This window comes from Clostridium sp. CM041 (assembly GCF_055081035.1).
Window position 1 is genome coordinate 2,825,900 of record NZ_CM143648.1, and the last position, 230,686, is coordinate 3,056,585.

Below are 230,686 nucleotides of genomic sequence, written 5' to 3' on the forward strand. Positions count from 1 at the left end.
TTTTCTTTGTTTTTTGGAGCGGAGTGGGAAACAGCCGGGAAGTATGTGAGATTACTTGCACCAATGTTTTGTTTAAGGCTTATTGCAGAATCACTCACAACAAGTTTTATTGTATCAAATAAGCAACATATTGAGTTGATTTTACAAAGTATATTGCTTGTGGGAGAATTTGCTGTATATTTAATTTCCTATTTTAGAAACTTACCAATCGAGCAGTTCTTACTATTGATTTCATTACTATATATGATTATGCATAGTAATATGATTATTGTTATGTATAAATTGAGTAAGGAGGGTGACAATCATGTCAAAAATTAATATAATTGGATTAGGCTATATAGGATTACCAACAGCTTTAATGTTTGCTAAAAATGGGGTGAACATAATAGGGACAGATTATAATAAAGAGTTGGTAAAAACTTTAAGTGAAGGGAGACTTACTTTTGAAGAAAAGGGCTTAGGTCAGTTATTTGATGAAGCATTAATAAATGGCATCAAGTTTACCACTGAATATATCAAAACAGATACTTATATAATTGCTGTTGCTACACCATACATCAAAGAAAGTAAAAAGATTGACCCTAAATATGTTATTTCAGCAGTAAATAATGTGTTAGATGTTTGTGAAAAAGGTTCGATAATAATTATTGAGTCTACGATATCGCCGAGATCAATTGATAAGTATGTTCGTCCTGAAATTGAAAAGAGAGGACTTGTAATCGGAAAAGATGTTCACTTAGTTCATGCTCCTGAAAGAATTATACCTGGAAACATGATTCATGAACTTGAATTTAATTCAAGAACAATTGGTGCTGATACTAAGGAAATCGGTGAAAAAATAAAATTATTATACTCTAGTTTTTGTAAATCCGAAATAATAGTTACAGACATCAGAACGGCTGAGATGTCCAAGGTTGTTGAAAATACGTATCGTGATATAAATATTGCCTTCGCAAATGAACTTACTAAAATTTGCAGAGTAGACAATATGGATGTTTATGAAATTATTAAAACTGCCAACATGCACCCAAGGGTAAACATTTTACAACCAGGACCGGGTGTAGGTGGTCACTGCATATCAGTTGACCCATGGTTCTTAGTGGGGGACTATCCTGATTTAACAAACTTAATTCTATCTGCAAGAAAGATTAATGATTCTATGCCAACTCATGTGTTAGGTAGAATTAGAGACATAATGAGAGAATATGGTATTAAGGATATTTCAAAAGTTGGTTTATATGGATTGACATATAAAGAAAATGTTGATGATACAAGAGAGAGTCCAACATTACAACTTTTAGAGAAAATGGATGAGCATTTAGCATTCGGTATAAAGGTATTTGATCCATTTGTTAAAACTCGAATTGTTGATCATCAGTTTATGGACTTTGAAGATTTTATTAATGAAATAGAAATATTGGTTATTATGGTAGCTCATAATCATATTGTGGATAATATGAAATTAATCAGGAATAAGTTAGTTCTTGATACTAAAAATATTTGTGTTTTTGATAATGCTTATAAATTATAGAAAGATGTGGTGATGTTCTTGAATAAAATCAAAATATTAAGTATATTTGGGACGAGACCAGAAGCCGTCAAGATGGCACCGCTGGTTAAAGAATTAGAAAGATACTCTGAAATAGAAAGCTACGTGTGTGTAACAGCCCAGCATAGAGAGATGCTTGATCAAGTGTTGGAAATATTTGATATAAAACCAGATTATGACTTAGATATTATGAAACAAGGGCAAACGTTAACTACAATAACCAGCGATGCGCTTAATGGATTAAATGAAGTTATCCTAGAACTTAAACCAGAAATTGTTCTGGTTCATGGTGACACTTCAACAACTTTTGCAGGAGCATTAGCAGCATTTTATAACAAAGTGCCTGTAGGTCATGTTGAAGCTGGACTTAGAACTTTTGATAAGTATTCACCATTTCCAGAGGAAATGAATAGAAAACTAACTGGGAGTATAGCTGAGATGCATTTTGCACCTACAAAAACAAATAAGTTAAATCTGTTAAGTGAAGGCATTGATAAGGACATTTATTTAACAGGCAATACTGTTATTGATGCAATCAAACATACTGTAAGAAAAGACTATAAATTTAAAAATAGAATACTTAAAAAAATTGATTTTAATTCAAGTAAATATATTGTAGTTACGGCTCATAGACGAGAAAATCTCGGAGAACCTTTAGAAAATATCTGCAATGCTATCAAAAGATTAGCTGAAGATCATAGAGATGTATCATTTATTTATCCTGTTCATTTGAATCCAGCAGTTAGAAAAACTGTTAATTCTATTATTGGAAATAAGGAGAGAATTTATTTAATTGATCCAATTGATGTTCAAGACATGCATAACTTGATGGATAGAAGCTATATGGTTATGACGGACTCAGGAGGTTTACAAGAAGAGGCTCCAGCTTTAGGAAAACCAGTATTAGTTTTAAGGACGGAGACCGAAAGACCAGAGGCCTTTGAAGCTGGTACTGTTAAATTAGCTGGAATTATTGAAGATGATATTTATAATATGGCCAATGAGTTAATTGTAAATAAAACAGAATATCAAAAAATGGCTAAAGCTATTAATCCATATGGAGATGGAAGAGCATCAGAGAGAATAGTGGCAGCAATACTTTATAGATTTGGATTAGGAGATAAGTATCCAAGAAGGTGATTTTGATTAAGTAGTGGTTATGCAAATATAATTGTACAATCAATTATGTGGTTAAATTAAATTTTAATGTATTAAATTGTATATTAATAGGGAATTTAATTATATAAAAGAAATGTTAATAAATTGACCTCTTTTTTACAATATATAAAATAAAAGGGTTATAAAATAACGTATAAAGTCGATAACTGTAGAATGGTAAACCACTGATATACAACACCTTAAAGACAATTATATTTTTTTAAAACTGTAAAACGAGTAATGATTTAGTGTATTTGGGAGTATGTAAATAGTAAACCAATGAAGTAGTGAATTCGAAATTTGACACAAAATTTACAAAGTTGTACAATAAGGCATGGTTACTTTTGTAGAAATTGGAATAATATAAATTAACAATTTGTTTTTAATTTTTTAGGGATATATTTTGAGGAAATAAAATGGGGGTGGGAACATAAATGCAAGAATTAGAAAGAAATTCGCAAGTTACGCAGAGTGAGATTGTCCGCGAGTACGATAAAGACGTAGGATATTTTATAATCAAAAGAATAATTGATATTATAGGTGCTTTATGTGGGGTAATCCTTCTAAGTCCGGTGATGATTATTGTCGGCATTTGGATAAAACTCGATTCAAAGGGACCTATTTTTTTTGCTCAGAATAGAATTGGACAAGATGGCAAGCGATTCAAAATGTATAAGTTTAGATCTATGTGCATGGATGCAGAATGTCTTTTGGACAAGCTTTGCGAAAAGAATGAAATGTCAGGGCCTATGTTTAAGATGAAAGAAGATCCAAGAGTAACTAAAATAGGGAAATTTATAAGAAAGACAAGTATAGATGAGTTACCTCAGCTTTTTAATGTATTAAAGGGCGATATGTCACTTGTGGGACCAAGACCAAGTTTGCCTAAAGAAGTAGCTCAGTTTACATCTTTCCAAAAATTAAGATTAATTGCAAAACCAGGCTTAACTTGCTATTGGCAGGTTAGGGGTAGAAGTGATATTAGTTTTGAAGAGTGGATGGAAATGGATGTTGAGTATATAGAAGAAAGAAATACATGGGTAGATATATGTCTTATATTTAAGACAGTGGGAGTGTTGTTTGGGGATGAGGGGGCAAGGTAATTAAAATATTAGACAATTAAAAATAATAAAGTAGTAAGGAGAATGAACATTATGAAAGGTGTTATTTTAGTTGGCGGATCAGGAACGAGACTGTATCCAATAACTTACAAAAAACAGTTTTGAAATTATATCTTTTTCAATGTTCAATAAAAGCGATTTTTTAAATTAATATCAAAGTTATTCTGTTAATAACATAAGATTGCACACTTACATGTATTTAGGCATCAACTATTACCAGCAATTCTTGATGAATTGAAGATATATATTGTTCCTATAGCTATACGTACATTATTTAAAAGGATATATATTATTAAAAATGAATTAACTATATAAAATAAGAAATTAGAAGTTATAGTTTTAGGTAATAATCGGATACATAGGATTTATAGGTGGTAAGGAGACATTGGATAGATTAAAAATGGTCTCTTTTATTTATAATTTTAAACAATGGGGTGGTGAGTAAACAATGAAAAAAAGAATTATGCATGTTGTGCAATCTCCTGGGGGTGTGGAACGATATCTGTCAATGTTGTTGAAAAATATGAATAAGTCTAAATACGAACAAATACTAGTTGGTTCATGTGAATATCATAAAAAGAATTTTAATGATTTATTAGATGTATTTGAGCAGATTGATATGGTAAGAAATATTAGTATTATCAAAGATGTAAAATCAATAATTTCTTTACGGAAACTATTGAATAAATATAAGCCGGATATTGTATATCTACATAGTAGTAAAGCGGGGGCAGTTGGTCGTATTGCAAATTTGGGTCTAAAAAACAAATTGTTATATAATCCGCACGGCTGGTCATTCAATATGGATTGTTCGCAAAAGAAAAAAATAGTTTATAGATGGGTTGAAAAACTCTTGGCACCGATGACCGATAAAATTGTTGCTATTTCCGATTTCGAAAAGCAATCTGCTGTGGAGAACAGAATTTGCCAACAGGATAAGATAAAAGTTATTTTTAATGGAATTGATATAGATGAATATAAAAAATGCAAGTCTAGTTTTCGAGTAACAAGAAAGCTACTGAATATTCCGGAAAATGCTTATGTAATTGGAATGGTAGGAAGGCTTTCAAAGCAGAAGGCACCTGATACTTTTATTGAATCTGCGGCATTGATTAAAAAAGATATACCAGAGGCATATTTCCTACTGGTCGGAGATGGAGAATATAAAGAATATATTAAAAAACTTATAGATAAAAAAGGATTGTTTAATTGCACATACATATCTGGATGGGTGGATAATCCAATGGAGTATATACAGTTGTTTGATCAAGCTATGTTATTGTCAAGATGGGAAGGGTTCGGGCTAGTATTAACAGAATATATGATTTCGGGGAAACCAGTCATAGCGACTCGAGTTGATGCTATACCAAGTATAATAGATGAAAACAAGAATGGAATTTTGGTTCCGATGAATGATGTATCATCTGTTAGGAGAGCTGCATTAGCCATATATGGCAATCCTAATTTTAAAGATGAATTAGTAGCAGACGCAAAGAAAAAAGTCATAAATAGATACGATATTAAACGAGTTGCGTATGAACATGAAAAATTAATAGATGATATGGCAAAATAATTATATTGGTTAAGTAACGCAAATATAAGTAGAATAGAGAATATATGAAAAAATAGGAATAGTATTTTGGTATTTTAAAAAGAATTATGGTAGTATACTATTCAAAAGTATTTTGATGAACTAAGTATCAAAAATGAAACAAATAATATAGCAGGAATCAGATTGATATGACAAACAAAATGTTTAAGCTTTTAGCAATCAGTATTTTAAAGTACGGCCATCGGGGAGTAAAAAGCTGTAAATTTAGTTAATATATTATCGTATGTTTTGTTAGCTATTGGATTAAGCAAGAGATGGGTAATAGATAAGAAAATTAAAGTGATTGCTAAAAAAATCAGGAGTATATGCTGCATATAATTTGGTAATCGAAAAGTATATTGAATTAGTATACAGTATTTGCAAAAAAAATGTTGCAAACAACTAATGTCAAAAAAATGTATGTTGGGAGAATAAAATGGACTATACACCTAAGTATTTTAAAGAACAATTACCTGAGTGGAAAAGAAAGAAAGATCCAATACTGTCACGTATTTTTTATAGACCAGTTTCTTTTTACGTAGCTAGTATTGCTACAAAATTTAATATTTCAGCAAATACCATTTCCTATTTTTCAGCTATATTAGGAATAATTGCTTGCGCGTTATTTATAGTCAATAGCAGGACTGCAAGATTGACAGGGGCGATTTTAGTAAATGTATGGCTTATACTTGATTGTACGGACGGAAATATTGCAAGAAGTGTAAAGAAACAACCGTTTGGGGAATTTGCAGATGGGATTAGTAGTTATATACTGGTCGGCTTACTTTGTACTACAATGGGATTTTCTATATATAATTCGGGCGGTGTTATGTTTAAATCTGGAAATATGTGGGCTGTGTTAATTGGTGCATTTGCATCGAGTGCAGATTCTTTGATGAGGCTCATTTATCAAAAGTATCAAAATACAGCACGAAATATGTATGATAATGGAATCATCATACCAAGCACAGACGATAGAACTGATAAAAATAAAGTTGGAACTTTTAGAGTTAGAGTCGAAGCTGAATTGGGCATCGGGGGGGTACTTCCAATTGCTATATTAATTGCTACTATATTTAATGCACTTGATATTGTGGTGATATATTGTCTTGCATATTATGGATTAGCTTCTATTGCCTCATCAACGTTGCTTATAGTAAAAGCGATTAATGTAGCAAAATGTAATGAAAGTAAATAGGAGGTACGCAGACAACTCACTTTAAGTTGTATTGTGTCATTAAATATTGAAGATGGAATAAATGAATTAAAAATCGAGGGGAGAGGAAATATAATGAAGAGAGTAATTACATATGGAACATTTGACTTATTACATTATGGACACATCAATCTGTTAAGAAATGCTAAGGCACTTGGTGATTATTTAGTGGTTGTGTTATCTACAGACGAGTTTAACTGGAATGAAAAGAGTAAAAAATGCTATTTTACTTATGAGGAACGTAAATCTTTATTGGAAGCAATACGTTATGTTGATCTTGTGATTCCAGAAGAAAACTGGGATCAAAAAAGTACTGATGTTATTAAATATCATATAAATACATTTGTAATGGGCGATGATTGGGAAGGAAAGTTTGATTTTTTAAGAGAACATTGTGAAGTAGTATATTTATCAAGAACACCAGAAATATCAACTACTAAAATAAAACAGGATTTAACATTAGCTTAAACTGCAGCTACAAAATAGAAGTATTAATAAATGTATATATACTAGGAAAAGTAGGAGGCTCACAAATCTATAAAAAGCAAAGATATATATAATATATGGTATGTGATGAATTACTCTATATAGGTAATATTAAAATGAAATTAACTTTCCTAGTTTTTATATTGGTAAGGTAGTTAAAAATAAAATTTTTAATAAAGGAAATAGGTGATAAAATTGAATTCTAAAAGTCATTCAGTAGCTGCAATAGTAGTTACTTATAATAGAGAAGTTTTACTTGAAGAAACTATACAAGCACTCTTAAATCAGACGACGAGGCCTGATGAAATTATAATAGTGAATAATTGTAGTATTGATGGTACAGGTAATATATTAGAAAGATATAAAGAGAGTATTAGTGTAATAAATCTAGAAGAAAACATAGGGGGTGCTGGTGGATTCAATGCCGGATTTAAGTATGCTTATGAGAAAGGTCATTCACTATTTTGGGTTATGGATGATGATACAATAGCGGAACAAAATGCATTAAAAGGATTAATTTATTCTTATAATAAATTATTAGATGATAATATAGGTTTTTTATGTAGCAATGTATTATGGACTGATGGTACTCCGTGTTTAATGAATATACCGGTTGTAGATGTCAAATTTAATAATAAATTATCTGATAATCTTATAAAAGTTAAATCTGCTTCATTTGTATCAATGTTAATTACTAGAGAAGCAATAAATAAGTGTGGCTATCCTATAAAAGAATTTTTTATTTGGGCTGATGATACAGAGTTTACACAAAGAATAAGCAAGAAATTCTCTAACTACATGGTTATAGATAGCATCGTTACACATAAGATGAATGTGAATCTTGGTGCTGATATAGTATCAGATAAAAATAGATTAGGAAGATATTTTTATGCATTTAGAAATAGGTTTTATATAGGACGAAGAAATGGGATCTTGTCATTGATAAAATATTTAACTAAAGCATTATTAACTATACTTAAAGTTATTGTTAAATCACAAAGATTTAAGCTTAAAAAGGTTTGTATTATTCTAAAAGGTGTGTTGGCAGGACTATTCTTTTTTCCTAAAACTGAATATCCCAATGATAAATAATTAATACAACCATAAAATGAGAGGATTTTGTGTGTTTTAAAGATATTATAGTGGGTCGGGTGTAATTGGATTGACAATGTGAGAAAGAATAACCAATGAATTCATAGTCAGTAGTTAATAGTTAATGAATAAAATAAGTATAGAGTGTTAAGGAGAATTAAATGAAAGGTAAAGAACAAGTTATAGAATTTTTAGAATACATAGTTGCAATTTGTATTATTTTAGATTGTAGATCAATTTATATTAATAACAATCCGCTAAAATTAAAGATGAATTTAATTATATTAGGTAGTGCAATAGTTATACTAATTATTTTATCACTTAAACAGATTATGGAATCTAAAAAAAAATTTATAATTGCAACTATGATCGTATTTGGATGTGGAATAAATAATTTAGTATTTTTATTACTAAGTGAAGAAATAAATCTGGGCTTTTTGAGTGGATTTATTATACTTTTTAGTGCATTTTTTATATATTCTCTTTCAAATATAAATGAAAGAAAATCTGAAGGCATATTAATAAAGATATCCAACTTGATGATATTTTTATCATGTATTTCTTTGATTATGTACATGTTTGGTTCATGCTTTAAATTAATTCAATCCACCTCAGAAGTCCTTATTAACTGGGGAGGACTAAAATATGTACCCAGTTATTACGCAATTCATTTTGAAACTCAAACTATTGTGCTAAGTGGAACAAGATTAATTAGAAATACGGGGATTTTCACAGAAGCCCCAATGTATAGCTTTAATTTGTGTATAGCGCTAATTGTTCAATTATTTGCAAATAAAAATATCAATAGGAAAAAGGTGCTTATCTTAATTATCACTATTTTTACTACATTTTCGACAACTGGAATATTGCTTTGTTCAGGACTAATATTTATTAAAATTTTATTAAAGAAAAGTAATAAACCGATTAAAGTATTTTTAAAAATAATTATTATGGTTATTCTTTCTATTGCTTTAACAGCTATATGTATTTATTTCATTACTGATAAACTCAATGGAAATGCTAATGGAATAGGATCTTACTTAGTGAGAATTGATGATTTTAAAGTAGGGGTTGAAGCCTGGAAGGAACATAAAATAATAGGTAATGGTTATAATAAGTATGATATTGTACAACAATATATGAATTTGAGTTATAGAGGGAATGATATTGGAGGAAGTAGTAGTTTGATGAAAGTACTACCTGAAGGTGGAATATATTTAATGATATTTTATTTAACACCATTAACTATAATAATTGGTTATTGTATAAAACATCATGAAATAAGTTTGTTAGTATCAGTTTTATCTATAGTAGTACTATTTGTTGTTACTAATGTAGCATATACATATATAATTATTTATTTTCTTAGTTGTGGATGGACATATTATATAAAAGGAAAAAGCAATATCAAGAAAAGTAGTATTAAATAGAGTAAAATTTATTGTATTGGAGTAATTAAAAATGAAAAAGTATAATTATTTAATAGTAGGTTCAGGTATTTTTGGATCGATTTTTGCTTGTGAAGCAAATAAAAGAGGTGAAAAGTGTTTAGTTATAGATAAAAGGGATCACATTGCAGGAAATATATATTGTAAAGAAGTTGAAGGTATTAAGGTACATCAGTATGGTGCACATATATTCCATACAAGTAATAAAGAAGTTTGGAATTACATAAATACCTTTGCTGAATTTAATAGATACACAAATTCACCAGTTGCTATTTATAAGGATGAGCTTTATAATATGCCTTTCAATATGAATACTTTTAATAAGTTGTGGGGAGTGAAAACACCAACTGAAGCTAAAGCTAAAATAGCAGAGCAAGTATCAGAAAGTAATATAACTGAGCCTAAGAATTTAGAAGAACAAGCAATAAAACTTGTTGGAAAAGATATTTATGAAAAGCTTGTAAAAGGATATACAGAAAAGCAATGGGGAACTAGAGCTACAGAGTTGCCAGCATTTATTATAAAAAGACTCCCTGTAAGATTTACTTATGATAACAATTATTTTAATGATAAGTATCAAGGAATTCCAGTTGGGGGATATACTAAAATAATAGCGAAGATGCTTGATGGAATTGAAGTAAGACTTAATACTGATTTCTTTAAAAACAGAGAAGAACTTGAAAGTCTAGCTGATAAAATAGTATTTACTGGAATGATAGATGAATTTTATGATTATAAGTTTGGAACTCTAGAATATAGAAGTTTAAGATTCGAACATGAAGTTTTAAATGAAGAAAATCATCAAGGAAATGCTGTTATCAATTACACTGAATATGAAGTGCCATTTACAAGGATAATAGAGCATAAGCATTTTGAGTATGAGAATCAACCTAAAACAGTAATTACAAGGGAATATCCAGCTATATGGAATAAAGGTGATGAACCGTATTATCCTATAAACAATGATAGAAATAATGAGATACATAGCAATTATAAGGAGTTAGCAGCTAAAGAACAGGATATTATATTCGGAGGAAGATTGGCTGAATATAAATATTATGATATGCATAATGTTATTGAACAAGCATTAAAATGTGTGGAAAAGGAATTATAAAAATGAGTAAAAGTATAGCCAAAAATTTCACATATAATTTATTATTTCAAATAGTAACATTATTAATCCCGTTAATAACCGTACCATATATATCTAGAATATTAGGCAAAGAGGGAATAGGTGTATACAGTTACACTCTTTCTATAACTCAGTATTTTATAATACTTGGAACTTTAGGAATTTCATTATATGGGAATAGGCAAATTGCCTATGTTAGAGATGACAAAGAAAAAATGTCTAAAAATTTTTGGTCAATAACTTTCCTTAAAATAATAACGACAAGTATAGCTTTAGTATTCTATATAATAATAGTCGGGTTTAATAGAAAATATAGTTATATTTATTTAATTCAATCTATGAATATTGTTGCAGCTATGATAGATATATCTTGGCTTTATATGGGATTAGAAGATTTTAAAAAAACTGTTACAAGGAATTTATTAGTCAAAATTTCAGGAGTAATATGTATATTTGTTTTTGTGAAAAATTATGATGATCTATACAAGTATATAACTATAAATGGTCTTATGATCTTACTTGGTAATTTAGTAATGTGGATGTATATTCCTAAAATTGTTTTAAAGGTAAAAATAAAATTTGCTGATATAAAAGAGCATATCATTCCAGCTTTAAAACTATTTATACCTCAGATTGCTATTCAAATATATGTTGTATTAGATAAAAGTATGCTAGGAACTTTAGCTAATATAGGAGAAGTTGGCCTTTATGATCAATCACAAAAAATAGTAAAATTGGTTTTAGGTTTAGTAACATCACTAGGAGTAGTAATGTTACCTAGAATGAGTAATACATTTGCTAATGGTGATAATGAAAAAATGAATAACTATCTGAATAAGAGTTTGATAGGCGTTGCATATGTTTCTATTCCAATGGCGGTCGGGATAGCTGGAATATCTAGTGAGTTTGTACCGTGGTTCTTTGGACCAGGGTTTCAAAATGTTTCATGTTTAATAATTATTTCAGCACCTATTTTGTTTTTTATTGCAATGAGTAATGTATTAGGAATCCAATACTTAATTCCGGCAAATAAAACAAGAGAATTTACTTTTTCTGTTACAATAGGGGCAATAGTAAATGTAATATTAAATTTTATATTAATACCAAAATATAAAGCGATGGGAGCATGTATAGCTACTGTATTTGCGGAATTTAGTGTTGCATTTATTCAATATATATTTGTAAGAGAAAATATAAAAAATAATTATTTTTTTTTAAATACAATAAAATATATAATAGCCTCAACAATAATGTTTGTAGTGGTTAGGGTTATAGGGAATTATATGGGGGTTAGAATTCTAACAAGCATAGTGCAAGGGTTAGCAGGAACTATTATATATATAACAATTTTGACATTTATGAAAGAGGAAATTAACACATTAATACTTAAAACTATGTTTAACAAAATCAGATTTTTAACTACAAAATTTCATTAATTAGAAAGAGAGTCCATTTAAGCCCTTAAAGCACCCCCTTTGACCAACGCACTTATAATGCGTCATGTTGATCGCTAAAAGTGTGTACGTCGGCAAAACTCCCCACTAGGGCGACAGGTACTTGTAAAACAATGCAAAAACATGGTAAACAGAAATTGCCCATTACGTTTCTGATTTTTGTACTGGGGTCTGGGCAGCAACTTAAAAAATGGGATAGAGAGGGAGACATCGCTTAAAAAATGAAATATTTGATATAAATTTAGAGAATAAGAAATTGGATTGAAATTGAGATGTTGGGAAATTATGCACGGTGATTTAGATGAACTTTGTATAACTAATATTTAGAATATGTAAAAGAACTTGCAACAAGTTTAAAAGAATAATCTACATGCAAAATCTAGAAAAAATTAAGTTAGACTACTTTTAAAAAGTTTAAGTAATATAAATTATTTATTAATAAAAATTAACAAATAATTTTGGGGAGATTTTAAATGAACAAGAAAGTAATTACCATATTTGGTGTTATTATTTTAATTAGTTTGATAAGTTACTACTATATAAATAATATGAACAATAATAAACATTATATTTTAGATAATAAGGTACAAAACTCAATAGGAGTAAATATACATTTTGTAAATCCAAATCCTAACGAAATGAAAAAAATATGTAATGCGGGTTTTACAACTGTGAGAATGGATCTTTCTTGGAGTAGTATAGAGAAGAAGAAAGGAGTTTATGATTTTTCACAATATGATAATCTTATAAATGAATTGAACAAAAATAAAATAAATACTCTTTATATATTAGATTATAGCAATTCATTATATGATAATGGGTTAGCTCCCTACTCAGAATATGGAAGAGAGGCTTTTTCTAATTTTGCTAAGGAAGCTGTAAAACATTATAAAGGAAAGTCTATAATGTGGGAAATATGGAATGAGCCTAATATTGGATTTTGGAAGCCTAAGCCCAATGTGGTAAATTACTACAAACTTGCAATAAATACTATATTTGCAATGAAGTCAGTAGATAGAAACGCATTTATTGTTGCACCAGCGGTAGCTGGAGTAGATTATGGTTATCTCGATTACTTAGGTAAAAATAATTTTTTTGAGTACATAGATGCTGTAAGTATACATCCGTATAGACAAAGTAATCCTGAGACAGTTATTAATGATTACAATAAAATAAAAGATTTAATAGATAAACATCCGCATAAGGAAGGTATTAAACTATTTTGTGGTGAATGGGGATATTCAACTACCTGGAAAGATATAGATGAAATAACCCAAGCACAATATTGTGTCAGAGAATATTTAACTAATTTGATGTGTGGAGTAAATTTGACTATTTGGTATGATTGGAAAGATGATGGAACTGATAAAAACAATTTAGAGCATAATTTTGGATGTGTTAATAATAACTTGGAGCCCAAAATAGGTTATTATGCTATTAGGACTTTAACAAATGTACTTAAAAATTATGAATTTGTAAAAAGAATAGATAATGGTCAAGACTCGGATTATATACTTATGTTTAAAAAAGGTAACAAAGAAGCCTATGCATTGTGGACAACAGGAAAAGGTCATGAAATAAGTGTTCGGTTGCATGGAGATAAGGTTAAAGTGGTGGAAATTACAGGTAATAGCTATGAAAATAAAATCATAAGTAATTTATACAAGATTGATATCGGTAATAGTGTTATTTACCTTACTGATTTATAGCAAGCTCGAAGTCAGATGGCAACGACCCCTAAGCCATCAAACTTAGCAACAAAGTTTAACAAACAGGAAATGTCTACTATGTATCCGATTTCTGTAATGGAGTCTGAACAGCAATCTAAAAAAAGGTAATGAAGCGGATAGCTTGGTGAAGATGGGGCATCAGATGCGCATTTAGAGTAAAAGAAGTTGGATTGAGAAGTTGAGAGATTGGGAAAACATTAGAACTAAAAAAACTTGGCGGTAGCCATGCAGGAGATAAAACAAAAATCCATTATGAAATTGTAGATAGGAGACCAGGAGATATTGCCACCTGCTATACAAATACTTGCTAAGCATCTATTGAACTTAACTGGACAGCTAAACGAGGAGTGGTGGATATAGTAATTTGCAGAAAAAGGAGATATTTTATATGAAAGTTAAAAAAGCTGTTATACCAGCAGCAGGACTTGGGACAAGGTTTCTACCTGCTACAAAGGCACAACCTAAAGAAATGTTACCTATAGTTGATAAGCCTACAATGCAATATATTATAGAGGAAGCTGTTGCGTCTGGTATAGAAGAAATATTAATTATTACAGGAAGAAATAAAAGATCTATTGAAGATCACTTTGATAAATCAGTAGAACTAGAGATGGAACTAGAAAATAAACATAAAGATGATCTTCTTAAACAGGTTAGAGATATATCAAACATGGTAAATATACATTTTATAAGACAAAAGGAACCTAAAGGACTTGGACATGCTATAAGTTGTGCAAAAACTTTTGTAGGTAATGAACCTTTTGCTGTTATGCTAGGTGATGATATAGTTGATGCTAAGACTCCATGCTTAAAGCAACTTATAGATTGTTTTGAAGAGAATAATACAACAATCTTAGGAGTTCAACAAGTAGCTAGGGAAAATGTAGATAAGTATGGCATAGTTGATGGAATTCAAATTAGTGATAGAGTATACAAGGTAAATAACCTTGTTGAAAAACCACAAGTAGATATAGCACCATCAAATGTAGCTATACTTGGTAGATACATAATAACTCCTGAGATATTTGATATATTAGATAATACGAGGCCGGGTAAAGGTAATGAAATTCAGTTAACTGACGCCCTAAAGACATTAATAACGCATCAAGATATGTATGCATACGTATTTTCCGGAAGAAGATATGATGTAGGTGACAAATTAGGATTTCTTGAGGCGACAGTGGAGTTTGCTTTAAAAAGAGATGATTTAAAAGTTCCATTTATGAAGTATCTTCAGACTTTAAAATATAATGATAACTTTAGTGGTATATATGATGAAGTAGCTTGCAGTAATGAAAAGTAAATAGGAGCGAACCAGTGATAGAAACTGATGAATATATCTCGATAGTTTTTTGTTATTAAAAGATATTTGAATTAAACTGTAAAATACGGTGGAGCCTAAGTGCCAATGAAAAAAATAAATAAAGAAATAGGAGTTCTTTATTTATATATGAGATAATAAAGAATTCATCTTTATTATACAACAAACAGTTGAGTATTAAAATATCATGGAAGCGTCTTATGGGAAGAGCTATAATATTTCCTTCCAATATTCTCAAAAGGAATATTTTAAAAATCTCTCATTTCTTTAAATATCATGGAATCTTTACTCGATCTAAAGTCATTTTTAGCAAAATTTGAAAATTCAGGATTTGTATCATAACAAATATTAGTTTTAACAGTCCCATATTCAATAACAGATGGCCTGATATACTAAAGTTGTAACACTGAGTACTAATAAAATAGTATAATAAAATTAGGAGAGTGGTGTTACAAATGGCAAAGAAAATATATGATCAAGTATTTAAAGAAAAACTGGTAAAATTAAATCTAGAAAATAGTAGAACAATTCCAAGTTTAATTAAAGAGTATGGTGTATCTAGATCAACCCTTAATGTGTGGATTAAAAGCTATTGTGAAGAATGCAAAGAATCAGAAGAAAAAATATCTCCTAGTGTTTATGAGGAAAATAAATTATTAAAAAAGCGAGCTACTGAATTAGAAAAGGAAAATGCTTTCTTAAAAAAAGCTGCGGCATTCTTCACCAAGGAAATAGACAATTAATCTACCAGTTTATATTTGTCAACAATAAAGAGTTTGGCATCAGATGGTTATTACGTCGCTTTGAGCTATCACCTAATGCATATTACAATTATTTAAAATTCAGTAAAAATATCTATAATGAACAAAAGAAATTAGTTTTAAAACATATACAGAAAATTTTCCACAGTGAAAATGGAAAAATGGGATATAGAATGGTAAAACGCTCATTAGAAAAACAAGGAACTAATTTGAGCTTATTAACTGTGCATAAATATATGAAAGAATTAAATATTAAGTCGGTTTCATTTAGGAAAAGACCTAATTATGTAAAAGGAACCTCACATAAAGTATTTTCAAATATCCTAAATAGAGATTTTACAGCTGTAGCTAAAAATTTAAAATGGTGTACAGATTTCACCTATATACATCCTTCAAGCAGTAGGATAATGTACAATTGTTCTATTTTAGATCTATATGATAGAAGTATTGTAGCAACTAAAATATCTAATCATATAACCGCTGAACTAGCTATTGAGACACTTAGTGAAGCTATATCTAATCATAAGCCCCCTACGGGATTAATAATTCATAGTGATCAGGGATCGCAAGTGCGACAAGAAGTCGCGTAATATATTGTCGAAAGACTACCCTATCCATTCGGGGTAACCCTATCATGACTAGCGTAGATGGTAACGTCTGGGTTAGAAAGCTCATGAGACGATGTGGAAGTTCGAGAAGCCTAATCTGGAACAACTGCTAGGGTAAGAATGCTATGGAGAACGTAAAGTGAATCACTGTAGGAATCGTTACGCTGGAGAAAGCGAAATAGGCTGAAACGCTTTGACCAAAAGGTACGGAGTCAAGCAAAGGCCAACTGTTAAACCAATGCGATTGGATGAAGCACTCCCGGTTTAAAGGTGGCTCTTAAGGCATTCATAATTATATATTACGTGGAACTTGGTAAACCCTATATATTCCTTAAACATAAGGTATCTACCCGCAAGGTGAAGAAATGATATAGAGGGCAGAAGAAAAGGATAAAAAGCGAAAGCCGTTTTTGTAATGAAAACAGATAAGAGTTCAAATTTTGCTCTAACCTGAAAGGGTGCTGACTTGTCCTATGGTATTTCTTGGCAGGAAAGGACGGTAAACTTATGAATTTTAATAACTCAACGACGGATAAAACCGAGAGGCTAAAACCGAGAGGCTAAAAGACACTAAAACACTTGCAGACAAATGGGATTGCATTGATTGGATACAAGTACAAAATGATGTTAATAGGCTACAGTCCCGTATAGCTAAGGCAACAGTGAAAGGTGATAAAAACAAAGCAAAACAGCTACAATATTTACTGACACATTCTTTTTCGGCAAAAGCCTATGCAGTGAAAAAGGTAACCACCAACAAAGGAAAGAAGACATCAGGTGTTGATAAAAAACTATGGTCCACTTCTGCCTCAAAAATGAAAGCGGTACTTAAACTTAATGGTGAACATTACAAATCAAAACCACTCAAAAGAGTTTATATTGCAAAAAAAGGCAAGAATAAGAAGCGACCTTTAGGAATCCCGACAATGTATGATAGAGCAATGCAGACTTTATATGCATTAGCACTCGAACCGATTGCTGAAACCAAAGGTGATAACATCTCGTTTGGGTTTCGTCAGGGAAGAAGTGCCAAAGATGCATGTGAACAAATATTTAATGTACTAGCAAGAAAATGCTCTCCTACATGGATATTAGAAGGAGACATAAAGGGATGCTTTGGTGCGACAAGAAGTGACTTCTTCCGCAATTGTCAGTGGATATAGTTAATCCTATATCCTATCCTAGTTGAAAGGATATCCCTATCTGAAACTGCAAGGGAAGTAATTCCTTTGTGGGTTGCATGAGGAAATACCTAATCAATGTCTAGTATCCGAGACAAAGTTGGTTAAGGGAAGAATGGTATGGTTAATGCAAATGAATTCTGTATAAAGTGTCGAAACCTTTGACAATAGTTGGGATATATTTGCTATTGATGTAGATAGGAAAATATGTATCGAAGTGCATATAGGCATCAACCCATATATCTACCGGCATATAAGGAAGACCTAACCCATTCGTGTCTGACAGAAGTCAAACTTGGTAAGCCCAATGTGGTCCATAAAAATGGTAAGCCTTCCGCAAGGAAAGCCTAATTTCCACAGTGGGTAAAGGATGTTGAAATAAGCAAATGCCCTTAAGTCAAAAGACAACAGGAAAGGAAATAACTGGAGGGATAGTGATTTTTTTTTTCACACTCGAAAGAGAGCTGAATTTCTAAACAGGTATGCAACATGATATAAAGCGTAAAGTAATGTCCAAAAGGGAGGTAACAGTCGATGAATGCTTCTAAACAGAAGTCCGCATTATCTAACACTAATAATCAATGGCAACAGTTTGACTGGAAATCCATTGAAAAATATGTAGGGAAATTACAACAACGAATATATCATGCCGAAAAACTTGGACAAAAAAGAAAAGTAAGAGACTTACAAAGGTTACTTATTCACAGTCAAGGTGCTTTGTTACTATCAATTAAACGAGTTACTCAATCTAATAAAGGAAAAAAAACAGCTGGTGTGGATGGATTTGTAGCATTGAATTCAAAAGCAAGATATAACCTCTATGTAAAAATGCAAAAAATGAGTATATATTTACACAAACCTAAACCAGCATATCGAGTTTACATAAAGAAAAAAAATGGCAAGTTACGACCTTTAGGTATTCCCACAATCATTGATAGAGTATATCAAAATATTGTTAAAATATCATTAGAACCTCAATGGGAAGTTCGTTTTGAACCCACTATGTATGGATTTAGACCTCAAAGAAGTTGTCAAGACGCCATCCTGAGAATTTATCTTTCCTTGGCGAGGAAAAAGAGACAATGGATATTTGAGGGTGATTTTAAGAACTGTTTTGGAACGTTAAATCATGACTACATCATGGAACAAATAGGAACATTTCCAGCTAATGAAATCATTTATAACTGGCTGAAAGCAGGCTATGTTGATAACAATATTTTCAATGAAACAGATAATGGAACACCTCAAGGCTCGATTGCGTCACCGTTACTTGCTAATATTGCACTTAATGGAATGGGAAAGGCTCTTGGCGTCAAGTACAAAACAACACAGACTGCTACCGGCGTTATTAAGTATGAAAATAGAGGGAAATATACACTATCTGTTTATGCTGATGATTTTGTAATTATGTGCTATACAAAAGAAGATGCAGAAAATGTATATAATTCATTATCCGGTTACTTAAATGCAAGAGGTTTAGAACTTGCAGAAGAAAAAACGAAAATAACAAATGTGGCAGAGGGATTTGACTTTTTAGGCTTTAATATTAGAACATATAAAAACGGAAATAAAACCAAACTCCTAATTAAACCATCCCAAAAGAGTATTAAAACTCTAAAAAGTAAAATATCAGATAAATTTAAAGGGATAAATGGATACTTACAGACCCGATTACAGGCAGACAGTTAACTAAAATGAAGTGGACGCCGATTGTCAGACATGTACTTATAAAGCATGACTTTACTCCTTTTGATGAAAGACTTAATGATTATTTTCAAAAGAGAAAGACTAAAGAATTCGATAAAAATAATATTAAATCGAGACAAAAATTAGCTAAAAAACAGAAATACTTATGCCCTTTATGTAAAAAAGATATTACAAATGGAAAAGAAATCCTGGTAACTCACTATAAAATACCTAAAATATTTGGTGGTACTAATGAATATAAAAATATACAACTGGTACACAAAAGCTGTGATGAAGAGTATAGTAATTACTTTTCTAGCACATTAACAGAACCAAATAAAAAGCAAATATTTGACTGCCACAAAAGTATACTGAATAAGAAACTTGCAGGAATAATTTGAACAGAAGTCTCGGATGAAAGCATGCTCGAGCCGTATATATGGAAACATATAAGTACGGTTCCAAGGGGAGTAGGGAGCAGTAATGCTCCACTCTTACCCGACACAACATCAACCATAGTTGGTTACAAGAAAACATTCCAATGGATAAAAGAATCATGAAACAGTTTCTGAAATCAGGGTTTATATACGAGGGTAAGTTATTTCCGACGGACACAGGTTCTCCGCAAGGAGGTGCCATATCAAGTCTTTATGCAAACATGGCACTTGATGGTCTTGAAAAGGTGATTCAAGATAAATACCATCGTAACACAAAAGGGAATATCGAAAATCACTATCGTGCAAAAACCAAAGTAAATCTAGTACGATATGCTGATGACTTTATAATAACTGCAAATACTAAAGAAGTTGCAATAGAACTTAAAGAAGTTGTTAGTCAGTTTCTTGAAACTCGAGGACTAGTGTTATCTGAAGAAAAGACTAGAATTACCCATATAAATGAAGGTTTTGACTTTCTAGGTTGGACATTTCGGAAATTCAAAGAAAAACTTATTGTTAAACCTTCAAAAGGTTCAGTAAAAAGCTTGATAAGGAAATGTTCCACTATTATTCTTAAAGAAGGGAGAGCATGCACTCAATCGGATATAATTCGTAGACTCAATTCTGTAATAAGAGGTTGGACTAACTATCATAAACACACAGTAGCTAGTCAAGTTTTTTCTTACATTAACAACACACTTTATTACTTATTACATTATTGGGCAAAGCATCGACACCCAAATAAAAATAAACGGTGGCGAATTAATAAGTATTGGCATCAGAAGGGATACAAAATATGGGTTTTTATGACAGAAGACTATTCTCTTATTAATTTAAGGCGAATCAAAATAGTCCGACACCCAAATTTGAAAATCTCTCAAAATCCTTTTTTACATAAGGAATATTTTGTTAAAAGAAGAATGAAACTACAATCACTGAATGCCGCCTGAAAAGGTGAAGAAATGCTTGAGCCGTATGAGCGGGAAACTCTCACGTACGGTTCTTAGACGAGGGGAAGGGAGCAATCCCTTTTCTTTAGTCGATTATACCTCAAAGGCATTCACTTCCTTTTGCGAGGATAAAAAAATGCAGCAGTCTATGAGCAAAGCAGGTTGTCCATATGATAACGCTCCTATGGAGTCTTTCTTTGGAAAACTCAAGAATGAACATATTAAGCATTACAGTATTAAGGATGCTCTACATTTAGAAGAACTAACAAATGATTATATTTTTAGATATTATCACCATAAACGGCCTCATAGTTCTCTGGGAGGATTAGCCCCTTTTGAGAAAAGATATTCTAAGTAATTATTTACACACAAGTGTTACAATTTTACTTGACCAGGTCAAGCTACTATTGAACAAATTTGCTCAAGTGGTATAGAAAGTTTAAATCATTCAAAAACTATTGAAAATATCTCCTATAGGAAGTAAATATCTCAAAACTAATAATAGTTTAAATGTATAACATCCTCAAAGCCATTTCCATATAGAAAAACAAAAGTTTTAGGTACATATATGAACACTAATTTTCTATCATCTTTTATTTCGGGGGTAACAACTACGGACCACTTTGAAGCATCACCGTGTTCTGAAACATTTGTATTAACTCCGCTATCAGCATAGGGTGTAAATTGGGTAGCGCTTTTAGGAACCCAAAAGAATACACGGTAATGGGGCCAATGATCCTTTCCTATAATATAATCATAATGTGGTGTTCCTCGTTTCTCATTTGAGGTTCCATTATCTAATGTTATATTTGTAGCAATAACATTTTGGATATTAGTTAGAGGTAGAAAACTATAAAATAATAATGTTATCAACGACAACATTACAATTAGTAATGAATTTTTTTTAGAAGCCAATAATAACATCTCCATAATTTCTCATAATTTATCCTTAGTATGCTACAAAAGGCATTCTTATATTCAGAAATCTGCTGTACTATCGATGAAACCAGTCTCAACAAGCACTGATGGAGATTTGGTTTCTCTTAATACATTAAAATTAGCAGTACTATGTTTTGTGTGGAGTTTTTGATTATGTATCCTGAATATAAAAAAAGCCCTCCTATTAGGAGAACTTCTCTATATGATAAATTTATTTATAAAATCATCAACTACAAGAATAGTATCAGATTTATTAATACGCTTAATATTTATTTTAATTTTTTCATTGCTAAATATTAAAGTTTTGTTTATTTTGGAGTTTGTTTCTTCCTTAATTAAATACCCTGTAATATAGTTGCTGTCTTTAAAATAGCTATGTAGGTATATGCTTTTCTCATATAAATCTATAATAATAATATCGCGATTAATCACATCAATGTGTTTCTTTACTTCTCCATCAATAACAATATATTTTTGTAAAGGAGTTAAACTACCATCCTGGGTATAGCCCTTATATAAGAAATAACTATTTTCTACCTCATTGCTAAATCCATCAGAGATTACTAAGTTTAATCTACTGTCATGTTTTTTTAAATAATCATTGCTAAGTAAATATGATTCAATGTTTTTGCAATCTTTAAGTTGTTTGTTAACTTTAGAAGTAAAAAGAAACTTTTTTAAAAAATCAAATTTTGCATACTGATATACAGTTTGTTCACTCACATTAATTCGCCCCTATCATTCATATTATGCAAAAGTATAAATAAATTTTACTTGAAATTGCATAAAACGCTATATATATTAAATTATTATCATATAAAGATATATTTTACAATTATTATTATACAATTGACATAATTTTATGTCAATCAATTTTGCGACCTCGAAGGAGATAATCCCAATTTAATCGCTTTCCACTAGAATAAATACAAAAACAAGTAAAATATCACATAAAATGATTGATGAATATATGTTAGCAATATGCAGTATTTGTCGTTATTTGCAATGCGAAAATTAAAGGATTACGACAATTAGTAGGGAAGTAGATAAAATTGGTATATTAATAAGGGACAGCTGCAACATAAATAAGAATTACATAATTAGTCTTATGAGAGTACGAATTCAAAGAAATTAACAAATTTAGGGGGATATGACAAGTGAAACAAATAACTAGAACTGAAATGAGAAAGAAAACGAAAATGAGAACGAGATTAGTAGTAATAGCAGCATTAACAGCGGTGGTAGGCTTAAGTACTAGCGCATGGGCAATTGCAAGTAAGGCGGAACAACCAGTTAAAAGTGAGGTTGCTCTTTCAAGCCAAAAGAAAGTAAATAAGGTAACTCTTACAGAAGCAGTTGTTAAGCCAACTAGTACAAAGGCAACAATTAGTAAGAAACAGTTAATATCTAAAGAAAAAATTGATGAACTAGTTATTGAGAAGGCTAAAAAGGAGAAGTTAGCAAAGGAAGCGGAGGTGCTAGCAAAGCAAGCAGAGGAGCAAGAAGAGGTTGCTAGACTGGAAAAGATAGCGGTAGATAAAGCTGAAAAAGGAGAAGCAGATAAAGTAAAAGCTAGCAAATTGGCACAGATAGCTGCAAATAAAGCTAAACAAGAAGAAATTGATAGGGTAGCCGCTGAGATGGCAGATCCATCTAAACAAGCTAGAACAGCAGAAAATTACGAAATAGCGAAAGCATCATTTGATAGAGCAGAAGAAGTAAAGGCTGCTAATTTAGCTAAAATAGAGTTGGACAGGCTTGCGAAGGTAGAGGCAGATAGAATAGCTAAAGCAGAAACCGATAGGATAGCTAAAGTGGAAACGGATAGGATAGCCAAAGTAGAAACAGCTAGAATAGCTAAAGAAGCAGAAGGTAATATAACTAAAGGAGAAGCGGATAAGATTGCTAAAATAGAGGCAGATAGAATAGCTAAAATAGAAGCAGCTAAATTAAATAAGATAGAAGCAGACAGGTTGGCTAAAGAAGAAGCAGCAAGACTTGCTAAAATAGAAGCGGATAGAATTGCGGCAGCGGAAGGTTCAAATCAAACAGCGCTTGAAGCTAGGATTGCAAACTATTTAAACTCTTCAACTAATGTTACTAATGTACTAAACAGGGCAGTGGCATTACATGGTGGAAATACTTCAAATAATTGCGTTTATTTCTCAAGCGAAGTAATGAGAAGAATGGGAGTACCTGTTCCACTAGGAACATGTAACACAAGACAGTATTTAAGTTACCTAAATGCACGTGGATGGGAGCCTAATTGGAATATTAAAAAGCTTACTCCAGGAAGTATTTGTTTTACAACTAATGATGGCGGAGGATATCCAACACATACATTTGTATTTATGGGGTGGGCTAGTAGTAATTATACTTTGGCATATATTGCAGACAACCAAGGTAGCTCAGTTCATGTACGAGACATGCGTGCAACTTATTACACAGATAAGTTTGCCTACTTTATGCATAATTAATGAAATAATTCGAACAAATAAAAGAGGAGAGAATAATTATAATTATTCTCTCCTCTTTTATTTAATTTTTAACGACATTTCAGAAGGAGAGTCTCACACTTCTATAAGTAGAGGCACATACTATAACGAAATAAAACTTTAATGAAAGTGTAAATCTCCTTTTGAAGTTGTCAATTTATCTTCTTCAAAGATGTTGCAGCACCGCAGGTGATAATTTAAGAGAAATTATACAAGAGCCACTATAGTATTTAGTTATTTAATGCAAAAGCTAAGAAAAGAGGATATAATAGGGGGGTGATACATCTTGGATAGGATATAAAAAATGATGTAAATGTTATTGAATTTGTTATATAATAAAAAAAGGAAACATTTTGTAAATATTATGATATACTAAATTATAAATAAAAACAAATTAAAATGTATTAAATTGTATAAAAATGTATATTTAATAAATTATATAATTATATATGGAATATTAGAAAAAACAAACATATTCCACTACATATAGGCAATAAGTTATAAAAAAGTGTCGTATTCGATTGACGGATGTACTGAATTATTAAATTTAAGATTTGACGTGAAAATTTAGGGATTATATAATAAAACAGTGTAATTTTGTAGGAATTAGTAAAATAAAAATTTTAGATATTGTTATAAATGTTTGGCGAAGCAGAGTGCAGGATTCTGTATACTATAATAATAGGAGGGGATACCAATGGAAGAATTAGAAACGGATTTGAGGGAGACACAGTTAAAGATTATTAGTGAGTATGAAAAAAATGCAGGATATTTTATAGTTAAAAGAATAATTGATATCATAGGTGCTTTATGTGGAATTTTATTACTGAGTCCGGTGATGATTGTTGTTGCCATTTGGATAAAATTAGATTCTAAAGGACCTGTTTTTTTTGCGCAGAATAGAGTTGGACAAGATGGTAAGGGATTTAAGATGTATAAGTTTAGGTCTATGTGTTCAGATGCAGAAGGTCTTCTTGACAAGCTTCGCGAAAAAAATGAAATGTCAGGACCTATGTTTAAGATAAAAGAAGACCCAAGAATAACTAAAATAGGGAAATTCATAAGAAATACAAGTATAGATGAGTTACCCCAGCTTTTTAATATATTAAATGGCCAAATGTCAATCGTAGGACCAAGACCAAGTCTGCCTAAGGAAGTAGCACAGTTTAACTCATTTCAAAAACAACGATTAATTGCAAAACCAGGTTTAACTTGCTATTGGCAGGTTAGGGGTAGAAGTAATATTAGTTTTGAAGAATGGATGGAATTGGATGTTGAATACTTAGAAAATAGGAACACATTAGTAGATATAGGTCTTATCTTCAAAACGGTGGGAGTGCTGTTTGGGGATAATGGAGCTAGATAAAGGGTTTAGTCAATAATTAATAATTAAAAGCTTGTAATTATTAACAATAAATTTACAAAGAACTATGAAGAGATGAGGGAGCAAAATTTATGAAGATAGTTGTAGCGGGAACAGGTTATGTAGGGCTAGTTACAGGAGCATGTTTATCAGAAGTTGGTCATAATGTAACGTGTGTAGATATTAATGAAAAAAAAGTTGAAATTATGAAACAGGGAATTTCTCCAATATACGAACCAGGATTAGATGAACTTTTAAAAAACAATTATGAATTAAAGAGACTTAATTTTACTACAGATTATGTAAATGCATATAAAGATGCAGATGTTGTATTTATAGGCGTAGGTACCCCAGAAAGACAAGATGGCTCAGCCAATCTAGATTATGTATATACTGTTGCAGCACAAATAGCTGAAAATGTAGAAAAAGATTGTTTAGTTGTAGTTAAATCAACAGTTCCTATAGGAACTAATGATAAAGTGGAAGGATTTTTAAGAGAGCATTTAGTTAATGATGTTCAAATAGAAGTTGCTTCAAATCCAGAGTTTTTAGCGCAAGGTACGGCGGTTAAAGATACCTTATATGCTAATAGAATAGTAATCGGTGTGGAATCGGATAAAGCAAGAGATACATTGCAACAGATATATGGAAAATTTAACAAGCCGATAGTTGTAGCTAATAGAAGAAGTGCAGAAATGATAAAATATGCTTCAAATGATTTTTTAGCTTTGAAGATTTCATTTATAAATGAAATAGCAAATTTTTGTGAAATAGTTGGAGCAGATATCGAAGACGTAACAAAAGGTATGAGTTATGACTCAAGGATAGGGGATAAATTCTTGAATGCAGGACTAGGGTATGGTGGGTCATGCTTTCCTAAAGATACAAAGGCGCTTCATTGGCTAGCAAATGATAATGGATATGAATTAAAAACAATAAAGGCAACTATAGAAGTCAATGAAAACCAAAAATATAAGCTTTTTAGAAAGGCTAAACAAAGATTTGGAAGTTTAAGAGGATTAAAAGTAGCGGTCTTAGGATTAACATTTAAACCGGGGACAGATGATCTAAGAGAAGCTCCATCAATACTAAATGTAAGAAGACTTTTAGATGAAGGAGCAGAAATAGTTGCTTATGATCCAGTAGGAATCGAAAATTTTAAAAAGATTTACCCAAATGAAATACAGTATGTAAGCACTCCGGAAGAAACATTAGAAGACGCAGATTTAGCATTTATATTTACTGAATGGAATGAGATAAAGTCTTTAAAATTAGAAGAGTATGAAAAACTAATGAAAACTCCTATTATATTTGATGGTAGAAACTGTCATAAAATAGCAGAAGCAGAAGAAAAAGCGATAGAATATTATTCTGTTGGCAGAAAGACTGTTTTAAATTTGACAGAAGAGGATAAAAGTGAAGTTGCAGCAACTATAAGATAGGATATTGCATAAGGGGATTAGAAAATGAAACATGTGTTTATTATAGGTTCTAAAGGAATACCAGCAAAATATGGTGGATTTGAGACGTTTGTTGATAAATTAACAGAGGGACAGAAAAGTAAAGAAATAAAATATCATGTTTCTTGCTTGGCAGATGATTATAAGAAATTTGAATATAATGACGCTGAATGCTTTAACATAAAAGTACCTAATATTGGCTCAGCAAGGGCAATTTATTACGATATTGTAGCATTAAAAGAAAGTATTAGATACATTAAAGAAAAGAATATAAAAAATTCTGTAATATACATTTTAGCGTGTAGAATAGGGCCATTTGTCGGATATTATAAAAAGAAGTTGAAAAAATTGGGTGGAACCTTAATTGTTAATCCGGATGGACACGAATGGAAAAGAGGAAAATGGAACAAATCCATAAGAAAATATTGGAAAATTTCAGAAAAGTACATGGTGAAGCATGCAGACTTATTGATATGTGATTCAAAGAATATTGAAAAATATATACAAGAAGATTATAAGCAGTATAACCCAAAAACAACATTTATAGCTTATGGAGCTGATACTGCAAAATCAAAATTATCAGATGATGATAGTAATTTACGTGAATGGTATAACGAAAAGAATATTAATAAAAAAAATTACTATTTAGTGGTTGGAAGATTTGTTCCGGAAAATAATTATGAAACTATGATAACTGAGTTTATGAAATCGAAAACGAAAAAAGATTTTATATTAATAACTAATGTTGAGGAAAATAAGTTTTATGATAATTTAAAGGGAAAAACAAATTTTAATAGGGATAAGAGAATAAAATTTGTTGGAACAGTTTACAATCAAGAACTATTGAAAAAGATTAGAGAAAATGCATATGGATATTTCCATGGTCATGAAGTTGGAGGGACAAATCCGTCTCTATTGGAAGCATTGGCAACTACAGATTTAAATTTGCTTTTAGATGTTGGATTTAATAGAGAAGTTGGCATGGACGGAGCTGTATATTTTAATAAGGAAAAGGGCGATTTATCTAATCTAATAAACAAATTGGATAATGTAGATAAAGAGTATATAGGGAATTTAGGAGTTAAAGCTAAGGCAAGAATAGAAAAGGAATATAAATGGAGTTATATTATAAATGAATATGAAAATTTATTAATAAATGTAAAACCGAAAGTGTAAATAGTAATCTTTAAAAGACTTGAAATAGTATTGGGGAGTTTATTTATGAAAATATTGCATTACTCATTAGGATTACCACCATATAGAAGCGGTGGGTTAACAAAATATTCTCGCGATTTAATGGAAGAACAAGTCAAAGAAAATCAAGAGGTCTACTTGCTTTTTCCTGGCAAAATCGGATTTGTAAATAAAAGAACTAGTATTAACAAGTATAAAAAGTACAAAGGGATAAAGGTGTATGAAGTAGTAAATCCATTACCGGTTCCTTTATTAAATGGGATTATAAATTCAAATGAATATATAAAAAAGTGTGATAAGTATATTTATATGAACTTCATAAAAAAACTCAATATTGATATAGTTCATATTCATACTTTTATGGGGTTACATAAAGAAATGCTAGAAGCATGCAGGGAGTTGAATGTAAAAGTAGTTTATACAACTCATGATTATTTTGGTTTGTGTACAAAAGTTAATTTTATAGATAATAATGGGAAATTATGTGAAGGCAAAGAAATTGATAAATGTATGAATTGTAATTTGACTGGAAGCAGTCTAAATAAAATAAAAATGTTACAATCAAGAACTTATCGATTTATTCGAAATAATGTTGATATTCGTAAATTAAAAAAAATGTCATATATTGCAAGAAATAAAAAAGAATGCAAAGATGATATTAAAATAAACATAACTTTAGAAAGAAGACAGTTCGATAAAGAACAGTATCAACAACTAATTAATTATTATAGGCAAATGTTTGGATATATAGATAAATTTTTATTTAATAGTAGCATAGCGAAAAATGTATATAATAAGCACATAAAAGCAGAAGGCGATATTGTGTCTATAACGCATAAGGATATACAAGATAATAGAAAAGAAAAGAAATTTGATGGTGAAAAGTTGAGATTGACATATTTAGGGCCTAATAAAGAATATAAAGGCTTTAATTTATTATGCGAAGTTATGGAAGCGTTAATAAAAGATGGATATGATAAGGTGATATTAAATGCATATGGTGATGAAAAAGAGATTTGTGAATTGCCATGTAATATTAATATAAATGGAAAATATAAGTATAATGATTTGAAAAAAATATTTGATAGAACGGACGTATTAGTGGTGCCGAGTATTTGGAATGAAACATTTGGGTTTATTACATTGGAGGCTTTAAGCTATGGGGTACCAGTCTTATTAAGTGACAAGGTTGGAAGTAAGGATTTGATAAACCAGAAAAAATATGGAAAAAATATGATCATAACAGCGGATAAAAGTTCGTTTAAAACTACAATAAAGAAATTTTATGATGATAGAAATATTTTAAAAAACATTAATTATAATATATTAAATGATGATTTTAGTTATGGATTGAAAGAACACTGCAATAATATAAATACAATATATAGCCAAATACTAAATTAATATGCTTTATTAAACTTTAAAGTAGATATATCAGATTAAAATCTATTTTCAAGAAAGTGATGTGAAAGAATTATATATGAATGATGAAGTTGTAGTATTAATGGCTACGTACAATGGAGAAAACTTTTTAGAAGAACAAATACAAAGTATTATTTCTCAAACTTATAAGAATTGGGAAATGATAATTAGAGATGATTGCTCGCATGATAACACAGTGAAAATTATTGAAAATTTTATGAAAAAAGATAATAGAATTAGTTTAATAACAGGAAATGACAATATTGGTCAGATTAGAAATTTTAATGAATTATTAAAAAAAAGTTTAAAACAAAAATATGTAATGTTTTCAGATCAAGATGATGTTTGGAAAAATGATAAAATAGAATTAACGATGGATGCTATGAAAAACATTGAAAAGATAAAAGGTGAAAATGAACCTATATTAGTATACACTAATTTATCTTATGTAGACAAGAATCTTAAATATTTGGGTGATAAAAACATAAAAGTTAAAAATAAATCTTTAAATATGTTATTAGGGTATAACTATATTTGGGGGTGTACAATGATGCTTAATAATAGTTTAATTAATAAAGTATTTCCTATAAGTGGAAAAGCTGAGAATCATGATTACTGGATTGCATTACATGCACAATTATTAGGAACAATATACCATATAAATCAAGAAACTATTTTATATCGGCAACATGAAAACAATGTGACTGGCGGAATTAATAATATTAAGATAAAAAAGAAAATCAAAAATATAAGACATAAAATCAACTCGTTTAATAAGCAAGTAGAACAAAACTTAGAATTTTGTAATAAGTATAGATATATGAATAATGGAACATTAATTCAATATATTAATGCTTTTAAAGGAAAAACAATTTCTAAAATAATAAAAAATGCTAAATTAGGAATTAATCATTATAAAATACCTAGTACTATCTATTATTATATTTATATTGCAATGATTAATAAGTGATAAAACATTTATTTTATATATGATAAGTATTCAAAATTTTTTATTTATAGGAGTAATAAATATGATTAAAAATATATGTTGCGTTATAGTTACATACAATTGCGGGAAAGATTTTTTAAAAACATTTAAATCAATAATTAATCAAGTTGACGGAGTTGTAATTGTTGATAATGGTTCAAAGTGTGAAACACTTTCCATATTAAAATCTATAGAAGATAATTATGAAACTAAATTAATTTTGTTAAAAGAAAATTTAGGAATTGCTTTTGCCTTGAATAGGGGAATAGAGTATGCAATAGAAAATAATTATGATTGGGTTCTTACATTAGACCATGATAGTATAGCTAAAGAAGATATGGTAAAACAGATGATTAAAGCGTATGATAATGAAAAAGGATCGAATATAGTAAGCTTATTTCCATACTATGTTGAAAAATCTTTAGATATTGATAAACAATTAAAAAAAATAAAAGACGAAAACGTATATGTAGATGGATGGATAACATCTGGTAATTTAGTTAAAACCTGTATTTTTACTGAGGTTGGTATGTTTGATGAAAAGTTGTTTATTGATTTTGTAGATTATGATTTCTGTTTTAGACTAAAGGAAAAAGGACATAGCATGCTGATGGTAACTAAATCAATTTTATTTCACAATATAGGGGATGTTACTATGAAAAGGTTATTTTGTAAGACAATCCCTTATTATGAGCATTCTCCATTAAGAATGTATTATTTGGCGAGAAACAAACTATATTGTTATAAAAAATATAGACATATAGTTCCTAATTTTATAAAATCTGACATGAGGGATACACTAAAAGAATTATGTAAATTATTAATTTTTGATAACAATAAAATATGTAAATTAAAAATGATTGTGAATGGTTGTTTTGATTCTAAAAATAATATTTTTGGAAAATATAAATTATAGTAGTTAAACGATTGATAGATTAAGTGAGGTAAATATGATGAAAATATATGAAGAATCAATAATATATGTTGTTACTCCCTATAATGCAATAAGTGGTGGATCTGAGACATTACATCAATTAGTATCAAATTTAAGGAATAAAGGATATAAAGCTTATATATATTACTATCAAGCTCCAGATATAAATAATATTTTAATACCTGAAAAATTTAAAGAATATAACATTGCGTTTGCAAATGTTATTGATGATAATGAAAAAAATTTAATGATAATACCAGAAACCTTAACAGAATTATTATATATACATAAAAATATTCGAAAATGTATATGGTTTTTATCATTAGATTTTTATATTCAAAATTTAAATAAAAATAGAGTAAATCAAGTTTTAAAAAAAAGAAATATACCACATATATTTAAAGGTATTGTAAAACCATTTATATATTTAAATTTAAAGCGAATTAAAAAAAGTTTAAAGGAATTAAATTTTAACAAAGATAAGAATATTAACTTGTATTATTATTTATACAATTGTCAATATGCAAAAGATTTTCTTATAGGAAATGGAGTTAAAGAAACAAATACTTTTTATTTATGTGGTCCAATAAGAGAAGATTATATTAAAACCACTAGAGAAGATTGTATAAAGGAAAATATAGTAGTATATAATTCAGCAAAGGGATATGAGTTCACAAAAAAAATTATAGAAGAGTTATATAGAGTTAATAAGGAAATAAAAGTTATCCCTATTAAAAATATGTCTACTAAAGAAATAAGAGATTTGTTGCAAAAGTCAAAAATATATATTGACTTTGGGTTTTTCCCAGGTCCAGAAAGGATTCCAAGAGAGGCAGTATGTTGTTATTGTAATATAATAACATCAACTTTAGGTAGCGCTAAGAATGATGTAGATGTATTAGTGCCGAAAGAGTATAAATTTGATTCATCAGAGAAGGAAATTTCTAATATAGTAAAAAAAATAATTTGTTTACTAGATAATTATGATGAAAATATACATAAGTTTGATGCTTATAGGGAGAAAACAAAAAATCAAAAATATTTATTTGAAAATAATATTTTAGAAATATTTGACAAGGATTTTAAATTAAAGGAATAGAATGTAGTACATAAAATTTTGAAAATAGAATTTAAATATTACCATTTTAAAGATGCATACAAAAGTTAATTTATAGTTGAAAAAATACTATTATGCTATAATTAGTTTAAATAATAGTAATATACAGCAAATAACAGGAGGAATTATGAAAAAAATAACCCAAAGTATTATAGTATTAATAGTTTTATTAGAAGTTAGATTCTTTTACTTATTTAAAATCCCAGAATTTATAAATAAACGTAATACATATAATAATAAGTTAATAATAGTTCTAATAGTTTTTATTTCTTTATTTTTACTATTAATTACAAAAGAAGTAAAAAAATTTAAAACATACATGTTCAACAAGTATATTTTTGGTTTAATTATAATTATATTAATACAATTTGTATTTAGCTATTTCGAATATAGCCAAAGCACAAAATCATTAATTAAAGCAAGCTATTATTTTCTTATTATTATGTTTTATTATGTTTTAAAATATGCGCTTGAAAATAAAACAGATTATTTGAATCTTATTAAAATTATAGCAATCTGTTCCTTGATTACTTCAGTTATATTTATTATACAAGGAATTACATATAAATATAATAAGTCTTTATTTCTTAATATATTTGAGGTTGATAATTATTTCAATATCACTTTTTTTAGAAACTCAAGATTAAGGTTAACTCAACCTTCGACTTTAATTAGTTTATCAATTGTGTTATCCTTTTGTGAAATTATTAAAGTGAAAATAGATAGATATAGTGTAATAAATATTTTAAATGTTGTGTTTGGGTTAACTTATATAATTTTTGTATGCCAAACTAGAATGCTATTATTAACCGTCATTATTTCATTAGTCGTGGCTGTCCTTTCATTATTTAATGTTTTAGTTTTTGTAAAATCTCTTAAAATCAAGAAAAAGACAGTATATATTTTAATAATGATAAGTGTAACTTTTGCTTTAATTAATGTTAGTTCTGCAAAAAAAATTTTGAGTTCTACTGATTTTACGAAATCAGGTAGTATATTTGCTAGACAAGAAGCAATTGAATATTATACTAAAAAAGTTGTGAACAACCCACTTAATGGGATAGGATTTATTGAAGATGATAAACTAAATGAGGCTTATAGTATACTTCATGGTAAACAAGGATATTTATACCCGTCTGATGTTGGAATAATTGGGCTTATTGCTATGTTAGGTATACCAGGATTGATATGGTATATTGCTTTAACTTTTAAACTGTTTAGAATGACTTTTTATAAAGGTATAAAAACAAGTGAAAAATCGATTACTGATATAGGATGTTTTATTTTTTTTATTATAACAACACCTACATTAATTATTACTGATCCACAAAGAATAATATTGTTACCGTTAATGATGGTGATTATAGAATATAATTACAAAGAAATAGTACAGGATATTTATATAAATTGAAAACAATTTATATAAATAAAATTAAATTAATATTATAAGAAAACTATAAAAAAATTATATGAATGAAGGAATGAATATAGTGGAAAAAGTGAGCTTCGTGATATTACATTACTTAGCATTGAAGGATACAGTAGAATGTGTTGAATCAATACTAAATAATGTAAATTATTATAATTATAAAATAATAATAGTGGATAATAACTCTTCTAATAATAGTGGAATTGAATTAAAAAGAATGTTTTCAAATAATGATAAAATAAAAGTAATTTTGGGGGAAAAGAATTTTGGATTTGCTAAAGGAAACAATATAGGCTATACATATGCTAAAGAAAAATTAAAATCAGATTTTATAATTTTAATTAACAATGATACAATTATAAAACAATCAGATTTTATTAATTCAATTATAAGTACGTTTGATAGAACTCAATATTATGTGTTAGGGCCTGATATCCTTAGTATACAAGGTGAACATTATCATCAAAGTCCACAAAGATTAAAAGGGCTTACTAAAGAAGAGGTAAAAGCTTTAATAAAAGCAAATGATTATGATTATATAAAAAATTATCTTAAATATATTACACATACTCAAAAATTGATAAAGACTTCAAAAAAATTATTAGGAATAAGCCATGAAACAGTTATTCCTATTAATGAAAGCGAAAATACAGTTATGACTGAGCTTGAGAATGTCCAATTACATGGAGCGTGTATAATATTATCCCCCTTATTTATTCAATATTTTGGCTATGCATTTTTCCCGGAAACGTATATGTATATGGAAGAAGACATATTATATTATTTATGTAGAAAAAATAATTTTAAAACTTTATATAATCCACAAATACAAATACTTCATAAAGAAGATGCAAGTACTGACATTGTAATGAATTCACCATTGAAAAAGAAACTTTTTATACTTAAACACAGTAGATGTTCAGCACGTATTTTGTATAGGCTTATGAATTAAAATATATTATTTAACAACGAAAAATATTAAATTAAAAATACATAATAGATTATGAGGAATTAAATATGAGTACAACAAGTATAAAAAAAGCAGTTTTAATTAATTTTGTGGCTAAATATTCAAATGTAATTATTCAGCTAATAATTAATTCTATATTAGCAAGATTATTAACACCAAAAGATTTTGGCATAGTAGCTATAATAATGGTTTTTATTAGCTTCTTTAGTATATTAGCTGATATGGGAATAGGTCCAGCGATTATTCAGAAAAAAGAACTAGATGATAAGAATATATCTGATATATTCTTATTTACAATCGTATCGGCAATAATAATGTCTATAGCTTTTTCAGCTTTTTCTTATGGAATTGCAGCATTTTTCAATAATTCGATTTATATTAAATTAGGAAGAATTCTTTCATTAAGCGTATTTTTTAGTGTAGTTAATATTGTTCCTAATTCACTAATGCTAAAGGAAAAAAGATTTAAGGATATAGGATTTATAACGGTAGGCGTAAATATATTAGTTGGAAGTATAACAATTATATTGGCAATGAAGGGGGCGAGTTATTATTCATTAATTATTAACTCTGTTATAACAAACGCCCTACTATTTTTGATGAATTTTTTTAGTTCAAAAATAAAAATTTATTTTAGTTATAGTAATAAGAGTATAAAGATTATTAAAAATTATTCAATGTATCAATTCGGATTTAATTTTGTTAATTATTTTTCTAGAAATCTAGATAATATTTTGATAGGAAAGTTTATAGGAGAATATTCTCTTGGGTTTTATGATAAAGCATATAAACTAATGTTATACCCATTGCAAAATTTAACATTTGTAATTACACCGGTATTGCATCCAATTCTTTCGGACTATCAAGATAGTAAACAAATCATATATGGATATTTTGTTAAAGTTACTAAAGTTTTATCATTAATTGGTATTTATGTAAGTGTTATATGTTTCTTTTGTGCAAATGAAATAATAATGATTTTATTTGGGCATAACTGGGTAGGCAGTGTGCCATCTTTTAAAATTCTTAGTATTTCTATTTGGATACAAATGATGTCATCATGTTCAGGCGCTATTTTCCAAGCAACTGGTAGAACTAAAGAGTTATTTAAATGTGGAATGCTTACTACTGCATCTACAATAACATGTATTTTAGTAGGGGTAAGTACAAAAACTATAGGGTATGTAGCTGTAGGAGTAGTAATATCGTTTTTCTTAAATTTCATAATAATACTTTATATACTAGTATATAAAGTATTAGAAAAACAGATTGTTGGATTTATTAGAAATTTATATAGTAGTGTACTAATTGCAGTTTTAATGATAATAATAATGACAATTATTAATATAAATATTGAAAATATATTTTTATCAGTTATAGTTAAGGGTATGATTGCAACTTTAACTTATTTGTTCGGTTTATTCATAACAAAAGAATTAACATTTATTAAACGTTTATTTAACAGCAAGTGAATCACAGGTTTCTTAAAGCAAATAGAAATTGTATATTAGCTAGTTGGGACAAGTCCCATGGATACTAATTTAGAAAAATTAAGTTTTATTTCATGGTATGATTATTAGAAAATACATAGTAAACGAAAGGGTGTCATAAGGCACACGCAAAATAAGGAGGCAAAATATGAAAGGCATTATTTTAGCAGGTGGTTCCGGCACAAGACTATATCCAGTAACGAAAGCAGTATCAAAGCAAATACTTCCAATATACGATAAGCCAATGATATATTATCCCCTATCAGTATTAATGCTTGCAGGTATAAAAGAGATATTAATTATTTCAACACCTAGAGATATAGTTACTTTTGAGGAACTACTAGGTGATGGAAGTGATATAGGTCTTAAATTACAGTATGCTGTTCAAGAATTACCAAGAGGACTTGCAGATGCATTTATAATTGGCGAGAAATTCATAGGAAATGATAAGGTAGCATTAGTTCTTGGAGATAATATTTTTCATGGTTATGGTTTTACTGAAAGATTAATGAGAGCATCAGAAAGAGAAGGAGCTACTATTTTTGGGTACCATGTAAGTAATCCTAGAGAATTTGGCGTTGTTGAATTTGATGAAGATAGTAATGTTGTATCTATAGAGGAGAAACCTGAAATACCTAAATCAAATTACGCAGTTCCAGGATTATATTTCTATGATAACAATGTAATAGATATTGCTAAAAATGTTAAGCCTTCGGCTAGAGGCGAAATAGAGATAACAGCAGTAAATAATGAATATCTAAAGCGTGGCAATTTAAAAGTTGAGCTTTTTGGTAGAGGAATGGCATGGCTTGATACAGGAACTCATAGAGGACTACTCGATGCAGCTAATTTTGTTGAAGCGATACAAACCAGGCAAGGATTATATGTAGCTTGTATAGAAGAGATAGCTTTTAGAAATGGGTTTATAAATAAAGAGCAACTTTTAAAATTAGCAGAACCATTAATGAAAACGGAATATGGTAAGTATTTAGTGCAGATAGCTGATGAGGATAATAACAATAGATCAGAAGCCGCTGCCGCAATAGAATAGATAGAGGAGGAGTTATGAGTGTTTAATTTTATAGAAACTAAGATAAGTGGTGTATACATAATTGAACCTAAAGTTTTTGGTGACAATAGAGGGTATTTTATGGAGACATACAATAAGAATGATTTTTTTGAAGCTGGACTTACAATGGATTTTGTTCAAGATAATGAGTCAAAATCTAAAAAAGGTGTTTTAAGAGGACTTCATTTTCAAACTAAACATACTCAAGGTAAACTAGTTCGTGTTACACAGGGGAAAGTATTTGATGTAGCTGTAGATTTAAGAAAGGGTTCATCCACCTTTGGAAAATGGGAAGGGGTAATCCTTACAGATGAAAATAAGAAACAGTTTTATATTCCAGAAGGATTTGCTCATGGATTTTTAGTTATGTCAGATGTGGCTGTGTTCAATTATAAATGTACAGATTATTATGCTCCTGAGTATGATAGTGGATTATTATGGAATGATGAAGATGTAGCTGTAGAATGGCCACTCGCTGGTATAGAGGAGATTCTATTGTCAGATAAAGATAAAATACAAAAGAAACTAAAAGATTTAGAAATACCATTTGAATATAAAGGGGTGTAATCAATTATGAAAACTTATTTAGTAACAGGTGGAGCTGGATTTATAGGTGCGAATTTTGTTCATTATATGTTAAATAAATATTCAGATGTAAAAATTATAAATTTAGACAAATTAACTTATGCAGGTAATTTAGAAAATTTAAAAGATATAGAAAAAAATAAGAACTATTCTTTTGTTCAAGGAGATATATGTGACAAAGAATTAGTAGAAAAATTGTTTGCGGAAAATGATATTGATTATGTTGTAAATTTCGCAGCAGAATCACATGTAGATAGAAGTATAAAAGAACCAGAAATATTTGTTAAGACTAATGTTTTAGGTACAGTAAACCTTCTAAATATAACTAAGAATGCATGGGCAGTTGGAGATGGATTTAAAGAAGGCAAGAAATTTATGCAAGTGTCTACGGATGAAGTATATGGTTCCCTCGGCGCAACCGGATTCTTCCTTGAAACTACACCACTAGATCCACACAGTCCATATTCAGCAAGTAAAACAGGTTCAGATTTAATGGTTAAAGCTTATTTTGATACATATAAAATGCCTGTAAATACAACTAGATGTTCAAATAATTATGGACCATACCAGTTTCCAGAAAAATTAATACCATTACTAATAAACAATTGCTTAAGTTATAAAGATTTACCAGTATATGGTGATGGAATGAACATAAGAGATTGGTTATACGTTGAGGACCACTGTAAAGCTATAGATATGGTTATAAATGGTGGTAGAGTAGGAGAAGTTTATAATGTAGGTGGACATAATGAGCGAACTAATATGCAAATAGTTAAAACTGTTATAAATTATTTAAATGAAAATGTAGATAGTGAAATAACAGAAAAACTAATAAGCTATGTTGAAGATAGAAAAGGTCATGACATGAGATACGGAATAGATCCAACTAAGATAAAAGAAGAACTCGGCTGGTACCCTGAAACTACATTTGAAGTAGGAATAAGGAAGACAATAAAATGGAATTTAGACAATAAACAGTGGATGAATAATATTACTACAGGCGAGTATCAAAATTATTATAACAATATGTATGAAAAATAATTTATATATAATGAGACTCTTAGGGTTTTAACTCTGAGAGTTTTGTTTTAAGCACATTTCACTTGGGATAATGGAATTATTGCTTTAACTTGATTTTTAGTTATAAATAAAGTAAAGAGGAGAATGAATTTATGAAAATATTAATAACAGGAGCTAATGGTCAGCTAGGTCGCGAACTTGCTAATCAGTATAAAGGTAAAAAAGGAATTGATTTAATACTTACAGATGTATCAGATTTGGATATAGCAAACGTTAAGGTCGTAAATAGTTTTGTAAATGAGAATAAACCAAATGTAATTATCAACTGTGCTGCACTTACGGCTGTTGATAAATGCGAGACTGAAATAGATATGGCATATAAGATAAACACAATAGGACCTAAGAACTTAGCAGCAGCCGCAAACCAAATTGGAGCAGAAATTGTTCAAGTATCAACGGACTACGTATTCGCTGGTAATGTACATCAATCACTAACAGAGTTTGATTGCGTAAATCCACAAACAGTTTATGGGAAAACAAAGCTTGAGGGAGAAATATTAGTTAAGAATCACAATCCTAAGCATTACATAGTTAGAACTGCATGGCTTTACGGAGACGGAAATAATTTTGTAAGGACTATGATAAATTTAAGCAAAACTAATAAGACATTAAAAGTAGTTAATGATCAAAGGGGGACACCTACAAGCACAGTAGATTTAGCTAAAGTTATAATAAACCTTGTAGAAGACAAAAATTACGGGCTTTTTCATTGTACTTGTAAAGGTGAATGCACATGGTATGAATTCACTAAAGAAATATTTAGGATTAAAGGTATTGCTACAGAAGTTTTACCATGCACAACAGATGAATTTAAAAGACCAGCAAAAAGACCTGAATATTCAGTTCTTAGAAATAGTATGCTAGAATTAACTACTGGAGATATAACTAGAACTTGGCAGGAAGCGATTAATGAATATTTAAAATAGTATATTAATAAATGGCAGGTGTAGAGACCTCTGTCATTAAGAGAGATGTCGCGTTTATATATTTATAAAAAAATCATATTATTCACCTTCAGTTATTTGATTTTGGAACGATAGTATATGTGTAAGAGTAAAAAAAATGTGCTATTATAATATAAAATCAGTATACGTGTCATTTTTTGCTGATTATATTGAATAAGAAACATATAGATTATTATCATAATGGATTTTCTGCTAGTGTATGAATAGTTACGGTAAAAACTATTTATAAAAATCATTTTAGAAAATATGAGTTATCATGATTACAATAAATTAAAGGAGGTAGGTTATTGAATAAAAAACGAGGATTTTTTAAATTAAAAACAAAAAAAAAAATTATGGTATTTGTAATTATTGCGGTTGGGCTTACCGGTATTATTACAATATATAATAATCATCAAAGCAACAAAAAAGAGAAGATGGTTATTCTTCAACAAAAAGAAGTTGATAAAAAAGCTGTGAATGAAAAACAAGAAGAAGTGAATAAAGAGGTTGAAGAAAAAAAATTAGAGGAACAGAAAACGTTGGAAGAACAAAAAGAATTAGAAGAACAGAAAAAGGCTGACGAAGAGAAAGCCCCTAAAAAAGCTAGTGTTGATAGTATGTTGAGTGAAAATGCTAAAAAGGATGAATTTACAAAGGAAAAAGCAATTGGGATAGTTAGTAAAATCACGATGAATAAAAATCCAAGAGTAAAGAATTCATATGATCATATCCAGAAAAGAGACGGGAAAGATTACTATGTTATTCGAGTATATGAGGATATGGCTGACCACATGAGTACACTAGCTTGGTATTATGTTCAAGTTGATACAGGTAAGGTATTTGAATGGGATGTGGTGGAAGATATATTAAAACCCGTAAATCAATAAAATTCTATTGTAAAGGCCAGGTGATATATAAATTGAGAAAGCAAAATATGCAAAAATGGTTATTGTTTATAGGCATGATTTTGTTTGTATTGTATACAAACAAAACTAATACAGTAAAGGCTAATACTGTATTGCCAGCGAAAATGTGTCTAGAGTCACCAATAAATAATCAAGTAGTAGTTGGCAATATGTTTAATGTTAAAGGATGGAGTATAAATCCATCGGGTGTAGCTACAGTAGCAATTTACATTGATAATAAATTTATTAAGAATGCAAGCTACGGTAATGCTAGAGGCGATGTAAATGCTGCATTCCCAGGCTATCCTAATGGAGACAAAAGTGGATACAATTATAATGTGGATGTAAAGTCTATTTCGACTGGGACGCATAAACTTTCGGTTGTATCAATTGGTAAAGATGGAAGTAAACTTCAAATTGATAGGTCTATAATTATTGGCAAAAAAGAGCCTAAAATGTGTCTAGAGTCACCAATAAATAATCAAGTAGTAGTTGGCAATATGTTTAATGTTAAAGGGTGGAGTATAAATCCATCGGGTGTAGATGAAGTAGCAATTTACATTGATAATAAATTTATTAAGAATGCAAGTTACGGTAATGCTAGAGGCGATGTAAATGCTGCATTCCCAGGCTATCCTAATGGAGACAAAAGTGGATACAGTTATGATGTGGATGTGAAGTCTATTTCGCCTGGGACGCATAAACTTTCGGTTGTATCAATTGGTAAAGATGGAAGTAAACTTCAAATTGATAGATCTATAATTATTAACAAAAAAGAGCCTAAAATGTGGATAGAAACTCCAACTAATAATTTTACAACTACTCAAAAGGATGTAAATATTGGAGGGTGGGTATTAAATGATTCAGGCATTAAAGAAATACAATATTACTTAAATGGTAAATTGGTAGGCACTTCTTCTGATGGAATTACAAGAAACGATGTTAATTCTGCATTTCCAGGATACCTAAATGGAACACGAAGTGGATTCTCATTTTCTTTTAATGCATTACAGTTGGTTCAGGTAGGAACACAAAATGTGACAGTTAAAATTGTTGCTATTGGAAAAGATGGTACAAGCTCAATCAGTAGCAGAAACTTAATCTTAAAAAAATCACCTGAAAGATTATGGGTAGAAGCACCTTCAAATAATGATGTTATTAAAAATAATATTAATATAGTCGGTTGGGGGTTAAATGCCTCGGGAGTAAATGCTGTAAATATATATTTAGATAATATTTTTAAAGGTAAAGCAGTATATGGAACTAATAGAAGCGATGTTAATGTAGCCTTTCCTGGATATACAAATGGAAATAAATCAGGTCTAAACTTTAATCTAGATATTTCTAAAACCACACCCGGTAATCATACTATAAAAGTAGAAATGGTAGGGAATGATGGAAGGATAGTTAATCAAAACATTGGTATTAAAGTATACGGTGTGGTTGAATACCATAATTATAATTTGTCTATAGATAAAATGGTTAGTATTCAACTTTCTTCTGGTGCAGTTTATCAAAATACAACAACTTGGACATGGGATCCAGCAAATAGTAGTATGATAAAGGAATATGTTAATCCAGCGAATATTATTAATGATGAATACAGAAAATATGAATTTTTAAAATTAAGTTATAATGATGGTGCTTCAGTTGTAGACTTAAACAATGTCTTAAGGGGAAAGGGAGTATTGAACGGCAAAGGCCAAATGTTTTTTAATTCAGCAAAAGCTAATAATGTGAATCCAATTTATTTAATATCACATGCTATATTGGAAACGGGAAATGGAACTTCAGCTTTAGCAACTGGTATATTAGTAACTTCTGTTGATGGGAAAGCTGTTACTCCAAGGGTAACCTATAACTTATTTGGAGTCGGCGCCTATGACTCGAATGCGAATAAGTATGGTTCAGAATATGCTTATAAGCAAGGCTGGTTTACTCAAGAACAAGCTATAAATGGAGGAGCTTATTTTATATCGAATGGTTATATAAATAATGCCAGTACGAATCAAAATACTTTATATAAAATGAGATGGAATCCTGCGAGTCCTGGAACTCACCAATATGCTACAGATATTAGATGGGCATATAATCAAATATCTAATATAAAAAAAATAACAGAGCTTTGTCCAAACAGTCTAATATATTTTGATATTCCGGTTTATAAATAGTGAAATTTTAGAATGAAGTATACGAGGATTATTATTTGGACAATAATCCTCGTATACTTCATGAAAAGGCAATAGGATAGGGGTTTGTGTTTATAGGGGATTTTTGATAGCGGTTGTATAATCAAATTCAGTAGTTTCAATTTGGAAGTCATCATTTTATGCCCTGAAACTATTTGAAGTTTAAGATTATTTCTATAAAGTAATCGGCATGCTGACATCACCATATTTTGATACTAAAAATAAACCACTACCGTGGGTACCTTTAATTTATACAAGCTGATATCATTTTTCATATGGTGTCAGCTTTGTCGTGCACCCAGCATGGGCACAATCTAATGGGGGAAAGTCACTATCGCGGGTTGATAGTTCCGAGTGAATAGATTGAGACGAGGGTGTCCATGGTGAGTTGGAATCTATGATATAAAAACATTAATTGTAATGTTTTTATATGTAATATACAATAAAGCGGGTGATATTTATGGATAAAAATCGAAAAAGAATGATATATATCGACATTTTAAGGGTTATTGCGACTTTAGCCGTAATTAATATTCATGTAATTTCAAGTAATAACAATAAGCTCATGAATGCAACTCCAAATAATTGGTGGTGGTTTGGAGATGTTTTACTTTCATTATCAAGATTTTCAGTTCCTATTTTTATTATGATAAGTGGAGCATTGTTACTAAGCAATAAAAAGGAAGAAAGTATCAAGGACTTTTTACAAAATAGATTATTAAAAGTATTTGTACCTTTTCTAACTTGGTCTGTAGTTTATATTTTATGGAAAGCACATTTAGAACATAATTTTGAATATATAAATATATTATATATTTTAAAGTCCATAATTACTAAACCGGCATATGGCCATTTATGGTTTGTATATGCAATTATACCGCTTTATTTGATAACACCAATTTTAAGAAGGCGGGTAAAGGATTTAAATAATAATGAATTCGAATATTTTTTTATACTATGGGGTGTAACGACACTATATGAATATATAAGCCGCTTTGCCAAAATTAAAATAGGATTTCATATAGACAATGTAACTGGTTTTATTGGATATTTCATTTTGGGATATTATATGTATCAGGTTGAGATAAGTAAAAGGCAAAGAAAGATATGGTATTTAATTGGCGTTATAAGCCTAGTGGTTACTATTTTAGGAACATATAAACTTACTATTCAAAAAGGGTCATTTGATCAATTTATGCATGATTCTCTACAACCGAATATAATTTTAATAACAATTGCAGTATTTGTATTTTTTAAATATTGTAATTTTAATAATATGCGTGGTAAGAATATTATTATTAAATTGAGCAATGCCTGCTTTACAATATATTTAATGCATCCTTTGGTATTGAATTACTTATCAAAATTTAAATTAAATATATTTACAGTTAATCCATTGTTAGGGAATATACTAACGAATTGGTTGACAATGATAATATGTTTTCTAATAGTATTAGCATTACAGAGAATGCCGTATGTAAATACATTAACTACAGGGCTAAGATCTAAAACAATTGTTAACAAAACTGATAATAGGATAACGTTAAAAGAATAAATTAAAAGATTTTTATGACGATAGATACATTAAAATAGTGATTTTAAGACATGTGAACTGAGCCCTGTCAAGTAGACAAGGTAAATAATAAAAATTATTTAAGTGGCTAAAGCCCTAAATTCCAGGGGGCTAAGGCCATTTAATATTTTTTGTAACCTCTTGGTATTGTGGAAAATAATATATTCTACTGGTACAAATATTCTCTGTATTTATGAAAAAAATCATAGTCATCACCTTCAGTTATTTAATTTTGATACGATAGTATATATGGTAGAGTGAAAATAATGTATTATTTTAACATAAAAGCAATCTACATGTAATTTTTGCTGTTTTATGAGTGGTTACGGCAAAAACTAAAATATAAAAATCATTTTGGAGAGTATGAGATATTACATGTTGGAAAAGCGACTAATCTATTGTAAAGGGGTAATAGCATAAATGAAGAAAAATGGGAGAATATTTTTACTGGTATGTATACTAATAGCCTGTATACTACCATTTGGTAGCGCGAAAGCTCAGGGGAGTGAGCCAAGCATTGAAGCGGGTGGAGGTATTAGTAAGATACAGTTATCACCCAAAACTTGGGTGGACATTTCTCAAAATCCAAAAGTAATAAAGGGTAATGAGGAAAATATACGAGGATGGGCAATTAACAAAAATGGTATAAAGGAGATACAAATATATTTAAACAATAAATTTATAGGTAAAGCTAATTATGGCATGAGTAGATCAGATGTAAGTGCCGCATATCCTAATTATCCTGGTGGAAGTAAGGTTGGATTTACATATAAGCTAGATACTAGTATCATAAACACTTCTACGGCTAATTTAACCATAAAAGCGGTGGGGAATAACGGAGATATGCAGCAACATACTATTACTTTAAAAAAAGAACCTATAACCTGGATTGAGAACCCAACCTCCAGTAAATATTTAAAGGGAATAAATTTGCAAGTTGGTGGGTGGGCATTAAATCCCTCAGGTATTAAAGAGATGAGGGTTTATGTAAATAACGTCTTATGTGGGAAAGCTAATTATGGGTTAAGTAGGCATGATGTAAAGAAGGTTTATCCTTACTATATTAATTCTGACAAGTCAGGTTTTAATTATACTATTAATTCTAATAAATTAGTTGTAGGGAAAAATGTTATAAAAGTAGTGGCGGTAGGAAATAACGGAAGTATTAAAGAAAATAGTAAATTGATAGAAGTTTATTCAGGCAGTAATAGGATGAATGTTGATTCCCCTAGTTATAAAGTTAATGGTCAATCAATAAACGTTAGGGGATGGGCTCTGAACCTTTCAAAGATAAAACAAGTTAATATGTATTTAAATAACAAATTACTTGGTATGGCTACCTATGGAATTGTTAGAGCAGATGTAAGCAAGGTTTTCCCAGGGTATCCTAGTGGAGATTATAGTGGGTTTAGTTACAAGATCCCTTTAAAGAACATTTCACCAGGAAGTTATGATTTGAAAACAGAAGCAGTAGGCTTAAACGGAACAAAAGTAATCATAAATAAAAAGATACTAGTAGAAAAGAAGGAGCCTTTAGGTTATATAGAAACTCCAGTCAATAGCAATATAGAAAATAATACTGATATAGGAATTAAAGGATGGGGTTTAAATGCAGAGGGAGTTAAAGCGGTCAACGTTTATGTAGATAAACAGTTAAAGGGTAAAGCACAGTTCGGATTAACAAGGAACGATGTTAATGCAGTATTTCCGGGATATATAAATGGTGCTAAAGCTGGTTTTCAATACAAACTAAGCTCTAATGGAATTTCACCCGGAAAGCATTTATTACGTATAGAAATTATTGGTAATGATAATAGTTCACAAATTATTTCGAAGCAATTAAACATTGTTAGTTTGCAACCTAGAGCCGCCCTTAATGATATTGGCGATCTTAAAAAAGATAAATCTTTAGTTATAGGTGGTTGGGCTTTAAATAAGTCGGGCATCAATCAAGTTAAGGTTTATATTGATGGCGTATACAAAGGTAAAGCGGAATATGGAATAAGTAGAGCGGATGTAAACTCGGCATTTGGTGGTTATCCTGCAGGAGATAAAAGTGGATTTAGTTTTACTAGTTCATTGAGTAGCTTGTCTATTGGTAAGCATTCCGTTAAAATTACTGCAGTAGGAAAAGATTCAAGTGAAATATCTACCATAAAGAGTTTTAATTTGCAAAAATTAAAACCGGATATGAATATTGAAGCGGATTTTAAAGATTGCGCAGATTTAACTGACAGAAAAGAAATATTGATACGTGGATGGGCATTAAATGACGCCAAAGTCAAACAAGTTGATATTTATTTAGACGGTAAATTCAAAGGAACTGTTTCGGCGAGTGCACTTCGATGGGATGTCCAACGTGCTTTTCCCAAATATCCACATTCACTTAACTCAGGTTTTGCATATAAACTAGGGGTAGAAGGTATTGGATTTGGAACGCATTCAATTGAGGTAAAGGCTAGAGGGTATGACAATAGTGTTGCTTCTAAAAGTATACGCTTTAAGACACAAAAAACTATTGCTGTAGATATAGGACATAATGTAGTTAATGATAACAATGGGACGGAAAATGATTTGAATATGCAAGTTGGATTAAGAGTAATTGAGAAGTTAAAGAGTTTAGGATATAGAGTAATAAACACGCTACCTAAAACTGCTACCTCTGAAACAAATTCTCTGCAGCAAAGATCAAACGCAGCTAATTCAAATAATGTTGATATTTTTGTATGCATTCACCATAACAAATTTAGTGGTACAGCTTATGGTACAGAAGTTTATGCTAATGACGATGTTAGTAAGCAATATGCTGCGAAAGTATTAACTAACATCACTAGAGATCTAGGGTACAATAATAGAGGAGTAAAGTATGGTGATTTTTTTGTTTTAAATCACATTAATGCACCAGCAATTTTGATTGAGTGTGCATTCTATGATAATAATAGTGATATGAAAAAGTGGAGTGCAGATAAGATTGCAACTGCCATCGTTAACGGCATAACAAAATAATTTATAAAGGTAAGGAAAGTGCGAAAGCGTATATACCAGAGTTATACTTATTTGTAGTTGTGCGTACGACTCAAATGCGAATAAGTACAGTTCAGAATATGAATATGATATAGATATTAGGTGGTCATATAATTAAATAATTAATATAAAAAAACTTGGTGAAAGCCAGCGATGAAAACTGCTGTATATATTTCGGCAGTTTTTTTCGCGTTGTTAAAAGCATAATTCAATGACATCATAGATTACTTAATCATTTAATTTGTAATTATAATGAAAAATATTATGCGTATATGGGAATATTATAGTAAAATAGTAAATATTATAGTATAATTACGTTAGGATAATTTATATTTAAGGGGTGACTTGACATGAAGAAAGCTTTATCAATTTTAACTATATTGTTAATTATAGTCGGAATTTGCGCAATTGGCGTCGGCGCTACTCGTAATAATAAAAATGAAAAAGCGCTTGTTGCTTCAGCAAAACTAAGCCGCGAAGGAAATTCAACTGAAGAAGCAAGGACCTCGAATTTGAATTTTTATGAGAATCTTTCTGAAAATCAGGATATAAATGCTTTGATAATAGGAGACAGTATAGGTCAAAGTAATGGTTCATCTAATGATGATAAAAAGTGGTCTAACCTAATAGTAAAAGATGTTAAGCAAAAATATAAATCGACTATGACAACGGATTTTATTACGGCTGATAATACAACAGGAGTACGTGCCTGGGTTGAATTGAATAATACTAAACCTACAAAAAAATATGATGTAGCATTTATATGCTTTGGACAAAAGGATCAGTGGAATATAAAACCTGAACAATTTGGACTTTTCTATGAGAGTATTATAATTAAACTTAAAGGATCGAATCCCAATATAGAAATAATACCAATTATGGAAAGTTCACTTAGAGAATATAACGCCTATTCAAGTGTTATAAAAGATTTGTCAAAGCATTATAATCTTCAATATGCTGATACTATTAAAGGGTTTATTAGTTCTGGTGAAACATATGAAAATTTAACAACAGATATAGAAATTCCTAATGATAAAGGCTATAATCAATATGCAACTACAATTGCAAAGGTTATTAACGATAATTATGCAGCTAAGAAAAAAACAAACAGTAAGTGCAGTGCTTTTTACAAAGATACTAGTAAATTAAATAAATTTGTTTTTGATGATTCTCCTGATTTAAATACTGGGTTTGATTTAGAAAGTGGAATGATTTCTAATGAAATTTCAGACAGTTTAACCTTTAATACAACTAGTAGTGTTGCAATTATACATTTTATGCGCAAGCCAAATGGCGGGAAATTTAAAGTATTTATTGATGATAAGTTTGAATGCGAAGTAGATACTAAATCAAAGGTCGAGGTTAGTTATTCTAATTTAATATCTGACGATTTAGAAGGCCCGCATAAGATTAAAATTGAAATATCATCTATAAATAAAGGAGAAACAGTTAAAATCTTAGGACTCGCTACAAATTAATTGCAGGATAAAATGATTTTACATAGCGTTTAGATAAATATTGCATAGGACAAGAAAAGGGGATATAATAATCAGAGCACTATATGTGGGAAATTAGAGAAGAGAAAAATATAAAAAATTAGTGTTTTCAGAATGATTATGCAACATATGATGGAAGGGGAAAATATGAAGAAGAAGAAAAAATCAACAAAGATTGTTTTAAGTTTATTTATGATTGGTGTATTAATTTTTGGGGGAGCTTTTGGTTACACTTTTTATACACTTAGCAAAATGAATAATGTAAAAATAACGAAAACCGATGAGGCTCTAGGTATTAAGACTGATTCATCACCTCAAGCAGAAAAGGATACTGGAATAACAAACATTGCTTTCTTTGGTTTAGATAGAAGAACCGCGAAGGAACCAAGTCGTTCAGATTCTATAATGGTACTTTCAGTGGATACAAAAAACAAGAAAATAAAAATGTCCTCTATTATGAGAGATACATATGTAGCGGTAAAAGGACATGATGAAACAAAGATTACCCATGCATATGCTTACGGTGGTGCACCGCTCGCTATAAGAACTCTTAATGAGAATTTTGATTTAAATATTAGAGATTATGTTGCCGTTGATTTTTTTAATCTTGAAAAGATAATAGATAGTATTAACGGAGTAACTATAGATGTTGCTCAAGATGAAATTAATTTAATGAATAGTTATATGAATGAAACTGCTGGAATTGAAGGGAAATCAATAACTAGAATTACAAGTTCGGGACCTCAAACTTTAAATGGACTTCAAGCTGTTGCATACTCACGAATACGTTATACCTCTGGAGGAGATTTTAAGAGAACTGAAAGACAAAGAACTGTATTAACAGGTATGCTCACAAAGATTCAGTCACTAGGGGCAACTGAGTTCCCATCTGTTGTTTCTAAGCTTCTACCTCTTACTGAGACAAGCATGAGTAGTATGGATGTAATGGCGCTTGGGACAAAAGTGATTGCGTCTAAGACAACTACTTTAGAGCAGGAGAGATTTCCAGTGGATGGCTACTGTAGTGGAAAAACAATAGGCGGAGTTTGGTATTTGAAGGCGGATCTTAAGGCTACTACAGACCAAATCCATAAATTTATTTACGAAGACGCAAAGCCTGTGTCTAAAACACCACTCTTTTAGAGTAAGTTAAATTTTAGTTAACACAAGATAGCGAGGAAAACTACTGAAATATATTTCGGTAGTTTTCTTCATAATATAAGAGAAAATAATAAAAAAATAATTAGGAGGCTGGGTATGGTTGAAATGTTAAAAGTTATGGTTTCAATAGTTAATGAATTACATGATCTAATTGAAAATTTTTCTTCAGGTTTTAATACGCAACTTGATGATAAGCAGCTTCATTTTATCGTAATAGCAATAATTGGTATGCTTATTTATTTTGTAGTTAATATGGCATTTAAGGCTATGGCAAAATATAGCATTTCTATTTTATCTTTTATATATACATTTACTGTACTTTTGGTTATTGTTTTTGCTATCGAACTGGAGCAGAAGCTTACCAATCGCGGCCAAATGGAATTTGCTGATATAGTGGCAGGAGTGTGGGGGTTCATAGCAGTTTTTGCTGTTTATATAATAATATATAATTTAATTTCTTTTATTAAAAAGAGTATAAAAAAAATACATACTGGGAAACATATAGAAAGATAATGTATCCCCCTAAGATAATTATCTTTTCAAAGCTATAACATAAAGATGCCACTCAAATAGTGAGTGGCATCTTTTGTCATATAAAAAAATCTTAATTTATTAAATTCCGATTTCAGATATTACTAACTCAAGGATTTCTAAAGCATCATCAAGTTCTGCTTTTGTTATATTAAGTGGAGGTAGTAATCTTATTACATTATCTCCAGCTGAAATAACAAGAAGGCCTTTGTCAAAACACAATTTACAAAACTCCTTTGTGTCGGTTTTTAGTTTTATACCAATTAATAGACCCATACCGCGTATTTCATCTATTATCTCATATTTTGCTTTGATATTTAATAACCTATCCAACAAATAAAAACTCTTCTCGTCAATTTCATCTATGATTCCACCATCTACGAGTTCTTTTAAAACTGCGAGAGCAACTGCACATCCAAGAGGATTTCCACCAAAAGTGCTTCCATGGTCACCGGGTACAAAAGCCGTTGAAGCTTTTACATTGGTAATAGTTGCGCCTATTGGGAATCCGCCGCCAAGAGCTTTTGCGGTGCAGATTATATCAGGGATAACAGAGAATTTCTTATAAGCAAATAGACTTCCGAGGCGTCCCACTCCACATTGAACTTCATCAAAAATTAGTAGAGCATTGTATTTGTCACAAAGAGTTCTTGCTTCTTCTAAGAACTCTTTGTTTGCTGAAACAATTCCGCCTTCTCCTTGAATTGGTTCTATTATAATGCCACATACTTTTTCGTCGAAATTCTTTTTTAAATCGTAAGTATCATTAAAATTCACTTTACGTACACCGTCCATTAAAGGTCTAAAATCCTCTTGATATTTCTCCTGACCTGTGACAGAAAGAGCGCCTATAGTTCTACCATGAAAAGAATTACCCATATATAAAATTACATTTTTATCTTTTGTACCTGTTAATTTTCCGTATTTTCTTGATATCTTTAATGCAGTCTCCACAGCCTCAGTACCACTGTTACAAAAGAATACCTTGCTATGATCACAGTTATCTATTAACTTTGTTGCAAGCAGCGTGAGGGGAGTATTCCAATAGTAATTTGATATATGAATAAGTTTACTGCTTTGCTCAGTTATAGCGTTTATTATAGCAGGATGGCTATGTCCAAGGCAATTTACTGCAACTCCTGAGAGGAAATCTATATATTCACGTCCATTTGCATCATAGATCTTGCATCCAAGCCCTTTTTCAAAAGTAACGTCATATCTTCCGTAAGTGTCCATTATATAATTTTCTATCATTTATTTACTCCTTCGCTGTTATAATTTTAGTTCCACAATTTTTAATTACATTACTATCTTGACCACTTATACCTATGGCATTAGTACTACATCTTCTACAAAGGCCAACTTTAATATGGAATTTCCATTAAATTTTATGAACTTTGCAACTTTTGAATTATTATACACTAATATGAATAAGTATTCAATATAATAATAATTTTTTTATAAGGTTATTGTATAATCACTTTTAACATTAAATTTAATTAAGAGGTGGGCTATAGTGAAATCTATAATTCTTCTATGGTACCTTAAAAAATGTATAATTATTCAATAAATGTTATTATAATAATATGTACATACTTATAAAAATAATACAATTACTATTTATTTGGAATGTTTTATTTTTTATTGAATAGAATAGTATTAAGTTACTATATATTTAAAAAGTGGGTGAAACATGAGAATGACGTTTAAAGGTGCCAAAATAGTAATAAATATATTTTCTGCAATAGTCTTGTTTCTATTTGTTTTTATTATATTAACGCCTACACATAATCCGGTTAGAAGTCGTACAAGCCTAAGTAATATACCAAAAATATCTCCATTTTCTTTAAAAGACAGTGATATAAGATATATCGACAAAGCCGATTCCGATATTCCAAAAGTTAAAGATGTAAGTAAGTCTGATGATTTAAAAATTGAGAGTCTTAACAAAGCAAAGGCAATGACTGAAGTAAAATGGATACCTAAGCGTAATATGGTTGATAAGAGTTGTTCTTATACTTTTATTAAAGGAAAAGTATATCAGGGGGTACCATATAGTATGGACCCATATCAAGTTTCATCACCGAGTGATTTTCTAAATAAGATTAATAAAAATAAAGGGCTATATGGTAATGACTGTTCTGGTTTAGTTAGTGCAGCTTGGGGCATAAAAAGGCAGACTACTCTTACTCTTTATGATGAGGTAAAGAGCAAGAAAGGAAAAAAATTTGTCAGCCAAATATCCTGGGATGATTTGAAACCTGCAGATGCTTTGCTTTTAGATAATGGCAGAGGAAAAGGACATATTATGCTATATATAGATTCAGATAAGAAAAACAGTGATAATTTAAATGTGTATGAACAAAACATACCTACAGTTACACCCTATGAGCCAATTCCAGTAGCAAGAAAAGATGTAAGATCGAAAAATAAATTAATGAAAAAAGGGTACATACCTATTAGGTTAATGTCTATGTAAGGGAGTAAAAACTTGGTAATGCTTGGAGAGAGGAAACTACTAAAATAAATTTTGGTAGTTTTTTCGTCGTGAAGGAAAGGTTTAGCGACATTAGTTTATTAATAGTGTAGAATTAAATGTAATGTTCTGATAAAATAATAAGATGAAGTCAAAGACTACATGCTAACAGACGTAGTGGAGATTCACTTTATAGAGATGGAGAAATTTAGAAAATTAAGGAATAAGAACTTAAAAGAAGATAAGCTTCAAAGGTGGCTATCCTTCTTTAGAGAAGACATAAGTGAAAAAGAGTTAAAGGAGCTTACGGACATGGATGTTGATATTAGGAAGGCAGAAGAAAAAATAGAATATCTAAGCAGTGATCCAAAGACACTGGAACTTTACAAAGCTAGAGAAAGATCACTTCACGAGAGAGCTAATATGATAAGTAGTGCAAAGGATGAGACAGCAATAAAAATAGCAGAGAAGATGATAATAAAGGGACTTTCTATTGATGACATAGTCGAATTAACAGAGCTTACAGTACAAAAAGTAACTGAGATAAAGAAAAAAAATGCAATGAAAATAAGCAACGGAGTTAGGCGAAGATAGGACATCTGATGCGAATTTATGGTGGAATAAGTTGGGTTAAAAGGCTAAGAGACTTAGAAAATAATATTAAGAAAAAAAGCTTGGCGGCAGCCATGAGGGAACTACTGTAATTTAAAAAAACTTAAATTGAGGTAGTTTTTTCGTCGTGAAGGAAAGGGTTCAGGACATTAGTTTATTAATAGTGTACAACAGACGTAGTGGAGATTCACTTTATAGAGATGGAGAAATTTAGAAAATTAAGAAATAAGAACTTAAAAGAAGATAAGCAATTTGGTATGTATACAAATTTAAATATTAATAAAATATAAAAATAGCAGACAAGCTAAATTAGATTAATGTATTAATTTTAGTAAAAAATATAATATAGTTGTTTACAAATATGCTATATTACGGTATGATGATAATGGAAATCAAATGATTAAGAGTATTACATAGGAATTAAATATATTTTTTTATATAGTAGTTGATAATGAATTTCAATCTCGTCAATAAATTTAAGAGGAGTGATTTTATGACAAATCAAATATCATTAGTAGAAATAGAATTGAAAACTAGGGTTAAAGTAGTAGATATATCGTTAGCAAGTAAAGTTCGAAGAAGAATAATGGATATGGGAATAGTTAAAGGGACAGAAATTGTTGTAATAGGAAAAGCACCTATGGGTGATCCTATAGAGCTTCAGGTTAGAGGTTATTCCTTAAGCCTTAGAAAAAGCGAAGCAAGAGATATTATGGTGAAATTGATTTAACGACATTTCAGTGTAAAAAATAATATGGAGGTGGGAATGATGAATATGCCACTAAATTTTATTGGAATAGGGAAGTTTGCAGAGATTAATAGTGTACAAGGCGGCGAGAGTATGTGCAAGAAAATTATGGAGATGGGAATGAGCAAGGGTGCTATAGTAAAAATTATGAAAAATGATAATGGTCCTTTAATTGTGAAAGTTGGAGAAACTCGATTAGTTCTGGGGCGAGCTATGGCACAAAAGGTTATGGTCCGAGAAGTCTAAAATAATATAAAATGATGGGGGAGCAATATGAGTAAAGATTTAGTAATAGCTTTAGCTGGTAATCCTAATTGTGGGAAAACTAGTTTGTTTAATTCATTAACTGGTTCAAAGCAACATGTCGGTAACTGGCCAGGGGTTACAGTTGAAAAAAAAGAAGGCAAATTTAAGTTTGAAGGCAGAAACATAATTGTGGTGGATTTACCAGGAACTTATAGTCTTGGAGCATACTCAGATGATGAAATAGTAGCCCGCGACTTTATATTAAAAAGTAAGCCAGATGTAGTGATTAATGTGATTGACTCAAGTAATATTGAAAGAAATTTATATTTAACTATGCAAATTTTAGAAACTGGTGCAAAGATGGTTTTAGCACTTAATATGATGGATGAAGCAAAAAACAAAAACATAGAAATAAACGTTAATAAAGTATCAAAATCATTAAATATACCTGTGGTTGCGACTATTGCGACTAGGAACGAGGGTATAAAAGAACTTATACGCGAAGCAATAAAAATAGGCGATTCATTAGAACGCGATGCATTTAAAATTGATTATGGTAGTGACATAGATAAAGAAATTAAGTCACTTACAGAAACTTTTTTGGAAACTTCAGCTACTTTGGAATACCCAGTGCAATGGACATCACTTAAGCTTTTAGAAGGCGATGAATATATAAAGAAATATACAAATGAGAATGAAAATTTTGAAAATATAAATGCTACATTAGAAAAAAGTGTAGAAAAATTAACCGGGAAAATAGGCTATGAACCAGATGCTTTTATAATAGATAAAAGATATGAATTTATAAGTAAAATAGTACAGGGTAGCGTTAAAAAAGAAGTATCAAATGTAGAAAGTACTTCTGATAAAATAGACAAATGGACTACTCACAGGTGGTTTGGAATACCAATATTCGCATTAGTAATGTTTCTTATGTATCAGCTATCAATGACCTTTGGGAATGAATTTTTAGGAGGACTAGTAGATAGTGGATTTAGTGCTCTAGGAGATTTTGTAGGTGGTGTTTTGGCTAGTATGGGAACGCCTGAACTGTTACAATCATTTATAACTAATGGAATAATAGGAGGACTTGGGGCAGTATTTGTATTTACACCTATGATTTTCACTATGTATTTTCTTATAGCTATTCTTGAAGATAGTGGATACATGGCAAGGGCAGCTTATATAATGGATAAGTTTATGAATTCAATAGGGCTTCATGGTAAAACAGCGGTATCTCTTATAATTTCTAGTGGTTGTAATGTGGCAGGGATAATGTCTACAAGAACATTAGATAGTAGAAAAGATAGAATGGTGGCTATACTTATAAATCCGTTTGTATCTTGTAGTGCAAGACTACCAGTTTATGCATTGTTTGCTGGTGCTTTCTTTGCAGGTAGAAAAGTTTGGATTTTTGACGCAGGTGGAATTATTGTATTCGGTCTTTACTTGCTAGGGATTGCAGTTGCAATATTAATGGGTAAATTTTTAAGCGCGAAAGTATTTAAAGGAGAAGAATCTTATTTTGTAATGGAACTTCCACCTTATCGTATACCTACAGCTAAAAGTGTATTTATTCATATGTGGGAAAAATCCTCTCATTTTCTAAAAAAGATGAGTACAATTATATTAGGGTTAGTTATAATTGTTTGGGTACTCTCAAACTTACCAATGGGAATTGAGCCAGGAACTAGAGAGAGCTTAATTGGATCAGTAGGGGCGGTTATTGCACCAATATTTAAACTGGCAGGTTTTGGAACTTGGCAGGCTGGAGTGGCACTTATAACAGGGCTTGCTGCTAAAGAAGCAGTGGTTAGTACTTTGGGAACGGTTTATGCAGCATCAAATGATGCATCATTAACCGCGGCTATTCAACAGGCATTTACGCCTCTTACATCTCTAGCGTTTATGGTAATGACTTTATTGTATTGTCCTTGTGCAGCTACAATAGGTGCAATAAGAAGAGAAACAAACTCTAGAAAATGGGCGATTACAGCAGTAATATATACTTGCGTCATTGGTTGGATAGGAGCAGTTTTAGTATACCAAATAGGAAGTCTCTTAGGATTTAAGTAGTATTTTGAATAAAAAGAGCGGAGATTAACCTTTGCATGAGAATGAATATTAATATCAGAATGTAAAAGAAGATTTAAAATAGAAGGGAGGGTGTATTATGTTAATGAAAGTACTTGCAAGATTAGTTCAAGGCGGAAGGTATTCTAATAATATAATGGCCAAGGAATTAGGAATAGATGAGGGTATGGTTGAGCAAATGCTAGTTCAACTTCAGAGGCTTGGGTATATTGAAAAGGAAGATATGGAGACTTGCTCAGGTGGATGTAATTGTGGGAGCAGTTCTAAAAAGCCGAGCTGTTGTAGTAGCTCAAATGTGAGTATAAATATGTGGAAGATTACAGAAAAAGGTAGGAAAGCTGTATTGAAGGTAACATAATAGAAGCTCAAACCCCTGTCAAAGTAAAGGGCAAGAAACTGCTGAAATATATTTATTTCAGCAGTTTTTGTTTTTTTAACATATGGAAGATTACTTTCCTATATGTTGGTATAATTTATTGTGCGTTATTATTTTTCTTTTTACATATATAATTGAAGGTACGGATCTTTCACCCAAGCTGTCGCAAGGAGTGTTTATGACTTCATCATTATAATATAAGGTAGAAGAAGAACCTCCATCTAAGTTAGCAGCATTATAAGCTCCAAATTTATACAGTTCATCTTGCACTTCTCTTAAGGTAGCTCCTAAGCTATTTAGCTGCCTACCATCAATAACTATTAATATTATTGCACCATCTTTTCTCTGTGCAATAGCTGTTCTAGGCGCAATGCCCCAGCCTCCATCACCACTATTTATAGTTTTCTTTCCGTTAACTATGATGGCGGGGCCAAAAGATACTGCTTCGGTTACTCCAAACTTTTTCATATCTTTAATAGAATGAGGACCAACTAATAACTTTCCCGATTTAGTTAATCCTACAATATTTCCTTTCTCATTTTCATTTCTTATATCATTATAAATGATTTTTCCACCAGTCATTATAATACCCTCTGGATTTGCTCCAGTTCCCGTCCAAAGTGATCCAGGAACTCCATCAGAAAAACCACCACCATTAATCGCAGCGATGGCACTATTATTTTTTGCAATTTCACTGGTAAGTTCGCCTTCATGACCGAGCTTACAGCTGTAACCTACTTTTAGCCTAGTGGGGTCATTAATTACAAGTATAGACCCTTTAAATCTTTTTGCGCGGATAACATATCGTTCAATACTAGTATCATTTTTAGCTTTTATTTTTATATCAGAATTTAAGTTATCTTGAACTATATGGTCTACCTTTTGCTGGCTCATAATTTGCTTTATTTTTTCATCAGATAAAAATGATGTTACTAGCCATTGCAATGAACTAGTAGTCATAGCCGCACCTACCACTGTAGTCTTTACCTTTTTAAACGGACCATAATAAATTAAAAATGGACCTGTAATTGCTGTGAAAATAATTTCAAATAATATAAATAATAAAACAAGTAAGCCTATGCTTGTTTTACTATTTGAACATTTTTTCGTTTTTATCATAATTCCCATCCTTTTTATCAATCACTATAATTATATTAATAAAGATGGGATTATATATGCAGTATTATTTTTTTTATTTTGGATATGGAGATTACGAATAAGCGTCTGAAAGCTCAACTTGCACGGTTTCATTTCTACTTCTCATTTTGCTATTATATAGCGTATCTTCATTAAGTACCTTTTTAGACGGAAGTTTAACTGTAAACGTACTTCCACTGCCAAATTCACTTTCAACAGATATACTACCACCATGTAATTCTACAATTGACTTAACTAAACTTAAACCAATACCTGTGCCTTCTGCATTTCTTGATAGTGATTTATCTACTTGATTAAATCTATCAAATATCATATCCAAGTACTTGGCTTCAATGCCAACTCCAGTATCCTTGACTGATATTTCAACAAATTCATTCTTATCATTAATGTTTACAAATATATCATCACCTTCATCTGAAAATTTTATTGCATTTGATATAAGATTTAATACTACTCTTTCTACCTTTTCTGGGTCACAAGCAATAATTTTTTCTTCTGTATTTGTATCAAAAATGATTTTTAGTCCTTTGCTGTCAGTAAAGTTTGTTACAGACATAGCTATTTCCTCTACAAAATCGACTATATTATTATTTGATAGGTTTAATTTAAAGAACCCTGCTTCAATTTTCGATAAATCAACTATATTATTAATCATTTTAGATAATTTATAGGAATTTTGCTTGATTGAGGCTATATATTTAATAATTGAATCCTTCTTTTGATCCAGGGATCCATTAGTGCAATACATATTTAATAACTGAGTTGTTGCAAATATAACATTTAGTGGAGTTTTAAGTTCATGGGATATGTTAACAAGAAATTCTCCCTGCAATTTTAATGCTTTTTCCATTACTATATTAGACTTTATTTCAGGGGTAACATCAATTATTAAAACTAGTATTTCCTCGATTTCTCCGTTCAATTTAAACACTGGTTCAAATATAAGATTCCAATATATCTCGTCCCCATTTACTAGATATTTTCTTTTATTCAAATACTTAGTTTTCTTTTCTTTTAAGACTTCACTAATACATTTGTAATATTCAGTTGTTTCGAGTGGTCCTAGTAAAATTTCAGCCTTATTATTTCGTATAAGCTTAATTGATTTAAAATCAGGCTTTAGCAATTTAATGTTATCAAATGCCTTTTTATTTATGTCAATAATGTTTAAATCGGGACATGATAATCTAATAACAGGTAAATCGAAAGAGTCTACCACTCTGCTTAGCATTTCAAATCGGCATCGCACGGAGGCCAATTCAGTTTGATTCTCAATTAGCTTGGGTCTCCTCTTTACAATTTGATTTTTAATAACATTTTGTGTAACTTGAGTAGCGGTCTGAAATAGGTATTTCATCTTATTGTTTTCAAATATAGGTGTTAGGGTAGAATCCCAATAAGTTATGCCTCTCGTAAAGTTATCTAATTTGAAATCTTTTATATAGTTTGCCTTTTGTGACCCTAGGACAGTATTATAAATAACTTCAACTTGGCTTCCCAAAAATCCAGGTATAATCTCCCTAATAGGTTTACCTATACTATCTTCTTCTTTATTGAAAGGAGAATCCGTAAAATCAAGGTATTTTTGATTCGCTTTAAGCAATATTAAATTAGGTACACTGTAAATAGCTACACCCAATATGTTATCTATAAATGATTGCTCAACAAACATGAGCTTGTCATTAAGTCTGGAATTTGGGGTCTCAACAAAAGTATATGTTTTTTCATTCGTCCCTTTAACATGGGAAAGTGATATATTAACTTCTCTTGATTGACTGGATTTTGTGAATATATAGCATGTATAGTTACTAGCTATAGTATCAAGAAGTATTTGTGAGTTGATTTTTAGCATTTCTCCTATTTCTATGAGTGATCTACCTAACAATTCATCTAACGCATACCCTGCAAAATCAAGAAAATCTTTATTAGCCCCTGTTATAATATTATCGCACGAATATAAAAGTGGTTCTATTATTATGCTACTAAAAGTGGTTTTCATCATAATTCCCCCAATTTTTTCAACACACCCAATATAGATTTCTACAATCATAAATTGAGTAAATTACGAAAATAAATATACTTATTATTACATATTAGCATATAATAAAATATATTGCCATATATAATCATTTAATTATGCAATTTTTACTCACAATTTATGTAAATTTATACAGTAATACAATATGTTACTTTTTCAAAAAAACGTTTGGAATAATATTACAAAAGTGGTATAATTACAATTGTACAACATAGTAAAATATTACAGGGTTGTTATTTTATGAGTGTAATAGTGTGAGTAGCTCCGAAGGAGATAAGTAGCCCGAAGGAGATAAGTAGCCCGAAGGAGATAAATAGCTCCGAAGGAGATAAATAAGGTATAGAGAAAATAAGTGACATGAAATCGTATTCAAAAAAACTGAGATATAATAGCTTCAGGCTAGCTATAAACAGCCTGTAAATATAAGGGGGTAAAATCGTATGAAACAGAATAAAGTAAGTGACAAATTTCATGCCATAAGCGGCAAAATCTTTCCCTTACATGGTAGATGGCTTGTGGTAAGTAGCATTGCATTGGTGGTTGCAATAATAGGGGCAGGAAGTTACTATATTACACAACATAAATTAACTGAAACGGAAAGTTCTAAAACGGTACAGGCAGTCCAGTTAAATAAAGAGTTAGTTAATAAGGCGGTTGAAATAAAAGCAAATGATACCGTAGAAAAAGTAAGTGATGATGAGTTATCACTTTATAGTACTATGCATAAAATGATAAATACTAAAATCGTAGCAGAGGATGGGAAAATATGGGGTGAAATAGAAATAACCCCTGACAAGTGCAACAAACTAATTGCGGAAGTTACAAAAAGTGAATATCCTGATAAGGCGACTTTGTTACAATTTCTTGAAAGGTGGAAAGATAATAATTTTAAAAGTGGAGTGGACGAACATAATTACCTATGGGATGGACTTGGGGGCACAATAGGAAAAGCAAAAGATATGAGATAAGGTAAAAAGTATATATTACGCGTATTGCAATACGATTGATGCATTCGTTTCGCTAAGAAGTTCTAAAGCTTGCTTCAATGCATTATACGTAATATATACTTTTTTTGTACATAAAAACCGGAAGAGTAAATAAAAAAAGGGTTGATATATTTTAACAATATATCAACCCTTTTCTTATTTAGTCTATCAATTTTTTCGATCTTAAAAAGTCTTCTGCAACTTTTCTAGGTTGTTCTTCATTATCTACTCTATAATTAAGAGTTCGCATATCTTCATCTGTGATTTTACCTTCGAGCATGAGTAATATATCCTTTAGCTCAGGATGCTTTTTAAGTGTTTCTGCTCTTATTACTGGAACTGCATAATAAGGCGGAAAAAAATTCTTATCATCTTTTAAAAGTTTAAGATGAAATTTCTCAAGTAATCCATCTGTAGCAAATGCATCTAAAACCTGTGTTTCGCCTTTTTCAAGTGCGGTATAGCGAAGTCCACCATCTATACTTTTTAAACTTTTGAAATTTAGATTATATAAATTTTTAACTCCAAGGTAACCATCTTCTCTAGCTGAAAATTCCATAGTAAAACCAGCATTACATTTAGAACTTATCTTTGATAGATCAGAAATAGTAGTTAAATTATTTTTTTTAGCAAAATCATTTTTTACGGCGATTACATAAGTGTTATTAAATCCTAAAGGTTTCATTACATCTATATCATAATTTTTTGAGAAATCATTTTTCATCACATCATAAACTTTAAATGGATCGCTCATGGTAGGTTTTTTTAGAATATTTACAAGACCTGTTCCAGTATATTCTACATATACATCTACATCTTTTGATTTCATAGCACTAAATACTACATTAGTTCCACCTAAGTTTAATTTTCGTGTAACCTTAATGTCTGTCTTAGCCTCTATTAAAGAAGCTACCATATTTCCAAGTATTAATTGTTCACTAAAGTTTTTAGAGCCTACCACTATTGTGTCTTTACTTTTAACAAAACTTGAAGCGACTGTTGATACAATGATTATAACAACTAAGACAGAAGCCCAAAGTTGAGTTTTTTTGTTTTTAAAGAATCTAGCAGTTCGCGTTGGGGTTTTATGAGTATCTTTTATTCCTTCTGGAATTACTATGTTTTCAACCTTGCCTATAATGAAGTCTAGAAAAAGGGCAAGAAAACAAGCAGGAATAGCTCCGGCAAGGATCATATTATTGTTAACAGTTGAAACGCCTGTAAAGACTAAGGAGCCTAAACCGCCGGCTCCTATAAAAGCGGCTATGGTCATAAGTCCTACAGCTGTAACTGAGGATATTCTAATACCTGACATAATAACCGGCATAGCTAGTGGGAAACGAACTTTGAGTAGTACCTGAGTATTGGTAAGTCCCATACCATCAGCTGCTTCAATAAGTGCAGGGTTTATGTTAGTGAGTCCTGTAAATGTGTTCTTTACAATTGGTAGAAGAGAATACATAACTGCCATAATAATAGCTGGTGTGCTTCCAATACCAAGTATAGGTATTAAAAATCCAAGAAGTGCAAGACTGGGAATAGATTGAACTATGTTTGTAAACCCAATTATAGGACCTGCTAGTTTTCTATACCTAACTATAAGTATTCCAAGAGGCACTGCTATTAACACTGCTACCAAAATTGAAAAAATTGTTAATTGTATATGTTGAATAAATAAGTCTAATATTTCAGATTTTCTATCTATCACGAAATTCATAAAAGAATTGATACTATTCATCTACATCTACCTCCATATCTATAAATTGATTACTTAATATAGATAAAAGGCTGCTTTTGGTAAGAAGTCCTGATAGTTTATTGTTATCATCTACTACAGGAACAAAATTTATATCTTCTTTTTTTATAACTTCTAATATATCTATTATAGAATCTTCTTGATTTACCGTTATAAGTTCCCTTTGCATTATTTCTTTAATCTTTATAGTTTTATCTGGATTCGTTCTTAGGGTTGATCTAATATGTTTTAAGGTAACAAGTCCACATAAAATGTTGGCTTTATCTACAATAAGTAAACTATCTACATTAGCAGATTTCATTATTTCAATTGCTTGGAGTATTGTTCGCTCTGCAACTGATTTTATAGGTTTTTCTATCATAATATCTTTTGCCTTAATTAATTCAGGTTGATTCCATATTCTTTTTTTACCTACAAAGTCGCGTACAAAGTCATTGATAGGATTTTTTAATATTTCTTCTGGAGTATCAAATTGAACAACGCTGCCAGCATCCATAATACAAATTTTATCTCCGAGTTTTAATGCTTCATCCATATCATGAGTTACAAATATTATGGTTTTCTTAAAATTTTGTTGTATATTAAATACCTCATCTTGAAGTTGCGTTTTTGTTATAGGGTCTAGTGCACTAAAAGGTTCATCCATTAAGATTACCTCGGGATTCATTACAAATGCTCTTGCAACGCCAACTCTTTGTTGCTGACCTCCACTTAACTGATTAGGATATTTATCCATATATTCATCAGGATCTAGCCCTACTAAATTTAAAAGCTCAATTACTTTTTCCTTTATTTCATCCTTTGGAATCTTTTCTATGGATGGTATTAAACCAATATTGTCACCTATAGTTAAGTGAGGAAGAAGACCCGCTTGCTGTATAACGTAACCCATATTACGCCTAAGTTTTATAGTGTTTTTATCTTGGATTTTATCTCCATCTAAAAAAATTTCACCTGTTGATGGGATTAATAATTTATTAATCATTTTAAGTGTGGTAGTTTTTCCACAACCACTAGGTCCAATAAAAACAACTAATTCTTCGTTTTGTATAGTAATATTTACATCCTTTAAAATGTGTTTTCCATTTATAGTTTTATTTACGTTTTTAAATTCAATCAAAATATAGCCTCCTATTTAATTTAATCTATTAATTTTTTAGATTTTAAAAAGTCTTCTGCAACTGTTCTAGGGTCCTCACCGTTGTCTACTCTATAATTTAGTTTTTGCATATCTTTAGCGGTAACTTTACCCTCTAAGGAGAGTAGTACAGGTCTTATTTCAGGATATTTTTTTAGTATTTCTTCCCGTACTATAGGAACTGCATAATAAGGTGGAAATAATTTTTTATCGTCTTTTAAAAGTTTTAGATCGAATCTTTGAAGCAAACCATCAGTTGTAAATGCATCTGTAACTTGAGTTTCATTATTTTGAATTGCTGTATAGCGAAGTCCGCCATCTATACCTTTTACATTTTTAAACTCTAAATTGTATAGTTTTTGTAATCCAAGATAACCATCCATTCTGCTTGCAAATTCCATAGTGCATCCTAAATCAAAATCTTTGCTAACTTTTGCTAAATCTGAAATAGTGTTTAAATTATATTTTTTAGCAAGATCTTGTTTAAGTGCTAACTCATATGTATTATTGAAACCTAATGGTTTTAACCATTCTACATTGTAATCCTTTTTAAAACCATCTTTAACTATGTTGTAAACTTTGTCAGGATCGCTTATAGAGTCTTTTTTCATTATATTTACGAGGGCCACACCTGTGTATTCTACATAGATGTCTATAGCACCTGATTTTATAGCATTAAGTGTTACAATGGACCCACCTAAATTCATTTTTCTTTCAACTTTATAGTTTGTATTACTTTCTATTAAAGAAGCTACCATATTTCCAAGTATTAATTGTTCGCTATAGTTTTTAGAACCTACAACTATTGTATTTTTACTTTTAAAGAAACTTGTAAATACTGAGGATAAAATGATTATAAGAACTAATACCGCAGTTCCGACTTTAAATCTTTTGCTGTCAAAGATAGTATTAGTTTTTAGTGTTTTTGCGCCTTGAGAAACTTTTATTCCTTCGGGAATTACTATAGTTTCTACCTTGCCTATAATAAAGTCTAGAAAAATAGCAAGAAAACAAGCAGGAAGGGCCCCAGCTAGGATCATATTATTGTTAACGGTTGAAACGCCTGTAAAGACTAAGGAGCCTAAACCGCCAGCTCCTACAAAAGCGGCTATTGTCATAAGGCCTACTGCTGTAACTGAAGATATTCTAATACCCGACATAATAATAGGCATAGCTAGTGGAAAACGAACCTTGAGTAGTATCTGAGTATTGGTAAGGCCCATACCGTCAGCTGCTTCGATAAGTGAAGGATTTATGTTGGTTAGTCCTGTAAATGTGTTTTTTAGAATTGGTAGAAGAGAATACATAACCACCATAATAATTGCTGGTTTGCTGCCGATACCAATTATAGGTATTAAAAACCCGAGCAATGCGAGACTTGGTATTGATTGAACTAAATTTGTAAATCCAATGACAGGACCCGAGAGTTTTCTATACCGAACTATAAGTATTCCAAGGGGCACAGCTATTAACACAGCCATCAATATTGCAAATATAGTCAGTTGAATATGTTGTATAAATAAATTGAATATTTCAGCTTGTCTACTTATTACGAAATTTATAAAGGAATTTATACTATTCATTAAAAGTTACCTCCATATCTATGAATTGATTTCTTAATGTATATAAAATTACATAATATCCTTTAATCAAATTAAAAACCCCCAATTTATTGAAAAAGCAACAACTTAATCATATCATTGGGTTGTTACTTTGTAAAGAATGGGCTAATCTATAAAATTTGCTAGTATGTTGAAATTACTAGTATACTATTAAAGATTATTTTTTTAATTCAGTGAAAATTCAACTAAAAATCAATCCCTTACATCTGCGATGTAAGGGATTTTTGAGTTTTATTTTTTATAAAGAAAGAGTTTAATCCTATAATAGCTAGTTTCATCACAGATTACCACAAATATGTCATTATCTTCAAATATAGTTTGTGGTCCGGGGGAAAGTATTAATTTTTCATCTCGTCGTATACCAATTATTGTTGCCCCTGTATTTTGCCAAAATTCAGCTTGAGATATAGTTTTACCTACGACACTCATTTCAGAATGTATTTCAAACTCAAAGGGTATGAAAGGGTTACTATTTTTAAATCTGCTAGAATAATCTATTAGTTCATCGATAGAAGACTCTATATTTTTATCTAATTCTTTTTTCTTTTCAAGTAAATCAACAACTTCTTTTTTTAGAGAAGTTATAGAATCTATATCTTTGAAATTATGGATGAATTCCAAACAATTATCTACTGAGTTTATGACTATTCCGCTACCTTTTGTTACTTTAACTATATCCATGTCACTAAGAAGAGTTATTGATCTTCTTATAGTTTCTGGTGATACGTTATATTGGCTTGCAAGTGAAGAGCGACCGTATAGCTTATCGCCTATTGGAAGATCTCCAGATAGAATTCTATTAGCAATATCAATAGCTATTTTTTTATAAACAGGTTTTAAAACAGAGCCATTTGGCATTTTGGTTTTATCAAAAGTAATATTCAACTTTTGATAAATTCCCCCCTTCTAAGGTATAATATTTTATTAAATAAGGTATGTAATATTATTGCTTTTCTTAATCAAGTATAAATTAATACCTTAATAATGTAAATAGAGGATTACTTCTTCTTAGAGGAAATTGATTCTTCTTAGGGAAGATTAATCTTTATCAATGAATACTTTGGTAGTTTTTATTTATTACATTAAGTATGGTAAAAATAACGTTGCAAGTCCAAGAAAGAAGAGGAAACCTAAAATGTCAGTTACTGTAGTAACAAATACAGCAGAAGCAAGTGCTGGGTCAATATTGATTTTTTTTAATATAACTGGTACTGCAAAACCGGCTATGGTTGCTGCCATCATGTTTAACAACATAGATAAACCAATAACTATTCCAAAAACAATATTCTTTTCCCAAAAGCAACCTAATAAAGCTACTGCAATACCCACTGCAACACCTGTACATACACCTACACCGAATTCCTTTAATAATATTTTCTTGGAATTTTTAGCGTCAATTTCTCCGAGAGCTATGCTTCGAATAATAATAGTTAGCGTTTGTGTACCTACATTACCGCCCATACCTGCAACTATTGGCATGAAGACGGCCAAGGCTACAACCTTTTGAATGGTGCCTTCAAAAAAACTAACGGTTGAAGCGGCAAGGATCGCAGTTATTAGATTTACAAATAACCAGGGTAATCTACTACAAATGGAGGATTTAAGAGAACCGGTAACCTTTTCATCTCCTTTTAAACCCGCGAGGCGATATAAATCCTCGGTATGTTCATCACTAAGAATTCCCATTATATCATCTGAAGTTATTATTCCTAAAATATGCATATCTTCATCGACTACGGGCATAGTTAAAAACCCGTATTTTTCGAAAATGTGACCAACTTCTTCTTGATCCATATCAACAGGGACGCTCATGGCATTACTATTCATGATATCTGAAATTTTCACATCAAAGTTGCTTAGTACTATGTCTTTTAAAGATATAACTCCTTTTAAAAGATCATTTTCGCCTATTACATATATATAATAAGAAGTTTCCGCTTCTGTAGCTTCCTTTTGAAGATAACTTAAGGTTTCACCTATAGTCATATTTTCTTTTACACTTATAAACTCAGTGGCCATAATACCACCCGCACTGTCTGGAGAGTAGGTTAACAATGCGTTGACTTCGTCAACATCTTCTTTATTCATTTTTATCATGATACTTTTAGCTTCATCATCTGTTACAGCTTCTAATAAATCTACTAATTCATCAGATGACATCTCATGTATAATTTTTTTTTGAATGATAGTGGAATGAATAGATAAGAGGTCATATTTCTCCTCATCTTCTGCATCATCAATAATGTTTGCAATCACATTTGGAGATAGTTTTTGAAATAAATTTATTTTATCTCCATCATATTGCCTAATAACTACTAGAATATCAGCGGGATGAATGAACTGAATAAGTTTATTTATTTCATCTATAGTTTCGGTTAACAAAAATTCAGTTAGTTCTTTTTGGTTTAATCTATGAGACATAATCTCCCTCCTAACTTTTATTTAGAGGAAGAAGGTTTGCTAATAAAATGAGGTTTGTAAGAAAAGTGCATAATTAGGTCAAAGCGCTAGTATAAATGAATTCTTCCTCTATAATAATATTAAATTTTATATAGTAATTCCTCGGTATGGGGCCAGAATCCATTGATAGTACCTCCAATAAAAATAAGCTTTTTAGCATAATACGGAAAAGTTTATATATTTATTCAAATTATTATATGATGGTAGCACGGCATTGTCAACCGTATAGAAATAATTTGATTAACAATAAAGTTACAACTAATAGAAGTGGTGTGTTAAAATAATATATAAGATTGTATTATTTAATAATAAGTTTTTATGAGAGGAGAATTTAGTTAATGGCTATTTTAGTATGTGGTGGAGCGGGGTACATTGGAAGTCATATGGTCGCTGAGCTCTTAGAAAAAGGTGAAGAGGTAGTTGTTTTAGACAATTTTCAAAAGGGACATCATGATGCGCTACTTGGTGGAAAGCTTTACTGTGGGGATTTAAGAGATGATGAAATACTAAATAAGGTTTTTACAGAGAATACTATAGATGCAGTTATAGATTTTGCAGCAGATTCATTGGTAGGTGAAAGTGTTACAGAACCTCTAAAGTATTTTGAAAATAACATAGGATCTACTATAAATTTACTTAAGGCTATGAGAGATCATAAGGTTAAATATATAGTTTTCTCATCAACTGCGGCAACCTATGGGGAGCCAGATAATATTCCTATACTTGAAGAAGATAAGACTTTTCCTACTAATCCTTATGGAGAATCAAAGCTTTGTGTTGAGAAAATCTTAAAATGGTGTGATAATGCTTATGGGATAAAATATACTGCTTTAAGATATTTTAATGCAGCAGGTGCACATATAAGCTCAAATATAGGAGAAGACCATAGACCAGAATCTCATTTAATTCCTATTATTCTTCAGGTAGCACTCGGACAAAGAGAAAAGATTATGGTATTTGGGGATGATTACGACACAGAGGATGGTACTTGTGTTAGAGATTATGTCCATGTAACTGATCTTGCTAGTGCTCATTTACTAGCAGTGAAGAGGCTACGATGCGGGGAGGACAGCATAACTTGTAATCTTGGAAATGGACAAGGATTTTCTGTTCAACAGGTTATCGACGTAACAAGAAAAGTTACTGGAAAAGAAATAAAGGCTGAAATGGCTCTTAGACGTGCAGGAGACCCTGCAGTGCTTATAGCTTCTAGTGAAAAGGCTAAGAAAATTCTCGGATGGGAACCTAAATATGCTTCTCTTGAAACTATTATAGAAACTGCGTGGAAATGGCATGAAAGTCATCCCGAGGGATATAAAAAATAAGAGTTAATAAAAAAGTTGTACAAGCTTTATTGGATATTTTATCTTTTAGTTAGCTTATACAACTTTTTTAAAATTGATGTATTTTATTGCGTTATTCAGCGAAGACTAGATAAACACCATATTTATCTTCATAGTCTTTACTTTTGCTAGCAAAATCGGCGAAGAAGGAACCCTTTAAAAAAGTGAATATAGCTACTAGCAAAATAAATTTTTTAAAATTTAAATTAATTTTCATGAGATTTCTCCTTTCACGATATTACTATAATAGTATTTTGCTCTAAAATAATATTAAAAACCTATTGAAACGTAGGGAAATTGCCAAAACATATACATGGTTAAATTGCTAATTATTTTGACCATAAGAAAAGACTGCATTATCAAATACAGTCTTAAGTTTCTTTATTAATATTATGATTTTTTTATTTTTGGTTATCATTGTTATGATTAACCTAATTATTAAATGATGTTACGCTCATTAAATTCTTGTGAGGCTGCCAGGACGGCAGTCTAGCAAGCCTGAGACAGGAAGTCGAGTGTGAGCGTTAGAGAATTTTATATTCGAAAAAGATTAGAATCTCTTAATGGAATTTCACGTTTCAATCTCTTATTTGGAGTCACGCAGGAGAAAGTATATGGATGTATTTTTATTTTTTATTTTTTATTTTGGGAGTTCAATGTCAGGTGGAATATCAAGGCCTGCCATTTTCATTAAGTATAATGCATTTCTAGTGGTAGAGACTCCAGGTCTGAGTTTATAGTCAAAGTATAATTTATCATCTTTATAATATTCTTTAAGATGATAATTTTTAACTCTTTTATTAGTGGTTTCTATGTCACCTAGCTCTAAGTCGTGGGTAGACACAAAGCCTAGTGCATTCTCAGTACTTAGCTTGGCGACTAGTATTTTAGCGCCGGTATGCCTATCTATAGAGTTAGTTCCCTTAAAGATTTCATCTAATAAGAAGAAAATTGGAGTTTTGTTTTTCGTAGCATTTACAAGTTTTTTTATTCTTAAAAGTTCTGCATAGAAGGATGAAATGTTCTTTTCTAAGTTATCACTTGTTCTCATGCAAGTATAAATATCCATTATAGAGCAACTAAAACTTTGCGCACATACAGGAGCACCGGCATAGGCTAAAACCAAGTTAATACCTGTAGTTCTAAGAAGTGTGCTTTTGCCGGACATATTGGAACCTGTTATTAAAAGAACATTTTGTGATCTTTCTATGCGGATATCATTATATACTCGGTTACTTCCGAGTAGTGGATGGCCCAGATTTTTAGCATCAAAGATAGGGGATCCGTCCTTAAATTTTGGAATTGCCCAGTCTGGGTGTTCATAGGATATAATTGATAAACTATTTAGGGATTCGATTTCACCTATAACATCTATCCAAGTTGCTAAAGAAGAACCACTCTTTTTCTTAAATTTCTGAAGATTAATTAAACATTGATAATCCCACAGGAGGAGGATATTTATAGGTAAGTAATACATGTTTCTTCTGTCAGATATTACTGTTACTAGATTTACTAGTTTTTTAATTTGAAAAGAAGCGTTCATTCCGTCCTTATTAACAAGTTTTTCTTTTAATTTGATTAAGTACTCTGAGGTAAAAGTCTTCTTTTCTATATGCATAAGGAGCTTATTATATATAAAGATTGAATCCTTATATTTATATACAGTGTCCAAATTTCTACTTACTTCTTTATATCCAACTAAAAGAAGTATTATCTGAATGACAATTGCTAAAAGGGGTATTCTGTAAGATACTTTAGAAAAAACAAATGATAATACCATAAGAGATAGAGTTATCATTGGTAATATCCTTATTATGATTATTGCTAGAGGTTTTAGGAAAAACTCATTTTTATCCTTTACCCATTCAAGCAATTCCCCAGGGTTATGGTTTTTATTCTCGCTAAGTATTGCTTCCGCTGCAAATCTCTGTGTCCATCCAATATTCCCAGCGAGCTCTTTTATGGCTTCCTGCCTTTTATGTATTTCATCAGTATTATAAATAGGGGCGGAAAGAGAATCTTTCAATTTTTGTCTACCAAGATAAGTTATGCAGGTGTTTATCCATTGGAAAAGGGAGTTATTGCCAAATATATCTAGGTCTTTCGAGTAACTGTGATTTTCATCGCTGAAATCATCACCATTATCAGAAAAATCCTTCCAATTGTTATTTATGCGTTTTAGACAATTTTCATTTATTTTACATAAAATCGAACATCTGATTTTGTTGCGTTTTATCTTGCTATGTTTAATTGCCAAGGTTATAAATGTGATGATGGTGGTAACTAATATTAAAAGGCTTAAATAGTAAGTAGTTCGTAAATAAAAGAAAATTGTAAAGCTCAATCCGGATATGAAAACTATTAATCTTAATAAGCTTATAAAACCTATGGTCTGTTTTTGCTTTTTTAATAGAGTATCGTAATGGTTTTTTCGATTAACATAAGGCGTTTTTTGTGTTCCCATAATATCCTCCTAATATGTTTTGTTTATTAGATATATAATATCATACAAAAGGCTTGTACCGCAATTTTTCTAGATAAGTATAATATGACCAATTTTATTTACAGTTAGAGAAAAATTTTTTGTGAACTATGTGAATTACAGTTAAAAATTATGTTAAATGTGGTAACATATAAATATTAATGAAAAAAGGGGGAGAATATGTCGGAAAACATGCAATTAAAGAGAAAAATAATTATAGGGACATTAACTATTTTATTAGGATCAACAGTAGTTTGTGCATACCTAATATTATACAATAGTGGTTTAGTATTTAAAAAAACAGCTTCCTCAGAGATTATAGATAAACTTAAAAAAATACAGGGGAAAGGCGGGAAATTTGACTTAACTCAAAATGACATAGATGAGTTAATTAAATTATTAAGGCCTGAAACTAAGGGGGATATAACTCTTAAGGGAGTTAATATAGAGATTGTAAAGGATGAACTTGTAATCAAGGCTCCTATCAGCTATAAGAAGGTAAATTTATTATTTTCGTCCAAGGGGAAGATAGATTTTACTAAAGACAATTTTACATATGCTGCTGAAAATTTTAAAATTGGAAAGCTCACAATACCTAAAAAAATAGTGTTGTCACAAATTTCAAAGTCGGATAATAAGACCGTTTATGCTGAGGACAATTTAATAAAAATTAATCCAAGCGTAATTCCTTTTAAGATAAATAGTTTAAAAGTTGAGAATAATAGAATATCAGGAACAGCTGCGAAGCAAAGCTCAAGAATTCCATTTAAAAATATTGATGCAAAGAATGTAGAAGAGATAGATAAGCAATTAGCTACAGCGAAACAAAAAAAGCCTCTAAATACCATAGATGGAGCGCATGGTAAACCTATAGAAGAAAAGAAAAAAGTAATAAACGATAATAACAAAAATGTGAATGAATTTAAAAATAAATCTTCAAGTAGTGAGAAAGAGAAAAAAGGATCTGGGAAGCAAAAAGAAATTAAGCGTGATTCATTAACAAAAGAGAAAAAGGTAATACCTAAGATTCAATCTAAGGATAGAGTTAAGCATGCATCATTTAGGAATATAAATCGAGGCAATGCTGAACAATTAAGAAAAGCTTCTGGACTATGAGGAATAAATAGAGGACTATCAAAATATATTAGAGATATTTTGGTAGTTTTATTTTTTTAGAGTATGCTTTTTCATAAAGATCTTTAAGAAAAGGGTTAAGAATTAAATAGAGAATATTTGTTAATTATTTAATTTAAAGTGCCGAATTATAGAAAATGTGGTAACATATATAAGTAAAAGGGGATTAAGGAGGGGAATATGGCTAGAAATAATAAATCAAAGAGAAGCAAACTAATATGGGTGCCAATTATTTTACTCGTGGCACTTACAATTTTTGCATGCTCTCTATTATATAATGGTGAAGTAGTAGTTGAAAAAACGGCTTCTACAAATGTTATACAGGAACTTGAAAAAGACATACTGTTAAAAAGTGGGCAATTTGCAATAAATCAAGAGAATATGAATGCGTTGATTAATCTATATTTTAAAAAGCCTATAAGTAAGGGAGACATAACTATTAAGGAAATTAACACAAAAATAGGAAATGATAAAATTTTGATTGAGGCTCCATTCAGTTATAAAAATATTAATTTATTATTATCGTCCACGGGAAAGCTAGATGTTTCTAATGGTGAAATTACATACGCTGCTGATAATTTTAAAGTTGGAAAGCTAACATTACCTAAAGAACTTATAATGTCTCAAATTGCCAAGCAGAGTAATGATGTCTTTTATGTTGAGGATAATCTAATAAAAATTAAAACAGATATACTTCCTATTAAGATAAAGAGCTTTGTAATTAGAAATCATAAAATAATAGGAACGGTTGGATTTAAGGAAACAAAAACTCAATCTGAAGGTCTTGACACGACAAGCGACGAAGATATAGATAAGCAATTAGTAGCGGCAAAACAAAAAATACAAAGTGCCACTAAATATATGAATGAAACGAAAAAAGAACAAGCAAACAACATTTTGAGTACAATAGAAGAAGTAAAAGGTAAATCTATAGAACAAAAGAAAGAAGTACTAAATTATATTAATAGTATAATTGATGAAGTTACTAATTAAACAATCTTCTGGGAGGCTGCAACATATTCGCAGCTAGAGACTTAACTACCCAAATACATTAGAGGTATTTGGGTAGTTTTATTTTTTTTGTTTGTGATAGAATGATACGTAGACATAAAGAAAGGGATGTGAACAAATGAAAAAGATAGATGGGATAATATATACAGTAGTATCTTCAGCGGCTTTTGGAGTTATGCCAATTCTCGCAAAAATAGCTTATACTGGTGGTGCAAATGCAACAACAGTGTTATTTCTTAGGTTCTTTATAGCTGCTTTAATAATATTACTTTACATAGTTGTTACAAAAAAAGATTTTAAATTAAACAAGTCACAGCTAATGCACATTATTTTTTTATCGATTATAGGATATACAGGCACATCTTATGCGCTGTTTTTATCATATAATTATATATCTGTGGGACTCGCTACTATTCTACATTTCGTTTACCCTGTGATAGTAACAGCTTTTTCAGTTATTTTGTACAAAGAAAAATTGCATTTAAGTAAAATTTTAGCGCTGATTTTATCAGTGCTCGGAATATATCTTTTAGTGGACAGTGGGAGCGCTTCATTAAATTTTAAAGGAGTATGGCTTGCTCTTATTTCAGGATTTTTCTATGCGTATTATATTGTTGGAGTTGCACATAGTGAAGTTAACAAAATCGATACGTTTGTACTAACTTTCTATTTAGCGTTTATAGCTGCGCTGTCAATTTTCATAATGGGCATGATTAATGGACAATTAGATTTTAATATAAAGCCATATAGTTTTTTAGCTTCCGGTAGCATTGCTCTAGTATCTACAGTTTTAGCTCTTACAATGTTTTTAAAGGGCATAAAAATAATAGGCCCTTCGAGTGCTGCGATATTAAGCACTTTAGAGCCTATAGTAAGCATTATACTTGGAGTTATAATTCTAAGTGAAAAGCTGTCCTTTACTATTGTAATTGGATGCATATTAATTTTATTCTCAGTAATAATCCTTACATTGGGACAAAGGGCGCGGGATAGCATGTAAATGTTATTTTTTGTTTAAGGTAAATAGATAATTGTATTTTACACTATGCTTTATTTCATCAGTTATAATGTTGAAAAGTATATCTCTATACATTGTACATGGAAGTCCTCTTCTAATTTCTCGATATCTTTCCACAGCACCCAGTTCACCAAATAATGCTTTTTTAATACCATCAAGGTAAGAAATAGGTTTTACAAATTCCTCATCGTCTTTAAGTAGTACATCTATTCCAGTGATGTTATTATATATTTGTCTAAACATTTTATTATGTCCACGTTCATCATCTCTTATAGATGCAATAATTTTCTTTTCATCGTCTGTAGGAGCAACGCTTATTAAGTAGTCATAGAACAATTCATCTTCTTTTTCACCTTGAACTGCTGCTCTAATACCTTCTAAGGAGTTTGATAATAAATTTGGATCATACGTAATATATGGATTTCCGTACATTTTAACCCTCCTTGTAGTGAGTTAGTTGTAGGTAACAACTATTAATCGTTAAATCACTATTATGCATAATATGAAGGACGTATGATATTTGTTACTAAAAAAACGGAGAACAACTTGCGGAAAACAATGTGGATAACTTTTTTCTAATTCACTCAGCGGTGTATAAATTACTCTTAGAGTCCAAATTTATTGATACAACTTTATTTTTACCAAGAGCCTTTGCTCGGTACATGGCTTTGTCAGCTGCTATGCATAAATAATCCAAATCTTGAACAGTAGGAGTAAGTGTAGCAACTCCAAGGCTTGAGGTGATAGGTATTGAATCTGATGTTTTAATAATTAAAGGATTATTTTCTATAGCACTGCGCAGATTTTCTCCGATTATTTCAGCGCCTTTAAAGGAGGTGTTAGGTAATAATATAATAAATTCTTCACCACCAAAACGACCTAAAATATGGTTTTCACTTAGATTTTCTAAGCAGATTTTTGAAAGACGTTTTAAAACTAGGTCTCCAGTATGGTGACCTAGGCTATCGTTAATTTTCTTGAAATCGTCAATGTCAATCATAATGGATGAAATAGGTTGTAACAATAATTTAGCCTTATCAAAGCTTATATTTGCTTGCTCAAAAAAACTTCGTCTGTTGTACAGATTAGTTAGAGAATCAATGCAAGCTAGCTTTTTAGCTTTGCCATGCAAGGTAGCATTTTCTATAGCCATTCCTGCATGTTGGGAAAAGGACAAGGCTATATCACAGTGATTCTTAGTATAAATGTTTTTTTGAACTGAATCTAATGTTAAGATGCCAATAATTTTATTTTTAAAGATTATAGGTATGCCCATCCAACTTTCAATATTAGATAGACCTATATAATGCGTAAAACGAGGATCTTGTTTAACGTTCGAAACTAATAAAGTAGTATTAGTTTCATATATTTCTTTAAATAGCTTATCATCTTTTTTACTTATGTGAATCTTGTGTATCTCATTTATGTTTTTGAAACCAGTTCCCGCCATAATATTGAAATGGTTGTTTTCTTCCATGAAAAATGATGCGCTGTCATAAGGCACTAATGGTTTTAAATTTTTTAATAATTTATCTAGAACTTCTTCCAAATTCAAGGTTGAATTTAGAAGAAAGGTAGATTCTCTAAGCTTTTCTCTTAAAAGACACTCTTCATTTTCCTTAGATAAAGTTTCAATTTTTTTATATGCTTTAGAATGATTCATTGCCAACATAAAAGCATTTAAAAGTATGATAATGAAGAATCCTAATAAAGAATAGTCATTTAAATTATTGAATATTTGAAATACCCTAAGGAGTTTTGAAGCAATTAGTGGGGAAATAAAAACAGTAGTAACTATAAAGAATAGGAAAAAAAACTTACATATTGTTAAAAATTTTTTTGCGTAATTTCGTTTAAAAACTACGCATGTGTAAATTAGTATAAAATAAACTGCCGCATAGAAAGTTAAGTAGTCCAGTTTAAGAGCTAGGCTATAGCTTACATTATCATATAAGGTTAAAAAATAATTGTTACCAACTGTTAAGGCCCTTAAAGATGCAATTATGCAAAGTATACCAAAATAAAGCTTAGAAGTATCATCTATTCTAAAAGCATATAACCATAAGTGATATAAGCCCATTATAAGCAGTATACCAAAGTAAAAAAATTCAAGTGCAATTGATGCGTCTCTTTTATTCGCCATTTGGGACTGTAATCCTAGATAAATATTGCCACGGGTACCTCCATCTCTAAAGTTATGATTTGAAACTTGAAGTACTAAATGTATTTTGTCATTATTATTCATAAAATAACTGGTAATTGGAAGAGATTTAGGAAGCTCGGAAGAACTACTTTTGCCAACAATACCATTAGATGAAAAGAGATGTCCATTAACCCATAATTTATATGAAGATAACATGGGAGGCACACTTATGCCTAAAAGTGTATTTTTATATTTTGAATTTAAATTTATGGTTAAACTATATGTAGCATAACCATTAGAATCATAATTTTTATTATATTTATTCCAAGGCATTGGCATTTCTATATAAGAGGGAAGGGGAGAACTGTTAGTAAAATCTTTTGGTGATAGTAATTGCTGCCAGTAAAATTGCCATTGCCCGTCAAGGGAAGTATATCCATCTTTATGAAAATCCCAATTTGAAAGTTCAAGTACCCCTTTTTGCGAAGGAATATTTGAAGATGTATTAGGCGTAGCCAATTTATTTAAGGAGAAAACGACATATAATAATGCTGCTAAAATAATGATAGATAGAGTAATAATTAATGGTTTTTCTTTTTTTAGCATCATATATACAACCTCCTTATAAGTGTAAGTGTGCTATTTTACACATTATAGTCAGTATATTACCTAAGTATAGTAAAAATTACATTATTTTAACTGAAAATTAACGGTATGATATGCTTTAATTCATAATAAATATATGAATTTAGATATTTAAGAATATAAAATTACCGGAAAATTTATAGAAAATCAAATCCATTACTTATAAAATTCTATGTTATACTTAAACTGGTCTAAGAAATGTTTTTAACACGGAGGTAATTGAATGTATAAATTAATAGCACTAGATATGGATGGAACATTATTAAATGATGAAAAACAAATTTCACAAGTGAATTTTGACGCAATACAACAAGCAAGAAAAAATGGAATAAAAGTTGTACTAGCATCAGGAAGACCTTTGGTTGGGTTTAAAAGATATTTAGAAGAACTTAACTTAATTTCAGAAGACGATTATGCAGTAGCATTTAATGGAGCTTTAGTTCAAAATACTGAAGGTAACAGGACGATAGCTAAAACAACATTAACTATCGAAGATTATAAATGTTTATATGAATTAAGCAAAGAGCTAAAGGTGAATATACATGCATTAACAGAGAATACGGTAATTTCGCCTAAGGATACTAAATACACTAGAAATGAAGCGGAAATGAATCATATTTCTAATGAGGTAATAGCTGTTGAGGATGTAGAAGAAGGTACTACTATAGTTAAGGTTATGTTTGTGGACGAGCCAGACATTATAGAGGAAGTAATGCAAAGAATTCCTGAAGAAGTAAGTGATAAGTACACAATAGTTAGAAGTGCACCTTTCTATTTAGAGTTCCTTCATAAATCAGTTAATAAAGGTACAGGGGTAGCAGCGCTAGCGAAGGAGCTAAATATTAAACAAGAAGAGGTTATATGCATAGGAGATGCAGGTAATGATATCCATATGATTAAATATGCCGGCTTAGGAGTTGCTATGGGGAATGCATTCCCAGAAGTTAAAAGAGCTGCAAATTTTATAACTAAAACTAATGAGCAAGATGGGGTTGCACATATTATTAATAAATTCATTTTAAATGGCGAAGAAGAATTTGCAGTATAAAAGATATTAAATGATAATTACTATTGACAAATAAGCAAAATTAACATACAATAACACTATAGAAACTTCTAATACATATAGTACTAATAATCTTTATCCCCCCAAGGAAGAGACTAAATTAATGCTAGAACCCAATCCCTTTATTTAAACAAACATAAAAAAGCTAGTAAAAATAATTTTGCTAGCTTTTTATTTTTTTGTATAGATATTTCAGTTTTTTCTCTTGATTTACTGACATTTTCTAATGATGCAATATTATAGTGCTAGTTAGGGCATCGCTCGGTTCTAGTAGGACTTTTTCTAAGTTTTGGAGATCCTCTATTTTATTAGCTTTTTCTATTTTATCACGGTCTTCATCGTAATATATATCGTCTTTGTGTGGCATTAAAATTCCTCCTTTTTAAAATTTGATTACTAATGTTATTATCTTAGGCTTTTTAGGTCGTCGTAATACTATGAAATTTTTGGAATATAATGTACAAAACATAACAGTGAATATATACTTTTTTATTTTATATGCTAATCTGATATAATTATGGTTATGTTAATAAATAAATGGGGAAATAAGCAATAACATTTTTTGTTGTATGCGGAGAAAGTTTGGGGGAGTTAAAATGTTAAAAAAGAAAAAAATAATATTAGCGTTCATGTGTTTAGCTATTTTGGGTGGTGCATTATATAGTACAAACTATGCCGTAAAAAAACATGAAAGATCTGTACAAACTATGAAGATTAAAGAAGAAGCATTAACTAAAGCTAAAGAAGAAAAATTAGCGAAAGAAGAAGCAGCGCTAAAAGTGAAAGAAGAAGCATTAGCTAAGGCGAAAAAAGAAGAAGAAGCAAAAGCAAAAGAAGAAGCAAAAGCAAAAGAAGAAGCAAAAGCAAAAGCTTTGATAGAGAAGAAATCACAGGTTAAAACTGATGAAGATAAGAAAAGCTCAATTGGAAGTTCTCAAAAAATTATTGTTATAGATCCAGGACATGGCAGTGTTACTAGTAGTAAAAAAGAGCAACAAGATCCAGGTTCAAGTATAATGAAAGTAATTGAACCAGGTGGTGCCCAGGGTGTTAATACAAGAATTCCTGAATACGTGGTTAATATGGCGGTAGCAGTTAAACTCAAAAGTGCACTACAGGAAAATGGATATACTGTAAAAATGACTAAAACGCAGGATAACATAGTTATGGGAAGTAAAGCAAGAGCTGAGTTCGGAAATGATAATATGGCGGATTTAGTTATAAGAATCCATGCGGATGGAAATGATAATTCATCTGTTACAGGAGCATCAATGCTTGTACCAGCAGATACTAAAAATACAAATGTCATATATAAGACAAGTAAAAAATATGGAGAGATAGTTTTTAATAGTTTAATTAATAAGGTTGGTATGAAGGATAGAGGCGTTGTGGAAAGAAATGATATGACAGGATTTAATTGGTCTAAGGTACCTGTTATTTTAGTGGAAATGGGTTTTCAATCTAATGCTTCTGAGGACAAATTGCTTGCAAGTGACTCTTACCAAGATAAGATAGCAAGGGCTTTGGCAGAGGGTATTGATCAGGCTTTAAAGTAAAGTATAATTAATAAAATAAAAAAGGCACATAAGACCGTAAAGTCCTAGGTGCCTTTTTTGTTTTATTAGATTAAATTTTCATTCATTACTTCTTCAAGGGTCTTTGACTCCTCAATGTCACTTATTAGTTTGGCGGAGGATTTGTTGTCTCCAATTATAATTCCACCGGTTATGATGTCTTTATTGAAGAACAATTTTTTGTATAGGTTGTTTTCACTATCTTTCAAGCTAATAGCTTTAAATTGATTCTTTGAAATCTCACCTACAGATAATAGCTCTAAGCCCATAGCGTTAAAGGATATAACACCAAGTGCGTGCACATAGGCTTTATTATCTCCTACTGCGTTTATACCTGCAATCTTACCCATGTCTACAGCGGCAGGCCAATTTCCATATACGGCACCTTCAAATTCTGCAATATCACCGCAGGCATATATGCCACTAATATTAGTTTCCATATTTTCATTGACTAGTATGCCTCTGTTAGTTTTTATATTAGTGTTATCAGCTATGTTTTTGTTTGGTGCAATACCTGTTGAAAATAGTACTAAGTCTGCATCTATTGTTTTTCCACTTTTGAGTGTAACTGATGTAACACCGTTTTCACCGTTTATAAGATTTACTGAATCTCCCAATATAATTTTAATATTTTCGTTTTCAACTGCAGTTTTAAGTATAAGGCTACCTTCGCTATCTAATTGCTTAACAAGTAGAGAATCACTAAATTCCACTACAGAAACTTTAAGGCCAACCTTTTTTATTTCATATGCAGCTTCAAGACCTAAAAGTCCACCACCTACAATAACTACGCTTTTGGAGGTCTTCATCTTATTCTTAATAGATTCTAAATCCTTTAGACTTCGCAGTGTGAATACTCCTTGTTTATCTACTCCTTCTACAGGAATCATATGGTTTTTACTCCCATTTGCTAATATTAGTTTATCGTAACTTATAGCGGTACCACCCTCAAGTAATATTTGCTTTTCTTCAGGGTTTAAGCTTTGAACTTGCACTCCTAAGGTAAGCTTTATATTGTTATCCACATACCACTCTTTTGGAGAGAGGTAGAAAGTATCATCTTTAAGGTCTTCACTTATGCCATCGGAAATTGAAGGCCTGTAATAGGTTAATTGTGATTCATTAGATATCATTTCTATAACGCATTGTTTGTTTCTTTTTCTTATGGCATCAGCAGCATAATATCCAGCAGCGCCGTTACCAATAATTAAGAATTTTTCTTTTTTATCAGAACTAAAGGTAATTACATCTTCTGATACTTGAATAAATTGATCAGCACTTGCACCACAAGCAGGGCATATTTCAGGTGGTTTCTCTCCATCAAATTCTTCGCCGCAAACGATGCATTTCCATCGTTTCTCCGTAGAAGGTTTAGCGGGACTGTTTTTTATTTTAATTTTTTCAGCTATTTTCTCCGCAAAACTTTCTCCAAATTTAAAGGCAAAGTTTAAATCTTTTTCAGAAGGTTTAAAAATAAATTTCATAGAAGGATATAAATCTAGATTAATTTGTTTTAATCTATCCTCTATATTTGAAACGGCTTCACCACTCCAACCGTAAGAACCAAATGCGGAGGCTACTTTTCCACCGTGAACTATAGGATTTAAATTTACTAAAATATCCCATATAGGTTTTAGAGCATCTCCATTTATGGTAGGAGAACCAAAAATTACTCCCTCAGATTTGTCTATGCTTTTTAAAATATCATTCATATCATGATAGATAACATCATACATGTTAACTTTGAAATTACTATTGGATTTTATACCCTCTTCTATTTTTTTAGCTACAGTTTCAGTATAGCCATAAGCTGAAACGTAGCATAAGGTAACCTGTGTTTCGTCTTGGGCTGATTTTTCTGGAAGGCTCCACTGTTTGTATTGATTTACGACACTTAAGGGATCTTCTCTTAAAATAGGACCATGGCCTGGGCATATTATATCTATTGGAAGGTCCTTTATTTTATTTATAGCTTTTAACACATAAGGTTTAAAGGGCCCCATAATAGAGTCAAAGTAATATTTTAAGGCTTCGCAATAATCTTCTTGGTTTCGGTTTAAATCATTATACATCGCATCACTTGCGTAGTGACTTCCAAAGGAATCACAAGTGATAAGTAGCTTGTCTTGTGCAACATAGGTATAAATTGAATCTGGCCAGTGAAGAAAAGGTGCTGAAATAAAAGATAAGGTTTTATTTCCAAGACTTATACTATCTCCATCTTCTACACTTATATATTCAAACTCTCTATTTATGATTTCTTTAAGAAATCCAATTGCTGCAGGCGATCCTACTACTTTAGCGTTTTTAGCAATTTCTAAAAGTTTTCCTACTGAGCCTGCATGGTCTGGCTCAGTATGATCTACTACTATATAATCAATGTTTTCTATATTAATGTCTAAAGATTTTAATCTTTCCAGATATTCATCAAAAAATTTCTCTTTTACCGTTTCAAATACTGCAGTCTTTTCACTACCTTTTACTACATAAGAGTTATAAGTAGTACCAAAAGGGGTATACATAATTATATCAAAAATTCTAAGATTAGGGTCTAGTGCACCTACCCAGTAAATATCTTTTGTCACTTCTAATGCATTCATTTATATCGCTCCTTTAATAACTATTTTAAAATAATAGTTATTGTTATAAAGTATAGTATAGGAATATTTAGAAATCAATAACAATTTACTGGTTTAGTGCAATTTTATTTTACAGTAAACGCTTTTTATGCTATAGTTTTTAAATGATTGTGTAACAAATTTGAAGAATTATAAAGAAAAATAGCAAAACATTTTTTTATGTGAAAAAGATGTGTTTTCCTTCTGAAAGGTTGCGACAATTTGATTAATATAAAACGTAGGAGGAATGCAAATGAGAGACTTTGTTATTATGACGGATTCTTGCTGTGATTTGCCCAAGGAATATATTTACGGTAATAATATCCCTTTTGCTATGTTGCCATTTAGTTACAATGGTAGAGAGTACTTAGATGATTTAGGACAAAGCCTAAGTCACAAACAATTTTTTGATGATCTTCGTGAGGGAGCATTACCTAATACCTCTCAAGCAAATTCTGAAAGCTTCTATAAAATTTTCAAATCAGCTGTAGAAAATGGTAAAGATGTAATTTACATTGGAGTGTCCTCAGGCCTTAGTGGCACATATAACAGTGCTAATATTGGTAAAACTGCTATATTAGAAGAGTTCCCTAATTCGTGTATATATATTGTTGACGTGTTAACAGCATCACTGGGTCAAGGTCTTATGGTTAAAAAAGCCGTGGAAATGAAAAATGAAGGCTACACTTTGGAGAAGATTGTATGCCAAATAGAAGAAAACATACAAAATTTAAATACTTACATCACTGTGCAGGATTTGAATTTTTTAAAAAGAGGTGGAAGGATATCTAATGTAGCGGCTACCCTAGGGCTAGTACTACATATAAAGCCTATACTTACTATTAACCAGCTCGGACGTGTAATGCCAGTACTCAAGGTTCGTGGGCGTAAAAAATCTCTAACTAAGCTTGCAGAAATAGTGAAGGAGAAGATTAAAAATCCTGAAACTCAAACTATAGCTATCTGTCATGCAGATTGTTATGATGAAGCTGTAAGACTTAAAGAGGAAATACTCGCAATGGTTGTGGTTAAAGAAGTAATTATTCATTACATCGGTCCAGTAGTTGGAAGATTTAGTGGCCCAGAAGCTTTGGCAGTGTTTTTCATTGGTGAGAGCAGACAACATCACGTAATAGATATTTAAAATTTTAAAAAATAATTACGAAGAATTTATAAATAAGGAGAGTTTATATGAATTGGTTAAATGTATTATTCTTATCCGCAGTGCCTCTTATTGAGCAGAAAATGGCTATACCTCTTGGAATAAATGTGTACAATATGAATCCAATAGTAGTTTTCCTATTAAGTTTTGTTGGAAGTTTGCTTCCGGTTCCTTTTGTATTGATATGTTTTAATAAAATATTTGAATTGTTAGGTAAATATAAGTTAACTAGTGGAATATATAACCTAATTGATAAGAAAATAAGCAAGAACAAATCTAAATTTGAAAAGTTTGAAGAAATAGCGCTTATAACTTTTATAGCGATACCTCTTCCTACCACAGGCGTTTGGACGGGGACTGCGATAGCTGCTTTTTTAAAGTTGGATTTTAAAAGATCCGTCATGTGTGCTGTTGTAGGATCTTTCCTATGTGGACTTATTATTACAGGATTATCTGTAGCATTCCCAGCTTTTTTAAAGATGCTATAAATTATAATCCCTTACCAATAGGTATCTTACCTATTGGTAAGGGGTTATTTATTTTTATTGAGGATTATAATAAAGATACAAATAACGTAATAAAATTAAAGAATAGAGAAAACAGTGAATAGAACACCTTACAATTATGACATATGTTTACATTATAATCATATTTTTCATAATAATGATGGCGACTATAAAGAATAGTTCTAATTTATTAAAAAATATTCAATTTTATATTAAAAACTTTTAGTTATATTTATTACGATTTCGACAAAATAATCTAGGTGATATATATGTGGATGGTTTACTATTCTTTATTAATCGTGGCATTATGGGTGGAATAGGTTTAAGTTGTCATTTTAAAGAGATAATATATGTGAAATGCATTTCATAAAGTGACAGATTATTTTGAAAAGTAATGTTAATGTATTCTCATAACATAAGTATAGGGGGAAAACATATATGGTAGTTATAGAGAATTTATTAAGAAAAGTAACAGATGGTGATGTAAACCATAATTATTTTTATAGGTTAGTAAAAAGTCAAATTTCTGTTTCAATGTATGGTGAACTTACTGAAATACAAGCTTATGGTATTGAAATAGAAAGACAAGACATAGTTGATGGATCAGTGGTAGGTATACAAAGAGATTGCGTAGAAAACATAAGTCCACAAAGACATAAAGTTAAGAATCTTTTAAAAATGTTATATGACTATACGGTATCACCTATTCACATGATTGACATATTAGGTGATTATATTGATGAATATACTAGTGACTTTGATGAGATTTTAAAAAATATAGCTACTTGCTAATATTTAATTAGTCTAACATATGAGGAAACTGAACCTCTTCCTGAGGAGAATGCTCCTCTTTTTGGTTTACAATGGAAAGTTTTGAGACTGTTATAAAATTACTCCAAAAGAACAATGCAGCTGAATACTATATATTCTTAGTATAACAATTTTTTAATGATTACAATATTATAATTATTGTAAAAATAAAATAATAGATCAATTAGTACAATAAATATTGAAAATTGTATTATATTATTGTGGTAGTAGGAGTATTATATATAGATATCTAATGATAAAATTAACAGCTGTGTTTTACGAAATACAAAAGCTAAACTTATAAATATAGATTAATGAGTGGGAGTGATGGTTATGATTCTTGGTGTCGGTACTGATATTGTTGAAATACGACGGATAAAAAAGGCTATGGAGAGCAATGAGAAGTTTTTAGAGAAAATCTTCACAGCAGTTGAATTAGAATATCTTAAAAGCAGAAATTTAAGGGCAGAATATGTGGCCGGAAGGTTCGCTGCTAAAGAGGCAGTAGCAAAAGCTTTAGGGACAGGATTTAGAGGATTTGATTTTAAAGATATTGAAATTGACAGGACAACCCTTGGAAAGCCTGTAGTGAGTTTAAAGGGGAAGGCAAAGTTAATAGCCAAAAAAGAAGGGGAATACAATATTCACCTTAGTATATCTCATGGAGAAGACAGTGCTGTGGCTTATGCTATAGTGGAGGCTACAAAAAAGATTGAAGAAGTTTGTAAGTAGAGACGGGCATTATCCATTGGAATTAGTTATTTTAGTAATAGTATGCAACTATTAGTAATAGATTAGTAGTAGAATATTTCGTTAGATATCTAACAATTGAAAATTCTTTTGCATCTTTAGAGAAGCGCTAGGAGGATAACAATGAAAAGAAATTCACTATTAATTTTAAGCTTTTTGCTGATTTTAAGCTCGCTATTATTAACTTCATGCTATAAGAAACCAAAGGATACTAATGATATAACAACATTTTTAAAAAACATGGAAAGTTATACTACACAAATAAATATGGATGTAAAGAATGATAAACAGACAATTAATTATAAGGCAAGACAAACTTATTTAAGAGGAGGCGGATACAAGCTAGAGCTAAATAAAAACAGAGTGTTTATTTTTAAAGCTGATGATAAAATTTATATTAGTGACAAAAACAATGGAACAAAGTATGTACAGAGCAAAGATTTTGATGAAGTCCTTAAATTAAGTTTTATTGGCGAATACATAGGATTATTATATACTAATGAGAAAATAGAATATGATATCAAAACCATTAATGGGATTAAATACACAGTAATTAACTTATTTATTCCTGGTAATAATAAAAATATTAATAAGGCATTGCTTTATGTTAATACTAAAAGTATGTTGCCAGCTAGAATGGTTATTTATGATATCAATGATAAAGAAAAAATTGAGATAAAATATACTGACTTTCTTCCTAACGTAAAAATTGAACAATCAGAGCTTTCAGTTCGGTAGTGTTAGCTATAAATAACAAATGAGGTGAAGGCATGTTTAAACACTTAAGACCCGTGTGGGCAGAGATTGATTTAGATAAATTAGCTCATAATATGAGAGAAATTAGGCGGGTAGCTAGAAGTGAGAGTATTATAGCGGTTGTAAAAGCAGATGCCTATGGGCATGGAGCTGTAGACGTAGCACCAGTGCTCATTAAAAATGGTGCAAATAGATTAGCCGTAGCAGAGCAAAGTGAAGCGGTGGAACTTAGGCGATCAGGTATAGAATGCCCAATAATGATTTTGGGGTTTACACCACCAAATTTAATTGATAATTTATTGAAATATGATATTGAGCAAACGGTATTCTCTTATAAATTTGCAATCAAATTGTCAAGGATGGCTCAAAAGAAAAATAAGGTAGCTAGAATTCACATAGCAGTAGACACCGGTATGGGGAGGATAGGATATCTACCAAATGAGGAAAGCGCTGAAGAGGTATATAATATCAGCAAGCTACCTAATATAATCATAGAAGGGTTATTTTGTCATTTTTCTACGGCGGATGAAAAAGATAAGACCTATACTTATGATCAAGTAAAAAAATACGACGCTTTTTATGAAAAGTTAAAAGAGAAAAAAGTGTACATAAAAATGAGGCATATTGCTAATAGTGCTGCTATTATAGATTTGCCAGAAACTCATTATGAGGCAGTGCGGCCGGGGATAATAGTATATGGCTATTATCCGTCAGGCGAGGTAAATAAGGAAAACATAAGTTTAAAACCTGCAATGACATTAAAAACAAATGTAGTGCACATAAAAACATTACCTGCTGGAGAATATGTGAGTTACGGAAGAAAGTATAAAACAGAGAAGGAAAGTATTATAGCCACACTTCCAATTGGATATGCTGATGGGTATACAAGGCTCCTATTTCAAAAGGGAAAGGTTATATTGAGGGGGGAATTTGCTCCAGTAATAGGTAAAATTTGTATGGATCAGTGCATGATTGATGTTACTGAAATTGATGGAGCCAAAATTGGCGATGAGGTAATATTAATAGGTGAGGATGAAAATAATAAATTTACAGCAGACACAGTAGCAGAATTAATAGGGACGATAAACTACGAAGTAATTTGCATGATTGGGAAAAGAGTTCCAAGAGTTTATGTTAGTGAAGGTAGAGTTGTAAAGATAAAAACATATGTATAACATTATGCATTATATGTAGAATAAACCATTTAAACATAAAATTACTTGTCGAAAAAAAACGAAAACGCGAATAATTTCTTTGACAGATTGACGTAGGTTGAATTATAATATATTCATACATATTGTTGCTTTACTTATTAGGAGGTATTAAATTTTCTATGTCAACTTCAAAGAAATTAGTAATAAACCTCTCAAAAAAACTTTACACTGAATTTAATACGATACTTTCGAAAGATTGTAAAAAAAGAAGTGAATTTATTCGGGAAGCTATAATACTATATATCGAGGGAAAGAAAAATCTTAAATATATAGATGAAATGAAACAAGGATATTTAGAAATGGCTGAGTTAAATTTAGAAATGGCTAATATGGGTTTTGAAATTGATATTAAAGATTTTAAAGAATACGAAGTTAAGCTTTCGGAGAGTGATTTGTCAAATGACAACAATAGTAAAAAGAGGAGATATATTTTATGCTGATTTGAGTCCGGTTGTAGGCTCGGAACAAGGCGGGATTAGACCTGTAATTATACTTCAAAATGATATTGGTAACAAGTACAGTCCCACTATTATTATTGCAGCTATTACTTCCCAGATAAATAAGGCGAAACTCCCTACTCATGTTGAAATTTCTTCAGAAGAGTATGGATTAAATAAAGATTCTGTAGTTTTGCTAGAACAAATAAGAACACTAGATAAAAAAAGATTAAAAGAAAAAATTGGTCATATGACTGATGGCGATATGAAAAAAGTAGATACTGCACTTTTAATTAGTGTAGGGTTATAAAATAAATAGTAAATAGTTTTATACGCAAAAAAAGTATATATTACGTATAATGCATTGAAGCGAGATTTAGAACTTCTTATTTTATTTTTAATTAAGATGCGTTAAGAAAAACATATGTTTGAGCGAAATAGCGAGTTTATGTTTTTTAGTAGATTAATTTAAAATAAAATTAGTAGTTCTTAGGGAAGCGAATGCATTAATAGTAATATATACTTTTTCTTTTTTATTGTATTTTATAAAAGGTTTAAAAATTATGTTATAATAATTAAATAAGATAAATAGGAATACAGGTAGATAACAATTATTGGTTCTTATCTACACCAAAGCAATATTAGGAGGAGACATATGGAGAAAACATTAGAACAATTAAAAGCAATTACTAAAGAAGTTAGGAAAGATATCGTAACTATGGTTACAAAGTCAGCGTCTGGGCACCCAGGTGGATCGTTATCTGCTGTGGAAATCATAACTACTTTATATTTTAATGAGATGAATGCGGGTCCAGAAAATAAGAATGATCCAGACAGAGATAGATTTGTACTTTCAAAGGGGCATGCGGCACCAGCATTATATAGCGTGCTTGCTAGAAAAGGATACTTTGATAAAAGTGAATTAATGGGACTAAGAAAACTTGGATCAATGCTTCAAGGACATCCTAATATGAATACTATTCCAGGAGTAGATATGTCTACAGGTTCTTTAGGCCAAGGAATTTCTGCTGCAGTAGGAATGGCATTGGCTGGTAAACTAGATAAAAAAGGATACAGAGTGTATTCACTACTTGGAGATGGGGAACTTGCAGAAGGTCAAGTTTGGGAAGCAACTATGTCAGCTGCACACTACAAGCTTGATAATCTAACCGCTTTTGTAGATCATAATGGACTACAAATAGATGGTAAGGTTTCGGAAGTTATGGGTTCTGATCCAGTAGATGCTAAATTTGCAGCTTTTGGATGGAACGTTATTTCTATAGATGGACATGATCTTGTACAAATTAAAAATGCTATAGAAGAAGCTAAAAAAACAAAAGGAAAACCAACAGTTATAATTTGCGAAACTGTAAAGGGTAAAGGTGTATCCTTCATGGAAAATGAAGCTAGTTGGCACGGAAGCGCTCCAAGTAAAGAACAATGCCAAGAAGCAATAGACGAAATTGGAGGTACTGTATAATGGGTAAAGTTGCAACAAGAGAAGCTTATGGTAAAGCCTTAGCCAAATTAGGATTAGAAAATGAAAATATAGTTGTTTTAGATGCGGATTTATCTAAATCCACTAAAACTGCAGACTTTAAAAAAGTGGCTCCAGAAAGATTTATTAATATGGGTATTGCCGAAGGAAATATGATGTCCGTAGCTGCAGGACTTGCTACTTGTGGCAAAATTCCTTTTGCAAGTACTTTTGCTATATTTGCAGCAGGAAGAGCTTTTGAACAAATAAGAAACTCTATTTGTTATCCGAAATTAAATGTTAAAATTTGCGCAACGCATGCAGGACTCACAGTAGGAGAAGATGGAGCATCTCATCAAGCAATAGAAGATATAGCTTTAATGAGAAGTATACCAAATATGGTAGTGATAAGCCCTAGTGATGATGTTGAAACGGAAGCTGCTATAAAGGCTATTATAAAGTACCACGGACCTTGCTATGTAAGGCTCGGAAGATCAGGTGTTTGCACAATAAATGATGATCCAGAGTACAAATTCGAATTGGGGAAAGCTGTAACGCTTAGAAAAGGACATGATGCAACTATAATAGCTACAGGTATTATGGTAGATGCTGCTTTGGAAGCTTATAACATATTGGCTGAGGAAGGAATAAAGGTTAGGGTACTTAATATACACACTATTAAACCTATTGATGAAGAGGCAATTATTGTTGCAGCTCGCGAAACTGGATTAATTGTTACCGCTGAAGAACATAGCATTATAGGCGGACTTGGATCGGCAGTAGCTGAGGTTGTTACGACTAATCATCCAGTACCAGTTATGAGAGTTGGAATTAAAGATACCTTTGGTGAGAGTGGTAAGCCAGAAGAACTTTTAAAAGCATATGGATTAACTACAGATGAAATAGTTAAAGCTCTTAAAAAGGGTCTTTCCTTAAAATAATTTTAGAGACTTTTATGCGCGTATGTATAAAAGTCTCTAAATAATTTATAGGATAATATTGTTTAACTATAATAAACTTTGTTTTTTAAGAAATCATAACGAGCGATTTATTTATAATATTTATAATATTCACGGAAATTTTATATTATAAATTATTACAGGCTTAATCAGTATGTTATAATGTTATTGATGAATTTAATGAAACAAATTACATAAGTATGGTAAGGAGAGTTTAATATGATACAATTTAAAAAAGTAACTAAGATATATGATAACAATGTAACGGCTTTGTCGAATATTGACATAACTATTAAAAAAGGGGAATTTATATTCATTGTAGGTCCTAGTGGAGCAGGCAAATCTACTTTTGTTAAGATACTTTTAAAAGAGGTAGAACCAACTACAGGAAGTATTATTATAAATGATATGGATATAACAAAATTACCTAGGAAAAAGGTGCCCTATCATAGAAGAAAAATTGGAGTGGTTTTTCAAGATTTTAGATTAATTGAGTCTTTAAATATTTATGAAAATGTTGCGTTTGCACTAAGGGCTACAGAGTGTTCTGCAAGGGATATTAAGAAAAAAGTACCTTATGTTTTAGATTTAGTTGGATTATCAAAAAAATATAAGGCTTTTCCTCATGAGATTTCAGGTGGAGAGAGACAAAGGGTTTCACTTGCAAGAGCTATAGTAAATAATCCTACTTTGCTAATAGCGGATGAACCAACAGGAAATTTAGATCCTGAAACTGCATTAGGTATTATGGATATTTTAAATGATATTAACAAGGCTGGTACCACAGTAGTTATGGCAACACATGCAAAAAATATAGTAGACTCTATGAAGAAGAGGGTAATAGCTATAGAAAAAGGTGTTATAGTTAGAGATGAGCAAAGGGGAAGATACGGTTATGAAGATTAGTACAATTAAAAATTTTGTTATGGACGCTTTAAAAAGCTTAAAAAGAAATAGAACCGTTAGTATAGCGTCAGTGGCTACGGTGGCAGCTACTCTATTTATTCTAGGGGTGTTTTTATTAATTGTTTTTAATGTTAACGCAGGAGTTCAAGAACTAGGAGCTAAGTTAGAGGTGGGAATTTATCTTAAGGATGATATAACAGTAGCAGATAAATTAGCTGTTGAAAATGCTTTAAACAAAACACCGGGAGTAACAGATGTTAGGTTCGAAGATAAGAACGATGCACTAGAAAAAGTAAAGAAACAATTTGGGAAAGATAGCCAAGCCTTAGTACAAGGATTTGAAGAGAAAAACAAAAACCCTTTTCCGACTGCATATGTTGTAAGTGTTACCAAACCTGAAGTAATAAATGATGTGGTTAAGAATGCTACAGGATTAAAAGGCATAGAGGAAATTAAAGATGTCAGACAATATGTTGATAAAATTGTAAAGATAACAAATACTCTTAAAATAATAGGAATTGCATTATTTGCAGTTTTAATAACTGTTTCTTTATTCTTAATAGGAAACACAATTAAACTTACAGTTTACTCTAGAAAAAAAGAAATAGGTATTATGAAATTTGTTGGTGCTACGGATTGGTTTATAAGATGGCCATTTATTATCGAAGGTATGATTTTAGGTTTAGTAGGAGCACTTATTTCTACTGGATTACTATATTATGCTTATAAAATGGCTTTCTTAAAGGTTACTAATGGATTATTAGGAGCGACTCTTATAAACCCTCATATGATATTAAGTACTACTTTATGGCAATTTATGTTGGGTGGCTTAGTTATTGGAGCCATAGGAAGTTCTATATCAATAAGAAAATTCTTGATTGTATAGTATAAAAGCATCTTCTGCGAATCTGCACAGCTTCGCAGAAGATGCTTTTACGACTTCAAAAGGAGATCTATGATTTCACTAAATTTCTGTATTTATTATAGTATGTAACATATACTTATAGAAAGGGAGAACTATCCTTCTGAAATGTCTTTAAATCTATTTATTTTCTTATTAGTGTTATAAATATATTATATTTACATAAATAATATATAGAGAATATATAGATAATATATAGAGAATAATATATAGTGAATAATAAAGAGGTGTATAAAATGGGCGATGAAAATAAGCCTGAAAAGTTTAGAGTTTTAGAAAATGGTAGTGGAAAACCTAAAGCAAAGAAAATGAAGTGTATTATATGGATTATAGTTTTAGTACTTATTACTAATACCATAACTTTATTTGTCTCAACTCAAATTTCACTCGGTATTCCAAATGGAAAAGTAGCTATTGGCAGAGAAGCTTATGACCAGGTATTAAAGTTTCAAAAACTATTTTTAGTCAGAAATAAATTGTATGAGTACTATGATGGCAAAATTAGTGATGATGTTTTAGTTGAAGGAGCGATAAAGGGCATGACTGATTCCCTAAAGGATCCTTATACAACTTTTATGAACAAAAAAGAGTTTTCAGACTTTAATTCTCAAACACAAGGAGCTTATACTGGCCTTGGATTACAAGTGGGAGTTAAAGACGATAAGATAGTTGTAATTGCACCCTTTGATGGATCACCAGCTAAAAAAGCAGGATTAATTTCTGGAGATGTTATAGAAAAGGTTAATTCAACAGAAGTCTCTGGAAAAGAACTAGAAAAAGCTGTTACAATGATGAAGGGCAAAGCAAATGAGTCAGTTACCTTAACTATTAATCGAAAAGGAAAAGGTAGTTTTGACATTAGTATGAAACGTGCTAAGATCGACTTGATAACAGTTAAAGGCGAAATGCTAGAAGGTACGGTTGGGTATATTCAGCTTACAATGTTTGATGAGAATACTGCTAAGAATTTTGAAAGCAAATTATCGGAATTACAAGATAAGGGTATGAAGAGTCTAATAGTAGATGTAAGAGGAAATCCTGGCGGACTTTTAGATCAGGTTGTAGATTTAACATCTAACTTTGTACCTAAAGGAAAGGTTATTGTATCTACAATAGATAAGAATAAGAGGAAAACTGAAGATAAATCTAAAGGAGGCCTCGCAATAGGCATGCCATTAACAGTATTAACAGATGAAGGTTCAGCAAGTGCATCAGAAATTTTTGCAGGTGCTATAAGGGACTACAAAGTTGGTACTTTAGTGGGAGAAAAAACCTTTGGTAAAGGCATAGTTCAAAGGATGTTTTACAGAAGCATTGATGGTTTTGATGATGGTACAGCATTAAAAATTACTATATCAAAATATTATACTCCAAGTGGTGAGAATATACATCATATTGGAATAAAACCAGAAGTGCCGGTTGTGTATCCACAAGAACTTAAAGAGAAACCATATGATAGAACTTTAGATCCGCAGTTTAAAAAAGCTTTAGAGATAGCTAAAGATAAAATCAAATAATAAAATAAAAGTATCTATTTAAGTATCTACCAATGAATTTGGTAGATACTTGGTTTTTAACGACATTTCAGAAGGGAAGTCTCCTACTTCTATAATCGTAAGTTATATATTATAACAAATAGAAGTTCAGTGGGAATATAAATCACCTTCTGGAGTCGTTAATATTGAGCACCGCAGGTGATGATTTGACTACATTTTAATAGCTTATAATATTACGTGTTTCATAGTGATATGAAAGGAGAATTTTAATCAATGGAAATTGCAATACATACTTTAAGAGCAGTTGCGTTTGCAATTGTCGACCCTTCAAATTCTTTTATTTTAATAATAATCGCAATAATTTTTTATAATAAAAATAAGAAGACTGCAGCTATGCAGAAAATGATAATTGGAGAAAGTTTAGATTCACCTTTTGAACTAACTATATCTCAAATTGTAATAGGAATTTTTGCCGGTGCTGTAGCAAGTCTATTATTTACATTTTCAGGGTTAGTTTTTGATGAAAATTCAAATGTTTATTTATTGTTTATGGTGTCGTTATTTTTTATGGCATTTAAGCCTAGATATATTTGTTTTTCTTATTCTGGTGCAGTTCTGGGAATGGTGAGCCTGGTGTTTAAATATGCATCAAGTACATTACATATGCCACAATTGAATATTATAAACATAGATATTCTGACTTTAATGACATTGATCGGAATATTACATATTATAGAGGGAATCTTAGTAATGATAGATGGGTCAAGAGGAGCTATTCCTGTGTTTACTAATAGAGATCAAAAAATTATTGGTGGGTTCGCCTTGAAAAGATATTGGGCACTACCAATTGCTTTACTTATACTTTTAAGCGCGTCTTCATCAGAATTAGCGGTTGGGCAGAACTTCATGATGACTGAGTGGAAGGGTTTAATAAAAGGGGATATAGTCAATCGAATTGTAAAAAACTCTGTTATAGCTTCTATGGCATTGTATGGAGTTATTGGATATAGCAGCATTACATTTACAAAGCTTAAGAAAAGGAAGGCGCTTACTTCGGGAGCATTAGTACTTACTTATGGTATAGCGCTAACAGCTGTATCACAATTATCAGTATTAGGGACAGCTTTTCAATTATTTATTTTGATATTTGCAGCTATATTGCATGAGGCAATGCTACGACTAGAAAAATACATGGAGCTAACTTTAAAACCAAAATTTATGAGTAGTGAAGAGGGAATTATGGTGCTGGAAGTAGCGCCTAAGTCTCCTGCTTTTGAAATGGGGATTCAAAGTGGAGATTTAATAGTGCAGATGAATAAGCATAAAATAGAGGATGAAGAAGAACTTATTAACATAGTTAAAGGGAAGTTTAATTCAATAAATCTTAAAATTAAAAAACCTTCTGGAGAACTAAAAGATACTAGTTATAGCAGTATGGCTGGAGACAAAAGACTAGGAATAGTTATTGTACCAAGGGAGTTACCAAAAGATACTGCTATAGTAAAAGTGGATAATGAAACCTTTAAAGATGTGATGAATAAAGTGAGAAATAAAGAAAAGGATAAGAAATAGAAAAAGTATGAAGTTTCTCCTACGTGCCTTGCAAACGAACTAAAAACTAGAAATTACATTAAGAAATTCTAATCTTTTGCTTATATAAAATTCTTTAACGCTCATATTCGGCGTCTTGCCTCAGGTTCGCTAGCTTGCACTTCCTGTGCAAGCTTACAAGAATTTTATGCTCGCAAAAGAAGGGTTTCTAAATTGAATTTCAATAGTTTTGTCGTTTCTTATTGCAAGTCATTCCGGAGAAACTTCATACTTATTATTTTATCTCTTAGTAAAGCCTGAATGATAAAAATGATCTCAAAAGAGTGATATTGAATAAATACTTTAGATATGTTAAAATTAGTTAAAATTAAATTAAATTAGGTGTTTATTATTGTTAATAAATACTGATTTTAGTGAGGCGACTATGAAAAAAAAATATTATTTTGAAAAAATCAGTACAATAGTATGTTTATCGTTAATTTTATTTTCCACCTGGCAACAATTTCGATATAACCATACTACTTTAATTGTTGTATTCGTAATTGTGTATTCGTTACTAAAAAATAAATTTTTTAAAAATGCAGAATATGAGAATAAAAAAGATTATATTTTTAATATAATAAATATACTTTTACTTTTACCAACTTTATCTTTGATTATCTATATGGTGGTTTATAGATAAAAGAATATTATATTTTGTTGGTGGTACTAAGTTAAGCTTTATTTTAAAGGAGAATTTTTTGAAAGGCCTTTAAAATAGGCTTTTTTTAATTGTAACGGAAGTCCAAGCAGTACTTCCGTTACAATTAAAGAGACTTAAATAAAACAAATTCTATATTATTAGAACTGTTTTACATACCTCCAACCACTTTAAAAAAAAGAATTTCTAATATTTAAAAATTCTCAATTCCACTGCAATCAATGACACATATGCAGGATGAGAATATATTATAGCAGTGGGAGACTTTCCTTATGAAATGTTGTTAAAGGTAATAAATGTAAAAAAACATTGACATTTATCTAAATATTATTACAATAAAATGTAAAGATGTATTAACATTTAGGAGGGATTTAGAAATGATTTTAAGAGAAGATGAGCGTGTACAAAACTCTAAACGCATTGCAGTTCGCTATACTTATTTATTTGAAATACTGGGTATATCGGTTTTATGTATTCTATCAATTATGTATAAGAATTTAATATTGATGCCACCTTTATATTTATTTAACTCTTCTATTTATGTTTCAATTTCACTTGATCCACTTATAGCCTTTATAGTGAATACACAAATTTTGTTTATGTTTGCTGCTCAAGCAATATTCAATAAGCGTTTTGGAGGAAAGAGGGAATCATTAATTAGTGGAACTGCTGGATTCAGATTTATGGATGAAAGGGAGCGGAAAGTATCAGATAAAGCTATCAGTGTAACTTTTCTTTATATTAATATATTTATTATCATATGGGCTGTTATTGACATTTTCATTAGTGGAAAATTAGGATTACCTCTTATAATAATTGGAGTGGTATTCATTATTTATAACATAGCTAAAGGGATAATACTTCACAACTTCAAAGAGAAATATCATGAAAAATAGCATCAAAGAACATCGTAAAAGTTATAAATTAACGCAAGAGGAATTGGCTAATAATTTAGGGGTTACTCTCCAAACAATTATAGCTATAGAAAATGATAAGTATAATCCAACATTAGAATTAGCTATGAGGTTAGCAAAGTATTTAGATGTTAGAGTTGAAGAGCTGTTTATATTGAAAGATAAGGAATAGAGATAAAGACAAACATAAAGATCAGTATTAAATTTTTCTTAGAGAATGCTATAACGAAAAGTATATATTGCTGGAATGCGCTCACGTCGCTAAGTGTCCGAACACATTCTACGCAATATATACTTTTGTTAGCATTCTCTAAGAAAAAGATCTAATTTTAAAATCAATATTATATTTTTTATTATCGCCGATGCGTATGGTATCAATAAAATCAATGATTAAGAGAATCATTAAATTTTTCGCTTTGTTACGGTATGTAACTCCCATTATTAGTAAAATATATTGTGGCTAATATGTAGAAAACATGTTATGATTTTATTATAAGTTGTATATATTATTAAAAATATACTTGCTGAGTTAAAAAAAGAAAATAGATTAATACAAAAGGTTATAGGAGGACGTGTATGATTGTATACCATGGTAGCAATGTGATTGTTGAGAGACCTATTTTATTAACACCAAAACGAACATTGGATTTTGGTACAGGTTTTTATACAACAACAAATAAAAATCAGGCAATAAGTTTTGCCCATAAAGTAATGCTTAGAAATGATAGTAAAACTAAAGTAGTTAGTATGTATGAGATTGATTTTGACAACATAAAAAATATAGTTGAAGTGCTAAAATTCGATGAGCCTGATGGAGACTGGCTGGATTTTGTTTTTTCTAATAGACAGGGTATGTATAGCGGAAAACAGTATGATGTGATAATTGGAGCAGTAGCTGATGATACTATATATAGGGTTTTCAGTTTGTATGAAGCAGGACTCTTGGATAGAGAAGAAACTCTCAAGAGATTGAAGATTAAAAAATTATATGATCAAGTTACCTTTTGTACAGAGAAGGCATTGACATATTTGCATTATATTGGTCAGTTAAATACTGATATAGAGGAGGATATATGATGAGTGAATCGAAAGAATTTCAAGCTATTTTACAAGTGATCGTATCTCGCTTGGTACAAATAATTGCCAAAGAGATGAATATTTCTGATAAGGATGCATTAAATAATTTTTATTCATCAAAGCTTTATGAAAAGCTGGAGCAAGAGGAGACGAAAGTTTGGCATTTAAGTGTGCCTACCCTTTATAGTCTCTATGTTGAAGAAATAAAAACAGGTAAAATTATTTTTCCAGAGGAGGCATAAAATGGAACAAAAATTAGACTTTTTAGTATATTGTATAGAAAATTATAAAAATGAAAAAGGTTTAAAAGGCAAGGAAGCTTTAGAGTTTTTTAACAGATATCGTGTTTTTGATTATATTGATGCGAGCTATGAAGCTTTGCATACCACTGGAAGAGAATATATTATAGAAGACCTTAGTATTTACATTAATTCAAAGCAAAAGGTTGATTCAGGGATTGCACATTAATAATTTAAAAATTTCAGAGCCTTAGAGAATGCTATAACAAAAAGTATATATTGCTGAAATGCGCTCACGTCGCTAAGTGTTCGAACGCATTCTACGCAATATATACTTTTGTTAGCATTCTCTAAGAAAAAGAATTAAGTCTAAAAATCCACATTATGCTCTTTCCATTTTTAATTTTAGTGGGTACAGTTACTTTTGAGTAATTATTACCATGAAGAGAGTAAGAGAAAAACGGTATTAGCGAAGAGTAATTATATTAACAAACAGTCGCTTTTAGGTTGCTATAGTAATTGCAACCGTAAGTTGACAAGAAAGCAAATGGAAATTGCTAGTATGCTAGCTGATGTTAGGGTATTATTTAGGTGGGGTGATGAAGTTGAGTTTTTCAGAAAAATTGCAAACGTTAAGAAAAGAAAAAGGTTTGTCACAAGAACAACTAGCAGGGTTATTAAAGGTATCTCGTCAGTCAATTTCGAAATGGGAATCTGGGCAAACATATCCAGAGATAAATAAACTGATAATATTGAGTGATTTATTTGAAATAACGTTAGATGATCTAGTAAAGGATAAAAATATAGGGTGCACTGATAGTGTAGATGATTAAGATGAAGGTGAAGAATATGATAGGCTAATGATTGGTTGTATGATGTTAGGAACAGCCATTGGATGTGTTACAGGGAATTTTATGTGGGCAACAGCAGGTGGGTTTCTGGGGCTTGGAGTTTCTCATATCCTTAAAGAATTCAAAAGAAAAATTTAAGATAATAAGAAACTGCACTAATTTTTTTGATGCTTATTAAAAAAGACAATAATTTTTTTTATCCTCTTGGAGCATACATAATGATAATAACCCCAATTAGTGCAATGCCTCCGCCAATTAAATCAAATCTGTCTGGGAGTACGTTATCAACTTTCCATCCCCACAAGATTGAAAGGACAATAAATATTCCCCCATAAGTTGCATATACCCTGCCAAAGTTAGCATTTTGAGGCTGTAGTGTAGGAATAATGCCATATAATATCAATAATATCGAGCCTACAATTCCATACCAAAGACTTTTACCCTCGCGTAAAAATAACCAAACAAGATATCCTCCGCCTATTTCAAATATACCTGCTAGCACAAAATAGAAAACTGACTTTATAATTTCCAAATGTATATCTCCTTACCCATTTATGATTTTAAGACACATTTAGATATTATATCATATACATGTTTAATGATAATGATATTGGAAATGTTTATTGAAATTCGATATAATGAAACAAAGACGTAATAGTATATTAAGAAAAATTAAGGAAGACGGAGGGGAGTATATGTCTAAACAAGTAATAATTGTTTTAATTCTTACGGTTATCATTTCCATAATTTCAACACTGGCCTATTCTGTAAGAATTGTTGGTGTACGAACGGGAAGAATAGCGGTATCTTTTGCGGTATTTAATATTTTTTCGTTAATTTCTAGAACTGCAAATACAGTACAAGCACCATTACTAGCTAAAAGGATTGAAGAGACTATAAAAGCCGGTGACCCTCAAAGTTTATTATCTACATTTAGATGGATTCTATTTTCTACAACAATAGCAACAATTATTGGCGCAGCACTCATGCCAACATTTATAAAAATTTTTGGAAAACTTGTAGAATCATTTAGTTATAATCGTTCTATAGCTAAATTGTTATTACACTCGTTTTCAAAATCAGGAATAGAGCAGTTTAAAAGTAGTGTTACAAAACCTAGAAAAGAAAATTTGGGACAATTTAAAAGTTTTAAAATGATACCTAAGAAAATAGTTTTAATTAACACCATAGCCTTTTCAATAGCAACTGTTGGTGTTTTAGCATCATTGTATGCAGGATGTTTAAATCCAGAACTAAGAAGTACATGCAGTACATTATCAGGTGTGATAACGGGCATGGCAGCAATACTTATGGTTATATTCGTAGATCCATATATATCGATTCTGACAGACGATGTACTAAAAGGAGAATGTAGTCAATTGCAATTTGATAGATGTATAATATTTATTGTTGGAGGATTAATAGTGGGTACTATTTTAGCCCAGCTTTTATTAGTTCCAGCAGCACATATAATATCTTTTATAGCCAAAGCAATTTAAAATAAAATTTAAAAACACGAATCAACAATTTTTATTTATAAAAAAATGACAAGTGTGTTGTTTTGATGAGGGAAGAGTATGTATGATATAAAGGCATACTTTATGTTATAATTAAAACTCAATTGTAACTTAATATATCATAATATTAAAAAAAATTCTTTGTTTAGATTCTAAAATATAAAATATAATTTGTATGAAAGGTGAAATTCTAATGAAGAAAAAGCATCTATTAATAATAGCTTTAATAATTAGTTTGATATTTGGGGCTTATAATTTTCTTAGTTTAAAGCAGCAAGAAAAAACTGCGACTGAATCATTTATATTCAGTTTATCTGACGCCCAATATTGTTTTGCACAGGACTATAGTAAACTAAACGAGAATGAAAAAAATTATTATTATATAATGGCATCATCTAACCTACATACAGCTTTGAATTTATTAAATTCGACTTCGTATGCTAATGTTGAGAATAGTAATGAATTATTTAACGCGATAAATGAACTTAATTCCTGTATATCAGAAAATAATACAACTAATAGTAGGTGGAAAGCTGTTACTGAAAAGAGGGAACTTATATATAATTATTTACATTATATAGTTATAAATCCTAATGACAAAAGTAATTGCAAAGCACTTTCTAGACTTGCAAGTAATTTACGTTTAGACATTGAAGATGTTTTAATTAAGTATGAAGGTAAGAGTCCAAATTGGGCTGTAGGGTATAAAATCGATGGTAATGAAAACTCACATGACACATATTATACATTTAAGTACACTGGGATAGATGGTAATTTGGTAAAAGATGTTAAGTACTCTATAGATACGTATAATGAAGGAGAAAGTGGCGAATTTAAAAATCATAATAGTAAGGTGCATGCTGGCAAATTGAAACTGACGGCAGGACTTCCAAAAGCTACTGATAGGGATATGTTAGTTAAGATAGAGTGGAATGGGAAAAAAGAGTCGTTAATATTAAAAAAGTCTAAATAAGGGTTGAGCTATATAATAAAAAAGAAATATAGAAAGGAAGTGAATATTTAGTGGGCTTGGATACTTAATGGATACTTTCTCACTAATGATAAATTATGTCAAATGAAATGGATAGACAATATATTAAAATGGCAGAGAAAATTATTAAAAAAGGATATTATGACCAAAATCGTACTGGGGTTGCAACTTTAAAACTTCCTCACCAAATTATGCAATTTGATTTAGAAGAAGAATTTCCAATATTAACGACTAAATTTGTTGCATTTAAAACTGCAGTAAAAGAATTGCTTTGGATTTTCAAAGACCAATCTAATGATGTTAAAAAACTTCAAGAACAAAATGTACATATATGGGATGAATGGGCTTTGGAAGATGGCACAATAGGGAAGGCGTATGGGTTTCAAATAGCTAAGTATCACCAAATTGATACACTTATTGAGGCTTTAAAAAAGAATCCTCAAGACCGAAGAATGATGATGAACTTATGGAATATAGAAGATCTTCCTGAAATGGCGCTTCAACCTTGCTGTTTTTTAACTATGTGGGATGTAACTGATGGAAGGCTGAATTGTATGTTAATACAAAGGTCTGGAGATACGGCCCTCGGAATTCCATTTAACACAAGTCAATATGCATCATTAGTTCATATGATAGCACATGTTACAGGACTCAAAGCAGGATTATTTACTCATGTTATAAATAATGCACATGTATATGAAAATCATATTGAAGGTTTAAAATTACAGATTTCAAGAAAAGAAGAAGCTTTAGAAGCACCTAAGATTTGGATTAATCCAGAAATTAAAAGCTTTTATGACTTTACACCTGAAGATGTTAAACTAATAGATTATAAACACCTTGGGAAAATAAATATGGGGAGTGTGGCTGTATAATGCTTACGTGTATTGTTGCTATTGGAGAAAATTTTGCTATAGGGAAAAATAATAAATTACTTTGGCATTTTTCAAAAGATTTAAAAAGATTCAAGCAGATTACAAGTGGAAATACTATTATAATGGGAAGAAAGACATTTGAGTCTCTTCCGGGTATTCTTCCTCAAAGACACCATATAGTTATTACTCAAAATAAGAATTTTGTAGTAAATGATGAACGAGTTACTGTTTTAAATTCTAAGGAAGAATTATTAGAGGCTTTAGAAGACAGTAAAGAATATTTTGTTATAGGTGGAGGAGAGATTTATAAGTTATTATTGCCCCATTGTAGTAAAATACATTTAACAAAAGTGCATAAGGAATATGATGCTGAGGTATTCTTCCCAGAGCTGAATTATTTGGAGTGGAATATTAGAGAAGAAGAAACTGGTTATATTGATGATGATAAAACAACACCATACAGTTTTTTAACACTGGAACGTATTACTTTAGTAAAATAATAGTTTATAAAATAACAAAATGACTTAGAGAAATCTAAGGTATTTTGTTATAATGTTTTCAATTACATTATATATTAGATACATAGCCATTAATAGGTAATCACATAAATGAGTATAAAAGGAAGAAAGTGAATATATGGAGATAAAAGAAATAAAGGGAAATACATTTTGTATTGATACTGGAATGACATACATACCTTTTTATAAAATTAATCATGAAGAAATTATTATGTTGGATTCAGGATGGGCACAAGGAGAAAGAAAAGGAATAGATGAGCTTCTTTTAAAAAACAACTTTAAGGTAGTCGCCATAATTTGCAGTCATGCTCATATAGACCATGTAGGAAATAATGCATATTTGAAGGAAAAATATAACTGTATTATTGCTATGCCATCCTATGAAGCTCTTATTTGCAGTTCAACGGTTAATCTAAAGCTCTATTACAGTAGCCAAACATTATCCGATGTTCTAGAGCATTTTGGAGATATGGTTTGTGAAACAGATATTATGATTTTGGATAACCAAGATAGCGTAACTGTGTGTGGTGTTAAATTTAAAATTATTCATACACCAGGGCACAGTCCTGCACATATATGCATTACTACTCCTGATGATGTTGCGTATTTGGGAGATTCACTCATAAGCTATGAAGTCATGAGGGGGGCTAAAATGCCTTACGCTTATATACTGAGTGTGGATTTGTTAAGTAAATTAAAACTTTATGATCTAAAATATAGCAAATATGTAGTGGCACACAAAGGTATATTTGATGATATTACAGGACTTATAGCTGACAATATAAGTTTTTATAAGGATAGAGCATTAAGAATATATAATGTCATAGATGGTACTATGACAATGGAGGATATCCTAAATGCTGTTATTATAAGCTTTAATATTAATGTAAAAAGCAAATATAGATATACAACAATAGTAAGAATGCTTAGGTCATATGTTGAATATTTGAATGAAACAGGAATGATAGTTTTAAATATGGATGAGGGGTTTCTTAAATATTCAAAAGCGGTGATTTTAGATAAATAAATTTTAAAAATTTTTTATTAAATAAATCCCTGTAACATAACTACAATTCATTATGGGAACATTAATAAATGGGTGATGTTTATGATTAAAAAAATACTGTCAGTTATGTTCTTCTTTATTATGTTGTTTAATTCAACAGTGGTTCGTGCTGAAGGATTAAAATATGTTGAAATTTTTGATCCAAAGCAAGAAAAGGTGGTGAAAGTAGTCCAGTTAAATCCAGAAATTCATAATATGGTTGCAAGCTCTATAAAGAATGTTGATAATATCTATGCTAAAAGTGATCCTCTTACAGATGATGGTTATGCAATTAAAATTCCGCTTGACCCCGTTGTCAAGGTACAAAGAAAATGTTTAAACGCACTTATAAATGAAGTTTATATAATTATACCCGAAAATGACACGCCATTTTTTATGGTTTTTGAAAATGAAACCAAAGTACTTTATTTCCCATTTAAAGGAGACATAAATTCGTTGTCAAAAGTTTTAGATTTTAATCTTAAAGGCAAATGAGGGTTCTAGTCAGGATTACTGTAAAAGCAGAATAATAAAATCTATAAAGGAGGTAACTTAAAGTTATCTCCTTTATAGATTTTTGGCTTGTAATTTCACTTGTATAAATTATAAGTTTAGGAATTTTGAAATTTGAATCTAGTTTAATGTCAACATCCAAAACAGTCACCTCTTCAACTTTATATTGTATTTAATGTATGAATATAGTATATTTGTTTAAATATTAAATACCCTTGGCAAGCTCCTTTTCTATTATATAGGAAACAACTTGTGGTAAATAATGTGGATAACTTTTTTTTCTGCCCTTGGATTTCATCCAACCTGTGGATATAGATATGCATAATAGTATGAACTTTCTCCGGAGGTGATTCCAAATAAGAGAAGCAGAAACATTGAAATTTCATTTAGAAATTCTTCTTTTCCAATGTAAAATTCTCGTGAGTCTGACAGGAAGTCAGGCTAGCGAACCTGAGGCAGGATGCCGAATGTGAGCGCCAGGGAATTTTATATTCGAAAAGATTAGAATTCCTTAATGGAATTTCACGTTTCAACCTCTTATTTGGAGTCACGCAGGAGAAAGTTCATATTGAGTGGATTTTTAAAGTAAACTATGTAACACCCTAGTGTGGTATAGGTGTAATTGCTTCAGTATAATTTTATCGGCTTGAGCTTGAGTTATAGTCCCATTACTTACAAGTGATGTTAGAGGATTTATATGAGTTATCTTGTTACTATCCATATATAGTTTACTTCCTTGAGTAGTAATAGCTTTAGTTTTTTCGGAACCTTCAGATCTATTTAGTACAGCTTTAATTTTATTGGCATCAGTTTGAGTTATAGTATTAGCAGTTACAAGGTTTTCAACATTTGCGCCTAAACCCTGTTTTATTTTAGTATCTATTTTTTTACATTCAGTTGTTAAAGAAGCTTTTCTATCAATGTTTAATGGGTTAGAAGTCGCTGCGAAAGCTGTACTGGCAGATGATAAAAGTATTCCAACTGTTAGTGAGCCAGATAGAATTTTGTTTTTTATAGATATAATTTTCATTTTAATATCTCCTCATTAATTTATTTTTATCGATTCTATCTTTTAATCATAGCAATTGAGGGTGTCAACGAGGTGTCAATATAATGTCTATTTTGTTTGTTTTGTGTATTTTCTATAAATTTTGTATTAACTCATCTCCTGCGGAGCTGAAATGTCGTTAAATTCCTTCACAAGATAATCCCAACCTACCAGGCTTATAACAAATATTTTTGTGCGAAAAAGTATATATTACTTATACTGTATTAATAAATAATATATACTTTTCTCTTTTTTATTATATATGAAACAGCTTGAGAAAAACAATGTGGATATAGATATGCATAATAGTATGAACTTTCTCCGGAAGTGACTCCAAATAAGAGAAGCAGAAACATTGAAATTCCATTTAGAAATTCTTCTTTTCCAATATAAAATTCTCGTGAGCCTGACAGGAAGTCAGGCTAGCGAACCTGAGACAGGACGCCGAATGTGAGCGCCAGGGAATTTTATATTCGAAAAGATTAGAATTACTTAATGGAATTTCACGTTTCAACCTCTTATTTGGAATCACGCAGGAGAAAGTTCATACGGACTACACTATTAACCTTTTGATAATTCATCATTTCCTTTTTCATTAAAAGTTTCCTTCCACTCTTTATCGGCATAAGGTGTAAAAGCATTTGCAACCTTGTCAATATTTTCATGGAATTCTTTGTAATTAAGCATAACATCTCCAGCAGCATCAGTTGGTTTAGCGCCAACCTTTTGACATACATCTCTTATTACATTGGTATTATCTATCATCATACATGGCCTTAACATATTTTTGTTATAGGGCTGTCTATGTCTTAATTCTTTAAAGAAAGGATCCCTAAAAGCGTCAATTAATGGTCTTCCCTTTAAATTAACTGTTGAGAAATGTGCAAATATACATGGTTCTGCATCCTCTTTCGAATTGATATGAAAGAAGTATTTGCCGGCTATACATCCCCCTACTAGTGGAGCATCATTAAAGAAATCAATTGTAAAATATGGTTTTGTTGTTCTTATTTCATTAGTTCTTCTTCCAAGTCTTATTCTCTGCTCTGGTGTAAGCATCATACCAAACTGTGGATGTGAACTTACCGGCATAAACAAGAAATACCAACTTAATTTAGAACCTTTTTCAATTAGCATATCAGTAAATTTGTCAGATAATACATCATCTATGTTAGTTCTTGTAACACATGTTGAAACTCCGAATAAAACTCCTCTTTCTTTAAGCATATCCATAGCATGTATAACTTTTGCGAATGTACCCTTTCCTCTTCTTGCTTCTGTATCTTCTTCAAAGCCTTCAATCGAGAGCATTGGGAATACATTTGAACATTTTTGTATCCTATTGGCAATTTCGTCAGTTATAAGAATGCCACTAGTAAACGGGGAGAACATCATGTCATCAAATTTTTCATATATATCGAGCAGATAGTCATTATAGAAAGGTTCACCCCCAAGTATTATTATCCAGTATATCCCCAAATCTCTTGCTTCTTTAATTAATCTCTCTACTTCTACAGGTGGAATATCAGTATCCTTACTATAATTAGATGCATAGCATCCAACGCAGTGCAAAGGACATCTCATAGATGGACTTATTAGCAAAACAAATGGTATTTTTGTATCTTCATCAGTTAAAAATTTGCTGCGTTTTGCACCAGCATACCAATTTGCATTTGCAAAGAAATTAGTAACCAATTTCTTAAGACACTTTGTGTCTGTATTAGTTAATATATTTTGTATATATTCATGTGTTGGTGGGTTACTCTTGTAATAACTATAGACAAAATCTATTTGTTTTAGTTGAGACTCATCTTTTATTAGTTTTTTTATAGTATCAAAAATTTTGTCAACATTTCTTTCTGGGTTCTTTTCTAGATAATTAATTAAAGTCTCCATGATTTTAGATTTTACACCTTTTTCTACAGAATTCATAATACTCACAACAATTCCTCCATTTAAAATATTTTTTTTATGCAGTATATTATTATTTAATGAGAATCAACTAATATTAATTGTTAATTTTGTCTATATGCAAATAGGTGATTATATATATATATAGTATCTATATTTATAATTTAGAATAAAATGCAACTAATGAAAATTTTTAATGGTAAATTAGCAAGAAGTATTGTTGGAAGAACTATGAATGGTGTTAATTATAATCTTTAGATTTTTTTAATTTATAGTAGTTGAATAGTTTTTGTGAATTAGTATAGGATATATTGACATATGAAAAATTTATAGTTAAAATGGAGGTAACGAACAAATGTTCAGAAAAAGGAATACAAGGCGGTGATTTTATGCATGAGTTTAAGTTACATTCAAAGTTTGAACCTACTGGAGATCAACCACGGGCAATTGATAGCCTTGTGCGTGGAATTGAAGAAGGTAAAAAGTTTCAAACTCTTAAAGGAGTAACGGGGTCAGGAAAGACCTTTACCATGGCTAATATTGTTGAAAGGGTTCAAAAGCCTACATTGGTGCTTGCTCATAATAAGATCTTAGCAGCACAGCTTTGCTCAGAGTTTAGAGAATTTTTTCCTGATAACTGTGTTGAGTATTTTGTTTCATATTATGATTATTATCAGCCTGAGGCTTATATTGCACAGACGGATACATTTATAGAAAAAGATTCATCTGTTAACGATGATATTGATAAATTAAGACATTCAGCTACATCGGCATTACTAGAGCGTAACGATGTTATTGTGGTGGCTTCGGTTTCATGTATATATGGACTTGGTAACCCCGAGGAGTATAAAAAACTTACAGTGTCATTAAGGGTTGGCATGGAAAAGGATAGAAATGAAGTAATAAGACATTTAGTAGATATACAGTATGAAAGAAATGATATTAATTTTATTCGCGGAACCTTTAGAGTGAGAGGTGACACTATAGATATATTCCCTGCTTCGTCGTCAAGTGAAGGAATTAGGGTAGAGTTTTTTGGAGATGAGATAGAAAGGATTAGATCATTTGATTCTCTTACAGGAGAGATTATTGGAACCCTAAAACATGTATCTATTTTCCCCGCTTCCCATTTTGCTACATCCAAGGATAAATTAGAACTTGGCATAGCTCAAATAGAGCAGGAGCTTGAGGAGAGGTTGAAGGAGCTTACTTCAGAGGATAAAGCTTTAGAGGCACAAAGACTTAAGCAAAGAACAAACTATGATATTGAAATGATGAGAGAGGTTGGTTACTGTACTGGTATAGAGAACTATTCTAGAATTTTAGATGGTAGGGCTGCTGGAACAGCACCTCAAACATTGATGCATTATTTCCCTAAGGATTTCTTAATGTTTATAGATGAGAGCCATGTAACTCTTCCGCAGGTTAGAGCTATGTTTGGTGGGGATAAATCAAGAAAGACTAATTTAATTGAATATGGATTTAGACTTAAGTCAGCCTATGATAATAGACCGCTAACTTTTCAGGAGTTTGAGGGTACAATGAATGAAACGATTTTTGTAAGTGCAACTCCAAACGTTTATGAAGCAGAGCATAGTGAGAATGTGGCAGAACAAGTAATAAGACCTACGGGGTTATTGGATCCTGAAATAGTTATAAGACCTGTTAAGGGGCAAATAGATGATTTATATGCGAGTATTCAGGAAACAATAAAAAGAGGCTTTAGGATTTTAGTTACGACCCTTACAAAAAAAATGTCAGAAGATTTGACTAAATACTTTAAAGAAATGAATATGAAAATTACATATTTACATTCAGATATTGATACCATAGAAAGAATGAAAATTATCCAAGATCTTAGGCTAGGTACTTTTGATGTGCTAGTAGGTATAAATCTTTTGAGAGAAGGATTAGATATTCCAGAAGTAGCTCTTGTTGCAATACTCGATGCAGATAAAGAAGGGTTTTTACGTTCTGAAACCTCATTAATTCAAACAATAGGAAGAGCTGCAAGAAATTCAGAGAGCAAGGTAATAATGTATGCAGACAAAATTACAAAGTCTATGAAAAAGGCTATGGATGAAACTACAAGGCGTAGAGCAATTCAGATGGAATATAATGAAGAGCATGATATAGTGCCAACCACTATTGTAAAAGATATTAGGGAAGTAATCGGATCTATAACAGTTGCGGAAGATAAAGAGGTATATGAAACCCTTGAAGCTGCAATGGATGCGAATTACGATGAAACTAAAAAGTTAATGGATAAGTATGAAAATGAGATGAAGCAAGCAGCTAAGGATTTACATTTTGAAAGAGCGGCGCAGCTTCGCGATATAATTTATAAACTCAAAAAGCAGATTAAAAATATATAATTGTGTTGTAACAGAGGAGGAAAATATGAGGGATAAAATTTTTATAAAGGGTGCTAAGGTTCACAATTTAAAAAATGTTGATTTGGAGATACCGAGAGATAAATTTGTAGTGTTTACTGGACTTTCAGGGTCTGGTAAATCTTCACTTGCTTTTGATACATTATATGCAGAGGGGCAAAGAAGGTATGTGGAGTCATTATCTGCATATGCAAGGCAGTTTTTAGGTAATATGGATAAGCCGGATGTTGAGTACATAGAGGGGTTATCTCCTGCTATTTCTATAGATCAGAAAACTACTAACAGAAATCCACGTTCCACAGTGGGCACTGTAACTGAAATTTATGATTATTTGAGACTTCTTTATGCTAAAGTAGGAACGCCTCATTGTCCTAAATGTGGTAAGGAGATTTCTCAGCAAACTGTAGACCAGATGGTGGATAGAATAATGGATATGCCAGAGAAAACTAAGATTTCAATTTTATCTCCTGTGATAAGGGGAAAAAAAGGTGAACATGTCAAGTTAATAGAAAATATTAAAAAAAATGGTTTCGTTCGCGCTAGGATAGATGGTACTACTGTAGAGCTTCTGGAAGAGGAAATAAAGCTCGCAAAGACTAAAAAACATAATATAGAGATAGTAATAGACAGAATTTCTGTAAAAGAAGAAGTTCGAGGGAGGCTTTCTGAATCTTTAGAGAGTGCATTAAAACTAGCAGAAGGGACTGCAATTGCTAGCATTTCTGGTGGTGAAGATATTCTTTTTAGTGAGCATTTTGCCTGCATTGATTGCGGCATTAGCCTTGGAGAATTGGCTCCGAGGATGTTTTCGTTTAATTCTCCATATGGGAAGTGCGACACTTGCGACGGCCTTGGTACTCTTATGGAAATTGAAGAGGATTTAATAATACCAGATAAAAGTAAGAGTATTAAAGGTGGCGCCATTTTGTCTTTTGGAGAAGGTAGTCTTAAGGAGGATTCCTGGACTTTTTCGGTGCTTCGGGCAATAAGTGAAAAATACAAGTTTAGCTTAGATACACCTATAGAAGACTATGAACCAGAAATTCTTAAAATATTACTGTACGGAACTAATGGAGAGAAAGTTAAGGTGGAGTATGTTAAGGAGTTTAGATCAGGTACTTTTAATCATTCTTATGAAGGAATTATAAATAATTTAAAAAGACGATATTTTGAAACCTCGTCAGATTATATAAAAAGAGAAATTGAACAATATATGGGTGATAATGCATGCCCTAAGTGCAAGGGAGCAAGGCTAAGCCCAGAGGCACTAGCCGTAACTGTTGGGGATAAGAATATAAGCGAGTTTTGTCAATTGTCTATTGTAGATGAAGTTATATTTTTAAAAGATATCAAATTATCAGAGAAAAATAAGATTATATCTAATCAAATTTTTAAGGAAATAAATGATAGACTTAATTTTTTAAAGGATGTAGGACTTGATTATTTGAATTTAGCTAGGGCGGCAGGTACATTGTCTGGTGGAGAAGCGCAGAGAATAAGGCTAGCGACTCAGATAGGATCAAGCCTAATGGGAGTTTTATATATTTTAGATGAACCTAGTATTGGTCTTCATCAAAGGGATAATGATAAACTTATAAAGACGTTAAAGCATTTAAGAGATATAGGTAACACATTAATTGTGGTGGAGCATGATGAAGATACCATGAAGGCAGCAGATTTTATTGTAGATGTTGGGCCAGCAGCTGGCGAACATGGTGGAGAAATTGTGGCTACTGGATCAATTGAGGATATAAAAAACTGTGAAAGGTCAATTACAGGTCAATATTTAAGTGGTAAAAAGAAGATAGATGTTCCGAAGGTGACGAGAGTATCTAATGGAAATAGTATAAAAATACTTAATGCAAGGCAAAATAATCTTAAAAATGTTAGCGTGGACTTTCCCCTAGGTGTATTCACTGCAGTCACTGGTGTTTCAGGTTCTGGAAAGAGTACTCTAGTTAATGAAATTCTATACAAAGGTCTTAATAAAAAGGTGAATAAATCTAAGAAAAATCCTGGGCTACATAAAGATATTTTAGGATATGAGAATATAGATAAAATCATAAATATTGACCAAGGTCCTATAGGGCGTACTCCAAGATCTAATCCAGCTACATATACAGGAGTATTTGATATCATTCGAGATGTTTTCTCAATGAGTCCAGAAGCTAAGATGCGGGGTTATAAGCCAGGTAGATTTAGCTTTAATGTAAAGGGCGGAAGATGTGAGGCTTGCAAGGGCGATGGAATAATTAAAATAGAAATGCAATTTTTATCCGATGTGTATGTGCCTTGTGAGGTTTGCAAAGGAAAAAGATATAATAGAGAAACTTTAGAGGTTAAGTATAAAGGGAAAAATATTGATGAAATTTTAAATATGACTGTTGAGGAAGCTGTAAAGTTCTTTGAAAATATTCCTAGAATTTCTAGTAAGTTTAAAACACTGATGGATGTTGGACTCGGATATGTAAGGCTAGGTCAACCATCAACACAATTGTCTGGTGGCGAGGCTCAAAGAATTAAACTTGCTTCTGAATTATCTAAGAGAAGCACTGGCAAGACCTTTTATATTTTAGATGAGCCTACTACAGGACTTCATATTGATGATGTTAGTAAACTTATTAAAATACTTCAAAGACTTGTAGATTCAGGAAATACAGTAGTCGTAATTGAGCATAATTTAGATGTTATAAAGTGCGCGGACTATGTTATAGACTTAGGTCCGGAGGGTGGAGATAAGGGAGGTAGCATTTTATGTAGTGGTACCCCAAAAGAAATATCCTTAAATGTGAATTCATATACAGGACAATATCTTAAAAAAATGTTATAATTCATATTAAGCTAGCATACTAATTTAACGAAACTTCAGAAGGAACTCCCCAACTTCTATAAGTGGGGGGATAACGATTAATAATTGTTATCCGCTCAAGAGGTCTACAAAGGGGTAAATCTCCTTCTGAAGTCGTCAATTTATCTTCTGCTAAGATGTGCGGCTCCGCAGGGATGATTTAATGCTAGTCTTTGATTATGATTTAAAGAGGAGAAAGTGAGTTATGGCTAATATAAGCTTGTTTTTGAGATATGCAATTATAGCGATTATTTACATTATAATAATATTTGCTTTGAGAATAATGTATAAGGACATAAAAGGTGGTGCAAAGAAGAAACCAATTATTAAGAAAACTATGGGGCTTGAGGTTATAGAAAGAGGAGAAAATTTTAATTTGAGAATTGGTGCGGTTATTCCTCTAAACGATGTGCTTACCATAGGCAGAAAGGGAGATAATCTTTTAATTTTGGGGGACAAATACGTGTCATCTCAGCATGCAAGAATATATCTTAAAAATACAGATTATATTTTGCAAGATTTGAGAAGTACTAATGGAACCCTTAAAAACAACAAAAAAGTAACGGACAAGGTAATTATAAAAAAGGGCGATGAAATTAAAATAGGGACTTCAGTTTTTAAAGTTATAGGGTAAATTATGAGTGCGAGGGAGGTGATAGTATGGAAAAGATAAAGGAAGAGCGGAAGCTTCTAAGGTATACTTATCTTCTATGCATAGTTTTATTTATTAATATGTTTCTTATTGGTAAAGATGGATTTGATAAAGGCGCAATAATAATGAGCGCAATAATATGCTTGATGTTTGCGTATTCTCATTTTATAATAAGAAGATTTTTCCCGGATGGTGACAAATATATTTTACTGTTTTCAAATGTTTTAGCGGTTATAGGCATGGCCATGTTATATAGGTTAGACTCATCTCTTGCACTTAAACAACTTATTTTTTATGCAGTTGGAATTGCCATATTCATTTTAATAGTAGTACTTTTCCCTAGCTTATCTAAGTTTGGAAAGTACAAATATTTTTATTTGATATGCACTATTATACTAATGTCATTGGGAAGTATATTTGGAAAAGAAGTTTATGGAGCTAAAAATTGGATATCTATTGGTGGATTTACTTTTCAACCATCAGAATTTGCTAAATTATCTTTGGTAGCATATTTAGCAGCATCATTACAGAATTATGGAGAAAATCTTAAGGGAAAGTCAGAGCTTATGAAAATTAAGGGCTTAATTGAGCCTGGAATTGTAGTTATGATATCCCTTGGTTTCATGGTAAAGCAAACGGATTTAGGATCAGCACTTTTATTTTTTGCTATTTCAGTAACCATGTTATATATTGCTACTTCAAATTTTAAATATGTTCTAGTATGTTTAGGACTTTTTATTGTAGGCGGATTTATAAGCTATAAACTTTTTGGACATGTTCGTGTAAGGGTTATGATCTGGGATGACCCATGGAAATATGGTAACAATGAAGGCCATCAGGTGGTACAATCTTTAATTTCTATAGCTTCCGGTGGTCTTTTCGGAATGGGTTTTGGGCTTGGGCACCCTGGAATGGTTCCTGTAGTCACTACAGATTTTATTTTTTCCGCTATTGCTGAGGAGATGGGCCTTCTTACTGGCTTTGCTATCCTTATTTTATATTTTTTACTGTTTTATAGATGCATGAGGGTACCTGTTTATAGTAAAGATAAATTTACAAGACTACTTGCAGTGGGTTATAGCACAATGATAGCTGCCCAAGTATTGGTTATAGTAGGCGGCGTAGTTGGAGCTATTCCACTAACAGGTATAACGCTACCATTAGTTAGTTCCGGTGGTAGTTCTATGTTAATAACTTTCTTTGCACTAGGTATACTTCAAAAAATTTCGGAGGACGGTCAAAGTTATGAATGATTTTGTGGATAACATAAAAAAAGTCATGTTGGTGTTTTTAATACTTTTTATTGCTTTAATTTCCTACATAACTTATTCATATATGTTTAGGAGTGAAAAGACTTTAGATAGCGCATTTAATAGGAGAACTTCGGCTGAGAGAAATAAGGTATTAAGGGGAACAATTTACGATAAAGATATGGAAGCTTTAACAAAAAGTACAAAAACAAGTGAAACTTCTCAAAAACTAGAATATTTAAAGGGTCCAGTTTTTGCCCATGCTATAGGGTATATGGATACCGTATATAATCTTGCTGGTCTTGAAAAAAAATACGATAAAGAACTTATGGGGGCTGGAGAGACAGCAATTCCAAAGTTCGTTTTCTTTAGTAAAGATACTGAAGAGAAAGTTGGAAATGGATTAAGAACTACTCTTGATTCAAAGCTTCAAAATAAAGCTTATGAGCTTTTAAAGGATACAGGATGTAAAGGTGCGATAGTGGCGATGAATCCTAAAACTGGAGAAGTTTTAGCTATGGTATCCAATCCATCTTATGACCCCAATAATTTAGAAAGAGATATGAAAGATTTAAATGCAGATAAAGAAGGTACACCACTACTTAATAGGGCGACATCTGGGTTATATCCGCCAGGGTCTGTATTTAAAACTATTCCGGCGATAAGCGCTTTAGAAAATATCACTAATGTTTATAATAAGGGATATCAGGATAATGGTAAATTAGTTGTAAATGGAGCACAACTATTGACAAATTATAATGGCGAGGTCTTAGGGAATTTAAATCTTAAATCTGCTTATGTGCATTCTAGTAATGTGTTTTTTGGGTCTTTAGGTATTGATTTAGGAAATAAAGCATTAAATGAAACCGCAGAAAAATTTTATTTTAACAAGAATATCCCATCTGAAGGGTTAACTATAGAGAACAGTAGGTTTCCAAGCTATAAAAGCTATGAAAAAGGTAATATTGCTCAAAGTGCTATAGGGCAGGCGGGGGTTTTAGTTACTCCTATGCAAATGGCATTAGTTGCAAGCGCTGTTGCTAATGATGGGATTATGATGCAACCAATGCTTGTTAAAGAAATATTGGATAGCAAGGGTAAATCTTTAAAAAAAATAGAACCGAAGCAACTAGGAGAAGTGACGTCAAAGGAAAATGCTAGTATCATGAAGGATTTAATGAGAAGCGTTGTAACTGAAGGTACAGGAGGTAATGCAGCTGTGTCAGGCATTGAGGTTAGTGGGAAAACGGGTACTGCAGACCATAAAGATGATGCTAGTGCACAAAGGGGGGCTCATTCCTGGTTTACTGGATTTGCACCCTATGATAATCCTGAAATTGTAATATCGGTAATTGTAGAAGAGGGTGGAGTTGGTGGTAAAAAAGCTGCCCAAGTAACTAGAGATCTTATTGAAAGTTATTTAAAATAAAGCATAAAAATATATGAATATAATAGTAAAGAAAGTCAGATATTGAAATAATATCTGGCTTTCTTATTAGAAATAAGATAGCTACATGATATATGGAGCAATTTGTAGTATATTGCCCAGGAAATTTAACAACATTTTTAAAGGGGGTGCTAATGTGTTCGATTTTGAATATCAACTAAAGATTCTTCCAGATGCACCAGGAGTGTATCTTATGAGTAATCATCTTGGTGAAATAATATATGTGGGTAAGGCTAAAATATTAAAAAATAGAGTAAGGCAATATTTTAAGGGCTCAAAAAATCATTCTGTAAAAGTAAAGGCTATGGTGAAAAATATATCTGAGTTTGAATATATAGTAACGGATTCGGAAATGGAGGCACTTATTTTAGAGTGTAATCTTATTAAAAGATATAGCCCAAGATATAATATTTTGCTTAAGGATGATAAACACTATCCCTTTATAAAGATAACTATAAATGAGGAATTTCCACGGGTTTTTGTAACTAGAAACATTGCAAATGATGGTGGAAAATATTTTGGGCCGTATACAGATTCAGCAGCTGTATATAGCATTATTGAACTTATAAAACAAATATACCCACTTAGGACGTGTAGGCGGACTATTAAAGAGGGACTGCCCCCTACTAGGCCTTGCCTTAACTATCATATTGGGCTGTGCAAAGCCCCTTGTGCAGGGCTTATTAGTAAAGAAGCTTATGGGGAAATAATAAAAGGTACAATGGAGCTACTTACAGGGAAAGACAAAAATATAAAAGATGAGCTAAAGCGAAAAATGGAAAGTGCATCGGAAGATTTAGAATTTGAAAAAGCGGTGGTGTTTCGCGATAAAATCATGGCCATAGATAAAATAAATGAGAAGCAAAAAATTATAATAGGAAATTGCGAGAATGAAGACTTTATTAATCTATATGTTGATGAAAAAGATGTTTGCCTTCAGGTGTTTTTTCTTCGAGATGGGAAGATAGTAGGGCGTGAACATTTTATTTTAAATGATGAAGCGGACCAGGTAGCATATGAGCTTATAGAAGAATTTATAAAGAGATTTTATGGAGGGGCAGCCTTTATTCCTAAAACAATATATGTGCCTTTCATAAATGATGGAGAGATTCTAGAGCAGTGGCTCAGCTCCAAAAAAGAATCAAAAGTTATGATTAAAGTTCCTCAAAAGGGAGAAAAGAAAAAGACTTTAGAGATGGTAGAAAATAATGCTAAGATAACCCTTGAACAATTTAAATTAAAGGATATGCAGGATAAGGAAATTCACAAAATTGCACTGGAGGAGCTTACAGACTTATTGGAACTGGATGAAGTACCTGAAAGAATTGAATCCTATGATATCTCAAATATAATGGGTGTGGATTCTGTAGGTAGTATGGTAGTTTTTGAAGATGGAAAGCCTAAAAGTAGTGATTATAGAAGGTTTAAAATAAAATCAGTAATAGGCGCTAACGATTATGATAGTATGCGAGAAATACTAGAGAGAAGGTTTATTCGCGGCCTAGATGAAGTGAAAAAGATAAAAGAAAGAAATTTAGAATTAAGTAAAGGAAAATTTTGCATATTTCCTGATTTAATTCTTATGGATGGTGGAAAAGGTCAGGTCAATGTGGCCCTTGAGGTTTTAAATAGTCTTAATATTAATATACCTGTATGTGGAATGGTTAAGGATGATAAGCACAAAACTAGAGGTTTAATATATAATAATGTAGAACGAGTTATGAGAGGTAATTCTCAAAGCATGCACTTGATTACTAGAATACAGGATGAGGTGCATAGATTCGCTATTACTTATCACAGAACTTTAAGAGATAAAAGAACGCTCTATTCTATATTAGATAATATACCTAATATAGGGGAAAAGAGAAGACGAGAACTACTAAAAAAATTTGGTAGTATTGATAAGATAAAAAGCGCAAGTATTAAGGAACTAATGGAGACTCCCTCCATGGACAGTAAGGCCTCGGAATGCGTTTTAGAATATTTTAGAAAGAGTAAATAGTGAATATTGAAATAATAATCAAATATGTCAGAGAAATTAACAATGAATAATGATTAGTTAAATTGTTGAAATATCTTAATAAAAAGGGTAAAATAAAGTCACTATATAATTCCAGAGCATAAATTACATGATTTATAGCCTGGAAGTACATAAATATATTAATATTTTCAAGGAGTAGAATATGAAAAAATATGAGGAACTAATTAAACAAATAGATAAAGTTACTAAAAGATCAAACATAAAGATAGATGAGCCTATGAAAAGCCATACTTCTTTCAAAGTAGGGGGACCGGCTGATATTCTAGTGACTCCAGAAGATGTGATGGAAGCTCAGTCAATAATAAAAATTTGTAAAGATAATAAAGTGGATTATTATTTAATAGGAAATGGTTCTAATTTACTTGTACGTGATGGTGGAATTCGCGGAGTAGTTATAAAGTTATGTAAGTTTAATAAAATTGAGGCAAAAGGAAATAAAGTAATTGCTCAAAGTGGAGCAAGTTTATATGACGTTACCATGGTGGCACTGGGTGAAGGACTTAAAGGTATGGAATTTGCAAATGGAATTCCAGGTAGCATTGGTGGTGCGGCAGCTATGAATGCAGGAGCATATAATGGTGAAATGTCTATGGTTATGGAGAGTATATTAGCTCTTGATAATAATGGAGAATTATTAACTTTAACAAAAGGCGAAATGGAGCTTTCTTATAGGAGTAGCGCTATTCTAAAACACGGGTATACGGTAATAAGTGTTACTCTTAGTCTCCAAGAAGGAGATAAGGAGATTATAAAAGCAAGGATGGACGACCTTGCGAAAAAAAGAAGTGATAAACAACCTTTAGAATACCCATCAGCGGGTAGTACATTTAAAAGACCAGAGGGCCATTATGCAAGTGTTCTTATACAAGATTGCGATTTAAAGGGGACTTGCGTTGGGGATGCTCAAGTGTCTGAGAAACATTCTGGTTTTATTATTAATAAAAAAGATGCTAGTGCTAAGGATATTTTGGATTTGATAAAGCTTGTGCAGCATGTAGTTTATGAGAAGTTTGGGGTAAAGCTTACTACTGAAGTAAAGATATGGGGAGAAGACGAACGGGCTTCCAAGGAGGAGTAAGTATAATCATATAGAGGGAAATTATGGAATGAATGGTACGTAAAGAAATTTTGGGTTTAAGGAGTTATAAGGCAGGCAAGCCTATAAGTGAAGTTAAGAGAGAATTAGTAGAGGAAACTCATATGTACCCAGATGCATCAAATCATGAATTGAAGGATGTAATAAGCGCAACTGGAAAAAAGTATTTTTATGCGCAAAAAAAAGTATATATTACGTATAATGCATTGAAGTGAATGCACTAATAGTAATATATACTTTTTTTCTTTTTTATGTTTACCTTTCTATAAACGCTCCATGTGTTATAATAAAAAGTGAAACTATGCTAGTACAATGCAGTAAATGAGCCTTCAAAGCGAATTTATTATTAATATTAAAATATTAACAGTTGTAGTAATTATTATTTTTTTATATAGGGGGGTTTTTAAATGAGATTTGTTATATTGACAGGGTTATCAGGAGCTGGAAAAACACAAACAATACGAAATCTTGAGGATTTAGGATTTTTTTGCGTAGATAATTTGCCACCTATATTAATTCCGAAATTTGCGGAGGCATGTTATCAATCTAACGGGAATATAGATAGAATTGCTTTAGTTATAGATATTCGCGGTGGAAAGTTTTTTGATGATTTATTTGAAAGCTTAACCTTTTTAAAAGAACAAGATTATAAATATGAAATTTTGTTTTTAGAGGCAACAGATGAAGTACTCGTTAAAAGATATAAAGAGACAAGGAGAAAACATCCGCTAGCGCCAGAGGGAAGGGTTTTAAATGGAATTGCTTCTGAGCGAAAAACACTTAAGGATATACGTGAGCGTGCTGACCATATAATCAATACTACGAAAATTTCAGCAAGAGAGCTTACAGAAGAAATAAATAATATTTATGCAGAGGAAGGTCAGATAGAAACTAAACTTATTATAACTGTGCTTTCGTTTGGATTTAAATATGGAATACCTGTGGATTCAGATTTAGTATTTGATGTTAGATTTTTGCCAAATCCATATTATATTCCAGAACTTAAGCAGTATTCAGGTAATGACCAACCTGTTAGAGATTATGTATTACAGTGCCAGGGAACTAAAGTATTTATAGAGAAGCTTCAAGATATGCTACAATTTCTTATTCCGAATTATAAAAAAGAGGGAAAAAGACAACTCATAGTGTCTATAGGATGCACTGGGGGAAGACACAGATCGGTAGCTATAGCAAATAAAATCCATGAAATGTTAGAGCGAGATGGATATAACGCTAATATAGATCACAGGGATATAAATGAAGACGTGAGTAGAGGCGGCAACAAGCTATGATGTTGAGTGATTTTCTGAAGCCTGGAATCAACTTAAAAAGATGGATTTTTATAGGGATTATAGGTGTCTTGTTATTAGTGTTTGGTGTTGTTGAACTTATAAATGAAGGGCATTCTTCTGTGGGAAGTATAGGTTTTCCGATACTTTTCATAGTGATTGGGTCTTTGATGATATATGTAGCTATAATACAAATTGTTAAATATTTTATTATACTAGTAAATACAGGAAAGCTAGATGTAGCTATAAGTTCAAAAGGCTTAGGGGATTTAATATTTGAAAAGAGGGTGCTTATAAAAGGACCTAAAATTGTAGTAATCGGAGGAGGTACTGGTTTATCAACTATGCTCCGAGGATTAAAGAAATATACCAATAATGTAACTGCAATAGTTACAGTAGCAGATGATGGTGGGGGATCAGGGGTTTTAAGAGAAGATTTAGGGATTCTTCCCCCAGGGGATATTAGGAATTGTATATTAGCATTAGCAGATACGGAACCACTAATGGATGAATTATTGCGCTATAGATTTAAAGATGGAAGATTAAAGGACCAAAACTTTGGTAATTTATTTTTAGCAGCGATGGACGGAATTTCAAATAATTTCGAAGAAGCTGTGCAGAAAATGAGTTCAGTCCTGGCTGTAACTGGAAGGGTTATCCCAGTTACTTTAGATAATATGATTTTAAAAGCAAAACTTAAGAACGGAATGATAATTGATGGAGAATCAAATATACCAAAAGGCGTTCTTGAAAATAATAGTGCTATTGAAGAGGTTTTTATAGAACCTAAAGACGCGAAAGCAATTAAAGAAGCATTAGTTGCTATAAATGAGGCGGATGCGGTAATACTGGGACCGGGAAGCCTATATACTAGCATTATTCCCAATCTATTAGTAGGGGAAATAAGAAACGCATTAGATAAAACGAGAGCCATAAGAATTTATGTGGCAAATATCATGACTCAGCCAGGGGAAAGTGATAACTTTGGTGTGGAAGACCATATAAATGCTATACATCAACATGCTAAATGCAAGGTTATTGATTGCGTTTTAGTAAATACAGGGAAAATAGGTAGCGATTTAGAACAAAAATATCTTAACGATAATTCTAATATGGTTAAGATAAATGAAGATGAAGTTACAAAGCAAGGCATAGAGGTAATTAAGAGTGATTTTGTTAAAATTGGAAAAGGGTATATAAGACATGATGAAGATAAGCTTGCAACCATTTTGGTAGAAACAATTATGGAGAAAAAGCTATTTAATGATAAAAAGAAAATAGTAGAGTATGTTTATTTATCACAAAGGCTTAAAGAAAATAAACGCAGTAAGGGGTAGTATAATGTCATTTTCGTCTAAGGTTAAAAATGAAATTTGTAGATTTACAGAAATGAGCAAGAAAGAAGCGGTGTCTGAGCTGGCTGCTATAATGAAGGTTAGTGGAACTATTGGACTTGGTTCAAATAAACAAGTTAATTTCCAAATAACTACCGAGAATCCAGCAATAGCAAGACTTATATTTAAGTTATTAAAGGAACATTTTAATATTCATCCTAGATTACTAGTTAAGAGAAGTAATTCACTTAAGAAAAAGAATGTTTATGTGGTTATAATTACAGAAGAAATGGGTGTTAAAAATTTATTAAAGCAAGTGGCAGTCCTTGAGGATGAGAACTTTTTTTCAATAGATTATACTATACCTGAAAGACTAGTTGATGCTGAAGAGTGCAAGCGTAAATATATAAGAGGAGCTTTTCTAGGTGGTGGAAGTATTAGTAATCCAGAGAAAAACTACCATGTTGAGTTTGTTACGCATGATAATGACTATGCAGAGGAACTATGCACTCTTATTAATAGCTACGGACTATTATCAAAAATAATACAAAGAAAGAGCAGTTACGTAATTTATATTAAAGAGGGTGAGCAGATTGTAGACCTCCTCAATATAATTGGTGCACATAACTCATTATTGTTTCTAGAAAATGTAAGGATAATGAAGGAAATGAGAAACAATGTAAATAGGCTTGTGAACTGCGAAACGGCAAATCTTAGTAAAACAGTAAATGCGTCAGTAAGACAAGTGGAAAGTATTAAATTAATACAATTGGAAATAGGGCTTCAAAGATTACCTAAAAATTTAAGGGAAATTGCTGAGTTAAGACTAGAATACCCAGATGAATCATTAAAGGAACTTGGCGCAATACTTGAGCCGCCAGTAGGTAAATCTGGGATTAATCATAGATTAAGAAGAATAGAGAAAATTGCTGAAGAACTAAGGAAAGAAGGAAGGTAAATTATATAATGTCAAAGCATGAAGAAGTTATTAACTATATTCTTTCCCTTTCGATTGGAACTAAAATCTCAGTAAGGGGTCTCGGTTGTAAATTGGGGCTTAGCGAGGGTACAGCTTATAGAGCTATAAAAGAAGCTGAAAACCTAGGCATTGTTAATACCGTGCCAAGGGTTGGAACCGTAAGAGTTGAAAAGGTAAATAAAAAAAATATTGAAAGGTTGACTTATGCTGAGGTTATAAGTATCCTTGATGCAACGATTTTAGGTGGAAAAGAAGGCATAAATAGAAGTTTAAATAAATTTATAATAGGGGCAATGGATGTTGAGTCAATAAGCAAATATATAAGACCAGGTTACTTGCTTATTGTTGGAAACCGCGAAGAAGCACAACAGCTTGCACTTGAAAATGAGTCAGCGGTACTAATTACTGGAGGGTTTGATTGTAGTGAAAAAGTAAAGGCCTTGGCAAATAAAAAAGGTATTCCTGTATTATCTTCAACATATGATACCTTTACAGTAGCAAGCATGATAAATAAAGCTATTTATGAAAGTATGATTAAGAAGGAAATTATTTTAGCTGAAGATGTAATGGAAGTTAATGTTAAATATTTAAAAGGGACCGATACTATTGCTACTTGGAGAAAATTAATGTTTGAAACTAATCATGAGAGATATCCCGTGGTGGACGAGAATATGAAGCTTATTGGCATAGTTACTTTAAGAGATTTGCAAGGGCATGATGATGAAAATGAACTAATACATAAGGTTATGAATAAAAATACTATAAGTGTAACACCGAAAACAACTGTAGCTTATGCTGCTCATATTATGGGGTGGGATGGTATAAAGATTTGCCCTGTACTTAATAAGAAAAAACTAGTAGGAGTGCTAAGTATAGAAGATGTTATAAAGGCGATGGAGTTTGCATTAAGGCAGCCACAAGTTGCGGAAACTATAGAAGATCTTATTTTAAGAAATTTCATATGTATACATGATGGCGATGATTTACACTTTAATGGCCAAATTATTCCTCAAATGCTAGACCATTTTGGTACTGCTTCTTGGAGTTCACTTAATATGCTATTATCAACAATGGGTATAATGGCATTAAGACAGAATAATAATATTAATATCTCAGTAGATAGTATTATGGCATACTTTATGAAGCCTGTACAAATGGGTAGTGATATTGATATATATGCACAAATTGTGGATAAAGGAAGACACTTTTCTAAGGTTGAAATTAGTATGTACAATGCATTTAAGGAACCTGTGGCAAAGGCTATGATTTCTGCAAGGGTATTTTGTAAATAATTCTAAAGTTGAAGGGAAGTGAAAATGTGAACCATGAACTAGCTATAAAAGAAAAAGAGGACTTAGGAAGTTTCGTGCATCTTCATGTGCATACAGAATATAGCCTGCTGGATGGTTCGGGAAAGATTAAAGACCTTATTTCTAAAACCAAGAAGCTTGGCATGAAGAGTATCGCTATAACAGACCATGGTGTAATGTATGGATGTGTGGAATTTTATAAGCAGGCAAAAGAGCAGGGGATTAAGCCTATTATTGGTTGCGAAATATATGTAGCGGCTAAATCTATGAATATAAAAGAAGCTGATAGGGAAAATAGTACTCATCATTTAGTGCTTTTAGTCAAGAATTTATTGGGGTATGAGAATTTGATGCAGATAGTATCGGCTGCCTCAATTAAGGGTTTTTATTATAAACCAAGAGTTGATTATGAATTTTTATCAAAGCATAGTGAAGGATTAATTGCAAGTAGCGCTTGTCTTGGTGGTGAGATTCAGAGCCTTCTTCTAAAAGATAATTATGAAAAAGCAAAGGTTATAGCGTTAAAATATAGTGAAATATTCAAAGATGGTTTCTACTTAGAATTGCAATATCATGGTATGCAGGAACAGTTTAAGGTAAATGAGCTTTTAGTTAAGTTGTCAAAAGACACAGGGATTCCATTAATTTGTACTAATGATACTCACTATATTGAGCAAGAGGATTCTAAGGCTCATGATGTGCTACTCTGCATCCAAACAGCGAAAACTGTTGATGAAGAAAACAGAATGAGATACCCTTCAGATCAATTTTATTTAAAAGCTCCAGGGGAAATGAAAAAGAATTTTGCATATGTCCCAGAAGCGCTTAGCAATACAGTCAAAATTGCAGAGCAGTGTAACTTTGATTATGAATTTCATGTGTCAAAGCTTCCAAAGTTTCCATTACCTCCTGGGGTAGAACCATACGAATACCTAAGAGAAAACTGCTACAAAGGTATGGTAACGCGGTATGATGTATTTAGTGACGTAATGATTAATGGCTTTTCTATAGAATACATAAATGAAATAGCGAATGGAAATGCAGTCGCTAAGTTGTACGTAGATAGACTTGAATATGAACTTAATATAATAAAACAAATGGGGTACGTAGATTATTTTCTTATAGTATGGGATTTTATAAAGTTTGCAGTAGAACATGATATTCCGACAGGCCCTGGAAGGGGCTCTGCGGCAGGTTCAATAGTTGCTTTTACCTTGGACATAACCAAGATAGACCCTATTAAATATAGTCTTATTTTTGAAAGATTTTTAAATCCTGAAAGAGTTTCAATGCCAGATATAGATTCTGATTTCTGTTATGAGGGACGCCAAGCAGTAATTGACTATGTAGTGCAAAAATATGGATCAGATAACGTATCACAAATTATAACATTTGGAACAATGGCTCCTAGAGCATGCATAAGAGATGTAGGAAGGGCTATGAGCTATTCCTATGCAGAGGTAGATAGAATTGCTAAGATGATACCAACTGTAATTGGTATAACTATAAATAAGGCTATTGAAATGAATGCAGAGCTCAGAGTATTATATGAAGATGATAATCGAGTTGAAGCGCTTATAGATGTAGCAAAAGCATTAGAGGGACTTCCAAGGCATAGTTCCACTCACGCAGCAGGAGTAGTTATTGCGTCAAAACCTCTAGTAAGTTATGTTCCTCTACAGAAAAATGATGAAATGATAGTAACACAATTTCCTATGGGAACCCTTGAGGAACTTGGTCTTTTAAAAATGGATTTTCTGGGACTTCGTACACTTACAGTTATGAGGGATTGTGTAGACTTCGTTAAAGAAAATAGGAATGTATCTATAGATATAGACAATTTGGACATTGAGGACCACAAGGTCTACAAGATGATTGGAGAAGGAAAGACTGTAGGGATATTTCAACTTGAATCTGCAGGAATGACTAGCTTTATGAAGGAACTAAAGCCAGATAATTTAGAAGATATTATTGCAGGTATAAGTTTATACAGGCCGGGCCCAATGGCTGAAATTCCACGTTATATAAGAAATAAAAATAGCATGGATAAGGTGGAATATGAAACTCCACAACTCGAAGAAATTTTAGGCGTTACATATGGCGTAATGGTATATCAAGAACAAGTTATGGAAATTGTTAGAAAGCTTGCTGGGTATTCAATGGGAAGATCTGATCTTGTCCGTCGTGCAATGTCTAAAAAGAAGCATAAAGTTATGGAAGAGGAAAGATATAATTTCATCCATGGGATAGTGGACGAGGCTGGCAATATAGAAGTTGAAGGTTGTCTTCGAAATGGTATTACAGAGTTGGCAGCAAACCGCATATTTGATCAAATGATGGATTTTGCGTCATACGCTTTTAATAAATCTCATGCGGCAGCCTATGCGGTTGTGGGATATGAAACAGCATATTTAATGTGTTATTATCCAACAGAATTTATAGCTGCTATGCTGAATAGTGTAAAGGGTAGTAGTGAGAAAATAGCCTTCTATACTAGATATGCAGTGCAAATTAACATTGGAGTGCTGCCTCCTAGTATAAATGAAAGCTTTGCGGGGTTTACTGTAAAAGGTGATACTATAAGATTTGGTCTTACAGCTTTAAAAAATGTAGGAGTAAATGTGATAGATAGCATTGTACGAAACAGAGAAGAAAAAGGTGAGTTCACCGGTTTTATGGATTTTTGTAATAAAATAGATACTTCCTGTGTAAGTAAAAGAGCAGTAGAAAGTCTTATAAAGGCAGGAGCATTTGATGATTTCAAAATTCACAGGTCACAACTACTAGCAATCTATGAAAAAGTATTAGATGGAGTAAATAATGATAGAAAGAGAAATATTGAGGGGCAAATAAATTTATTTTTAGATTTCGAAAATACTTATAATAATTTTGAAATAGAGTATCCTAATATTAAAGAATTCAAAAAGAAACATCTTTTAGCTATGGAAAAAGAGATGACGGGGATATATTTATCTGGTCATCCACTGGATGAATATGAAGAGACACTTAAAATACAAACTAATACAAGAATTTCTGATATTGTAGCTGAGGAAAGCCTTGAAGAAGGCGATGACATGTTAGGTGAAAGCTTTAAACTTAAAGATGGGGATAAAGTTATTATTGGTGGTATAATATCATTTGTTAATAAGAAGGTTACAAAGAATAATGATATGATGGCTTTTATTAATTTGGAGGATTTATACGCAAGTGTGGAAGTAATAGTTTTTCCGAGGACATTTGAAAAGTATAAATCATTAATGGAAGAGGATGAAATAGTAATACTAAAGGGTAGAGTTAGCATTAGGGAAGAAGAGCAACCAAAGATATTATGTGAAGATATTAAACCACTCCTAAAGATTAACAGTGAAAAAATTTATATTCTAATAGAAAATGAACTTATGATGAAGGATGCACTAAAAAAATTAAAACAGAATTTAGCTATTTACAGAGGTAATACTCCTGTATATCTTTGTACAAAAGAGCCAAGAAAAATGTACGCTGTAGATAAAGGGTTGTGGTTAAGTGAAGAAACAGATACTATGCAACTTCTAAGAAGTATATTTGGAGAAAACAACATAAAAGTGCAATAAATAAAACCAATAATGGTAAAATAATGGGAGCAATGTTTTTTTTCTCCCGTTTTTATTCAATAAAAGGTTTACAAAGTGTTAATACTATACCATTTAATAAAAAAATATTTTTTTTCATATAAAATGTTGAATATTTCGAGAAATTTGTATAATATTAGACTATAAAGGTATTTTAAAATTAGTAGTAATGTTTTGTTTGGAAACATAAATATATTATAATTACAGTGGGACTATACTTGTCCCGCTGGTACAATAAGGTAACAATCAATAGTTGATATCTTAGACAGAGAACAACAAGGAGGTTATTTTTATGAAAACAATTGCGGTATTAACAAGTGGAGGCGACGCACCGGGAATGAATGCAGCCATTAGAGCAGTAGTTAGAATGGGTATATTTAAAGGCATAAGAGTCATGGGCGTAAAAAGAGGATATAGTGGCCTTATAAACGGTGAAATTTTTGATATGGATAGACATTCTGTTTCGGATATAATACATAGAGGTGGAACTATTCTTAGAACTGCCCGTTGTGAAGAATTTAAAACAGAAGCTGGAAGAGCAAAGGCAGTTAATGTATTAAGGGTATTTGGGATTGATGGACTAGTAGTAATTGGAGGAGATGGTTCTTTCAAAGGGGCACAACTTTTATCAGACTTGGGTATTGCAACGGTTGGTATACCTGGAACTATTGATAATGATCTGCCTTATAGTGAATATTCTATAGGATTTGATACAGCACTAAATACAGTACTAGATGCTATAAATAAAATAAGAGATACATCAAGTTCTCATGAAAGAGTTAGTGTAGTTGAAGTAATGGGAAGAAATTGTGGAGATATAGCCTTATACGCTGGTATTGGCGGAGGGGCTGAAGAAGTTATTATTCCTGAAAAAGGGTATGAAATAGATGGTTTATGCAAAACTATATTTGAAGGTAAACTAAGAGGCAAAATGCACAATCTGATAATTCTTGCTGAAGGTGTAGGCGGAGCAAATGAACTTGCAAAGCAAGTAGAAGAAACAACAGGAATTGAATCAAGAGCTACAATACTCGGCCATATTCAAAGAGGTGGAAGCCCAAGTGCCTTTGATAGAATGCTTGCTTCAAGAATGGGAGTAGCGGCTGTAGAAGTTCTTATGGAAGGTAAATCAGGAAGAGTAATTGGTATGAAAGATGGCAAAATAATGGATGAAGACATTAATGAAGCATTAAAAATACCAAGAAAATTTAATGAAAGACTTTATCATATTTCAAAAATTCTTTCTTACTAATCATCTCTTTCAGAGCTGTTAATCATCTCTTTTAGAGCTGTTAATCATCTCTTTCAGAGTTGCGCATCTGCTAAGGGATTTAAATATAAGACAATGTAATAATGTATTAAATAAAAAAAATTAACAATAAGAGGAGTAATTTATGAAAAAAACTAAAATTATCTGTACAGTAGGGCCAGCAAGTGACAATAGTGAAACTATAAAAAGCTTAATTGATGCGGGAATGGATGCTTCAAGGCATAATTTTTCTCACGGAGATCATGCAGAACATAAGATAAGAATGGACTTAGTAAAAGAGCTACGATCAGAGCTTAATAAACATATTGCTATAATACTAGACACTAAGGGTCCAGAAATCAGAACAGGAAATTTTGCAGCTGGTAAAGTTGAATTAAAGGAAGGTGCAAAATTCACTGTTGTTTGTGGTGAAGAAGTTGTTGGAGATGAAACTATTTGTTCAGTAACATACAATAAATTATATGAGGATGTTAAACCGAATGATACTATACTAATAGATGATGGTTTAGTGGGACTTATTGTACAACAAGTAGAAGGTAAAAGAATACATTGCAAAGTTGCAAATACTGGTATGATAGGTAACCATAAAGGAGTTAATGTGCCTGGTGTTTCAATAAACTTACCTGCACTTACAGAGCAAGATGTCAGTGATTTAAAATTTGGAGCTGAGCAAGGCGTTGATTTTGTTGCAGCATCTTTTATAAGAAAAGCATCAGATGTACTTGATATAAGATGTGTACTTAACGAAAATGGTGGCGGAGATATACAAATTTTCTCTAAGATCGAAAATAGAGAAGGGGTTAATAATATTGATGATATTATTAAATTCTCTGATGGTATTATGGTTGCAAGAGGAGATTTAGGAGTTGAAATCCCTACTGAAGAAGTTCCAATAGTTCAAAAAATGATTATCCAAAAGTGTAATGCTGCTGGAAAGGCAGTTATAACAGCTACTCAAATGTTAGATTCTATGATGAGAAATCCAAGACCAACTAGAGCCGAGTCATCAGATGTTGCAAATGCAATATTCGATGGTACAGATGCTATAATGCTCAGTGGTGAAACTGCTAATGGTAAATACCCTGTAGAGGCAGTAACTATAATGTCTAAAATAGCAAAAGCTGCTGAAAATGCTCTTAATTATGAAGAGAATTTAAAGAATAAGGGCAAATATCACATTCCTAATGTACCAAATGCCATTAGTTTAGCTACTTGCAATACAGCTATGGAACTTAAGGCTTCAGCTATTATTACTGCAACTCAAAGTGGTAGTACGGCTAAAAAAGTTTCAGCTTACAGACCAGAATGCCCTGTTATAGCTGTTACTCCTTATGAAAAGATAGCTAGAAGTCTCGCATTAAACTGGGGTGTAGTTGCAATATGTGAAGAGAAGGTAGAATCTACAGATGAACTTATAGATAAATCTGTAAATATTGCTTTAAAAGAAGGCTATGTAGAAAAGGGAGATTTAGTAGTTATTGCTGCTGGAATTCCAGCAAATTATGTAGGTAGTACAAATATGATGAAAGTTCATATTGTTGGTGATATATTACTTCAAGGTAAGGGAAATATAAGTGCTTCAGCTTGTGGTACAGCTTATTATGTAAAAAGTGCAAAAGAAGCTAAAGATACTATGAGAGATGGAGACATTTTAGTAATGAAAACATTAAATAGAGAATATATTGACATATTAGATAGAGTTTCAGGAATTATTGTAGAAGAAGATGAATTAAGTTCAAGTGTTGTTATTGAATGTACATCAAGAGAAATTCCAATAATATATAGTGCAATAGGAGCAGAAGAAGTTATTAAAACTGGTTCATTTATAACAATGGATGCAGCTAGAGGCATTGTGTATAGTGGTAGGGCTAATGTAAAAAACTAAAATAATGAGTTTATAGCTCAAGAGATTGTCAGTTAACTGGCAATCTTTTTTTAAAATTTCAATAGACATGTATATTGAAAACAAATATGGATATAGTTATAAGTGTAAACAAAACAACATGGCAACTGATTTTTTTTAGCACCTACATGGTGCTTTTTTTATTATATAAGAAACAGCTTTAGCAAAATAATAATTATTATACTTATTTTTCATTTTTATAGTATAATAAAAGCTAAAGCTACAGATTATAATAAGAAATAAGTAGTGGGAGTGATAAATATGAGCGGAACTCTAAGTTGCAGCGCAACAAATTGCGTCAATAATATGTCAGGAATTTGCTCAGCTAGTACTATCAATGTCTCGGGGTCAAATGCTCATAGTAGTGAGGCAACGAAGTGTGAAACATTTGCTGAAAAAGGATTAAAGAATTCATTAACTAATGTACTTAATATGAATGTAGTTGGTGAATTTAAGCAAGTATTTAATAGTGACTCTATAGAGATGAGTCCGAATATTAGATGCATTGCTAAAAATTGTATACACAATCGTGAAAATTTATGTGCTGCAGATAATATTATGGTTAATGGTACAGGTGCTTTAACTACTGAAAAAACACAATGTGAGACTTTTAAAGAATAATAGGATTTTTTAAAATTGTGATGTAGGCATATTTAGGTATTATAAAATCAAAATTTATAAGCACGTGGGAGTAAATATACGAGCATAGCTTGCTTGCTATTTATTTTCATGTGCTTTAGTAAAGAGGATAAAGGTAGAATTAGGGAGGAAAAACAATGAAAAGTAAGAGAAAGTTTGATGATTATATAATTCCAGTTAAAAAAAATGAAGATTATATAATGACGATAGATAATATGGGATATGAGGGCGAAGGAGTAGGTAAAATAGATAATTTTACCGTTTTTGTAGCTGGTGCAATTATAGGTGAAGTGGTAAAAATAAAAATTGTTAAGGTTTCTAAAAACTTTGCTTTTGGTAAACTATTGGAGATAATTGAGGAATCAGCAAGTAGAATAGATCCAGTTTGCAGTATATACAAGAACTGTGGCGGTTGTAACCTGCAACATATAGACTATAAAGCTCAATTGGATTTTAAAACTAATAGAGTAGTACAGGTTATAAATAGAATAGGGAAATTAGAAGAGGTGATAGTTCATTCTACAATAGGCATGGAGCATCCTTATAATTATAGAAATAAGGTTCAACTACCTACTAGCAATATAAATTCTATAGTGAATATTGGGTTTTATGCGCAAAGAAGTCATGACATAATAAATATGGAAAATTGCCATATTCAAGATACAGTTGCAGATCTTGTGGTAAAGCTAACAAGACAATGGATAAAAGAGTTTAATATCGAGTGTTATAATGAGGAAAATCACCAAGGCAATCTTCGACATATTATGATTAGAAAAGGGATTGAAACTGGAGAAGTAATGGTGGTATTAGTTACTAATGGTAAAACACTTCTTTACAAAGAAGAATTTATAGCCTTAATGACTAAAAAAATCAAAGGATTAGTGAGTGTAATCCAAAATATTAATAGTGAAAAAACAAATGTAATATTAGGAGCGAAATGCGTAACTCTATGGGGAAAAGATACTATAACAGATTACATAGGAGAATTTAAATTTGAAGTTTCTCCACTATCCTTTTTTCAAGTTAATTCAATACAAACAAAAGTGCTGTACAGTAAAGCACTAGAGTATGCAAATTTAAGTGGTGGAGAAGTGGTGCTTGATGCTTATTGTGGTACAGGCACTATATCCTTATTTTTATCTCAGAAGGCTAAAAAAGTATATGGAGTAGAGATAATACCCGAGGCTATTGAAAATGCTAAAATAAATGCAAAAGAAAACAATATATCTAATACAGAATTTATAGTAGGCGAGGCAGAAAAAATTATTCCAGAGATTCTTCATCAGGGAGTAAAAGCTGATGTTGTGGTAGTTGACCCGCCAAGAAAGGGTTGTGACAAAACTCTTTTAGAAGCAATTAGTAGCATGAAGCCTAAAACTATAGTATATGTATCTTGTGATCCAGGCACTTTAGCTCGAGATCTTGGGATTTTAGATGAACTTGGATATAAAACTTTAGAAATTCAACCTGTGGATATGTTCCCACAGACGGCTCATGTAGAGTGCGTTGCGAGGATAGAGAGAAAATAGGCTAATTGCAAAGGGTAAATTAGCAAGAGATTATTATTATTAGAGTATAAAAATAAAATGAGATAGCTTAGTATTTAAGTTATCTCATTTTATAGTTTTTTTGCTTATACTTTAAGCACACCAACATTAGGAAGCTTAGCTAATTTGCTTGGTACGCCATGGTAGCTTTCAAACTGAGAGCTTAAATCTTTACCAGCAGATAAGCCATAGTGTGTAGCACCGCTCCATTTTGAATTAGCGCTTAAATCATATACAATTCCGTTAACTGCTATATAAGCAGGATTTCCCATAGTACCATCATACTGAGCAAGTTCACTTAAGGTAAATTCCTTGTTTTGCCTAAGAGCTCTTTGTCCCTTTTGATATATGTGGTCGTGGTTCTCTTCAGCAGCTTCTGCATCTGCTTTAGTCTCATGAACTGTACCATGTGGATGTTGAGGTGGTGCATAAATAGAGTACATTTTAAGTGGCATGTCACCTGTATTGATTAAATTGTGCCATTTACCAGCAGGTATGATGAATGCAAAATCATCGTAGACGTTTTTTTGAAAATCCAAGTTATATTTACTATCACCCATTTTAACAAGCCCTTGCCCTTCTTCAACACGTATAAATTGATCAAGATCTGGGTGAACCTCTAAACCTATATCTTCCCCAACCTTGATGCTCATCAATGTAAGTTGCAAATGGGTTCCTGTCCACAAAGCGGTACGATAAGTATTGTTTTGCTTAGTAGCCTCATTAATATTAACTACAAACGGTTCTGATCCATAATCCTTTAACTGAATTGAATCATACTCTATTTCATCAGTTGAGGTATACATTGATGGGTTAATGTAATAAGGATATGGATAGGTTCTATAAAGATTATACATATTGTATGGGTTATACATAGGTGTATTAACACCATAAGGATATGGGTCATAAACATTATACATATTGCTAATCCTTTCATAGTATTACAAAATCATTATATGACCTCTGTTTAGAAAATGTGCTTCGATTAACAGGAAGCAGAAGTCCCTGAGGTCATAACACTTAAATTGAAAATCCATGAATTTCACGACTACCTTTATTTTTGCAAGAAAAAAAGCAATATATAATAAATAATGTCTAATTAAAATATAATTTGGACAAAGAAAAATGTAGTATTTAGTCTGAAATGCTATTTGTGATTTTATGGGTTAGTTATGGTATAATATACAATAAAGAAATATTTTACCATGAAGTTTTTATAAAAGGGAGTGATTAAATGCCGAACGTCAAAGAGATTAAAGTCGGAATAGGATTTGCGACGGGAAGAAAGAGTTTTCAAAAGGTGCTGAGAACTAACATAAGCAATTGGAATGAATCTGGTTTGGTAGCAGATAAAAGATTAAGTTTAAACCTTTTTGTTGCCTATGATCTTCATTATAATAAAACTGAAATAACTGATTACACAAATGTACATCCCGATTTGGTAAAGCAAATTGATAGTAGTAAATTTATTGGAAGCGTTGCTATAAAAGAAGAAACTGATTATTTAATTAGAGAAAACGTCATTAGTTTTGAAGAGACTCAAATGATTTTTGGCAAAGGATATGCAGCCAAGCGTAACGCTGTGCTATATAATGCTATAAAAAACAAAATGGATTATCTTGTTTTTTTGGATGATGACGAATACCCAATGGCAGTCACTAATACACTTGATACTGCAATTTGGGGAGGTCAGTTTGTTTTGGCAGAACATCTTAATAATATCACTGAAGCAGACATCACTCACGGACATCACTGTGGTTATATATCTCCAATTCCATATATGGAATTCAATGACACTATGACCGAAGGTGATTTTAGGTCTTTTATTGAGGCTATTAGTAATGATATTATTAAGTGGGATAAATTAAAATCTGTTATGAAAAATGGTGGGATAACATATGCAGATACAAAGACATTGACTAGCCATGAGGCCAGAGAGGTAGAAGAAATAAATCATTCTAAATTCATATCAGGTGCTAATCTTTGTATTAACCTAACTGAGCCTAAGCGTATTTTCCCTTTTTACAATCCACCAGGAGCTAGAGGGGAGGATACTTTTTTAAGCACATGCCTAAGTGAGAGAAAAGTTTTGAGTGTGCCGTGTTACACATTTCATGACGGATTTTCTACATATAATCATCTTTTAGAAGGCGTTCTCCCAATTCGATTAAAATTTATCAAAGCTGATACGGACAAGGTTAAAACTCGCTTTTATAATGCGTGTATAGGTTGGATTCGTTATAAGCCATTACTGCTCTATATAACTCAGCCAGATCACTACACGGATAAGATTAGAGAGATAAAAGAGCAGCTGAGAGTAACATTGCCTAAAATCAGTGCTTATTTTGGAAAGCCTGAGTTTATTAATGTCTTGGCAGAACTCGAGAAATACAATAGAAATGTGGAAAAACATTATGCTGAATTCATCGAAACACAACGTATTTGGGCAAAAATCATGGAACATTTTGCGCATCGCATGGAATAGTACATACAGTAATTTTATATAATCCGTCAAATTTGGAGAAGTGACTTTTAATAAGTCAGCTTCTCCTTTCACCTTTACATACCAAATTATGTTGCAGCTCCGCAGGATATTATTTAACAAGAAAATAAATTTTAATTACTGATATATTGTAAATATTGTGATAAGATATTAATGTGTTAGATTTCGGAGGAGATAATTATGGACTTTATTAAAAAAATATTTCAAGATTGGATAGTACCTATAGTAGTAGCCGTTATAATAGCATTTGTAATACGCAAGGTTGTTTTCTTTAATGTAACTGTTCCGACTGGATCTATGCTACCAACAATACATCTGAATGATAAGATTTTAGTAACAATAGTTCATAACAAAAATAATCTTAAACATGGAGATATAGTAGTATTTCATTCTGATGAATTGGGTGAAGATTTAATAAAGAGGCTTATTGGACTTCCGAATGATATAGTAGAAGTTAAAGAAGATGGAACTGTATATATAAATAATAAAAAAGTAAATGAAAGTTATGTTATACATCCAGGTGGTAAAACAGGGAAATATAAAGTGCCGGCAGATAGTTATTTCTTTATGGGTGATAATAGAGTAGATTCTCTAGATGCAAGATATTGGGATAAACCTTTTATACCTAAAAAAGATATAATGGGTAAGGCAGGAATTATAATTAGTCCGTTTAGTAGATTTGGAAAATTAAAATAATAAAATAGCAGGATATAAATGCAAGTTTATATATCTGCTATTTTCATTTTTTGAAAATTAATTAGTTAGGAATTTATAATATAGTCTAATAATTGAATTTAGTATCCCTTTAGCTAAAGGGTTTTGCAATAAAAAAACCATGGTAAAGCTTTACATTTCCTAGCAATATATTTGATAAAAAAACACCAATATTCTTTTGTACCTTAAGAAGTAATATAAATCTATATTAACTAAATATTTGAAAATGAATAAAAAAATTTGTACAGTTTCAAAAGCAATATTAAATATAAAATTATAGTGATATGTTAAGCTAAAACGAGCATTTTGTAGGGATTTAACTAAAAAATTATTAAAATGTGAAAATTTGGTTAAATACGATAGATTTTCATATTAGTTATTATTACAACATATGGTATTATGAATTATATTAATATATGATTAACATTTATAATCAAAAGGGGGATATATCATGGCGGAATCAAAAAAACTATCTCATACAGCTTACGGTGGTATTAAAGGTGAGGATTATTTACCGTTTGTACCAGCAAGCCAAGCAATGCCAGAGCTTACGGCAATATCCATAATAATGGGTATGTTATTTGCAATGATATTTGCGGCTGCAAACACTTACTTAGGACTTAAAGTAGGTATGACAATTTCAGCAGGTATTCCAGGAGCAATTTTGGCTACAGGAATACTTAAAGGTTTATTTAAAAGAAATAACATATTAGAGGCTAATATGATATCTTCGATCGCCGCTATGGGAGAATCGCTAGCAGGCGGAATTATATTTATACTTCCAGCAATTATACTTTGGGGTATGGAATTAAAACTTTCTACCATAATTGTTGTAACATTACTTGGAGGACTTTTAGGAGTGCTATTTGTTACACCTCTACGACGCTTCTTAATAGTAGAAGAACATGGCACCCTTATATATCCAGAAAGTATGGCTGCGGCTGAGGTTCTTGTAACTGGTAGTGAAGGTGGTTCAGGATTTAAGGCAGTATTGACAGGACTTATAGGAGGAGCAGTTTTCAAATTATTCTCTGGTGGATTTAAATTTTGGGTTGAAGAAGCTGAATGGACTGTAAAGCCTATGCAATCAACATTATTTGGTGTTGATACATTAGCATCTCTTATGGGTGTTGGTTATATAGTTGGAGTTCAAGCATCACTTTATATGTTTGGAGGTTCTTTAATAGCATGGTTTGGGCTTATGCCGCTAATAATGTATGTTGGTCATGGTTTACAAGCACCATTATTTCCATCCGTAACAGTTATTAGTCAAATGGGAGCATGGGATATTTGGAAAAATTATATAAGATATATAGGCGCTGGTGCGGTTGCAGCTGGTGGATTTATAAGTCTTGGAAAATCAGCCCCAACAATCATTAAATCTTTTAAATCAGCTATGTCTGGCATTGGAGCAGGTGGGGCGAATACCCAAAAAAGATCTGACATTGAGGCACCAATAAGCTGGGTTGTAGGCGCGGCAGTATTAGTATTCTTACTTTCATGGTTATTACCAATAATTAATGTTGGTATAGTTGGTGGAATACTTGCGGTTGTATTCTCATTCTTCTTTGCGGTTGTATCAGCTAGAATGGTTGGTTTAATTGGATGTTCAAATAATCCAGCTTCAGGTATGACTATAGCTACATTGTTATTTGTAACATCAATATTAAAGATTACAGGTAACGTTGGTGATAAAGGAATGATTGCAGCTGTTATTGTAGGTGGTATAGTTTGTGTTGCTATCTGTGTTTCTGGTGGTACTGCACAAAGTTTAAAGACAACTTATGTAATCGGTGGAACACCAAAGAGTGTTCAGATCGGTATGTATTTAGGAATAGTTGCAGCAGCGGCAGTTGCTGGTGCAGTATTATTAATGCTTAATAGCACATACGGTATAGGTAGTAAAGATGTTGCTGCACCTCAAGCAACATTAATGTCAATGGTTATCAAAGGTGTAATGACTGGTGAACTTCCATGGGCTCTAGTATTTGTTGGAGTTACAATTGCGGTATTCTGTGAAATGGCAGGAATTCCAATACTTCCAGTTGCACTTGGAATATATTTACCAATACATTTAAACTCAGCTATTCTTTGTGGTGGTATTATTAGAATATTAGTTGAAAAGAAATTTAAGAAAGACGAAGAAAAGAAAAAAGTACAAGTGGAAAAAGGTATACTTCTTGCATCAGGACTTGTTGCAGGAGATGCTTTAATGGGTATAGTTGTGGCGGGAGTTGCAACAGCTAAGCTTGACATAGGTTTTGGAGCGAAATTATTCCCAACTTTAGCTGCAAGTCCAGCATTTGCTACAATAATGTTCCTGGGATTAGGATTATGGATCTACATGTTTGCTACAAAAGTGGACAAAACCACCGTTTAATGTTAAAATTATACAAGTAAAACAAAATTTAACTTAATGAAAAATAAAGAAAAATATAGTTAAGAGCCACTATGGCTCTTAACTTCTTTATAGGAGAAATGTATGTTTAATAAAAAAAACAAAGAAAAATCACAAGAAAATTTTATGATTTACAGACCATTAAGAAAGATTGAACAGTGGTCTGTAAGTGATGAAAAAGTAAAACTGTTTTTTAACCATAATAAACCAGTAGAAAAGTTTGTGAGATGGCTCATAAAAAAATCAAAAGTTAATGATATAGAGCTCGATGAAATGGGTTCTATGGTTTGGCAACTTTGTGATGGCACTAAAACTGTTTATGATATAGCTTTAGCTTTGGCTCAAAAATTTGATGATACTGAGCAGAATGCTATTAATAGGTTAATTATGTTTCTAAGGTATTTATCTCAAAAAGGATGGATTACCTTTGAAAAATAATAATAAATAATATGATATCTTAACAAAGCTACGAATGTAGACAAAGCTACGAATGTAGATAAAGCTACGAATGTAGACAAAGCTGCGTACGTAGACTATAAGTGGGGGGGAACGAATATGGAATTAAATAAATTAATTGACGTTATGAAAGAGGATATTGTTAAGTCTACTCAAGAAATAATAAGAATTAAGAGTGTAGAAGGTGAAGCTAGGCCAGGAATGCCTTTTGGCGATGGAGTAGCTAAATCACTAGAATGTGCTTTAAACACTGCAAAGAATTTAGGCTTTCATACAGTTAACTTAGATGGTTATGTTGGATATGCAGAATATGGACAAGGTGAAGATTATGTTGTAGCGTTAGGTCACTTAGATGTAGTTCCTGAAGGTGAAGGATGGATTCATCCACCCTATGCTGCAGAAATTCATGATGGAAAAATGTACGGACGTGGAACTACAGATGATAAAGGACCAATAATGGCAACACTTTATGGATTAAAAGCTATTAAAGATGCGAAATTGCCTATATCTAAAAGAATTAGAGTTCTATTTGGAACTAATGAAGAAACCGGAAGCAAGGAACTTGAATATTACTTAGAAAAAGAAAAAGCACCAGTTGCTGGGTTTACTCCAGATGCAGAGTATCCAATAATCAATGGAGAAAAAGGTATAACTATTTTTAACATTGTAAAAGATTTTAAGAGCAAGAATAAGGGTGAAAACTTTATAAAATATATTAAGGGTGGTCAAGTATCTAACATAGTACCTGATTATTGTGAGGCAGGAATCGTGGCTACTAACGCACAAAGCATTGTTAAAGCATTGGAAGGTTTTATAAAAGATAATAATTACAAGCTTTCTGCAGTAGTTAATAAAGATATGGTAATAATTAAATCTATAGGCGAAGCAGCTCATGGAAGTTTACCGGAACTTGGTAAAAATGCTATAATGCAATTATTTGCTTTCGTTGGAACATTAGACCTTGGATCGAATGATGCGTCAGAATTTGTAGGATTTTTAAATGAAAACATAGGTATGGAAACACACGGAGAGTCTTTTGGTGTTTGCATTGAAGATGAGAATTCAGGTAAGTTATCATTTAATGTTGGAGTTGTAGATATGAATGAAAATTCAGCTACGATGACTTTAAATTTAAGATATCCTGTAACAAAGAAATTAGAGGATATGATGACTCCATTTAATAGTAAAATTGATGGAACTGGAATAAGGGTAGAAAAGTTTGAACATCAAGAACCATTATATTTTTCACCAAATAGTCCAATTATTAAGGCACTTCAAAAGGTTTATGCAGAGCAGACTGGAAAAGAAGCTAAATTACTATCCATAGGTGGAGGCACTTATGCTAAAGAAATGCCTAATACCGTAGCCTTTGGACCAATGTTCCCAGGAGAACCAGATACTATTCATAAAAAGAATGAATATATCACAATAGACAATTTAATTACGAATGCTAAGATATATGCTCATGCATTATATGAACTTGCAAAGTAAATAAAAATAGAATAACCTTAAGGTCTATATCTTATTATAAGATATAGACCTTAGTTTTTTTTAGGGTTAAATTTTATAAAAATAATTAGTAAAGAATTTTATAAAAGTAATAGAATTAAAGTAGATATAGAGGTATAATGAAATATTGTACTGTTAAGAATTTACTCCTTATTGTATAAATAGGTTAAGTAAGTAAAATACTATAAAAATATTAAACTTTTAGTGGGGGATAATTATGAAAATACAAGATATTAGGATAGGTAAAATTAATACTCCTTTGAGACAATCATATAAAGTAGGGAAGAGACTTCTTAATTTTTCTGATGAAATAGTTATAAAAATGGTTACAGATACAGGAGAAATAGGATATGGTAGTGCAGCCCCAACACCTTTAATAACTGGGGAAACCCAGAGTTCAATTATTGGAGCAATAGAGTATATTAAACCTGAAATTATAGGGTTAGATATTGATAATATTGAAGAAATTATGAAAGTAATTCATAGTTCTATGCACGGAAATAATAGTGCTAAGGCAGCTATTGATGTTGCTATATATGATTTGCTTTGCAAAAAATATGGAGTGCCACTTTACAAATTTTTGGGTGGATATAAAAATTCATTAACTACAGATATTACAATAGCAAATGATACAGTGGAACAAATGGTGACAAAATCATTAGAAGCTGTAATGAATGGTTATACATATTTAAAAGTGAAAATTGGAAATGATATGGCTCGTGATATAGAGAGAGTAAAAGCAGTAAGAAAAGCGGTAAGGCGTGGAATAAAAATAAGAGTAGATGCTAACCAAGGGTGGAGGCCAAAGGAAGCTGTAAGTACTATTAGAAAGTTCGAAGATATGGGGTTAGATATTGAGTTTGTTGAGCAACCAGTTAATGCTTGGGATATAGATGGACTAAAATATGTAACAGACAATGTGGAAACAAAAATTCTTGCAGATGAAGCAGTTTTTGGTCCATCAGATGCCTTTAAGATCATTGAAAAAAGAGCAGCAGACCTCATAAGCATAAAGCTTATGAAATGCGGTGGTATAAATAATGCAATAAAGATGTATAATATGGCAGAAAATATGGGTATAAGATGTATGATGGGATGTATGCTAGAAAGTAGAATAGGCATTACAGCAGCAACGAGTTTTGCAGCATCAAAATCTAATATGATTAAAGCTGATCTAGATACTATGTTGCTATTTGAGCATGATTCAATAGTTGGTGGTGCATGTATTGCAGGGAATACGATAACTATTAATGATTCTCCAGGTCTTGGGATTATAGATATAATTGGATGGAATGAAATTTTTTAAATTACCAATGCGAATTGTACGAAAAAATATAATTGTTAAATGGGGTGGTAGTTTTGAATAATAATAAATATGATATGGATGCTAGTTTAATAGAAGTTGAATTAAAGAAACAATTAGAATTTAATATAGAAGAAGAAAAATTAAATGGAATTATTAAAATCATTAGTGAAGAAATTCTAAAATATATTCAAAAGAGAATGGAAATTACAAAATATATTTTAGAATATAGGAAAAAAGTAATTGAAGATTATAGAGATGATGAAGATATGGTAATAGAATATTTTGATCATGAGGTATATGTAAAGGAAGAAGCATTTAAAACTATTGATAGAAGAGTAATGGAGTTAACTGAGCTTAAGAGCTCTCCTTATTTTGGAAGAGTTGATTTTTCTGAAGAAGACTATGGTATTAGTAAAATGTATGTAGGAAGGTTTGGAGTTACTCCAGAAAATACTTATGAACCTTTAGTAGTAGACTGGAGAGCCCCCGTTGCATCTTTATTTTACACCGGGGCTTTAGGGGAAGCTTTTTATGATGCTCCTAAGGAAAAGATACGCGTAAACATTTTAGCTAAGAGGCAATTTATTATTAAAAAAGAAAAGCTTAAAGGCATGTTCGACTCAGCGCTAGATGTAAAAGATGAGATACTTCAAATGGTTCTTAGTAGCAATGCGTCAGAAAAGCTGAAAGATATAATAATGACAATACAAAAGGAACAGGATGATTTAATAAGGCAACCAAGAACCAAAACTATTGTAGTGGATGGCGTTGCTGGTAGTGGAAAAACTACTATCGCTCTTCATAGGGTAGCATATTTGCTTTATAATTATAGAAAAATACTCCAAGACAAGGTTCTAATATTAGGGCCCAATAATGTATTTATGGAATATATATCTTTAGTGCTACCAAGCCTTGGAGAATCGGGAGTTAAGCAAACAACATTTAAAGACTTTGCCTTTGACATTTTAGGGCCTATGGAAGTAATGAGTCTAAAAGAGTACATGGAAAAAGTGCTTAGTGGAGAAAAAGAATTTGCTAGAGATATTATGTATAAAAATTCTACAGAGTATAAAAACTTTCTTGATGCCTCAGTAGAAAAATTAGATAACGAATACTTTAAAATAGAAGATTTATTATTTATGAATGAGATAGTATTATCTAAACAAGAAATAATGGAAATGTTTTATAATCACTATAAAACTATGCCTTTATTCAGAAGAAGTAAAAAAATCAAAAGAATTATTTATTCTAAGATTAGAGATGCTAGAGATGAAAAAGTTAGATTTATACAAAAAGAATATGAAAAAAGTGTGGTAGAGTTGGCTGAGGAAGAAAAGGATTTTAAAATAAATGATTTAGATTTTAATAGAAGACTTAAAATTAGAGAAGTAATTAAAGAGATATTAGCAGTAAAAAGAAGTCTTACTTGGATTGAAAATGGAAACTGCGTTGATTTATACAACAAAATAAATGGGCATAAAGCATTAACAGAAAATGATTTAGGTGGTATCTTATATTTTAAAATTAAGCTAGAAGGGATCAAGATTTCTGAGGAAATAAAACATGTAGTAATAGATGAAGCTCAGGATTATAATGAACTTCAATTCATGGTAATAAAGGAATTAACAAAGTGTTCTTCTTTAACGATAGTTGGAGATAGCAATCAGAGACTGATTCCATATGACGGGAAGCTACCTATGCATGATATAAAGAATATACTTCCAGGGTGTAATACTCAGGAGTTTAGACTAAGTACCAGCTATAGATCTACAGTGGAAATTATGGAGTACGCTAATAAATATTTGCATGCAGATCCTATTGTTCCCGTAGTACGTAATGGTGAAGTGGTAAAAGAGAAATTAATTTCTAATAAGGATGAACTTAAAAGTTTTATGACCCAAAAAATTTCTGAGTTCAAAAGTAAGACTTATGAAAATATTGCGATTATCTGTAAAGATATAAGTGAAACAGAAAAAATCTTTGATTTAATTAACAAGGATGCTAATGTTAGGATTATAAATAAAGAAAACGCAGTGTATCATAGCGGAATTGTTGTGATTCCATCATATTTTGCTAAGGGACTTGAGTTTGATGCAGTTATCATGATATTAGATGAGCCTTGTGGACTTAAAACAGAGGGTTTGCAGGGGGAATATAAGCAAGAGGATAAACTTAGGTATGTAATGGCAACTAGAGCATTACACGAACTTCATGTGGTTTTAAAAAGTTTATTCTAAATTTCAAAAAGAAAAAAATAATAAACTAACAAAAATAATACCTAGATCACTAGGTATTATTTTGTTAGTTCATCCCAATTTTCAATAATTTGATTTAATTCAATTAAGGTACTAGCTTTATCCTCACTGGCTATTGAACCGCGAAGACTGGCGATGTTTAAACTTATGTTATATAGTTCATCTCGTTCAACGCTAAATTGAATGCGAGGTATGATTTTTTTCCAGGCAGTATCAATGCTCACGATATCTTGCTCAAGCATATCCCACTTTTCAGATTTTGCATGTTCTATAGATAGCTCTACAAAGGAAACTACGTCTTCTGAAGGAGTGCGAGGCTTTTTCAAATAATTACCTCCTAACATTATTAGTACGAAAATTGTTAAAGTAACTATTGGTATAGCATATGATATAAATTTTTTCATAGTTTAAGCCCCTTTATCTGCTATTTGTTATTTTCTTCTATATCATCTTTATAAAGATCTATATGTAAACCGGTTGCTCCGTTATAGATAGCTAAAAATACTTCGGAAGCATCATTAATACCTTTCTTTTTTAGTTTAGTCATTAGCCATTTTTCATTTCTATTAATTTTATCTAAGTTATCTTGCAAAATAGATCCATCGTAAATTATTTCAAAATCAATACTAGCAGGGGTAGTTTTAACTTTTAAATCATTCGCTGTAACAGTATCACATTGAGTTTTTTTTAAGATAGACAATTGTCCATCTTTTTCTAGTATTGCATAAGCTACGTCGCTTAAGTCAAAAACACCTTTATCTCTTAACTGTGATAAAAGGTCACCTATGGTGTAGCGAAATTTTTTCATGGATTTCTCAAGTACTTTTCCGTTTATAATAATAATGGTAGGTTCACCATCTAGGTATTTTTCAGCAGTCTTTGAGTTAACAGTTATTAATTGCAAAACAAGACATAACACAGTCCAAGTAAGTAAGCCTACCCAATGAGGCCATGCCCTACTAGTTAAATCTGTAGTTAGAGTGGAGGCAGTGGAGCCTATAGTTATACCTACAACATAATCAAAAAAAGTTAGTTGACTAATCTGCTGCTTTCCAAGAACACGAGTAAATATTAATAAGGTGAAAAATCCGATGATTCCTCTCGCTAGTACTATTAGACCTTCATTCATTAATACCATCTCCTTTCGATGATAGTATATCCATATTTTATATTTATATTTATATGTATTTTATTGAAACTTATATTTAGATTAGAGTAGGTTTGTGGTATTTTGAATTATATGTAGAAAATTGACATAATTTAAAATATGAAAATTGATGCTAAAATGATTGGAGAAAGTTATAATTATATTAGAAATAAAGTGAATTTAGGCGATATATGTATTAAAATGTAAAAGCTGAAGAACCAAAATGCCTTAGGGAAAAATAAGAACTTAAAAAGGTTATAAGGATCAGTGATGATCCTTATATTGCCGTTAAATATAAATGCTTTAATTGGATGTGAAAAAAATGAGTACTATTGACGGAGGCAGAAAAAAAGAAATAAATGATATTATATCTATTGTTAAATTAATTTCCTTATTATTTTGTGGAATTGTAATATACAATGAACTTCTTATATCAAATAATGGGATTCTTCAAAACTCAAGTGGGTATATTAATATAATTCCAACGGCACTACTATCAGTAAGTAGTATATGTATTTATTGGTTATGGTCATTTTTTTCTATAAGAAGATTTAAATGTAAACATGTAAAGTTAATACAAATTATTGAGAACTTAGTTTTTATTATGATTTTTTCAATTACAATTATTTTATCAAATAATTGTACTAGTCAATATAAATTATTGTTCCTATTTATAATTGTTACTTCCACATTAGAATTAGGTATGAAAAATGGTGTTACTACGGCTGTTATTTCATCAGGGATAATACTAGTTATAGATTTGATTTATGCACCATATACTAGTGTTAATTTATATTTTCAGAATGATTTAATTATGGCAGCAGTATTTATTTTAACTGCATGGCCATTAGGTCATTACGTAGAAATTGAAAAAGAAAATATATATAGAAAAAATTTACAACTTCAAGCGCTTAATGATGAATTAAAGGACACTGATAATCAACGTATATATATAGAAAAAATATTATTGAAAAATGAAGATTGCCATAGTTTACTTATTGAAAATTCAAGAGAAGCTATATTTGTTCATAGAAATGATAAAGTGATTTTTGTGAATGAAAGTGCTATAAAATTAGTGGGGTTAAATACCCAAGATGAATTAATAGGGAGACTTATCTTAGACTTTATGGATATAGATGATAGTGAAAATATTAAAGAGAAGTTTGATGAAATATACAATAAGCAAAGCACACTTGTAAATTTTGAAGGAAAAATATTTAAGCAGGATGGTAAAGTTGCTAATGTGCAAAATACCTCTACTTATTTTACATATGCAGGACAACCCGCGATATTAAGTATAATACGTGATATTACTCCTGAAAAGCAGGTTGAAAAACTGCAATTGGACATAGAAAAAAATCTTCAATTATTAAATGAAACTATTAAATTGAATAAATTGATTACAGAGGTATTTACAAATATCTCTCATGAATTAAAGACTCCCTTAAATGTTATATATTCGGCTATTCAGGTATTAAGTATATATAACAATACAGAAGAATTTTGGGAGAAAAAAGATGAATATCTAGTTGTAATGAAACAAAATTGTTTCAGGCTTATGAGGTTAATTAATAATTTTTTAGATATTACGAAAGTAGATTCAGGGTTACTTAAACCAAACATGGTAGAGGTTAACATCGTAAGCGTGATTGAAAATATAGCTTTATCTGCTGCATCCTACGTGGAAAGTAAGCAAATTCAACTTACTTTTGATACAGATGTAGAAGAAAAGATAATGACTTTCGATCCAGATAAAATAGAGAAGATTATGCTTAATGTACTATCTAACTCCATTAAATATACTGATTGTGGTGGTAAAATTTTAGTGGCATTGACTGATAAGGAAGATAGTATTCTTATTTCTGTAAAGGATACTGGTATAGGTATACCAGAAGACAAGTTAAAATTTGTATTTGAGAGGTTTGCACAAATAGATAAAACATTAAAACGTCCTTGTGAAGGGGCAGGTATAGGATTGTTCCTTGTAAGATCTTTTGTAAAAATGCATGAAGGAAGCATTGAAATAAAAAGTGAGATTAACATAGGAAGTGAGGCTATAATTAAACTTCCAACAAAAACATTAACAAAGCATTATGTAGATGATGAATTTCAGTATAAAACTAGTACAGAAAGAATTAATATAGAATTTTCTGATATATATTCAGATGTTTAACGACATTTCAGCGACCCAGGATATTATTTAACTATGGTATAATAAATTCAGATTTATGTAAAAAATTAAAAGGATGATAAGTATGGATTTGATAAAAATAGTTTCAAATGTTCAGAAGATTTCTGAGGCGATATCAAGCGTTATAGGAGTAGATGTGACGGTTGTAGATAATAATTATAATAGAATAGCAGGGACAGGAAGGTATAGAAATTGTATCGGAGAAAAAGTAAATGAAAAATCTGTTTTTGGATTTGCGCTGACGCAGGGAGAAAGCTTCGTTATTGAAAATCCTAGAAAACATTTTGCATGCTTAAAGTGTGATAATGCTTACAGTTGCAAGGAGTTTGCCGAGGTTTGTTGTCCAATTCATGTTGGTAATGATACTATTGGAGTTATTGGGCTTATTGCTTTTGAAGAAGAACAAAGGGATGCTATTATAAATAATCAAGTAAACCTAATGAATTTTTTAAATAGAATGGCGGATTTAATATCCTCAAAGCTATTAGAACAGGAAAATACAGAGAAAATAAAGCTTTTGGCAGGGGAACTTGAGATAGTCCTTGACGCTGTAGATAAAGGAATTATAGCAGCGGACCACGAAGGAAATATTCTTCATTATAACACCAAAGCATTACAGCTATTTAGACTTCATGGAAACCAAATTTTAAATACAAATATAAAAAATCTCATTGGTGACTTAGATTTCAATAAACTTATCGAAAAACATAAGAATTTAAAGAATAAAGACTTTAGTTATAATGGTAGTAGTCATCATTTCAGAGGAGTACTTGATGCGAAACCTATTAGTATTGGTGATAAAAACTTTGGTATAGTATGCTCCTTTAGTAATATTTCCGATTTATTAAAAACAGTAAATAATATTACCACAGGGACTATGGTTACGTCTTTTGACAGCATTATAGGTGGTAGTTACTGCTTAGAACAAGTTAAATTAGAAGCGGAAAAAGCAGCGAAATCTACCTCTACAGTACTTATTCAGGGAGAAAGTGGAACTGGAAAAGAGCTATTTGCACGGGCTGTTCATTTTTATAGTTATAGAGCGAAAGGACCATTTATTACTATAAATTGCGCGGCTATTCCAGAACAATTGCTAGAAAGTGAGCTTTTTGGGTATGAAGATGGTGCTTTTACAGGAGCGCGAAGGGGTGGCAAGGCAGGGAAATTTGAATTAGCAAATAAGGGAACAATATTTTTGGACGAAATTGGAGACATGGCTATTCATCTTCAAACTAAACTTTTAAGGGTAGTACAGGAATACGTTATCGAAAAAATTGGTGGAAAAGAATCCATTCCCATAGATGTAAGAATAATTGCAGCTACCAATAAAGATTTAGAAAAAAAAGTACTAGAGGGAGAGTTCAGGCAAGATTTATTTTATAGATTAAATGTAATTCCACTTAATATACCTCCTTTAAGAGATAGAAAAGATGATATAATAGTTCTTGTGGATTATCTTTTAGACAAATGTAATTCTAAGCTAGAAAAGCATATAAATAAAATAGATGATGATTCTTTAGAAATTTTTATGAATTATAAGTGGCCTGGCAATGTACGTGAACTTGAAAATACCATAGAATATGCTGTAAATATGTGCAGTGGTAGTGTTATAAAATGTACGGATCTGCCGAAGAGGTTGAAAGGTTGCGAGAGCACTTTAAAGTCGAATAAGAATGTAGAGATTATACCTATTAAGGAATTAGAAAAAAAAGAAATTGAAAAAGCTCTAGAGTATTTTGGACATAGTAAACAGTCAATTACAAAGTCTGCTGAGGCTTTAGAATTAAGTAGAGCGACTTTATATAGAAAAATAAAAGAATATGGGATCAAATCATCTTCTTCGAAGCTATAAATCATCTTTTTCAAAGCTGTAAATCATTAATCAGTATCAAAATGAGAATTAATTCTCATTTTGATACTGGTTTTTTTATCGTTTTGAGAATAAACACCACTGAAAGCTTTATTCTCAGGTTAATTTTATTGGCATGAGTATTGCTATTATATGTATAAGGTATATTTAAAAAAATATTAATAAAAGCTACATAAGTTTTTAATGTATTTAATTTTATAGGTATGTCTTAGAATAATTCGTTGGGGGAGTGTTTTCATGAAATTAAGAAATCTTATAGTTCAAACACTTAAAGAAGAAGTTGTCCCTGCCATGGGATGTACTGAGCCAGTAGCTGTTGCTCTTGCATGTGCAAAGGCTAAAGAACTAATAACTTTTAATAATATAGTAAGTGCAGAAGTTTTTGTTAGTCCTAACATATATAAAAATGGATTGTCAGTTGGTATACCAAATACGCAGGAGGTTGGGCTTTCGATTGCAGCTTCACTGGGTTTTGTTGGTGGAGAAAGTAAAAAGGATTTTAGGGTACTTGAAGGAATTAACAAAATGCAAGTGCAACTTGCAAAAGAGTTTTTATATAGTGGGAAATTAAAACTAGACATTAAAGACACTGGAGATAAAATCTATGTAGAAGTAAATCTTGTAACAGATAAAGGTAATTGTAGTGTAATTATAAGCGGAAAACATAATAGATTTATTTATATTGAAAGATTAGGCGAAGTTCTAATAGATCTAACAAATGAGGATGAGAGTAGCAATAAGGGAAAGAATATTTTATATAATTTGAGAATAAGAGACATTATAAAAGAAATTGAGAAAATTCCTCATGAGGATATTGCTTTTATGTTAGAGGGAATAGTGATGAATGAAAATATAGCCAAGGTAGGACTTAAAAAGAAAATGGGCATGGGAGTTGGATTTAGTCTTAAGAAAAGCATAGAGAAAGGGATTCTGTCAGAAGACTTAATGACCTCTTCAATGATGCTCACAGCAGCAGCTAGTGATGCGAGAATGTCAGGGATGAATTTATCTGTTATGAGTAGTAGCGGAAGCGGAAACAATGGGCTTACAGCAATTTTGCCATTGGTTGCATATAAAAATAAATTTAATGTAAGTGATGATAGATTGGCTAAGGCAGTGGCAATAAGTCATATTACGAACAGCTATATAAAACATTATATAGGGAGATTATCAGCACTGTGTGCTTGTGGTGTTGCAGCTGGAACTGGGGCTGGTATTGCTATAGCGTGGTTAATGGGTGCTAGTTATGACCAAATAGATGGTGTTATAAAGAATACCATTGCAAACACCAGTGGGATGATATGTGATGGGGCAAAGGAAGGCTGTGCATTAAAGCTTTCAACTTCTGCATCAGTCGCTGTGCAATCAGCGATTTTGGCTATAAATAATTCTATTATACCTGCAAGAAATGGAATTGTTGCAGAAACTGCAGAAGATACAATTAAAAATTTGGCAGTTTTATCAATAGACGGTATGAGTACAGCAGATGCTGTTATATTAAAGACCATGAAAAAAATGCAAAGAGAATATACCTCTGCACAAGCAGATAAAAACTCAAAAGTGTATTTAAAAAAACAAGGCATTATTGCATAAAAAAAATTTTAAAGAAACCATAAATTACTATTGAATTTTATTTATAATCTGATATAATAAATTTAATAAGAAATACTTAAACGTATTCATTGATTTTATAAGTTTGTATTTCTGAGGTATTCGTGAAGCTCTTATTTTCAACCTACAGTATTAATACGGGAGTTCGAGATCTAGGTGTGGATTTGGCCTATAAGACCAATATTTTAAGTGGCAAGGACTATTAAACATCTCTGAGGACACCCACCTATCGAAAAGATAGGTGTAAAAATTGGGGCAACGGTATTTTGGAATATAAAATATAAAATTTTAGATCGTTTATGAAAGAGATAGAAATATCTCTTTTTTTTATTTCCAAGAAATAATAAATTCATTTTTCATGTTATAATTAATTTAAATTAATAAGTATCGAGGTGCAATTTTATGATAGAAAATAAAGTCATTGCGATGATAGAGAGTAATCCAATTGTTATAAGAAATATTGAAAATCCTAGTGATCAAATGAAGATAATGGCTATAAAGAAAGATGGGGTAATGCTACGTTATATAAGAAACCCTACAAAAGAAATGAAGGAGCTAGCAATAAGAAGTAATCCACGGTCAATTGAGTTTGTAGAAAATCCAAGTTATGATATGAAAAAATATGTTGTGTCAAAGCTATGGAATACTTTGGAATTTATTGAAAATCCCTGCGAAGAATTGATAAAAATAGGCATTGATCAAAAAGGCTATGCAATAAAATATGCAAAAGAACCAAGCAATTTATTGCAAAAACTAGCTATAGAAAAAGATTATGACTCTATAAAATATATAGACAACCCAAATGAAGAAATACAAATTTTGGCTATAAAAATAAATTATAATGCGTTAAGGTATATAAAAAATGCAACCTTAAATGCAGAAATTTTGGCTGTTTGCGAAAATGAAGCTGCAATAAAGTTCATTTCAAACATAGATGAAAATAAAAAAATATCATTTTTAAAGCGCAATGCCTTGGTAATGAAATATTTCATTAATGACCTACCAATGGATGCTACGGAGCTGGCTTTCAAAGATGTATTATCTAAAGAAACTATATCAGAAAAATACGTAAGAGATTTTATAAACTGCGATAGTATAAATAAAAAATATGGAAATATATCTATGGATAAAATAATTTTTATTTATAAATATGGTAGTAAAGTCTGCAAAAAAATAGCAGTTGATGAAAAACTGAATATGATGTAAGAAGGGTGAATGATGAATTTTAAAGATACAATGCAAAGTGTAGATCTTGTTATACAAACGGATGAAGTACCTTTAGTTATAGGTGAAAGTGGTATAGGTAAAACTGCCTTAGCGAAGACGCTTTCAAAAATTAAAGGCTGGAGCCTAGTTATTATAGATGGAAACCTTTTGAAAGAAGGAGAAATAGGTGGTCTTCCAACAGTTGAGGATTATAGTTTTAAAGATGATAGAGGAAAGACTGTTAGTAAGAAAAATACTGTTTACGCGGTTCACACAAAGCTACAAGAAATAGATAATTTGATATCTAGCGGTAAAGAGGTGTTCTTATTTATTGATGAAATAAATCGTTGTGAACATACGGTGCAGCAGGAGCTTATGAATCTTATACTAAATAGGGAGATAAATGGGTACAAGCTAAATGAAAAAGTTAAAATATTAGCTGCAATGAATCCTTCTAGTAAATACGGGGAAGATTTTGATTATCAAGTAGTTGATATGGATGCAGCGCAAGAAAATAGATTTGTTTTGCTACAAATGGAATGTGATTCATTAGCTTGGATTTCATGGGCTATTGAGAATAAAATAGAGCAAAAGGTTATAGAATTTATATCTACTTTTCCAGAATATTTACTTAATAACCAAAAGGATGAGCAAATAAGAGCAACCCCTAGAAGTTATGAACGGGTTTCTAAAAGCTATAGGATTTACAAGGAAAATAAAGAGACAATCCATAAAAGAATATTTTTAAATATATTAAAAGGGAATTTAGGCAATAGAATAGCTCATGAGTTTATGGCATTTTCACAGGAAGATAATAAACCTCTAATTTCTTATGAGGAGGTATTTAATGGCACGCAATTATCACAAGATGTAATAGCAAAGGTGAAAGAAGAAAGTCATACTAGATTATATTTGATTGCAAATAATATTTTATGTATCTTAGATAAAAAAGAAATTTTAAATAGTGATATACAAAGACTTGTAGAATTCCTAGAGATTTACCCTGTGGACCTAGGGGTAGGAATTATGCAGGATATTAAAGAAAGTCATAATAGTGTTTATAAATTATGTTTGGAAAATGAGGATTTCATTGAAATGTATTTTAAGGCCTACAATGAAATAAAAGGCTAGGTGAAATTATGGTGAAAAACTTTGAAAGTCTTAAAAATGAGCTTTATTATGAAATTTCTAATGTGAAAAGCATTGAAGAAATGCCAAAGGATTTTGCGGAAAACTTTTTGAAGCTTGTGCAAAAGGTTAATTTTATGCTCATAGAAGATAACGAAAACTTTTATGGGTATTTTCTGCTTCAAATGTCTAGGGAGATAAAATATGACATAACCTCGCCCACGGCTGTAAACTTTAAATTATCTAGGTACGTTATTTATTTTAATCCCTATATCTTTTTAAATCTTACACCGAGGCAGATGATGGGCTCTATTAAACACGAGATTTATCACATATTATCCTCCCATTTGAATCGTGCAAGGAGTCTTAAAACAAAATATAGTACCCTTTCTATTAATATGGCAATGGATATAGTAGTGAACCAGTATATAGATTATTTGCCGCCCTATGCCACGACAATAGACAGTATAAATTTTAAGTATAGTTTAAAGATGCAACATTATATGACTATGGAGTATTATGCGCATACAATTCAAGAAGCCTTAAATCTATTAGAACAAGAAGATGAGAGAGAAAAAGATGACTCTAAGGATAAGCACATAGAAAAAGAATTTAATACATCTAAAACTCATGATTTATGGGAAGAATCTATAGAGACAGATGAGGAGACCCTTAAAGATTTTACGCGAAAATTTGCGAAACTTGCAGAAAAGGGCAAGGTTCCTCTTTATTTAGAGGGAATTCTCAAAGGATTAAAAGCGAGTAAAGGTGAAATTCCTTGGAATTTATATCTGAAAAAAATAATGGGAACCTTAGAAAGTGATAAAAAAAAGACTGTGTCAAGAAGGAACAGACGTCAACCTAATAGATTAGATTTAAGGGGAGAACTAAGAGGACATACAGCTAAAATTACCTTGGCTATAGATATAAGCGGTAGCATAAGTGATGAGGAGTTTCATGGAGCAATAAAGGAAGTTTTTAATATTGTAAAAACTTATAAGCATGAAATAACCTTGATTGAATGTGATTCGCAAATAAGGCAAGTATACAAGGCTAAGTCTATTAGTAGTATAAGAAAGCGTTGTAGTTCGCGCGGTGGTACAAAATTTACACCGGTAGTTAAGTATGTAAATAATACGGATACCAATATACTAATATATTTTACAGATGGAAAGGGTGAAGAAAAACTGGATGTAATGCCAAAAGGGTATAAAATTTTGTGGGTTATATCAGGACGCACCGATAAACTTTCATTAAACGAGCCTCTTGGAATTGTGAAAAAACTAAAACCAGTAGAGATAAAAGAGGATACTTCAGAGAGGTTAGATGTAATGGTTGATGGTTTTTCTATGAATCATCATGAACCAATATATTAGGATCTTTTTTCTTATATTATGCTATAACGAAAAGTATATATTAAAAAAGGGGCACGCCTTTTATCAACGACTGCCCCGCTTTCTTATTTCCTATAACTTTAATATTTTGAATTCCATAGGGTCTAATATTAATCCATTGTTTAATTTTGTTTCCTGTGAAGTGAAAATATCTATAGCGGTGTTATCTAAAGATAGCTTAACATTATACTCTTTATCACTATTGTTAATAGCAATTAGTAGAGAGTCACCTTCATAACTTCTTTCAAAAACTAATACATTGTCCTTGCAATAGAGTTTTTTGTAGCCACCATAAATTAAAGCACTATTATTTTTTCGAAGAGATATCATAGTCTTATAGTGGTTAAATAATTCTATATTTTGCTTTTCTACATCCCAAATCATACATTTTCTGCACTGAGGATCCTCAGCACCATTAAGACCTATTTCATCTCCATAATAAATATATGGAACTCCTTGGTAGCAAAATTGGAAGGCGATTGCAAGCTTCATTCTGTCTACATTATCCTCACATTCAGTTAAAAATCTCTTAGTATCATGACTGCCTATTAGATTCCAGAGTTGCCTTGTGATGCTACTCATATAAAGAGTTCTATTAGAAGATAATATATTGTCGAATTCTTCTGCAGCTATGCTTCTATTAGCGAAAAAATCAACTAAAGCAGATTTAAAAGGATAGTTCATTATACTGTCCAGTTGATCTCCTTTTAAGAAGGAGTTTGCTTCATGCATTATTTCACCAACAATAACCGCATCTTTATTAGCTGCTTTAACTACTTTACTAAAAGCTCTCCAAAAATCATGGTCAACTTCATCGCAAACATCCAGTCTCCAACCATCAATTCCTATTTCTTTTATCCAATATTCTCCCACCTTTAATAAATACTCTCTTACTTCACTATTATGAGTATTTAATTTCGGCATTGTGCTTACGTCATCAGCAAAAGTATAGTAGTTCACAGTATCAGTACTAACTGGGTAACTGTCGATAAAATACCAGTCCTTATACTTTGAAGCTTCTTGTTTGTCTAGTAAATCCTCAAAGGCAAAGAAGTTACTTCCTGAATGATTGAATACAGCATCAAAAATAATTTTCATTCCTTTTTCATGACATTTTTTTATTAACTCTTTTGCTGTGTCTAAGGTCCCAAACTGAGGGTCTATGCCATAATAATCTGCTGTATTATATTTGTGGTTTGAAGTGGATTTAAATATTGGAGTTAAGTAAACTAAATTAACGCCTAATTCCTCTAGATAGTCTAACTTATCAATAACTCCCTTAATAGTTCCACCAAACATAGATTCAGTGTTTACTACACTGCCCCATTTGGAAGTATTCTCTTGGTCGTTACTTTTATCTCCATTATAAAAACGATCCGGAAAAATTTGATATACAACTGATTCTTGTAACCAAGGAGCTTCTTCATATAAATCGCCCTCTGCCAAATAGGCAAATTGAAAAGCTGTGATTTCTTTTAGATCTGTTGTCTTATCTCTAAAGCCTCTTTCATCAAAACATATTATATTATTATCCCAATCAATTAGCTCAAAGTAATATCTATATCTGTTTCTCTCAACGGATACTTCTGTTTCAAAATAATCAAATAAGTCAGCTTGAGCTGTAATTTTCATTTCTTTAACATCGTATGGATCATCCCAGTTATATCTATCTTTATAATATAAATTGCACTTTTTAACATCATCTTTTGCTGTTCTTAAACGCAGCACTAGAGTGTTTAAATCTCTTCCATAGGCATAGGGTGTTTCAGTAATATGATATATTGCATGCTTATTCATTTTAATCTACCTCACTTTTATGTTTATTCTAGGCATATGAAAAAAGTAAATAGTGGAAGTTGTCATGGATATTTCCTGTATGCCCTAGTATATTTATGGGTGCAATTATATCATAAGCATTTAGTGATGATTGTATATACTTAATAAAATATGTATATACACTATGTTAATTTATTTGTACTTATTGAATTGTAATATAAAATTGTGCATTTGCTTATACGTTTGTACAAAATTTCCTTAGAATATTGTTGTAATAAAGTAAAGCAGTATTGTTATTGAGAGAATCTAAACTAGAGATTATAAGGGCTCAAAGTGATTTTGAAATTGATTTCATAATAATATTACATAGTATTTTATTATAGTTAATTAAACAAAATTCAGTAAAAAGATTATTTGACAGTTCTGAAAATTCGGTTTACAATAAAAATATGCAAACGCTTGCAGAGATGTTATAAAAATACTATTTTGGGGGGATTAAATATGAAAAGGAAAGTATTAAGTCTATTATTAGCTTTATCATGCACTGTATCGTTAGCAGCATGTGGTACTAAAAAAGTAGCAGTAGAAGCAACAGCAGCTAAAGAAGGAGTTGCAACTGAAGTGAAACCTGAATCAGGAGCTAAACTAGTAGTTTGGACGGCTAAAGGCGTTGAAACAGATTATATGAAGCTTATTGGTACTGAGTTTGAAAAGAAATACGGAGTAAAAGTTACATACGAAGAAGTTGGAGCTATTGATACTAAAGCCAAAATGGCTACAGATGGACCAGCTGGAGTAGGAGCGGATGTATTTGATGCACCACATGATCACACTGGAGAACTTGTATCATCAGGTTTAGTTTTAGAAAATAACCTATTTGCAGAAAGAGTTAAGAAGGACTATTTAAAATCAGCTTTAGATGCAGTATCATATGAGGGTAAAGTTTACGGATATCCAACAGCAGTAGATACTTACGGATTATTTTACAATAAAGATGTATTCAAAACAGCACCAAAAACTTATGAAGAGATAATTGCAAAAGCCAAAACATTTAATGATGCAAAAACAAACAAATATGCATTTATGTGGGATATTGGAAATGCTTACTTCTCTCATAGTTTTATAGCAGGAAGCGGCGGTTATATTTTTAAAAATGGAACTGATAAAACAGACGTTGGTATTGATTCAGCTGGAGCAATTGACGGAGCAAAATCTTTAATGGATTTGAAAAAAGTTTTACCAATCAATGCAGCAGATTCAACTAATGCAATTGTGGAAGGTTTATTTGATGAAGGAAAAATAGGAGCTATGATAGATGGACCATGGGCAGTATCAGGTAGAGAAAAGGCTGGTGTTAATTTTGGTGTAGCACCATTACCTAAATTAACTAATGGAAAGCAACAATCAAGTTTATCAGGAATAAGAACATTATTTGTTAGTTCTTATTCAAAATATCCAATAGCAGCTCAAATGTTCGCTAGTTTAGCAACATCTGATGAAATGTTATTAAAAAGATATGAATTGACTAAACAAATACCACCAGTAACAAAACTAATGGGAAACGCTAAAATTAAAGATGATCCAATGGTTGCACCATTTTTAGAGCAAATAAAATATTCTGTACCAATGCCATCAAATCCTCAAATAGGACTTGTTTGGACTCCATACGGAGCAGCATTTTCATCAATGTGGAACGATGGAGTTGCTCCTGAAAAAGCACTTAAAACTGCAGCTAAAACTATAAGAGACGCAATAGCTGCTCAAAAATAATTAGTTGTAAATAGAAGTTAGTCATTTGCTATATAGCAAATGACTAATTTTAAATAAAATTTTATCTGATTTAGGAGGTATGAAATGAAAAAATCAAAAAAAGCAACTCTTTTCTCTGTGCTCTTTATGGGTCTAGGACAAATATATAACAAAGAAATATTCAAAGGAATTATGCTTGCAATTATAGAAATAGTAGCATTATTTAATATAAGATATTTTTCAACATCAATAAAGGGTCTAATTTCACTAGGAGATTCTGGTGTGAAATTTGTGAATGGGAAAGCAACAGGAGATCATTCTATTTTCTTAATGATTGAAGGTCTTATAGCTGTTATAATTTTATTTCTTGTAATTTCAGTATACATACTTAATATCTATGATGCAAAACGAGGGGGCGAAAGTATAGAAAAAGGTAATAAACCACTAAATACAAAAGAATTCTTAAGTTATGTGTGGGAAAAATATTTTCCTCATATCATGATAACACCTGGATTCTTGTTTACTGTATTTTTTATTATGCTTCCTATTATGTTCACCGTAGTAGTTGCCTTTACTAACTATTCAAGTCCTAATCATTTGCCACCAAGGAACTTAGTTGACTGGGTTGGACTTGATAACTTTAAACAATTAGTAAATTTAAAAATGTGGAATAATACTTTTCTAAAAGTAGGAGTTTGGACACTTATATTTGCTGTAGTAAGCACTACTTGTAACTTTTTTGTTGGTTTATTCTTAGCACTAATAACTAATGCTAAGGGAATAAGATTCAAAAAGTTTTTTAGAACAATTTTTCTTTTGCCTTATGCTATACCAGCATTTATATCCTTACTTATAATGAGATTAGCATTTAGTGGACCAGGTCCAGTAAATAATATGCTAGCTTCCTTTGGAATGGGAAAAATACCTTTTTTTACAGATCCTACTATTGCGAAAATAATGATTTTAATAATAACGGTTTGGTTAGGATCACCTTATTTTATGGCACTTATGTCAGGAATACTTACTAATATAGACAAGTCTTTATATGAAGCTTCTGAAATTGATGGTGCAACCAAGTGGCAACAATTTTATAAAATAACTTTGCCACTAGTGCTTTTTCAAACAATGCCACTATTAACAATGAGTTTTGCTTATAATTTTAATAACTTTGGGATGATTTATTTGTTAACAGACGGTAATCCAGTTAATGGAAGTTTACAATATGCAGGAGATACTGATATCTTAATTTCATGGATCTATAAGATGACAAAGGATCAGAATCAATACCATATGGCATCTGTAATTACCATTATATTATTTATTTTTGTTGCAAGTATTTCAGCATATAGCTTTAGTAAAACCAAAGCCTTCAAAGAGGAGGACATGATGTAATGAATAAAAAAATAGTAAAAAATAAAAAGGTAAATTTATCCGATGTAATTCAAAAAATAATTATATATGCTATATTGGTGCTATTATGTATAGTAATATTGACACCGGTAATTTGGATTGTTTTATCCTCATTCAATAGTGGTACAAGTTTATTTAGTTCATCTATAATTCCTAAAAATCCAACATTAATCCACTATAAAGAGTTGTTTACACAAACTGATTTTCCGAAATGGTATATGAATACATTTAAAATTGCTATAATTAATATGGTTTTGTCAGTTATACTAACAACACTTTCTGCTTATGCATTTTCTAGATTTAAATTTAAGGGTAGAAAACAAGGGCTTATGACAATGATGATTTTACAAATGTTCCCCGGTTTCTTAGCTATGACTGCTGTATTTATTCTAATAAGTAAGTTAGGATTATTAAATAGTCATTGGGGTTTAATTCTTGTGTATGCAGGTGGACAAATACCATATAATACATGGTTATGTAAAGGCTTTTTCGATGGTATTCCAAGAAGCTTAGATGAAGCTGCAAAAATAGATGGGGCTTCAAATATGACTATTTTCGTAAAGGTAATATTACCTTTGGCAAGGCCTATAATTACATTAGTTGCACTTACAAACTTTATGGGACCTTGGTTTGATTTTATATTTCCTCAAATAATATTAAAAAGCAGTGAGAAGAAAACACTTGCTATGGGATTATTTGAATGGGTTCAAAAACAACAAAACACCCAATTTACCATGTTCGCTGCAGGTGCAATTCTAGTTGCTATTCCAATTACATTGCTGTTTGTATATTTACAAAAGCATATTGTAGAAGGACTATCATCTGGTGCTACTAAAGGTTAGTTTTTATAATTAGACATTATCTAAAATAACATACTAATTAGTTATTTTAGATGATGTCTAAAACTTTAACGGCATTTCAGAAATCAAGTTTTATAATATAACTCGTATAAATATTTTTAGAAAGTAGGAAGTGAAGTTTTCATGTCGATAACTATAAGGGAAGTAGCAAAGCTAGCAAATGTATCACCTTCAACAGTTTCAAGAGTTATTGCGGATAATTCTACAATTAGTGATGCAACAAAGAAAAATGTTTTTAAAGTAATGAAGGAAATCAATTATCATCCTAATGCAATAGCTAGGAGCTTAGTTAGTAAAACAACTAAAACTATAGGACTTATTTTACCTAGTACTGATGAAGATTTATTTTCTAATCCATTTTTCATTCAAATTATGAGGGGAATGAGCCATTATGCTCAAAAAAAGGGATATTATATTATGTATGCTTACAGCAGCAATGAAGATCAAGAAGTAAAGTATATAGCAAATTTAATAAATAGTGGAAGAGTTGACGGAATTATTTTGCCATTTGTAAAAAAGGATGACAAATGCATCACTTATTTAAAAAAAGTAGATTATCCTTTCGTAGTAATAGGAAAACCAGAGGATACAGAAGGACTTTTATGGGTTGATAATGATAACTTTCACGCCATGTATAGTGTTGTTAATTATCTTATACAAAAGGGTGAGAGAAAAATTGCATTTATAGGAGGACCAGCTACACTTAATGTAACTATAAATAGGTTAGAAGGTTACAGAAAGTCCATGGGAAATATTGGGATGAAAATAGATGAAAATATGGTACAAGTAGCAGAGTTTACAGAAAGTAGTGGTTATGATGCTATGAAAAGAATTTTAGAAAAATCCAGCCCTACAGCTGTTGTAACCACTGACGATTTAATTGCCTTTGGTGCATCAAAAGCAATAAGCGAAATGTCCAAAACCCATATTTCAATAGTTGGGTTTAATAACACACCATTAACTGCATACAGAGAGCCTACACTTTCTTCAGTTGATATTAATTCTGAAGAATTAGGTTATTTTGCAGTTAAGCTATTAATAAATAAATTGGAAGATGAGAAAGAATATATAACCAATTATATTATTGATACAAAATTAGTTGAGAGAGAGTCAACTAAATAACTCAAGGTGGTAAATCCCCTTCGGAAGTCTTTAATATTACAGCACCGCAGGTGATTATTAAAATAAAGAGGTGAAAATATGCTGGAGACCTTTGAATCAGATATTTATATTTTTAATAATGATATATCATTTTTCATCGAATCAAAAAATATACCAAAAGTATTAAGCACCCTAAAAGAAAAACATCTACAGGAAAAAGAAAATGGACAGTCCGCTCGCAATAAAAAAAATGATTTAATTATTTGGAATGCTATATACACAAAGGAAATTATAAAAAATGGTGTATCAAAAAGTGCACTACATCCTCTATATAATAATTTCTATGATAAAGTTCAAGGTATTACTGATTTAATTGAGTTACAAGCTTTAGAAATAAGCATGGTCACAGCATATTTTAATATTTTAATAAATGATATTGAAGTCACTGATAATTTTATGATTAATAAAATGCTTCAATACATACATATTAATATTGAAAATCACTCTTCGCTTGATAAGTTAGCTAGAGATTTAAACATTTCAGTGGGTTATGCAAGCGATTGCTTTAAAAAGAAGATGGGTATTTCAGTAATGAAATATGTGCAAAAAATAAAAATAGACAGGGCAAAAAATCTACTGCTCAGTACAGATGAAAGCATTTTATATATTGGGATTTTATTGGGTTTTTATGACCAAAGCCATTTCAGTAGAACTTTCAAAGTTATAGTGGGGGTTTCTCCAACCATTTATAGAAATAGCAATTACGCATAAGTCTTAAAACTAAAAATTGAAGAGGGGGATAAACATGGATAAAAAATGGTGGAAGGAAGCAGTGGCATATCAGGCATATGTTAGAAGTTTTAAGGATTCAGATGGCGATGGAATAGGTGACTTAAAAGGGATAATAGAAAAACTGGATTATTTGAAAGACTTAGGAGTAGGCATATTGTATTTAAATCCTATAAATAAATCACCTAATGACGATAATGGATATGATATCAGTGACTTTAGAGAGATAATGGATGAATTTGGGACGCTTGCAGATTTTCATGAGTTAGTTAAAGAACTTCATTTTAGAAAAATGAAGTTAGTGATGGATTTGGTAATAAATCACACTTCTGATGAGCATCCTTGGTTTCAAATGAGTAGGAAGAGCAAAAATAATGCGTATAGAGATTATTACATTTGGAATAAAGGTACAAAGGGTAACCCTCCAAATAATTGGGGGTCTTTTTTTGGAGGCAGCGCTTGGGAATATGACGAGATATCAGAAGAATATTATCTTCATATTTTCTCTAAGAAACAGCCAGATTTAAATTGGGAAAATGAAAAATTAAGAGAAGAAATAAAGAACATGATAAAGTACTGGATGGAAAAAGGGGTAGATGGATTTAGAATGGATGCTATTAATCATCTCGGAAAAGATCATTCCTTTCCAGATGGAATAATAGAAGAAGGCAATGTATATGGTGATTTTATAAAATATGTACAAAATCTACCTGAAGTTCATAATTATTTAAAAGAATTAAGAAAAGAGGTATTTAACACTGGGTATCATGTAGTAATTGGTGAAACGGGTGGAGTAAACTATAAAAATGCCTATGTTTATACAGGAAAAGATAAAGGTGAATTAGACTTTACCTTCCATTTTGATATGCATAGTGTGGGTAGAGGGGAAACTGATTGGGAAAGGAAACCTATAAACTTAATAAAAGATATAAAGGAAAATATGAGTGGATGGCAAGGAAGGCCTGAAGAAGAAGGTTGGTGCCCCTTGTTTTACTCGAACCATGACACTACGAGAACTATATCAAGACTAGGAGAAGAGAAGAATTATTTAAAAGAATCTGCAAAAATGTTAGCTTGTCTTCAATTAACTCAAAAGGGAACTCCTTTTATTTATTATGGAGATGAAATAGGAATGACCAATGCTTGGGACTTTAAATTAGAAGATTATAGAGATGTGGCTGTTTTTAATAAACACAAAGATTTAGTTAAGGGCGGGTTAGTGAGTGAAGAAAACTATCTAAAGGGACTACGCTATATGTCACGGGATAACTCAAGAACACCAATGCAGTGGAATAATAGTGAAAATGCAGGGTTTACTACTGGCACACCTTGGATAAAAGTTAATTCAAATTATAGAAAAATTAATGTGGATGAACAAATAGAAGACTCAAATTCAATACTAAATTATTATAAAAAATTGATAGCTTTAAGAAAAAACAAGGCTGTATTGGTATATGGAAGCTTTGAGGAAATTAATAGAGAAGATGAGGAAATATATGCATATCTAAGACAATTAGAGGGGGAGATGATCCTAATCATAGTTAATTTCTTTGGAAATGAACCAATATTTGAGTTTCCAAAGCATATCCATTATGAAAAGGCTAAACTATTGCTATCAAATTATGTGGTGGAAGGTTATGCCGCTAGTGTGAATATAAAATTAAGACCTTATGAAACTAGGGTATATGAAATTAAATAATGATAAATATATTAGCTTTATTTTAATAGAAAAGCTATAATTAAAATGTTCATTGGGTAAAATTAAAACATGAATAATCAAAAAAGTTAAAGGCGGATATATATGAGAAATTTAAAAATGATATTAGAATATGATGGAAGTAGATATAAAGGATGGCAAAAACAATCAGATAACGATTTAACGGTTCAAGGTAAACTAGAAGGTGCATTATCTAAAATGGCAGGAGAACCTATAGAGGTTACAGGCTGCGTGCGAGCTGATGTAGGTGTACATGCTGAAAATTATATGGCAAACTTTCATACTAATTGTGAGTTAAGCATAGATGAGATGAGAGAATGTTTATATGAATTTTTACCAGAGGACATAGTAGTGAAATCCATGGTGGATGCAAGTGAAAAATTTCATGCAGGGTATAATATAAAATCAATTACTTATGTGTATAAAATAAATAATAATGAACTAAGAAATGTATTTAATAGAAAATATGTTTATCACTCTGAGATGAATCTTAATTTAGAAGAAATGAGAATTACGGCAGAGTCTTTAGTTGGATCTCATGATTTTAAGTATTTAGCGACAGTATCTACAAATACTAAATCAACTACTAAGACTATCAATTATATAAATATAACAGAAAAAGAAGGCATTATTGAAATAGAAATTAATGCAGATGAATTCTTATGGAATATGGTAAGAATTATTATAGGAAGCCTTTTAGAAGTGGGTAAAGGAAAAATTAAGGCAATGGATATAGAAAAATTACTAAATGAAGAAACAGCATCAGAGTATATACCGATGGCAAAAGCAAAAGGATTATCTCTAAGAAATGTTGAATATTAAATAAAAGTATGCGAGTTTTCCTTCCAGGAAGTCTCACGAGAATTTTATATTAGCAAAACAAGAATTTCTAAATGGAAATTCAATGTTTTTTCGTTTCTTGTTGCAAAGCACTCGGTGCAAGGTTACTTCGGAAAAATATTATGTTATTTAACAGAACCAACTCCTATGAAGATATAGGTTAAGCGTTAGAAGTATTAATGAACTGCCCCCTGTCTACTTGACAGGGGGCAGTTCACTTTTTTTTAATGTCTACTCTATAGGATACATTATATTATTTCAGAGGGGTCTTTATTTTGGCTCAATACAAGACTTATTTGCAGAAATAAAGAAGCAAGGTGTAGATATAACAAATCGAAATGGTTCTGAATAATGGAGTTAATAAAAAGTAGCCTAAGGCGGTCTGTATCAAAGCGCTGAAACATCAGCGTATGATACAGCTCCCTTTATTATTGACAAGGAAACAATAAAGTGATAGAATATTTATGTTGCCGAGGAAACATAAATATTCTTTTGCGAGAGGTGAATTTTAAATGTGTAAATTTAAAATCAATACACAATATACAGAACAAACCGTTGATAAGAAATAAAAAATTTACACTACCGAGAATTTAAGGAGGATCATTATATGGAAAATACAGAAAATTATTATTTTGAACAAGCAACTATACCAAAAGCGATTGCACACATGGCAGTGCCTATGATGTTGGGGATGTCCGTTATTATGATTTATAATGTTATTAACGCTTTTTTTATTGGAATGCTAAATAACACATCGATGATGACAGCTGTCACCTTAGCGTTACCTTTTACAATCATATTATCGGGAATTGGAAATATTTTTGGTGTAGGTGGTGGAACCTATATATCTAGGTTACTTGGGGAAACAAAATTAGAAGATGCAAAAAAAGTTTCATCAGTTACTTTTTTCTTAAGTATATTAGCTGGATTTATTTTTATGTTATTCGCGATACCTTTAATTCATCCTATTCTAAAAGTATTAGGGGCAAAAGGTGATACGGTTTTGTTCACCAAAGATTTTATTATGGTTCTTATCTTAGGAAGTCCATTTGTAATTTCTAACTTTGCATTAGGACAAGTAGTACGAGCGGAGGGATCATCAAAAGTCTCGATGAATGGTATGTTTATAAGTGTTATCATAAATATTGTTTTGGACCCCATATTAATTTTTACATGTCATTTAAATATTGTAGGAGCAGCAATTGGAACAGTTGTTGCGAATACATGTGCAGTATTGTACTATGTTTATTACCTTAAAAACAAAAGTTCTACTTTGACAGTTTCCATAAGTACATTCAAACCAACGCTTAGCATGTTGAAAGATATTTTTAAGATAGGAATATCCTCTTTCCTATTAGATGCATTTTTGATTGTTTCCGTTTTATTGTTAAATAATTTTTCAGCATACTATGGCGACTATGCTGTTGCTGCATTTGGAATATCTCTGCGAATTGCCCAACTTGCTCAATTTGCTGCTAAAGGGTTATATATTGGAGTTATTCCCTTAATTGCTTATGCGTATGCAGCTAACAATATAAAACGAATGAAGAGTATTATAAATATTACTGCAGCCTATATTGCAATCCTAACTATGGCCTTTTCATTGATAATATTTATCTTCAGAAAACCAATATTACATTTATTTAGCCATAATACTTACGTAATAAACACTGGGATATACATTTTGCTAGCTATGCTTATTTCAGCTTTGTTTGCTGGCATTACTGGTCTTTTTATAGCAATATTCCAAGGAGCTGGAAGAGGTAAAGATGCAACCATAATGTCTGTAGTGCAGGGAACATTATTAATTCCTATTATGATTTTAGGAAAATATACGTTTGGTTTACATGGGGTTATATGGTCGATGACTATAACAGAAATATTAACTTGCATAATAGGATTATATTTATGGATTCAACTTCAACGAGATATTTCTATGAAGGAGTAAAAATAGATATATTCAACTAAAAATATAACAATTATTATATGTTTATGAATCTATATGGTGAAAATTCTTTATTTTATAAAAGTTCACGTAAAATAGTTTCTGTGGCCATATTTATATTGTTTTTTATTCATATATTTAATTCCTACAATGGTATAGATGATAAATCTCTATTGAATTTAGTAATGGTTTGTGTTGGTATCGATACTTTACTTTATAGTATTTTGCAACTTAAAAAACAAAATATAATCGGTTTTATATTATTATTGTTAATTGGAGTTTGTACAACAGTATTAGGGATTACTTTCTTGTGTAAATAAGTATGTCTATTATTACTTTAGCCTTTTGTAAACATTATAAATACTTATAAAATAACGTGAAATTTTGGTTTCACGTTATTTGTTCTTTTTCCATCCATATTATATTGTATTCCCTAGGGGAATTAAAGTTTAGCTATTTATAATGTTATGATATTATTAGGTAAGGATTACATAGGAGGGGGGAGGATAACATTAATGTGGAATATTTCAATAAAAAAGAAACTATTAATAATTGAAGATTGCTCTATAGATATGAATAATATTCCTAAACATATTGGGAATTATGCTTACTCTTGGATAAGGCAATAGTGGTATAAGTGAATAAATATTTATGAGGAACTTGTAAAAATAGACGACACAATAATATTACTTATATTTTGTAAGGAAAGTGAGGCAAATAAAATGATACAATCTATTGTACACATTGCGTTAGTAGTCAAAGACTATGATGAAGCCATTGAATTTTACACAAAGAAACTTCATTTTACATTAATAGAAGACACATATCAAGAAGACCAAGATAAACGTTGGGTGGTAGTGTCTCCACCAAGTTCGTCAGGAACTACAATATTACTTGCAAGAGCTTCTAAACCTGAACAACTATCGTTTATTGGAAATCAGGCAGGAGGACGGGTTTTCCTATTCCTTGGAACAGATGATTTTTGGAGAGATTATAACGAAATGATAGCAAAAGGTATAGAATTTGTTAGAGAACCTAAAGAACAATCATATGGTACAGTTGCAGTATTCAAAGATTTATACGGAAACTTATGGGATTTAGTTCAATTTAAAGAGAACCATCCAATTGCTCAAAGAGTAAAATAAGCATACTCTATAGTAAATGTAATACAATGCCAATCGAGTTACATTCACATTGAGTCTATTGCTCATTTCAAAAAAATATTATTTTAGAAGATGAGTTTAAAAAGAAAATACTATTATTAAAGCATTTGTATAAACAAATATAGACTGAGGGGTGTTTTTATGGCAGCTTTGATTTTGATCGTTATTTTACTTATTCCAATACTTTTAACTATAGTTATTTTAGATAAACATACAAAGAATAAGACTCCAATACAAATAATGTTAATAGGTATAGAAGTTACTATTGTTGGAGTAGCAATCATAGCAATCGGTGGGGGTGGATTTTCGTCTAATGAGATCTTTTACTCTAATCTAATAGGCTTCACTATTGTTGTAATTGGTCTTACCTCAAGTATATATGGGTTTAAGAAATGATTTTTTCAAATGATTATTTTTTCTAAAAAAGCTTAAAAAATGCATTAAAATAAAGTGAATCATTGCTTTACAATCTTCTTTATATTTCGTCGCAGGTAACTCCATATCTAATGATATGGGGTTACTTGCTTTAAGTGGATATTGGATCTAAAAGCAAAATAAAGATGTTACACTACTTTAACAAATATTTAATTTGTTAACATACTAATAACAAGATTTATAACTTCGTCTGTCATAATCATATAATCCATAGACTCGTGTTTATGGTACACCCTTTCATGGCAAAGGTTTTCAATTAGCCCAATAGAAATATGAACTTTCTCTCTAGGGTTTGTTGGTGTAATACCTTTTTGTTTCATTAACTCAATAAGGGTGTTTGTAGTATCAATTTCAAACTGGTAAAACAACTTAGCTACATCTTTATCAGAATGAGCCATAGCCATCATTTCTTCGTGAGCAGACTTTGAAATATAGTGTGACTGTATAAAAATATCAATAAATTGCTTTAATAGGTCTGTCAAATCAATAGGTTCTTTAAGTGTACTTATTTTTTCAAACATTGGTGCTGTTAGACTGTTAGCATAATCTTGAATAGCGCTAATAAAAATATCCTTTTTGTCTGTAAAGTAGTTATATATAATACCAGTTGATACTCCAGCAGCTTTACCAATCTCCACTGAGTTTGTATTGTGGTAGCCCTTTTCGCACATTAGTTTAAATCCAACTTCAATTATCTTTTTTTTCTTTTCAATAGAACGTTTTTGTTTAGGTTCTCTAATTGAGTTATTACTCATGGTGTCCTCCCTTAGACTAAGATTTTAATTTAATTATAACTAGTTTAAGTGAAGCAGTCAACAAAACTGAAATATATTTCAGGTTAATATTGACAACAAAGGGACGGGTTGGTATAATATAATCTGAAACATGTTTCAGATTATAGGGGGGGACTATGAAAAATACAATTGAATTTAAAAATGTTACAAAAGCTTATAATTTAGGCGAAAAGACGCTACTTGCTGCAGATAATATCAGTTTTACTATTAATGATAGTGAATTTGTTGTTATATTAGGTCCGAGTGGCGCCGGCAAATCTACAGTTCTTAATTTGCTTGGTGGTATGGACTTTGCTACAAATGGAGAAATCATTATTAATGGTAAAAATATAGCGAATTACAAAGATGATGCATTGACGGAATATCGAGCAGAAAATGTGGGCTTTGTATTTCAGTTCTACAACCTCATTCCAACATTAACTGCCCTTGAAAATGTGGCACTTACAAAGGATGTAGTGAAAGGGGCATTGGATGCTGCCGAAATACTGACCTCAGTTGGACTAGGTGATCACTTAAATAAATTTCCATCACAGCTATCAGGTGGGGAACAACAGCGAGTGTCTATAGCAAGGGCCATATGCAAAAATCCAACCATGCTTCTTTGCGATGAGCCAACAGGTGCACTAGATAGTGAAACAGGTATTGTTATTCTTTCCTTACTACAGAAAATGAGCAGAGAGAAAAATAAGTCAGTTATTATTGTTACACACAATTCAGCACTGGCTCAGGCTGCAGATAAGGTTATCCGAATTAAAAACGGCAAAGTGAGGGATATAAGTATTAATGCTGCACCCGTTGATGTAAAGGAGGTGAACTGGTAATGCTTTTTCTCAAAATGATTCGAGATATGAAGCTAAACAAAACTCAATTCATTTCAATTTTTATAATGTCTATTTTAGGCGTTTTTATATACGTAGGTATAAACAGTGAATGGTATGGATTGCAAACTGCATCAAATGAGTATTACCGGGATACTAATTTTGCTAATGTCTGGATTTATGGCAGTGGGTTTACGAAATCGGATGCTGATAAGGTTTTATCAGTTAATGGTGTTACCTCCGTACAAAGAAGGCTCACAATAGACAGTGTTGCGAGATTTGAAAACAAACCAAAGATAACACTACATTTTACAAATGAAAACAAGATTTCAAAGTGCCAGCTTATTGATGGGCAGGAATTTTCTGTTGATAAAGATGGTGTATGGCTGGACGACGCATTCGCTAAAGCAAAGGGACTCACCCTTGGAGATACTATATCCACAACATTCAATGGTATTACTATGAAAAAAGAAATACTAGGAACAGTTTTAAATCCTGAATATGTGTATGCAACAGGCGATAATGACATTGTTCCAAACCATGAAAACTTTGGATTTGCTTATCTCTCCGACAAGTCTTTACCAAAATCAATACCAATATTCTACACAGACCTTTTGGTTACTACCGATGGGACAGATTACTCAAAGTTAGAAAAAAAAATTGATACCGCTTTAGACGGTAAGTACAGTGTATTTTTAACAAGAAATAATTTTGGAAGTTATGCAATGTTTCAGGAAGAAATCGAGCAGCATAAAGCGATAGGGCAGGTCTTCCCAATTGTATTTCTTGCAATTGCCTTACTTACAATAATTACAACTATGACGCGTTTAGTCAATAATCAACGTACGCAAATCGGCACATTAAAAGCGATAGGTTTCAAGAAGAAACACATATTATTCCACTATGTTTCTTATGGCTTATGGATTTCCATTGCTGGTGCTGTTATTGGATTAGTAGCAGGCCCACTTATTCTGCCACATCTTTTCTACGATTCATTAAAAACAGCATACACCTTACCTGTTTGGAAACCGGAAGTTTCAGTCTCTTCATTTATAATGGCTCTAGTTTCTGTAATTGCATGTACTTTGGCAACTTACCTTACTTGCCGTAAAGTTCTAAAAGATATACCATCTCAATTGCTTTTGCCTAAGGCTCCAAGGATTATGAAACAAGGCTTTTTTGAAAAAACAAAGTTATGGGCAAAGATTGGGTTCAATACACAGTGGAATTTACGGGATATGTTTCGAAGTAAAGTTCGTTCCATTATGGCTATAATCGGTGTAATGGGATGTACATCACTGCTTGTATGTGCTTTTGGTATGAAAGATAGCGTAAAGGATGTTATTAGTTGGCAGTATTCGGATATTAACCACTATGAAACAAAGTTGACACTTTCTGAAAAAGTATCCAAAAAAGAAATTTCATCAATTAAAAATAGCTATGCTGGAGAATCAATAATGGAAGGTACTATCGAAATTAAAGCAAAGGATAAAAAGAAAACTGCGCAGCTACTTGTAACTGAAAATGTAACACTTATTAACCCTCAAAATGCCAAGCGTGAGGCTATTCAATTACCACAAGACAAAGTATCAATAAGCTATAAAATGGCTAATCTTTTAGGAGTTAAAGTAGGCGATGAAATTTCCTTTCACATTTATGGTGATGAACGTTACGTTACATCAACAATCGGGGCCATTTACCGTACACCCATATCCCAAGGCATCACATTGACAAAAAATAATTTTGAAAGGCTGGGATACAACTTTAAAGCTACCTCTATCATAACTTCTAAAAAAATAAATTCTAATGTTACTGGTGTAACGCGCATCTGGTCAAGGGTAGATTTAACTAAAAGTTATGAAACCATGACAGAAGCCATGAACATTATGGTATATATACTTATTTTAGGAGCAGCTATTTTGGGCATAGTAGTGCTTTACAATCTCGGCATATTATCCTTTACAGAGCGACAAAGAGAACTTGCCACGCTAAAGGTATTAGGATTTAAAACAAAGAGAATTAGGTGGCTACTTCTTACACAAACCATTTGGATTACAACCCTTGGAATTATAATTGGGATACCTTGCGGAAAATGGCTTATTAGCTATATGATTTCATTCATGGGTGATACCTTTGATATGATGACCATAATATCTGTTCAATCATTGTTTTACAGTATTTTCGGAACAATTTTGATATCTATTCTTGTTAACCTTATGTTTTCAAAGAAAGTTAAAGATATTGATATGGTTAGTTCTCTTAAAAGTGTAGAATAAGCCTCTTTGTAACGATTTTGGAGATATAAAAATTAATACAACACAAAACAAGCGAGTCTCAACTTACGAGGTTTGCTAACAAATATTTGATGCACAAAAAAAGTATATATTACGTATAATGCATTGATTAAATAGTAATATATACCTTTTTATTTTTTATTTAACTGTTACTAGTTCATATTCGTCAGTTCCAATTCCGATAGCTTTTGCATGGTCGAGTCCAACTTTCCAATTTGTATCAGGATGTATAGTAGAAAATTTATCGTCTCCATCATGATAGTGGTTATCTGAAAGTTCAGTTGCATTTAATGCAATTGCACTATTAACCATATCAACACAGGCTTGATCTAAGGCTACTGGATCAAAGGATGCAGCTATTCCTATATCTGGAACAATTGCAACGTCATTTTCCGGTGAACAGTCACAATTAGGGGAAACATTCATAATGAAACTAATATGAAAATGTGGCTTATCTTTAATAACTGCATAGGTGTATTCTGCAATTTTTTCATTAGCGCTATCAGCAGATTCATTCCACTTTACTGTTGCGCAGCCATAGCGACATACGGCAACACATTGACCACAGCCTACGCATTTATCATAATCTATAGTTGCCTTTTTATCTTCATTAAAGGTAATTGCTTCATGTAGGCAATTTTTAACGCACTGACCACAGCTTACACATTTACGATGTTTCATAAATGGCTTTGATGCAGAATGCATTTCAAGCTTGCCGCCAACAGAGCCTGAGCCCATACCTAAATTTTTTAATGCTCCACCAAACCCAGTCATTTCATGGCCTTTAAAATGAGTCATAGAAATAACTATATCTGAATCAGCGATGGCTGAACCTATTTTAGCAGTTTTGCAATGTTTTTGGTTAATTGGGATTTCTCTATAATCCCCACCCTTTAATCCATCAGCTATAATTAAGTTACATCCAACTGAAATCGGATTAAAACCATTTTCCATAGCGGCTTCAATATGGTCTACAGCATTAGATCTTCTTCCTGTGTATAGTGTATTGCAATCAGTAAGGAAAGGTTTACCGCCTAGTCCTTTCACAAGCTTAACAATACTTGCAGCATAATTTGGCCTAATGTAAGAAAGATTTCCTGGCTCTCCAAAATGAATTTTTATAGCTACAAATTTATCTTTGAAATCAATATTTTTTATACCTGTTTCTACCACAAGTTTTTGAAGTTTATCTAATAGATTGCATCCTGGTTTTGTTCTTAAGTTTGTAAAGTATACTTTTGATTTATCCATTTATTTACCTCCTATGATTTCTATCATAATGTTATTGGGTTGGTTCATTTGATTATAATATTATATCATATTGCAGTATGCGTTTGTTTTTTTTATGTATAGAGCGAAACATACTTTATTTAAAATAATTGCAATAAATTAGATATAATTAAATATTAATTTTCATATTATCAATAAAGAATACAATATTTGTGATATTATTATAGTATGAAAAGTTTTTATTTAAGAGGAGGAGTTTTAATGGATTCAGACCCTGACCCTGCGCCCAATAATATAATGGCGCAATTTATAACAATTGGTATTTTAACACTGATAAATGCATTCTTTGCATCGGCGGAAATGGCAATAGCGTCACTTAGCAAAAATAAAATTAAGCATCTTGCGCAAGAGGATAACAAAAAAGCACAGCTATTAGTAAAACTTATTGAGGAGCCAACAAAGTTTTTATCGGCTGTTCAAATTGGAATTATGCTCGCTGGATTTTTTTCTATTGCAACTGCGGCTACTGGAATATCTAATCATTTTTCAGGATATTTAAACAATTTGAATGTACCTTATAGTAAGCAAATTGCTTTAGCTAGCATAACAATTGGTCTATGTTATATAACACTTGTGTTTGGTGAATTGTTTCCAAAGCGAGTAGCACTACAAAAATCAGAAGCTATTGCAATGTTTTGCGTAGTGCCTGTTTTCTATGTATCTAAGCTGCTGGTTCCTTTTGCAATGCTACTTTCAGCATCCACTGATGTTTTAGTTAAGATTACTGGTCTTAATAGTGAAAAATTAGAGGAGAAGTTATCAAAAGAGGAAATGAAATCACTTATAGAAGTTGGACGACAACGCGGCGCTATAAACGAAACTGCCAAAAAGATGATAAATAACATTATCGAATTCGATGATAAATCAGCTAGAGAAGTTATGACTCCAAGAACTGAAGTGTTCTTGATTGATATAAATGATCATGTTACACAGTTCTTAGATGAGTTATTAGAGAAAAAGTATTCAAGAGTGCCAGTATATGACGGTGATGTTGATAATATCATAGGAATACTTCACATGAAAGATTTTATAATGGAGGCTCGCATTAAGGGCTTTGAAAATGTAAACATTAAGAATATATTACATTCTCCTTACCTTGTTTATCAAAGTAAAAATATAGATGAATTATTTAGAGAATTAAAAATATCTAAAAATCATATGGCAGTACTTATAGACGAATATGGAGGATTTTCAGGGGTAGTTACTATTAAAGACCTTATAGAAGAAGTTATGGGAAATATTGAAGATGAATATGATGATGACGAACCTGATATAAGAAAAGTTGATAATAATACTTATATAGTGAATGGATTACTTTCTTTAGACGAATTGAATGATCATCTTGATTTAAATTTAATGTCGAAGAATTACAATACTATAGGAGGTTTTTTAATTAGCCTTATAGGATGTATTCCAAAGAAAAATGAAACCCAAACTATTGAATATGGGAATGTAATATTTAAAATAGAGCAAGTTAAACAAAGAAGAATAGAAAAAATTAAAATATATATATAAAAGATGCTCTACTTTCAAAAAAAGTAGAGCATCTTTTTTCATATAGGGAAGTTATATAAAGGTGATTATTTTCATAAATATCCTTTTTACTTGTATTTATGAGGATTATGAATTTATAATATACGATTTAACTAAAAATCTGTATACGGATCATTTAAATAATCTTCTTCATACTCGTTTATCTTTTTAATGATCTTTGTGAATACTGCATCCACTTTAGAAAAATCCATATTTGGTATAAAGTAAGTTTCAAGCTCGTCATGTAGACATTTAGCTTCTTTTATTGTAGCTAAACCCTTATCTAATAGCGTGTAAAACTCAGTTGCATCATATTCTATTTCATCTTTGTTATTTTCAAGTGTACTTAGATTTAAACAATCCTCCATATCAATTACAATACCTGGAAGATCTGAATTATTTATTTCATTAGAGGTCAAAATGGCAACATTTAAGTCAGGAATCAATATATGCTCAATTTTTTCAGGGATAAGTGGGGTATGAAAAATTTCTACATTGTAGCCACGCCTTAAGGCTTCGGTGGATAGAAATTCTAGTACATCTGATTTTCCAGTACCAGGTCCGCCTTTTAATACATAAATATTTTTATAACCTGCGCTTAAGTTTTCAATATAAGTGACAATACCGTTAGGTGTAAAGGCTGTAGCAAATAAATGTCTATCATAGCCTATAGTAGATGGTGGGGTGGTGAATAAAGATTCTTTTAGATTTTCTTTTAGTATGTTTAATTTATTAATATTCAAGGCTTCATCATTATAGTTTTGCCAATCATCATAAACTAATTTAGCTGCTCCAAAGAATCGATAGGCCCTTTTAAAAGTTTTGCCAACTTTTTTATTTATGCCAATTATTTTATGCCTATATTTCTTAAAGCCTTCTTCATTCCAACAATCTCCCATGTTTAGAACTTCATCTACGGCTCCTGGATTTATCGGATCCACTATATGAGGTGCTGTTGCATCAAGTATTGCAACGTTAAGTTTTTTAATAACTACTCCGTCTAGTGAATTATTATCGGAAGAACAGTGATGTTGTTCTATATCGTAGCCTTTTTCATTGAAGTATTTAGAAACTTTCTTCATTAAGGATGATTTACCTGTTCCAGGGCCTCCTTTTATGCATATTATTCTTCTTGCTTCATCTTGACCTAGTATATACCTATAGTAGGAATAGAATCCTCTTGAAGTATTGCCACCGGGGAAGTAATTTTTAATAGTACCTTGCATAATATCACACTCCATTTCATCATATCAATACATACTATTCATAGATGTTGATATTGATTATAATTATTTTATATTTTTGTTGAAAATATTTTGTATATATTCTGAATAATAGTAAATTATTATTTTTAAATTGAGGTTGACAAAAATAAAATATGGCATATAATAAAAATATAACCATTCCAATATGAATACTAGGAAATTCAATGAAAAAGGAAAGTAGTATATTGCATGGGTACAGAGAGGAAGCGATGCTGAGAAGCTTTTACGTAAATATATATGAAGTGCCCTTTGGAGCATGGACCTGAAATTATAGTAGGGTACTACGGGTTCGCCCGTTAAATCGATAAAGCATTTTGTGCTTGGATTTAAGTGAGATTCTATATCTAATTAGAGTGGACCGCGGAGTGTAATAACACCGCCTCTATAAAATGAGACGGTGTTTTTTGACACCAAAAATATTTCAATTTAAAAAAAACTTGGCCTTAACACTATTTTTTAAGTATAAAATGTAAAATTTAAACTTTAAAAAAATAAATGGAGGTAATATTATGAGTTCATTAGATTATTTTAACGAAATAGCTAAAAGTTGGAACGTAATAAGAAGTGAGTATTTTGATGAAAGGTTAAAGTACAAGGTATTATCCAAAGTAAGTATAAAAGATAAGGTAGTGGCTGATCTTGGATGCGGCTCTGGATTTTTATCCTTAGCGCTGGCCTTAGATGCAAGCATTGTGTTTTCTATAGATCAATCAGTAAATATGCTTAAAGAATCCAAAAAATTAATGGAAACTAAAAAATTCGATAATGTATATCCAATAAAATCCTCCATAGACAACTTGGTTTTGTTTGATGAATCTGTAGATGTGGTCTTCATTAATATGGCTCTTCATCATGTGAGCGATGCTAAAAAGGCTATTGAAGAGATGCACAGAATAATTAAAAAAGGTGGGACTTTAATAATATCGGATGTAGAAGAGCATAATGGGCAGTGGGCAAGGACTGAAATGTTTGATGAATGGCTTGGTTTTTCAAATAATCAGATGGAAGAGTGGTTAACTGGCGCAGGGTTTAATGCAGGGTTTAATATAGTAAACATTGAGAATACAGATTTAAGATGCAAAGGTTATTCTAGCAAAGGCGAATATACTGAAACTGGCATTTTCATTGCAGTAGCAAATAAGGAGGTAAGGGTAAATGATTAAAGTTGAAAGTTTCTCATTAGATCACACAAAGGTTGTGGCACCTTTTGTACGAAAATGTGAGGTAAAGATAGGCGAAAAGGGTGATAAAGTAACAAAGTTTGACTTAAGGTTTATGCAACCAAACAAGGAGTTTATGAATATATCAGCTATCCATACTTTAGAGCATTTGCTTGCTGGATATATGAGAGAAGTAATGGACGGAATTATAGACATTTCACCTATGGGATGTAGAACAGGTTTTTACATGATCGTATGGAATGATGTCAGTGTAGATAGGGTTATAAAAGCCCTAAATTATGGATTAAAAAAGGTAATAGAAACAGAGGAAATCCCGGCAGCCAATGAAGTTCAATGTGGAAATTATAGAGATCATTCCTTAGATGGTGCAAAAGAATATGCAAAATTAGTCCTTAGTAGAGGTATTAGCAGTGAGATATATAAATAGTATATTAAATATTATAGGAAATACACCACTTATTAAGCTAAATAATTTGGGTGTAAAAGAAGGTGTAAATACCTTCGCAAAACTGCAGCTATCAATTAAGGATACAATGTAAAGAGGGGCTATTTGTAGGCAGTTCTTTAGGGACTGCCATAGTATCTGCAATAAAACTTGGAGAAACCATTGAAGGTGGGAACATTGTTGCAATACTGCCTGAGAGGGGAGATAGACATTTTAGTAAGAACATCTGTAATTAATGCTTGTACTTATAAACATACTGTGATAATATAATAACTAATTTAATAAGTAAACTACCTAGGGTAGAGGTGCTGTATCTAAGAGTACTTGTTCGGAGCTGACAGGCTAAGATGAATAAGAAAAGGAGCTATGGCCGAAGAAAATGTATTTGGTGAAATTATTTTCTGAGATTGCATATAATATATGTAAAATTGTCACTGATTTTTCAGTGGTGAGCTACAAGGTACACGAAGTTTGTATAAAAACATGTATTTTATGCAGCAAAGGTGTTCCTTTGCTGTATTTATTTTTTTTGGAAGCAATATATAAAGTTCTAAATTTCACCGAAGGTGATAATAGCACCGAAGGTGATAAATAATAGGAGTGATTTAATTATGGCAGTAGTTGTTCAAAAATATGGAGGTTCATCTGTAGGAACTACAGAGAAAATTAAAGGAATTGCACAAAGTATAGTAAAGAGGAAAAATGAAGATACAGATTTAGTTATAGTAGTATCTGCTATGGGGGACACTACAGATGATTTATTATCTCTATCAAAAGGTATAGGAGAAAAACCAGATAAGAGAGAATTGGATGTTCTATTATCAACAGGTGAAATAATTTCAAGTGCACTACTCGCCATGGCAATTAAGGGACTTGGATATGATGCCATAAGTTATACTGCATACCAAATTGGGATTAAGACTAGTGGACAATATGGTAAAGCGTTAATTGAAGATATACACGGTGGCAGGATTAAAAAAAGCTTAAAAGAAGGCAAAATCGTAATAGTTGCTGGATTCCAAGGAATAAATGGGGAAGGTGATATTACAACACTCGGCAGAGGTGGATCTGATACTACTGCAGTTGCTTTAGCTGTGAAGCTTAATGGCAGATGTGAAATATATACGGACGTTTCTGGAATATATAGTGTAGATCCTAGAGCATACAGCGCAGCTAAAAAATTAGATGAAATAGAATATGAGGAGATGCTCGAGCTAGCAAGTTTGGGAGCTCAAATAATGCATTCAAGGTCTATAGAACTTGCTCAAAAATATAGCATACCTATATATGTAGGGCTTAGTAATAGTGATATTAAAGGAACTGTAATTAAGGAGGTAAAAAATATGAATATGGAAAATAAGCCAGTAACAGGAATAGCAACTAGTGATGAGGATGTTGCAGTAACACTTCAGCGTATACCTAAAGATGTGAATATATTGTCTACTATATTTGAAGCTATAGGAAGTAAAGGAATCAATATAGATATGATAAGTCAAACATCACCTATAGATGGAAAGGTAAGTGTATCATTTACTATACCTAAAGAAGGCTTAAAGGATAGTTTAGAAATTATAGATAACTTAATAGCAGATAATAAAGTTATAGTTGATGAAGAGATAACTAAATTTTCAGTGGTGGGGCTAGGCATGAAGACAACCTCTGGAGTAGCGGCTAGAATGTTTAGAGTTTTTAACAAAAACAATATTGAAATTAAAATGATTACTACATCAGAAATAAGAATTACTTGTGCTATTAAAACTGGAGATAAATTAAAGGCTATAAAGGTTGTTGCAGAGGAATTTAATCTATAAATATAACATGTTAGACGATAGTTAAGTATTAAACATAATTTACCTAAAGGCTCTTTAAAGTACGACCCTGATAATAATTTTTAAGAGAAGCCATTTTGGACTTCTCTTAAAAATTGTAATATTTTATAAATATTATCTGATTGGAAAGATTATTTATTCTTTTTTTTAGAACCCTAAGTTTCACTCCATATTGATATTAATGCACCTAGAATGAGAGCTCTATCTACAATAATCATTAATTTGAGATTCGCATATATCAATCACCTTTTCATCCTTATATTTCCTATACCACTCTACAGTCTTTTCTATTGTCTCATCTATGCCCCACCTAGGCTTAAAATTTAAACAGAATCTAGCCTTGCTAATGTCAAGACTTAGTAAGCTTGCTTCATGGAATGAATCTCCCTTAAGGATTAAAGGTTTCCAGCTTCCATTGCCCCACTCTTTGACAAGTCTTCTGACAACCTCCTGAACCGTAATGACATTTTGAGCTTCAGGTCCGAAGTTCCAAGCTCCAGAAAACTCCACATCTTTTTTTAATATTTTTGTTCCTAAAAGTAAATATCCGTATAATGGTTCAAGGACATGCTGCCAGGGTCTTACAGCACCTGGATTCCTAAGCAAAATCTCTTCATCATTTTCTAGTGCCCTGATGCAGTCTGGTATAATTCTATCGATGGCCCAATCTCCACCTCCAATTACATTACCTGCCCGTGCTGTTACAATTATTTTTTCATGATTTTTATACTCAGCTGTATTAAAAAAAGAATTTCTATATGAGGAAACCAAAAGTTCAACGCAACCCTTACTAGAACTGTACGGATCATAACCACCCATGGGATCTATTTCCCTGTAGCTGTACATCCATTCATTATTTTCGTAACATTTATCACTAGTGATAATAACTAAAGCTTTTGTTTCTTTACTGGCCCTCACCGCTTCCAATACATTTACAGTGCCCATAAAATTCACCTCATAGGTCTCTTTAGGGTTTTCATAGGAGTACCTAACGAGTGGTTGTGCTGCAAGATGAAAAACTATCTCTGGTTCATAGGTCATAAAAACTTCATTAAGATGTTTGCTATCTCTTATATCTCCTCTTATATCAACAATATCATTGCTAATTTCAGATAAAACGAAATTGCTTTTGACACTGACGGGATCTAGTGCATAACCAATAACATTTGCTCCTAATTTTTTTAACCAAATAGCTAGCCATGATCCTTTAAAACCTGTATGACCAGTTATTAAAACATTTTTATTTTTATAATTATTTTCAAGGTCTTTTAACATTTTTTTCACATCCTATGGTAAATGCTTAATCCACATATCTTTATTTTCTTCATACCACCTTATTGTTTTAACAATTCCATCCTCAAGGCTTATTCTAGGGCTCCAGCCTAATTCAGTATGGATCTTACTTATATCCGCACCAGGTGACCACATTTCATTTTTTCTGTATTTTATTGTCCCATATAAGGGGACCCTATCTGTTTTAATATTTTTAAATATAAGATCTATATAGTATTTTAAAGGGAAAAGACTTCCATTTGCTATATTGAAAATATTGCTCTTTAAATTGCTTTTAGCAGACATAACCAATCCGTCAATTATGTTTTCAATGTAGCAGTAATCACGTAATTGTTCACCAGATGTTAGTCTTACCTCCTTATCTTCCAGTATTGACAGTATTATATGACAAAAAATCTTATGTCTCTCTTCTCCCTCCCCAAAAATACCAAAGGGCCTTAAGGTTATAATATCTATATTATTTTCTCTGGCAATCTGATGAGCGATTATAGTTGCACTAGCTTTAGAACTTCCATAGATGCTCACAGGTTCTGGATACATATCTTCCTTCATAAGATCTTTCCTATCTCCATATTCAGCACAGCTACCCATATTAATGAATTTTTTGCAGTCGGTGTCCTTCAATGAATTTAAAATATTAATCATTCCTAAAATATTAATGTTTGCAGCTTTAATATATTCTTTTTGTGCTGAGTTTACGCCATAAGCTGCTAAATGAAATACTATTTCAGGGCATATATCCTTGATGCAAATTTCAATTTTTTTACTGTCAGTTATATCAATCTCATAGATTGATATATTTTTTAACTGCTCTTCCAGTCTCCAGGTTTGGCTGCTCTGTCTTCCTATAATAGATACCTCTGCGCCTTCATTCAATAACCTCTTAACTAGGTGAGAGCCTATAAATCCAAATCCACCAGTTACCAATATCCTCTTACCGGTAAGACTAACCTCTTCCATATACTATACCTCCAGGTTGAAAGGTTTACATTTACGATTGAAATCTATACAGGTTCTTAGCGTTAGTGACCTCTTCTTTACTAAATAATTCTTTAAGATCCACAAGGCCTGATGACTTTAATATTTCCATTGATTTGCATAAAGCATCTAAATATGGAATATATATATAATCAATTATTTCTTTGCTAAAAATCAAAGGATCTAGCTTCCATAAGTCAAAGACAGATTCATCAAATATTTTCATACTGCCAAAGTGATAAACCATAAGTTCTCGATCATCAATTAAAACAGTATTATTATCCTTGTAAACTTTGTAATCATTGTTAATAATTAGATTCCATGGAGCTGCATCTATACCTAGGTCATCTAATATTTTTATGCTATAAAATAAATTTGGAACCTTATCTAGATATTTCTGATCTCCCCATCTCTCCATTATGATATCAGGTTTATCTGAGCACCACTCTATACATTTTTTCTTCCACCAATTTAAAATAGCTAGACTACTTTTCCTGTTTCTAAAACCTAAAAAGCCTGCCTGAAAATGTCCATGTACCTTTTCAAATTCCGGACAATCCCTCTGAGGACAAATTAGTGTATCATAATCCTTCCATTGCTTGAAGATCGCCATCGGATCAGAAAAAAAGAATATATCTGCATCACAATAAATAACTGAATCTATAGCATATTTATCTAAAATATAAAGGACCAACGGTGCTTTAAGCGACCAACAATATTCCTGCATATTTCTGGTTTCTTTAACATGAAGTAATTCCATATCCTCTACTTCGCTAACATTAATAATAATCGTATTTTCAAGCTTCAGATTACTTAATACAGAAAAAGAAATTTCATCCATACAGCAGATGAATAAATTAAAATTATCGATTTTATCCTTCAGCGAAGAATAAAGTGACATACTTTGCAATAAATATGCCTTACTAGTTATAGTACAAAAGCTATAAAAATCGTTATAGCGGGCCATGGCTAACGTCAGATCTGAGTATTTAAATAATGTCTGGGCTTCTTTAGAATCAGATTTATTAAATAAACCCTCTACTTTTTCATTAAGATTGTTTCTTATAACATTGATTGTATTCCTTAGACTTTCAATATATGGGATATAAATATTGGACTTAATTGCAGAACTTATTTCTAAATAATTAAAAGTCCATAAGTCATAGTCATTTTCGTTAAATATTGAAAGACATGCAAAGTGATATGCTATTAACTTATCACCTTCAATAAAGACTTCATTATCCTTTGAGGTAATATTGAAATTATTATTATAAATTGTATTCCATGGTGCAGCATCTATTCCAAGATTTCTTGAAATTTTTACATTTGAAAACATTTCTGTGATTTTATCAAGATATTTCTGATCTCCCCATCGTCCCGTTTCAGAGTCAGGTTCCCCGGAACACCATTCAATGCATTTTTGATTCCACCAATTAAGACAATTCAATCCTTGTATATCCTTTTTAAAACCTATGAATCCTGCTTGAAATTTTCCATATATTTTGTGAACCCATTCAAGATCCCTTTGGGGACATAAAAACACTGAAGCTTCACCCCATTCATCAAATACCATCTGTGGATCTGAGAAGAAAAATATATCACTGTCACAGTATATTATTGAGTTTACGCTGTAATTCATAAGCACGTAGCGAATAACAGCTGCTTTCAATGTCCAGCAATATTCATTTGTTTTTCTCGTGTTTTTTACAGCGAGCAGTTGCTGGTCCTCTACTGTATTCAAATGAATAAGAGAAGCATTTTTGAGATTCATCTTTGAAAGGGTTGAATAGATAATATCATCAATACAGCAAATCCATAGATGAAAATTTTCACTATTCCTCTCAAGTGAATAGTAAAAAGTTAAGGTCTTTATTAAATAATCCTTGCTAACTATTGTACAAAAGGAACATTTTTGTTTGTATTCTTCTGTATCTGATTCTCTATAGTCTTCAATATCTTCTTCTTTATTTTCTTCTTCATATTCTTCTTTATATTTTTTACTATCTTTGTCTTTGCTTTTTTCATCCTTTTTATTATCTTTTTTTATATCATGATTTTCATTTTCATGTTTATTAAACCGAGATTTACCCTTAGAAAAAAATGCATAAATTGCGTCCATATCCTCCTTATTTATTTTACTCACTTCCATGTCTCATTTGCATAAATTAGATCTTTATTAGTATCAATTGCTGTCCAATAACCTTTGAAACTATAAACCGCCAATTCGCCACTTTCTACAAGGTTTCTCAATGGACCCTGTTCAAAAATGCATTTATCGTCATCTTCTATATAATTAAAAACTTTTTTATTCATTACAAAAAAACCTCCGTTTATTATGCCATCCAATTTTGATTTTTCGTCAAAGGTTGTTGCAATACCATCCTTTTCAGTTAGAATTCCATATTGGCTCTTTCTTTCTACTCCAGTAACTGTTACCGCTTGTCCTTTTTCATTATGGAACTTTAGTAAATTATTTATATTAATATCAGATAATCCATCACCATAGGTCAACATAAAAGTATCTTCATTAATGAATTTTTCAATTTTTTTAATTCTTCCACCAGTCATTGTATCAGTTCCTGTATCAACAAAAGTCACCTTCCAGTTAGCAGGCTTATTAAAAAAAGAAATATTATTACTGCCTAGTTCTTTGGTGAAATCAGAGTTTTTCCACTCATAATTCCAAAAATATTCTTTTATTTTATCACCACCAAAACCTAATGGAAGAATAAAGTCATTAAAGCCATAGCTTGAATAAATATTCATAATATGCCATATAATTGGTTTCCCAGAAACTAAAGCTAATGTTTTCGGAATAGTTTCTGTAGATGACCCTAATCTGGTCCCTTTACCTCCACATAATATAACTACTTTCATATTTACCGCTCCTCATTTTTATCACTTCTTCAATATCTCCGAAGTATTGAATATTTCAAGCGAAAATCACTCCTTGATCTAATAATAGTTGCATAAGTAAACTACATCTTCATCATCTAAACGCTTATCTTTATATTACTAATAACTCGATATTTGAAATTATAATATATTTTGTACTATGTTATTCATTAGGATTTAAGTTGTTACAATATATTTAGTACTACTTAATCCGTCACATATATATTTATAAAGTTTGTTAAATAGATGGTTGATTTAAAAGTAGTTAATATTTAAAGCACTAGATAATAATTGCATTGAGCAAATTTCATGTAGTCTAATACTGGTAACTATTATTTCTATTTTTCACCGGGTAGTAGTATAAGTATTCTTCCATTAACACTAAAAGTTCCTCTGGTAGCTAATAACTCACAACTAGCAAATTATATCGGAAATGAAATTCCAAATATTAATGTGGGGATCTTATGGATGCTCTCATATAAAAAATAAGACTTAAAATGGAAAATCCATTTTAAGTCTTAATACTGTTATTAAAATTTAGTTTTTCAGTGGGCACCATTACGATGTTCTTTTTTATATATATTTTTTATTTTCTTGGATTTTCAAAACTTGGTGCTGTTGGATTAGGTGCATCAAAATATTTACCTGGCGTTGATAAATCGAAGTACAATCTAGAATCTTCAGTTATACCAAAGTCCTTGTTAGAACCCGTATCCTTTACTTTATTTAGTGCTTCTCTAAATAAAGCATTATGGGCCTCTTCACGATTTAACAAAAAATCTATTGTTTCTCTTACAAATTTATCATTTATTTGACGATACAAGTATTCATATACAACTTTTGCTCTCTGCTCAGAAGCTATGTTTGAAAGTAGGTCTGCAACTAGATCTCCAGTAACGGTTACATAATCTGCAGTCCATGGGACACCAGATGAATTTACTAAAACTGGTGCTAAACCACATTGAACTTGAGTTTGAATTTCTCCAGCTTCAACTTTCTCATAATTTACATCATGTCCGTTTAATAAGTTTATAGTTTCTGCCACCATCTCCATATGACTTAGCTCTTCCGAACCTATATCAAGAAATAAATCTTTAATGGTTTGATCTTTTACCCTAAAACTTTGAGATAAGTATTGCATAGCTGCCTTTAATTCTCCATTACCTCCTCCTATTTGCTCCTGCATTAATACAGCATATTGAGGATTAGGTTTTTCTACTTTTACTTCTCTTAATAGTTGTTTCTCGTGTTTAAACATTTTAACCTCCAAGTTTACGCTCAATTCTTGTTTTGGAACGGTTTTATTTACTAGCCTTAACTGTAGTTTCAGATTTACTAAAGGACGTAGCTAGTTGTTGCGCAGGCGCATCATAAGGTGAAGCCCACTTGCGGTTTACAGCAAGCTCTGTTAATGCTGAATGCCCGCCTATTATTTGATTTAAACTAGAGGAGTATATAGCTTTTAATTCAGGGGTAGCGCTGGTCATAGTTGCGTTTAGATACGCATCTGCTGCACTTTTTGCTGAACTAATCATAGTTCCAACTATTACTTCGTCATTAATATCTGTGTTGTTTTTTACAATATTATCCGTTATTATTCCCATATTATTTTACACCGCCTATAGTTACTTGATTTTCATTGATAAATTGTTGTACTCCTTTTATTCTTCCTTCTGCTGCTAAAACACCAGTCTCAGCTTGTCTTTTTAAATCTTCATCACTAATTAGATTTTTCATAACTTTTGCCACGGCTAACCCATCTTTTTCCATAGTTAACAAGGTTGTTAAGGATAATAGTTCACCCTCTGAAAGTTTTCTCATATTAATACCTCCAAATTTATAATTTTTACGATTTATTATGTGCATTTAATAAACAATTAAACCTTGGAATAATTTGTAAATTTAAATATTGGAGCTTTGTATTACAATAACTTGTCTACATAAGAAAACCAAAATAAAAAAAGCATGCTAAAATAGTAAAATTTGCAAACTTTTTTATCTTCTATTCTGACATATCTATTGTTATAAATTTAATATATTTTAATTAAATTTATAACAATAAATACTGAAGAATTAGCTCATGGAAATGGTTGCTAGTATGGTTAGGCAGCTAATGAAATGCTCAAGCCTTGAAGAAATTGAAAAAGAAGGCAAGGGCTACTTATGAATACTAATTAATATGGCTGATGATCCAGATGTAATAGAGCCGTTAAAATTTCTAAGAGAAAGAGAAGTTGTTCATTATCAAAGATTCGGTGAAGTTCTAAGAATTGTACAGGATCATCTACAACAACCACATTTATTTATAATGCATTAATTATGATCCTATTTAATTAAGAAATTAATTGTTTTCATTAAGTGTTTTTACTGCACTCTCCAATTTACCCACAGATACGCTAATTAAAATAAAATCGTAATTACTGTTGGGCTGTGAAAGAGTAACATTATATGTGTCTTTCTTATTTTCGCCCTTATTGTTATATCTGCCATCGAGCATTTTTATGTCAAGAATTTTTGGTGCATTGTCTCTTTTAATTTCTCTTATAAAGTGTTCAACCTGATGACCTGATTTTTGAAAAGCATAGCCATAGGTTGTACCGATAACACCAAGTCCAAATATCATTATTTTCATATAATTGCCTCACATTCATAATTATTATTAATTAACATTATTTATTTTAAATTATATTAAATACTAACATAAATTTCAAATATTTAGCACAATTATATATATCTTACTCTGAATATTTTAAAGTAAGATATATATGACTAAGCTAACGAATGTGACATTTTCATTATGTTGTAGGCTTTCATTTCAAGTTTTTACAAACAAATTTTTCTATTAATATTTCTACTACTTACTATATGATTTAATAGATGCCTTGCCTCATTTTCCGCTTAGTAATAATACTTCCTAAGAGCCAGAGTGCAACAATCCAAATAAGTAAATATATAAGTTGTCCTTTAAATTCTAACATTCCATTCCCGTTTTCTATCCCTTGAATCAGTGTCATATATGATTTTTGCGGGATGATACTGCAAATGGTATCAAGAACTTTATTGTTCCCCGTAAAGGAATAAAAACAGCCTGATAATATGCAAGTTATTACATATATAGCGCTGGCCACTAAAGAGATGTTTCTCTCTAGCACTGATGAAATAAATAAAGCAAGTGATGTCGAGAGGGCAGTAAGAATTCCAATTAACATTGCTAGCATTAAAAGGCCAAATCCAATCTTTATATTAAAACACACCTTTGTGATAACAATTACTAGATAGGTGGGTATATAAAGACATAAAAATGTAAAAATTCCCTGTGCAAAAATATATTGCTTTTCGCTTACGGGTGTCGTTAATATCCGCCTAAATGTTTTAAGGGTTCTATCTTCTGGATAAAGGATTGTCAAAGCAACCCCCTGCATTAAAACAATCATTAGAATAAATCCTAAAATGTTTGTTCCAACACCTCTTTTCACTTGTCCACTTTGATCGCTTTTGGGAATTTTACCGAAGTTAAAAAAGTTTTCTATGAGTTCCTTATCAGCTTTGCTTTTTATACCTGTTACCTCATAGGTTCCATCGTTTTTTTCTTCCACAACGGCAGCATATTTACCCAAAAGGAGATTCGAAGTAGGAGGTTTTTCATTCATTACATCAATTTTAATCCTATCATTTTTGGGAATGCTCTGTGCATGATTTGTTACCAAAGCAATGTGCTGCCTCATCTCCATTTTTCCAGAAAAAAATACAGCAACTCCAATCATAAGTGGTACAATGACCACTGCAATTATAACTATCTCTTTTTTTGCTGAAATCCTGTTTAAACTATTTTTAAATAGATTGAGCACATTCATTATACATATTCCTCCGGTTTAAAAGTGATTTGACATATTATTATACAGATGATACTGCTAAACAACACAATAAGAAGAGTAGGGAGGTATATGCTGAAGTCATTATCATAAATGACCTTAAATGTACATTCGGTAATCCACTTGACTGGCGATAAATAAGATATTTTCTCCACTATAGTTCCAAGACTAGCTACAGAAAAAAACAAGCCACCCAAAAATATAAACAAAAACAAAAATATTTGCATTACAGAATTTGCTCCTTCTTCACTTTTGAAAATACAGCAGAACATGGTGCCGAGAGAGCAGCCAAATAACGAAAATATATTGATTAACAACATAATATACAGAATGTTTTTTCCTCCAAAGTTAATGTGAAAAATATATTGTCCTACAAGCAATAAAACACTGTATGAAACCGTACCCAAAATATAAGTAGCAATCAATTTAGATAGATATATCTCTGTTTTTGAAACCGGAGCATATACTATGCGAGTATTACCTTCCTTTACCCTTTCTTCCATAAATGTATTGGAAGCTGTCATGGCAATGAATAACGCTGTAAAAATCATCATTGTGACTCCATAATAATCATAGGAACTTACATGCCCTGAACCATAGTTACCTTTTGTTACAAAACCCATAACCGCAATCATTATTATTGGAAATATAGTGTTAAACATTAGCAGAGTTGGGTTTCTAATAATATTCATAAAATCAAATTTGACTATTTTTATAAAGTTCATGTATTTCCTCCTAATCCCTTAGATTCTTTCCGGTAAGTTCTAGAAATACAGTTTCTAGAGATGCCTCTTTACTGCTCATACTTTCAATCTTACAGCCCTTTGCTATGATTATAGATATGATTTCATTGAGATTATCCTTTGACTTTTTGGCAGTTATTTTAATCACATTTTCAGTGATTTTAATTTTTGTTATGCCATCAATTCCAGAAAAATGATTATTGCTTAATTCATTTAAATTGTTTACATGAAAGGAGTATGTGATTTTATCATTCACTTCCTGTTTTAATTCTTCTTTTGTACCTTCAGAAATAATCTTTCCTTCGTTCATAATAATGATTCTATCAGAAATCGCTTCCACTTCTTCCATGTAATGCGTGGAATAGATAACTGTTGCACCTTCATTTTTCAGGATTTTAATTGATTCCAATATATGATTTCTTGATTGGGGGTCGATACCAACTGTGGGTTCATCCATGATAATAAGTTTTGGCTTATGGGCAATGGCACAAGCAATATTTAATCTTCTTTTCATGCCGCCTGAAAAGGTTTTTGGCTTATCATCCTTTCTATCGTAAAGACCTACGAGTTCAAGGGCCTCCTTGACCTGTTTTTCCAGCAGATTTCCTTTGAGTTTATATAGACTTGCAAAAAAACGTACATTTTTCTCGGCAGTAATTTCTTCATAAATGGCCAGGTCCTGAGGAACTATTCCAATTCCCAGTTTGATGGCTTTTACATCTTTTTTTAAGTCATGCCCCAAAATAGTTATTTCGCCATTATCAGGCGATAATATGGTGGCCAGGATATTGATAATTGTACTCTTGCCCGCCCCATTAGGACCTAAGAGTCCAAGAATTTCACCTCTATTTACTACAAAATTTATTCCATCAACAGCTTTTTTCTTATTATAACTTTTTTCTAAATTTTTAACTGTAACAATATTATTCATTTTCATCGCTCCTCTCATTTCGAGAATGATTTCTTCGTCTTTCAAATTCCTTTAATGCCCTCGCTTGAGCTTCCTTTAATACTCTCGTTTGAGCGTCATTTACTTCTTCTTCCGCGTTTAAACTAGCATCTTCTTCAAAACCATCCTGCTCTTCACCGTCAAAACGATACAGTTTCTTTAATAGGCTCCACAATATTTCCATTTCTTCCGTGGTAAAGTCTTTAAAAACATCTGCGAAAAAGTTTATTCCTTTTTCACCGCATTCCATCATGATCTGTTTTCCGGATTCCGTAATTTTAACGTTCACTGCACGCTTATCCTTCTGGCTCGGCATCGTGATAATGTAACCTTTATTTTCGATAATAGTTATCATTTGTTTAACACTCTGTTTGGTGGTACCTAACTTTCTCGCAATATTGTTGATTGTTGTTTCATCTTCCGCCAAATGAATAATTGCAATCATTGCCATAAACTGTCTTGACGTTAAGCTCTCAAAGTATTTATCGCCTTGTACCTGAAGCTTATTGTTAAGAGAAAAAAGTGTAGCGTAAGTTTGCTGCATTAAAAATAGATCTCTGTAATTATCCATAAATATGCCCCTTTCCTTTAAGACATTATACTGTCTAAAATAATAATAGCAGAACATGTAAAACTTGTCAATATACTGTCTATTTTTAAAAAAGAATTATTATCATGACTACTAAAGTTTCTAAAATATCTTTAAATATGTTTATAGCAAAACGAATGTAATAATAATTGTGAAATAAACATTACACCAAAAATGTCAAGGGCAGATGAACCAAATCATCGGGGCAAGTTAATGCAAGTGAAAATATACCATTACATGCACGGTGGAGAGGAATGGGAAAGCCATTACATCAAAAGAGCATATAAGAATATTCTGCGATGAAACGATTAAAAGCGTAGATGTAGTAGAAAAGAATCTATTGGCACGATATTTTACTTCAAAAAACAATATGAAGAGGCCAGCAGTAATTGTTGTAAGTGGAAGCGACGGAAGAATAGAAAAAGCACAGGCAATTGCTGAAATCTTAGCTATGAAGGGATATTCTGCATTAGCAGTTTGTTATTTTGGACTTGAAGGAACACCCAAAAATCTTAATTGTGTACCACTTGAATATATTGAAAATGCTATAACATGGCTAAAAAAACAAGATACTGTTAATAAAGACAAAATAGCAATGTATGGAAGGTATAAGGGTGGAGAAATGGTTCTTTTGGCAGCCTCTTTATTCAAGGATATTACTTGTGTTATTGCCAATATGCCAAGCTGCTATGCATATGAAGGGATAAAAATGTGTGGACTGCCAGCACACCATTCTTCATGGATGTATAAAGGTGAAGAAATTTCTTGTCTGAAATTCAGTTGTTCTATTATATTGCAATTAGTAATAAAAATGTTGCAAAATAAAGAGGGTGCGTTGTCATGGATGTACAAAAAGCTGATTGATGAAGGAAATACTGACGAAGCCACAATTGCCGTTAATAAAATAAATGGACCTATACTAATGATATCCTCTGAATCAGATTCCATATGGCCTTCAAAAATGCATTCAGAAATGGCAATGAAGTTGCTTGAAAAATCAAATTTTAAATATGAATATAAACATATCACCTATGAAAAGTGAGGTCATATGCTAACAGTACCATTTCAGTCTATGCCATCATTAAAAGGATCCAGAGTCGATATAGACAGTTGGGCAAAAGCAAATATTGATTCATGGAATGAGACAATTAATTTTTTAGAGAATTGGGCAATTAATAATTAGCATTAAATTTTAAAGTTTCACGATAATTTACTGCTATTAGTTAGAAATATTGTATGCTATCTTTCTTATAAGTTTTAATAAATTTTCTCTATCCTCATAAGTATCTAAAGAAATCATTATCTTTGCGTAAAACTCTTCTTCAAATTTAAGATGTTCATCTTGTGCCATGTGACCTTCTTCAGTAAGTTCTAGCTTATAGGATCTTCTATCCTTATTACTAATAGCTCTAACAATAAGATCGCGTTTTTCTAATCTATCAATTATGCTAGTTAATGTACTTTTAGGTACATTTAATATTTCTAATATATCTTTTATAATAACATCTTCTTTTTCAGAAATAATTCTAAGTATTGAAAGCTCATTAGTGCTCAATCCTCGTATCCTTAAAAACTTTGATTCTATATCCTTATAATTAGATTCAGCTAGCATAGAATGCGATAACTTATTTAATTCATCTACTTGTCGTTTATATTCTTTATCCATAGTTTCACCCCAAAATTTATTTTCTATCTATTGCTTATTTTTCTATATTAGCATTAATAGCAAAAGTCTTATAGTTTATTTTTTTAAAATTAAATGGCTTAAATCCAGTCTTTATTAAAAGGTCCTCAATTTCTTTCTTAGAATATATTTTATAATCACCAGTATCACTTTTTTTGTAATATAAGTTTAATACTTGTCTAATAACTACTGGTGCGGTTGGATCTCCAATAATTAATGTTCCATTAGATGTTAATATTCTCTTCATCTCCAATAATGTTTTATCTGGGTTTGGATAATGGTGAAATGATGCATTACATACAATCACATCAAAAGTGTTATTTTTCCAAGGCATATATTCTGAATCGCTAACTTTTAAATCTGCTCTATTACCAAGATTCTTTTTAGCCATATCAATCATTTTTTCTGAAATATCTAAGCCATATAATTCTATATTACTATTTTCAACTAATTTCATAAATACATTTCCTGTACCACATCCAACATCTAGTAATTTTTTAGGCTTAATAAGCATTATTCTGTTAATAATTTCATTATACATCGGAGCTACGAATTTACCATTAGCACTTTTATCGTAAGACCCAGCTTGTTTATTAAAATTTATTTTTGAATTCTCCTTAAAAACATTTTTATTGCTTTTCATATAAGTTCCTCCTTAAAGTATAGTACCATATTGGTATAGTTCTAGTTTCGTACTATATTTATATAGTACCACTTTATTAATTAGAAGTAAACATTAATATAAAATAGTGATGCTTCAATTTAAGAAAAAATGATTTTTTATAAATTACTGTGACTCATGTTGATAAAAAAAAGAGCATTATCCTCAGTAAAATAGATATAATTCGCATTAGTTCTGATTAATCAATTAAATTTGATTGATTTTAAATGCATAGTATGTAAATAGATACTATGCTACTAATAGGTGTATACTTGTAAACAAAGATGTTATCATGTAATATTATACCGTTAGAAGTACATTATGAAAATTATGAATATACAAAATAGGGGTGAACACCAATGGAATTAATTAAAGTAAACCAAGCAAAGTGTATTAAATGTGGAATTTGTACGAAAGTATGCCCACCAAAAGTTTTGGGTATGGGAGAAAATGGTCCTGTAGCAATTGAGCCACAAGCATGTATAGCCTGTGGGCAGTGTGTTGCCATATGCCCTCACAGTGCAATTGACAATATCAAAACACCTTTAAATAACCAGACCGATCTAAAAAAGTTCCCGGTTGTAAATGAAGAAACTGCTAAACAGTTTCTTAGGTCTCGTCGATCAATCCGCTGTTACAAAGACATGGCCGTGCAACGAGAACAATTAATTAAATTAGTTAATATTGCACGGTTTGCACCTACTGCCAGTAACCAGCAAGGAATATCATATATAATTGTAGAAGATAAAAAAATACTGAAAAAAGCTACTGAGGTTGTCATAGAATGGATGGAAGCACAAATTGAAAATCCTTTGCACCACTGGAGTTTTCCTTATCATGTTCGTGATTACAGAGAAACTGGGATAGATAAAGTATTACGTGATGCTCCAAATCTAATTTTAGCAATGGCCCCAAAAGAAATTAGAAATGGTAGAGAAAATACGATTTTTTCCTTTGCCTACATGGAACTGTTTGCAACTACCCTTGGGTTAGGCAGTTGTTAGGCTGGACTCTTTGAAATGTGTGCGTTTGATAATTATTATCAGTTGCTGGAATTGTTTAACATTCCAACAAATAAAGTATTAACAGGTGCAGTTATGGTTGGGTATCCCCAATATGGTTATAAGCGACTGGTAGATCGTAACCCATTAGATGTTACTTGGATTTAACGACGGTTTTCATAGTTAGGTCATAATCGTATAATAAGGTTGATTAAAAATAGTTTTTAGGAGGGGAATATTAATGTTTATTTTAGTATTGAAGTATATAAAGCCACTTGAGGAAGTTGAAAAAGAATTAAAACAACATATAAAACATTTAGAGAAATATTATTCATTACAAAAGTTTATTTGTTCAGGCAGAAGAAATCCGAGGGTAGGTGGAGTAATTCTTTGTAATGCAAAGAATAGGGAAGAAGTTAAAATGATAATTAAAGAAGATCCATTTTATATTAATAAAATTGCCGAATACGAAATAATTGAGTTTTCGCCTACAAAATATGCTGAGGGGTTTGAACATTTCATAAGTGAATAATCTTCTTATTATGCAAATCAAAAAATATTATAACATATCCATTTAATATCATGGGTAATATTGGGAAAAAGCTACGCCTAGTCTTGAAGATATGACTCTAAAAGGTGATACTGTAGTTGGTAATGATGTATAGATTGGACAAAATGTTACTGTAATGTTATGTGTACATATAGGAGATGGTGCCATTATTGCAGCTAGTACTATTTGTATATTTTAGGGACTTCACCAACCAGACATATAATCACGTGTCTTTCTATGTATAAATTATCATTAGCTCTTGTAACTGTAAACACAATTGGAATAAAAGATAAGCATAAGGCTGTGTTTAAGCCTTATGCTTCCTCTATTAGTAAAATACACAATATTCGGTCAATTATTCGCAATTCTTCTGATAAGGTTCCTTTTAAAGTTTTTTAATTTACTTATATCATGATTTAAAGCATATAAACCAATGGTAGAGAATGCTATGCAAGCACCTAAGCAGAAACCCACAATAATACAGGGCAAATGAATGAAATGTCCTATGAAACATATGATGAAACCAAAAAAGCTAGCAATGATTAAATACTTATTATAATTTCCTCTCTTCATACTGAATCTACCTCCTAAAATTTATTTCTGTAATATACTTTTAAGAATCCTTTTACGAGTGACATAAAAATTAGAACACCAAGTAAAGTGACAAAAACCATTTGATTAAAGAATCCAGCCATAATTGCGGTAGTTGCAATTACGCCTAAGGAAAAGTTAAAACCTACGCCACCAATTTTATTTCTAATAAGTGTCGTTCTTTCATCATGTTCAACTATATACAGTTTCTTTAATTTATCTTCGTTTTTCAATGATTTTCCATATTTCATAATGTACATTACCATGACAAATTGCAAAAATATGAAGATACCTAATTGGAACCCATGTATAAAATCAGTAATAGGTTCATTAATTATTGCTGTCATATTTCCCGAGATTCCAATTAATGTGATAAAGGCAGCTGCCAACACATTAAATCCTAACATAAGTCCTATTTTTTTCTTTATTACTTTTCGATATTCTTCCATTTTATAATTCCCCCACTTCTGAAAAATTAAAAACTTCTTCAATTTTCAAATTGAAATATTTTGATATTTTGTATGCAAGGACAAGTGATGCTGTATATTTTTCGCACTCTAGGGATGTGATTGTCTGCCTTGTAACACCAACTGCTAATGCTAGTTCTTCTTGAGATAATTTATGTTTTTTTCGTAGTTCCTGAATACATGTTTTCATCTCATCTCTCCTTTGCAATGTTAGCTTTGCATTTTAAGCATAGTGTACTTTGCATTGAATGTCAAGCATGCTTTGCAAAAAAAAGCAAAAAATGTTTTCAACAAAAGAAAGCGACGTGAGAATATATATTACTAATAAAAGTCTTTTAAAGGAAAATCCAATTCCTTGAAAAACAGTAGGGAAAAGTTATGTATTAGTAAAAAGACTGGTTATAAAACGGCGGGAACTTCATATAGTTTTAAATAGTAAGAATAGAATATTCCTTAGGAACACATAACAAGTAATAACTATTATGCGTTCCTAAGTTATTTGAGAAATTTTTTTTACATAAGCTAGGGTTCTATAGAACTCAATGGTTAGTGCTACAATTAGTGAGGAGGAATTATATTGAAAAATTTACTACAGCAGAAGCAAGTTATAAATAAAGACTCAGTTTCGCTTAATGCTTATGAAGAAATGGCTGAACATTATTTTAAATATGTAGATACAAAACCATTTAATGCCTACTATGAAAGACCTGCAACCGTATCAATGCTTCCAGATGTAAAAGGAAAGAAAGTTCTAGACGCAGGTTGTGCTGCGGGGTGGTATACCAAGTTGTTATTAGATAAGGGTGCAAGTGTAATTGCATTAGATTTCAGTCCAAACATGATAGAAATGACTAAAAGAAGAGTTGGGAATAAAGCTAAAATCATAAGGGCAGATCTGAATGAGCCATTAGATTTTATTGATGATGAATCTATAGATGTTATTTTATCATCATTGACACTTCACTATATTAAAAATTGGGAGGTGGTAATGAGTGAATTTATTAGAATTCTAAAGAAAGGAGGGCAACTGGTTTTTTCCGTCCATCATCCGTTTATGGATTTTAAGTTATCTAGTAAGGAAAATTACTTTTTGACAGAATTATTAGATGATGAGTGGACCACAAACAAGGGAAAAGTAAAAGTTCAATTTTATAGGAGGCCTTTAAGCAAAATTATAGCATCAGTAATTAAGTCGGGTTTTACAATAGAAAAACTATTGGAACCTATGCCGGTAGAACAATTTAAAACTGAAGAGCCTAATATATATGATAAATTAACTAAAAACCCCCAGTTTTTATTTATAAAGGCAAAAAAATTAACTGATTAAGTTAACATCATATTCTTAATATCCTGTAAGAAAAGAATATATGTTTTGTGTCGATATTGTAATTTTATTGTGCAATAAAATTCATTTATATAATCGGAGGGGTTAATAGACATGGATATAAGATGTAGTGATCCATCAGCGATAGAATACTCTAATGAGCAAAAAAAGTATATATTACGTAAAATGCATTGAAGTAGTTCTTAGCGAAGAGAATGCATCTGTAGTAATATATACTTTTTTAATTTTATTGGACTCCTAAATAATCTCTATCTAAGGTCATTATGGCATTATAATTTGGGTAGCATTTTTTTAGTTCTTTATTGATTTCATCTTCTAGGTTAAGTCCATCAACATCTGTAAAGCTTGGGTTAAAATCAATTACAGCATCAAAAATAAGATTTTTATGTTCGCCCTCGCCTACAATTCTAAAGTCATGAATTGATTTTATTATAGAAAAAGACTTTAATACATCTAAAAGTTCCAAACGAGAGGCATTAACATCTTCATCATCTGTATTTATAGGGTCCATGTGAATAACTAGATAAATGTTAAATTCTTCAGAAATTTCTTTTTCAGCTGTGTCGATAATTTCGTGAATTTTAACTATAGAAATATCACAAGGAACTTCAGCGTGAATAGAACCCATACATCTACCTGGACCATAGTTATGGATAACTAAATCATGGGCACCGGTAATATGATCATAGGTAAGCAGTTTTTCCTTAAGGCCGTTTACTAAATCCTTATCAGGAGCTTCACCAAGAAGCGGGTTCATAGTTTCGCGAATAAGCTTGTAGCCAGCATATATTATGATAAAGGATACAAGGATTCCTATGTATCCATCTATGGGAAGGTCGATCCAAATAGACAGAAGTAGTGATAGTGCAACGCAGCTTGAACTAACAACATCACTTAATGCATCAGTTGAAGAAGCTTCAAGGGCTGAAGATTTTATAGCCTTGCCCATGGTCTTATTAAATCCACTAATCCAAAGTTTAAATCCTATAGAGGCTAATATTAATACAAAGGGTATAAGTTTGAATATTACTTTTGAGGGATGAATTACTCTATCAAAAGAGGTTTTAATAAATTCAAAACCTACTAGTATTACTAAAAAGGAAACTATAAGTCCGGAAATATATTCAAGCCTTCCGTGACCAAATGGATGCTCCTTGTCTGGTGGCTTACTAGCTAGTTTAAAACCTAGAATTGTAATAACAGAAGAAGCAACGTCTGAAAGATTATTAAAGGCATCTGCAGTAATTGCTATACTATTTGATATTATTCCTATAATTAGTTTTGTAGTAAAAAGAACTAAGTTCACTATAATTCCAACTAAGCCGCCTAGGTAACCATAAGCTTCTCTTACTTTTTTATTATTAACATCCTCCGAATTTTTTACGAATTTTGAAATTAAAAATTTTGATAACATATTTTTCACCTCTGATTATATAGTGTGCACTCTCGGAAACTCTTAAGGCACTGCTAACTCTTGATTCATTTTGCTCAAAAATCAACTTCACCTCAAAAATTCGTGGTGCCTCATATTGTACGAATAACCTAGAAAATTTAAGCTATTCGTATTATTTTTTATTTTTTTTACTTAAACATTGTGAAATAAGACTTGACAGCTAGTAAAAATTCGCAAAATTAAATATGTATATTTTTTACATTATTTCATTTGCGAGGAGTGTTTTTATGTTAACTGTTAAGGTTTCTCATTCCCAATATCAATATTTTCTTGAAACATTTTTAGAAAAATTCTATATTCAAACCAATCAACAAATCACTTTGTTTGAGCGTAGTTCACAAATAACTAAAATATGGTCTACCGACCTAACCGGAATTGTCCCTCTAATAGAAAGTACTTATTCTAAATCTAATCAAGGAGCTCCGCCAAAAGATGCGGCAGCATTACTCAGGTCACTTATTATCATGGCTTATTGTAAAGAAACTAGTATATCCTCTTGGGTAAAAACATTACGTTCAGACCCTTTCTATTCAATTTTATCTGGTTTTATACCCGCTTGCTATTCAGACTCTAAAGCCGAAGGCATACATGTTGACCGACTTCCTGGTGTAGGTACTTTTTATGATTTTATGGATAGGCTGATTCATAAGGATAAGATCCTTAATAAATCCAAACTGCGTAAAATTAAACGTAAACCACGTAAAAAGCAAAAGAAAAACCAAAAGATGAATAACTCCAAATCTGGTGTAGTTGACCGTTTAGTTAAAAGAATCTTAAAATTTGATAATTTAAAGCTCCTTGACAGAAGCGAATCCAAAATGAACAACATACTTAAAGAATTATTTGTTATTCCTTCTTTATCAATGGGTATTTTGGGCGATCCTTCTAAACTAAATATTGCTGGCGACGGAACCTGTATGCCAACACAGGCTTCGCCTTACGGTAAAAAAGTTTGTGATTGCAAACTTAAACCAGGAGAACATTGTGACTGTTATCGAAAGTTTACCGACCCCAGTGCTAGCTGGGGTTGGGATAGCTTTAATGAACATTATTACTATGGTCATACCTATCATGGATTTACTGCCTGTGATAGCTTTTACAGCCTACCTATCCATATTAAATTTGTTAGCGCGGCACGCCATGATGCTGTTACTGGAGTTTATGCACTTAAAGAACTTGTAGATTTATATCCTGAAATTAAATTTCATTCTGTAGCCTTAGATTCTGCTTATGATGCTAATGCTTTTTATCTTTTATGCATGCATTATGGAATAAATCCTATTATTGATTTAAATTCACGTTCTTCAAAACCATCATCAAATAGTGAATTTGTTAAACTTGATAAGAATGCTATTCCACACGGAACTGTTTGTGGACATCAGCTTCGTAATTGGGGAATTATTACTAAACAATATAGACATAAATGGTTATTCCCAGTTCAATGTGAAAACTGTGAAAAATGTCCTATGAAAAGCAATAAATCTTATTACACTAAAACATTAGATAACCCAAGGTATTTTACTCCAATATTAAGAGGTTCAAAACAATGGAAATCTCTTTATAAAAGACGTTCAACTACTGAAAGGTGTTGGGATAGAATAAATAATAATTTTCATGCTGAAGATGCAATTATTTATTCTGTTGGGTATAGAATAACAAGGGTATTTCTTGGTGCATTTTGCTGTTTCATAGATGCTTGGGCATCAGAAAAATTAATAGCCCTTGCTGATATTTTCCCAACTCTTAAAAATATAGCTGCGTAATTTAAAATAAATTTCAATTCAATAACCAGCCTACGGCTTTTTTTAATAGTGTATAAAAAAGTCTTTTTGTCATGCCCGTAATTAATTCAAATATAACTTTTCATTCAAATAAGCACTTTTAATACTTAAATATGGAAATTGTTAATTATTGTTTTCCGACTATACTATATAGTATAATTTAAAAAGTTAATTTTAAACATATATTCGATAATTAATTATAGCATTTATTTGGATTTTATAGAAATTTTATTAAAAAAATTGTTATAATAGAGAAGGGGATAAGCAAAGTAATTATGTGCTTTAACACTCATTGGAGGAATATATATGAATAAGGAATTAGAATTTGCCCAAAATCTTATTGATTTTATTTATGATAGTCCAACATCTTATCATGCTGTAGCAAAGGTTAAAGAAGATTTATGTAAAGAAGGCTTTGTGGAAATTAAAGAAGAAGAAAAGTGGAACCTTAAAAAAAGCGGGAAATATTTTGTGACTAAAAATGACTCCGCACTAATTGCGTTTGTAGTTGGAAAGGGAGAAATCGAAGAAAATGGCTTTAAAATTATTGGCGCTCATACAGATTCGCCTACATTTAGAATTAAACCAGCACCAGAAATGGTAGTAGATAATACGTATGTAAGATTAAACACAGAGGTTTATGGCGGACCTATATTAAATACTTGGATGGATAGGCCTCTTGCAATAGCTGGACGGGTAACTTTGCGAGACAAAAATATTCTATATCCAGAAACTAAGTTAGTAAATATTAAAAAGCCTATAATGATAATTCCTAATTTAGCTATTCATATGAATAGAGAAATAAACACTGGAATTGAACTAAATAAGCAAAAGGATACATTGCCACTACTTTCAATGGTGAGCAACGAATTAGAAAAAGATAATTATCTTATGAGTGCCATTGCAAAGGAATTATCTGTAGATCATAAACAAATTATAGATTTTGATTTATTCCTTTATGAATACGAAAAGGGTTCAATTATCGGGTTAAACAATGAATTTATATCAAGCTCAAGATTAGATGATTTAGCAATGGTACATGCAGGAATAAGAGCACTAGCTATAGCGCCAGCCGCAGAGGCAACAAATGTAATGGTTTGTTTTGATAATGAAGAAGTAGGAAGCTCAACAAAGCAAGGTGCGGACTCAAATATGCTAGTTAATATATTAGAGCGTATTACAATATCTTTAGATAAAAATCGTGAGGATTTTTTAAGATCAATTTCTAAATCTTTTATGATATCAGCGGATAATGCACATGCTGTTCATCCTAATAGTCCAGAAAAGAATGACCCAACAAATAAGCCTTATATGAACAAAGGCCCAGTTATAAAAATTAATGCTAATCAAAACTACACAACTGATAGTAACTCTGATGCAGTTTATGAATTAGTTTGTGAAAAAGCAGGGGTGCCGGTGCAAAAATTTGTTAATCGTTCTGATGCACGTGGTGGGTCAACTATAGGACCAATATCTTCAACTCATTTAAATATACGCTCGGTAGATATAGGAAGCCCAACTCTAGCTATGCATTCTATAAGAGAACTAGGCGGAGTAATAGACCATACTTATGTTACGAAATCATTTGAAGAATTTTATAAAATTTAATAAAAAGATAACTTAAGCACATTTAAAAAGAACTCACAATGTTTCATTGTGAGTTTTTTTTGTTGTTTTTGCTAATAATTAAACAATTAGTTGGAGATAATAATTTCAACTAGGTCTAAAACTTTACAAATATTATTAACAAAAAGTGTTGAAAGGGTGTTTATAATGCCATATGCTACATTAGGGGCAATAGCCGTAATAAGTATTTTAATCTACATAGTGATAAGAAAAAATCTGAATTATTATGAAGAGGAAAATTTACTAAAAGATGTTCCAACCATAAATGTGAATAGAGAAGATTTAGAGAAACATGCTTTCGAAATGGCACGTCATTATGCTGATGTGAAAAAAACTAATTGTAAGAAAAAGCTTATTAGTAATTTAGATAGAAGTTATGAAAAGATTTTAAATGGCTATGATAGCATGGATAAAGAAGAAAAAAATAAAAAAGATGTATTGCCTGCTTCTGAATGGCTTTTGGATAATCTTTACTTGGTAGAGAAGGAGTATAAGAGTATAAAATATAACATGCCACAAAATTATTATAAAGACTTACCGGTGATATACAAAGGTTTCATGAAGGGCTATCCAAGAGTTTATCATATTGCTATAGAAATAGCATCTCACACCGATGGTAGGATGGATGAAACAGTTATTGAAAATTTTATTAGGGCCTATCAAAGGAGTGCTGTACTGACGTCTGGTGAACTTTGGGCTATTCCTATAATGTTAAGAATAGCATTAATTCAAAATATTAGTAGGATAACTGAAAAAATTGTTAAAGCGAAGCAAGATAAAAAAGAAGCAGAAAAAGTTGCAGAGCGTTTAATCAATGCTTTTAATGAAGATAAAATTGTCAAAGAGATATATTTATTAGAAAATGAGAAATTTACATTCAATTCTCATTTTACAGAAAGATTATTGAAATTGTTAAGGGATAATGGTATTGATTCTAAAGAGGTTTATGATTATATAGATGAAAGGCTTGGAGCGCAGGAAACAAGCCTAGAAGAAATTATAGTATTAGAGCATCAAATGGAAGCTAATTTTGAAATATCTATGGCAAATTCAATTAATAGTATAAGGGTTATTGAAGGTTTAAATTGGGAAAATTATTTTGAAAAGCTAAGTGCTGTAGAGGGTATTTTGAGAGAAGATCCTTCACATATTTATAGAGAAATGGATTTTCAATCTAGAGATAAGTATAGACACGAAATAGAAAAAATATCTAAAAATATAAAGCTTCCAGAATCATATATAGCAAAAAAAGCTATTGAATGTTGCGAAGAAAGTGAATTTTCAGAAAATAATACCTATGAACAACATGTTGGATATTATTTGATAGATAAGGGACTAAATAAATTAAAGCGAAAAATAGGATATGAGAATACTGGTATAGAGAGGCTCAAAAACAGCATAAAGAAGAATGTAGAGAATTTTTATATAGGCACTATTATTATATTTACAACGATAATCATATGTCTAATTATTGCGAGTAGCCTATTAAATGATAGTAATAAAGATTTATGGAGATATTGTCTTGCCATAATTGTTATATTAGTACCCTGTAGCGAAATAGTAATATCGATTTTCAACTGGAGTGTAAGTGTTCTGAGTACTCCTTCTTTTATTCCTAAAATGGATTTTAAAGAAGTAATACCAGAAAAATATAGTACGGTTGTAGTAATTCCAACACTATTAAATAATCCTAGTAGGGTAGTCGAATTAATAAATGATTTAGAAGTATACTATTTAGCCAATGCTCAGGAAAATTTGTTTTTTGCATTACTGGGTGACTTTAAAGATAGTGATACTGAGGAGGAAGTAGAAGATAAGTCAATAGTTAATGTTGGGCTTTTAGCCATAGAAAGTTTAAATAAAAAGTATTGCAAGCCTGATAAAAAGATATTTTTCTTTCTAAATAGACATAGACAGTACAATGAAAAAGAAAACAAGTGGATTGGATTTGAACGAAAACGCGGAAAGCTTATGGAGTTTAATGAGTTTTTAAGAGGTAACGAGAATACTAGTTACGATGTAATAAGCAGCAATCCTCTGAATCTTAGAAAGGTTAAATATGTTATTACATTAGATGCGGACACGAAGCTTCCAAGGGACTCTGCAAAAAAACTTATAGGTGCTATGGCTCATCCACTAAACAATGCTGTCATAAATAATAGTAAAAAGAAAGTGGATAGAGGTTACGGTTTAATGCAACCGAGAGTAGGAGTGTCTATTCTTAGCGCAAACAAAACTCTATTTTCAAAGATATTTTCTGGGGAAACGGGTATAGATATTTATACTACTGCTGTATCTGATGTATACCAGGATTTATTTGGGGAAGGGATTTTTACTGGAAAAGGAATTTATAATGTAGATGTATTTAATTATATGTTAAAAGATGAAATACCTGAAAATACTGTATTAAGCCATGACTTGTTAGAGGGCTGCTATGTTAGGACTGCATTAGTTACTGATGTGGAATTCATAGATGGATACCCAGCTTATTACAATTCTAGTTGTATGAGATTACACAGGTGGACTAGAGGTGATTGGCAATTATTACCTTGGATTACAAAACATTCGCCAATAAATAAAATATCTAAATGGAAAATATTTGATAATTTAAGGAGGAGCTTACTCGCACCCTCCATTACAATTTTGCTCATACTTGCATTAGGTGGAATATTGCCTGATGGGACGGATAAATGGGTTATTGCAGCATTTGTTGCGGTTTTAGCACCTATACTTTTTGATGTATCCGAAGCTGTAGTTTCTCCTGCTGCAGGTATAAGTTTATCGGGTAAAATTCAAAATGGGTCTATGGCTATAGAACAAATATTTTTGATTATTTGTTTTATACCTTTTCAAGCGTATATGATGTTGGATGCCATAATTAGAACATTATATAGAATAATGGTAAGCAAGAAAAATTTATTAGAGTGGCAGACAGCGGCAGACGTAGAGGTGAAACTAGGGAAAAAACTTAAAAATTTCATAGCTTTTATGTGGATTGAAAGTGCAATTTCACTTTTGATTTTATTTTTAGCATTTAATTCAAGTTTGAGTATTGGGTTTCTTAGTATACCGTCCTGTGTGCTTTGGTTTTTAAGCCCTGTAATTGCATATGTTATAAGTCGCGATAGAAGTTTAGAAACTTTTAAAATGATGGTTGAAGAAAAGATCTTTTTAAGGAAATTAAGTAGGAAAACTTGGGCGTATTTTGAGGATTTTGTCAATGACGAAAATAATTGGCTTGGACCAGATAATTATCAAGAAGATCCGCCTAATGGATTAGCCCAGAGAACTTCACCCACTAATATGGGTATGGAATTAACGTCAAATATAGTTGCCTATGATCTAGGGTATATAGGCATAATGGAAGTAACACAAAGAATAGAGAAAATTATGACTTCAATTGAGGACATGGTTACGTATAAAGGTCATTTTTATAATTGGTATGATACTAAAACTAAAACTCCACTTTATCCTAGATATGTGTCCACTGTGGATAGCGGGAACTTAGTTGGTTATCTCTGGTTGGTTTCTCAATCACTAGAAGAATATTTGTGTAATCCAATATTTAATCTTGTGCAAGTGGAGGGTTTGCAAGACACAATAAGGCTTGCTAGTGAAGAAATAGAAGAATCCAAAGAAATGAAAGAATTATATCATCAAGTGATTGTCACCTTAGGCAATGACAAAACAGATTTTTATTCTTGGAGAACTGTGCTTGTAGATTTAGCATCAAGGGTTACGGAAGTACAAAAAGGCAAGGAGCCATATTGGAATAAAAAACTCAAAGGTGATGTGGATAAGTTCTTAGAGGAAATAAATGAATTTTTCCCTTGGTTTGAGTTTATCCATGAAAAAAACTTTGATATAGACATTAGTAATTCTTTAAAAAGCTTAATCGAAAACACAGCAATAAATTGTATTCCAGAAAAAACCACCAACATATTAAATATGTTAAATGGCATGTCAAAAAGTGATGAATCTTTAGAGAAATTAAAAGATTTACTGCAAAATACAAAAGAAAAAGCTCAAGTGGTTATTAGTAGCATTGAGAGCTTAAAAGAAAGACTAAATTCAATGGCAGAAGCTACTGATTTTAAAATGTTGTATGATGAAGAAAGAGAACTGTTTAGAATTGGATATGACGTTGAGAATGATAGTCTAGGTAAGAGCTATTACGATTTACTTGCGTCTGAGTCAAGGCAGGCTAGCTTTGTTGCCATAGCAAAAGGAGATGTTCCTAATAAACACTGGTTTAAGCTTGGTAGGTCTATGACTCTTATGGGTAAAAGTAAGGGATTAGTTTCTTGGAGTGGGACCATGTTTGAATATATGATGCCCCTACTTATAATGAAAAATTATCCGGAAACAATGCTAGATGAAACTTATAAAGCTGTAATTGGGGCACAAAAGAAATATTGTAATGAAAGAGGGGTGCCTTTTGGAATATCTGAATCTGCATTTTATAATTTCGACATAAATTCAAATTACCAATACAAGGCATTTGGGGTAGCAGGAGTAGGACTCAAGTCAGGACTCGAAGATGAATTGGTTATTGCGCCATACGCTACTGTTATGGCACTGCAAACTGATTTTAGAGGATCTTATGATAATCTTAAGAGCCTTGCTTTGGAAGGATTAGAAGGAACTTATGGTTTTTATGAAGCGGTAGATTACACTAAAAACAGAATGTTAAAAGAGGAACCTAAGGCTATTATTAAGTGCTTCATGATTCATCATGAAGGTATGAGCTTAATGGCAATAGACAATGTATTATTAAATAATATTCTTCAAAAAAGATTTCATACTTTGCCAAAGGTCAAAGCTACAGAGCTATTGCTTCAAGAGAAAATTTCTAAGAGAGTGGTATATGATAGAAAATATAAATTTAATATATCAGGAACTACTATAGGAAAACAAAAGATTATAGTTAGAAAATATATTACAGCTAAAACGGAAACTCCAGAAACACATTTAATTTCTAATGGAAGTTATTCGCTAATGATTTCTAATAGTGGGTCAGGGTATGCTATGCGAGATAGAACTATGATTTATAGATGGAGGGAAGATGTCACTAAGGACAATACAGGCATGTTCGTGTATATCAAAGATATGGATGAACATGAATACTTCAGTGCAGCTTATGAACCTTGTAAAAAGGTAGGGAATAGTTATGAGGTAACATTCGCCTTAGACAAAGCTGAATTTACAAGGGACGATGGTGATATTACTACTCGCACGGAAATCACTGTGTCTACAGAGGATGACTCAGAGGTAAGAAGATTATCCATTACAAATCATGGTACCGTAAGTAAAAGTTTAGAAATAACAAGCTATTTAGAAGTAACTCTAGCTCATTATGATGCAGACATAGTCCATCCAGCTTTTGGGAATCTATTTGTAAAAACAGAGTATATAGATAATCCTAGCTGCATCCTGGCAACGAGAAGACCTAGGGCTAAGGGTAAAAATCAACCTTGGATTATGCAAACTGTTGCAACGGAGGGAACTACCGTAGGAACTGTTCAATATGAGACTAGCAGAGAGAGTTTCATAGGGCGTGGTGAAAATACAATACACCCTATAGCAATGAAGCAAGACTCAATTTTATCCAATACTGTAGGGGCGGTGCTTGACCCTATAGTAAGTATGAGGAGAAGAGTAAATATAAAACCTGGTGAAACGTGCATTATAGCTTTCACTACTTCGATAGCTGATAGTAAAGTGGAAGTAATAAGTTTAGCTAAGAAATATAGTGAACTTCACAATGTAAATGCGGTGTTTGAACTGGCGTGGAGCCAAACTCAGGTAGACATGAAATATCTAGGTATAAAATCTAGCCAAGCAAATTTATACCAAGTAATGGCTTCTAAAATATTATTTTTAAATTCCACTTTTAAACAAAGAGAAGAAAATATAAAAAATGTAAAGAAGGGACAATTTACGCTTTGGGGATATGGTATTTCAGGAGATTTACCTATAATTCTACTTATAGTTCGTGAGAGCAAAGATAAAGATCTCGTTCGTCAACTTTTAAATGCCCATGAATACTTAAGCCTTAAAGGGTTAAGAGTTGATTTGGTAATAATAAATCTTCAAAAAGCCTCATATGATCAGCCTTTACAAACTGATATTAAGGATTTTGTGTGCAGTAGTCATTTAAGAGATAAAGAAAATAAACCTGGAGGGCTCTTTATACTTAATAAGGCTACTATTATGGAGGAGGATATAGAGCTTTTAATAGCTATAGCTAGAATAGTTATAGATTCCCGCAAGGGAATGTTAGTATCTCAAATTCAGAACAATTTAAAGAAAATAGAAAAACAACCATTATTACAGATTGTAGAAAATCAATTTAAATGGAAAGAGCACAAGTTTAATATGAAACCGTTAGAGTACTTTAATGACTTAGGAGGCTTTAATGTAGAAAGTGAAAACTATACTATTCTACTTAAGGATTTTAATAATACACCAGCACCTTGGATAAATGTAATTTCAAATGGTGATTTTGGATTCCATGTATCAGAATGTGGATCAGCTTATACATGGTACCTTAATAGCCGCGAAAATAAAATTACTAATTGGTCTAATGATTGGGTAAGCGATGAATGCTCAGAAGCTATATATTTGCGAGATGATGCTTATGGCAATGTGTGGAGCATTACACCTAAACCAATAAGGGATGGTGGAGAATACTTAATTGAGCATGGCTTTGGATATTCAAATTTCAAGCATGAAGCTTTTGGAATTATGGGTGAAGTAACCATGTTTGTGCCTAGGTCGCATAACGTTAAGCTATGCAAAATAAAACTTAGAAATAATAGTGATATAGCAAGAGATATAAGTATAACCTACTACGCAGAACTTGTGATGGGGGTTGTACGAGAGCATACTGCTCAGCATATTGTTACTCATTTGAATGAAGAGAAGGAATATATATATGCTACAAATTGTTATAGTCAGCATTTTGGGAAAATAAATGCTTTCTTAAGATTATTTGGAGGCGGGCAACAAAGCTTTACTGGCAATAGAAGTGAATTTTTAGGCAGAGGAGGAAGTGTAGAGGAACCTGAGGTACTAAAGAGAGTAAGACTTTCAAACAATGTAGGAGCAGGACTCGATCCATGTCTTGCAGTCACTTCAAAAATTCATATAGAACCTAATATGGAGATTGAATTAGTAGCGATGCTTGGTGAAAATGAGAATTTAGAAAATATTTCTAAAACTATTGGCGAATTTGAAGATTTTAAGAGAGTGGATACTGAACTCGAAAATGTAAAGAACTATTGGGACAAATTACTTCATACGTTGCAAGTTAAGACTCCGGATAAGAGTATGGACTTAATGCTTAATGGATGGCTAATGTACCAAACTATAGTGTGCAGGTTATGGTCGAGAACTGCTTTTTACCAATCTGGTGGAGCTTATGGCTTTAGAGATCAGCTTCAGGATGTTATGTCACTAGGCATGATTGAGCCAAGTATGACTAAAAAACAGATTCTATACAGTGCTTCAAGGCAATTTGTTGATGGTGATGTGCAACATTGGTGGCATCCGGTTGTAGATAGTGGTATAAGAACAAGGTTCTCCGATGACTTATTATGGCTACCTTATGTCACTATGGATTATATAAAAAACACAGGGGATTTTTCTATTCTTGATCAGCAAGCTCAGTATTTAATGGATACGCCACTAACAGACGGTGAAGATGAAAGATATAATATTTCTGGAAGGGCAGATTTTACAGGTAGTATATATGAACATTGCATAAAAGCTATAGATAAAAGCCTTAAATTTGGTCCTCATAACATTCCACTAATGGGTAGTGGAGATTGGAATGATGGAATGAGTACCGTTGGGAATAAGGGCAAAGGTGAAAGCGTATGGCTTGGTTGGTTCTTATATGATATACTAGGAAATTTCTTTGAAGCTTGCACATATAAAAACGATGATGAAAGAATACAGAAATACAAGGAGATGCAAGAATATATAAGGATAAATCTAGAGGAAAACGCATGGGATGGTAATTGGTATAGGAGAGCATATTTTGATGACGGCACGCCACTAGGATCATCTCAAAATGAGGAGTGTAAGATAGATTCCCTATCTCAATCATGGGCAGTTATATCAGGAGCTGCAGATAAAGAAAGGGCAGAGGAGGCTATGAAGTCATTAGAGCATTATTTAATAAAAGAAGATAATGGAATGATTTTGCTTTTAACTCCTCCTTTTAGTAAATCTACTTTGGAGCCAGGTTATATAAAAGGCTATGTGCCGGGAGTTAGAGAGAATGGTGGACAATATACACACGCTGCAACTTGGGTAATTCTTGCCTTTGCTAAACTTTACAAAGGTGACATGGCGGCAAAGCTCTATAATATGATAAACCCTATTAATCATACAAAAACACTGCCTCAGTGTGAAAGATATAAAACTGAGCCTTACGTAATGACTGCTGATGTTTATGGGAAAGAACCTCATGTAGGACGCGGAGGGTGGAGTTGGTATACTGGAACCTCAGGGTGGATGTATAGAACGGGAATAGAGGCAATTTTAGGGTTTAAACTAAAGGCGGGAAAAGGGTTTACCATTGAACCTTGTGTGCCAGAGGAATGGCCACAGTATGAGATTATATATAAAAAAGATAAATTCGAATATGTGATTGAGGTTAAGCGCCAGGGAGACAAAGGAATTTGGCTTGATGGTAATTTATGCGAAGATGGATTGGTTCCATTTATTGATGGAGTGCATAAAGTTGAAGTTATAATCTAAAAAAAACAGGTGACTTCTAATAAGAAGTCATCTGTTTTTATAGCTTTAAAACAAGTTAGTCTTCTGTGTCTGGAATTTCTTGGCCACCATTATAGGTATAGTCAAATTCAACATTGGATATATTCATAGAAACTATAGGATCAGTTACTGGGTTTGGTAGCATAGTAGAATCATTTTCGGAGTAAGATCTTATCTCCTTATTTTCTAATTCATAAAAATTTCTTTCGTAGGGTGCATACACTTTTGTTTGCTTCTTAAGGTCCTTAGCCATGTTCATACCTCCTCTTATATTATATTGTATTATATAGCATTCCACGAAAGAGAGAAAAAAATGAAGGTAATATTAGTTAAATCATCTCCTGCGGAGCTGCAACAGCTTCGTAGAAGATGCATAGCTTCTAAGAAGATAAATTGACGACTTCAGAAGGCGAATTATACTCCCACTTATAGAAATGGGAGACTTTTCTTCTGAAATGTCGTTAAATCATATTGGTGCATATAATGAATTGAATTAGCATAAAATACATATGAAAATAAAATTCAAAAAAAAGAGGTAATTTTCAAACAAATGTAGAATAATATATATCTAATTACTATCAATAGATAACGGTTATAAATTGAAAAAATATAATAAGTATTTTATAGATTTTCAAATTTAAAGGAGGAATAAAAATGACTGAATTAAGACAAATTTACAAATGCGATGTATGTGGAAATATAGTTGAAGTTGTTCACAATGCTGGCGGAACTTTAGTATGTTGTGGAAAACCAATGACACTTAAAGTAGAAAATACTCAGGATGCAGCAGCTGAAAAACATGTTCCCGTAATTGAAAAAATAGAAGGTGGAATTAGGGTTAAGGTTGGAGCAGTTGAGCACCCAATGCTTGAAGAACATCATATTGAATTTATTGAAGTACACACAGAAAATAAGGTGTACAGAAAATACTTAAAACCGGGCGAAAAACCAGAAGCAGAATTTAAATTAGAAGAAAAAGTGGTATTCGTAAGAGAATACTGTAATTTACATGGACTTTGGAAAGCATAAAATTTAAAATTATTATTGACAATTTAAGTGAATAGGCATAATATAATTTAAATAGCCTATAATGTTATAGTCTTTGATGAGAAGTAAGTAAATTTAAAAACAGATTTACAGAGAGTCGTTGATGGTGGAATTACGATAACTATGTTTAAATTGAATGGATCTCTAAGACTCGGGATGAAATGCAGTAGTCCTTGACGTAAGCCTTACGTTATAAAGGTAGGATATCCAAGTGTATCTGTTTAAGTAGAAGCTTTAATGTAGCTTGTAAGTGTTAGGTGGTACCGTGTATATACGCCCTATGGATTTATCCATAGGGCTTTTTTTGTATTTAGCATATTTAGAATAATGAAAAATAAGATGTTGAGTAGAAAGCATATGAACAAGAATTAGCATTCGGATCAATATATGATTTTCATTTATTATTATTATTATTATTATTATTATTATTATTATTATTATTATTATTATTATTATTATTATTATTATTATAGGAGATGATTATTTTGGAAGAAAATAAAAAGGTAATATTTAGCGGGATTCAACCTTCGGGCGACTTAACACTAGGAAATTATTTAGGAGCTATAAAAAACTGGGTTAAATTACAAGAAGAATATGAATGCTATTTTTGTGTGGTGGATTTACACGCGATTACAGTAAAGCAAGAACCAAAGGACTTGAGAAGAAGAACCTTAGAAATGTTGGCTATTTACATAGCTTCAGGTATTGATCCTGAGAAAAATACTATGTTTATTCAATCACATGTATCCGCACATAGTGAAGCTGCTTGGCTTTTAACTTGTTCTACTTACATGGGAGAATTAAGCAGAATGACTCAATACAAAGAAAAATCTAAAAACAGTGAGAGTGTAGGAGCAGGATTATTGACATATCCGGTGCTAATGGCATCAGATATTTTATTATATCAAACTAATTTAGTGCCTGTAGGAAAAGATCAAACTCAGCATCTTGAAATTGCCAGGGATATAGCTGAAAGATTCAATAAAACCTATAGTGATACCTTTGTAATACCTGAACCATATATAGGTAAATCAGGGGCTAAGGTAATGGATCTACAAGAACCAACTAAGAAAATGTCTAAATCAGGAGAGAATGTTAATGGATTCATTTTAATAATGGACCCACCGGAAGTTATAAGAAAGAAAGTAAACAGATCAGTTACAGATAGCTTAGGGGTTGTTAAGTATAACGACGAACAATTAGGCGTTAAGAACTTAATGACTATATTAATGGCTATAACTGGTATTTCTATAGGGGAAATAGAAGAAAAATATGAAGGATTAGGTTATGCTCAATTTAAAAAAGATGTAGCGGAAGCAATAGTTGCGGAACTTGAACCTATACAGATAAAGATTAAGGAATACATAGGGAAAAAAGCTTATTTAGAAGAAATTTATAAAAAGGGTTCGGAAAAAGCTAACTATGTGGCTAATAAGACACTAAGGAAAATGCAAAAGAAAATAGGATTTATACCAAGATAATAGAGGATAAAATTCTCTTATTGCAAGCTACTTGGAGGAAATTTTATACTATAATACATAGTTCCTAGCGGTAGTACAACCTTAGTTGACAGATTTCTTGATTAAAGCTAGAATTGATAGGTAGAGAAATGAAAAGTGAAATTTAGAATCACTAGTAGTTCAGAGAGTGGTTGTAAGAATATATATGTGCATGTGAAAAATAAAAGGAGCGTGATGACCTTGGCGGATTACATAAAAGAGATTGAGAAAAGAAGAACATTTGCTATAATTTCCCATCCGGATGCTGGTAAAACTACACTGACGGAAAAATTATTATTATATGGGGGCGCAATAAGGCTTGCAGGTTCAGTTAAAGCTAGAAAAGCGTCTAAACATGCAGTTTCTGACTGGATGGAAATAGAGAAACAAAGAGGTATTTCTGTTACGTCTTCAGTTATGCAATTTAATTATAATGATTTTTGTATAAATATACTTGATACACCAGGTCACCAAGACTTTAGTGAAGATACTTACAGGACCCTTATGGCAGCGGATAGTGCTGTAATGATTATTGATGGTGCAAAAGGGGTCGAGGAACAAACAAGAAAGCTATTTCATGTTTGTAGCATTAGAGAAATACCTATTTTTACATTTATTAATAAGATGGATAGAGAAACTAGAGATATATTTGAACTTATGGAAGAAATAGAAAATGAATTTGGAATTAGATCTTACCCAATAAATTGGCCTATAGGTTGTGGGGTAGATTTCAAAGGGGTTTATGACCGACGTACAAAGGAAATCATTGTTTTTGATGATGGAAAGCATGGCCAAATAGAAGCTAAAGAGACAAAAATAAGTATTAACGATGAAAAGGCAATTGAACTTATTGGCGAAACATTATATGAAAAGCTTATGGAAGATATGGAGCTTTTAGATGTAGCAGGGGATGAATTTGATTTGGAAAAGGTTGCTAAAGGAGAGCTTACTCCGGTGTTCTTTGGAAGTGCTTCAACTAATTTTGGAGTTGAGCCTTTTTTAGATAACTTTTTACAATTAACTTCAGCGCCGTTACCAAGAAATTCAAGCATAGGGAAAATCGATGTTTTTAGTAAGGGTTTTTCTGCCTTTGTATTTAAAATTCAGGCTAATATGAATAAAGCTCACCGGGATAGGATGGCTTTTATGAGAATTTGTTCTGGAGAGTTCCAAAAGGGCATGGATGTTTATCATGTACAAGGCGGTAATAAAATAAAATTAGCACAACCTCAACAATTTTTAGCACAAGAGAGAGAGATAGTGGACACGGCTTATGCAGGAGATATTATTGGAGTTTTTGATCCAGGTATATTTAGCATAGGAGACACTATATGTTCTTCTTCAAATAAATTTGAGTTCGAAGGAATACCAACTTTTGCGCCAGAACATTTTGCAAGGGTGAGAACTGTTGATACCATGAAGAGAAAGCAATTTATAAAGGGCGTTACACAAATAGCTCAAGAAGGTGCAATCCAAGTATTTAAGGAACTTCATATAGGGATTGAACAAATCATAGTTGGGGTTGTAGGAGTACTTCAGTTTGAAGTATTAGAGTTCAGACTTAAAAATGAATATAATGTAGATATTAAGATGGAAAGATTAGCATTTAAACATATAAGATGGATTGAAAAGTGTAATATAGATATAGATAAAGAAAAACTCAACTTGACTAGTGATGCTAGGATAGTTAAAGACCTTAAGGACAGAAACTTATTAGTATTCCAAAATGAGTGGGGTATTAGCTGGGCAACAGAGCATAATAAAGGCTTGATTTTATCAGACATTGGTAAAGATAAGGACTAAATAAAAAATAAAAGAAAAATCTCTTGAATTAATTTTCAAGAGATTTTTTCGCGTTTAGAAGGTTTTTACATGTTTCTTTTTCTGCTAGATAGAACATCAATTACAAATACAATCGCAGCAACTACTAGCAGGATATTAATTAAACTTCCACCTATGCTGAAAAGAACTCCCATTAACCAAAATAACACTATAAATCCACCTAACCAACGTAAAAAGGTCATATTTCCACCTCCACTTATTAAAATTACAATTTATATAGAAAATTAAAAATCGATAAGAGGTTATCTACTAAGGGTAGCATTATCTACTAAGAGTAGTTTATATATAGTATTTATTACTTTAGCGAAGTATATGCAATATATTTGTGAAAAAGTGTATGCATACATTTGAAAAAATGATAAATGTTGTATATAATGATGTTAGATAGACGCTTAAGGAAATATTAAAGATTTAATTTTAGGGGGGATAAAGATGGAAAATAGAATATCATCAATTAAAACCATTGACATAGTACAAATTAGTCTAATGGCGGCGATTACGTTTATAGCTGCTTCGGTTATACATATACCTACGTTTATGGGTGTACTTCATTTAGGAGATAGTATGATTTTTTTATCAGCTATATTATTTGGAAGAAAAAAAGCAGCCATATCTTCTGCTGTTGGTATGTGTTTATTTGATCTATTAAATGGATATACCATGTGGGCACCATTTACACTCATTATTAAAGGTGCGATGGGGTATATTGCTGGAACAATAGCCTACAGAAAAAATTATAATGGAAATAAATTTTCAAATAATATCTTCGCTTTTGTTGTAGCAGGGATTTGGATGATTGCAGCGTATTATTTAGGGGGAGCTGTCATACTAACATTTATTTCTAAAGAATTTGCACTTAAACAAGCCTTAATTATTTCTTTAAAGGATATACCTACTAATATTTTTCAAGTAGTAGGAGGTATTGCTTTAGCATTACCTTTAATAACAGCTTTAAAAAGCAAAATTAGTAGATAATATGATATATTTTATGTTCAAAAAAAAGTATATATTACGTATAATGTATTGAAGCAAGCTTTAGAACTTCTTATTTTATTTTTAATTAAGATGCGTTAAGAAAAACATAAACTCGCTAGCGAATTTATATCTTGCGCTAGCGAGTTTATGTTTTGCAGCAGATTAATTAAAAATAAAATTAGTGGTTCTTAGCGAAGTGAATGCATTAATAGTAATATATACTTTTTTTAGTTTCTAGCTCTTTTTTTACTTTTAAAGTAAAAAACAGTGAAAATTATTGTTGGTATTAACATAAAGCTTATTACAGAAAAATAAACGTAAAGATTTAAAAATTTATATAATAATACTACTTTAGCGGAAATGAAATAGGAGATTATGAATACAAATAAAGTAATAATGTATATCCAATATTTATTAGAGAAGGAAAGCTTTTTTAATAAAATCATGGTAGCAGTTAGCTCTAATACATATTTTATAAACCAACCGCCTACCATTTGAAGCATTACATAAAACTCCCCTCCTTCTATAAACCCAAAATAATCAACTAACTGAGTTTGTATGAGTTTAGGATAGTTAATCTCCAAGGCTCTAACTACGCCAAAGGTACTTAAAACGCCTATGTTTGCGAAAATCTCCATTTGTATTACTATTAATATTGCAATAACGCAATGTTTTGTGATTTTTGACTTATTAGTTACCCTAGACAAAAATGGGATACAAACAGCTATACTACCGTAACATCCAAGGGCCTTTATTATAGATAAAATAAAAGAGGGAGTGACGCCACCCGCCATTATAGGAAGTAGGTGACTAAACTTTTTATATTTAGCTGTAAGAATTGATAGGTTTATCCCGGCTATCATAGTAAGACAAATAACTAAAATAGTAACTATAGTTATAGCCCTAGTACCCTTCTTTGTAATATAAACGGCAGGTATTATTATAAACAAGAGAAAAAACCAAGGAGGAGTATCTGAAAGCAGATTTAGGTGCAAGGCATTTGATTCTACAGAGCAACTTTCAATTAAGCTAACTATTAAAGTTATGATAAATAAAATTAGAAAGATGTCTCCCATGGTTTTACCTAAGGCTTTATGGTATATTTTGTCCATATCATAGCAATTGCTTTTTTTACAAACAAAAAGCAAGTAAATAAAATAAAATAATAAAATAATAGAGGCAATAGTGACGGAAATCCAGGAATCTCTACCTCCATTTATAATGAATACATTGGGGTAAGTTTTCATTGCTACAATGGAGGTTCCCCAAATTATGAATATTAAATGTTTTGTATTTAGCTTATCCATTTTGTTTTCTTGTCTCCTCATTGTTTTGATTCTAAATTGCATTGTAATAAAATTTGCAATATAGTTGTATTATTTCCCAATTTGAGAATATTAAACTTAAATATTACAAATAATAAGTTGGGTGATTAAAATGGAAAAAATAAATATAGATTATATTAAAGAAAAATTAAAAAATAGCTACGATGTCAAATATAGAGAGATAGAGACTGATATAGGAATAATATTCGGCGTATTTATTGATGATCTATGTGATTCTAACTTTATTAGTGAATATATATTTAACCCTCTAATACAACATAAAATTACAACTGTAGATTTAGAGTATATAAAAAAAGAAGTATTACCAGCTAATAGCATTGGAGATATTAATAGTAATGAGGAGGCTATAGATCACATTTTATCTGGAGACTTAGTGCTTATATTTTCTTTTGCAAATAAATCAATTTATTGTGAGGCCAAGGGATATGTGAGGCGGAGTGTGGGAGAGCCTTCTACAGAAAATGTAGTTAAAGGACCAAGGGAAGGATTCACGGAGGCTTTTGTAGATAATGTATCAATGATTAGGCGGAAAATAAAAAATTCGGATTTGAAATTTGAACCGATAATTTTAGGGAGTAAATCTAATACGGTAGCCGTAATATGCTACATAGAAGGTGTGGCCCCGAAGAAACTTGTTGATTATATAAGGAAAAAGGTGACCAATATAAAATTAGAGTTTATCTTAGACACAAATTACATTGAGGAAGAATTAAAAAATAAGAACACAGCTTTTGACACAATAGGCACTACCGAAAAACCAGATGTGGCAGCGTCAAAGCTTTTAGAAGGGAAAGTGGCAATAATCGTAGATGGAACCCCCTTTGTAATTACTGCACCGTATTTTTTTGTGGATAATTTTCAAACGCCAGATGATTATTATTCTAATAGGTATTTTACTAATATATCAAGACTTATAAGGGTGTTTAGTTTTTTCTCAGCTACCTTATTGTCAGGGGTATATTTGGCGATTACTACTTTTCACTTTTCGCTTATTCCAGAGGTATTTGCTGTAAAACTCTCAGTCGCTAGAGCAGGAGTACCTTTGCCTACTGTTATAGAACTACTACTAATGACTTTTTTCTTTGAATTACTTAGAGAGGCAGGAATAAGATTGCCACAACTCATAGGCCAGGCAATGAGCATTGTTGGAGCTTTAATTTTAGGCGATGCTGCAGTGGGAGCAGGTTTAGCGTCGCAAAGCACTATAGTAATTGTGGCAATTTCATCTATTTCTTCTTTTTTAGTGCCTAAGCTTTATGGTGCTCTATCCATATGGAATATAATTATAATTGTGTTTTCCTCAGTGCTTGGGTTGCCAGGATTTTACATTAGTTTTTTTATTTTTATCTCACATATGGCGGGACTAGAGAGTTGTGGATATCCATATTTATTCCCTTTAGGTACATTAGAAAGCTTTAAATTTAAGGATATATTATATAGAAAAGATCTTAGCAAGATATCAAATAGTATTTTTGATAGGGATGATTACAATGAATAAGTATAAAAGAACATTAGTTATAATATGCATAATAATGAATTGTTTTACTATGACATCATGTTTTAGTTATAAGGATATTAATAAGGTTTTATTTATTTCTGCATTAGTAATAGATGCAGATAATGCCGGTAATCCTATATTATATGCTGAAGCTTTTAAGGGAGTAAGAGGAACATCACCTGAAGGAGCGGATCAAAGGATCTTATTTAAAGCAACAGGAAAAACAATATTCGAGGCTGTGAGAAATATGAATGCTACTTCTAGTTATAAATTAAACTATACACAGAATAGTGCCATAATATTTACTCAAAAGGCTGCGGAATTCGGTGTTGATAATTTCATAGATTTTATGAGTCGTGATCAAGAATTGCTTATAAGACCGCATATTACAGTATATCAAGGAGATCCAGAGGAACTTATGAAGCTAAACATGCCTGAAGAAAAATACATTGGATCATTTATAGTGCAACTTATAGAAAATATTGGAGCATCTTCAAGAGCTGTAAAACTAAGTTTAAATGAGTTTTACAATCAAAGAAAAATTGGAGATAAAGTAAATGTAGTACCCATAATAGATATCCCAAAAGATAGTTTAGAGGGAACTTTAGAAGTAAATGGCGGAGCTGTAATTAAAGACGATAAAATGGTTGGCGTATTACAAAGAGATGAAGGGTTAGGATTTAACTTTTTAATGAACACTATTTTAGGTGGTACTTTAGAAGTAACTAATCCCTGTGATACTAATAAATTTGTAACATTAGAAATATTAAAAAGTAAAACTAAGACAGAAATCAGTTATGATGATAATATTGTTCATTTAAAAAAGAAAATTAAAGTTAAGGTGGATTTAGCAGAAGCTCAAAAAGAAATTACACTTACAAAAGAAAATATCAGTAAAATTGAGGAGCAGTCAGAAGAAAATATTTTGAAAGCCTGCAATAATCTATTTGCAAAATATAAGGCATTAAATATGGATATTTTTGATATTACGGAGCAATTTCATGCGAAATATCCAAAGATAAAAAATGATGATATTATTAAAAAAACTGAGCTAAAAGTTGAAGTTGAAGTGAAAATAATGAACACAGGGGTTGTTAAAAACTTTTAATGACATTTCAGAAGGAAAGTCTCCCACTTCTATATTCCATCGTCTTTTGTTGTAAGGTATAATACTTTGGAAACATTGCGCTACTATAAGCATAATATATTATTATAGCGCGGTTGGAGTGAAATATATGGATAGCAAAAAAATTAGCATATTGTTAAAGAGGGATGAGGGTACAAAATTAGATTACAAGCAAAGAATTGATATATTAATAGAAAGTGGGAAAAGAGAATTAGCTAAAGATATATGTGCTATAGCCAACTCCCGTGGAGGAAGAGGATACCTTGTTATTGGAGTAGAGGATAAAACGAAAAAAATCATAGGTATTAAGGTATGTGACTTTAAAGAAGAACAGTTACAACAAATTATAAGTTCAAGATGTGAACCGCCTATTCCAGTATCGCTAGATTTCGTAACATTTCAAAGCAAAAATTTGGCGATTATAACTATATATGATGGTGGTCAAAGGCCCTATCAATTAAGGGAGAATGGTGCATTTTACATTAGGAGAGGTTCCACAACAGATACTATGAGAAAAGAAGAATTAATTTCTTGTTTACAAGAAAATCTAAGTCTCAATATCGAAACTATACCTATTGTAAATAGTGGTATTAATAGTTTAGATTTTAATATAATTAATAAATACTTTTTAAATAAGGGCATTTTAGTAAATGATAACAGTAGATTAGGATTTATGGACAATGCAGGAATAACTTTTATTGAAAGAGATTATAATAAGAGGGTAGTAACACTAGGAGGATTATTGGTATTTTCTTCAATTAACAGTATTTATTTACCGCATAATATGATAAAGATAGTAAATAAGGTAAACGATAGCTTTGATGAGGTTATAATTGTGCAAGGAAATTTATTAGATATGCTAGATAGGACAGAAGAATTATTTAAAAATATATTTCCAGTAAATTATCCTATTGCTGCAGTGTATGAGGCTCTAAAAAACGCAATACTTTATAGAGATTATACTATGTTTTACAAGGAAATTGAAATAGTGGTAAGCTATAACAGTGTAAGTGTATTTAGTCCTGGCAACCTACTATTTTCAACTGAAATTAATACCCATAATTATTTAAAAAGAAATATGTGGATATATGATAAGTTAATAGCATTAGATGATAGAAAAAGGTTTATAAAATCAGGAAGAGGATTTGCACGAATGAAAAAGGATTTTTCAAAATATGGTAAGGTAATATTTGTGGATTCAAAAGATGATAATACTTTTAAGGTGATTTTCCCAGGGATTAAGAACTTTATATAACAGCTATAATATTGTAAAGATATTACGAATAATATATAAATGTATAAAAATATTGTGTACGGTGTAGACCTATTTAATAATTATCTGGTTATATTAGATAAAATAGGAGGCGTTTAACATGATTCGTGTATTTTGTGGTAGAAAGGGTTCAGGTAAAACTAAAGCTCTGATTAAATTAGCCAACGAGTCCGTTGATAAAGTTAAAGGGAACATAGTATATATTGATGATGATGCTAAAGCTGCGTTGCAATTAAGTACAAAAATGAGATTTGTAGCAATAAATGAGTTCAATTTAGAAAGTCATGATGATTTTTATGGATTTTTGTGCGGTATGCTTTCTAGGGATTATGATATTGATACCATCTTTGTTGATGGTGTATTTAATATTATTGATGATAAACTTGAGCATACGGCACAATTGTTTTCTAGAATGGATATTTTAGCTAATAAGTATAACTTGGAATTTTATGTAAATGTAGGTTGCGAATGTTTAAATCCACCAGAATTTTTAAGAATTATATCGCATAAAGAGATAGATTAGTATTTATTTGAATGAGAGGCAGGGTTTTTAGCCCTGCTTTTATTGTATATGGAGAAAAAAGTTGAAAATAAACGTAAATAGTATAAATAGAGATTTAATCACTTATAACGAGCCAATATATCATTTGATATATTATAAATACACATATATAATTATAAGATGAATAATTATATCTAAAAGGCTATGAAAGAAAAAAGTAACTGTAGGAATTATTAAGAGAGCTAGTGGTAGGTGTGAACTAGTTAAGGAATATAGTGAAATACATTCTGGAGCTTTAAGCTGAAATAAAACTTTTAAAAAGTAAGCTGAGACGGGTTGACCTTACGTTATAAGGAATGAGCGGATTGTTAAATCAATTTGGGTGGTACCACGGAATTTTTTCGTCCCTTTCTTAGGGGGCGTTTTTTTTATTTCAAAAAATAACACAGGATTAAATCATCACCTGCGGTGCTCACAGCTTCGCAGAAGATAAGTATATCGACTTCAAAAGGAGACTTAGGTTTCGACTGAACTTTTCTCTTTGTTATACTATGGGATGCCATAGTATAGAAGGGAAGACTTTCATTTTGAAATGTCGTTAAAATAAGGAGGAATAAATTATGGAAAATGTATATGATACGCTTTTAGAGAGAGGGTATATAAAACAACTTACTCACGAGGATGAAATGAAGAAAATATTAGGACAGGAAAAGGTAACATTTTATATAGGATATGACCCAACAGCGGATAGCCTACATATTGGACATTTTATTACTATGATGTTTATGGCACATATGCAAAGAGCAGGGCATAGACCCATAGCCTTAGTTGGTGGTGGAACTACAATGATTGGTGATCCATCTGGTAAAACAGATATGAGGAAAATGCTTTCAAAAGAAGAAATTGATCATAATATATCTTGCATAAAATCACAGCTTTCAAAACTTATAGATTTTAGTGATGGTAAAGCAATCCTTGAAAACAATGCAAACTGGCTTTTAAATTTAAATTACGTAGATTTTATAAGAGATATAGGAGTACATTTTTCAGTAAATAAGATGTTAGCTGCCGAGTGTTTTAAACAGAGATTAGAAAAAGGTTTATCTTTTTTTGAATTTAACTATATGCTTATGCAAGGATATGACTTTTTAATGTTAAATAAAAAATATGGATGTACTATGGAATTAGGTGGAGATGACCAATGGTCTAACATAATTGCTGGTATAGAACTAATAAGAAAAAAAGAGAGTAAGGCTTCTTATGGAATGACTTGCACATTACTTACAAATAGCGAAGGAATTAAAATGGGTAAAACTGTAAATGGAGCTCTGTGGCTTGATGCAGATAAAACATCTCCTTATGATTTTTACCAATATTTTAGAAATATTGGAGATTTAGATGTAGAAAAATGCTTATCGTTACTTACTTTTGTACCAATGGATGAAGTTAGGCGTTTAAGTGCTTTAAAAGATGAAAAAATCAATGAAGCTAAAAAAGTTTTAGCTTTCGAGGTTACAAAACTTATTCATGGAGAAGAAGAAGCTGTAAAAGCTCAGACCGCAGCAGAAGCATTGTTTGGTGGTGGAACTAATATGAGTAGCGTACCTAAAGTATCTATACCGTGCGACATGAAGAATGCGGGATTGATGGATATATTGGTGTACACTAAAGTGGTGCCATCAAAAGCAGAAGCTAGAAGATTAATTGAGCAGGGCGGATTAACTATTAACGATAAAAGGATCGAAGATAAGAATGCAACACTTTTAGAAGAAAATTTTAAAGATGGTTGTGTACTTATTAAAAAAGGAAAGAAAAAATACTATTCTTTAACTATAGAATAGCAATTTTTTAAAATGGGCGAAGTTGAAATTAATATTTTAACTTTGCTTTTTTCTTTTAGTAGAGATAGTGGGGGATAGTTAATAACTAATATATAATTATTAACCGTACCCTTTAAAAAAAAATGTTTTATACGATAATAAAGTAGTGATAAATTTTAAAAAAGTTATAAGGTATATGAATTTGAAGATACTTTATCCCTAAAAAATGGGAGGTGGCCTATGTCTTTAATTAGCAATATTTCAATTTTACAGAGTCCACAAGCTAAAAAAACTTTTAGTAAAATATCTTTTGAGGCCGGAGAAGAGTTCAATGCTAGAATTGTAAGTACAGATCAGCAAAAGGGAGAAGTTAATTTAAAATTATTAGATGGATGGCAATTCTCAGCAAAGATTAATAAGTCACTAGAACAAGCCCCGGATGGCAGTGTGGTTAGGTTTGTTGTAGAAGGTTTTGAAGATGGTATGCTTAAAATAAAATTATTATATGAAGATAAAGAGGGGAAAACCATAGAAAATGATATTTTAGAAGAGTTTTCTAAGGGGAACCCATTAAGTACTGGAGAGACAGATACTTTGCTTTTTGAAAAAATGATAAAACATGACATGCCTTTAACTAAAGACAATATAAGTGATATAAAAAGTTTAGTTGATTTCAGAGAAAAAATATCTTTAAATCCGGATAAAGAGGAGATCTTTATTGGTAAATATCTTAATAGTAGAGATATTGACATTAATAGTGAAAAGGCAAATGAAATAACAATAATATTAAAGGGTTTTTTTCAAGCATTAAAGAGTTTAGATGTTGATGAGATATTATTATTTAAAGAAAACAATATAGAAATTACTAAAGGAAATCTGGAGAGCTTTATAAAGTTATTTAAAGGAGAGTCAGCTGTATATAACAATTTAAAAGATATGAATACTTATCTTTTAAATTGTTATAAAACTGATGTTAATTTGATAAATAAAGAGTTAAAAGATTTAAATATAACACCGTTTGAACCTGACAGTAATTTGGAAAATATAAAGTCAAATGAAGGACTGCCATTAGATAAACTACAAAAGGATACTGTTAATAATGTGGGAATGGATGCTAAAACTTCTGTCAATACTAAAGTTAATGGTTATGGTAAAAACAATCTACTTTCTGAAATTATAAATATGATAAAAAAGGAACTAAATATTTCAGAGATAGATAGGGGGGGTATAGATAACGCCCCAAAAGAGATAGCAAAAACAAATACCGATGTTCTCATTAAAGAGCAAATCAAATTAAAGACTGAAGAGATTAAAAATACAATTAAAGCTGTTATTGAAAATAAGCTTAATCTTAAGCCACAGGCTTATTCGAAAATTATGAATGTATTTGATCAAAAACTTAATGATATAAAAATATTCAATTCTATTTCTCAGCAGTATTATTATTTGGACTTGCCTATAAATGTTAAAGAAAGCGAATATCAATTTAAATTGATTATTAAAGATGATAGAAAAAAAGGTAAAAACATTGATAGCAAAGATGTAAAAATTGCAACAAGTGTTAAAACAATAAATATGGGTATTGTAGATGTATATATTAAAATTAAATATAATAGTATGAATATTGATATTAATTGTGATAAATTCTATGTTAAAGTTTTGGATATTGGTAAAGAAAAATTAATTAACGAATTATCTAGTATAAATTATAAGGTTAGTATTAAAGTGAGTAACAGGGATAACGAGTTTACACTGTCAAGTTGTGGAGAATTTTTTAATGATAGAAGTTTTAATACAATCAATATAAAGGTATAATAGCATGGAGACATTTAAAAAAAATGACTAAGGTTATAACTTTGAGCACTAATGAGGTGTGTTGAAATGAAAAAGGTAAAAAAAGCTACTGCAATAAAATATGAACAAGGATATGATGTGCCTATAGTAACGGCAGCTGGAATGGGATATATTGCGGATGAAATTCTTAAGACGGCGAAAGAGAATAAGGTAGCTATAGTGAAAAATGAAGAATTAGCTAATTTACTTTCAAATGTTGATATAGGATCAGAAATACCATTAGAATTGTATGATGCAATAGCTAAGGTTATTGCTTATGTAATGGATATAGATGAATTAATGAAGAAGAACTAAATAATTAACAAGGAGGTATATTATGGCGTTGTGGGCAATATCTGACCTTCATTTATCTATAAATTCAGATAAACCCATGGATATATTTGGAGATAAATGGAGTAATCATAATGAAAAAATTAAAGAAAATTGGCTTAGCAAAGTTTCGGCGGATGACACTGTACTAATTGCAGGGGATATTTCATGGTCCATGAATATTTCTGAGGGTGTGGAAGATTTAGAATGGATTCATGAGCTTCCAGGTAAAAAAATACTTATAAAAGGAAATCATGACTATTGGTGGAGTGGTATCACGAAGCTTAATTCTCTCTACGCGGATATGGATTTTATCCAAAACAACTTTTTTAACTACAAAGATTTTGCTATATGCGGAACACGGGGATGGAATTGCCCAGGAAATACAAGGTTTACAACTCATGATGAAAAAATTTATAATAGAGAGTTAATAAGGCTTCGAATTTCACTCGATGAGGCAGTGAAAAAGGGTTATAATAAATTTATTGTAATGCTTCATTATCCACCTACTAATGATAAGTTTGAGGAAACTGAACTTATAAGAATAGTAAAAGAGTATAATGTATGCAAGGTCATATATGGTCATTTACATGGACCATCTTTAAATAGGCTATATGAAGGAAATATAGAAGGCATAGAATATATAGTTACTTCTTGTGATTATTTAAACTTCGATCCTTTAAAAATATTAGAATAGTATCAAAAGTTAATACAATGTGGATATGAAATTTTATGTAAAGGACTGAGTATATGGCAATAAGAGAGTGGAAAAGATTTTTAATTCCTTATGAACAGGGTGTAGAAGAGTTAAAAGTAAAATTTAAAAGTATAAGAAGAGAATATAGACGAAAAAATGAGTATTCACCTATAGAGTTTGTTACCGGGAGGGTTAAAGAAATATCTAGTATTCTTGAGAAAGCTAATAAATTCGGTATCCCTCTGGATAGAATTGAATATGAAATGGAAGATATTGCTGGAATAAGGATAATGTGTCAGTTTGTAGATGATATTGATAAAGTGGTAAATCTAATTCGTGAAAGACGTGACATGCAGATGGTTTATGAAAAAGACTATGTTGCAAATGTAAAAGGGAGTGGATATAGAAGCTATCATATGATTATAAAGTATCCTGTAAACTTAGCTGATGGTCAAACCGAAATACTCGCGGAATTTCAAATTAGAACCTTGGCAATGAATTTTTGGGCTACAGTAGAGCATTCTCTAAATTATAAATATAAGCATGATATACCAGAGAATATAAGGGCAAAACTTAAAAATGCTGCAGATGCTGCTTTTCAATTAGATGAACAGATGCTAGAAATTAAAGACGAAATTAAAGATGCACAAAAATTGTTTGAGGTAAAATCTAATTTGGTGTCGGATATAATGAATAATATACTTGTGCTTTCGTCGATTGGAAAGTCAACGGATGCAGCTAGGTATAGAGAACAATTAAATAAGCTAATAGAAGAAGGAGAAGTTTATGAAATTAGTAGCTTACTTCGCGCAACCCAAAAAACATTAGATATGTATGGAGTTTAAATTGAAAAGGAGAGTAGAAATTAAAAATTTCTACTCTCCTTTTATAATAATTCAAATTTAAACTGTAAAAACTATATGTGGTTCTTACTAAGAAGCTACTATATTAACTAGTCGTCCTTTAATTATAATAACCTTACGCACAGTTTTACCTTCTAGGGTAGCGATTACTGTTTCATCTTTAAGAGAAATTTCCTTGATACTTTCTTCATCTAAATTTTGAGATACAGTTATTCTGGATTTAATTTTACCATTGATTTGAATAGCTAGCTCTACTTCATCTTTTATAAGAGCAAACTCATCAAATTTAGGCCAAATTTGATTAAATACAGAGTAACCCATACCTAAGTTCTCCCACTTCTCTTCTGCAAAGTGAGGAGCAAAGGGAGCTAAAATCTTAAGGTAATCCACAAGCACTTCTTTTAAAAATTTACTATTTATATTGTCTACATTAAAATATTTTAATATAGCATTTGTAAGCTCCATAAGTCTTGCAATAGCGGTATTAAATTGAAGTTTTTCTGTATCTTCGGTAACTCCTTTTATTGCGAAATGTCTCCAGTAGTTTAATTCTTTTTCCTCTATGCCTAGAGAGTCTTTGTTATTAAGGTCTTTTGACATAATGCAGATTCCAGTGTCGATTGCTCTTTCAATTCTATCAACAAATTTTCCAATGGCTTTTATACCATCATCACTCCAAGCTCCACCATCAATATAACCGAAACCAAACATTAGGTACATTCTAAATACATCTGCGCCAAACTCTTTTATGTACTTGTCTGGAGAAATAGTATTTCCTTTCGATTTACTCATTTTCACTCCGTCTGGTCCTAAAATTAAACCTTGGTGAGTAAGAGATAAGAATGGTTCATCAAAATCTAAATACCCCATATCACGAAGAGCCTTGGTTATAAATCTTGAATATAATAAGTGACCACATGCATGTTCAGGTCCGCCTACATATTTGTCTACAGGAAGCATTTTGTTTACCAACTCTTTATCAAAAGCTTTTTCACTGTTTTTGTTATCTACATACCTAAATTGGTAGAAAGAAGAACAAACGAATGTATCCAAAGTATCAGCTTCTCTATG

The 230,686-nt window shown here is 31.3% G+C and carries 199 protein-coding genes, 1 other RNA gene, 4 pseudogenes, 1 riboswitch and 2 other annotated features (2 of these 207 cut by a window edge); of the genes and pseudogenes, 154 read left to right on the forward strand and 50 right to left on the reverse strand.

Going from position 1 to position 230,686, the window contains the following annotated elements; all coding sequences use genetic code 11:
• The 21 genes from ACWJJT_RS13370 to ACWJJT_RS13470 form a co-directional block, all read left to right on the forward strand.
• Positions 1 to 318, forward strand: the end of a protein-coding gene (locus ACWJJT_RS13370; RefSeq protein WP_462955041.1) for a lipopolysaccharide biosynthesis protein. Its footprint begins 963 nt before the window's first position; only the last 318 of its 1,281 coding nucleotides appear in the window; the start codon falls outside the window, past its left edge; it ends in the stop codon at positions 316 to 318.
• Positions 305 to 1,531: a nucleotide sugar dehydrogenase gene (locus ACWJJT_RS13375; RefSeq protein WP_462955042.1), complete on the forward strand. Its 1,227-nt coding sequence runs from the start codon at positions 305 to 307 to the stop codon at positions 1,529 to 1,531. Before ACWJJT_RS13370 ends, ACWJJT_RS13375 begins: the two co-directional genes overlap by 14 nt.
• 18 nt (positions 1,532 to 1,549) lie before the next feature.
• Positions 1,550 to 2,689, forward strand: a complete 1,140-nt coding sequence (wecB, locus tag ACWJJT_RS13380; RefSeq protein WP_462955043.1) for a non-hydrolyzing UDP-N-acetylglucosamine 2-epimerase — start codon at positions 1,550 to 1,552, stop codon at positions 2,687 to 2,689.
• A gap of 452 nt (positions 2,690 to 3,141) precedes the next feature.
• Positions 3,142 to 3,810, forward strand: a complete 669-nt coding sequence (locus ACWJJT_RS13385) for a sugar transferase (protein ID WP_462955044.1) — start codon at positions 3,142 to 3,144, stop codon at positions 3,808 to 3,810.
• A gap of 51 nt (positions 3,811 to 3,861) precedes the next feature.
• Positions 3,862 to 3,933, forward strand: a complete 72-nt coding sequence (locus ACWJJT_RS13390; RefSeq protein ID WP_462956774.1) for a sugar phosphate nucleotidyltransferase — start codon at positions 3,862 to 3,864, stop codon at positions 3,931 to 3,933.
• Between the two features lie 343 nt (positions 3,934 to 4,276).
• Complete coding sequence (locus tag ACWJJT_RS13395; RefSeq protein WP_462955045.1) at positions 4,277 to 5,401, forward strand: glycosyltransferase family 4 protein; 1,125 nt, start codon at positions 4,277 to 4,279, stop codon at positions 5,399 to 5,401.
• A gap of 454 nt (positions 5,402 to 5,855) precedes the next feature.
• Positions 5,856 to 6,617, forward strand: coding sequence for a CDP-alcohol phosphatidyltransferase family protein (locus tag ACWJJT_RS13400; protein WP_462955046.1), 762 nt, complete (start codon positions 5,856 to 5,858; stop codon positions 6,615 to 6,617).
• Positions 6,618 to 6,710: 93 nt separating this feature from the next.
• Complete coding sequence (tagD, locus tag ACWJJT_RS13405) at positions 6,711 to 7,103, forward strand: glycerol-3-phosphate cytidylyltransferase (RefSeq protein ID WP_462955047.1); 393 nt, start codon at positions 6,711 to 6,713, stop codon at positions 7,101 to 7,103.
• Positions 7,104 to 7,316: 213 nt separating this feature from the next.
• Positions 7,317 to 8,213, forward strand: coding sequence for a glycosyltransferase family 2 protein (locus tag ACWJJT_RS13410; RefSeq protein WP_462955048.1), 897 nt, complete (start codon positions 7,317 to 7,319; stop codon positions 8,211 to 8,213).
• 161 nt (positions 8,214 to 8,374) lie between these two features.
• Complete coding sequence (locus ACWJJT_RS13415) at positions 8,375 to 9,643, forward strand: O-antigen ligase family protein (RefSeq protein WP_462955049.1); 1,269 nt, start codon at positions 8,375 to 8,377, stop codon at positions 9,641 to 9,643.
• Between the two features lie 31 nt (positions 9,644 to 9,674).
• Complete coding sequence (gene glf, locus ACWJJT_RS13420) at positions 9,675 to 10,775, forward strand: UDP-galactopyranose mutase (RefSeq protein ID WP_462955050.1); 1,101 nt, start codon at positions 9,675 to 9,677, stop codon at positions 10,773 to 10,775.
• Between the two features lie 2 nt (positions 10,776 to 10,777).
• Entirely contained in the window at positions 10,778 to 12,229 is a 1,452-nt protein-coding gene (locus ACWJJT_RS13425; protein ID WP_462955051.1) for a flippase, read from the forward strand.
• Positions 12,230 to 12,720: 491 nt separating this feature from the next.
• On the forward strand, positions 12,721 to 13,956 hold the full coding sequence (locus ACWJJT_RS13430; RefSeq protein ID WP_462955052.1) for a glycoside hydrolase family 5 protein: 1,236 nt from the start codon (positions 12,721 to 12,723) through the stop codon (positions 13,954 to 13,956).
• A 409-nt stretch (positions 13,957 to 14,365) separates the two neighbouring features.
• On the forward strand, positions 14,366 to 15,280 hold the full coding sequence (galU, locus tag ACWJJT_RS13435) for a UTP--glucose-1-phosphate uridylyltransferase GalU (protein WP_462955053.1): 915 nt from the start codon (positions 14,366 to 14,368) through the stop codon (positions 15,278 to 15,280).
• Positions 15,281 to 15,753: 473 nt separating this feature from the next.
• Positions 15,754 to 16,041 carry a transposase gene (locus tag ACWJJT_RS13440; RefSeq protein ID WP_462955054.1) on the forward strand — a complete coding sequence of 96 codons (288 nt, stop codon included), beginning with the start codon at positions 15,754 to 15,756 and terminating at the stop codon, positions 16,039 to 16,041.
• Positions 16,041 to 16,649 (forward strand): IS3 family transposase, encoded by a 609-nt coding sequence (locus tag ACWJJT_RS13445; RefSeq protein ID WP_462956775.1) that lies wholly within the window; start codon positions 16,041 to 16,043, stop codon positions 16,647 to 16,649. The genes ACWJJT_RS13440 and ACWJJT_RS13445 overlap by 1 nt, the downstream gene beginning before the upstream one ends.
• A 665-nt stretch (positions 16,650 to 17,314) precedes the next feature.
• On the forward strand, positions 17,315 to 17,830 hold the full coding sequence (locus tag ACWJJT_RS13450) for a reverse transcriptase N-terminal domain-containing protein (protein ID WP_462956776.1): 516 nt from the start codon (positions 17,315 to 17,317) through the stop codon (positions 17,828 to 17,830).
• Positions 17,831 to 18,382: 552 nt separating this feature from the next.
• Positions 18,383 to 19,537, forward strand: coding sequence for a reverse transcriptase domain-containing protein (locus tag ACWJJT_RS13455; RefSeq protein ID WP_462955055.1), 1,155 nt, complete (start codon positions 18,383 to 18,385; stop codon positions 19,535 to 19,537).
• A gap of 5 nt (positions 19,538 to 19,542) precedes the next feature.
• Entirely contained in the window at positions 19,543 to 19,935 is a 393-nt protein-coding gene (locus ACWJJT_RS13460) for an HNH endonuclease (protein ID WP_462955056.1), read from the forward strand.
• 140 nt (positions 19,936 to 20,075) lie between these two features.
• The gene (locus ACWJJT_RS13465; protein WP_462955057.1) at positions 20,076 to 20,921 is read left to right on the forward strand and encodes a group II intron maturase-specific domain-containing protein; all 846 of its coding nucleotides are present in this window, start codon (positions 20,076 to 20,078) and stop codon (positions 20,919 to 20,921) included.
• A gap of 25 nt (positions 20,922 to 20,946) precedes the next feature.
• Positions 20,947 to 21,279, forward strand: coding sequence for an integrase core domain-containing protein (locus ACWJJT_RS13470; RefSeq protein ID WP_462956777.1), 333 nt, complete (start codon positions 20,947 to 20,949; stop codon positions 21,277 to 21,279).
• Between the two features lie 137 nt (positions 21,280 to 21,416).
• On the opposite strand, the gene ACWJJT_RS13475 is transcribed toward ACWJJT_RS13470, so the two are convergent.
• The 3 genes from ACWJJT_RS13475 to ACWJJT_RS13485 form a co-directional block, all read right to left on the reverse strand.
• Positions 21,417 to 21,836: a hypothetical protein gene (locus ACWJJT_RS13475; RefSeq protein WP_462955058.1), complete on the reverse strand. Its 420-nt coding sequence runs from the start codon at positions 21,834 to 21,836 to the stop codon at positions 21,417 to 21,419.
• 63 nt (positions 21,837 to 21,899) lie between these two features.
• Positions 21,900 to 22,028: an N-acetylmuramoyl-L-alanine amidase gene (locus ACWJJT_RS13480; protein WP_462956778.1), complete on the reverse strand. Its 129-nt coding sequence runs from the start codon at positions 22,026 to 22,028 to the stop codon at positions 21,900 to 21,902.
• Positions 22,029 to 22,058: 30 nt separating this feature from the next.
• Positions 22,059 to 22,583, reverse strand: a complete 525-nt coding sequence (locus tag ACWJJT_RS13485; RefSeq protein WP_462955059.1) for a hypothetical protein — start codon at positions 22,581 to 22,583, stop codon at positions 22,059 to 22,061.
• Between the two features lie 434 nt (positions 22,584 to 23,017).
• On the opposite strand from ACWJJT_RS13485, the gene ACWJJT_RS13490 reads away from it, so the two are divergent.
• The 18 genes from ACWJJT_RS13490 (at position 23,018) to ACWJJT_RS13575 (ending at position 45,052) form a co-directional block, all read left to right on the forward strand.
• Positions 23,018 to 24,337 carry a hypothetical protein gene (locus ACWJJT_RS13490; RefSeq protein ID WP_462955060.1) on the forward strand — a complete coding sequence of 440 codons (1,320 nt, stop codon included), beginning with the start codon at positions 23,018 to 23,020 and terminating at the stop codon, positions 24,335 to 24,337.
• 715 nt (positions 24,338 to 25,052) lie between these two features.
• The gene (locus tag ACWJJT_RS13495) at positions 25,053 to 25,721 is read left to right on the forward strand and encodes a sugar transferase (RefSeq protein ID WP_462955061.1); all 669 of its coding nucleotides are present in this window, start codon (positions 25,053 to 25,055) and stop codon (positions 25,719 to 25,721) included.
• Between the two features lie 89 nt (positions 25,722 to 25,810).
• A complete protein-coding gene (locus ACWJJT_RS13500) occupies positions 25,811 to 27,160 on the forward strand; it encodes a UDP-glucose dehydrogenase family protein (RefSeq protein ID WP_462955062.1) in 1,350 nt (449 codons plus the stop codon).
• A 24-nt stretch (positions 27,161 to 27,184) separates the two neighbouring features.
• Positions 27,185 to 28,354: a beta 1-4 rhamnosyltransferase Cps2T gene (gene cps2T / locus ACWJJT_RS13505; RefSeq protein ID WP_462955063.1), complete on the forward strand. Its 1,170-nt coding sequence runs from the start codon at positions 27,185 to 27,187 to the stop codon at positions 28,352 to 28,354.
• Positions 28,355 to 28,399: 45 nt separating this feature from the next.
• The gene (locus ACWJJT_RS13510) at positions 28,400 to 29,776 is read left to right on the forward strand and encodes a glycosyltransferase (protein ID WP_462955064.1); all 1,377 of its coding nucleotides are present in this window, start codon (positions 28,400 to 28,402) and stop codon (positions 29,774 to 29,776) included.
• A 76-nt stretch (positions 29,777 to 29,852) separates the two neighbouring features.
• Positions 29,853 to 30,764, forward strand: coding sequence for a glycosyltransferase family 2 protein (locus ACWJJT_RS13515; protein ID WP_462955065.1), 912 nt, complete (start codon positions 29,853 to 29,855; stop codon positions 30,762 to 30,764).
• 61 nt (positions 30,765 to 30,825) lie between these two features.
• Positions 30,826 to 31,698 (forward strand): glycosyltransferase family 2 protein, encoded by an 873-nt coding sequence (locus ACWJJT_RS13520; protein WP_462955066.1) that lies wholly within the window; start codon positions 30,826 to 30,828, stop codon positions 31,696 to 31,698.
• 34 nt (positions 31,699 to 31,732) lie between these two features.
• Positions 31,733 to 32,815 carry a hypothetical protein gene (locus ACWJJT_RS13525; protein ID WP_462955067.1) on the forward strand — a complete coding sequence of 361 codons (1,083 nt, stop codon included), beginning with the start codon at positions 31,733 to 31,735 and terminating at the stop codon, positions 32,813 to 32,815.
• A gap of 145 nt (positions 32,816 to 32,960) precedes the next feature.
• On the forward strand, positions 32,961 to 34,244 hold the full coding sequence (locus ACWJJT_RS13530; protein ID WP_462955068.1) for a hypothetical protein: 1,284 nt from the start codon (positions 32,961 to 32,963) through the stop codon (positions 34,242 to 34,244).
• A gap of 79 nt (positions 34,245 to 34,323) precedes the next feature.
• Positions 34,324 to 35,214: a glycosyltransferase gene (locus ACWJJT_RS13535; RefSeq protein ID WP_462955069.1), complete on the forward strand. Its 891-nt coding sequence runs from the start codon at positions 34,324 to 34,326 to the stop codon at positions 35,212 to 35,214.
• 65 nt (positions 35,215 to 35,279) lie between these two features.
• Positions 35,280 to 36,704 (forward strand): lipopolysaccharide biosynthesis protein, encoded by a 1,425-nt coding sequence (locus ACWJJT_RS13540; RefSeq protein WP_462955070.1) that lies wholly within the window; start codon positions 35,280 to 35,282, stop codon positions 36,702 to 36,704.
• 166 nt (positions 36,705 to 36,870) lie between these two features.
• Positions 36,871 to 37,773 (forward strand): glucose-1-phosphate thymidylyltransferase RfbA, encoded by a 903-nt coding sequence (rfbA, locus tag ACWJJT_RS13545; RefSeq protein WP_462955071.1) that lies wholly within the window; start codon positions 36,871 to 36,873, stop codon positions 37,771 to 37,773.
• A gap of 18 nt (positions 37,774 to 37,791) precedes the next feature.
• Positions 37,792 to 38,358 carry a dTDP-4-dehydrorhamnose 3,5-epimerase gene (gene rfbC, locus ACWJJT_RS13550; RefSeq protein WP_462955072.1) on the forward strand — a complete coding sequence of 189 codons (567 nt, stop codon included), beginning with the start codon at positions 37,792 to 37,794 and terminating at the stop codon, positions 38,356 to 38,358.
• Positions 38,359 to 38,364: 6 nt separating this feature from the next.
• Positions 38,365 to 39,417 carry a dTDP-glucose 4,6-dehydratase gene (gene rfbB / locus ACWJJT_RS13555; RefSeq protein WP_462955073.1) on the forward strand — a complete coding sequence of 351 codons (1,053 nt, stop codon included), beginning with the start codon at positions 38,365 to 38,367 and terminating at the stop codon, positions 39,415 to 39,417.
• Between the two features lie 131 nt (positions 39,418 to 39,548).
• Positions 39,549 to 40,382, forward strand: a complete 834-nt coding sequence (gene rfbD / locus ACWJJT_RS13560) for a dTDP-4-dehydrorhamnose reductase (RefSeq protein ID WP_462955074.1) — start codon at positions 39,549 to 39,551, stop codon at positions 40,380 to 40,382.
• A 326-nt stretch (positions 40,383 to 40,708) separates the two neighbouring features.
• Entirely contained in the window at positions 40,709 to 41,290 is a 582-nt protein-coding gene (locus ACWJJT_RS13565) for a hypothetical protein (RefSeq protein ID WP_462955075.1), read from the forward strand.
• 32 nt (positions 41,291 to 41,322) lie between these two features.
• Positions 41,323 to 43,479 (forward strand): Ig-like domain-containing protein, encoded by a 2,157-nt coding sequence (locus tag ACWJJT_RS13570; protein WP_462955076.1) that lies wholly within the window; start codon positions 41,323 to 41,325, stop codon positions 43,477 to 43,479.
• Positions 43,480 to 43,957: 478 nt separating this feature from the next.
• Complete coding sequence (locus ACWJJT_RS13575) at positions 43,958 to 45,052, forward strand: acyltransferase (RefSeq protein ID WP_462955077.1); 1,095 nt, start codon at positions 43,958 to 43,960, stop codon at positions 45,050 to 45,052.
• 98 nt (positions 45,053 to 45,150) lie between these two features.
• Here the strand turns inward: ACWJJT_RS13575 and ACWJJT_RS13580 are convergent, their stop codons facing one another.
• Positions 45,151 to 45,261, reverse strand: coding sequence for an IS3 family transposase (locus ACWJJT_RS13580; RefSeq protein ID WP_462956779.1), 111 nt, complete (start codon positions 45,259 to 45,261; stop codon positions 45,151 to 45,153).
• A gap of 229 nt (positions 45,262 to 45,490) precedes the next feature.
• Between ACWJJT_RS13580 and ACWJJT_RS13585 the strand changes: the two genes are divergently transcribed.
• From ACWJJT_RS13585 to ACWJJT_RS13600, 4 genes are all read left to right on the forward strand, one after another.
• Entirely contained in the window at positions 45,491 to 48,076 is a 2,586-nt protein-coding gene (locus ACWJJT_RS13585) for an N-acetylmuramoyl-L-alanine amidase (RefSeq protein WP_462955078.1), read from the forward strand.
• Positions 48,077 to 48,444: 368 nt separating this feature from the next.
• Complete coding sequence (locus ACWJJT_RS13590; protein ID WP_462955079.1) at positions 48,445 to 49,572, forward strand: SGNH/GDSL hydrolase family protein; 1,128 nt, start codon at positions 48,445 to 48,447, stop codon at positions 49,570 to 49,572.
• A 165-nt stretch (positions 49,573 to 49,737) separates the two neighbouring features.
• Complete coding sequence (locus ACWJJT_RS13595) at positions 49,738 to 50,733, forward strand: LCP family protein (RefSeq protein WP_462955080.1); 996 nt, start codon at positions 49,738 to 49,740, stop codon at positions 50,731 to 50,733.
• Between the two features lie 114 nt (positions 50,734 to 50,847).
• On the forward strand, positions 50,848 to 51,264 hold the full coding sequence (locus tag ACWJJT_RS13600) for a hypothetical protein (RefSeq protein WP_216302587.1): 417 nt from the start codon (positions 50,848 to 50,850) through the stop codon (positions 51,262 to 51,264).
• Positions 51,265 to 51,363: 99 nt separating this feature from the next.
• Here the strand turns inward: ACWJJT_RS13600 and ACWJJT_RS13605 are convergent, their stop codons facing one another.
• Positions 51,364 to 52,536, reverse strand: coding sequence for an aspartate aminotransferase family protein (locus ACWJJT_RS13605; protein WP_462955081.1), 1,173 nt, complete (start codon positions 52,534 to 52,536; stop codon positions 51,364 to 51,366).
• A gap of 439 nt (positions 52,537 to 52,975) precedes the next feature.
• Between ACWJJT_RS13605 and ACWJJT_RS13610 the strand changes: the two genes are divergently transcribed.
• The 6 genes from ACWJJT_RS13610 to ACWJJT_RS13635 all read left to right on the forward strand — a co-directional run bounded on the left by ACWJJT_RS13610 (position 52,976) and on the right by ACWJJT_RS13635 (position 57,816).
• On the forward strand, positions 52,976 to 53,761 hold the full coding sequence (locus ACWJJT_RS13610; protein ID WP_462955082.1) for an NlpC/P60 family protein: 786 nt from the start codon (positions 52,976 to 52,978) through the stop codon (positions 53,759 to 53,761).
• A gap of 195 nt (positions 53,762 to 53,956) precedes the next feature.
• Complete coding sequence (locus tag ACWJJT_RS13615) at positions 53,957 to 54,352, forward strand: PD-(D/E)XK nuclease family transposase (protein ID WP_462955083.1); 396 nt, start codon at positions 53,957 to 53,959, stop codon at positions 54,350 to 54,352.
• Between the two features lie 511 nt (positions 54,353 to 54,863).
• Positions 54,864 to 55,100 carry a FeoA family protein gene (locus tag ACWJJT_RS13620; protein ID WP_165412499.1) on the forward strand — a complete coding sequence of 79 codons (237 nt, stop codon included), beginning with the start codon at positions 54,864 to 54,866 and terminating at the stop codon, positions 55,098 to 55,100.
• 36 nt (positions 55,101 to 55,136) lie between these two features.
• Positions 55,137 to 55,364, forward strand: coding sequence for a FeoA family protein (locus tag ACWJJT_RS13625; protein ID WP_165412500.1), 228 nt, complete (start codon positions 55,137 to 55,139; stop codon positions 55,362 to 55,364).
• A gap of 27 nt (positions 55,365 to 55,391) precedes the next feature.
• A complete protein-coding gene (gene feoB / locus ACWJJT_RS13630) occupies positions 55,392 to 57,440 on the forward strand; it encodes a ferrous iron transport protein B (RefSeq protein WP_462955084.1) in 2,049 nt (682 codons plus the stop codon).
• A 97-nt stretch (positions 57,441 to 57,537) separates the two neighbouring features.
• Entirely contained in the window at positions 57,538 to 57,816 is a 279-nt protein-coding gene (locus ACWJJT_RS13635; RefSeq protein ID WP_462955086.1) for a FeoC-like transcriptional regulator, read from the forward strand.
• Between the two features lie 90 nt (positions 57,817 to 57,906).
• Here the strand turns inward: ACWJJT_RS13635 and ACWJJT_RS13640 are convergent, their stop codons facing one another.
• Together ACWJJT_RS13640 and ACWJJT_RS13645 are read right to left on the reverse strand one after the other, a co-directional pair.
• The gene (locus ACWJJT_RS13640; protein ID WP_462955087.1) at positions 57,907 to 58,953 is read right to left on the reverse strand and encodes a phosphodiester glycosidase family protein; all 1,047 of its coding nucleotides are present in this window, start codon (positions 58,951 to 58,953) and stop codon (positions 57,907 to 57,909) included.
• A 91-nt stretch (positions 58,954 to 59,044) separates the two neighbouring features.
• Positions 59,045 to 60,994 carry a PAS domain-containing sensor histidine kinase gene (locus ACWJJT_RS13645; protein ID WP_462955088.1) on the reverse strand — a complete coding sequence of 650 codons (1,950 nt, stop codon included), beginning with the start codon at positions 60,992 to 60,994 and terminating at the stop codon, positions 59,045 to 59,047.
• A 476-nt stretch (positions 60,995 to 61,470) separates the two neighbouring features.
• On the opposite strand from ACWJJT_RS13645, the gene ACWJJT_RS13650 reads away from it, so the two are divergent.
• Positions 61,471 to 61,998, forward strand: coding sequence for a DUF6241 domain-containing protein (locus tag ACWJJT_RS13650; protein ID WP_462955089.1), 528 nt, complete (start codon positions 61,471 to 61,473; stop codon positions 61,996 to 61,998).
• A 178-nt stretch (positions 61,999 to 62,176) separates the two neighbouring features.
• Here ACWJJT_RS13650 and ACWJJT_RS13655 read toward each other — a convergent pair whose 3' ends face one another.
• The 5 genes from ACWJJT_RS13655 to mgtE all read right to left on the reverse strand — a co-directional run bounded on the left by ACWJJT_RS13655 (position 62,177) and on the right by mgtE (position 68,953).
• The gene (locus ACWJJT_RS13655) at positions 62,177 to 63,754 is read right to left on the reverse strand and encodes an ABC transporter permease/substrate-binding protein (protein ID WP_462955090.1); all 1,578 of its coding nucleotides are present in this window, start codon (positions 63,752 to 63,754) and stop codon (positions 62,177 to 62,179) included.
• A complete protein-coding gene (locus ACWJJT_RS13660) occupies positions 63,747 to 64,892 on the reverse strand; it encodes an ABC transporter ATP-binding protein (RefSeq protein ID WP_462955091.1) in 1,146 nt (381 codons plus the stop codon). The genes ACWJJT_RS13655 and ACWJJT_RS13660 overlap by 8 nt, the downstream gene beginning before the upstream one ends.
• 20 nt (positions 64,893 to 64,912) lie before the next feature.
• A complete protein-coding gene (locus ACWJJT_RS13665) occupies positions 64,913 to 66,493 on the reverse strand; it encodes an ABC transporter permease/substrate-binding protein (RefSeq protein ID WP_462955092.1) in 1,581 nt (526 codons plus the stop codon).
• A 270-nt stretch (positions 66,494 to 66,763) separates the two neighbouring features.
• Complete coding sequence (locus ACWJJT_RS13670) at positions 66,764 to 67,390, reverse strand: TrkA C-terminal domain-containing protein (RefSeq protein WP_462956780.1); 627 nt, start codon at positions 67,388 to 67,390, stop codon at positions 66,764 to 66,766.
• 219 nt (positions 67,391 to 67,609) lie between these two features.
• Complete coding sequence (mgtE, locus tag ACWJJT_RS13675; RefSeq protein ID WP_462955093.1) at positions 67,610 to 68,953, reverse strand: magnesium transporter; 1,344 nt, start codon at positions 68,951 to 68,953, stop codon at positions 67,610 to 67,612.
• Positions 68,954 to 69,330: 377 nt separating this feature from the next.
• On the opposite strand from mgtE, the gene galE reads away from it, so the two are divergent.
• Positions 69,331 to 70,317 carry a UDP-glucose 4-epimerase GalE gene (gene galE / locus ACWJJT_RS13680; RefSeq protein WP_220286178.1) on the forward strand — a complete coding sequence of 329 codons (987 nt, stop codon included), beginning with the start codon at positions 69,331 to 69,333 and terminating at the stop codon, positions 70,315 to 70,317.
• A 91-nt stretch (positions 70,318 to 70,408) separates the two neighbouring features.
• Here the strand turns inward: galE and ACWJJT_RS13685 are convergent, their stop codons facing one another.
• Entirely contained in the window at positions 70,409 to 70,552 is a 144-nt protein-coding gene (locus tag ACWJJT_RS13685; RefSeq protein WP_462955094.1) for a hypothetical protein, read from the reverse strand.
• Between the two features lie 423 nt (positions 70,553 to 70,975).
• Positions 70,976 to 72,799, reverse strand: a complete 1,824-nt coding sequence (locus tag ACWJJT_RS13690; protein WP_462955095.1) for a MutS family DNA mismatch repair protein — start codon at positions 72,797 to 72,799, stop codon at positions 70,976 to 70,978.
• Positions 72,800 to 72,997: 198 nt separating this feature from the next.
• Between ACWJJT_RS13690 and ACWJJT_RS13695 the strand changes: the two genes are divergently transcribed.
• The 3 genes from ACWJJT_RS13695 to ACWJJT_RS13705 all read left to right on the forward strand — a co-directional run bounded on the left by ACWJJT_RS13695 (position 72,998) and on the right by ACWJJT_RS13705 (position 75,962).
• On the forward strand, positions 72,998 to 73,933 hold the full coding sequence (locus ACWJJT_RS13695; protein ID WP_462955096.1) for a hypothetical protein: 936 nt from the start codon (positions 72,998 to 73,000) through the stop codon (positions 73,931 to 73,933).
• A 198-nt stretch (positions 73,934 to 74,131) separates the two neighbouring features.
• A complete protein-coding gene (locus ACWJJT_RS13700) occupies positions 74,132 to 74,944 on the forward strand; it encodes a hypothetical protein (RefSeq protein WP_462955097.1) in 813 nt (270 codons plus the stop codon).
• Positions 74,945 to 75,080: 136 nt separating this feature from the next.
• Positions 75,081 to 75,962, forward strand: coding sequence for a DMT family transporter (locus tag ACWJJT_RS13705; RefSeq protein WP_462955098.1), 882 nt, complete (start codon positions 75,081 to 75,083; stop codon positions 75,960 to 75,962).
• Positions 75,963 to 75,965: 3 nt separating this feature from the next.
• Here the strand turns inward: ACWJJT_RS13705 and ACWJJT_RS13710 are convergent, their stop codons facing one another.
• Entirely contained in the window at positions 75,966 to 76,412 is a 447-nt protein-coding gene (locus ACWJJT_RS13710) for a ferritin-like domain-containing protein (protein WP_216302605.1), read from the reverse strand.
• 148 nt (positions 76,413 to 76,560) lie between these two features.
• Positions 76,561 to 78,732: a diguanylate cyclase gene (locus ACWJJT_RS13715; protein ID WP_462955099.1), complete on the reverse strand. Its 2,172-nt coding sequence runs from the start codon at positions 78,730 to 78,732 to the stop codon at positions 76,561 to 76,563.
• Between the two features lie 259 nt (positions 78,733 to 78,991).
• On the opposite strand from ACWJJT_RS13715, the gene yidA reads away from it, so the two are divergent.
• Positions 78,992 to 79,816 carry a sugar-phosphatase gene (yidA, locus tag ACWJJT_RS13720; RefSeq protein WP_462955100.1) on the forward strand — a complete coding sequence of 275 codons (825 nt, stop codon included), beginning with the start codon at positions 78,992 to 78,994 and terminating at the stop codon, positions 79,814 to 79,816.
• Between the two features lie 241 nt (positions 79,817 to 80,057).
• On the opposite strand, the gene ACWJJT_RS13725 is transcribed toward yidA, so the two are convergent.
• Positions 80,058 to 80,201, reverse strand: a complete 144-nt coding sequence (locus ACWJJT_RS13725) for a hypothetical protein (RefSeq protein ID WP_216302609.1) — start codon at positions 80,199 to 80,201, stop codon at positions 80,058 to 80,060.
• Between the two features lie 229 nt (positions 80,202 to 80,430).
• On the opposite strand from ACWJJT_RS13725, the gene ACWJJT_RS13730 reads away from it, so the two are divergent.
• Positions 80,431 to 81,390, forward strand: coding sequence for an N-acetylmuramoyl-L-alanine amidase family protein (locus ACWJJT_RS13730; RefSeq protein WP_462955101.1), 960 nt, complete (start codon positions 80,431 to 80,433; stop codon positions 81,388 to 81,390).
• A gap of 65 nt (positions 81,391 to 81,455) precedes the next feature.
• Here the strand turns inward: ACWJJT_RS13730 and ACWJJT_RS13735 are convergent, their stop codons facing one another.
• Positions 81,456 to 84,008: an FAD-dependent oxidoreductase gene (locus tag ACWJJT_RS13735; protein ID WP_462955102.1), complete on the reverse strand. Its 2,553-nt coding sequence runs from the start codon at positions 84,006 to 84,008 to the stop codon at positions 81,456 to 81,458.
• Between the two features lie 271 nt (positions 84,009 to 84,279).
• Between ACWJJT_RS13735 and ACWJJT_RS13740 the strand changes: the two genes are divergently transcribed.
• From ACWJJT_RS13740 to ACWJJT_RS13835, 20 genes are all read left to right on the forward strand, one after another.
• Complete coding sequence (locus ACWJJT_RS13740; RefSeq protein WP_462955103.1) at positions 84,280 to 85,170, forward strand: DegV family protein; 891 nt, start codon at positions 84,280 to 84,282, stop codon at positions 85,168 to 85,170.
• A gap of 47 nt (positions 85,171 to 85,217) precedes the next feature.
• Positions 85,218 to 85,676, forward strand: a complete 459-nt coding sequence (locus ACWJJT_RS13745) for a COG2426 family protein (protein WP_462955104.1) — start codon at positions 85,218 to 85,220, stop codon at positions 85,674 to 85,676.
• A 456-nt stretch (positions 85,677 to 86,132) separates the two neighbouring features.
• Positions 86,133 to 86,486, forward strand: coding sequence for a DUF6514 family protein (locus ACWJJT_RS13750; RefSeq protein ID WP_462955106.1), 354 nt, complete (start codon positions 86,133 to 86,135; stop codon positions 86,484 to 86,486).
• A gap of 351 nt (positions 86,487 to 86,837) precedes the next feature.
• Positions 86,838 to 87,236, forward strand: a complete 399-nt coding sequence (gene acpS, locus ACWJJT_RS13755; protein WP_165412523.1) for a holo-ACP synthase — start codon at positions 86,838 to 86,840, stop codon at positions 87,234 to 87,236.
• A gap of 141 nt (positions 87,237 to 87,377) precedes the next feature.
• On the forward strand, positions 87,378 to 87,992 hold the full coding sequence (locus ACWJJT_RS13760) for a germination lipoprotein GerS-related protein (RefSeq protein WP_462955107.1): 615 nt from the start codon (positions 87,378 to 87,380) through the stop codon (positions 87,990 to 87,992).
• Between the two features lie 32 nt (positions 87,993 to 88,024).
• On the forward strand, positions 88,025 to 89,185 hold the full coding sequence (gene alr / locus ACWJJT_RS13765; protein ID WP_462955108.1) for an alanine racemase: 1,161 nt from the start codon (positions 88,025 to 88,027) through the stop codon (positions 89,183 to 89,185).
• A 158-nt stretch (positions 89,186 to 89,343) separates the two neighbouring features.
• Complete coding sequence (locus tag ACWJJT_RS13770; protein ID WP_462955109.1) at positions 89,344 to 89,664, forward strand: CopG family transcriptional regulator; 321 nt, start codon at positions 89,344 to 89,346, stop codon at positions 89,662 to 89,664.
• The gene (locus tag ACWJJT_RS13775) at positions 89,624 to 89,971 is read left to right on the forward strand and encodes a type II toxin-antitoxin system PemK/MazF family toxin (protein WP_071614469.1); all 348 of its coding nucleotides are present in this window, start codon (positions 89,624 to 89,626) and stop codon (positions 89,969 to 89,971) included. The genes ACWJJT_RS13770 and ACWJJT_RS13775 overlap by 41 nt, the downstream gene beginning before the upstream one ends.
• Positions 89,972 to 90,316: 345 nt before the next feature.
• Positions 90,317 to 91,141 carry a transketolase gene (locus tag ACWJJT_RS13780; RefSeq protein ID WP_462955110.1) on the forward strand — a complete coding sequence of 275 codons (825 nt, stop codon included), beginning with the start codon at positions 90,317 to 90,319 and terminating at the stop codon, positions 91,139 to 91,141.
• On the forward strand, positions 91,141 to 92,079 hold the full coding sequence (locus ACWJJT_RS13785; RefSeq protein WP_462955111.1) for a transketolase family protein: 939 nt from the start codon (positions 91,141 to 91,143) through the stop codon (positions 92,077 to 92,079). Before ACWJJT_RS13780 ends, ACWJJT_RS13785 begins: the two co-directional genes overlap by 1 nt.
• A 237-nt stretch (positions 92,080 to 92,316) precedes the next feature.
• Positions 92,317 to 93,003 carry a cell division ATP-binding protein FtsE gene (gene ftsE / locus ACWJJT_RS13790; RefSeq protein WP_462955112.1) on the forward strand — a complete coding sequence of 229 codons (687 nt, stop codon included), beginning with the start codon at positions 92,317 to 92,319 and terminating at the stop codon, positions 93,001 to 93,003.
• Positions 92,993 to 93,889: a permease-like cell division protein FtsX gene (ftsX, locus tag ACWJJT_RS13795; RefSeq protein ID WP_462955113.1), complete on the forward strand. Its 897-nt coding sequence runs from the start codon at positions 92,993 to 92,995 to the stop codon at positions 93,887 to 93,889. Before ftsE ends, ftsX begins: the two co-directional genes overlap by 11 nt.
• Positions 93,890 to 94,233: 344 nt before the next feature.
• Complete coding sequence (locus ACWJJT_RS13800) at positions 94,234 to 95,442, forward strand: S41 family peptidase (protein ID WP_462956781.1); 1,209 nt, start codon at positions 94,234 to 94,236, stop codon at positions 95,440 to 95,442.
• A gap of 252 nt (positions 95,443 to 95,694) precedes the next feature.
• Entirely contained in the window at positions 95,695 to 96,993 is a 1,299-nt protein-coding gene (locus tag ACWJJT_RS13805; RefSeq protein WP_462955114.1) for a PDZ domain-containing protein, read from the forward strand.
• Between the two features lie 1,056 nt (positions 96,994 to 98,049).
• Positions 98,050 to 98,568, forward strand: coding sequence for a hypothetical protein (locus tag ACWJJT_RS13810; RefSeq protein ID WP_462955115.1), 519 nt, complete (start codon positions 98,050 to 98,052; stop codon positions 98,566 to 98,568).
• Positions 98,558 to 98,758 (forward strand): helix-turn-helix transcriptional regulator, encoded by a 201-nt coding sequence (locus ACWJJT_RS13815; RefSeq protein WP_462955116.1) that lies wholly within the window; start codon positions 98,558 to 98,560, stop codon positions 98,756 to 98,758. Before ACWJJT_RS13810 ends, ACWJJT_RS13815 begins: the two co-directional genes overlap by 11 nt.
• 404 nt (positions 98,759 to 99,162) lie before the next feature.
• The gene (locus ACWJJT_RS13820) at positions 99,163 to 99,663 is read left to right on the forward strand and encodes a DUF3990 domain-containing protein (RefSeq protein ID WP_462955117.1); all 501 of its coding nucleotides are present in this window, start codon (positions 99,163 to 99,165) and stop codon (positions 99,661 to 99,663) included.
• On the forward strand, positions 99,663 to 99,905 hold the full coding sequence (locus tag ACWJJT_RS13825; RefSeq protein WP_216302623.1) for a hypothetical protein: 243 nt from the start codon (positions 99,663 to 99,665) through the stop codon (positions 99,903 to 99,905). The genes ACWJJT_RS13820 and ACWJJT_RS13825 overlap by 1 nt, the downstream gene beginning before the upstream one ends.
• 1 nt (position 99,906) lies before the next feature.
• A complete protein-coding gene (locus ACWJJT_RS13830) occupies positions 99,907 to 100,131 on the forward strand; it encodes a DUF3791 domain-containing protein (RefSeq protein WP_216302624.1) in 225 nt (74 codons plus the stop codon).
• 376 nt (positions 100,132 to 100,507) lie between these two features.
• Positions 100,508 to 100,735: a helix-turn-helix domain-containing protein gene (locus ACWJJT_RS13835; protein WP_462955118.1), complete on the forward strand. Its 228-nt coding sequence runs from the start codon at positions 100,508 to 100,510 to the stop codon at positions 100,733 to 100,735.
• Between the two features lie 214 nt (positions 100,736 to 100,949).
• Here the strand turns inward: ACWJJT_RS13835 and ACWJJT_RS13840 are convergent, their stop codons facing one another.
• A complete protein-coding gene (locus ACWJJT_RS13840) occupies positions 100,950 to 101,285 on the reverse strand; it encodes a YnfA family protein (protein WP_216302625.1) in 336 nt (111 codons plus the stop codon).
• 163 nt (positions 101,286 to 101,448) lie between these two features.
• Between ACWJJT_RS13840 and ACWJJT_RS13845 the strand changes: the two genes are divergently transcribed.
• The 6 genes from ACWJJT_RS13845 to ACWJJT_RS13870 all read left to right on the forward strand — a co-directional run bounded on the left by ACWJJT_RS13845 (position 101,449) and on the right by ACWJJT_RS13870 (position 106,194).
• Entirely contained in the window at positions 101,449 to 102,252 is an 804-nt protein-coding gene (locus tag ACWJJT_RS13845) for a lipid II flippase Amj family protein (RefSeq protein ID WP_462955119.1), read from the forward strand.
• 211 nt (positions 102,253 to 102,463) lie between these two features.
• Positions 102,464 to 103,243, forward strand: coding sequence for a hypothetical protein (locus ACWJJT_RS13850; RefSeq protein WP_462955120.1), 780 nt, complete (start codon positions 102,464 to 102,466; stop codon positions 103,241 to 103,243).
• 107 nt (positions 103,244 to 103,350) lie between these two features.
• Positions 103,351 to 104,136: a thymidylate synthase gene (locus ACWJJT_RS13855; protein WP_375294772.1), complete on the forward strand. Its 786-nt coding sequence runs from the start codon at positions 103,351 to 103,353 to the stop codon at positions 104,134 to 104,136.
• Positions 104,136 to 104,636 (forward strand): dihydrofolate reductase, encoded by a 501-nt coding sequence (locus ACWJJT_RS13860; RefSeq protein ID WP_462955121.1) that lies wholly within the window; start codon positions 104,136 to 104,138, stop codon positions 104,634 to 104,636. The genes ACWJJT_RS13855 and ACWJJT_RS13860 overlap by 1 nt, the downstream gene beginning before the upstream one ends.
• Positions 104,637 to 104,772: 136 nt before the next feature.
• Positions 104,773 to 105,681, forward strand: a complete 909-nt coding sequence (locus ACWJJT_RS13865; protein WP_462955122.1) for an MBL fold metallo-hydrolase — start codon at positions 104,773 to 104,775, stop codon at positions 105,679 to 105,681.
• An 81-nt stretch (positions 105,682 to 105,762) separates the two neighbouring features.
• Positions 105,763 to 106,194 (forward strand): hypothetical protein, encoded by a 432-nt coding sequence (locus tag ACWJJT_RS13870; protein WP_462955123.1) that lies wholly within the window; start codon positions 105,763 to 105,765, stop codon positions 106,192 to 106,194.
• Between the two features lie 598 nt (positions 106,195 to 106,792).
• Here ACWJJT_RS13870 and ACWJJT_RS13875 read toward each other — a convergent pair.
• Both ACWJJT_RS13875 and ACWJJT_RS13880 read right to left on the reverse strand, forming a co-directional pair.
• Positions 106,793 to 107,242 carry a hypothetical protein gene (locus ACWJJT_RS13875; RefSeq protein ID WP_462955124.1) on the reverse strand — a complete coding sequence of 150 codons (450 nt, stop codon included), beginning with the start codon at positions 107,240 to 107,242 and terminating at the stop codon, positions 106,793 to 106,795.
• Positions 107,243 to 107,821: 579 nt separating this feature from the next.
• A complete protein-coding gene (locus tag ACWJJT_RS13880; RefSeq protein ID WP_462955125.1) occupies positions 107,822 to 109,201 on the reverse strand; it encodes a radical SAM protein in 1,380 nt (459 codons plus the stop codon).
• Between the two features lie 359 nt (positions 109,202 to 109,560).
• Here ACWJJT_RS13880 and uvrB point away from each other — a divergent pair, with 359 nt between their 5' ends.
• The 17 genes from uvrB to rlmD all read left to right on the forward strand — a co-directional run bounded on the left by uvrB (position 109,561) and on the right by rlmD (position 134,759).
• Complete coding sequence (gene uvrB / locus ACWJJT_RS13885; protein WP_462955126.1) at positions 109,561 to 111,546, forward strand: excinuclease ABC subunit UvrB; 1,986 nt, start codon at positions 109,561 to 109,563, stop codon at positions 111,544 to 111,546.
• Positions 111,547 to 111,571: 25 nt separating this feature from the next.
• Positions 111,572 to 114,394, forward strand: a complete 2,823-nt coding sequence (gene uvrA, locus ACWJJT_RS13890) for an excinuclease ABC subunit UvrA (RefSeq protein WP_462955127.1) — start codon at positions 111,572 to 111,574, stop codon at positions 114,392 to 114,394.
• Between the two features lie 223 nt (positions 114,395 to 114,617).
• Positions 114,618 to 115,046: an FHA domain-containing protein gene (locus ACWJJT_RS13895; RefSeq protein WP_462955128.1), complete on the forward strand. Its 429-nt coding sequence runs from the start codon at positions 114,618 to 114,620 to the stop codon at positions 115,044 to 115,046.
• A gap of 26 nt (positions 115,047 to 115,072) precedes the next feature.
• Positions 115,073 to 116,317, forward strand: a complete 1,245-nt coding sequence (locus ACWJJT_RS13900) for an FtsW/RodA/SpoVE family cell cycle protein (RefSeq protein ID WP_462955129.1) — start codon at positions 115,073 to 115,075, stop codon at positions 116,315 to 116,317.
• Positions 116,310 to 117,743, forward strand: a complete 1,434-nt coding sequence (locus ACWJJT_RS13905) for a peptidoglycan D,D-transpeptidase FtsI family protein (protein ID WP_462955130.1) — start codon at positions 116,310 to 116,312, stop codon at positions 117,741 to 117,743. Before ACWJJT_RS13900 ends, ACWJJT_RS13905 begins: the two co-directional genes overlap by 8 nt.
• A 154-nt stretch (positions 117,744 to 117,897) precedes the next feature.
• On the forward strand, positions 117,898 to 119,763 hold the full coding sequence (uvrC, locus tag ACWJJT_RS13910; protein ID WP_462955131.1) for an excinuclease ABC subunit UvrC: 1,866 nt from the start codon (positions 117,898 to 117,900) through the stop codon (positions 119,761 to 119,763).
• A 181-nt stretch (positions 119,764 to 119,944) separates the two neighbouring features.
• Positions 119,945 to 120,880 carry a UDP-N-acetylmuramate dehydrogenase gene (murB, locus tag ACWJJT_RS13915; protein ID WP_462955132.1) on the forward strand — a complete coding sequence of 312 codons (936 nt, stop codon included), beginning with the start codon at positions 119,945 to 119,947 and terminating at the stop codon, positions 120,878 to 120,880.
• A gap of 32 nt (positions 120,881 to 120,912) precedes the next feature.
• Positions 120,913 to 121,113 (forward strand): hypothetical protein, encoded by a 201-nt coding sequence (locus tag ACWJJT_RS13920; RefSeq protein ID WP_462955133.1) that lies wholly within the window; start codon positions 120,913 to 120,915, stop codon positions 121,111 to 121,113.
• A 192-nt stretch (positions 121,114 to 121,305) separates the two neighbouring features.
• Positions 121,306 to 122,190 (forward strand): RNase adapter RapZ, encoded by an 885-nt coding sequence (rapZ, locus tag ACWJJT_RS13925; protein WP_462955134.1) that lies wholly within the window; start codon positions 121,306 to 121,308, stop codon positions 122,188 to 122,190.
• Positions 122,187 to 123,524, forward strand: coding sequence for a gluconeogenesis factor YvcK family protein (locus tag ACWJJT_RS13930; RefSeq protein ID WP_462955135.1), 1,338 nt, complete (start codon positions 122,187 to 122,189; stop codon positions 123,522 to 123,524). The genes rapZ and ACWJJT_RS13930 overlap by 4 nt, the downstream gene beginning before the upstream one ends.
• Positions 123,525 to 123,528: 4 nt before the next feature.
• Positions 123,529 to 124,479 (forward strand): DNA-binding protein WhiA, encoded by a 951-nt coding sequence (gene whiA / locus ACWJJT_RS13935; protein WP_462955136.1) that lies wholly within the window; start codon positions 123,529 to 123,531, stop codon positions 124,477 to 124,479.
• An 8-nt stretch (positions 124,480 to 124,487) separates the two neighbouring features.
• On the forward strand, positions 124,488 to 125,792 hold the full coding sequence (locus ACWJJT_RS13940; RefSeq protein ID WP_462955138.1) for a DRTGG domain-containing protein: 1,305 nt from the start codon (positions 124,488 to 124,490) through the stop codon (positions 125,790 to 125,792).
• A gap of 44 nt (positions 125,793 to 125,836) precedes the next feature.
• Entirely contained in the window at positions 125,837 to 129,400 is a 3,564-nt protein-coding gene (locus ACWJJT_RS13945; protein WP_462956782.1) for a DNA polymerase III subunit alpha, read from the forward strand.
• 310 nt (positions 129,401 to 129,710) lie between these two features.
• Positions 129,711 to 130,670: a 6-phosphofructokinase gene (gene pfkA, locus ACWJJT_RS13950; protein ID WP_165412426.1), complete on the forward strand. Its 960-nt coding sequence runs from the start codon at positions 129,711 to 129,713 to the stop codon at positions 130,668 to 130,670.
• Between the two features lie 142 nt (positions 130,671 to 130,812).
• Positions 130,813 to 132,573, forward strand: coding sequence for a pyruvate kinase (gene pyk / locus ACWJJT_RS13955; RefSeq protein ID WP_462955139.1), 1,761 nt, complete (start codon positions 130,813 to 130,815; stop codon positions 132,571 to 132,573).
• A gap of 279 nt (positions 132,574 to 132,852) precedes the next feature.
• Positions 132,853 to 133,212, forward strand: coding sequence for a DUF1540 domain-containing protein (locus ACWJJT_RS13960; RefSeq protein WP_216302648.1), 360 nt, complete (start codon positions 132,853 to 132,855; stop codon positions 133,210 to 133,212).
• A gap of 155 nt (positions 133,213 to 133,367) precedes the next feature.
• The gene (gene rlmD / locus ACWJJT_RS13965) at positions 133,368 to 134,759 is read left to right on the forward strand and encodes a 23S rRNA (uracil(1939)-C(5))-methyltransferase RlmD (RefSeq protein ID WP_462955140.1); all 1,392 of its coding nucleotides are present in this window, start codon (positions 133,368 to 133,370) and stop codon (positions 134,757 to 134,759) included.
• Positions 134,760 to 134,863: 104 nt separating this feature from the next.
• On the opposite strand, the gene ACWJJT_RS13970 is transcribed toward rlmD, so the two are convergent.
• Both ACWJJT_RS13970 and ACWJJT_RS13975 read right to left on the reverse strand, forming a co-directional pair.
• On the reverse strand, positions 134,864 to 135,127 hold the full coding sequence (locus ACWJJT_RS13970) for a cytochrome b5 domain-containing protein (protein WP_462956783.1): 264 nt from the start codon (positions 135,125 to 135,127) through the stop codon (positions 134,864 to 134,866).
• Between the two features lie 6 nt (positions 135,128 to 135,133).
• Positions 135,134 to 135,697: pseudogene (locus tag ACWJJT_RS13975) on the reverse strand (cupin domain-containing protein); the annotation flags it as partial.
• Positions 135,698 to 136,011: 314 nt separating this feature from the next.
• Here ACWJJT_RS13975 and ACWJJT_RS13980 point away from each other — a divergent pair.
• The 7 genes from ACWJJT_RS13980 (at position 136,012) to ACWJJT_RS14010 (ending at position 145,900) form a co-directional block, all read left to right on the forward strand.
• On the forward strand, positions 136,012 to 137,262 hold the full coding sequence (locus tag ACWJJT_RS13980) for a hypothetical protein (RefSeq protein WP_462955141.1): 1,251 nt from the start codon (positions 136,012 to 136,014) through the stop codon (positions 137,260 to 137,262).
• Between the two features lie 198 nt (positions 137,263 to 137,460).
• On the forward strand, positions 137,461 to 137,976 hold the full coding sequence (lepB, locus tag ACWJJT_RS13985; RefSeq protein WP_462955142.1) for a signal peptidase I: 516 nt from the start codon (positions 137,461 to 137,463) through the stop codon (positions 137,974 to 137,976).
• A 469-nt stretch (positions 137,977 to 138,445) separates the two neighbouring features.
• A complete protein-coding gene (locus ACWJJT_RS13990; protein ID WP_462955143.1) occupies positions 138,446 to 140,374 on the forward strand; it encodes an OPT family oligopeptide transporter in 1,929 nt (642 codons plus the stop codon).
• A 102-nt stretch (positions 140,375 to 140,476) separates the two neighbouring features.
• Complete coding sequence (locus tag ACWJJT_RS13995) at positions 140,477 to 140,830, forward strand: PqqD family protein (protein WP_462955144.1); 354 nt, start codon at positions 140,477 to 140,479, stop codon at positions 140,828 to 140,830.
• Positions 140,831 to 140,947: 117 nt separating this feature from the next.
• Positions 140,948 to 142,339, forward strand: a complete 1,392-nt coding sequence (gene pepV, locus ACWJJT_RS14000) for a dipeptidase PepV (RefSeq protein ID WP_462955145.1) — start codon at positions 140,948 to 140,950, stop codon at positions 142,337 to 142,339.
• Positions 142,340 to 142,574: 235 nt separating this feature from the next.
• Positions 142,575 to 143,663, forward strand: a complete 1,089-nt coding sequence (locus ACWJJT_RS14005) for a dipeptide epimerase (RefSeq protein WP_462955146.1) — start codon at positions 142,575 to 142,577, stop codon at positions 143,661 to 143,663.
• A gap of 74 nt (positions 143,664 to 143,737) precedes the next feature.
• A complete protein-coding gene (locus ACWJJT_RS14010) occupies positions 143,738 to 145,900 on the forward strand; it encodes a HelD family protein (protein WP_462956784.1) in 2,163 nt (720 codons plus the stop codon).
• A 56-nt stretch (positions 145,901 to 145,956) separates the two neighbouring features.
• On the opposite strand, the gene ACWJJT_RS14015 is transcribed toward ACWJJT_RS14010, so the two are convergent.
• Together ACWJJT_RS14015 and ACWJJT_RS14020 are read right to left on the reverse strand one after the other, a co-directional pair.
• The gene (locus tag ACWJJT_RS14015; RefSeq protein ID WP_462955147.1) at positions 145,957 to 146,244 is read right to left on the reverse strand and encodes a DUF4363 family protein; all 288 of its coding nucleotides are present in this window, start codon (positions 146,242 to 146,244) and stop codon (positions 145,957 to 145,959) included.
• 98 nt (positions 146,245 to 146,342) lie between these two features.
• Positions 146,343 to 147,047, reverse strand: coding sequence for a DUF421 domain-containing protein (locus ACWJJT_RS14020; protein ID WP_462955148.1), 705 nt, complete (start codon positions 147,045 to 147,047; stop codon positions 146,343 to 146,345).
• A 340-nt stretch (positions 147,048 to 147,387) separates the two neighbouring features.
• Here ACWJJT_RS14020 and ACWJJT_RS14025 point away from each other — a divergent pair, with 340 nt between their 5' ends.
• The 7 genes from ACWJJT_RS14025 to ACWJJT_RS14055 all read left to right on the forward strand — a co-directional run bounded on the left by ACWJJT_RS14025 (position 147,388) and on the right by ACWJJT_RS14055 (position 156,447).
• Entirely contained in the window at positions 147,388 to 149,238 is a 1,851-nt protein-coding gene (locus ACWJJT_RS14025) for a sensor histidine kinase (RefSeq protein ID WP_462955149.1), read from the forward strand.
• An 82-nt stretch (positions 149,239 to 149,320) separates the two neighbouring features.
• Positions 149,321 to 151,108 carry a sigma-54-dependent Fis family transcriptional regulator gene (locus tag ACWJJT_RS14030; protein WP_462955150.1) on the forward strand — a complete coding sequence of 596 codons (1,788 nt, stop codon included), beginning with the start codon at positions 149,321 to 149,323 and terminating at the stop codon, positions 151,106 to 151,108.
• A gap of 255 nt (positions 151,109 to 151,363) precedes the next feature.
• Positions 151,364 to 152,719 (forward strand): L-cysteine desulfidase family protein, encoded by a 1,356-nt coding sequence (locus ACWJJT_RS14035; RefSeq protein WP_462955151.1) that lies wholly within the window; start codon positions 151,364 to 151,366, stop codon positions 152,717 to 152,719.
• Positions 152,720 to 152,824: 105 nt separating this feature from the next.
• A non-coding RNA gene (gene ssrS / locus ACWJJT_RS14040) (6S RNA) lies at positions 152,825 to 153,014 on the forward strand.
• 125 nt (positions 153,015 to 153,139) lie between these two features.
• Positions 153,140 to 153,943 (forward strand): hypothetical protein, encoded by an 804-nt coding sequence (locus ACWJJT_RS14045; RefSeq protein ID WP_462955152.1) that lies wholly within the window; start codon positions 153,140 to 153,142, stop codon positions 153,941 to 153,943.
• Between the two features lie 12 nt (positions 153,944 to 153,955).
• On the forward strand, positions 153,956 to 155,074 hold the full coding sequence (locus tag ACWJJT_RS14050; RefSeq protein ID WP_462956785.1) for an ATP-binding protein: 1,119 nt from the start codon (positions 153,956 to 153,958) through the stop codon (positions 155,072 to 155,074).
• Positions 155,075 to 155,082: 8 nt separating this feature from the next.
• Positions 155,083 to 156,447, forward strand: coding sequence for a vWA domain-containing protein (locus ACWJJT_RS14055; RefSeq protein WP_462955153.1), 1,365 nt, complete (start codon positions 155,083 to 155,085; stop codon positions 156,445 to 156,447).
• A 90-nt stretch (positions 156,448 to 156,537) separates the two neighbouring features.
• Here the strand turns inward: ACWJJT_RS14055 and ACWJJT_RS14060 are convergent, their stop codons facing one another.
• Positions 156,538 to 158,262: an alpha-glycosidase gene (locus tag ACWJJT_RS14060; protein ID WP_462955154.1), complete on the reverse strand. Its 1,725-nt coding sequence runs from the start codon at positions 158,260 to 158,262 to the stop codon at positions 156,538 to 156,540.
• A gap of 480 nt (positions 158,263 to 158,742) precedes the next feature.
• Between ACWJJT_RS14060 and ACWJJT_RS14065 the strand changes: the two genes are divergently transcribed.
• From ACWJJT_RS14065 to ACWJJT_RS14110, 10 genes are all read left to right on the forward strand, one after another.
• On the forward strand, positions 158,743 to 160,011 hold the full coding sequence (locus ACWJJT_RS14065) for a sugar ABC transporter substrate-binding protein (protein WP_220286140.1): 1,269 nt from the start codon (positions 158,743 to 158,745) through the stop codon (positions 160,009 to 160,011).
• Positions 160,012 to 160,095: 84 nt separating this feature from the next.
• Positions 160,096 to 161,382, forward strand: a complete 1,287-nt coding sequence (locus ACWJJT_RS14070; RefSeq protein ID WP_462955155.1) for a sugar ABC transporter permease — start codon at positions 160,096 to 160,098, stop codon at positions 161,380 to 161,382.
• A complete protein-coding gene (locus ACWJJT_RS14075; protein ID WP_462955156.1) occupies positions 161,382 to 162,242 on the forward strand; it encodes a sugar ABC transporter permease in 861 nt (286 codons plus the stop codon). The genes ACWJJT_RS14070 and ACWJJT_RS14075 overlap by 1 nt, the downstream gene beginning before the upstream one ends.
• A gap of 141 nt (positions 162,243 to 162,383) precedes the next feature.
• The gene (locus ACWJJT_RS14080; protein ID WP_462955157.1) at positions 162,384 to 163,382 is read left to right on the forward strand and encodes a LacI family DNA-binding transcriptional regulator; all 999 of its coding nucleotides are present in this window, start codon (positions 162,384 to 162,386) and stop codon (positions 163,380 to 163,382) included.
• A gap of 78 nt (positions 163,383 to 163,460) precedes the next feature.
• Positions 163,461 to 164,132, forward strand: coding sequence for a helix-turn-helix domain-containing protein (locus ACWJJT_RS14085; protein ID WP_462955159.1), 672 nt, complete (start codon positions 163,461 to 163,463; stop codon positions 164,130 to 164,132).
• 34 nt (positions 164,133 to 164,166) lie between these two features.
• Positions 164,167 to 165,849 carry a glycoside hydrolase family 13 protein gene (locus ACWJJT_RS14090; RefSeq protein ID WP_462955160.1) on the forward strand — a complete coding sequence of 561 codons (1,683 nt, stop codon included), beginning with the start codon at positions 164,167 to 164,169 and terminating at the stop codon, positions 165,847 to 165,849.
• Positions 165,850 to 165,951: 102 nt separating this feature from the next.
• Positions 165,952 to 166,689, forward strand: coding sequence for a tRNA pseudouridine(38-40) synthase TruA (truA, locus tag ACWJJT_RS14095; RefSeq protein ID WP_220320091.1), 738 nt, complete (start codon positions 165,952 to 165,954; stop codon positions 166,687 to 166,689).
• A 625-nt stretch (positions 166,690 to 167,314) separates the two neighbouring features.
• On the forward strand, positions 167,315 to 168,655 hold the full coding sequence (locus ACWJJT_RS14100) for an MATE family efflux transporter (RefSeq protein WP_220286134.1): 1,341 nt from the start codon (positions 167,315 to 167,317) through the stop codon (positions 168,653 to 168,655).
• Positions 168,656 to 169,374: 719 nt separating this feature from the next.
• Positions 169,375 to 169,797 carry a VOC family protein gene (locus ACWJJT_RS14105; RefSeq protein WP_216303937.1) on the forward strand — a complete coding sequence of 141 codons (423 nt, stop codon included), beginning with the start codon at positions 169,375 to 169,377 and terminating at the stop codon, positions 169,795 to 169,797.
• A gap of 159 nt (positions 169,798 to 169,956) precedes the next feature.
• Positions 169,957 to 170,211 (forward strand): hypothetical protein, encoded by a 255-nt coding sequence (locus ACWJJT_RS14110; protein ID WP_216303938.1) that lies wholly within the window; start codon positions 169,957 to 169,959, stop codon positions 170,209 to 170,211.
• A 188-nt stretch (positions 170,212 to 170,399) separates the two neighbouring features.
• On the opposite strand, the gene ACWJJT_RS14115 is transcribed toward ACWJJT_RS14110, so the two are convergent.
• The gene (locus ACWJJT_RS14115; protein ID WP_216303939.1) at positions 170,400 to 171,005 is read right to left on the reverse strand and encodes a TetR/AcrR family transcriptional regulator; all 606 of its coding nucleotides are present in this window, start codon (positions 171,003 to 171,005) and stop codon (positions 170,400 to 170,402) included.
• Between the two features lie 155 nt (positions 171,006 to 171,160).
• On the opposite strand from ACWJJT_RS14115, the gene ACWJJT_RS14120 reads away from it, so the two are divergent.
• Both ACWJJT_RS14120 and ACWJJT_RS14125 read left to right on the forward strand, forming a co-directional pair.
• Positions 171,161 to 171,865 (forward strand): ABC transporter ATP-binding protein, encoded by a 705-nt coding sequence (locus ACWJJT_RS14120; RefSeq protein ID WP_216303940.1) that lies wholly within the window; start codon positions 171,161 to 171,163, stop codon positions 171,863 to 171,865.
• Complete coding sequence (locus ACWJJT_RS14125; protein ID WP_220319546.1) at positions 171,865 to 174,138, forward strand: ABC transporter permease; 2,274 nt, start codon at positions 171,865 to 171,867, stop codon at positions 174,136 to 174,138. Before ACWJJT_RS14120 ends, ACWJJT_RS14125 begins: the two co-directional genes overlap by 1 nt.
• 156 nt (positions 174,139 to 174,294) lie before the next feature.
• On the opposite strand, the gene ACWJJT_RS14130 is transcribed toward ACWJJT_RS14125, so the two are convergent.
• Complete coding sequence (locus tag ACWJJT_RS14130; protein ID WP_462955161.1) at positions 174,295 to 175,407, reverse strand: DUF362 domain-containing protein; 1,113 nt, start codon at positions 175,405 to 175,407, stop codon at positions 174,295 to 174,297.
• Between the two features lie 240 nt (positions 175,408 to 175,647).
• Here ACWJJT_RS14130 and ACWJJT_RS14135 point away from each other — a divergent pair, with 240 nt between their 5' ends.
• Positions 175,648 to 176,961, forward strand: coding sequence for a hemolysin family protein (locus ACWJJT_RS14135; protein ID WP_220286128.1), 1,314 nt, complete (start codon positions 175,648 to 175,650; stop codon positions 176,959 to 176,961).
• A gap of 131 nt (positions 176,962 to 177,092) precedes the next feature.
• Here the strand turns inward: ACWJJT_RS14135 and ACWJJT_RS14140 are convergent, their stop codons facing one another.
• Positions 177,093 to 178,205 (reverse strand): PRK06851 family protein, encoded by a 1,113-nt coding sequence (locus ACWJJT_RS14140; RefSeq protein WP_462955163.1) that lies wholly within the window; start codon positions 178,203 to 178,205, stop codon positions 177,093 to 177,095.
• Positions 178,206 to 178,399: 194 nt separating this feature from the next.
• Positions 178,400 to 178,631: a binding site (T-box leader), on the forward strand.
• A 122-nt stretch (positions 178,632 to 178,753) separates the two neighbouring features.
• Between ACWJJT_RS14140 and ACWJJT_RS14145 the strand changes: the two genes are divergently transcribed.
• The 5 genes and pseudogenes from ACWJJT_RS14145 to ACWJJT_RS14165 all read left to right on the forward strand — a co-directional run bounded on the left by ACWJJT_RS14145 (position 178,754) and on the right by ACWJJT_RS14165 (position 181,681).
• Positions 178,754 to 179,407 carry a class I SAM-dependent methyltransferase gene (locus tag ACWJJT_RS14145; protein ID WP_462955164.1) on the forward strand — a complete coding sequence of 218 codons (654 nt, stop codon included), beginning with the start codon at positions 178,754 to 178,756 and terminating at the stop codon, positions 179,405 to 179,407.
• The gene (locus ACWJJT_RS14150) at positions 179,400 to 179,852 is read left to right on the forward strand and encodes an S-ribosylhomocysteine lyase (RefSeq protein WP_462955165.1); all 453 of its coding nucleotides are present in this window, start codon (positions 179,400 to 179,402) and stop codon (positions 179,850 to 179,852) included. Before ACWJJT_RS14145 ends, ACWJJT_RS14150 begins: the two co-directional genes overlap by 8 nt.
• Positions 179,836 to 179,964 (forward strand): hypothetical protein, encoded by a 129-nt coding sequence (locus ACWJJT_RS14155; RefSeq protein WP_462955166.1) that lies wholly within the window; start codon positions 179,836 to 179,838, stop codon positions 179,962 to 179,964. Before ACWJJT_RS14150 ends, ACWJJT_RS14155 begins: the two co-directional genes overlap by 17 nt.
• A pseudogene (locus tag ACWJJT_RS14160) lies at positions 179,963 to 180,106 on the forward strand (cysteine synthase); the annotation flags it as partial. The gene ACWJJT_RS14155 and the pseudogene ACWJJT_RS14160, both read left to right, overlap by 2 nt.
• Before the next feature lie 56 nt (positions 180,107 to 180,162).
• Positions 180,163 to 180,334, forward strand: a riboswitch (Lysine riboswitch).
• Between the two features lie 147 nt (positions 180,335 to 180,481).
• Positions 180,482 to 181,681, forward strand: coding sequence for an aspartate kinase (locus ACWJJT_RS14165; protein ID WP_462955167.1), 1,200 nt, complete (start codon positions 180,482 to 180,484; stop codon positions 181,679 to 181,681).
• A gap of 219 nt (positions 181,682 to 181,900) precedes the next feature.
• On the opposite strand, the gene rfbG is transcribed toward ACWJJT_RS14165, so the two are convergent.
• The 7 genes from rfbG to ACWJJT_RS14200 all read right to left on the reverse strand — a co-directional run bounded on the left by rfbG (position 181,901) and on the right by ACWJJT_RS14200 (position 188,686).
• On the reverse strand, positions 181,901 to 182,974 hold the full coding sequence (gene rfbG, locus ACWJJT_RS14170; RefSeq protein WP_216301821.1) for a CDP-glucose 4,6-dehydratase: 1,074 nt from the start codon (positions 182,972 to 182,974) through the stop codon (positions 181,901 to 181,903).
• Positions 182,975 to 182,986: 12 nt separating this feature from the next.
• A complete protein-coding gene (locus ACWJJT_RS14175) occupies positions 182,987 to 183,952 on the reverse strand; it encodes an NAD-dependent epimerase/dehydratase family protein (RefSeq protein WP_462953592.1) in 966 nt (321 codons plus the stop codon).
• Between the two features lie 31 nt (positions 183,953 to 183,983).
• On the reverse strand, positions 183,984 to 186,113 hold the full coding sequence (locus tag ACWJJT_RS14180) for a glycosyl transferase (RefSeq protein WP_462955168.1): 2,130 nt from the start codon (positions 186,111 to 186,113) through the stop codon (positions 183,984 to 183,986).
• A complete protein-coding gene (locus ACWJJT_RS14185; protein ID WP_462955169.1) occupies positions 186,110 to 186,847 on the reverse strand; it encodes a sugar phosphate nucleotidyltransferase in 738 nt (245 codons plus the stop codon). Before ACWJJT_RS14185 ends, ACWJJT_RS14180 begins: the two co-directional genes overlap by 4 nt.
• Before the next feature lie 604 nt (positions 186,848 to 187,451).
• Entirely contained in the window at positions 187,452 to 188,123 is a 672-nt protein-coding gene (locus tag ACWJJT_RS14190; protein ID WP_220319553.1) for a manganese catalase family protein, read from the reverse strand.
• A 43-nt stretch (positions 188,124 to 188,166) separates the two neighbouring features.
• The gene (locus ACWJJT_RS14195) at positions 188,167 to 188,469 is read right to left on the reverse strand and encodes a spore coat protein (RefSeq protein WP_220319554.1); all 303 of its coding nucleotides are present in this window, start codon (positions 188,467 to 188,469) and stop codon (positions 188,167 to 188,169) included.
• A gap of 1 nt (position 188,470) precedes the next feature.
• Positions 188,471 to 188,686 carry a hypothetical protein gene (locus ACWJJT_RS14200; RefSeq protein WP_220319555.1) on the reverse strand — a complete coding sequence of 72 codons (216 nt, stop codon included), beginning with the start codon at positions 188,684 to 188,686 and terminating at the stop codon, positions 188,471 to 188,473.
• Positions 188,687 to 189,044: 358 nt separating this feature from the next.
• Between ACWJJT_RS14200 and ACWJJT_RS14205 the strand changes: the two genes are divergently transcribed.
• The gene (locus tag ACWJJT_RS14205; protein ID WP_220319658.1) at positions 189,045 to 189,182 is read left to right on the forward strand and encodes a manganese catalase family protein; all 138 of its coding nucleotides are present in this window, start codon (positions 189,045 to 189,047) and stop codon (positions 189,180 to 189,182) included.
• Positions 189,183 to 189,206: 24 nt separating this feature from the next.
• Here ACWJJT_RS14205 and ACWJJT_RS14210 read toward each other — a convergent pair whose 3' ends face one another.
• The 5 genes from ACWJJT_RS14210 to ACWJJT_RS14230 all read right to left on the reverse strand — a co-directional run bounded on the left by ACWJJT_RS14210 (position 189,207) and on the right by ACWJJT_RS14230 (position 193,000).
• Complete coding sequence (locus ACWJJT_RS14210) at positions 189,207 to 189,497, reverse strand: ketopantoate reductase family protein (RefSeq protein ID WP_462955170.1); 291 nt, start codon at positions 189,495 to 189,497, stop codon at positions 189,207 to 189,209.
• A 238-nt stretch (positions 189,498 to 189,735) separates the two neighbouring features.
• A complete protein-coding gene (locus ACWJJT_RS14215; protein WP_462955171.1) occupies positions 189,736 to 190,719 on the reverse strand; it encodes an ABC transporter permease in 984 nt (327 codons plus the stop codon).
• A complete protein-coding gene (locus ACWJJT_RS14220; protein WP_462955172.1) occupies positions 190,719 to 191,462 on the reverse strand; it encodes an ABC transporter permease in 744 nt (247 codons plus the stop codon). The genes ACWJJT_RS14215 and ACWJJT_RS14220 overlap by 1 nt, the downstream gene beginning before the upstream one ends.
• 10 nt (positions 191,463 to 191,472) lie before the next feature.
• Positions 191,473 to 192,411, reverse strand: coding sequence for an ABC transporter ATP-binding protein (locus tag ACWJJT_RS14225; protein WP_462955173.1), 939 nt, complete (start codon positions 192,409 to 192,411; stop codon positions 191,473 to 191,475).
• Positions 192,404 to 193,000 carry a MarR family winged helix-turn-helix transcriptional regulator gene (locus ACWJJT_RS14230; protein ID WP_220286118.1) on the reverse strand — a complete coding sequence of 199 codons (597 nt, stop codon included), beginning with the start codon at positions 192,998 to 193,000 and terminating at the stop codon, positions 192,404 to 192,406. The genes ACWJJT_RS14225 and ACWJJT_RS14230 overlap by 8 nt, the downstream gene beginning before the upstream one ends.
• Before the next feature lie 262 nt (positions 193,001 to 193,262).
• Between ACWJJT_RS14230 and ACWJJT_RS14235 the strand changes: the two genes are divergently transcribed.
• The gene (locus ACWJJT_RS14235) at positions 193,263 to 194,060 is read left to right on the forward strand and encodes an acyl-CoA thioester hydrolase/BAAT C-terminal domain-containing protein (RefSeq protein ID WP_462955174.1); all 798 of its coding nucleotides are present in this window, start codon (positions 193,263 to 193,265) and stop codon (positions 194,058 to 194,060) included.
• Between the two features lie 6 nt (positions 194,061 to 194,066).
• On the forward strand, positions 194,067 to 194,201 hold the full coding sequence (locus tag ACWJJT_RS14240; RefSeq protein ID WP_462955175.1) for a hypothetical protein: 135 nt from the start codon (positions 194,067 to 194,069) through the stop codon (positions 194,199 to 194,201).
• A 36-nt stretch (positions 194,202 to 194,237) separates the two neighbouring features.
• On the opposite strand, the gene ACWJJT_RS14245 is transcribed toward ACWJJT_RS14240, so the two are convergent.
• Both ACWJJT_RS14245 and ACWJJT_RS14250 read right to left on the reverse strand, forming a co-directional pair.
• Entirely contained in the window at positions 194,238 to 194,684 is a 447-nt protein-coding gene (locus ACWJJT_RS14245; protein WP_462955176.1) for a MarR family winged helix-turn-helix transcriptional regulator, read from the reverse strand.
• Positions 194,685 to 194,718: 34 nt separating this feature from the next.
• Positions 194,719 to 195,345, reverse strand: coding sequence for a class I SAM-dependent methyltransferase (locus ACWJJT_RS14250; RefSeq protein ID WP_462955178.1), 627 nt, complete (start codon positions 195,343 to 195,345; stop codon positions 194,719 to 194,721).
• A 377-nt stretch (positions 195,346 to 195,722) separates the two neighbouring features.
• Here ACWJJT_RS14250 and ACWJJT_RS14255 point away from each other — a divergent pair.
• The 3 genes and pseudogenes from ACWJJT_RS14255 to ACWJJT_RS14265 form a co-directional block, all read left to right on the forward strand.
• Positions 195,723 to 196,532, forward strand: a pseudogene (locus ACWJJT_RS14255) (nitroreductase family protein).
• A 73-nt stretch (positions 196,533 to 196,605) separates the two neighbouring features.
• On the forward strand, positions 196,606 to 196,896 hold the full coding sequence (locus ACWJJT_RS14260) for a YciI family protein (RefSeq protein ID WP_462955179.1): 291 nt from the start codon (positions 196,606 to 196,608) through the stop codon (positions 196,894 to 196,896).
• Between the two features lie 26 nt (positions 196,897 to 196,922).
• Positions 196,923 to 197,101: pseudogene (locus ACWJJT_RS14265) on the forward strand (LbetaH domain-containing protein); the annotation flags it as partial.
• A gap of 400 nt (positions 197,102 to 197,501) precedes the next feature.
• On the opposite strand, the gene ACWJJT_RS14270 reads toward ACWJJT_RS14265, so the two are convergent.
• Together ACWJJT_RS14270 and ACWJJT_RS14275 are read right to left on the reverse strand one after the other, a co-directional pair.
• Positions 197,502 to 197,954, reverse strand: a complete 453-nt coding sequence (locus ACWJJT_RS14270; RefSeq protein WP_462955180.1) for a hypothetical protein — start codon at positions 197,952 to 197,954, stop codon at positions 197,502 to 197,504.
• A gap of 1 nt (position 197,955) precedes the next feature.
• A complete protein-coding gene (locus tag ACWJJT_RS14275) occupies positions 197,956 to 198,162 on the reverse strand; it encodes a helix-turn-helix transcriptional regulator (RefSeq protein WP_216301849.1) in 207 nt (68 codons plus the stop codon).
• Positions 198,163 to 198,549: 387 nt separating this feature from the next.
• On the opposite strand from ACWJJT_RS14275, the gene ACWJJT_RS14280 reads away from it, so the two are divergent.
• Entirely contained in the window at positions 198,550 to 199,299 is a 750-nt protein-coding gene (locus tag ACWJJT_RS14280) for a class I SAM-dependent methyltransferase (protein ID WP_462955181.1), read from the forward strand.
• Between the two features lie 244 nt (positions 199,300 to 199,543).
• Here the strand turns inward: ACWJJT_RS14280 and ACWJJT_RS14285 are convergent, their stop codons facing one another.
• Positions 199,544 to 200,731 (reverse strand): cation diffusion facilitator family transporter, encoded by a 1,188-nt coding sequence (locus ACWJJT_RS14285; protein WP_220286111.1) that lies wholly within the window; start codon positions 200,729 to 200,731, stop codon positions 199,544 to 199,546.
• Between the two features lie 266 nt (positions 200,732 to 200,997).
• Between ACWJJT_RS14285 and ACWJJT_RS14290 the strand changes: the two genes are divergently transcribed.
• The 3 genes from ACWJJT_RS14290 to ACWJJT_RS14300 all read left to right on the forward strand — a co-directional run bounded on the left by ACWJJT_RS14290 (position 200,998) and on the right by ACWJJT_RS14300 (position 212,946).
• Positions 200,998 to 202,533, forward strand: a complete 1,536-nt coding sequence (locus tag ACWJJT_RS14290; protein ID WP_462954445.1) for a transposase — start codon at positions 200,998 to 201,000, stop codon at positions 202,531 to 202,533.
• 324 nt (positions 202,534 to 202,857) lie between these two features.
• A complete protein-coding gene (locus ACWJJT_RS14295) occupies positions 202,858 to 204,159 on the forward strand; it encodes a M18 family aminopeptidase (RefSeq protein WP_216301852.1) in 1,302 nt (433 codons plus the stop codon).
• Positions 204,160 to 204,324: 165 nt separating this feature from the next.
• Entirely contained in the window at positions 204,325 to 212,946 is an 8,622-nt protein-coding gene (locus ACWJJT_RS14300) for a GH36-type glycosyl hydrolase domain-containing protein (RefSeq protein ID WP_462955182.1), read from the forward strand.
• A 55-nt stretch (positions 212,947 to 213,001) separates the two neighbouring features.
• Here ACWJJT_RS14300 and ACWJJT_RS14305 read toward each other — a convergent pair whose 3' ends face one another.
• Positions 213,002 to 213,217: a hypothetical protein gene (locus ACWJJT_RS14305; RefSeq protein WP_462955183.1), complete on the reverse strand. Its 216-nt coding sequence runs from the start codon at positions 213,215 to 213,217 to the stop codon at positions 213,002 to 213,004.
• 401 nt (positions 213,218 to 213,618) lie between these two features.
• On the opposite strand from ACWJJT_RS14305, the gene ACWJJT_RS14310 reads away from it, so the two are divergent.
• The 3 genes from ACWJJT_RS14310 to ACWJJT_RS14320 all read left to right on the forward strand — a co-directional run bounded on the left by ACWJJT_RS14310 (position 213,619) and on the right by ACWJJT_RS14320 (position 217,313).
• Positions 213,619 to 213,993: a desulfoferrodoxin gene (locus ACWJJT_RS14310; RefSeq protein ID WP_462955184.1), complete on the forward strand. Its 375-nt coding sequence runs from the start codon at positions 213,619 to 213,621 to the stop codon at positions 213,991 to 213,993.
• A gap of 503 nt (positions 213,994 to 214,496) precedes the next feature.
• Positions 214,497 to 215,492, forward strand: coding sequence for a tryptophan--tRNA ligase (trpS, locus tag ACWJJT_RS14315; RefSeq protein WP_216301856.1), 996 nt, complete (start codon positions 214,497 to 214,499; stop codon positions 215,490 to 215,492).
• A gap of 219 nt (positions 215,493 to 215,711) precedes the next feature.
• Positions 215,712 to 217,313, forward strand: a complete 1,602-nt coding sequence (locus ACWJJT_RS14320; protein WP_462955185.1) for a peptide chain release factor 3 — start codon at positions 215,712 to 215,714, stop codon at positions 217,311 to 217,313.
• 65 nt (positions 217,314 to 217,378) lie between these two features.
• Here the strand turns inward: ACWJJT_RS14320 and ACWJJT_RS14325 are convergent, their stop codons facing one another.
• Positions 217,379 to 217,534, reverse strand: a complete 156-nt coding sequence (locus tag ACWJJT_RS14325; RefSeq protein ID WP_462955186.1) for a DUF5670 family protein — start codon at positions 217,532 to 217,534, stop codon at positions 217,379 to 217,381.
• A gap of 250 nt (positions 217,535 to 217,784) precedes the next feature.
• Here ACWJJT_RS14325 and ACWJJT_RS14330 point away from each other — a divergent pair, with 250 nt between their 5' ends.
• On the forward strand, positions 217,785 to 218,327 hold the full coding sequence (locus ACWJJT_RS14330) for an ECF transporter S component (RefSeq protein ID WP_462955187.1): 543 nt from the start codon (positions 217,785 to 217,787) through the stop codon (positions 218,325 to 218,327).
• 227 nt (positions 218,328 to 218,554) lie between these two features.
• On the opposite strand, the gene ACWJJT_RS14335 is transcribed toward ACWJJT_RS14330, so the two are convergent.
• On the reverse strand, positions 218,555 to 219,634 hold the full coding sequence (locus ACWJJT_RS14335; RefSeq protein WP_462955188.1) for a GerAB/ArcD/ProY family transporter: 1,080 nt from the start codon (positions 219,632 to 219,634) through the stop codon (positions 218,555 to 218,557).
• Between the two features lie 130 nt (positions 219,635 to 219,764).
• Between ACWJJT_RS14335 and ACWJJT_RS14340 the strand changes: the two genes are divergently transcribed.
• The 9 genes from ACWJJT_RS14340 to ACWJJT_RS14380 all read left to right on the forward strand — a co-directional run bounded on the left by ACWJJT_RS14340 (position 219,765) and on the right by ACWJJT_RS14380 (position 229,597).
• On the forward strand, positions 219,765 to 221,171 hold the full coding sequence (locus ACWJJT_RS14340) for a spore germination protein (RefSeq protein WP_462955189.1): 1,407 nt from the start codon (positions 219,765 to 219,767) through the stop codon (positions 221,169 to 221,171).
• On the forward strand, positions 221,164 to 222,279 hold the full coding sequence (locus ACWJJT_RS14345; RefSeq protein WP_462955190.1) for a Ger(x)C family spore germination protein: 1,116 nt from the start codon (positions 221,164 to 221,166) through the stop codon (positions 222,277 to 222,279). Before ACWJJT_RS14340 ends, ACWJJT_RS14345 begins: the two co-directional genes overlap by 8 nt.
• 127 nt (positions 222,280 to 222,406) lie before the next feature.
• Positions 222,407 to 223,552, forward strand: a complete 1,146-nt coding sequence (locus ACWJJT_RS14350) for an AlbA family DNA-binding domain-containing protein (protein WP_462955192.1) — start codon at positions 222,407 to 222,409, stop codon at positions 223,550 to 223,552.
• A gap of 118 nt (positions 223,553 to 223,670) precedes the next feature.
• Positions 223,671 to 224,093: a hypothetical protein gene (locus ACWJJT_RS14355; protein WP_462955193.1), complete on the forward strand. Its 423-nt coding sequence runs from the start codon at positions 223,671 to 223,673 to the stop codon at positions 224,091 to 224,093.
• Between the two features lie 174 nt (positions 224,094 to 224,267).
• Positions 224,268 to 224,484, forward strand: a binding site (T-box leader).
• A gap of 208 nt (positions 224,485 to 224,692) precedes the next feature.
• On the forward strand, positions 224,693 to 225,913 hold the full coding sequence (gene tyrS / locus ACWJJT_RS14360) for a tyrosine--tRNA ligase (RefSeq protein ID WP_216301865.1): 1,221 nt from the start codon (positions 224,693 to 224,695) through the stop codon (positions 225,911 to 225,913).
• Between the two features lie 219 nt (positions 225,914 to 226,132).
• Positions 226,133 to 227,707 (forward strand): hypothetical protein, encoded by a 1,575-nt coding sequence (locus ACWJJT_RS14365; protein WP_462955195.1) that lies wholly within the window; start codon positions 226,133 to 226,135, stop codon positions 227,705 to 227,707.
• Between the two features lie 66 nt (positions 227,708 to 227,773).
• Complete coding sequence (locus ACWJJT_RS14370) at positions 227,774 to 228,040, forward strand: EscU/YscU/HrcU family type III secretion system export apparatus switch protein (RefSeq protein ID WP_462955196.1); 267 nt, start codon at positions 227,774 to 227,776, stop codon at positions 228,038 to 228,040.
• 22 nt (positions 228,041 to 228,062) lie between these two features.
• Positions 228,063 to 228,752: a metallophosphoesterase gene (locus ACWJJT_RS14375; RefSeq protein ID WP_462955197.1), complete on the forward strand. Its 690-nt coding sequence runs from the start codon at positions 228,063 to 228,065 to the stop codon at positions 228,750 to 228,752.
• 53 nt (positions 228,753 to 228,805) lie between these two features.
• The gene (locus tag ACWJJT_RS14380) at positions 228,806 to 229,597 is read left to right on the forward strand and encodes a GTP pyrophosphokinase (protein ID WP_165413656.1); all 792 of its coding nucleotides are present in this window, start codon (positions 228,806 to 228,808) and stop codon (positions 229,595 to 229,597) included.
• Positions 229,598 to 229,684: 87 nt separating this feature from the next.
• Here the strand turns inward: ACWJJT_RS14380 and leuS are convergent, their stop codons facing one another.
• Positions 229,685 to 230,686: the 3' end of a leucine--tRNA ligase gene (gene leuS / locus ACWJJT_RS14385; protein WP_462955198.1), read on the reverse strand. It continues 1,458 nt past the right edge of the window; the window shows 1,002 of its 2,460 coding nt (coding positions 1,459-2,460); its start codon lies off the right edge, out of view — the gene reads right to left on this strand; the stop codon is at positions 229,685 to 229,687.

Coding starts and splice junctions, on each gene's coding strand:
- ACWJJT_RS13375 (WP_462955042.1), top strand. CDS start 305: ATGTCAAAAATTAATATAATTGGATTAGGCTATATAGGATTACCAACA.
- ACWJJT_RS13385 (WP_462955044.1), top strand. CDS start 3,142: ATGCAAGAATTAGAAAGAAATTCGCAAGTTACGCAGAGTGAGATTGTC.
- ACWJJT_RS13395 (WP_462955045.1), top strand. CDS start 4,277: ATGAAAAAAAGAATTATGCATGTTGTGCAATCTCCTGGGGGTGTGGAA.
- ACWJJT_RS13400 (WP_462955046.1), top strand. CDS start 5,856: ATGGACTATACACCTAAGTATTTTAAAGAACAATTACCTGAGTGGAAA.
- tagD (WP_462955047.1), top strand. CDS start 6,711: ATGAAGAGAGTAATTACATATGGAACATTTGACTTATTACATTATGGA.
- ACWJJT_RS13415 (WP_462955049.1), top strand. CDS start 8,375: ATGAAAGGTAAAGAACAAGTTATAGAATTTTTAGAATACATAGTTGCA.
- glf (WP_462955050.1), top strand. CDS start 9,675: ATGAAAAAGTATAATTATTTAATAGTAGGTTCAGGTATTTTTGGATCG.
- ACWJJT_RS13425 (WP_462955051.1), top strand. CDS start 10,778: ATGAGTAAAAGTATAGCCAAAAATTTCACATATAATTTATTATTTCAA.
- ACWJJT_RS13430 (WP_462955052.1), top strand. CDS start 12,721: ATGAACAAGAAAGTAATTACCATATTTGGTGTTATTATTTTAATTAGT.
- galU (WP_462955053.1), top strand. CDS start 14,366: ATGAAAGTTAAAAAAGCTGTTATACCAGCAGCAGGACTTGGGACAAGG.
- ACWJJT_RS13440 (WP_462955054.1), top strand. CDS start 15,754: ATGGCAAAGAAAATATATGATCAAGTATTTAAAGAAAAACTGGTAAAA.
- ACWJJT_RS13455 (WP_462955055.1), top strand. CDS start 18,383: ATGAATGCTTCTAAACAGAAGTCCGCATTATCTAACACTAATAATCAA.
- ACWJJT_RS13460 (WP_462955056.1), top strand. CDS start 19,543: ATGAAGTGGACGCCGATTGTCAGACATGTACTTATAAAGCATGACTTT.
- ACWJJT_RS13465 (WP_462955057.1), top strand. CDS start 20,076: ATGGATAAAAGAATCATGAAACAGTTTCTGAAATCAGGGTTTATATAC.
- ACWJJT_RS13470 (WP_462956777.1), top strand. CDS start 20,947: ATGAGCGGGAAACTCTCACGTACGGTTCTTAGACGAGGGGAAGGGAGC.
- ACWJJT_RS13495 (WP_462955061.1), top strand. CDS start 25,053: ATGGAAGAATTAGAAACGGATTTGAGGGAGACACAGTTAAAGATTATT.
- ACWJJT_RS13500 (WP_462955062.1), top strand. CDS start 25,811: ATGAAGATAGTTGTAGCGGGAACAGGTTATGTAGGGCTAGTTACAGGA.
- cps2T (WP_462955063.1), top strand. CDS start 27,185: ATGAAACATGTGTTTATTATAGGTTCTAAAGGAATACCAGCAAAATAT.
- ACWJJT_RS13510 (WP_462955064.1), top strand. CDS start 28,400: ATGAAAATATTGCATTACTCATTAGGATTACCACCATATAGAAGCGGT.
- ACWJJT_RS13515 (WP_462955065.1), top strand. CDS start 29,853: ATGAATGATGAAGTTGTAGTATTAATGGCTACGTACAATGGAGAAAAC.
- ACWJJT_RS13520 (WP_462955066.1), top strand. CDS start 30,826: ATGATTAAAAATATATGTTGCGTTATAGTTACATACAATTGCGGGAAA.
- ACWJJT_RS13525 (WP_462955067.1), top strand. CDS start 31,733: ATGATGAAAATATATGAAGAATCAATAATATATGTTGTTACTCCCTAT.
- ACWJJT_RS13530 (WP_462955068.1), top strand. CDS start 32,961: ATGAAAAAAATAACCCAAAGTATTATAGTATTAATAGTTTTATTAGAA.
- ACWJJT_RS13540 (WP_462955070.1), top strand. CDS start 35,280: ATGAGTACAACAAGTATAAAAAAAGCAGTTTTAATTAATTTTGTGGCT.
- rfbA (WP_462955071.1), top strand. CDS start 36,871: ATGAAAGGCATTATTTTAGCAGGTGGTTCCGGCACAAGACTATATCCA.
- rfbB (WP_462955073.1), top strand. CDS start 38,365: ATGAAAACTTATTTAGTAACAGGTGGAGCTGGATTTATAGGTGCGAAT.
- rfbD (WP_462955074.1), top strand. CDS start 39,549: ATGAAAATATTAATAACAGGAGCTAATGGTCAGCTAGGTCGCGAACTT.
- ACWJJT_RS13575 (WP_462955077.1), top strand. CDS start 43,958: ATGGATAAAAATCGAAAAAGAATGATATATATCGACATTTTAAGGGTT.
- ACWJJT_RS13585 (WP_462955078.1), top strand. CDS start 45,491: ATGAAGAAAAATGGGAGAATATTTTTACTGGTATGTATACTAATAGCC.
- ACWJJT_RS13590 (WP_462955079.1), top strand. CDS start 48,445: ATGAAGAAAGCTTTATCAATTTTAACTATATTGTTAATTATAGTCGGA.
- ACWJJT_RS13595 (WP_462955080.1), top strand. CDS start 49,738: ATGAAGAAGAAGAAAAAATCAACAAAGATTGTTTTAAGTTTATTTATG.
- ACWJJT_RS13600 (WP_216302587.1), top strand. CDS start 50,848: ATGGTTGAAATGTTAAAAGTTATGGTTTCAATAGTTAATGAATTACAT.
- ACWJJT_RS13605 (WP_462955081.1), bottom strand. CDS start 52,536: ATGATAGAAAATTATATAATGGACACTTACGGAAGATATGACGTTACT.
- ACWJJT_RS13610 (WP_462955082.1), top strand. CDS start 52,976: ATGAGAATGACGTTTAAAGGTGCCAAAATAGTAATAAATATATTTTCT.
- ACWJJT_RS13615 (WP_462955083.1), top strand. CDS start 53,957: ATGGAGAAATTTAGAAAATTAAGGAATAAGAACTTAAAAGAAGATAAG.
- ACWJJT_RS13620 (WP_165412499.1), top strand. CDS start 54,864: ATGACAAATCAAATATCATTAGTAGAAATAGAATTGAAAACTAGGGTT.
- ACWJJT_RS13625 (WP_165412500.1), top strand. CDS start 55,137: ATGATGAATATGCCACTAAATTTTATTGGAATAGGGAAGTTTGCAGAG.
- feoB (WP_462955084.1), top strand. CDS start 55,392: ATGAGTAAAGATTTAGTAATAGCTTTAGCTGGTAATCCTAATTGTGGG.
- ACWJJT_RS13635 (WP_462955086.1), top strand. CDS start 57,538: ATGTTAATGAAAGTACTTGCAAGATTAGTTCAAGGCGGAAGGTATTCT.
- ACWJJT_RS13640 (WP_462955087.1), bottom strand. CDS start 58,953: ATGATAAAAACGAAAAAATGTTCAAATAGTAAAACAAGCATAGGCTTA.
- ACWJJT_RS13645 (WP_462955088.1), bottom strand. CDS start 60,994: ATGATGAAAACCACTTTTAGTAGCATAATAATAGAACCACTTTTATAT.
- ACWJJT_RS13650 (WP_462955089.1), top strand. CDS start 61,471: ATGAAACAGAATAAAGTAAGTGACAAATTTCATGCCATAAGCGGCAAA.
- ACWJJT_RS13655 (WP_462955090.1), bottom strand. CDS start 63,754: ATGAATAGTATCAATTCTTTTATGAATTTCGTGATAGATAGAAAATCT.
- ACWJJT_RS13665 (WP_462955092.1), bottom strand. CDS start 66,493: ATGAATAGTATAAATTCCTTTATAAATTTCGTAATAAGTAGACAAGCT.
- ACWJJT_RS13670 (WP_462956780.1), bottom strand. CDS start 67,390: ATGCCAAATGGCTCTGTTTTAAAACCTGTTTATAAAAAAATAGCTATT.
- mgtE (WP_462955093.1), bottom strand. CDS start 68,953: ATGTCTCATAGATTAAACCAAAAAGAACTAACTGAATTTTTGTTAACC.
- galE (WP_220286178.1), top strand. CDS start 69,331: ATGGCTATTTTAGTATGTGGTGGAGCGGGGTACATTGGAAGTCATATG.
- ACWJJT_RS13685 (WP_462955094.1), bottom strand. CDS start 70,552: ATGAAAATTAATTTAAATTTTAAAAAATTTATTTTGCTAGTAGCTATA.
- ACWJJT_RS13690 (WP_462955095.1), bottom strand. CDS start 72,799: ATGGGAACACAAAAAACGCCTTATGTTAATCGAAAAAACCATTACGAT.
- ACWJJT_RS13695 (WP_462955096.1), top strand. CDS start 72,998: ATGTCGGAAAACATGCAATTAAAGAGAAAAATAATTATAGGGACATTA.
- ACWJJT_RS13700 (WP_462955097.1), top strand. CDS start 74,132: ATGGCTAGAAATAATAAATCAAAGAGAAGCAAACTAATATGGGTGCCA.
- ACWJJT_RS13705 (WP_462955098.1), top strand. CDS start 75,081: ATGAAAAAGATAGATGGGATAATATATACAGTAGTATCTTCAGCGGCT.
- ACWJJT_RS13710 (WP_216302605.1), bottom strand. CDS start 76,412: ATGTACGGAAATCCATATATTACGTATGATCCAAATTTATTATCAAAC.
- ACWJJT_RS13715 (WP_462955099.1), bottom strand. CDS start 78,732: ATGATGCTAAAAAAAGAAAAACCATTAATTATTACTCTATCTATCATT.
- yidA (WP_462955100.1), top strand. CDS start 78,992: ATGTATAAATTAATAGCACTAGATATGGATGGAACATTATTAAATGAT.
- ACWJJT_RS13725 (WP_216302609.1), bottom strand. CDS start 80,201: ATGCCACACAAAGACGATATATATTACGATGAAGACCGTGATAAAATA.
- ACWJJT_RS13730 (WP_462955101.1), top strand. CDS start 80,431: ATGTTAAAAAAGAAAAAAATAATATTAGCGTTCATGTGTTTAGCTATT.
- ACWJJT_RS13735 (WP_462955102.1), bottom strand. CDS start 84,008: ATGAATGCATTAGAAGTGACAAAAGATATTTACTGGGTAGGTGCACTA.
- ACWJJT_RS13740 (WP_462955103.1), top strand. CDS start 84,280: ATGAGAGACTTTGTTATTATGACGGATTCTTGCTGTGATTTGCCCAAG.
- ACWJJT_RS13745 (WP_462955104.1), top strand. CDS start 85,218: ATGAATTGGTTAAATGTATTATTCTTATCCGCAGTGCCTCTTATTGAG.
- ACWJJT_RS13750 (WP_462955106.1), top strand. CDS start 86,133: ATGGTAGTTATAGAGAATTTATTAAGAAAAGTAACAGATGGTGATGTA.
- acpS (WP_165412523.1), top strand. CDS start 86,838: ATGATTCTTGGTGTCGGTACTGATATTGTTGAAATACGACGGATAAAA.
- ACWJJT_RS13760 (WP_462955107.1), top strand. CDS start 87,378: ATGAAAAGAAATTCACTATTAATTTTAAGCTTTTTGCTGATTTTAAGC.
- alr (WP_462955108.1), top strand. CDS start 88,025: ATGTTTAAACACTTAAGACCCGTGTGGGCAGAGATTGATTTAGATAAA.
- ACWJJT_RS13770 (WP_462955109.1), top strand. CDS start 89,344: ATGTCAACTTCAAAGAAATTAGTAATAAACCTCTCAAAAAAACTTTAC.
- ACWJJT_RS13775 (WP_071614469.1), top strand. CDS start 89,624: ATGACAACAATAGTAAAAAGAGGAGATATATTTTATGCTGATTTGAGT.
- ACWJJT_RS13780 (WP_462955110.1), top strand. CDS start 90,317: ATGGAGAAAACATTAGAACAATTAAAAGCAATTACTAAAGAAGTTAGG.
- ACWJJT_RS13785 (WP_462955111.1), top strand. CDS start 91,141: ATGGGTAAAGTTGCAACAAGAGAAGCTTATGGTAAAGCCTTAGCCAAA.
- ftsE (WP_462955112.1), top strand. CDS start 92,317: ATGATACAATTTAAAAAAGTAACTAAGATATATGATAACAATGTAACG.
- ftsX (WP_462955113.1), top strand. CDS start 92,993: ATGAAGATTAGTACAATTAAAAATTTTGTTATGGACGCTTTAAAAAGC.
- ACWJJT_RS13800 (WP_462956781.1), top strand. CDS start 94,234: ATGAAGTGTATTATATGGATTATAGTTTTAGTACTTATTACTAATACC.
- ACWJJT_RS13805 (WP_462955114.1), top strand. CDS start 95,695: ATGGAAATTGCAATACATACTTTAAGAGCAGTTGCGTTTGCAATTGTC.
- ACWJJT_RS13810 (WP_462955115.1), top strand. CDS start 98,050: ATGATTTTAAGAGAAGATGAGCGTGTACAAAACTCTAAACGCATTGCA.
- ACWJJT_RS13815 (WP_462955116.1), top strand. CDS start 98,558: ATGAAAAATAGCATCAAAGAACATCGTAAAAGTTATAAATTAACGCAA.
- ACWJJT_RS13820 (WP_462955117.1), top strand. CDS start 99,163: ATGATTGTATACCATGGTAGCAATGTGATTGTTGAGAGACCTATTTTA.
- ACWJJT_RS13825 (WP_216302623.1), top strand. CDS start 99,663: ATGAGTGAATCGAAAGAATTTCAAGCTATTTTACAAGTGATCGTATCT.
- ACWJJT_RS13830 (WP_216302624.1), top strand. CDS start 99,907: ATGGAACAAAAATTAGACTTTTTAGTATATTGTATAGAAAATTATAAA.
- ACWJJT_RS13845 (WP_462955119.1), top strand. CDS start 101,449: ATGTCTAAACAAGTAATAATTGTTTTAATTCTTACGGTTATCATTTCC.
- ACWJJT_RS13850 (WP_462955120.1), top strand. CDS start 102,464: ATGAAGAAAAAGCATCTATTAATAATAGCTTTAATAATTAGTTTGATA.
- ACWJJT_RS13855 (WP_375294772.1), top strand. CDS start 103,351: ATGGATAGACAATATATTAAAATGGCAGAGAAAATTATTAAAAAAGGA.
- ACWJJT_RS13860 (WP_462955121.1), top strand. CDS start 104,136: ATGCTTACGTGTATTGTTGCTATTGGAGAAAATTTTGCTATAGGGAAA.
- ACWJJT_RS13865 (WP_462955122.1), top strand. CDS start 104,773: ATGGAGATAAAAGAAATAAAGGGAAATACATTTTGTATTGATACTGGA.
- ACWJJT_RS13870 (WP_462955123.1), top strand. CDS start 105,763: ATGATTAAAAAAATACTGTCAGTTATGTTCTTCTTTATTATGTTGTTT.
- ACWJJT_RS13875 (WP_462955124.1), bottom strand. CDS start 107,242: ATGAAAATTATATCTATAAAAAACAAAATTCTATCTGGCTCACTAACA.
- uvrB (WP_462955126.1), top strand. CDS start 109,561: ATGCATGAGTTTAAGTTACATTCAAAGTTTGAACCTACTGGAGATCAA.
- uvrA (WP_462955127.1), top strand. CDS start 111,572: ATGAGGGATAAAATTTTTATAAAGGGTGCTAAGGTTCACAATTTAAAA.
- ACWJJT_RS13895 (WP_462955128.1), top strand. CDS start 114,618: ATGGCTAATATAAGCTTGTTTTTGAGATATGCAATTATAGCGATTATT.
- ACWJJT_RS13900 (WP_462955129.1), top strand. CDS start 115,073: ATGGAAAAGATAAAGGAAGAGCGGAAGCTTCTAAGGTATACTTATCTT.
- ACWJJT_RS13905 (WP_462955130.1), top strand. CDS start 116,310: ATGAATGATTTTGTGGATAACATAAAAAAAGTCATGTTGGTGTTTTTA.
- murB (WP_462955132.1), top strand. CDS start 119,945: ATGAAAAAATATGAGGAACTAATTAAACAAATAGATAAAGTTACTAAA.
- ACWJJT_RS13920 (WP_462955133.1), top strand. CDS start 120,913: ATGGTACGTAAAGAAATTTTGGGTTTAAGGAGTTATAAGGCAGGCAAG.
- rapZ (WP_462955134.1), top strand. CDS start 121,306: ATGAGATTTGTTATATTGACAGGGTTATCAGGAGCTGGAAAAACACAA.
- ACWJJT_RS13930 (WP_462955135.1), top strand. CDS start 122,187: ATGATGTTGAGTGATTTTCTGAAGCCTGGAATCAACTTAAAAAGATGG.
- whiA (WP_462955136.1), top strand. CDS start 123,529: ATGTCATTTTCGTCTAAGGTTAAAAATGAAATTTGTAGATTTACAGAA.
- ACWJJT_RS13940 (WP_462955138.1), top strand. CDS start 124,488: ATGTCAAAGCATGAAGAAGTTATTAACTATATTCTTTCCCTTTCGATT.
- pfkA (WP_165412426.1), top strand. CDS start 129,711: ATGAAAACAATTGCGGTATTAACAAGTGGAGGCGACGCACCGGGAATG.
- pyk (WP_462955139.1), top strand. CDS start 130,813: ATGAAAAAAACTAAAATTATCTGTACAGTAGGGCCAGCAAGTGACAAT.
- ACWJJT_RS13960 (WP_216302648.1), top strand. CDS start 132,853: ATGAGCGGAACTCTAAGTTGCAGCGCAACAAATTGCGTCAATAATATG.
- rlmD (WP_462955140.1), top strand. CDS start 133,368: ATGAAAAGTAAGAGAAAGTTTGATGATTATATAATTCCAGTTAAAAAA.
- ACWJJT_RS13980 (WP_462955141.1), top strand. CDS start 136,012: ATGCCGAACGTCAAAGAGATTAAAGTCGGAATAGGATTTGCGACGGGA.
- lepB (WP_462955142.1), top strand. CDS start 137,461: ATGGACTTTATTAAAAAAATATTTCAAGATTGGATAGTACCTATAGTA.
- ACWJJT_RS13990 (WP_462955143.1), top strand. CDS start 138,446: ATGGCGGAATCAAAAAAACTATCTCATACAGCTTACGGTGGTATTAAA.
- ACWJJT_RS13995 (WP_462955144.1), top strand. CDS start 140,477: ATGTTTAATAAAAAAAACAAAGAAAAATCACAAGAAAATTTTATGATT.
- pepV (WP_462955145.1), top strand. CDS start 140,948: ATGGAATTAAATAAATTAATTGACGTTATGAAAGAGGATATTGTTAAG.
- ACWJJT_RS14005 (WP_462955146.1), top strand. CDS start 142,575: ATGAAAATACAAGATATTAGGATAGGTAAAATTAATACTCCTTTGAGA.
- ACWJJT_RS14010 (WP_462956784.1), top strand. CDS start 143,738: ATGGATGCTAGTTTAATAGAAGTTGAATTAAAGAAACAATTAGAATTT.
- ACWJJT_RS14020 (WP_462955148.1), bottom strand. CDS start 147,047: ATGAATGAAGGTCTAATAGTACTAGCGAGAGGAATCATCGGATTTTTC.
- ACWJJT_RS14025 (WP_462955149.1), top strand. CDS start 147,388: ATGAGTACTATTGACGGAGGCAGAAAAAAAGAAATAAATGATATTATA.
- ACWJJT_RS14030 (WP_462955150.1), top strand. CDS start 149,321: ATGGATTTGATAAAAATAGTTTCAAATGTTCAGAAGATTTCTGAGGCG.
- ACWJJT_RS14035 (WP_462955151.1), top strand. CDS start 151,364: ATGAAATTAAGAAATCTTATAGTTCAAACACTTAAAGAAGAAGTTGTC.
- ACWJJT_RS14045 (WP_462955152.1), top strand. CDS start 153,140: ATGATAGAAAATAAAGTCATTGCGATGATAGAGAGTAATCCAATTGTT.
- ACWJJT_RS14050 (WP_462956785.1), top strand. CDS start 153,956: ATGAATTTTAAAGATACAATGCAAAGTGTAGATCTTGTTATACAAACG.
- ACWJJT_RS14055 (WP_462955153.1), top strand. CDS start 155,083: ATGGTGAAAAACTTTGAAAGTCTTAAAAATGAGCTTTATTATGAAATT.
- ACWJJT_RS14060 (WP_462955154.1), bottom strand. CDS start 158,262: ATGAATAAGCATGCAATATATCATATTACTGAAACACCCTATGCCTAT.
- ACWJJT_RS14065 (WP_220286140.1), top strand. CDS start 158,743: ATGAAAAGGAAAGTATTAAGTCTATTATTAGCTTTATCATGCACTGTA.
- ACWJJT_RS14070 (WP_462955155.1), top strand. CDS start 160,096: ATGAAAAAATCAAAAAAAGCAACTCTTTTCTCTGTGCTCTTTATGGGT.
- ACWJJT_RS14075 (WP_462955156.1), top strand. CDS start 161,382: ATGAATAAAAAAATAGTAAAAAATAAAAAGGTAAATTTATCCGATGTA.
- ACWJJT_RS14080 (WP_462955157.1), top strand. CDS start 162,384: ATGTCGATAACTATAAGGGAAGTAGCAAAGCTAGCAAATGTATCACCT.
- ACWJJT_RS14085 (WP_462955159.1), top strand. CDS start 163,461: ATGCTGGAGACCTTTGAATCAGATATTTATATTTTTAATAATGATATA.
- ACWJJT_RS14090 (WP_462955160.1), top strand. CDS start 164,167: ATGGATAAAAAATGGTGGAAGGAAGCAGTGGCATATCAGGCATATGTT.
- truA (WP_220320091.1), top strand. CDS start 165,952: ATGAGAAATTTAAAAATGATATTAGAATATGATGGAAGTAGATATAAA.
- ACWJJT_RS14100 (WP_220286134.1), top strand. CDS start 167,315: ATGGAAAATACAGAAAATTATTATTTTGAACAAGCAACTATACCAAAA.
- ACWJJT_RS14105 (WP_216303937.1), top strand. CDS start 169,375: ATGATACAATCTATTGTACACATTGCGTTAGTAGTCAAAGACTATGAT.
- ACWJJT_RS14110 (WP_216303938.1), top strand. CDS start 169,957: ATGGCAGCTTTGATTTTGATCGTTATTTTACTTATTCCAATACTTTTA.
- ACWJJT_RS14115 (WP_216303939.1), bottom strand. CDS start 171,005: ATGAGTAATAACTCAATTAGAGAACCTAAACAAAAACGTTCTATTGAA.
- ACWJJT_RS14120 (WP_216303940.1), top strand. CDS start 171,161: ATGAAAAATACAATTGAATTTAAAAATGTTACAAAAGCTTATAATTTA.
- ACWJJT_RS14125 (WP_220319546.1), top strand. CDS start 171,865: ATGCTTTTTCTCAAAATGATTCGAGATATGAAGCTAAACAAAACTCAA.
- ACWJJT_RS14130 (WP_462955161.1), bottom strand. CDS start 175,407: ATGGATAAATCAAAAGTATACTTTACAAACTTAAGAACAAAACCAGGA.
- ACWJJT_RS14135 (WP_220286128.1), top strand. CDS start 175,648: ATGGATTCAGACCCTGACCCTGCGCCCAATAATATAATGGCGCAATTT.
- ACWJJT_RS14140 (WP_462955163.1), bottom strand. CDS start 178,205: ATGCAAGGTACTATTAAAAATTACTTCCCCGGTGGCAATACTTCAAGA.
- ACWJJT_RS14145 (WP_462955164.1), top strand. CDS start 178,754: ATGAGTTCATTAGATTATTTTAACGAAATAGCTAAAAGTTGGAACGTA.
- ACWJJT_RS14150 (WP_462955165.1), top strand. CDS start 179,400: ATGATTAAAGTTGAAAGTTTCTCATTAGATCACACAAAGGTTGTGGCA.
- ACWJJT_RS14165 (WP_462955167.1), top strand. CDS start 180,482: ATGGCAGTAGTTGTTCAAAAATATGGAGGTTCATCTGTAGGAACTACA.
- rfbG (WP_216301821.1), bottom strand. CDS start 182,974: ATGTTAAAAGACCTTGAAAATAATTATAAAAATAAAAATGTTTTAATA.
- ACWJJT_RS14175 (WP_462953592.1), bottom strand. CDS start 183,952: ATGGAAGAGGTTAGTCTTACCGGTAAGAGGATATTGGTAACTGGTGGA.
- ACWJJT_RS14185 (WP_462955169.1), bottom strand. CDS start 186,847: ATGAAAGTAGTTATATTATGTGGAGGTAAAGGGACCAGATTAGGGTCA.
- ACWJJT_RS14190 (WP_220319553.1), bottom strand. CDS start 188,123: ATGTTTAAACACGAGAAACAACTATTAAGAGAAGTAAAAGTAGAAAAA.
- ACWJJT_RS14195 (WP_220319554.1), bottom strand. CDS start 188,469: ATGGGAATAATAACGGATAATATTGTAAAAAACAACACAGATATTAAT.
- ACWJJT_RS14200 (WP_220319555.1), bottom strand. CDS start 188,686: ATGAGAAAACTTTCAGAGGGTGAACTATTATCCTTAACAACCTTGTTA.
- ACWJJT_RS14205 (WP_220319658.1), top strand. CDS start 189,045: ATGGCTGATGATCCAGATGTAATAGAGCCGTTAAAATTTCTAAGAGAA.
- ACWJJT_RS14210 (WP_462955170.1), bottom strand. CDS start 189,497: ATGAAAATAATGATATTTGGACTTGGTGTTATCGGTACAACCTATGGC.
- ACWJJT_RS14215 (WP_462955171.1), bottom strand. CDS start 190,719: ATGAATGTGCTCAATCTATTTAAAAATAGTTTAAACAGGATTTCAGCA.
- ACWJJT_RS14220 (WP_462955172.1), bottom strand. CDS start 191,462: ATGAACTTTATAAAAATAGTCAAATTTGATTTTATGAATATTATTAGA.
- ACWJJT_RS14225 (WP_462955173.1), bottom strand. CDS start 192,411: ATGAATAATATTGTTACAGTTAAAAATTTAGAAAAAAGTTATAATAAG.
- ACWJJT_RS14230 (WP_220286118.1), bottom strand. CDS start 193,000: ATGGATAATTACAGAGATCTATTTTTAATGCAGCAAACTTACGCTACA.
- ACWJJT_RS14240 (WP_462955175.1), top strand. CDS start 194,067: ATGCTAACAGTACCATTTCAGTCTATGCCATCATTAAAAGGATCCAGA.
- ACWJJT_RS14245 (WP_462955176.1), bottom strand. CDS start 194,684: ATGGATAAAGAATATAAACGACAAGTAGATGAATTAAATAAGTTATCG.
- ACWJJT_RS14250 (WP_462955178.1), bottom strand. CDS start 195,345: ATGAAAAGCAATAAAAATGTTTTTAAGGAGAATTCAAAAATAAATTTT.
- ACWJJT_RS14260 (WP_462955179.1), top strand. CDS start 196,606: ATGTTTATTTTAGTATTGAAGTATATAAAGCCACTTGAGGAAGTTGAA.
- ACWJJT_RS14270 (WP_462955180.1), bottom strand. CDS start 197,954: ATGGAAGAATATCGAAAAGTAATAAAGAAAAAAATAGGACTTATGTTA.
- ACWJJT_RS14275 (WP_216301849.1), bottom strand. CDS start 198,162: ATGAAAACATGTATTCAGGAACTACGAAAAAAACATAAATTATCTCAA.
- ACWJJT_RS14285 (WP_220286111.1), bottom strand. CDS start 200,731: ATGTTATCAAAATTTTTAATTTCAAAATTCGTAAAAAATTCGGAGGAT.
- ACWJJT_RS14290 (WP_462954445.1), top strand. CDS start 200,998: ATGTTAACTGTTAAGGTTTCTCATTCCCAATATCAATATTTTCTTGAA.
- ACWJJT_RS14295 (WP_216301852.1), top strand. CDS start 202,858: ATGAATAAGGAATTAGAATTTGCCCAAAATCTTATTGATTTTATTTAT.
- ACWJJT_RS14300 (WP_462955182.1), top strand. CDS start 204,325: ATGCCATATGCTACATTAGGGGCAATAGCCGTAATAAGTATTTTAATC.
- ACWJJT_RS14305 (WP_462955183.1), bottom strand. CDS start 213,217: ATGGCTAAGGACCTTAAGAAGCAAACAAAAGTGTATGCACCCTACGAA.
- ACWJJT_RS14310 (WP_462955184.1), top strand. CDS start 213,619: ATGACTGAATTAAGACAAATTTACAAATGCGATGTATGTGGAAATATA.
- ACWJJT_RS14325 (WP_462955186.1), bottom strand. CDS start 217,534: ATGACCTTTTTACGTTGGTTAGGTGGATTTATAGTGTTATTTTGGTTA.
- ACWJJT_RS14330 (WP_462955187.1), top strand. CDS start 217,785: ATGGAAAATAGAATATCATCAATTAAAACCATTGACATAGTACAAATT.
- ACWJJT_RS14335 (WP_462955188.1), bottom strand. CDS start 219,634: ATGGATAAGCTAAATACAAAACATTTAATATTCATAATTTGGGGAACC.
- ACWJJT_RS14340 (WP_462955189.1), top strand. CDS start 219,765: ATGGAAAAAATAAATATAGATTATATTAAAGAAAAATTAAAAAATAGC.
- ACWJJT_RS14345 (WP_462955190.1), top strand. CDS start 221,164: ATGAATAAGTATAAAAGAACATTAGTTATAATATGCATAATAATGAAT.
- ACWJJT_RS14350 (WP_462955192.1), top strand. CDS start 222,407: ATGGATAGCAAAAAAATTAGCATATTGTTAAAGAGGGATGAGGGTACA.
- ACWJJT_RS14355 (WP_462955193.1), top strand. CDS start 223,671: ATGATTCGTGTATTTTGTGGTAGAAAGGGTTCAGGTAAAACTAAAGCT.
- tyrS (WP_216301865.1), top strand. CDS start 224,693: ATGGAAAATGTATATGATACGCTTTTAGAGAGAGGGTATATAAAACAA.
- ACWJJT_RS14365 (WP_462955195.1), top strand. CDS start 226,133: ATGTCTTTAATTAGCAATATTTCAATTTTACAGAGTCCACAAGCTAAA.
- ACWJJT_RS14370 (WP_462955196.1), top strand. CDS start 227,774: ATGAAAAAGGTAAAAAAAGCTACTGCAATAAAATATGAACAAGGATAT.
- ACWJJT_RS14375 (WP_462955197.1), top strand. CDS start 228,063: ATGGCGTTGTGGGCAATATCTGACCTTCATTTATCTATAAATTCAGAT.
- ACWJJT_RS14380 (WP_165413656.1), top strand. CDS start 228,806: ATGGCAATAAGAGAGTGGAAAAGATTTTTAATTCCTTATGAACAGGGT.